This is a genomic window from Bradyrhizobium sp. NBAIM03 (assembly GCF_020194055.1).
Taxonomy (GTDB): Bacteria; Pseudomonadota; Alphaproteobacteria; order Rhizobiales; family Xanthobacteraceae; genus Bradyrhizobium; species Bradyrhizobium yuanmingense.
Genome location: NZ_JADYVS010000004.1, coordinates 1 through 227,995, shown reverse-complemented (window position 1 = coordinate 227,995; position 227,995 = coordinate 1). Strand labels below are relative to the sequence as shown.

The following is a 227,995-nucleotide window of genomic DNA, read 5'->3' as shown; positions in this document are numbered from 1 at the left end:
AGCCGCCAAAGCCTTCCTCGGCCGGCTGGAAGATGAAATCGACCGTGCCGCTCCAATCGGTATCAGTGGCGAGCAGCGCCGCGGCGCCCAGGAGCGAGGCGGTATGGCCGTCATGGCCGCACGCATGCATCACGCCGGATGACTTTGAAGCATAGGGCAGCCCGGTGTCCTCGGTGATCGGCAGCGCATCCATGTCGGCGCGCAGGCCAACCCGCCTTTGCGCATGGCCGCGCCTCAAGGTCGCGACGATGCCGTGGCCGCCGATTCCAGCCTCGAAGGGAATGCCGAGCTCGGTGAGCTTGTCCTGCACGAAGGCAGAGGTCTCTTTCTCCTGGAGCGACAGCTCCGGGTGGGCGTGGAGATGCCGGCGCCACGCGGTCAGTTTCTGGTGCAGTTCGGGGGACAAGGCAGGGGCCTTTCGCAAGGTGTCGGTTGCCGTCACCATAAAGGATTATCACCGCCATGCACCCTGCGCCTTGGAATGCCTCGCGTGCAGCAATGTGCGCTTTTTCCGTCATTCCGGGGCGCGCCTCTTGGCGCGAACCCGGAATCCATCGTGCAGCGAGCTCCGCGGCCCAATAGATTCCGGGTTCGCGACTTCGTCGCGCCCCGGAATGACGAGCAATAGGTGTTACGCCAGCTTCGCCAGCCCCTTCCAATCGAACCCAATCCCGTGACCCGGCCGATCGGGCGCCAGCGCCAGCCCGTCCTTCAGCACCAGCGGATGCTCGAGATACTTGTCGAGCCCGAAGCCGTGCGCCTCCAGATAGGATCGGTTCGGGCAGGCCGCGAGCAGGTGCACGGTGATGTCATGCGCGCCATGGCTGGTGACGGGCAGGTTGAACGCCTCCGCCAGCCGCGCGATCTTCATGAAGGCGGAAACGCCGCCGCAATTGGTGACGTCGGGCTCCGGGTAGGACACCGCGCCACTGGCGATGTAGTTCTTGAACTCCCACAGCGAGCGCAGATTCTCGCCCGCTGCGATCGGCACGCCGCCCGCCTGCATGATACGCACATGGCCCGCGACGTCGTCGGGGATGATCGGCTCCTCGAGCCAGGTGAGGTCGAAAGGAACGAAAGCACGCGCGGCGCGGATCGCCTCCTCGACCGTCCATTTCATGTTGGCATCCGCCATTAGCGGAAAGCCGTCGCCGAGATGCTGCCGCATCGCGGAGATGCGCGCGACATCGGACTTGAGGTCGGGCCGGCCGACCTTCATCTTGATGGCGCGAAAACCCTTGGCGAGGTTGCCATCGGTCTGCTTGAGCAGCGCATCGACGGAGAGATCGAGGTCGATGCCGCCGGCGTAGCACGGCACGTGCGCATCGAAGCCGCCGAGCAGGCGGTACAGCGGCAGCTTGGCGCGCCGCGCCTTCAGATCCCACAGCGCGATGTCGAGTGCCGAGAGCGCCAGCACCGCCGGCCCGCCGCGCCCGCCATAATGCAGCCCCCACCAGACATGATGCCAGATCGCCTCGGTATCGTCGGCCTCGCGTCCTTCGACCAGCGGCGGGATCTCGCGCTTGAGAATGTCGGCCACAGCCCCGCCGTTGCGCCCGACCGTATAGGTGTAGCCGACGCCCTCGGCGCCATCGGCATCGCGGATGCGGCAGGTGATCAGCTCGAACGCCGTCATGTCGCCATGCGTGGAGTCCGACAGGGTGATGGGGAGGGGGATCCGGTAGAGCCCGGTCTCGATGTTTGCGATGCGTGGCATGGTGCCTCCCTGATTTTTGTTCTTCGTAGGGTGGGTTAGCCGAGCGGATGCGCAAAGCGCATATGCTCGGCGTAACCCACCTCTTCTGTCTCCGCGGATACGAAGATGGTGGGTTACGCCCCGCGGTTTGCGCTTCGCGCAATCCGCGGGGCTAACCCACCTTACGCTAGACTATGAAGTCAGTCGCCTCCAGCGAGGCCGCATGCACTCCGCTCAGGGTGATGGTGTCATTGGCAGTGAGCTGAATCACCGCATTGCCCGAGCTGTCATCGCTGATGAGGCCGGACAGGGTCGCCCAGTCGGCAAAACCGTAGTCGTGCAGGTTGATCACGTCGAGTTCCCCCGCGGCGCTGCCGACCGCCATGTTGCCTTGATTGAAGTCGTTGATGACGTCGTTGCCGGAGCCGGCCGTGAAGACGAAGACATCGTTGTTCGGCCCGCCCCACAGCTGATCATTACCCGCGCCGCCGTTGAGCGTGTCCGTGCCGCCGGTAATGGAGCCAGGGGTAGATGGCGCATAAGTCCGCGCATCGCCGTAGAGATGATCAGTGAACTCTCCGCCATTGAGGATGTCATTGCCGCCACGCGCACTGCCGGACATGTTCATGGCGTCGCCAATCAGCTGGGAGCCGTAGACGGCCGGCGGCGGCTCGCCGCCATTCGTCACGAAGGTCAGGGTATCGTTGCCACCCTGGGCATTGTCGGTCAATGACGTGAGCGAATCGCCGGCCAGCGTTCCACCTCCGATCGCCATGCCGCTGCTGATGCCGAGCGTGAGGTCGTCGTTGCCACCGATTGTATTGCCGGTCATGGCACCGATGGCATCCCCACTGAGGGTCGCCGTGCTTTCGTATGCATATTCGAATACGTTCAGCGTGTCGTTGCCGCCATGCGCGTTGTCGCTCATGGATCCCCCGGCATCGCCACTGAACACGTTCTCGAAGGCCCGCCCACCGGTCACGCCTGTCAGCGTGTCATTGCCGCCTTGCGTGTTGCCCGACATGTCGCCTCCGGCATCTCCGTAAATGGAGATGTTGGAGCGGAAATTGCCGCCGGCGTCGGCGGTGAGCGTGTCGCTGCCGCCTGCAGCATTGCCCAACATGGTCTCGGCGTCGCCCATAATGGTGGCGCCGCTGAAGGGATAATCCACGTTCGCCGTGAGCGTGTCGTTGCCGCCGTGGGAATTGCCCTGCATGACCGTGTCTTCGCCGATCAGCGTAACGAACACGTCCGCGTTGAGGATGGTTGCCGTCACCGTGTCGTTCCCGCCCCAGCCATCGATCGGGAAGTTGGGATCCCCGACGATGGTCGCGGTTTGGCTGAAGTCCGGAAAGGTGAGAATCAGGGTGTCGTTCGGCATCGTGCGCATGGCGCATCACTCCCATTTCATGTCAGTCACGTGACTCTGAAAACAGCGGAGGTCTCGGCGAGACGCACTGCGGTCACGCTTGGATCTGAATCTACTTGGAGTTGATGGCGGAGGTTTGCTCCTGACTCGGTTTGATTGCGGCCGAGGAACCGCGTGACGGTGCTCGCCATCGATGGCAGCACGGGACAGGCGCGGACTTCACGGAAGCCGCGATCGACCCGTTAGATCAGAGCCGTGTTGAAGCGCGATGACGTGCCGTTTGCCATCTCACCGCATCGTCGCCAGCTGCACCGCCAGCGCGCAGGCGCGGTCGTATTCGTCGAGATTGATCCATTCGTCGACCGTGTGTGCCTCGTTCTGGCCGGCACCGAAGGTGACGGTCGGAACGCCGTGGCGGACCATCCAGTTGGCATCCAGGCCGCCATTGGCGGCGCGCACGTTCGGGCTTCCCCCCACCGCAGACACCGCCTCGATCGCGCGTTTGACCACCGGCAGATTCTCCTTCATGCGGAACGGATAATAGTCTGTCTCGGCCTTGAACTTGACCTTGCCGGACTTGCCTTGCGCGTTCGTCACCTTCTTGGCCGCCTTCTCGAACGCGGCCTTGTAGGCCTTGGTGATCTCCTTGAAGAATTTTCCGTCGTGGCTGCGGCTCTCGCCGCGCACATGCACGTAATCGGTGACGACATTGGTGGCATCGCCCGCGGGGCGGCCTTCGCCGCCGGTGACCGGGCCGACATTGCTGGTGCCCTGCCTCTTGCCCTTCACGACCTTGCCGAACCAGCCGCCGGCCTTCACGTCCGCAAGCGCCAGCGCCATGATCATGGTCGAGGAGATGCCGCGCTCGGGTGCGACGCCGGCATGCGAGGCGCGGCCGAAAATCTCGACGGTCCAACGGTCGGCGCCGACGGCCCCGATCACGACGTTGGAGGCCGAGCCGCCGTCATAGTTGAACGCCATCACGGGCTTGCCGAGCTCGTCGAGCTTGACGTGCCGCGCGCCATAGAGCCCGCTCTCCTCGCGCACGCAGAACAACAGCGTGATCGGCGGATGATCGAGCTTCTGCTTTTGGAGCTCGGCGGCCAGCGTCACCAGCACGCCGCAGCCGCAGCGATTGTCGCCGCCGAGCGCGGTCTTGGCGTCGTTGACGATCTTGCGCCCCGTCAACTTTGGCTTGGCACCGGCGCACAGCGGCACCGTGTCCATGTGGGTCATGAACATGATGCGTGGATGGTTGTGCAGCGCGCCGCGGCCGGGCAGGTCGACGATGAGGTTGCCGGTCTCGGTCGGCACCGGAATGCGCGTGTTGGCGTCATCGAGCCGGATCGCCTTCGCCGGCACACCGCTCTCCTTCAGCGCAGCCGTGAGCTCCCGCCCGATCGCCGCCTCCTGCCCGGTGACGCCCTCCACGGCGAGGAAGCGCATGAGACGATCGGTGGCGGCTTTGGTGTCGACAGGCATGGACTCGAATTCCCTTGATGCGGATGGCGGCGCAGCATCTCCTGCGCTTCCGCATTTCGCAAGGGGCTCAGACGCGCTGCGTGTAGATCAAGAAAATCAGCACGCCTACCGCCAGTGCCGCCGCCATGAACAGCAGCACCGCCGGCAGCCCCGCGAGCGCGGCCACCGCGCCGGTGACGGATTGCATCAGCGCAGTGCCGAGAAAGAAGGCGAGATTGACGGCCGCAAGCGCCTTGCCGGCGACCTGCGCATCGACAAGTTGCCTGGACATGCCGAACAGCAGCGGCTGCGCCGAGGTGAAGAGCCCGATGAGCACGAACAATGCCAGATCGTAGGAGGGCGGCATGACGTTCACGCCGAACAGCCATGCAACGGCAAAGTGCGGCGCTCCCAGCGCCATCAGCGCGAGCAGTAGCGCCGCGATCGCATGCGTGCCGGCGACCAGCTCGCGGCGGCGGCCGAGCCTGCGGTCGATCATGCCGACGAGCAGCGGGCCTGCGATCATCGCCAGCGTGAACGCGCCGAGCTGATTGCCGGCCTCGATCCGCGTCAGGCCCTTGATCTCCATCAGCCAGGGTCCTCCCCACAGGCCGCGCAGCACCAGCGTGCTCGCCAGCGACACCATCGCCAGCGCGATCACGCCGCGCAGCGGCCGTGACAGGCCGAGCCTGACCACATCGATCATCTGCGACAGCGGCGAGGACTCGTCCTTGTGCTCGGCCGGCTGGTGCGGCACCAGTACGAACACCGCCAGCGCGACGAGGATGCCGCCGATTGCGGAGATCCAGAACCCGGTGCGCCAGCCGTAAGTATCGATCACGAAAGCGAGCGGGCTCGCCGACAGCAGCATGCCGATATTGCCGATCGAGAGGATGGCGCCCGACCACAATCCGAATCGCGCCGCCGACAATTGCTTGGCTGCGAGCGTCATCGGGCACATCAGCATGCCCGAGGTGGCGACGCCGAGCAGCAGTTGCCCGACGGCGAAGCTCTCGGGCCCCGTCGCAAACCCCGAGGCCATCGCGCCGAACACGGTTCCCGCCAGCAGGGCGAGCGACACCGGCCGCACGCCGAACCGGTCCATCGCCGCGCCGACCGGGATCTGCGAGGCTGCAAAGGCAAAGTGGTAGACCGACGTGAGGCTCGCCAGCGCCTGCGGCTCGATGTGGAAATCCGCCGCCATCAGGTCGAGGCTCACCGCCGGAATGGTGCGCAGAAGGGTCGACAGCATGTGGCCGCAGGCGAGCGCGACCAGCGCGAAGATCAGCGCGCGGGTGGCGGTGCCCGCGTCGTCGTCGGCATTGGTCATGAGCGTCCCGTCCCGAGAAGGTTTTAGGGTGGGTTACAGGATTGAGGGGGCGGGTGCCAATGGCGGCAGCGCGCCCCCCTCATGCCGGAATGTGATCTCGGGCTGGTACTCGACCTCTCGAGCAATGCCATTGCCGAGAGGTTAGCCGCATTGCAACGCACCACCTTTGAGACGGCACGCAGCCTGGTAGGGAGTCATGGCGTTGCGCCGCGGGGATAAAGTGTTGTGGGCGTCTCCGCGGTGCGCGCGACGGTTGCATCATCTTCGCTCTTGGGAGCTTCCGTTGGCGAACGTAGGAACAAAGGAGACATCGTCTCTCTTACCTAGGTTAGGGAGACCTGATCATGCTGTCCTCGAGACCGCCACGGCCCATTCGCACGACGCTCGATCTTTCGAACGCTGAGCAGGTCAAGTCGGTCCGCAGGCGGCTTCGCATCTCCAATGCCGATCTGGTCAGGATCGTCGACAAGATCGGCAACTCTCTGGCGGCCATCGAGAAGGAAGTGGAGCTCGAAAAGCTGGCCGTTCAGCAAGGTAGTGCCAGGGACGCAGCGACGACCCTCGAATGAATCCAACCCATCACGTGGGAAAGGAGAATTGCGATGAACAGTCTGATCTACCTCATAGGGCTCATCGTTGTGATCGCCGTCATTCTTTCGTTCTTCGGCTTGCGATGACCCGCCACGGCCCGGCAGGCGACCGCCGCGCCGGTGAAGTCATTCTTAATGTCGCGTGCAGCAAATGGTTGATGCGCACCAGGTCAATACCATCATAGCGACGACGCTTTGTGCGTTCTTCGAGCGGCTTCCCGACGCTCAAATCGGCACTGAGGAAGCCAAGCTGCTGGCCAAGCAAATCACTGAAGCGCTGAACGCAGCTGGGCTGCAGATTGTCCCTGTGGCTCCGGCGAGCACACGGCCCTAGTTCTATGGCTGCGGCACCGAGCTTTCTGGATTAAGGCTCCATCAGAGCTTCGTTTTCTTGAGGTCATGTCTCGCGCCGGAATGGCGTCATCCGCGTCGCTCCTGGGCCGCAATCTATTTCAACTCGATCAGCAGCTTCCAAGCGTCCTCCAGCAAGGCCTTCATCCGGTGTCGCTCGGCGCGGGCGTCCGGTGAGCACATTCCATGTTGATATGCATTCCGGTTGCCCTTCGGAGCGCCCGATCTTGGCGCGCCGCCATGCATGCGGCAGCGGCGCTTGCCGTGCACGGCTGGCGCGCGGCACGCGAGACCGCGGCGCGTCTGCGCCCCGCAGCGCGGGCTCGACTGCATTGCATCGGTATGACGGATGTGATCGCCGGTCATACGCAGGCGCCACTCGTATGGACCTCGCGGCCTGCGCCCGTTTCTGCATTCGAAGTCGTCTCCATTGCACCAGCCTCCGCAATGATCATGCTGGCATGCTGCGTGACGTTGCCCACGATCGCCCGTCCGCCGTCCTGCACCGACAAATTCTGCACCGTGATCGCGCGCTCGTCGCTGTTGCGGTGGCGGTTCAGCGCTTCGACCTGGGCGGCGAAGGTGCGGGAGAGCCGGGTCAAGGCGCGGGCGATGCCCTCCTGCTGCGTCAGATCGTCGGTGCAGGCGAGACGGCAGGCACAGCGCATCGCCGCCATGTGCACTGACACCATCTGCGACACCAGCAAGGCCTCGACGGAATCCTTCGGCGCAATGCTCCTGATCGTCGAGATCATAAAGGCGAGATTGGCCTCATCCGGCTTCTGCCCGACCACGCTGGCCTTGACCAATTGCCTCAATATGCCGTGCATCGCGTCGCGGTCGGCGGCGCCGAGCGCCTCGGCCAGCAGCCGCTCGCCGGTGTGCGGGTCGGGATGGCGGATCGCAATGCGCCGCTTGTAGAGTTTTACGCGCGGGGTCGCGGCGGGGACGCTGCGATCGGATGCCGCGAGCGGCGAGGGGATGTGGCGTTCGAGAGCTGTCGTCATGGGCATGTGTCCTTTGAGCGCGCAAGCGCGAACGGCCGTTCGCCGCTGCGCGCGAATGCGGATTTCGGAATGTCGATGAAGGGTTTAGACGCAACCGCGTCGGCACGGGTCCGGACCGGCAGGCCGTGACGCTCGCGACTGTTGCGATGATGCCATTATGGCACTGTTTTGCCCGACGCGACAGAATTTATTTCGTAAATCCGAAAAATTTCCTCGGCCCTGCGCAAGCCTTTGTTCTGAAAGGGGCGGTCTACTGTGCATGGGGTTGTTTTCGCACTTTTGTATTGGAAGCGGCACGCACGTGCCGTGCGGCGGAATGCCGGCGCTCAAACGCGATTGCGAAATCGGGCACGGTCGCTATTCATGACTTCTACGGCGTCGCACCAACAAGCATGCACAAGCGACGCCAAGAGGTCTGGGAGAGAACGAATGCAACGAACCGCCCGCCTGCTGGCAGTCATCGCAGCTCTATGCGCCTTGGCGCCGGCGACAGAGGCTCTCGCGCAGAAATATCCGTCGCGGCCGGTCAAGATCATGGTCGGCTTCAGTGCGGGCGGCCCGGTCGACGTCGTCGCGCGCATCATTGGCGATCGGCTCAGCAACAAGCTCGGCCAGCCCTTCGTCGTCGAGAACCGCGCCGGCGCCAACGGCATGATCGCGGCCGAAGGCGTCGCCCGCGCCGATGCGGACGGCTACACCATGCTCGCCTGCAACTCGTCGACGATCACGCTGAACAAGACGCTGTTCAAGGACATCCGCTACGATCCGCAAGTCGATTTTGCGCCGCTCACCACGGTGGTCTCGGCGCCGCTCGTCCTCGTCGTCAATCCCGAGAATCCCAAGACGGCGAACGTCAAGTCGGTGGCCGATCTCGTCGCTGCGGCGAAGGCCGCGCCCGGCGCGCTCGCCTACGGCTCGGGCGGCAACGGCAATCTCGCCCATCTCGCCATGGAGCTGCTCAGCCAGAAGGCCGGCATCAAGCTGATCCATGTGCCCTATCGCGGCGGCTCGGCCGCCGAGGTCGGCATTCTCGCGCAGGAGGTGCTGGCAGTGTTCGATCCGCTCTCCGCCGTGCCGCTGGTCAAGGCCGGCAAGCTGCGCGCGCTGGCGGTGTCCTCGGCCGAGCGGCTGCCGGCGCTGCCCGACGTGCCGACCGTGGCGGAAGCCGGCTATCCCGGATTCGACATCTCGTTCTGGGTCGGCTTCTTCATGCCGAAGGCAACGCCCGCGCCGATCCTGGAAACCCTGCATCGGGAGATCGTCGCCGCCGCCAAGGATCCCTCGGCCGAGGAGAAGCTCGGCGCGCAAGGCGTCGTCAGCGTGCTCAGCCCGGCCGACTACGCCGCGAAGATCGCCAAGGAGACCAAGGAGCTCGCGGAGGTGGTTGCGGCCGCGAACATCAAGGCGGAATAGGGCGCGACGCGCTATCTGCCGATCAGCAGCTTAAGCCGGTCGAGCAGCGGACGCTGTCCTGCATTGATCTTCTCCTGCGCCGCGTCGAGCGTGAACCATTCGGCGCGGTCGACTTCCGGAAAGGCCTGCCGCTTGCCGCTGCGCGGCGGCCATTCCATCTCGAACGTGTTGCTGCGAATGCTGCGCACGTCGAGATCGAGCTCGGCCGCGAACGCGGTGACGAGCTTGCCCCCGCGCTGCCTGACCTGGCCGAGCGGGGTCAGCGGCAGGGAAAGCTCCAGTCCCAGCTCCTCGGCGAACTCACGTCGCGCCGCGATCTCTGGGTCGTCTCCGTCCGCGTATTCCCCCTTCGGAATCGACCATGCGCCGAGATCCCTGTTGCGCCAGAACGGCCCTCCGGGATGGACCAGGAGCACCTCGATGTTCCCACGCTTGCGATAGGCGATGATCCCGGCACTCTTCGATGGCATTGCAGGTTCCGCAGAAAAAGAGCCGCGGCCTTCCCTCGGGAAAAAGTGGAACTGCGCGTCCTAGCGCAGGTTAGTAGCCAATGTTCATTTGATGAAAGGGAGTGAACCATGATCCGCCTGTTGGCAACCACCGCATTGGGGGTGGCGCTGGCGAGCGCCGCGTATGCGCAATCGCCCAGCACGAATCCGCCGTCTCAGCAGACGCCGCAGTCCCAGTCGAACTCCACCGCGCCATCCACGAGCTCGCAGTCGAGCGCGACCGACAAGCAGCAGACCACATCGCAACCGCAGCAATCCCCGTCGTCGGGAACGCCGGCCCAGACCACGCAGGCCAACCCACCATCGTCCGGCTCCGGCACCGCCAATACGGGCTCGACTGCGCAGTCGCAGAGCGGGACGGCGAATTCCAATGCAGCCGGTAACCAGCCTGCAACGCAGCAGAGTGCCAACCCGCCAGCTGCGAACACCAACCAGGCACAGGACCGGTCCAATCCGCCGCCGGCCAGCAATCAAGCCCAGCAGGCACCGGCCGCATCTGGAACCAACCAGGCCCAGCAGGCACCGACTGCGCCGACGAGCAACCAGGCGGCCGCCCAGACCGACGTCAACCTCAACAAGCAGCAGGAGACCAAGATCAGCGCGTCGATCTCGCACCTCAACGTGCGGCCGCTGACCAACGTCAATTTCGCGCTGAACGTCGGCACGGTGGTGCCGCGCGACGTGCACCTCTCGACGCTGCCGCCCGACGTCGTCGAGATCGTGCCGCAATATCGCGGCTACAGCTTTGCGCTGGTGAAAGATCAGATCGTCGTGGTCGATCCGGCGACCTACAAGATCGTGACGGTGCTGCCGTATTCAGGCCAGTCCACGGCGACAACGACGACGACGCGCGAGCGTAGCGCCAGCAAGTTCTCGGATCGCGATCGCGAGGTGATCCGCAAGCATGCGAAAACCCGTACCGAGGGGCGCAAGGAAGTGCGGACCACCGGCAGCACGGCGCGCAGTGAGATCCGCGTCGGTGACCGTCTTCCCGAGAGCGTCGAGGTCGAGGAGTTCCCGACCACGGTCTACCGCGATGCGCCGGGCTTGCGTGAATATCGCTACATCCACCGCGACACCCGGACCTATGTCATCGAGCCGCGCGAGCGGCGGGTGATCGAGGAGATCGACTAGGTCGATTTAGGTCGGAGCCGCCGCAAGCGAGCGGCTCCGATCGTTAGCCTGACGTCCGTTCGCGCGATGCGAGACGAACGGCGCGAGCCTTCGCGCTCTTTCCGGCCGCGCGTGCCGCGATCATGCTGCGGGCCTTGCCGGGAGCCGTGACATTCTTCCGCAACAGTGTGGCGAGCCGCTTGCGGGCGCCCTTCGTCGTCACGCGCGCCGCGACTTGCTCCGCCTTGCGAATGATGTTCGCAACCGAAGGCGTCAGGTTCACCGGAACCCAGGCGACGTCCTTGGCCTTCGAAAGACTGCCAATGCCTTCGCATGGCGCTTCGCGCGGCAGGTCGATGCGGATCGCGAGTGCCTCCGACCGTTCGGTCCAGTCTTCGGCCTTGGTGCCGGTGATGATCCGGACATAGTCACGCGTTTCGCGCGGCAGCTCGCTCTGCCTGGCAAGCCATTTCTGGATGCGGCCGGGACCGGCATTGTAGGCGGCGGCAGCAAGGCCGAGATTGCCGAAATCGTCGCGCAGCTTGCGCAGGAATTTTGCCGACGCCGGCAGCGCCTTCATCGGATCGAAGGGATCGTCGAGCCCGACCTCGGCGGCCGTCCCCGGCATGAACTGCGCGACGCCCTGCGCGCCAGCATGGCTGACCTCGTTGGACTTGAAGCGGCTCTCCTGCCAGATCAGGCGCGCGAAGAACGGCACCGGAATGCCGCTGGATTCGGCGGCCTCGCGCAGCGCGTGACAAAATCGTTCGGTTGGCGAGGGCTCCGCCTGCACCAACGGCTCGACCGCGCGCGGTGGCTCGATCACCTGCTCGTAAGCCGCGTGCGCGTTGGCAAGCTCGATCGCTTGCACGCTGGCGACGAAGAGCTCGACCACCGGAACAAGTGACGAGGCATGATTGTTCTTCAGAACAGTGGTGTCGAAACGTGATGCTTGGCGGGATGCCGACGGATCGAGATCGCACATCAGAAGCAGAAACGCGGCGCAAGCCGCGACGACAAATCGCATTTGCTGGGAGAACCTCGAACTGTGGGATGAACGGCCAGCGATGCGCCGGCGATAGGAAGTTCTTAACCGTCCGATTGCGGCAAAGCTGCGATCTCGTCGGTTCCTTCGGTGTTACTACGGTGTTCCCGAAGAGAAACTCTCCGCGGCTTTGCGGGCTGTTTGCGAATGGGATGCGCGATGACGATGCGATGGATACTAGGCGCGGTGATGTCGCTGTGGCTCGCCGGCCCGGCGCTCGCAGGCAATCTCGATCGGGCTGCGGTGAACGAGGCTGCGCGTCCTGCGAAGCCGCCGGCCACCGACAAGCTGAATGCAGCCGTGGTGAAGCTTCAGGTGCTGCTCGATCGCGCGCAATTTTCGCCCGGCGAGATCGACGGCAAGTTCGGCGAGAACGCGCAGAAGGCGCTCAAGGCGTTCGCGGAGCAGAACGGCATCGCATCCGACAAGGTTGTGGCGCCGGAGCTCTGGGACAAGCTGACCGCGGCGAGCGAGGGCCCGATTCTCGTCGACTACAAGATCACCGACGCCGACGTGAAGGGACCGTTCTTAAAGAAGCTGCCGGCCAAGCTCGATGACATGAAGTCGCTGGACGCGCTGAGCTACACCAGCCCGCTCGAAGGACTTGCCGAGAAATTCCACATGAGCGCGGATCTGCTCAAGGCGCTCAATCCGGGCAAGACCTTCGACAAGGCCGGAGAGACGATCGTCGTCACAAACGTTCCGGCGCGGCGCGAGCTGCCGCGCATTGCCCGGCTCGAAGTCGATAAGACCAACGGGACCTTGAAAGCGTTCGACGCAAGCGGCGCTCTGCTGGCGTTCTATCCGGCGTCAGTCGGCAGTCCGGATCGCCCGACGCCAACCGGAACGCTGAAGGTCGCCGCCAGCCACGAGCTGCCGACCTACCGCTACAATCCCGAGTACAAGTTCAAGAGCGTCAAGTCCAAGAGACCGTTCGACATCAAGCCGGGTCCGAACAATCCGGTGGGCGCATACTGGATCGGCCTGTCGGCGCAGGGCTACGGCATCCACGGAACGGCAGAGCCCGACAAGGTCAGCAAGTCGGCGTCGCACGGCTGCGTTCGGCTCACCAATTGGGACGCGCGTGTGCTCGGCGAGAACGTGAAGCGCGGCATGCCCGTCGTCTTCCTCGATGCGCCGACGGAATCCTCATCGAAGCGGCAGGGCACGCCCGCTGCGAAGCGTGCCGCGAACTAGTCCTTCGGAAAATCCTTCCGCATCGCGATCTCCGCGGCGTCGCCGGGCGACAGCACGTTTTGATCGAAGGCGGCCTGCGGCGTCGTCATGATGTCGTAGAGCGAGATGCCCTTGATCGGCTTGCCCATGAGCTCGCGGACGCATTCGGCGAGCGTGCCGTTGTAGACGAGATAGGGCGGCCCGCGATCCTTCTGCCGCTCGCCCTTCAGCGACGGCCATTTCTTCAGCTCGGCCGGCGCGTCATAGGCGATCGGCGATCCCTCTTTGAACATGCGTTTGGCCCCGGTGGCTTGATGGCCGGGAAGTCTACAGCCGCCGGGTAAACGCCCGTTAAAGAATTGGCTCAAATCAGCCGGCAATGAAGGCGAGCAGGGTGCCGTTGGCCTTGGCCGGCGGCACGCAGATCGCAGCTCCGCTCCGCACCGCGGCTGGCCCCAGCGCCTTCTCGGTCGCCGCGAGGTCGCCGCTGACCAGCACCAGCGCGGCGCCACCGCGCTCTGAGAGGCCATTCAGCGACACGCCGGGATAGCGCTTGGCGAGCTGGTCCAGCGTCAAATAGACGAAGTCGGCGCGATCGCCGCCGGAAGGCACGATGATGGCGCCGTCCGCGTCGGTCTTCGCCTCGCGGTCGATCAGGCGGGCGAGATGCGCGGCCTCCTTGGCGGGCTCTGGCGTTGCGATCAGCGTCTGCTTGATCCGCTTGGCCGCATTGGCGTGGGTCATCAGCTCGGGGATCCACACAGTCTCGCGGGTCTTGTGCTGGCAGGCGAAGATGCGCACGCCGCCCGGCGCTTCAGCCGTCGGCCACATGAAGGTGCGGAATTTCGCCGCCGAGATCGTGCCGTCTGGCAGCGTGACGGGGCGTTCGAAATCGGTCGGGCCGATCGGCTCCAGGCCCCGTGCACGGATCTCCTCGGCGCCGGCGGTGCTATCGACTGCGGTGAAAGCGATGCGCTCGATGCCCTCGCCATGGCGCTCGACGAAGGCGCGGGCCGGCGCATTGTGCTCGGTTGCCACGAGCACGCCGAGCAGCTCCATGTAATCGGGGTCGAACATGATGGTGTAATTGCCGGTGCCCATATGCGCGCTGTGGGTGCCGCGCGGCGAGACCGTGAAGCCGAGTTGCCGATAATTCTCGGCGGCCTTGTCGAGGTCCTTCACCATGACGACGGCGTGGTCGATACCGATGACGTTCTTGAGGGCCACTGTTGCTATTCCCCGATTGCAAGCTGATTTTGCGCCGCGCCGGCGGCTGTCGGCCATGTCTACGCCGGATGGGCCGTCAAGTCATTTTCAATTCGGCGAGAGATGCGGAATTTCATTCCGCGCGATGCATCCTCCGACGCGCTTCAGCGCGCCTGCTCGAGGTAAGCCGCGAGGACGGCGCGCTCCTCGCCGGTCATCTCGGTGATGTTGCCGGGCGGCATGGAATTGGACCAGGCTGCAACCCGCCCGATCAGGCGAATGTTGCGATGGATGTGCTCGGGCGTGTCGAGCACAATGCCCTTCGGTGCGGTGACGATGCCGGCCCAGACCGGCTCGGCCGCGTGGCACATGCTGCAGCGGGACATCACGATCTCCTCGACATTGGCGGCCGTGACGGGCGCCGACAATGCGCCCGTCTTCACCTCGCGCGGTCCGGCGGCGGAGAGGAGGAGGATCGCAATCACGCCGGCCGCGGCCACGCCCCACACCCACCAGGGCGATTTGCGCCCGGCATGACGCTCGTTGAAGAAGTGGCGGATCACCGGCCCGAGCGCCAGGACGATCGCGACGATAATCCAGTTGAAGCGCGTGGCGTAGAGCAGGGGGTAGTGATTGCTGATCATCAGCACGACGACGGGAAGCGTCAGGTAATTGTTGTGGACCGAGCGTTCCTTGCTGGCCTTGCCGAGCTTGGGGTCAGGCGCCTGTCCGGCGATCAGGCTGGCCACGATCTTCTTCTGGTTCGGAATGATCAGCGTGAAGACGTTGGCGACCATGATGGTGCCGATGATCGCGCCGATCTGGTTGAAGGCGCCGCGTCCGCTCAGCACATGGGTGAAGGCGTAAGTGAGTGCGACCAGGAACAGATAGCCGCCGATGGCGAAGGGCAGTTCGCGCTGGGCGAGCCCGGTGCGGCAGGCGGCCTCATAGAGCAGCCACGCCAGCGCCAGGCTGCAGAAGCTGAACAGTCCGGCCTGGAATGATGTGAGGTCGAGGATCGACTTGTCGACCAGGAACAGGTCGGCCTCGAGATAATACACCACCACCATCAGCGCGAAGCCGGACAGCCAGGTCGTGTAGGCCTCCCATTTGAACCAGGTCAGCTCGTCCGGCATCTGGCTGGGCGCGACCAGGTATTTCATGATCCGGTAGAAGCCGCCGCCATGGACCTGCCAGGCCTCGCCCTGCACGCCGCCCGGCAGGTCGGCCTTCGGCTTCAGGCTGAGGTCGAGGGCGATGAAATAGAAGGAACTGCCGATCCAGGCGATTGCGGCCACCACGTGCAGCCAGCGCAGCAGCAGGCTCGCCCATTCCGATATGACGGATCCCCACATGATCTCCTCATCCGGCGCGACCTGGATGCCGCAGCCTCCATGACCGTAACCGGCGATCGCCGCCCTCACAATGTGTCGCACCGTTCAACCGCATTTTCCAGTATGATGGACTGCGGCTGATGCACATCGTGCGGGCATGAACTGACGTGGGATTCGGCAGGCGCCAAACTCGCCGAGAGACCTTTTGCGGGTGATCGGCGTTGACGCACGACACGCCCAAGGCGGAGGACGACGAATTGAGCGACAGGATAAGGTTCGTGGCGATGCTCGCAGCGCTGCTGGCTGCTGCTGCGGCCGGCGCACACGCCGAGCCCGTGTTGCAGGGCAAGGATGCCTATGGCGATTGGCGCGCCGACAAGCCCGGCACGGTCAGGCTGATCCGGCCGCAGGATCTGGTCAGGCCCGGCGCCACGCGATCGGTTGCGAGCTCGTCGCGCGTGGTGCCGCGTCCGCCGGAAGCCCAGCTCCAGGTGCCGGCCGGCTTCAAGATCGAGCTGTTCGCCGAAGGCCTGCGCGCGCCGCGCATCATCCGCGTGGCGCCGAATGGCGACGTGTTCGTCGCGGAAATGCGCGCCGGCACCGTCCGGGTGCTGCGCGCGGGCGAAGGCGGCAAGGTCGCCACCAACGAGGTGTTCGCCAGCGGCCTGCGGCAGCCATTCGGCATCGCCTTCTTTCCGAATGGCGACAATCCGCAATGGGTCTATGTCGCCAACACCGACAGCGTCGTCCGCTTTCCCTACCGGGCCGGCGATCTCAAGGCGCGCGGCAAGGCGGAGACGGTTGTCGCAAGCCTGCCGGATGGGGGCCATTCCACCCGCGATATCGTCTTCACGCCCGACAACAAGCGTATGCTGGTGTCGGTGGGTTCGCTCAGCAACGTCGCCGAAGGCATGGGCACGCCGCCCGGCGGGATGGAGGCGTGGGCGAAGACGCAGCCGCTCGGCGCCACATGGGCCAGCGAGCTCGAGCGCGGCGCGGTGCTGGCCTTCAACCCTGACGGCAAGGAGCGAAAGATCCATGCCACCGGTATCCGCAACTGCGTCGGCCTCGCGATCCAGCCGCAGACCGGTCTGCCCTGGTGCTCGACCAATGAGCGCGACGGTCTCGGCGACGACCTCGTGCCCGATTACGTCACGAGCGTGAAGGAAGGCGCGTTCTACGGCTGGCCGTGGTTCTATATCGGTGGCAATGAAGACCCGCGCCATGCCGGCGCGCGGCCGGATCTCAAGGACAAGGTGACGGTGCCCGATGTGCTGATCCAGCCGCACTCGGCCTCACTCGGCATGACCTTCTACCAGGGCGCGCAGTTTCCGCCCGAATACCAGGGCGACGCCTTCGCCGCCCAGCACGGCTCCTGGAATAGGTCGAAACGCACCGGCTACAAGGTGATCCGCATCCGCATGAAGGACGGCAAGCCGACCGGCGAGTACGAGGATTTCGTGACGGGGTTCGTCGTGAACGATACGGAAGTGTGGGGCAGGCCGGTGGGAGTGGCGGTGGCGAAGGATGGATCGCTGCTGATCTCGGAAGATGGCAACGGCACGATCTGGCGGGTGACAAGCGCGCCGCGGTGACGCTGCACCCTCTCCCCTTGTGGGAGAGGGTGGCTTCGCGAACGCGAAGCCGGGTGAGGGGTATCTATCGTCACGATCAGTCTCAGGTGTAGAGAGAACCCCTCATCCGGCGCTTTGCGCCACCTTCTCCCACAAGGGGAGAAGGAAGAAGAGCACCTCATCCTCGTCTCACGCTCGCACCGCCATCCACCGGCAGCGTCACGCCCGTGATGAAATTCGCCTCGTCGCTCGCCAGGAACAGCGCGGCGTTGGCGACGTCCCAGCCCGTACCCATCTTTCTGCGCAGCGGCACCTTGCTGTCGCGTTCGGCTTCGACCTCGGCGCGGGTCTTGTGCCATTCGCGGGCGCGGGTGTCGACGGCCATCGGCGTGTTCATCAGGCCGGGCAGGATGACGTTGGCGCGGATGCCGTATTCGGCGTTCTGGTAGGCGAGCTGTTCGGTGAAGGCGATCATCGCCGACTTCGTCGCTTTGTAGGCGACGTAAGGATAGGTGGTGATCGCGGCCATCGACGAGATGTTGATAATGGCGCCGCTTCTCTGCGCGCGCATGATCGGGATCACTTCCTTCGCCGCGAGAATGCAGCTCTTCAGATTGATGGCGACGACGCGATCGAATGCCTCCTCGGTTATTTGCAGCAGCTCGGCATCGCCACCGGCGAGGCTGACGCCGACATTGTTGTGCAGCACGTCGATACGTTCCCAGCGCGATTGCGCGTCCGCAACCATCGCCTTGATGTCCGCAGCCTTGGTCACGTCCGCCTTGAAGGCCGCCGCCGTGCCGCCTTTCGCGGTGATCATCGTGACCGTCTCCTGCGCCGATTCCAGATGGTGGTCGACACACAAGACCTTGGCGCCCTCGCGCGCGAAGATGAGCGCGGTCGCGCGGCCGTTGCCCATGCCTTCGCCGGGGCTTTGCCCGGCGCCGACGACGATCGCGACCTTGTCCTTCAAGCGCATCTCGGTTCACTCCCGTCCTTGTCATTATTTTCGTGCAGACTAGCAATCGCGCTCCTGGGAGAGAAGAGCGCGCTTTCCGCGTTCATGTCATTGACATCACACGGAATTGCATGTGGCGGCCGGTCCATCGCGCATGGCTGGCCGTTGCGGTCGAGGAACCGTTCCGGCCTCGCAGCGTTTGTCGCGGAGCCTTTCCCGCGCTAGGCTCAGTCTCGGGGCTTCCCAACCACCAGTGGCTTGCCGATGAATCTGCTCGATCCGCAAGGGCCCGTGGCTGCGGCCAATAGAACTATTTTGGTCGATTCGGTCTTCATCATGCTCGTGATCGTGGTGCCGACCATTTTCGCGATTCTGGCTTTCGCGTTCTGGTTTCGCGCCTCGAATCCGAGGGCGCGCTACCAGCCGGAGTTCGTCTATTCCGGCCGCGTCGAGATGGTGGTGTGGTCTATTCCGGCGCTCACCGTGATCCTGCTCGGCGGCGTCGCCTGGATCGGCTCGCACCAGCTCGATCCCGCCGCGCCCGTTCCGGGCACCGGCAGCCCAGTGCGGATCCAGGCGGTCTCGCTCGACTGGAAATGGCTGTTCATCTACCCGGACCAGCGCATCGCCACCGTCAACACGCTGACGGTGCCGGCCGGCGCCGAGCTGAATTTCCAGCTGACGTCATCGAGCGTGATGAACACGTTCTTCATCCCGCAGCTCGGCAGCATGATCTACACCATGAACGGCATGGTGACGAAGCTGAACCTGCGCGCCGACAACGAAGGCAAGCTTCAGGGTCTGTCCGCGCATTTCTCCGGCGACGGTTTCCCGGACATGATGTTCGACGTCAACGTGATCTCGCCGCTCGCCTTCCCGGACTGGGTGGCGAACACGGCGAAGACGGACGCGGTGCTGAACGAGGACAGCTACAAGAAGCTGATGCAGCAGGGCATTGAGAAGGGCAGGCCGGTCTACCGCCTCGACGATCCGCGCCTGTTCGATTTGATCGCGACCCAGCACATTCCGCCGGGGCCCGGGCCGGCCCTCGCGTCCGAAGCAGGCCGGTCGCACAGTGGAGGCCATGATGCTCGGTAAGCTCGATTGGTCGGCCATCCCGCTCGACCAGCCGATTCCGCTCGTCGCCGGCGCGGTGGTGCTGGTCGCGATCCTCGGCGTGCTGGGCTGGGTCGTGGTGAAGGGACATCTGCCCTATCTCTGGCACGAATGGATCACCAGCGTCGATCACAAGCGCATCGGCGTCATGTACATCCTGCTCGCCTCGGTCATGCTGCTGCGCGGCGGCAGCGACGCCATCATGATGCGGATCCAGCAGGCTGTGGCGTATCAATCGCAGGGCTATCTGCCGCCGGAGCACTACAACCAGATATTCTCCGCGCACGGCACCATCATGATCTTCTTCGTGGCGATGCCGTTCGTGATCGGGCTGATGAACCTCATCGTACCGCTCCAGCTCGGCGTGCGCGACGTCGCCTTCCCGACGCTCAATTCGGTCGGCTTCTGGCTGACGGCGACGGGTGCGCTCTTGGTCAATATCTCGCTCGTGGTCGGCGAATTCGCGCGCACCGGCTGGCTCGCCTTTCCGCCGCTGTCGGAACTGTCCTATTCGCCCGGCGTCGGCGTCGACTATTACGCCTGGTCGCTGCAGATCTCCGGCGTCGGCACGCTGGTGGCCGGCATCAATCTCGTCACCACCGTGCTGAAGCTGCGCACCAAGGGCATGAACTACCTGCGCATGCCGATGTTCTGCTGGACCACGCTCGCCTCGAACCTCCTCATCGTCGCGGCGTTCCCGATCCTCACCGCGACGCTCGCGATGCTGCTGCTCGACCGCTATCTCGGCTTCCACTTCTTCACCAACGAGGCCGGCGGCAACGTCATGATGTTCATGAACCTGATCTGGGCCTGGGGCCATCCCGAGGTCTACATCCTGGTGCTGCCCGCCTTCGGCATCTTCTCCGAGGTGGTCTCGACCTTCTCCGGCAAGGCGCTATTCGGCTACCGCTCCATGGTGCTCGCGACCATGGCGATCTGTGTCGTCTCCTTCATGGTCTGGCTGCACCACTTCTTCACGATGGGCGCAGGTCCCAACGTCAATGCCATCTTCGGCATCGCCAGCATGATCATTGCGATACCGACCGGCGTGAAGATCTACAATTGGCTGTTCACGATGTATGGCGGCCGCATCCGTTTTGCGACACCAATGTTGTGGTCGGTCGGCTTCATGGTGACGTTTCTCATCGGCGGACTGACCGGCGTGCTGCTCGCGGTGCCGCCGGCCGACTTCATGCTCCACAACAGCATGTTCCTGGTGGCGCACTTCCACAACGTGATCATCGGCGGCGTGCTGTTCGGTGTTTTTGCCGGCTTCGAGTACTGGTTCCCGAAGGCGTTCGGGTTCCGTCTCGACGAACGCTGGGGCAAGGCCGCGTTCTGGTTCACCTTCATCGGTTTCTTCATAACCTTCATGCCGCTCTACATTGCCGGCATGCTCGGCATGACCCGGCGCATGCAGCACTACGACGTCGCGGCCTGGCGGCCCTGGATGATCGTTGCGGCGGTCGGCGTGGCGGTGCTGACGATCGGGGTGATCTGCCAGATCGTGCAGCTCGTCGTCAGCATCCGCAATCGCGAGGCGTTGCGCGACCGCACCGGCGATCCCTGGGACGGGCGCTCGCTGGAATGGGCAACCTCGTCGCCGCCGCCGGCGTTCAACTTCGCCTTCAATCCCGATGTGCGCGGCGAGGACGCCTATTGGGATATGAAGGCGCGCGCGAGGCAGCAATCGCTCGCGCATAAGACGCCGGATTATCAGGATATCGAGATGCCCCGGAATTCCCCGACCGGATTCGTCTGTGCCTTCTTCGCCACCATCATGGGATTCGCGCTGATCTGGCACATCTGGTGGATGGTGATCCTGGGCGGCTTGGGCGCTTGGGCGACCTTCGTCGTGTTCGCCTGGCGCGACCATGACGAATACGTCATCCCGGCCGAGGAGGTCGCCCGCATCGACCGCAGCAACATCGAGGAACGGCGCAACCTCGTCAGCATGGCGGGAGCAGTCTGATGGCGATGACCGCGACCGCAAGCCACGCGCACGCCGATCCCCATCATATCGGCCTCGTCATCGAGCATCCCGGCCCCGCGCCGAAGCGGATCGTGACCGCCTACGGCTTCTGGATCTTCCTGCTCTCCGACATCGTGATGTTCTCCTGCTTCTTCGCGGCCTATGCGGTGCTGTCAGGCCAGACCGCCGGCGGCCCCAAGGGCGCGGAGATCTTCGAGCAGAGGAACGTGGCGATCGAGACGGTCTGCCTGCTGTTGTCGAGCTTCACCTGCGGCATGGCCAGCATCGCCGCCGACGTGCGCAACCGGTTCTGGTTTTATCTTAGCATGACCGTGACCTGCGTGCTCGGGCTGATATTCCTCGTTCTCGAGTTTCGCGAATTTGCCGACCTCATCGCGCGCGGCTATGGCCCGTCACGCAGTGCGTTCCTGACCGCGTTCTTCTCGCTGGTCGGCTGCCATGGCCTTCACGTCTCCGCCGGCGTGCTGTGGCTTCTCACCATGATGGCCCAGGTGTTCGCCAAGGGCTTTCGCGCAGACATCTTGCGCCGGATGACGTGCTTTGCGCTGTTCTGGCACGCGCTCGACATCGTCTGGGTCGCAGTGTTCTCCGTCGTTTACCTGCTCGGGAGCGCGCCATGAGTGAGCAGACGCATGGGATGGTCAAACGCGACCTCGCGCCGGGCGAGGAAGAAGAGCATAGCGTCGGCGCAAGGATCCTCGGTTACGTCGTCGGGCTCGTGCTCGCGCTGCTGCTCACGGCGACGTCGTTCTTCATCGCCGGCACGGACCTGGTCTGGCAGCCCTCGATTCCCGTCGCGCTGATCGTGCTCGCGATCGCACAGATGGGCGTGCATCTGGTGTTCTTCCTGCACATCACCACCGGCCCCGATAACACCAACAACGTGCTGGCGCTCGCCTTCGGGCTGCTGGTGGTGTTCCTGGTGGTCGGCGGCACGGTCTGGATCATGGCGAATCTCAACGCCAACATGCCGCCGATGGACCAGATCATGATGCGACAGTAGCGCGCATCGCAGAGAGCAAGTCGTGAGCTTGATGCGTTGATCTCGCCGCATCGTCATGGCCGGGCTTGACCAGGCTTGACCCGGCCATCCACGCCTTGCTTCACGCACGAAGCACGTGAATGCCCGGGACAAGCCCGGGCATGACGGCCTCGGTTTGGAGCGACGCACAAAAAGAAAGAGCCGCTTGCTTGTGACAAGCGGCCCAAGTCTAGGGAGGAAACGCCCAAGCAAAGACAATCGGCCGGAGCCGGATTGCTGCCAAGGAAACGCTCGCGCAAGGGCGCTTGCGTTGGCATACAAATGCAGCAACCGCCGACGAAGTTCAATTCCGGATCAATACGGTCTCGGATTACCACTCAGGGGTGCGTGAGGGAGCTTGCTCACCTTGGCCGGCGGCAATTGTAGGCCTTGCGGAAGCCGGCCGCCTGGGCGTCGTCCTCCGAGCAGAACCAGCGATCCGGTGTCGTGGTCGCGGGATAGCTCGGACATCCGCGCAGATGGTAGATGCCGATATTGCCGGTGACGCGGGCGCGCACCGCGAGCTTGCCCTTGATGCTGCAGTTGGGGGGCATGGTCAGCTCCTCCGGAAACAGCACGGCGCGGATTTCCTTGTCGCGGTCCGGGCGGCAGGCGGTGCCCAGCAGCGCGCCGTCCTTCTTGCCGCTGCGGAAATCTTGCGGTGCAACAAAACAGCCCTTCCAGATCCCCGCCGCCGTCGTCTTGGCCTCGGTGGCTGCCGGCTTGACGTTGGCCTTCATCGGCTCGCGTGCGAGGGCAAAGCCGAGCTTGATCAGCTGCTCGTTCAGGCTGGCCTTGTCGCCTTCGGCCGTGCAGATGGCGCGGTGCCGCTTGCCAAAGCTCTTCTCGGGCCCGACATCGTCGCAGCGCACCGTTCGTTTGTTGATGAGCTTCGCGAGCTGGTCGCGGGCCTCGATGCCGCAGGTCCAGGCATCGGCTTTATTGTCGATGCAGACCTGGTCGAGCTCCGGCGCGTCGACGCCGTCGAGCCGGTAGGTGACGTCGCCGAGCTGGACCGAGTTGCCGTCACGGGCCGTCGCGGCGCCGGTCAGCGCGGAAACTGGTCCGGACGAGGCCAGAAATCCGGACCAGGCGAGAAACGAAACGAGCGCAAAAGCGCGGGTGGCGGCAACGAATTTCTGGAAGGACATACGGTCTCGCTTATCGATGGCTCGTGCGCCCCGTTCCTAGCATCCGGATCTGGCGAGACCAATGGTCTGCGCCTCGCGAAGTGCGACATTCCGGCCCCGCCGCTTTACTCCGCCGGCGCTCTGCCCGTATCGTTTCGCCGGCCTCGCTGACCGCGCAAGGCCGAATCGCCCGGTAAGCGGCGAGGGGGAGGACAAGGTTGCGATGAAAGACCCGGTGGATGTCCTGATCATCGGCGCCGGCGCTTCGGGCGCGGCGGTGGCGTGGTCGCTGGCCGAGACCAAGATGCACATCCTCTGCCTGGAGCAGGGCGGCTGGATGAACCCGGCGGAATATCCCAGCACGGGCCGCGACTGGGAGGCCAAGTTCTACGGCGAGTGGTCGTCGAGCCCCAATGTTCGCGGCCGTCCCGAGGACTACCCGATCAACGACGACAACTCTCCGATCAAGGTCGTGAACTACAACGCGGTCGGCGGCTCGACGGTGATGTACACCGCGCACTGGCCGCGGCTGCATCCCTCCGATTTCAAGGTGAAGACGCTCGACGGCGTCGCCGACGACTGGCCGATCGACTACGAGGCATTGACTCCGTTCTTCGAAGAGCACGACCGCATGATGGGCACGTCGGGGCTATCGGGCGATCCGCTGTCGCCGCTGACGCATCCGCCGATGCCGCAGCAGCCGATGGGCCTGTCCGGCGCCATCATCGCCAAGGCCATGAACAAGCTCGGCTGGCACTGGTGGCCGTCGGACACCACGGTCGCGACGATGGACTACGAGGGCCGGGCGCGCTGCATCAATCTCGGGCATTGCACGCCGGCCTGCGCGCAAGGCGCAAAATCCTCCACCGACATCACCTATTGGCCGCATGCGATCCGTGCCGGCGTCGAGCTGCGCACGCATTGCCGGGTGCGCGAGATCACCACCGACGAGAACGGCATGGCCTCGGGCGTGGTCTATTACGACAAGGACGGCGTCGAGCAGTTTCAGCCCGCGCATGTCGTCGTCATCGCCTGCAACGGCGTCGGCACGCCGCGGCTGCTGCTCAACTCGGCATCGGGCCGCTTCCCCAACGGGCTCGCCAATTCGTCGGGCCTCGTCGGCAAGAACCTGATGTTCCACCCCTATGCGCAGATCTACGGCTATGTGAAGGAGCCGACCGACTCTAACCGCGCGCCGCCGACCTGTCTGTGGAGCAAGCAATGGTACGACACCGACCTGTCGCGCGGCTTCGTGCGCGGCTATGGCGTGCAGTTCGTGCGCGGGGCCGGGCCGGTGTTCGAGGCCGTAGTCAGCGAGCAGAAGGGCATCTTGCCGTGGGGCGAGGATCACCACCGCGTGTTCCGCAAGCTGAACGGCCACCGGCTTGGTTTCTCCGCAATCTGCGAGGATTTGCCGGAGGAGCACAATCGTGTCACGCTCGATCCGGTGCTGAAGGACAGTCACGGCATTCCCGCGCCGAAGGTCGACTACACCATCAGCGAGAACAGCCGGAAGATGATGGAGCACGCGCTGGCGCGCGGCCGCGAGTTTCTCGAGACGGCCGGCGCGAGCGACATCTGCGTCAACTCGCCGATCCCCTGGGGCGGCTGGCACCTGCTCGGCACCGCGCGCATGGGCACCGACCCCGAGCGTTCCGTCGTCAACGAATGGGGCCGCGCGCACGACGTGAAGAACCTCTTCATCGTCGACGGCAGCATCTTCGTCACCTCGGGCGGCGTGAACCCGACCTCCACCATCCAGGCCCTCGCGCTCTACATCGCCGACCAGATGAAGCAGCGCCTCGCCAATCTGTTCGATTGAGGGTGTGATGTCCGCAGACAACCAACTGACACGCAGGCAGCGCGACGACCTCCGCGCTGTCGCCGCGATGATCATCCCGGCCAGTGACGAGTACAAGGTGCCGGGCGCCGATGATCCCGCGATCCAGGCCGACATGCTGGCAACGCTCGGTCGCGATACCAAATTGGTGGCGGCGGCGCTGGATCATTTGGCGCGGCTCGCCGGGGGCCCGCTCGCCGAGCTCGATGCCGCCAGACGCGACGCGGTGGTGCACGAGTTTCGGAAGAACGGCGGCGTTGCCGCCGCAACCCTCGTCCGTGTCGTGCTGCAATGCTATTACCGCGATGACCGCGTACTGAGCTCGCTGGGGCTCGAGCTGCGCGCGCCTTTCCCCAAGGGCCATGTGCTCCCAGAGGGGGACTGGTCACTGCTCGATCCGGTCAAGGCGAGAGGTGGCTCGCTGAGGCGCCCGCCCTAGCCATCTGGGCAGCCCGGCGCTGCGCTCCAGGCGGGCCCTTGCGGCGACGGGAACAGGCCACCATCTGTGTGAGCCTCAAGGACTCTTGCCATGTTGGACTTCACATCAGATATCGCCGATGACGCACCGTCACCGCGAACGACGGCGCCTGGCCCGGCCGATGACCGGGCGCTGCTGGACGCCTATTCCAATGCCGTGATCGACGTGACCGACCGGGTCGGGCCCGCGGTCGTGCGCGTCGAGACCGGCCCCAAGGTGTCGAACGGTCGCGAGCGCGGCGGGCTCGGCTCCGGCATCGTGATCTCGCCGGATGGGCTCGTGCTCACCAACAGTCATGTGGTCGGCACGTCGAAGGAGATCCGGCTGCGCGACGTCGAAGGCCATGTCGGCGACGCCCAGGTGCTCGGCGTTGATCCCGATACGGATCTGGCGCTGCTGCGTGCCAATGGCGTGCGGCACTTGCCCTATGCCGCGCTCGGCAATTCCAAGAGCCTGCGGCGCGGCCAGCTCGTGATCGCGATCGGCAATCCGCTCGGCTTCGAATCGACCGTGACGGCCGGCGTGGTCTCGGCGCTCGGCCGCTCGATCCGCTCGGTGAGCGGGCGCACCATCGAGGACGTGATCCAGACCGATGCCGCCCTCAATCCCGGCAATTCCGGCGGGCCGCTGGTGTCGTCGCATGCCGAGGTGATCGGCATCAACACCGCGATCATCAATGGCGCGCAAGGAATCTGTTTTGCGGTCGCCAGCAACACCGCGCAATTCGTGCTGTCGGAGATCATCCGCCACGGCTATGTCCGCCGCGCCTATATCGGTGTCGCCGGGCAGACCGCGCCGGTCCCGCGGCGGCACGCGGTGCTGGCCGGCGTCGAGAACAAGATGGGCGCGCTTCTGATGCAGATCGAGCCGGATGGACCAGCGGCGAAGGCAGGCCTGTTGCCCGGCGACGTCGTGATCAGGCTCGACGGCGTCGAGATCAACGGCGTCGACGATCTGATCCGCGTGCTCGACCGCGACCGGATCGGCCGCCGGCTACCCATGGACGTGCTGCGCCTCGGCCGCCTCCGGGCGATCGACATCGACCCGATCGAGCGCAGGCCGGCGCGCTGAACCGGGCGATGACAGCGAGTGTGTGGCTGACGCGGAGAGGGGCTGGCGCCTAGCCTCTACTCCGCCGCGGCGGCAAAGCGGCTGTTCTCCAGCTCCGCTTCCAGCCGCGCCGTCTCGGCCGCCGCCAGCCTGATGTTGGCTTCCTTGACGTGGCCGAAGCCGCGGATGGTCTCCGGCACGCGCGCAAGCCTTGCCAGCAGCGGGATTTGATCCGGCTTCAGCCCTGTGATCCGCTGGTCGATCATCGCCAGATAATCCGCGATCAATTTCCGCTCAGTCCGGCGCTCCCCGGTGCGGCCGAACGGATCGAACACGCTGCCGCGCAGGAACTTGAGCCTGGCGAGCACGCGGAAGGCGTGGATCATCCAGCTGCCGAACTCCTGCTTCTGCAGATGTCCGGTCGTCTTGTCGCGCTTGGCGAAGATCGGCGGTGCGAGGTGATACTTCAGCGTGAAGTCGCCGTCGAACTTCTCCGAGACTTTCTTGGCGAAGCTGCCGTCGGTGTAGAGCCGGGCGACTTCATATTCGTCCTTGTAGGACATCAGCTTGAACAGGTTCTTTGCGATCGCTTCGGTGAGCTCGGTTGACCCCGCCGAAGCCGTGCTCTCCGCCTTGCGCACCTTGGCGACGGCTGCGAGGTAGCGGTCGGCATAGGCCTTGTCCTGATAGAAGGTCAGGAATTCGGCGCGCGTCGCGATGATATCGTCGAGCGATTTCGCAGGCGCGGACGCTCTTGCCTTGAACTGGAGCACGCTGCGCACGCGCGACATGTCGTGGGCAGCGAGCCGGCCCCAGGTGAAGGCGAGCTTGTTCATCTCGATCGCAGCGCCGTTGATCTCGATGGCGCGGAGCAGGGCCTCCAGCGACAGCGGGATCGCGCCCTTCTGGAACGCAAAGCCGAGCATGAAGGGATTGGTGGCGATGGAATCGCCCATCAGTGCCGCGGCAATGCCTGTTGCGTCGATGATGTCGAGGTTGTTGTCGCCGATCGCGTCGCGGAGCACGGTCTGCATCGCGCCCATCTCGAAATCGAGATCGGGGTTTTGCACGAAGCTCGCGGTCGGCTGCAGATCAGCGTTGATGTAGGCCTTGGTCACGCCGCGCTCGGCGCGGCTCAGCGCCGTCGGGCCCGCGGAGACGATCATGTCGCAGCCGAGGATGACATCGGCGCCGCCGGTGGTGATGCGGACGGCGGAGATGTCCTCCGGCTTTGGGGCGATGCGGACATGGCTCATCACCGCGCCGTTCTTCTGCGACAGGCCGGTGAAGTCGAGCGCCGAGCAGCCGCGGCCGTCGACATGGGCAGCCATGCCGAGCAGGGCACCGATGGTGATGACGCCGGTGCCGCCGATGCCGGTGACGAGGATGTTGTAGGGCCCGTCCAGCTCACGCGCCGGCGGCAGCGGCAGATCCGCGAACAGCTGGCCGGAATCCACAGCCGAGGTCTTCATCCGCTTCAGCGAGCCGCCATGGACGGTGACGAAGCTCGGGCAAAAGCCCTCGACGCAGGAAAAGTCCTTGTTGCAGTTCGACTGGTCGATCTGGCGCTTGCGGCCGAATTCGGTCTCCAGCGGCTGCACCGAGACGCAGTTCGAGGCCTGCGAGCAATCGCCGCAACCTTCGCAAACGAGCTCGTTGATGAAGGCGCGCTTGGCGGGATCGGGATAGAGCCCGCGCTTACGGCGGCGGCGCTTCTCGGCGGCGCAGGTCTGGTCGTAGATGATGACCGTTAGGCCCTTGATATCGCGCAGCTCGCGCTGCACGGCATCGAGCTCGCGGCGGTGGTGGATGGTCGCGCCTTGCGGGAAGTATCCGCCTTGCGGATACTTTGTGGGATCGTCGGAGACGATCGCAAGCCGCTTGACGCCTTCGGCCCAGACTTGATGGGCGATCTGCGCGACGTTGAAGGCGCCTTCGGCGGGCTGGCCGCCGGTCATCGCCACGGCGTCGTTGTAGAGGATCTTGTAGGTGATGTTGATGCCGGCGGCCGAAGCCGCACGAAGGGCGAGCAGGCCGGAATGCGTGTAGGTGCCGTCGCCGAGATTCTGGAAGATGTGATTCTCGTTCGTGAAGGGCGACTGGCCGATCCAGTTCACGCCCTCGGCGCCCATATGCGAGATCAGATCCGTGCGGCGGGTCGGCATGCTCAGCGCCATGCCGTGGCAGCCGATGCCGGCCATGGCGCGGCTGCCCTCGGGCACCCGCGTCGAGGTGTTGTGCGGGCAGCCCGAGCAGAAGAACGGCGTGCGCGCGAGCTTGATCGGCGTGCTGGTCGTCACCGGGTTGTCGAAGGCCTCGAGCCTGGCGAGGCGCTGCTCCAGCACGGGACTGTGATGGCCGAGCTTGCGCAAGCGCGCCACCAGCGCGCCAGCGACGATGGTCGGCGTCAGCTCGCCCTCGCTCGGCAACAGCGGTGCGCCGCGCTCATCGCGCTTGCCGGTGACGGTCGGGCGCTTTGAGGCATCGACGTTGTAGAGGATCCGCATCAGCTGGTCTTCGATGAAGCCGCGCTTCTCCTCGACCACCAGCACGTCCTGAAGACCTTCAGCGAAACGTTTCGCGCCGCTTTCCTCCAGCGGCCAGGTCAAGGCGACCTTGTATATGCGAAGGCCCAGGTCCTGCGCGTCCTTGTCGGTGATACCGAGATCAACGAGCGCCTGGCGCAGGTCGAGATAGGCTTTTCCAGTCGCGACGATGCCGAGCCGCGCAGGCTTGGAATCTAGCACCATGCGGTCGAGCTGGTTGGCGCGGGCGAAGGCCTGCACCGCGGCCATCTTGGGGCCGAACAGGCGCTTCTCAGCCTCGAGCGGCGGATCGGGCCAGCGGATGTTGAGGCCGCCGGGCGGCATCTCGAAATCGTCGGGCACCACGATCTGGATGCGTTCAGGGTCGCTATAGATCGACGCGGAGCTCTCCACGGTCTCGCTGATCGCCTTGAAGCCGACCCAGCAGCCCGAGAAGCGCGACAGTGCAAAACCGTAGAGGCCGAGGTCGAGATAGTCCTGGAGCGTGGCAGGATTGATCACGGGAATCAGCGCCGCCGCGAACACCTGCTCGCTCTGATGCGCCAGCGTCGAGGACTGGCAGCCGTGGTCGTCGCCAGCGAGCGCCAGCACGCCGCCGTTGCGCGAGGTGCCGGCGGCATTGGCGTGCTTGAGCGCATCGACCGAGCGGTCGACGCCCGGGCCCTTGCCGTACCAGATTCCGAACACGCCATCGACCTTGGCTCCGGGAAACAGGCCGACCTGTTGGCTGCCCCAGACCGCAGTTGCGGCGAGGTCCTCGTTCAAACCAGGGACGAAAGCGATGTCGTGCTGCTGAAGGTGCGACTTCGCCCGCCACAACGCGTGGTCGTACATGCCGAGCGGGGAACCGCGATAGCCCGAGATGAAGCCGCCGGTGTTGAGGCCCTGAAGCCGGTCGCGTTCGCGCTGCAACATGGGCAGGCGGACCAGGGCCTGTGTGCCGGACAGGAAGATCCGCTTCGATTCGAGCCGGTATTTGTCGTCCAGCTCGACCTGCAACAGCGTCATTCGGAAGTCCTCGTCTTTCGTTCGGCGGGAGGTTTGCGCTGCGGGAGGAATCGCGGCTGCGCGATGCGAATTGTGACAGTCAAAAGGATGGGCCAGCGAAGTCAATATCGCTGGCCGCATCCGTGGCGCTCCTGCTAGTCATGGCTTGCACGCGGAGAGCGCCATGACTGCAAACGCATTCGACACCGAGATCACGGAGACGGCCGAGGCCCTGATCGGGCCGTGGCGTCAGCCACGCCAGATGCTGCAGGCGCAGACCTATGACGCGCACGCCTCGATCCATGACGACGCCACCGCGCAGAAGCTCGGCTTCAAGGGCGGCACGATCGAGGGCCCGACGCATTTCAGCCAGTTCGCTCCGCTCGGCGAGCGGCTGTGGGGGCAGGCTTGGTTCGAGATAGGCTGCCTTTCAGCACATTACCGCAGCGTCTGCTACGAGGGCGAAGAGGTGCAGGCGATCCTGGCGAAGCCATTGCCCGGCACCCGCCAGTGCCAGATCCAGATGGTCAAGCGCGACGGCACTGAGGTGCTGCGCGGCACGGCATCAGTCGGCGATTTGCCGGTTGCAACGGCGCTCGAGGCGCGCCTTGGCGAGCTCAAGCCGCTCACTGATCCCGTGATCTTGCGCGATGTGAAGGTGGCGCAGACCAGCAAGCGGCAGTCGGTGCGCATGGCGTTCGACCAGAACATGGGCGACCTCTATCCGTTCTCGCTGAGGCAGAAGCTCGCCGTCATCACCGAAAGCTCGCCGTACTATTCGGGCGCGGATAATCCGTGGGGCAAGCCCATCATCCCGATGGAGATGCTGAGCGTGCTGTTCCAGTACCGCTCCAAGGACGATCCGCTGCCGGCCAAGGGCCCGGCCGTCGGCCTGTTCGCCGACCAGGAGATCCGCCTGCTGAAGGGTCCACTTTTCGAGGGCGAGGAATACGAGGTCGAGCGCGAAGTGGTCGCGCTGTCCGGCAGCCGCCGCACCGAAAGCGCCTGGGTCAAGACGCGCGTGTTCGACAAGGCGGGCACGATGGTGGCGGCCATGCTGCTGAACATGGCGACGCTGAAGGAGTCTTACGCCCCGTATGAGGAAGAGCATCGGCAGTTGTATGGGGCGGGGCGGTAGTCCCACTCCCGTCATTCCGGGGCGCGCGCAGCGCGAGCTATGATGCGCAATTGCGCATCAGAGAATCCATCTCACCTCGCGCACTGCCGCCCGATGGATTCCGGGCTCGACGCTTCGCGTCGCCCCGGAATGACGAGCGGAGGCCGCTCATCCTTTAAGCAGATGCACGGCGCGAAGCCGTCGCACAGGGAATAAGCAGACGCCGATCGCCGGCGTAACCTTCTGACCAGACGACAAATTCCCTCGCTACCCGCGCTCAACCGCAATTGTACACAATGGCACGGCGCTTGCAGAACTCCCGCTCAGGAGAGTTCTCGCGGGGCCGTCATGTTGAACTCAGCCAAGCCGACAAGGGGCGTCGTCAGCGCCGAGCCTGAGCCGATAACGCTCGACTGGCCCGCCACCGCGCTCCTCATCATCGACATGCAGCGCGACTTCATGGAGCCCGGCGGTTTCGGCGAGACGCTGGGCAACGACGTCAGCCAGCTCGCGCGCGCGGTGAAGCCGATCGGCGCGGTGCTGACGGCCGCGCGCGACACCGGCATGCTGGTCATTCACACGCGCGAGGGGCATCTGCCCGATCTCTCCGACGCGCCGCCGGCCAAGGTCGAGCGCGGCGCGCCGAGCCTTCGCATCGGCGATCCCGGTCCGATGGGCCGCATCCTCATTCGCGGCGAGGCCGGCCACGACATCATTCCCGAGCTCTATCCGCTCGACAGCGAAATCGTGATCGACAAGCCCGGCAAGGGGGCGTTCTACGCGACCGAGCTCGGCGAGGTCCTGGAAAAATACGGCATCGAGAATTTGCTGGTGTGCGGCGTCACCACCGAAGTGTGCGTCAACACCACGGTGCGCGAGGCCAACGACCGCGGCTATCGCTGCGTCGTCATCGCCGACGGCTGCGCGTCCTACTTCCCCGAGTTTCACGAGATGGGCCTGAAGATGATCAAGGCCCAGGGCGGCATCTTCGGTTGGGTCGCGGATTCAGCCGCAGTTCTGGAGGCAATGAAGGTTTCGACCACATAGGGGTACTATCATGAGCACATTGACGGGGGCGGCCGGCAGTTCTGATCTGAACAAGTCCGACTTCAAGCCGGCGCTATGGACGTCGGGCGACTGGAACGCGTTGTTCGGCTTCGGCACCAACATCCTCGTCAACATGTTGGTGCTCACGGGCCTGTTGCGCTTCGTGCTGAAGATGCCCGACAGCCTCGTGTTCGGCCGCATCCTGCCCGCGCTCGGGCTGATGATGTGTCTCTCCACCTTCTATTACGCCTATCTCGCCTATCGCCTGGCCCAGAAGACCGGCCGCAACGACGTCTGCGCGCTGCCGTCGGGCGTCAGCGTGCCGCACATGTTCATCGTGACCTTCGTGATCATGCTGCCGATCACGCTCAAGACCGGCGATCCGCTCAAGGGGTGGTCGGCGGGCCTCGTCTGGGTATTCTTCCAGAGCTTCATCCTGATGATCGGCGGCTTCATCGCGCCGTTCATCCGCAAGATCACGCCGCGCGCGGCGCTGCTCGGCACGCTCGCAGGGGTCTCCGTCACCTTCATCTCGATGCGGCCAGCGTTAGAGATGTACATGACGCCGCAGATCGGTCTCGTCTGCTTCGCCATCATCCTGGTGAGCTGGTTCGGCGGCGTGAAGTATTGGCGCGGCATTCCCGCGGGCCTCGTCGCAATCGCGGCCGGCATGATCATCGCCTGGGGCTCGAACCTGTTCGGGCTCGGCCTCGGCGGCCTGAGCATCGCGGGCGTCGGTGCGGCCTTTGCGAACTTCGGCTTCTCGGTGCCGATCCCGGCGCTTGGCTACGTCTTCTCCGGCTTTGAATTCCTCGGCATCATCCTGGTCACCGCCATTCCGTTCGGCATCTACGACCTCGTCGAGGCCATGGACAATGTCGAGAGCGCGGAAGCGGCCGGCGACGACTATCCGACCACGCGCGTGCTCACCGCCGACGGCGTCGTCAGCCTGATCGGCTGCCTGATGGGCAATCCTTTCATCAACGCGGTCTATATCGGCCATCCCGGCTGGAAGGCGATGGGCGGCCGAATCGGCTATTCGGCTGCGACCGGCATCATGGTGGTGGTGCTGTCCTGGTTCGGCATCATCTCGGTGCTGCTGGCGCTGGTGCCCGTGGTCGCGATCTCTCCGATCCTGCTCTACATCGGCATGCTGATCGGCGCGCAGGCGTTCCAGACCACGCCGGTCAAGCACGCGCCTGCGATCGTGCTGGCACTGACCCCGCACCTTGCCGCCTGGGCCAAGCTCCAGATCGATACGATGCTGGCCTCGACCATGACTGCGGCAGCAACCGTCGGCGGGATGGCGGCCGACAAGGCCGACGCGGTCAAGACCGCAGCGGTGGCGGCGCTGCCGCAGCAGGGCGTGTTCTATCACGGCCTCGAAGTCATGGGCGGCGGCTCCATCCTCGGCGGCCTCATCCTCGGCGCTATCGGTGTCTTCATCATCGAGCGCGATTTCGAGAAGGCCTCCGCCTTTGCGCTGGTCGGGGCGATCCTGACCTATTTCGGCTTCATGCATGGCGAGGCCGTCGGCATCGGCCGCGGCTTTGGCGTGACCCCCACGGTCGCGCTGGCCTACGCCGTGATGGCCGCCGGCCTGTTCGCGGCCAGCAAGCTCGGCGCCAGCGAACACTATGCCGCGCATCCGGAGATGTCGGCCGCACCGGCGGAGTAGGCCCGGCTTCATTGTTGCGGAACGGCCGGGCGGATGGTCCGGCCGTTGCTGTTTCAGGGCCGCACCGCCGGCGTTTCCATCGGCAGGCCGCGCGCGCGCGACATCAGATAGAGCTCGAGCGCGACCAGCTCGGGCGAGCCGTAATCATAGGCCTGGGCGCGGACACCGCTCATGCAGCTGCGCAGCCGTCGCTCCAGCGAGCCCAGCGTCTGCCATTCCAGTCGATACAGCGGATAGCCGGTCGGCTGTCCTTGCGTGATCGGAGCGCCCGCGAGGCGCTTGTCGAAATTGTCGTCATGGCAGTTGGTGCAGGCAAGGTTGAGCTGGCCTTCGCGCTGCATGAAGAGGTCGCGGCCCTGGTCGACAAACGGCTTGAGCTGCGGATCGTCGCCGGCCGTGATCGGATTGCCACGCGACTGGTGGGCGACGAAGGCGGACAATGCGAGCAGGTCGCGGGTCTCGTAAGGTAGCGGCGTCGCCTGCTGATGATTGGCCCGGCAGAGATTGATGCGCTGGTCGAGCGTGACGGGACGGCCGAGGGCCTTGTCGAAGGCAGGATAACGCGCCGCGACGCCCTTCATGCTGGTGCGCGCATCGCCATGACAATCGGCGCATGCCCTGTCGGCGCTGCCGGTCTTCTTCTTCCACAGCTGCTCGCCGTCGAGCACGAACAGCATGCCGGGATTGGCGGTGTCGTCGTCCTGCATCGCCCGGGTGTCCGGGCCCATGAAGGCATAGCCGGAGCGGCGCGCATCGGGCGGGATCTCTGCGGCGAGCAGGGCTGGGCCTGTGACGAGGAATATCGCCGCCGCTATCGCGCGCCAAACAATCATTCGACCCTGATCGATGCCGATGCGGTGGACGAATAGCCGTTGTCGCCGATCCACTCGAACTCGAACTTGCCGCTCTCCTTGGCCACCGTGAAGAACGACAAATATGGGTTCGCCGCGATCGCCGGAAACAGGTCGGCACGAAAGATTTCGGCGCCGTTGTAGCGGCAGATGAAGCTCGTGATGATGTCGCGCGGCACGAGCTTGCCGTCCGCGGTATGGCGGAATCCTGTTTCCATGATGTGCGAGGTCAGCGTGCGGATCTCGATGATCTCGCCGCGTTTGGCTTTCGAGGGAACGTTGATGAGGGCGGCCATCAGTTCATCTCCTCGGTGCAGGCCGCCAGCGTCACGACGACATCGGCGGCAACCTGCCAGAACGTGTCGTCGGACAGGCGCGCGATCGCGACCACCTTCTGGGTGTCGGCGAGCCGGATCCGGGTCGAGACCTGGGCTCGGCCGGAGGAGGGACCAAGATAGAAATTGCCGATGTTCGGCTGCGGGTTCTTCTCGTTGAAGACGTGGATGCTCTTGACGTGGTCGTCCGCCGTCATCGGGCTTGCAACGCTGACAGTTATCGGCACCGTATTGCCGTTCTCGACCAGCGGCGGAATGTCGAGCCTGATCCTGCCGCTGCGAAGCTGGGCTTCGCCGACGAGGTTACGGATCGCAGCGTTGAGCATCGCCGGCGTCGCTTGAAGCGGCCGCAGCGTCACGATCGGGACCGTGCCGGCGACTGTCACGCCTCCGGCGAGGTTCAAGAATTGTCGTCGCGTGGTTGGCATGAAACCTAGTCCCGAAGCGTTGCAAGAAAAGCCACGATGTCCTCGATCTCCGCAGCCGACAGGATCGGCTTGCCGGCGAAGTTGCGTCCGACGCGGACGAGGCCGTCGTTGCGATAATAGGACGGCATGATGGTGTCCGGATTGAAGCGCGAGGCATCGACCAGTCGAAGCCGCAACTGGCTCGCGGACCACCGGTTCCCGGCACCGGCAAGATCAGGCGCGAGGTCGCCCTGGAACCGCGTTTCCGGAAATGGGCCGGAATGGCAGAGGATGCAGGTCGTCGTGCGTGCGAGCACCAGCGCGCGCCCACGCGTGGCATCGCTGGGCGAGCCGGTGAGCGAGGCGGGAATGCCGTCGCCGACGATTGTGTAGGGCACGAGCTCGTCCGCGCTCGCGCTGCAGGCGAGGCTGGCAGAAATCAGCGCTGCGATATGGATCGGTGCTCTAGCCAAAGGTGTCCGCCGTGATGGTTTCAAACCAGCGCTCGGCCTCGTCCGCCTCGCGGGCGCGCAATTCGCGCGGCGCGTCGACCGGGCTGGTGGCGCCGCCCTCGACCTCGGCGAAGATGTCGCCCCTGGGCTCGTAATTGCCGGCCAGCGAAAAGCCGTAACCGGGCGCGACGACGTTGTAGCAGACGCCTGTCAGGCGTGGCGCCTCCGGTGCGCGGCCTGCAAGGAGATTCATGATCGCTCCAGCACAGGCCTTGCCTTGCGCGCTCGCAGCGGATGCTGATTTGGGAATGCCGCCGCCGAGGCAGGCATCGCCGATGACGTGGACGTTCGAAACGAGTTTCGACTCGAACGTGACGGGATCGATCGGGCACCAGCCCGTCGCGTCCGCAGCGCCCGCGATGGCGGCGATGCGCCCCGCGCGCTGCGGCGGGATGACGTTGGCGACGTCAGGGGTGTAGTTGCCGAACTCCGTGACGATGGTTCGCATCGTCGGATCGACCGAGGTGACGCGGCCGCCTTGCGACAGTGCGACGCGCTCGATCATGTCGCCATAGAGCTCCTTCCACGCTTTCTCGAACAGCCGCTGCTGAGAGAACGCGTCCTTGGCATCGAGGATCAGAACTTTCGACCGCGGCTTTCTCGACTTCAGGTAATGCGCGATCAGGCTCGCGCGCTCGTAGGGCGCTGGCGGGCACCGGGAAGGATTGGCCGGGATTGCAATGGCGATCGTGCCGCCGTCCGCCATCGCTTCCAATTGCCGGCGCAGCAAAAGCGTTTGCGCGCCGGCCTTCCAGCCGTGCGGCATCGTCTCCGGCGCGGCACCGTCGTAGCCGGGCAGGGCTTCGAGATGGAAGTCGATGCCGGGCGAGAGCACGAGGCGGTCATAGCCGAACGTGGTGCCATCCCCCGTCGTCACACGACGCGTTTGCGTGTCGATGCCCGTCGCAGCCTGGATGACGATGCTGATGCCCCCGGCGGCAAGCTTGTCATAGCCGAACTGCTGCGCCTCGATCTCGCGCAGGCCCGCGATCACCTCGTTGCTGAATGGACAGGAGATGTAGGTCTGGTTCGGCTCGATCAGGGTGACCTGCAATTTAGCATCGGCGCGCGCGAGCGCGCGGGCGCAAGCCGCGCCGCCGAAGCCGCCGCCGACCACGACGACGCGGCCCGCCGATTGCGCGCGCAGGATCGAAGGGGCGGCGAGCGATGTAGCCGCGACGGCGATGCCGAGGACGGCATTCCGCCGCGTCACCGGCGCATTCATGAGACCTGTCCGGAAAATGCTGCGGCGGCCGATACGGCCGCCGCGATTTGTCCTTTGAGCATGATCTTTTCGGACAACCGCTCCACGCTTCTCCGGATCATGCTTTACGCGAAGGTGATGTTCTGGTCGCGCAGCGGCACATGGCGGATGCGCTTGCCGGTCGCGGCGAAATACGCGTTCAGCACCGCCGGCGCCGCGATGCCGATGGTCGGCTCGCCGACGCCACCCCAGAACCCGCCGCTCGGCACCATCACCGCCTCCACCTTCGGCATCTCGTTGATGCGCATCGAGTTGTAGGTGTCGAAGTTGGTCTGCTCGATCTTGCCGTCCTTCACCGTGCAGCCGCCGTAGAACAGCGCGGAGAGGCCATAGACGAAGGAGCCGGCGACCTGCCGTTCCACTTGCGCCGGATTGACGACGTAGCCCGGATCGGTGGAGGCGACGATGCGATGCACCTTTATCTTGCTGCCCTCTGTCACCGAGATCTCGGCGGCGCCGGCGACATAGCTGCCATAGCCCATCACCTGCGCGATGCCGCGATAGACGCCTTGCGGCGCCGGCGTGGTCCAACCGATCTTCTCGGCAACCGCATTGAGCACCGCGAGGTGCTTGGGGTGGTTGCCCATCAGCTTACGACGGAATTCGAGGGGGTCCTGGCCTGCGGCATGGGCGAGCTCGTCCATGAAGCATTCCATGTAGATCGCGTTGTGGTTGACGTTGACGCCGCGCCAGAAGCCGGGCGGGACGTGCGGGTTGCGCATCGCATGCTCGACCAGAAGGTTCGGCACCGAATAGCCGAATGCGGCTTCGCCGGATTGGGCGACGCCCTGGAATGCCGCGGGATCCATGCCGTTCTGCAACGCTTCGGGGCGGAGCGAGAACAGGATCGATTGCCCGGACAGGCGGTAGTGCAGCGCGATCAGGTTGTTGTTGGCATCGAACGCGCCGGTCATCTTGCACTGGGTGATCGGGTGATACCTGCCGTGCGCCATGTCCTCTTCGCGCGACCACAGCAGCTTGATCGGCGTGCCCGGCATCTGCTTGGCGATCATGACCGCCTGGCGGACATAGTCGGTCTGGCCGCGCCGGCCGAAGCCGCCGCCTGGCATCACCTTGTGCACGTCGCACTTCTCGGCCGGCAGGCCGGACGCTTCCAGCACCGCTGCAAACGCCGCCTCGCCGTTCTGCGTCCCGCACCAGACCTCGCATTTGTCGGCCGTGTAGAGCGCGGTGGCGTTCATCGGCTCCATCGTGGCGTGGTTCTGGTAGGGATAGGAGTAGACGGCTTCGACCTTCTTGGCCGCACTGGCAATCGCGGCCTTCGCGTCGCCGTTCTTGTTGCCGACATAGGCCGGCTGCGCATTGTCGAGGCCCTCGGCCAGCCACTTCGCAATCGACTCGCTGGAGACCTTGGCGTTGTCGCCTTCGTCCCAGACGATCGGCAGCGCCTCCAGCGCGGTCTTGGCGTGCCACCAGGTGTCGGCAACGACCGCGACCGCGGTATCGCCCACCTTGACCACCTTCTTGACGCCTTTCATGTTGGCGATCTTGGCTTCGTCAAAGCTCTTCAGCTTGCCGCCGAACACCGGGCAGTCCTTGATCGCAGCGTTCAGCATGCCCGGCAGCTTGACGTCGACGCCGTAGATCATCGCGCCGGTGGTCTTGTCGGCGGTGTCGAGCCGATTGACGCCCTTGCCGATCAGCTTCCAGTCCTTCGGATCTTTCAGCTTGACGTCCGCCGGCGGCGTCAGCTTCGCCGCAGCTTCGGCGACCTTGCCATAGGTCGTGGTCCGGCCCGAGGGCGTATGGGTGATGATGCTGTTCGCGGCCCTGCATTCGGACGCCGGCACTTTCCATGCGTCGGCTGCGGCCTGGATCAACATCACGCGCGCGGTGGCGCCGCCCTTGCGGACATAGTCCTGCGAGGAGCGGATGCCGCGGCTGCCGCCGGTCGAGAAATCGCCCCAGACGCGCTTGCGCGCGACGCTCTGGCCGGGCGTCGGATATTCGGTCGTGACCTTGGTCCAGTCGCATTCGAGCTCCTCGGCAACGAGCTGGGCGAGGCCGGTCAGCGAGCCCTGACCCATCTCCGAGCGGGCGATGCGGATCACCACGGTGTCGTCGGGCCTGACCACGACCCAGGCGCCGATCTCCGGCGAGCCGTCGGCGGCGCGGACCACGGCGGGGCCGCCGAAGGGCAGGTCGAGGCCGATGGCAAGGCCGGCACCGACCGCAGCGGTGCCGATGACGAAGGCGCGGCGGTTGAGCCGCGGCGATATATGCTTGTTCATGTGGGGATTTCCTTACGCGCTCGCGATCGTGTGGATCGCCTCGCGCACCTGCTGGAAGGTGCCGCAGCGGCAGATATTCGTGATGGCCTCGTCGATGTCGGCGTCGGTCGGCTTCGGCTTCTCGTTCAAGAGCGCGGCCACCGCCATGATCATGCCGCTCTGGCAATAGCCGCATTGCGGCACGTCCTGGGCGATCCAGGCCTCCTGCACCTTGTGCAGCGTATTGCCCGAGGCGAGCCCCTCGATGGTGGTGATCTGCTTGCCCTCGGCCTCGCTGACCGAGATGCCGCAGGAGCGCATCGCAACGCCGTCGAGGTGAACCGTGCAGGCACCGCATTGTGCAATGCCGCAACCGTATTTGGTGCCGGTCAGGCCGGCATTCTCGCGGATCGCCCAAAGCAGCGGCGTATCCGGCTCGACGTCGAGCGTGAAGGGTTTTCCGTTGATTGTTAGGTTTGCCATCGCAAGTCCCCTGATTGGCCCAATCCACCGATTGAACTCAGGGGCGCAATGTGTGCGGCAAACTGGAACGGTTCAAATCAACAGTCCGAGGTTCAAATCAACAAACCGAGCGCGACCAGGGCGCATGGCCCCCGCTCTGGGTATGGACCGGGACGCCGTTTTGGCTCATCCCTTCGCAATCGATTCGGGTTGAGGCCTTGTTCCGAGGGCGCCAATCCGCGGCTTGAGGCGACGTCCGGCTGTGAATGCCGGTTCCAGGGCCCCGCGCGGCTTGCGCTGCGGCGACAGTTTGTCCCTATTGCCGGGGTGCAAGTCGCGGGCGCTTTGGTACACTGCGCCGACGCAAAAGGAGTTCCATGAACGTGCCGAGTCCCTGCAACGTACTGATGCTCTACCCGCTGTTCTCGGCAGAGTCCTTCTGGACCTTCGGCGAATCCTGCAAAGTGCTGGGCGTCAAGCGCCCGGCCGCCCCCCTGGGCCTGATCACCGTCGCCGCGATGCTGCCCGAGAGCTGGACCGTCCGGCTGGTCGATTGCAACACCGCGCCGTTCGGGGAGGAGGATCTCGCCTGGGCCGACGTCGTCTTCACCGGCGGAATGTTGCCCCAGCAGGCCGACACGTTGCGTCTGATCGAGCTCTGCCGCGCTGCCGGCAAGCCGGTCGTGGTCGGCGGACCCGACCCCACCTCGAGCCCCCATATCTATGAACGGGCCGATTTCCGGGTGCTCGGCGAGGCCGAGAGCGTCATGAACGAATTCATCGCGGCCTGGGAGAGCGGCGCGCGATCCGGCCTCTTCACCGCACCGAAGTTCCAGGCTGACGTCACCAAGACGCCGGTGCCGCGTTTCGACCTGCTCAAGTTCGAGGACTATCTCTATCTCGGTGTGCAATATTCGCGCGGCTGTCCGTTCACCTGCGAATTCTGCGACATCATCGAGCTCTACGGGCGCGTGCCGCGGACCAAGACGATCGAGCAGATGTTCGTCGAACTCGAGACGCTCTACAAGATGGGCTATCGCGGTCATCTCGACTTCGTCGACGACAATTTCATCGGCAACAAGAAGTCGCTGCGGCAGTTCCTGCCGAAGCTCGCCGAATGGCAGCGCACGCACGGCTATCCGTTCGAATTCTCCACGGAAGCCTCGGTCAATCTCGCCGACGACCCGGAGCTGTTGGAGCTGATGGGTGCGGCCAATTTCTTCGGCATCTTCGTCGGCATCGAAAGTCCGGACCCGGCGACGCTGGTCGCGATGCGCAAGAAGCAGAACACGCGGCGCAACATCGCCGAGAGCATCCACAAGATCTACGCCGCCGGCATGCTCGTCACCGCGGGCTTCATCGTTGGCTTCGACAACGAGAAGGTCTCGATGGCGGAGGCGATGATCGACTTCATCGAGGAGGCGGCAATCCCCGTCGCCATGGTCGGCCTGCTCTATGCCTTGCCCAACACGCAGCTCACGCGCCGGCTGGAGCGCGAAGGCCGGCTGCATTCCGGGCACGACGTGGCGCCGACGATTGGCGCCGATCAGTGCACGGCGGGCATCAATTTCGATCCGGTCCGCCCGTTGCGCGACATCCTGACGGACTACAAGCGGGTGCTGGAACACATCTACAGCCCGGCGGCCTATGCAGCACGTGTCGACCGCCTGATGACGCTGCTCGACCGGTCGAGGCAGCGTTCCGAGCTTGCCGAAGGCGATATCCGCTCCAAGCTCGGAGCCATGGAGACCGTGCACAAGGTGGTGTCCGCGCTTCCTGAGGCGCGGGGGCCGCTCTGGCAGACCTTCATGAACTGCGCCAAGCGCGACACGTCGTCCGCACGCATCGCCGTGCAGATGATCGCGGCCTATGCGCATCTCGGACCGTACTCGCGCAAGGTCATCGCGGCGATCGACCAGCGCCTGGCCGCGCTGGACAACGAGGCCGTCTCTCCTGTGGCTGTCGGCGTGACGGCGGCCTGAGGCCTTACTTCACCGCGAGCCGCAGGAAGCTCATCACGCTGCCGAGCGCGGCAAAGCCCGCGCCGAGCGCCAGCGCCAGCGTCGCGCCCTCGTGGCCAGCGAGTGCGAAGCAGGCGGCGGCGAGCGCCGCGCCAGTGGTCTGCCCAGTTAGGCGCGCGGTCGCGACGATGCCGGAGGCGCTGCCGCTGCGGTGCGGCGGCGCGCTTGCCATCACCGCCTTCATGTTCGGCGCCTGGAAGAAGCCGAAGCCCATGCCGCAGATCACCATCCGCCAGATGATGTCGGCAATGGCGGGATTGGGCGGCAGTGTCGCGAGCAGCGCCATGCCGAGACCCAGCAGGACGAGGCCGATGCCGCCGAGCAGCCCGACGGCATGGCGGTCGGAGAGGCGGCCTGCGATCGGCGCCATGATGCCGACCACCAGCGGCCAGGGCGTCATGAAGAAGCCGGTCTCGACCTGCGAGCGGCCGAGCACATCCTCGAAATAGAACGGCAGCGAGACGAAGGCGAGGCCTTGGACGGCGAAGGAGCACACCGCCGTTGCCGCCGACAGCGCGAACATCGGCCTGGCGAACAGGTCGATCGGCAGCATCGGCGCGGGATGATCGGCGTGGCGGCGGGTCAGGATCACGCCGAGCACGAGGGCTGTGACCAGCTCGATGCCGACCACGAATGGCGACAGATTGTGCGCGGCGCTGCCGATGCCGGTGATGAACAGGCCGAGGCAGGCGGTGGCCAGGATCGCGCCGAGCAAGTCGAAGCCGTGATCGGCGCGCGGGGTCTTCGGCAGCATGGCAAAGCCGATGCCGATGGCGATGAGGCCGAACGGGATGTTGACGGCGAACAGCCACGGCCAGGGTCCGAAGGCGAGGATGGCGGAGGCGATCGAGGGTCCGAAGGTGAAGGCGGTCGCGACCACGAGCGCGTTGTGACCGAAGCCGCGGCCGAGCATGCGGCCGGGATAGACGAAGCGCACCAGCGCCGTGTTGACGCTCATGATGCCGCTCGCGCCCAGCCCTTGCAGCGTGCGCGCCAGCAACAGGCTGTCGAGCGACCATGCCACCGCGCAAAACAGCGAGGCAATGGTGAACAGGATCAGGCCGCCGAGATAGATGCGCTGGTGCCCGACGATCTCGCCGAGCGCCCCGAGCGGCAAGAGCGTCGCCACCAGCGCGATCTGGTAGACGTTGACGACCCAGACCGACTGCTCCGGCGTGACGTGCAGGTCGGCGGCGATGGCCGGCAGGGCGATGTTGGCAATGGCAGTGTCGAGCGAGGCCATCGCGAGCGCAGTGAAGATTGCGGCAACCGCCCAGCGCCGCTGCGTCGACGGAAGACCGTCGGCGGTGGGATTGTCGGGCTCGCGCGCGGCGGCAGGTAACGTGATCGTCATTTTTGTTGGCGCGCTGCTCCGGCGGCGTAGCCATGGGGGACGTTCGGCATGTACTACGGAGGCGCCGGCTTCCACAGGCGCAAGCTTGCATGCTGTGTATGCGCGAAGGTCAGGCGATGCGGCTGCGCTGCGAGCGCAGGGCGAGGCCAAATGAAGAAAGTCGAAAAACAACCCCATGCACAGTAGAAGGCCCTTTGATCGACAAGGCATTTTCCCGCCGTGTCGCAAACGGCGGTCGCAGCCGCGATCAGGTTGACCCGTCGGGCAAAACACTGGCAGGATGCCAGCGTGCCAGCGAGCGGTCGGGAGCAGGCCGCATGCGCGTCCTGCGCGCGCCGCCTCCACCACGCCGACCTTGAGACAGATCAACACTCGACCTGCGCGGCCGCCTGACCTTTCCATCAGCGCATCGATGGAAGGGCGGCCACATGCAGACTTTGCTCAGGGAAATCCGGAATACCCCTTTGCTCTGGATGCTGGCCTTCGTGCCCATCGTGCTGGTGGCCGAGGCGGTGGCGCCGCATTCCCATACGCTGCTGTTTGTGCTCGCGGTGCTGGCCATCGTTCCGCTCGCGGCGCTGCTCAGCCACGCCACCGAGGCGGTTGCCGCCAAGACCGGCGATGCCGTGGGCGGATTGCTCAATGCAACGCTCGGCAATCTGACCGAGCTGATCATTGCCATCACGGCGCTGCGCGCCGGCCAGTACATGCTGGTGAAGGCCTCGATTGCGGGCGCGATCGTCACCAACGCGGTGTTCATGCTGGGCGCCTGCCTGCTCCTCGGCGGCCTGCGCTATCATGTGCAGGAATATAACCGCGCCGGTGCGCGGCTTTCGTCCGGCCTGTTGCTGATGGCGACCGTCGCCTTGCTTGCGCCTTCGGCGGTCGCCGATCTCGACCACCTGCCGCAGGGCGGGGGCATCCTCAACAAGCTCAGCCTCGGCATTTCGGTCCTGCTCATCACAGCTTACGGGCTCGGCCTGTTGTTCTCGCTGCGAACGCACAAGGAATTGTTTGCAAGCGCCGGTCACGGCGACGGCGACAAGGAGGCGCACTGGCCGATCGGAACAGCCGTCGGCACGCTGCTGGTCGTCACCGTGCTGGTCGCGCTGGTCAGCGAGATCTTCGTCGAATCGGTGCAGAAGGCGGCGGAAACCTTCGGAATGAGCCCGGCCTTCGTCGGCTTCATCGTCGTCTCGCTGGTCGGCGCCGCCGCGGAATTCGCGGTGGCCTTCGCCGCGGCACGCAAGGACCGGCTCGACATGGCCGTCAGCATTGCGCTCGGCAGCGCCTCGCAGATCGCGCTGTTCGTCGCACCCGCTTTGGTGCTGCTCAGCTATGTCGTGGGGCCGAAGCCGATGGACCTGCAGTTCTGGCCGGGCGCGGTCACCATGATGATGATCGCGACGGTGACGTCGGCCTTCATCACGGCCAGCGGGCGCTCGGCCTGGTTCGTCGGCGCCCTGCTGATCTTCATCTATGCGGTGTTCGCGCTGACGCTCTACGTGGTCCCGCCGGCGGGGCAGGGGTGAAGTTCGGTGCCCCTCGATCTCGCTCCGGTAGGCTATTGGTCGTACGAGAAAATGCCGGCTCCAGGCCGCGATCGTCGGCGTCAGCCCGGGTGCATGGCGGCGCGATGCGCAGGGAGCAGCAAACCACGAAGGTTAGGCGTGCTTCGTCGAACCCACCTTACGGCACAAGCGTGATGAGCTCGTAGACGACGACCGCAGCGCCGAGGCAGCGCCGCCAGGGATTCACGCCGCGGATGATCTCGTCGGCGCCCCAAATCATCAGTCCGCCTTTCAAGACGATTGTCAGGGCGACGCTGGCTCTTCCCGCGGAAGGCCAGATCCAAAGCAGAAGGCCCGCGACGATCACGATCCATAGGATGAGGTTAGGCCATTGCGCGATGGTGATGGCACCGGTTTCGCGGCTCCTGAAGAACCAATCGAGGAATCGGCGCACGATCACCGCGTCGGTCAGATCACGACCTCACCCTCTTCGCGGCCCGTCCAATAAGTGATGCGCTTGGCTTTGACCTTGATCAGGACGATGCCCGGCGTATCGATGCCGTTGTCGAACCACTTGTCGAGGTCGCTGGTCCAATGCTGTTGGAAGGCGGCCTTGTCGCGGATCAGCTCGGCAGTCCCTTCGGCCGCGAGGTAGATTCCCTTCGAGAATAGGCCCGCCTCCGATGAGAATCCGAGCGCTACCTTGGGATTTCGTTGGATGTCCGATACCGTTCGCGCCTGTTCGTAGGTGAAGTAGTACGAGGTGCCGTCGTAGGCGACGTCGCCGTTGTTGCTCATCGGACGGTTGGCAATCTCGCCGTTCTCGGTGTGCGTCGAGAGAATGGCGATGTCGATGCCGGCCATTTCCTTTGAGATTTCGGCGAGCGATTTCTTGGGCATGAACTTTCCTCCAGTGGAGCGGAGGCAACGATTGGATTGGGCCCATGTTCCCCGAAGACGGGCACGAAGTGCGCGCCCGCGGTTCAGCAATGACTCGCTTATTGCCGGCGGCGGTCTGGCGGTTGGCCGCCATGCTCGCCGAAAATGGCCGCAGGTGCGGCCCTGCGCTGGTTGTCGCGCTGGCCGGCTCGTCAAGACCCGACGTGACGACCGACCTCGACCTGATCCTCCCAGTCCTCCCATTCGACATTGTTGATGTGGAGGTAGCTCGAGACGGCCGAGCCGATGGTCGGAAAGAACTGGGCTTCGCCGACCTGCGCATACAACCCGAACCGCTTCAGCTTGTCCTTCACGGGATCCTTCAGCTCGGCAAAGCAAAGTTCGATGCTCCTGACGTGGAGCGCCTCGTCCAGTTCGGCAATTGTGTCGCAGGCGGTGACGTCGACGCTCGTGACCGGTTCAGCGGCGACGACCAGCCAGCGCACGGGTGTCGGCGATTGCTCGACCGCGGCCAGAATACGTTCCTTGAAGAACTCGGCATTGGCGAAGAACAGCGGCGCGTCCCAGCGGAACAGCACTAGTCCGGGTATCAGGCGGGCATCGGGATATCTCGTGATGTCGTGATAGCCCTTGACGCCCTGCGCCCGCCCAAGAATTGCGGAGTGCGGACGCCAGCCGTCCCACAGAAACTCGGCAATGGCGACCGCGATGGCGAGGCCGATTCCGGGAATTGCGCCGAGCACGGCTACGCCCACGAAGCACAGCACGGTCAACCAGAATTCCCAGCGCTGGATCCGGTAGATTCGTTTGAGATCACTGATCTCGATCAGGCCGATTGCGGCTGCGATCACCACGGCGGCCAATGCGGCATTCGGCAGGTGCTGCAACAAGTTTGGCGCAGCCAACAGAAGGAACGCGATCGCAAACGCGCCGACGACACATGTGAGCTGGGTGCGGGCGCCGGCGGCTTCGGCAACGGGCGTGCGCGAGGAACTGCTGCTGATCGGGAAGCCCTGGAAAAAGCCGGTCGCCAGGTTGGCCGCGCCGAGGCCCACCATCTCCTGGTTCGGATCGACCTTGTCGCCCAGACGAGCAGCATAGGTTCGCGACAACACGCTGGTATCGGCGAACGAGACCAGAGCGATGGCGCAGCCGCCGGCCAGCACGGGGATCAGATCGCCATAGCCGATCCTGGGAATGGAGAAGGCCGGCAGACCTTGTGGAAGTGGCCCCAAGACTTTCACACCATAACCAGTTCCCAGATCAAGGAGTGAGACGACAAGGGTCGCTCCGACGACGGCAATCAGGATTCCCGGCAGTCGCTTGCTGTCCTTGAGCAGCAGGATGACGATCAACGTACCAAATCCGACTGCGAATGCGGCCCAATTGATCTTGCCATCACCGATCCCAACGGCGATCGCCCATAGGTCTCTCAGCGGTCCTTCGCTTTCGATCGAGAAGCCGAGCAGCTTTGGCAACTGGCTGATCAAAACGGTCAGCGCGATCCCGTTCATGTAGCCGTACCGTATCGGCTTGGACAGCAGCTCCGTCACGAACCCTAACCGTGCGATGCCGGCCACAATGAGCACCGTTCCCGAAACGAGCGCCATCATGGCGGCAAGCATTGCGGCGCGGACCGGATCGCCGCCGGACAGGGGGACGATGACGCCGAGGATGACAGCTGCCAGCGCCGAGTCCGGTCCGAGCACGATGATGCGGCTCGGACCGAACATCGCGTAGGCCAGAAGCGGGACGATGGTCGCGTAGAGGCCGTGGATGCCCGGCAGACCGGACGCCACGGCATAGGCAATTCCGACCGGGACAAGCATGGTCGCCAGCACGAGACCTGCGAAGACATCATGCCGAAGCCAGGCCGCTTCGTAGTACCGAAGCGTATCGATCCCGGGCACCCAACGCGTCCAAACGTTCACCGCGCGCACTCCAAAGGCCGGTCGCCATGCGAAGCGATCGCCGGTCAACAGACGATCAACACGGATATCTGCAGTCACGTGTCGGCTCGCCGATAGCGCGCGACGATCTCGCAACGACTCGACCACTCGCTTGACGCAAATCAACGTTGCCGTAACCCCGACTATTCCGCGGCGCAGCAATCCTTGGGACGAGAGCCTTCGCTCCTAGACCTGATACCGCAACCCGCCATCCACCGAAGGGCCGAGAGCCTTTTTCTGTGCCATCCTTCGCGACGCCCGCTCAGGCGGGCTCCTGAGCAGGGAGTGTGTGGCTGCAGTCTCGGAAGACACTGACGCCGATTAGCCTCATCCTGAGGAGGCGCGTAAGCGCCGTCTCGAAGGACGAGGCGTGCGCACCGGCCAAGTCATGTGCGATAACCTGGCCATCCCTCACGTTCGTCCTCACCGCACGATCATCGACTCCGGCCAGTTCGGTGCTTGCCACACCGTCGACCACGGCTGGTCACCCCCACAGCCGCGCGCCGTGACATCCACGCGGACGAGCACGAAGCTGCTGGTGCCACTGGTATAGCCTTCGGTCGTTCCCAGGCGGTAGACGTGACGAAGGCGAGAGCTCGGACACATGTCTGTTCCGGTCTCAGCCTCGAACACGCCGGCCTCCTTTCGCCAGGTGATGAGGCCCGGCCGCGGCGTGGTGCCGAACCCGGTGTTCTGTGCGAAGAATGGAAACGCGACGAGCTTCGGATGGCGCGCGTCCTTAAGGTCGAAGACGAGATGACTTCCCACGATCCACTGACAATATACGAGGACGAAACGGCGCTCTCTCTCGACCAAGAAGCGAAGCGGAATCTCTTTCATGCCTTTTTCGACGTCGCAGTTTTCGCGTTGTGCTGCGCGCGCCACCTGCCGTGGGACCTCGGCGAGGGCTGAGACCTGGAAATCCGTTCTGCCTCCAAACCGGATGGGATCGAAGGCGGCAGTCTCATCTCGACTGCCGGCGCTCTGCTTGTCCTCGCCGAACGCGGCGGAGGTCAAGTGAACTGCGGCGAGGAGCATCAAGAGACCGACCCCAACCCTCACGCTCTTCAATGTCGAACGCATCGCATGAATTCCTAGAACTGATACCGCAAACCCCCCATCCACCGGGATCACCGCTCCCGTGATGTATCGCACCCGCGAGGCCCAAAACACTACGAGCGCACTCATGCGGTCAAGCCGGGCCGTTTCGGCGATCTCGAGCCAGCTGTGGTGGCACGAGAACAACTGAAGGGACACGCCTGGGTGTGTAACGGGCATGGGCGCGATGAGGCAAGTGAAGGACCCGCATCCGGGAGTTACGATCCTCGAAATTTGAGGCGCTCCCAACGCGGGCTTCGGCTGTCGACTCGCCTACTGCCAAGATCGGCGCCGCATCGCCAAGCTACCAGTAACTTTTGAACGTTTGCGCATTCGTCGTTCCTCAGCCTTTTCCAGGCGGGTACGAAGGTTCTGAAGCTCCGTCAGTTGAGAGCTGAGCGACAAAACACGTTGACGCAGAATCGCAATACGGTCGCACTGACCACGAGTACTCATGACGCGCCCTAAACTATGACTGTCAGGAAATGAACAGCTGGGCCAAGAAACAGAATGGACTTAAACCTATGAGTGTTGATGACCATAGCAAAGGTTCATGAAATTTGATTGACACGCGCGGCAGGGACGTCGCCGACCGCGATCGGAACATGCCAAAGATCAAAGCGCCGTTGGATCGGTGATTTTGCGCGACCACCCCAGTTCGATTCCGAGTTCTTACGGAAAACCGCTGCTAGAGCACAAGCCCGAGCACCAACCAGCTGGCAACAGACAAACAGACGCCAATTCCCAAATACGGCAATGCAATGCGCATGGTCATTCCTCCATGCCTAGACGCGACGAGAACATGGTCAGATACGCAGATTCGGGGCGCCAGCCCTATATTCCATGCGATGTATGAGGTGTTTAACGGCATCCGACGAGCATATTTAATTTGACTTTTGAATATGGTCAAAATTATATGTATTTGAGTTAATTGCTATATTTAATTTGGGCGTGTCGCCGCGCCGCAACACATTATCTACGCGTGTTCTGATCGGGTGCCGAAACCATGCGAACAGGCTGGGCGATCGCTCCATTGGAGTTGCTCTTGAGAGAGGCGTGATGCATGCGCCAATCAATCGATACTGCACCCAGGGACCGAGAAAGCACCCGAATAGAAGATGCGGCGGAGGAGCTCGGTCACGGGTCGCCCGAGACGGGCAGATGGGGCGCAAAGGACGGCTCAGCGCTCCGCTCTTCACGGACCCATTGGTGGGGTGAGACCGAGGATATCGATCCGGAGGAGACGGGTAGTTCGCTCATTGCAGCTGTCGTTCTGGTCGCCCTTATCTTCGCTGGGGTGACCCTGCTCGGTGCTTTCGACCCGTTCAACGCACAACCGACTGCCGAAACAACTCGAATCGACGGCGGGAGCGCCGCCGGCCTCGACCAGCGGCCTGACTTCGCGACCGGATCGCCAGCACTCCTTCAGAGCGAAATGTCCGAGGCCCCGATTCAGGCGGTCTCCGCAAGCGCGGCGGGCCCGCCACCACGGCTCGACGCCGACGGGCGCAGTGACGCGCTCTCCGGTGAACTGGCCGGCGCGCGCAGGGAGCTCGAAGAGGCGGTCCAGCGCACGCATGCAGCGGAAACTGCCACGGAGGAGCTGCGGCAGTCTCTTCAAATTGAGCGAGCCCGCAGCGCCGCCTTCGCGGACGAACTTGCCGGAACCCGCCGCGAAGTAGAGGCTCGTATCGCGCAGGCGCGCGAGGCGGACGAGGTGGCCGCACAGCAGAGGGATGCGGCGGCGTGGGAGATCGCTGAACTGCGGCAGTCCCTGCAGCAGGAGCGGGAAAAGAGCGCCGTCCTGGCGAAGCGAGTGAGCGCCGCGCAGGCGATAGCGGCAAGCGCTGAGCAAGAACGCTACGAGGCGCAGTCACGCGCCGCCGCCCTCGCGAGCGAGCTTGCCGGCATGACTGGCGGATCGGCTACGGCCGACGGTGCGACGGCGGAGCAAAGCGAGGCGGTGGGCGGGGAGATCGCGGAATTGCGGCAGTCCTTGCAGCAGGAGCGCGAAAGGAACGCAGCCCTCGCGCAACAAGAGGACGCCGCGCGGTCGGCAACGGCGAACGCCGAGCAACAACGCCGTGCCCTCGAAGAGGCCCAGGCTCATGCTGCCGCGCTGGAGAGCAAGCTTGCGCAAACGCGCGGCGTCATCGAATCGCTGAACGGGCATCTGCGCGAGGCGAACGATGCAGCCTCGCAGCAGAGACAGGCAGCGAACCGGGAGATCGCCGAACTGCGACAGTCGCTGGAGCGGGAGCGGAGCAGGACTGAAGCCAGGGAGAGCGAGATCGCCTCGGTATCGCGCCTTATCGATCAGCACGCCCCGGCGGCGCAAAGAAACGGCGGCCCGACCTTGTCGACGGCGCAGAACGTGACCGCAACGGAGCCGCCGACGAATCCAGGCCAGGACGAGGTGGAGGCCCGATTGATCCCGCGTGCCAGAGCGTTGCTCGATCAGGGCAATATCGGTGCAGCGCGGATTGTGCTCGAGCTTGCGGCTGAGAAGAACAGTGCGCAGGCGACCTTCATGCTCGCGGAGACATATGATCCGGCGGTTCTGTCGGCTTGGGGTGCCTATGGAACGCGCGGCGAGGCGGCCAAGGCGCGCGAGCTCTACGCGAAGGCACACAGGAGCGGCATCCGCGGAGCCAAGGAACGACTGGATGCATTGCATCACTGAGAGTGGGCTTTGCATTCATGCCGGGAAGGGTGGTGACGGTGGGCGATCCGGAAAGGAACGACATGAACAAGCTGCCAAGGTCGCTCTCGTCGCTCGTGCTCACCGCGCTGGTGCCGATTGCCGTGCTGCTTCAAACGACTTGCCTGGAAGCACAAACCGCAAGATCGGCCAAGGCGGATGCACAAATGCTCCGACGGCCGCTCCCTCAGGAGAGCGAAAAGGGCCGGATGAACGCCTGGACCGTCGGGCTCGCGGGCGGCCTGCTCGAGGGCGCGCCGATCCGCCTCGCGGCAGAAATGGCCCGTGTCGTCGACGACGGAGCAGAGCTGCATCTCCTGCCGATCGTCACCCGGGGCGCCACCGACAATCTGAATGCGCTGCTCTATCTGCGTGGTGTCGATACGGCGATCATCAATTCCGACGCGCTCGAGGAGTACAAGCTTCAGGTTCCGCAGATCCAAAGCCGCATCACTTATCTGCTCAATCTGTTTCCGTCCGAGTTGCACATCTTCGTGCGGCCGGAGATCACGAGCCTGCAGGACCTTGCCGGCAAGAAGGTGAACTTCAATACTCAGGGCACCGCAGCCGCCTATTCCGGTCCGCTGATCTTCAGCCGCCTCGGCATCGACGTCGACAAGACGTTCATTCCGCATCAGCTTGCCCTGGAACAGATGCGCAAGGGGGAGATGTCGGCCGTCGTGTTCATCACGTCGAAACCCGTGGACGCCTTCGTGCGAGGCCGCTGGGAAGCTGGATTCAAGTTCCTGCCGGTCCATTACGACAGGAAGTTCGAGGACTATTATCTGCCGGCGACCTTGAACGCCAACGAGTATCCCAATCTGATCAAACAGGGTGAGCGGGTTGCGACTCTTGCCGTGCCGACGGCTCTCGTTGCATTCAACTGGCCGCCACGCTCAAACCGCTATCAACGCGTGGCGCGCCTCGTCGAGTACCTGTTCTCGCGGATTGACCGCCTGCAGGCACCAGGCTTCGATCCGAAATGGCAGTCCATCAATCTCGCGGCGTCCGTCCCCGGGCTCACCCGCTTCCCGGCTGCGCAGGAATGGCTGGATCGCAAGGCACGCAGCGTACAGGCGAGGCCATGAAGAGTGCCGTTCCTCCGTTCGCCGTCGCCTTGAACGTAGCCTGCGGAATCGCTTACGCGCAAGACACGGGCGATGCCGTCGAGTCACTTCGGGCTTGTTCGGCGATGGAAGGGCGGGGCCGGCTGGAATGCCTGCAAGAACTTTCACGTAAGATTCCGCCGCCCGGGCGGCGGGCGTCAGACGGCGGCTGGCTGATCAGCGAGACCACCTCGCCGGTCGACTATTCACCCGTCGTCACCGCCACCACCTTTTCGGTTGGCGGCTCGGATGGAGCCACGATGCAACTCGCAATCCACTGCCGCAAAGGCCGAACGGAAGTCACGGTCGCCGGACCGGCGCTGTCACGGAGCGCCAACGAATACGTCATCTCCTTTCGGCTGAATGCGGACACGCCGATGCAACTCGCGGCGGCGTCGCCGTCATTCGGCTCCGGCGTCGCTTTCGGGGGCGACGTCGTAAAGTTGCTGAACGCGCTACCCGACGAGGGTCACATCGTCGTGCGCCTTTTCGCCCGCACTGGTCAGGTGCAAGACGGACAGTTCCTGCTCAGCGGATTCGAGAACGTGCGCAAGAGAATGGCGGCTGCATGCAAATGGCCACATAGCGTCGCCAGACCGGGAAGGTGATGGTCAAGGAACGGGAGACACGAGATGATCAATCCGAAGTTGACGATAGCAATCATCGGCGGCCTGGCGATGGTGCTTCTGGTCGAACCAAGCGCGCAGGCGCAACAGGACAACCAGTTGATCCCGCAGATGAGCGAGAAGAATCAAGCACGCGATCCGAAGCAACCGACTAGACGGATGCACGTGAGCAAGCCGGGGCAGACTCACACGAGCAAGCAAACCGCTGCGACACGGGCGGCGATGGCTCAGGCGACAAAACCCGAGATCGTCAAAAAGCCGCACCAGCTGATATTGCAGGTCAATTCCAACGAACCTGCGATGATGAACCTCACGCTCAACAATGCCACCAATGTCGCGCAATATTACCGCGATCTCGGTGAACCAGTCTCAATCGAGATTGTCACCTTTGGTCCCGGTCTTCATATGCTGCGCGATGATACCTCGCCGGTAAAGCCACGCATCGAGGTGCTCGCGATGAGCAATCCCGAAATCTCCTTCAAAGCCTGCGGCAACACCCAGGAAAATATGCGGAAGGCGGAGAACAAGGACATCAATCTGATTCCGCAGGCGACGGTGGTCAAATCGGGTGTCGTCCGCGTCATGGAGCTGCAGGAACAGGGCTGGAGCTACGTCAAACCGTGAGGTCCGGCGACAATGAGGCTGTCGGATGCGCAGTTAGAGCGGAATGGCTTTAGGTTGAATCGATTGCCACGGGCTCGGTGCAACCTCTCCCGCTCTTGTCAGCCGAAGCCTTAAGGCGGATGCGGGAGAGGTCACGCCACCGGCTCGCGCCCACGGCGCGCCCGACGACAGGCTCCGGCGCGGGTCAGGGCTTTCTCCTCTCGGGGCTATCCCATTGCGGAAACATTCCCCAGCCCTCTCCCGCAAGCGGGAGAGGGAGTGCACTTGCCTTGTAGCAATCTCCTTCACCAGCTCGGCGAGGAGATCGGTACGGCGCGCCACGCCGATGACGCGCACGCCTTCGGCGGCGAGGCCCCTGGCGATGGCGCGGCCGATGCCGATGCTCGCGCCGGTGATGACAGCGGTTTTCGATTTGAGCCCGAGGTCCATGGTCGCACGCTCCCTTGGTCCTGCCTGCTTTTTGTTGTTCGTTTGCCGCTCTGTCCCGCGGGCTTGCGAATTGCCCGACCGGGACGAGCAGTGGTAACCAAGAGGCTTGCCGAAGGACAAGAGCCTTGGCGAGGGAAATACGAAGAACAAAGGCGTCGAAGGATGGTCTGGGATCCGCAGCAATATCTGAAGTTCTCCGGCCATCGGCTCCGGCCCGCCGTCGACCTGTTGATGCGGATTCCCGATTTTGCCCCGCGCGCGATCGCCGATCTCGGCGCCGGCGCCGGCAACGTCACCAAATTGATCAGGGAGCGCTGGCCGGAGGCACGCGTGACCGGTGTCGAGGGCTCGACGGAGATGGTCGCGGCAGGACGCAAGGCCGCGCCTGACGTGGAATGGTCACATGAGGATCTCGGCCATTGGAATCCCGCTGGGCAGTACGACTTGATCTATTCCAATGCCGCACTGCATTGGCTGCCCAATCATGCGGCACTGTTTCCCTCGCTGATGGAGAAGGTGACGCCCGGGGGCATGCTCGCGGTGCAGATGCCGCGCAATTTCCTCGCGCCTTCGCATGTGCTGATCGGCGAGACTGCGCTCGACGGCCCATGGCGGTCCAAGGTGGAGCATCTCGTCACCCGGCCGCCGGTGGAAGGGCCGGCCTTCTATCACGATCTGCTCGCGCCGATGTCGGCCAACATCGACATCTGGGAGACCGAATACCTGCAGGTGCTCGAAGGCGACAATCCCGTGAAGGAATGGACCAAGGGCACCTGGCTGACGCGCTATCTCGACGTGCTCCAAGGCGAGGAGAAGGCCGCATTCGAAGCCGCCTACGGGATGCGCGTCGCGAGCGCCTATCCGAAGAATGCGGCGGGGCAGACGCTGTTCCCGTTCCGGCGCCTCTTCATGGTCGCGCAACGGAAAGGCTGATGGCGCTGCCGCAACGCGGCATAGCACGCGTTGCCTTGGACACGCGCGGATGCCGGCTTGCGCATCCGGCGGTCATCACGTTAGCTTGGCAGCGCTTAGCTCTCGTTGTTACCGACGGCTGCGGCCCAATAACAACAATACCAACGGTCGGGGGCAATTGCGCTCCCGGCCGTTGCGCTTGAATGATCCAATCCGGGGGGACCAAGTTGCTGCGTGTGCTGAATCGTTTTCTCGATCATCTCGAGGAATGGCTGATCGCGACGATGATCGCGGCTGCGACGTCGCTCATCTTCGTCGCGGTGGTGCACCGTTACGGCGCCGGGCTGTCGATCGACCTCGCCAAATGGGCGGAAGCCCGCAACCTCACCGTCCTCGCCGTGCCCGCGCGCGCGACGTTCGCCTGGCTTGCCGCCCTCGATTTGTCATGGGCGCAGGAGCTCTGCATCTACATGTTCATCTGGATGGCGAAGTTCGGCGCCGCCTACGGCGTGCGGACCGGCATCCATGTCGGCGTCGACGTGCTGGTCAACATCCTGCCGGGCGGCTCGCGCCGCCGCATCATCACCTTCGGCCTCCTGTGCGGCGCGCTGTTCACGGCCATCGTGGGCTATTTCGGAGCCGCCTTCGTCAGCCACATGTGGCACAGCGGCCAACAGTCCAACGACCTCGAGGCGCCGATGTGGGTGGTGTATCTCACCATTCCGATCGGCTCCGGCCTGATGTGCTTCCGCTTCCTGCAGGTCGCCTGGTCGTTCTACCGCACCGGCGAGCTGCCGCATCATGATATGGCGGGCGTCGAGGGCGTCGAGGCGGATCCGGTGCATCCTGCGCCGGTCACGCCCACCCAGGTGGTCCGGGACGAGCGCAGCCCGCTCGGCTGGATCCTGATGCTGCTGCCGGTCCTGATCGTCGCGCTGTGCTTCGCGCATGCGGCCCATGTCATCACCTTGCCGCAGGGCCTGCGCGTCTTCATCGTGTTCGCGCTGCTGATCTCGCTGATGCTGACCGGCATGCCGATCTCGATTGCGCTGGGTCTGACCGTGCTCAGCTTCATGTTCACGCTGACCGACGTGCGAACCGAATCGGTGGCGCTGAAGCTGTTCACCGGCATCGAGAATTTCGAGATCATGGCGATCCCGTTCTTTATCCTCGCCGGCAACTTCCTGACCCATGGCGGTGTGGCGCGGCGGATGATCACCTTCGCAACCTCGCTGGTCGGCCATTGGTATGGCGGGCTCGCGCTGTCGGGCGTGGTCGCCTGCGCGCTGTTCGCCGCGATCTCCGGCTCCTCGCCGGCGACCGTGGTGGCGATCGGCTCAGTGATCCTGCCCGCGATGGTCGCGCAAGGCTTTCCGAAGCGGTTCGGCGCCGGCGTGATCACGACGTCGGGCTCGCTCGGCATTCTGATTCCGCCATCGATCCCGATGGTGCTCTACGCCGTCTCCACCAACAGCTCGGTGGGCAAGCTCTTCATCGCCGGCATCGTGCCGGGGCTTGCGCTCGCCACGCTGCTCGGCATGACGACGTTCTATCGCGCCTGGCGCAACGACTATCCGCGGATGCCGAAGGCGACCTTCATGGAGCGTCTCGATGCGTTCCGCAAGTCGATCTGGGGCATCCTCCTGATCGTGATCGTGATCGGCGGCATCTACAGCGGCCTGTTCACGCCGACTGAAGCTGCCGCCGTCAGCGCGGTCTACGCCTTCATCGTCGCGGTGTTCATCTACAAGGACCTGAAGCTGCGCGACGTGCCGCGCGTGCTGCTGTCGTCGGCCAACCTTTCGGCGATGCTGCTCTACATCATCACCAATGCCGTGCTGTTCTCGTTCCTGATGACCTACGAGAACGTGCCGCAGGCGCTGGCGCAATGGATGATCGACCAGGGCCTGGGCTGGATCGGTTTCCTGCTGCTCGTCAACATCCTGCTGCTGCTCGCAGGCAACGTGATGGAGCCGTCCTCGATCATCCTGATCATGGCCCCGATCCTGTTTCCGGTCGCGGTCAAGCTCGGCATCGACCCGATCCATTTCGGCATCCTGATGACGGTCAACATGGAGGTCGGCCTGTGCCATCCGCCGGTCGGCCTCAATCTCTACGTCGCCTCGGGCATCGCCAAGATGGGGATCACCGAGCTCACGGTCGCAGTGTGGCCGTGGCTGCTGACGATGCTGGGCTTCCTCGTGGTGGTGACCTATTGGCCGGGCCTGTCGCTGTGGCTGCCGCGGCTATTGGGGATGTAGCGGGGTGAGCGGCGTAGGAAGGATGTTCGAGATCGCCGAGCCGAAGCGGGTGAGGGTCGGGTAGGAGGCCGTCGCCAAGTCCTCCGTCATTGCGAGCGCAGCGAAGCAATCCAGAGTCCCTCCGCGGAAAGATCCTGGATTGCTTCGCTGCGCTCGCAATGACGAATTGATAGGGCCGGGCGCTTACGCAAATCATGGCCGGTACTGGCCCGGCCATGAGGTTTGCGCCTAAGTTGCCTTCCTACTCCGCGCTGCTCACCAGCTTGATCCGCGGTGCCTGCGCCTCGGTCAGGCTGCGATATGCGGCGAGGTAGTCCAGGGCCATGCGCCGCGCGGTGAAGCGCGTTTCGAACTGCTTGCGGATCGCGGCGCGGTCGAGTTGCGGAAGCCGGTTCACCACGCCCGCGGCGCTGATGACGTCCTCGACGATGAAGCCGGTGAGGCCCTCGTCGATGATCTCCGGCACCGAGCCGCGGTTGAAGGCGACGACCGGCGTTCCGCACGCCATGGCCTCGATCATGACGAGGCCGAACGGCTCCGGCCAGTCGATCGGCAGCAAGAGGCCGAGCGCGCCGCTGAGGAAATCCGATTTCTCGTGATCGCTGATCTCGCCGATGAAATCGACCAACGGATTGTTCTCGATCATCGGCCGGATCAGCTCGTCGTAATAATCCTGGTCGGCACGGTCGACCTTGGCCGCGATCTTGAGCGGAATGCCGCAATGGGTCGCGATCTTGATGGCGCGATCGACGCCCTTCTCGGGCGCGATGCGGCCGAGCACGGCGAGGTATTCCTGTTTCGCCGGCTTCGGCGTCAGCAGCTTCTCCGGCAGGCCGTGGTGGATCGTCGTCACCCAGTTCGCCTGCGGCACCGGCCGCCGCTGCGCATTGGAGATCGAGATGACCGGCATCTTGGTGAACGTGTTGAAGACCGGCTGATGCTCGGGAAGATCGAGCCGGCCGTGCAACGTCGTCACGAACGGGGTCGGCTGGCGGTGGAACAACGACCAGGGATAATAGTCGAGATGGAAGTGGAGGAAATCGAACTCCTCGTCGTCACATTTTTGCCGCACCCGCTCCAGTAGCACCATGTGCAGCGCGTTGGGATCGCGCACGGAACCGTCGAGCCGAAGCGCCCGCGGCCATAATGCATCGAGCTTGGCCGATGTCCGCGAGTCGCCGCTGGCGAAAAGCGTCACGTCATGGCCCAGGGCCACCAGCTCTTCCGTCAACCAATGCACCACCCGCTCGGTGCCGCCATACAGCTTGGGTGGAACAGCCTCCGTCAACGGAGCTACCTGCGCGATGCGCATCTCACCATCTCCTCTGCGATCATGAAGTTGAAACCCCCGCCTTAACGGCACCGGCAATGCCAGACGAGGGAACGTTCCCGCACCTGCGAAGTTCCTTCCCCCGAACGTTACATATTCGACACGTCGGCGGAGCGTCGCGATGCTGCCACTACATCTTCGCACATCGTCCGCATCCGCATGTCGTGATGGGATTGCCCGGGAACCGAGGCGAAGCGGTCGATGTTCACTCGACCAGTAACGAAACGAAAAATCAGCATAACGGGGCGACAGCCATATGGATCAGCTTTCTGGGTACGCGCGTAGGCCATTTGCCTTTGTCCTGCGCTATCTCCGGCGTCGTCTCGCGTCGCATTTGGTGATCCTGACCGCGGTCGTGGGGGCCGTTGCCTGCTCCGTAGGCACCCAGTATGGCGTCAAAGCTCTGGTCGACGCCTTGTCGGCCGGTCCCTCGTATGGCGGTGGCGTATGGCTGGCATTCATTCTGCTCATGTCACTGATTGCCGCCGACAACTTCCTGTGGCGGATCGCAAGCTGGACGGCGAGCTTCACCTTCGTCCGGGTCACGGGCGATTTACGGCGTGACATATTTCGTCATCTGACCGGGCACGCCCCGAGCTACTTCTCGGACCGGATGCCCGGCATGCTGACGAGCCGCATCACCGCGACCTCGAACGCGGTGTTCACCGTCGAGAACATGTTCGTCTGGAATGTGTTGCCGCCGTGCATTGCCACAATTGCGGCAATCATCCTGATTGGAACCGTCAGTCCCTACATGGCGCTCGGCCTGATCGCGATCGCGGGCGGCATGGTGGTTGCGATGTTTCGTCTGGCCGCGGCCGGCAAGCCGCTGCATGACGATTTCGCCGACAAGGCCGCATTGGTCGACGGCGAGATGATCGACGTCATCAGCAACATGCCGCTGGTGCGCGCCTTCTGCGGCATCAGCCACGAGCATGAGCGGTTCGACGCGACCGTGAACCAGGAGCTGACCGCGCGCAGCCGCAGCCTGCGTTATCTGGAGAAGCTGCGGCTGTTGCATGCCGTCATCACCGTGCTTCTGACCATTGCGCTGATGGCCTGGGCGATCTCGCTCTGGCAGAAGGGCCAAGCGACGACCGGCGACGTCGTGCTGGTCTGTACGCTCGGCATCTCGATCCTGAGCGCGACGCGCGATCTCGCGGTGGCGCTGGTCGACGTCACCCAGCACGTCGCGCGTCTGACAGAGGCGATCGCCACGCTGCTGGTGCCGCACGAGCTCCGCGATCATCCCGAGGCCGAGCCCCTGGTCAAAAGCGGCGCGGCCATCGCGTACAACAACGTCACCTTCGGCTATCCCGGCAGCGACAAGATCTTCGAGCGCTTCAGCCTGCGCCTCCAGCCCGGCCAGCGCGTCGGACTGGTCGGCCAGTCCGGCGGCGGCAAGTCGACGCTGTTCACGCTGCTGCAGCGCTTCTACGACGTCGACGAGGGCAATATCACCATTGACGGCCAGGACATCTCGAAGGTGACGCAGCTGAGCCTGCGCGAGGCGATTTCCGTCGTGCCGCAGGACATTTCCTTGTTTCATCGCTCCATTCGCGAGAACATCCGCTATGGCCGGCCGAACGCGACCGACGACGAGGTGCTGCGCGCGGCGATCGCAGCGCGCTGCGACTTCGTCGAGAGCCTGCCCGAGGGCCTCGACACCATGGTCGGCGACCGCGGCGTCAAGATGTCGGGCGGCCAGCGCCAGCGCATCGCGATCGCGCGCGCCTTCCTGAAGGACGCGCCGATCCTGCTGCTGGACGAGGCGACCGCCGCGCTCGACAGCGAATCCGAGGAGGCGATCCGCGAGGCGCTGTCGCGCCTGATGCGCGGCCGCACCGTGATCGCGATCGCCCATCGCCTTGCGACGCTGCGCAATTTCGATCGTGTCGTGGTGTTGAGGAATGGTAAGATCATCGAGGACGGCTCGCCCGAGCGCCTGATGCAGGGTCACGGGCCGTATCGTGAGCTGGTCACGCAGGAAATGAGCCGGCTCGCGCAAGCCGCCGCGTAAACCAACAGTCGCGTTCTCGAGTCGGTCGCGTTTCGAATCAAGCGCAGGGGAGCAGCTCATGTCGGCAGAAGCCGTAACCCAGTTCGTCTCCGTGACGCGGACCCCGGAACAGGTCGCGGAACAGCCCTTCTACATTCCGATGACCGGGCCCTCGGCCCGGCCGCGGCGTTCGCTCAAGCACGACGACACCTTCATCGTGCTCGACAGCCACGGCGACATCGGCGCGTCCGCTGGCGGGCCGGACGGGCTGTTCCATCACGACACGCGCTATCTTGCGCGGCTGGAGCTCGTGCTCGACGATCTCCAGCCGCTGCTGCTCGGCTCGAATCTGCGCGACGACAATTCGGCGTTGACCGTCGATCTCACCAATCCGGACATCTACCGGCAGGGCAACCTCGTTCTGCAAAAGGACCTGCTGCACGTCGTGCGCACCATCTTCCTGTGGCGCGGCACCGCCTACCAGCGCATCGGCGTGCAGAACCATGGCGACCGGCGCACCAGCTTCGAGCTGACGCTGCTGTTCGGCAACGACTTCGCCGATCTGTTCGAGGTTCGCGGCGAGCGGCGGCCGCGCCGCGGCGTCGGAACCGGCCGGCTGCTCGGGCCGACCGACGTCCTGTTCGAGTATCGCGGCCTTGACGACGCCGAGCGGACCACCGGCCTGCATTTCGATCCGCGTCCGACGCGGCTCTCGGTCAACGCTGCGACCTGGGAGCTCGACCTGGAGCCGCACCAGGCCAAATCGCTGTTCGTGGCCGTGTCCTGCAACCGGCCGCTGACGGAGAAGCCGGTGCGGTTCTTCCCGGGTCTGCTGGCGCACCGCCGCGAGATGCGGCAGTCGACCATGGGCGCGGCCAGCATCGAGACCTCCAACAACATCTTCAACGAGGTGCTGTGCCAGGCCATGGCCGACCTCAACATGCTGATGACCGAGACGCCGCAGGGACGCTATCCCTATGCCGGCATTCCCTGGTACTCGACGACGTTCGGGCGCGACGGCCTCATCACCGCGCTGCAGATGCTCTGGGTCGATCCGCGCATTGCCAAGGGCGTCCTGCGCCGGCTCGCGCATTTCCAGGCCGCGGCGGTCGATCCGCTCGCGGACGCCGCGCCCGGCAAGATCCTGCACGAGATGCGCGGCGGCGAGATGGCGGCGCTCGGGGAAGTCCCGTTCGCGCATTACTACGGCAGCGTCGATTCGACCGCGCTGTTCGTGCTGCTCGCAGGCAGCTATTTCGAGCGCACCGGCGACGAGGCCACGTTGATCGAGCTGTGGCCGGCGATCGAGGCGGGGCTGGCCTGGATCGACGGCCCTGGTGATCCCGACCAAGACGGTTTCGTCGAATACCAGCGCGCGACCGAGAAAGGGCTGGCGAACCAGGGCTGGAAGGATTCCTATGACGCGATCTTCCATGCCGACGGCCGGCTTGCCGAGGGCAATATCGCGCTCGCGGAGGTCCAGGGCTACGTCTTCGCCGCCAAGCAGCTCGCGGCGCGTTGCGCGCTGCGGCTCGGCAAGCCGGACCGCGTGCGCAAGCTCGAGGCCGAAGCCAGGGCGCTCGCCGAGCGCTTCGAGCAGGCGTTCTGGTGCGAGGAGCTCGGCACCTATGCGCTCGCGCTCGACGGCAAGAAGCGGCCCTGCAAGGTCAGGACCTCGAATGCCGGGCAGATCCTGTTCAGCGGCATGGTCCGCGAGGACCGCGCGCGTCTCGTCGCTGCCGATCTGATGCGGCCGCATTTCTTCTCGGGCTGGGGCATCCGCACCGTCGCGCAAGGCGAGGTGCGCTACAACCCGATGTCCTACCATGACGGATCGATCTGGCCGCACGACAACGCGCTGATCGCGCTGGGGCTGGCGCGCTACGGCCTCAAGCATTCGGTGGCGCATGTCTTTAAGGGGCTGTTCGACGCCGCGACCTACATGGATTTGCGCCGGCTGCCCGAATTGTTCTGCGGCTTCCGGCGCGAGAAGCGGCGCGGGCCGACGCTGTACCCGGTCGCCTGCGCGCCGCAGGCCTGGGCCAGCGCGACGCCGTTCACGTTGCTGGAGGCGGCGCTCGGCCTCGAGTTCGACGTCGCGCGCGGCGAGATTCGCCTGCGCAACCCGCATCTGCCGGCGTTCCTCAACGAGGTGATCCTGCGCGATCTGCGCCTTGGCGAATCCAGCGTCGATCTTCGCGTCAGCCGTCACGGCGACGACGTGGCGCTGGAAGTGTTGCGCACGCGCGGTCAGATCCAGGTCTCGATCGTGCTGGCGCGCTAGAGGCGCGAGGAGGAGGTCATGCGTGCGATCGGAAGGTTGGTCTTGGGCGTGGCGATCGTCGCGGGCTTGACGGTCGCCGAATCGCGCGCGGCCGAGGAGCCGCCTGCATCCCCGAGCGAGGCAAAGGCACCGGCAAATGTGCAACCGCCGGCTTCCACGGTGCCCGTCACGCCCAAGGACGCCGCGCCGCCGCCATCGGTGACCATCATCGGCGCGAGCGAGGCCCACGGCGTTCTCGGCCGCGACGTTCGCAGCGCCGCCGGCGAGGACATGGGTCGCATCGTCGACGTCATCGTCGATCGCACCGGCCATGTCCGCGCTGCGGCGATCGATTTCGGCGGCTTCCTCGGCGTCGGCAGCCGCAAGATCGTCGTCGACTGGAACGCGCTGCGCTTCGGCAAGATCGCCAACAAGAAGGACAGCATCACGCTGGAATTGACCAAGGCGCAGGTCGCGGCCGCACCGGAATACAAGGAGGACACGCCGATCGTCGTGCTCGGCGCGTCCGGCAGCCTTCAGCCGCTGCAAGCGATTCAGTGAGGTGCAGGGAGGGCTGACCGCCCGTGCTGTTGTCGAGGAAGCCGAATCATGCAGATCGCGGCGGCGTCGTCGAGCAGGACAACGTCGCGGAGCCGGCGGCTGCGGGCATTCCGGCGCCGTCGCGCCAGAGCCTGCGCGGTCTCGACTGGTTCATCTTCTTCCTCGCCGACGTGCAGACCGGATTCGGTCCCTTCATCGCGGTCTATCTGACGACGCAGAAATGGACCCAGGTCGAGATCGGGTTCGTGCTGTCGATCGGCGGCATCGTCGCCCTGATCGGCCAGATGCCGGGCGGCGCGATCATCGATGCCGCGAAATCGGAGCGCCTCGTCGCTGCCCTCGCGATCGCGACCATCGGCGCCTGCGCGCTGGCCTATGCGGCGATGCCGATCTTCGCCGTCGTGGTGACCGCCGCCACGCTGCATGCGATGGCGAGCTGCGTGCTCGGGCCGGCGATCGCCGCGATCAGCCTCGGCCTCGTCGGCCCGCTTGCGATCGGCGAGCGGCTCGGGCGCAACGCGCGCTTCGCCTCGCTCGGCAACGGCGTCGCGGCGGCGGTGATGGGCACCGCGGGCTACCTGTTATCGAGCCGCTCGGTCTTCCTGGTCACCTTCCTGCTCGTGATTCCAACCCTGATCGCTCTGTCGCGCATCCGCGAGAACGAGGTCGACATCAGGCGCTGTCACGGCGAGCTGCCGCCTGAAGCCGCCGACCGCGGCGATCCCAATATCTGGCACCTGATCCGGCAGCGCCCGCTCATCGTGTTCGCGCTCAGCGTGCTGCTGCTGCAGCTCGCGAACGCCGCGATGATGCCGCTGATGGCGAGCGCGGTGACGGCGCGATCGAGCCAATGGGCGACCGTGCTCGTCGCCTTTTGCATCGTCGTTCCGCAAGCGATCGTGGCGCTGCTGTCGCCGACGGTCGGGCGCAAGGCGCAAGCGTGGGGCCGGCGCCCGCTGCTGCTGATCGGATTCGGTGCTCTGGCGATTCGCGGCCTGTTGTTTGCGACCGTGCGCGATCCGTATCTGTTGGTGCTGGTGCAGGTGTTCGACGGCATCACCGCGGCGGTCTTCGCGGTGATGATCCCGCTGATCGTCGCCGACGTCGCGTTCGGCAGCGGGCATTTCAACCTGGCGCAGGGGATCGTCGGCACCGCAACGGGCATCGGCGCGTCGCTGAGCACGGTGCTTGGCGGCTATGTCAGCGACAAGTTCGGCAATGCCACCGCATTCATCGGGCTGTCCGGCGTTGCCGCAGCGGGGCTCCTACTGATCTTCTTTGTGATGCCGGAGACGCGGCGCACGGGTCTGACAGCCACCAAAGAAATGGCCGGCTGAACGAATTCAGCCGGCCGAAGTGGGTGGGGAGGAAGATTGAGGATCAGGCGTCGAGATTGTGCAGACGCTGGCGGTTGCGCAGCACGATCTGGCGGGCACCGGAGAAACCGAGAATGCCCTGAGCGTGAAGCTGCGACAGCGCGCGCGACACGGTCTCCAAGGTGAGGCCGAGATAGTCGCCGATGTCGCGGCGGCACATCGGCAGTGCCATCATGCCGGCGACGGCGAGGCGGCGGTCCATTTCGAGCAGGAAGGTCGCAACACGCTCCATCGCAGTCTTACGGCCCAGCAGCAGCATGTGGTCCTCGGCATGGCGCAACTCGCCGGCGGTCATGGCCCAGAGCTTGCGGGCGACCTGCACGTCGGTGCCGGCGGCCTTTTCCAGGCTGGCGCGCTTCACGAGGCGGACTGTGGTGTCGATGATGGCTTCAGCGGCGAGGCGGTGAGTGGGACCGGATTCGAGGCCGAACACGTCGCCGGGAAGATGGAAGGCGCCGATCTGGCGGCGGCCGTCGGAGAGAAGCTTGTAGCTGCGCACCGCGCCGGTCACGACCTGATAGACATATTCGGCCGCCTCCTCCTCGCCATAGATCTCCTCGTCCTTGCCGTAGGAGAACTCGGTGGCGACCAGGCCGACATGGCCCGCGATCGCGCCGAACTGGTCGGTAACGGGGTGGGCAGGAGCAATCTTGCCACCGATTTGGGTGTTGATCGCCTGGGTGTTGAGCGTCTGGGTTAGCATCTGCGCCATCTCCGTTGTGATGGAGCACTGCTACGATGAAACACGCAATCCGGAAATTTCGCGCGTTATCTTAGGGATGTTTACCTACGTAGAGTCCCTAGGTCCCGCTCCGGGGCGGTCCTGGATGGCGTGGCGGATGCACTTGACCAGGTTTTCGTCGAGAAGCGGCTTCAAAACCACGTCCTTAATGCCCGCCATCGCGGCCCGGGCCGAGATGTTCTCGTCGGGATAGCCGGTGATCAGGATCACGGGCGCGTCGCGGTGGGATTTGCGAAGCCGGCCGGTCAAATCGATGCCGTTGATGTCGGGCATCTTGTAGTCGATGACGTAGCAGTCCGGCCCGGGCGCGGCGCCGAGATTGAGCAGCGCCGTGCCACTCCTGAAGGTCCGCACGGCGAAGCCGTCGGTCTCCAGCAGGAACCGCAGGGATCCGAGAACTGCGGCATCATCATCGACCACAAAGACGGTGGGTTGTGGGGAGGACGACGGCCGCGCACGATGTGGGCTGACCTCAACCATGCTGTCTGGCTAGCACTGCGCCGTGAAGTCGCCTTGACCTGCCTCAATCGTTGAGCATGCCGGCGCGCATCGCGAGGCGAACCAGTTCCGAAAGGCTGCTCGCCTGCATCTTGGTCATGACGTTGGCCCGGTAGACCTCGATGGTCCGCGGGCTGATGTCGTATTCGCGGGCGATCAGCTTGTTGGAGAGGCCCGCGACCAGCCCCTCCATGACCTGGCGTTCCCGCGGGCTCAAGGACGCGACGCGGGCAGCGATGTCCTGCGCGACGGCCTCGTTCTTGGCGGCGGGCTCGGCCTGGCGGAGCGCCGACTCGATCATGGCGGTGAGACGGTCGTCATCGAATGGTTTTTCCAGGAAGTCGACCGCCCCGAGCTTCATCGCCTCGACCGCCAGCGGCACGTCGCCGTGACCGGTCATGATCACGATCGGGAATGGGCTTTGCTGCGCCTTCATCCGCTTCAAGAGCTCGATGCCGTCGAGGCCGGGCATGCGCACGTCGGAGACGATGCAGCCGAAACCGAGGCGGGGCAGGGCTTCGAGAAAGGCGAGCGCGTCGTCGAACAAAGTGACGGCGAAGCCGGCGGAATCCAGCAGGAAGTTCAGCGAGTCCCGCATCGCCGCGTCGTCGTCGATGACGTAAACATTTCCCTTGGTCGTCATGGATCAGCTCTCGTCGGTTGCCGGCAGGGTGAAGCGGAAGGTCGCTCCGCCCGCTGCGTTGCTCTCGGCCCACATGCGGCCGCCATGGGCCTCGATGATCGAGCGGCTGATGGAGAGTCCCACGCCCATGCCGGTGTCCTTGGTGGTGAAGAAGGTCTGGAACAGGTTTGGAATGATGTCTTCCCGGAAGCCGATGCCGGTGTCGGAGACCTCCACCTCGATCATGCCGTCGGCGACACGGGTGTTGGCGACGACGAGCTCGCGCCGCTGCGACTGCGCCATCGCCTCGAGCGCGTTGCGGAACAGGTTGACCAGCACCTGCTGAATCTGCACCCGGTCGGCGAGAACGAGGTCGGCGTCGGGATCAAGGCTGAAGCGGAGCTGCACGTTCTGCTCGCGCGCGCCGGCGAGCCCGAGCGCGCCGGCTTCCTCGATCAGCTTGGACAGGCTCTCGACCCGCTTCTCGGATTCGCCGCGGGAGACGAAGTCGCGCAGGCGGCGGATGATCTGGCCGGCGCGCAACGCCTGTTCCGCCGCGCGGTCCAGCGCGCTTTCGACCTTCGGCATGTTGGGATCGGTGCTGCCGGCGAGGAGGCGCCGCGATCCCTTCATGTAATTGCTGATCGCCGCCAGCGGCTGGTTGAGCTCGTGGGCGAGCGCGGAAGCCATCTCGCCCATCGCGGTCAGCCGCGACACGTGCACGAGCTCGGATTGCAGCTCCTGGAGCCGCGCCTGGGTCTGCTGGTGCTCGGTGAGATCGCGCACGAAGCCGGTGAAATGGGGCTCGCCCGCGCGTTGCGTCTTCCCGACGGACAGGTGCATCGGGAAGGTCGTGCCGTCGCGGCGTTTGCCCGTCACGATCCGGCCGATGCCGATGATGTGCGGATCATTGGTCCTGAGATAGCGCGTGAGATAGCTGTCGTGACGCGACTGATCGGGTTCCGGCATGAGAATGCTCACGTTCCGGCCGATGGCTTCCTGCCTGCTGTAGCCGAACAGCCGCTCCGCCGCGCTGCTGAAGAGCTGCATGATGCCGCGTGAATCGATGACGATCATGGCATCGGGCACCGTTTCGAGAATCGAGCGAAGATGATTCTCCTGGGACCGCAGGGCCTCTTCGAGCTGCTTCTCCTCGTTGATGTCCAGGAATATCCCGCTGAGATGACGCGGCATGCCCGCATCGTCCCGGATCACGCCGGCCCTGGCCCGGATCCATTGGCCGTTTCCGGACGCGCCGCTGACCTTGAAGGACAAGTCGAGGCCCCCGCCACCTTCCGATGTGCGCCCGATCGCCTTCAGGAGGTGGTCCCGATCGCCCGGCTCCAACAGGGAAAGAAAGAGATCGTAGCTGACGGCCCGGTCCGGCTGCAGGCCGAACAGTCGCCTGGCCGTGTCCGACCAGTCGAGCTCGCGAGTCTGCAGGTCGAGGTCCCAGGTGCCGACCCCGAATCCCTCGATGCGGACTCGGAAATGCTCGCCCCGACCATCGTCTGCCGGATGGTTCCCGCGGGTCGGCGCCAAGGTTCTGCTCCTATTCTCGGCGGACCGGCAGGATGCCGTTACCGCTTCAGCAATGTCGCCCAAGGCTCGGCCGGAGGCAAGCGCGGACGTTGAATCCACTGCCGGACTCCCCATTCCGGGAGAGTGGGCACCCAGAGACCTCGATTTGATCTAGCTCAGCCTGTTGCGCGGCAGCAGGTCTAGGATTCAAAAAATTCTGTAATGCTGGAGATTTCCCGATGACATACGCCACCGTCATGGTCAGCCTGGCGCTCGATCAACTCAACGAAGCGCGTCTTCAGGTCGCAGGCGAGCTCGCCGAACGATTCGAGGCGGCCATCGTCGGGGTCGCTGCGGCGCAGTTCGTCCCGCCGCTCTATTTCACCGACGGCGCAGAGGCGCAAGCGCTGATCGACGAGGGCGAAGCTTCGATCAAGCGGCGGCTGGCCGGGCTCGAAGCGCAATTCCGCGCGGCCGTGAAAAATCGCGGTGGACACGCGGAGTGGCGCAGCGCGATGGATTATCCGGCCCGCTTCGTCACGGCGCAGGCGCGTTGCGCCGACATCGTCGTCAGCGGCGGGCAGAGCCCGGCCTTCTCCGATGCTTTCTCGCTGGCGAGTCCCAAGGACCTGGTGATGCAGACCGGCCGCCCGCTGCTCGTCGTTCCCGACCGGGCCAACTGGCTCGACCTGCGCAGCGTGCTGGTGGCGTGGAAGGACACGCCGGAGGCGCGGCGGGCGGTGGCGGGCGCGCTGCCGATGCTGCACAAGGCGAAGGACGTCACCATCGTGGAAATCCCGGAGCGGGGCGACGACCGTTCGGCCGTGATGGCCGGTGTCAGCGACGTTGCCGCCTGGCTCGGCCGCCACGGCATCACCGCGACTGCGCGGGTCCTCGAGGCCGCAGGAAACGAAACCCCTGCTGCGCGGTTGGAGAAAGTCGCCGGCGACACCGGCGCGGGCCTGATCGTCGCGGGCGCCTATGGTCATTCGAGATTTCGCGAACTGATCCTAGGAGGCGTCACGCAATATCTGGTGACGCAAACCGTCCGCAGCGTGCTGCTGTCGCACTGACCATCGTCCGGCCAGTTTGAGGAATCGAGGAGGACGCGCCGTGTACCAATTTCTTGAACAGACCGTCGACGGCTACATGACGCGCAACGTCAAGACGGTGCAGCGCGACCTCGATTTGTTCCAGCTCAGCGAGATGTTCGAGACCGACGATTTCAATTCCTATCCGGTCGAAGACGACGGGCAGGTGGTCGGCATCGTGACCAAGTTCGACATCCTGAAGTGCTTCGCCTTTACGCCGAGCCAGATGTTGCCGCGCTACGACGACCTGATGAGCCGCAAGATCGGCGACGTCATGACGCCCGAGTTCATCTATGTCAGCCCCGACACGCGGCTGACGCGCGTGCTCCAGATCATGGTCGAGCACCGCATCAGGAGCATCATCGTGCTGGACGGCACACAGAAGCTGGTCGGCATCATCGCGCGCGAGGACGTCATCGCGGCGCTCAAGGCGACGGCGCGGGAGTGACGTCTGGATCCTTCTGTTCCAACCTCCGTGATTTCACGGAGGTTATCTATCTTTCTTCCCTTCTCCCCTTGCGGGAGAAGGTGGCGCGAAGCGCCGGATGAGGGGTCCGCTTCAACGGAAAAACTTTTCGTGCGGAACCAACCCCTCACCCAAGTGAGTTTGCCGCACCTTCTCGCTGCCCTCTCCCACAAGGGGAGAGGGCATTTCAACTGGCACTGCATCGGCTCACATTAACAGAAATCCATCTATCTTGATTTCAATCAATTCGCCGCGAGGGTGGATGTGGTTTCTGGCAGCGTGTTCTTTCAGAGAGAATCCGCATGAGCCAGCCCTCCATCTCAAAATCCATGACCATCGGTGAAAGCGGCTTGGCTGTCGTATTCGCAGTCACCGCTTTCCTCTGCGTGATCGCCTCGGCCAAGGCGCTCGATGCGCCCTTCGCGTTCCACGCTGCGCTCAGCGCGGCGGCGAGTCTCGCTGCGGTGTTCTTCATCGTCAACCGCTACTTCGAGCGGCCGGCGGCGCTGCCGGCCCAGGAGATCAACGGCCGCCCGAACTACAGCATGGGGCCGATCAAGTTCTCGGCCTTCATGGCGATGTTCTGGGGCATTGCCGGATTCCTCGTCGGCCTCATCATCGCCTCGCAGCTGGCCTGGCCCGCGCTGAACTTCGATCTGCCCTGGATCAGCTTCGGCCGCCTGCGTCCGCTGCACACCTCCGCCGTGATCTTCGCCTTCGGCGGCAACGTGTTGATCGCGACCTCTTTCTACGTGGTGCAGAAGTCCTGCCGCGCGCGCCTTGCCGGTGACCTCGCGCCGTGGTTCGTCGTGCTCGGCTACAACTTCTTCATCCTGATCGCCGGCACCGGCTATCTGCTCGGCGTCACCCAGTCGAAGGAATATGCCGAGCCGGAATGGTACGCCGATCTGTGGCTGACCATCGTCTGGGTCGTCTATCTGCTCGTCTTCCTTGCCACCATCTTCAAGCGCAAGGAGCCGCACATCTTCGTTGCGAACTGGTTCTATCTCGCCTTCATCGTGACGATCGCGGTGCTGCATCTCGGCAACAACCCGGCGCTGCCCGTTTCGGTGTTCGGTTCGAAGTCCTACGTCGCCTGGGGCGGCATCCAGGACGCCATGTTCCAGTGGTGGTACGGCCACAACGCGGTCGGCTTCTTCCTGACCGCCGGCTTCCTCGCCATCATGTACTACTTCATCCCGAAGCGCGCCGAGCGGCCGATCTATTCCTACCGGCTCTCGATCATCCACTTCTGGGCGCTGATCTTCCTCTACATCTGGGCAGGTCCCCACCATCTGCACTACACGGCGCTGCCGGACTGGACGCAGACGCTCGGCATGACCTTCTCGATCATGCTGTGGATGCCCTCCTGGGGCGGCATGATCAACGGCCTGATGACGCTGTCGGGTGCCTGGGACAAGCTGCGCACCGATCCCGTGCTGCGCATGCTCGTGGTCTCCGTCGCCTTCTACGGCATGTCGACCTTCGAAGGCCCGATGATGTCGATCAAGGTGGTCAATTCGCTCAGCCACTACACCGACTGGACCATCGGCCACGTGCATTCCGGCGCGCTCGGCTGGGTCGGCTTCGTCTCCTTCGGCGCGCTGTACTGCCTGGTGCCGTGGGCCTGGAACCGCAAGAGCCTCTACAGCCTCAAGCTCGTCAACTGGCACTTCTGGGTCGCCACCCTCGGCATCGTTCTCTACATCTCGGCGATGTGGGTGTCCGGCATCCTGCAAGGCCTGATGTGGCGTGCCTACACCTCGCTCGGCTTCCTCGAATATTCCTTCATCGAGACCGTCGAGGCGATGCATCCCTTCTACATCATCCGCGCCGCAGGCGGCGGCCTGTTCCTGATCGGCTCGCTGATCATGGCCTACAATCTCTGGATGACGGTTCGCGTCGGCGAACAGGAAGTCCAGATGCCCGTCGCTCTTCAGCCGGCGGAATGAGGAGCTCAAGCAATGTCGTTCTGGACACGCCACCAAATCTTCGAAAAGAACTCGATCATCCTGGTCGTCGGTATCCTCCTCGTGGTTGCGATCGGCGGTCTCGTTGAGATCACTCCGCTGTTCTACCTCAAGAGCACGATCGAGAAGGTCGATGGGGTCAGGCCCTACACGCCGCTGGAGCTGGCGGGGCGCAATGTCTATGTCCGCGAGGGCTGCTATCTCTGCCATTCGCAGATGGTCCGGCCCTTGCGCGACGAGGTCGAGCGCTACGGCCATTTCTCGCTCGCCGCCGAGAGCATGTACGATCACCCGTTCCAGTGGGGCTCCAAGCGCACAGGCCCGGATCTCGCCCGTGTCGGCGCCAAATATTCCGACGAGTGGCACGTCACCCATCTGGCCAACCCGCGCGCGATCGTGCCGCAGTCCGTGATGCCCGGCTATCCGTTTCTCAGCAAGGCCGAGATCGACCCGGATGCGATCGCCGGCGACATGCGCACCCTCAGGACCGTCGGCGTCCCCTATAGCGACGAGCAACTCGCCAATGCCGCCGCCGACCTGAAGGCCCAGGCCGATCCGGACAATGCCGGCACCGACGCCTTCACCAAGCGCTACGCCAAGGCCGTCGTACGCAATTTCGACGGCAAGACCGGCACGCCGACCGAGATGGACGCGCTGGTCGCGTACCTGCAGATGCTCGGCACGCTGGTCGACTTCAAGATCTACAACGAGAAAGCCAATCTTCGCTGAGAAGGCATGAACGATGAAAGCCATCCTGACCGTCCATAATCTTGCGTCCGATCTCGTGACGACGATCTGGACACCGGTGTTCGTCGCGATCTTTCTCGCGATCATCGCCTACGCATTTTGGCCCCGTAACAAGGCTGCGTTCGACAAGGCAGCGCACCTGCCCTTGCGGGAGGAGTGAGAAACCATGACCGATCATTCTAGCGACATCGATTCCGTCTCCGGCAAGTCCACGACCGGACACGAGTGGGACGGCATCAAGGAGCTCAACACGCCGCTGCCGCGGTGGTGGGTGATCACCTTCTATCTCACCATCGTCTGGTCGATCGGCTACTGGATCGTCTATCCGGCCTGGCCGCTGATCCAAAGCAACACCACCGGCCTGTTCGGTTACTCCTCGCGCGCCGACGTCGCGGTCGAGCTCGCCAACCTCGAGAAGATCCGGGGTGACAAGATGGCGGCGCTGGGCTCGGCCTCGCTCGCCGACATCCAGAAGGATCCGGCTCTGCTGGCGCTTGCGCGCGCCAAGGGCAAGACGGTGTTCGGCGACAATTGCGCGCCGTGCCACGGCACGGGTGCGACGGGGTCCAAGGGCTATCCCAACCTGAACGATGACGAATGGCTGTGGGGCGGCTCGCTCGACCAGATCATGCAGACCATCCAGTTCGGCGTGCGGTCGGGCCATGCCAAGACCCATGAGGGGCAGATGCTCGCCTTCGGCAAGGATGGCGTGCTGAAGGGCGACGAGATCGTCACCGCCGCCAATTACGTGCGGTCGCTGTCGGGCCTGTCGACCCGCAACGGCTATGACGCCCCCAAGGGCCAGAAGATCTTCGCGGAGAATTGCGCCGCCTGCCACGGCGACGCCGGCAAGGGCAACCAGGAGATGGGCGCACCTGATCTGACCGACAAGATCTGGCTCTACGGCTCCGACGAGGCGAGCCTGATCGAGACCATCGGCCAGGGCCGCGCCGGCGTGATGCCGGCCTGGGAAGGCCGGCTCGATCCCGCCACCATCAAGGCGATGGCGGTCTACGTCCACTCGCTCGGCGGCGGCAAATAGGCCGATCCGCGAGCGACGACTTCCGGCGGGGGCGAAGAAAAGCGCCCCCGTTTGCGTTGGATCAACCTGCGCGGCGGTGCCGGGTCTAGGTTTAATCGCACCTTTGAAGAAGCTCGAGGCGATGAACAAGACCGTCAATCCGAACGAACTGAAGCCCGCGGACGACGTCGGGCCGCTCTATGCGGCCCGCAAGAAGGTCTATCCCCAGAGCGTCTCCGGTACTTTCCGCCGGATCAAATGGGGCCTGATGGCATTCTGCCTCGGCGTCTACTACTTCCTGCCCTTCGTGCGCTGGAATCGCGGTCTCGGCGCGCCGAGCCAGGCGGTGCTGATCGATCTTCCCAACAGCCGCTTCTATTTCTTCTTCATCGAGCTGTGGCCGCAGGAGGTCTATTACTTCACGGGCCTGTTGATCGTCGCCGCGGTGGCGCTGTTCCTGATGAACTCCATCGGCGGGCGGATCTGGTGCGGCTATCTCTGTCCGCAGACGGTGTGGACCGACCTGTTCTACGCGGTCGAACGCCTGATCGAGGGCGACCGGCGCGAGCGGATGAAGAAGGACAAATCGTCCGATCCGATGAAGCTGGAGCGCATCTCCGAGATCGTGCTCAAGCATTCGATCTGGCTCATGATCGCCTGGTGGACCGGCGGCGCCTGGGTGCTCTATTTCAACGACGCGCCGACCCTGGTGAAGGAGCTCGTCACCTTCCAGGGGCCGATGCTCGCCTATATCTGGATCGGCATCCTCACCGCGACGACCTATCTGCTCGCCGGCTTCATGCGCGAGCAGGTCTGCACCTATATGTGTCCGTGGCCGCGCATTCAGGCCGCACTCACCGACGAATGGGCGCTCAACGTCACCTATCGCTATGACCGCGGCGAGAAGCGCACCTCGGTGAAAAAGGCCGCCGAGCTGCGCGCCCTCGGCCAGCAGGTCGGCGATTGCGTCGACTGCTACCAATGCGTCGCGGTCTGCCCGACCGGCATCGACATCCGCAACGGGCCGCAGATGGAATGCATCCAGTGCGGCCTCTGCATCGACGCATGCGACAACGTGATGACAAAGATCGGCCGGCCGAAGCGGCTGATCGGCTACGACAACGACATCAACATCCATCGCCGCCAGGAAGGCAAGGCGCCGATCTACCGGATCGTCCGGCCTCGCACCGTCGTCTATAGTGCCATTATCGCGGCCGTCGGCGGCTTCATGATCTATACGCTGGCGACCCGCAGCCTGCTCGACGTCAACGTGCTGCACGACCGCAACCCGGTCGCGGTCAAGCTGAGCGACGGCTCGATCCGCAACGCCTATACGGTGCGGCTGCTGAACAAGAGCGGCTACGACCGCGTCATCGCGATCGACGTCGAGGGGCCCGTGAACCCCACGATGCACGTCGTCGGCATCGATTCGGTCACGCCGGACCGTCCGATCATCGTGATCCCGCGCGATGCGACCAGCGAGCTGCGGCTGCTGGTCACCGCGCCGGCCGAAAACAATCCGGAGAAATCGATTCCGGTCCGCTTCCACGTCATGGACATCGGGCTCGGTGTCGCCGCGAGTGCCACCGACAATTTTGTCGCGCCGTAAGATCAGGAGACCACCATGTCATCCAAGCCGCTGACCGGAACCAAGGTCTTCCTGATGCTGGTCGCTTTCTTCGGCCTCGTTATCGGCGTCAACGCCACCATGATGAAGCTCGCCATCGCAACGCTGCCCGGCACCGACGTCGACAGCCCCTATGCCGCGGGCCTCGTCTACGATCGCGAGATCTCGGCGGCGCAGGACCAGGCCGCGCGGAAGTGGAAGGTCAACGCCCATGTCGAGCGCCGCAACGACGGCGGCGCCTCGGTCCAGGTCGAGGCCCGCGACGCCGGCGGCCAGCCGATCTCCGGGCTGAAGTTCGGCGGCCGGCTGGAGCGGCCGACCGACAAGCGCGCCGACCTCGCCGTCGAGCTCAGCGAAGCCGGCATCGGCCTCTATCGCGGCAATGCGGCGTCCGTCGCGCCGGGCCAATGGGACCTGGTGATCGAGGGCGAGGCGCGGGGGACGCGCGTGTTCATGTCGCGCAACCGCGTGATCCTGAACTGAAGGATTCCGTCATGCAGGTCACGCGCGATTTCTCTCATTACGTCCGCGATGCGGGCGAGGGCCTCCGGCACATCGATCTCGCCGTCGAGGGCGTTCACTGCGCCGGCTGCATGGCCAAGATCGAGCGCGGGCTCTCGGCCATCCCCGACGTCACTCTGGCCCGCGTCAACCTCACCGACCGCCGCGTTGCGCTGGAATGGAAGGCGGGTACGCTCGACCCCGGCCGCTTCATCGATCGGCTCGAGGAGCTCGGCTACAAGGCCTATCCGTTCGAGACCGAGAGCGCGGAAGCGGCCGAGGTCGCCGAATCCCGCTTCCTGCTGCGCTGCCTCGGGGTCGCCGCGTTCGCCACCATGAACGTGATGATGCTGTCGATCCCGGTGTGGTCCGGCAACGTCTCGGACATGCTGCCGGAGCAGCGCGACTTCTTCCACTGGCTGTCGGCGCTGATCGCTCTGCCGGCGGCGGCCTATGCCGGCCAGCCGTTCTTCCGCTCGGCCTGGCGCGCTCTGTCGGCCAAGACCACCAACATGGACGTGCCGATTTCGATCGGCGTGATCCTGGCGCTCGGCATGTCCGTGGTCGAGACCATCCACCACGCCGAGCATGCCTATTTCGACGCCGCGATCATGCTGCTGACCTTCCTCCTGGTCGGCCGCTTCCTCGACCAGAACATCCGGCGGCGGACCCGCGCGGTCGCCGGCAATCTCGCCGCGCTGAAGGCTGAGACGGCCGCGAAGTTCATCGGGCCTGACGAGATCTCGCAGGTGCCGGTGGCGGCGATCAATCCGGGCGACATCGTGCTGCTCCGGCCCGGCGAGCGCTGCGCGGTCGACGGCACCGTGATCGAAGGGCGTTCCGAGATCGACCAGAGCCTGATCACCGGCGAGACGCTCTATGTCACGGCCGAGCAGGGCACGCCGGTCTATGCGGGATCGATGAACATCTTCGGCAGCTTGCGGGTGCGAGTCTCGGCCGCCTCCGAGGCGACGCTGCTCGCCGAGATCACGCGGCTGCTCGACAACGCGCTCCAGGCGCGCTCGCGCTACATGCGCCTTGCCGACCGGGCCTCGCGGCTCTATGCGCCGGTGGTGCATGCGACCGCGCTCCTGACCATTCTCGGATGGGTCCTCGCCGGTGCGAGCTGGCACGATGCGATCGTGACCGGCGTCGCCGTGCTGATCATCACCTGTCCCTGCGCCCTAGGGCTTGCGATCCCGACGGTGCAGACGGTGGCCTCGGGCGCGATGTTCAAGGCCGGTGTGCTGCTCAATGCGGGCGATGCGATCGAGCGGCTGGCTGAAGCCGACCATGTGATCTTTGACAAGACCGGCACGCTGACGCTGCCCGAGCTCGAAGTGATGAATGCCGCCGACATTCCCGCCGATGTCTTCGAACTCGCCGGCCGGCTCGCACTGTCGAGCCATCACCCGGTGGCTGCCGCCGTCGCGCAAGCTGCCGGTGCGAAGTCTCCGATCCTCAGTGCGGTGGAGGAGGCCGGGCAGGGTGTCCGTGCGACCGTCGACGGCCTCGAGCTTCGCCTCGGCCGTCCCTCCTTCTGCGGTGCCGAGGCGCTGGTCGGCAGCGCCTTGGTCGATCCCGAAGCTTCCATCGTCGCGTTCAGCAAGGGCAGCGAAAAATTCATCCTCTCGGTTCGCCAGGGCCTGCGACCCGATGCCAAGGCGGTGATCGCGGCTCTGAAGGCGCGCAACATCGGCATCGAGATCCTGTCCGGCGATCGCGAGCCGGCCGTGAAGGCCGCGGCCCAATCGCTCGACATCCCCGAGTGGCGCGCCGGCGTCACCCCGGCCGACAAGATCGCGCGGATCGAGGAGCTGAAACGGCGCGGTGCGAAAGTGCTGATGGTCGGCGACGGCATGAACGATGCGCCATCGCTCGCGGCGGCCCATGTCTCGATGTCGCCGATCTCGGCCGCGCATCTCAGCCAGGCCACCGCCGATCTCGTCTTCCTCGGCCGGCCGCTGGCTCCCGTCGTCGCCGCCATCGACGCCTCGCGCAAGGCGCTGCATTTGATGCGGCAGAACCTCTGGCTTGCGATCGGCTACAATGTGCTCGCGGTGCCGGTTGCGATCAGCGGCGTCGTGACGCCCCTGATCGCGGCTGCCGCCATGAGCGGATCGTCGATCCTGGTGATGCTGAACTCGCTGCGCGCCCGCAGCGCCTCGCGGGAGATCGTGTAATGGAGATACTGGTCATCCTGGTCCCGCTGGCATTGATGCTCGGAGGTGCCGGTCTCGTCGCTTTCCTGTGGTCGCTCAGGAGCGGCCAGTACGACGATCTCGACGGCGCCGCCTGGCGCGCGATCGCCGACGACGAGCCGCCGCAGGAAGCGCCGGCCAAGCGCTAGCGTTTCAGGGCGAATGTAAGCAGGGCTGCGGCAGCGAGCGCCGCGCCCATGCCGAATACGCACGCCTGCCATCCGAAAGCGTCGAACAGGCGCCCGAGCACGGCGGTGCCGACCAGTCCGCCGCAGAAGTAACACGTAAGATAGGTCCCGCTGGCGATGCCGCGATTGTCGGCTGCGGCCTGTCCGACGAAACCCGTCGCGGCGGCCTGTGCGAAGAATGTGCCGACCCCGACCAGGACCATGCCGGCGAGCACTTCGCCCAGACGCGGCGACAGCATCAAGGGCAGGCCGAGCCCGGCAACAGCGAGCGCGCCCCAGATCGTGGGCCGCGTTCCCAGCCGCGCCGCCACCCTGCCGGCCAGAAGCGTCGTGACGATCGACGGCAGGAAGACGAAATAGACGAGGCCGAGATCCATCATGCCGAGCGACAGCGGCGGCTGCACCAGCACGAAATTGACGTAGGTGAAGGTGCCGATGAAGGCGAACAGGATGCAGAAGCCGATGCCGAAAGAGGCGCGCAGCTGCGGATTGCGCCAATGCGCGATGGTGGCGGCGAGCGGCGAAGCCGCCGGCGTCATCGCATGCATCGGCGGCACGCGGTTGACGGTGAGATAGACCAGCGCCGCGCCGGCAAGATTGAGCGCCGCGAAGAAGTAGAAGTTCCAGGCGAGGCCGAGGCCATCGGCCAATGCGGCCGAGATCAGCCGGCCGACGAGATTGCTGGCGACATTGCCGGTGATGTAGGCGGCAAAGGCGCCGCCGGCGTCCATGGCGCTGCATTGCTCGCCGAGATAGGCGAGGGTGAGCGCGAAGGCGGACGCCATGCACAGGCCCTGCGCGACCCGCAACGCGGTGAAGACGGCAAGAGTGGGCGCGACAGCTAGCAGGCTGGTGGGGACCGCAAGCAGGGCCAGGCTGAGCAGGATGCCCGTTCGCCGGTCGATGCGCGGGCTGAAGAAGCCGACGACGAGGCTGGCTGCGGCCATGCCGAAGGTGCTGGCATTGACGGCAAAGCCCATTGCCGCGGGTGTGACGCCGTAGTGCCGTGTCAGCGAGGGCAGGATCGCCTGCGTCGCGAAGAGATCGACGACCGTCAGGAATGCGGTGAGGCCGATCACGAGCGAGCGAAACGCGAAGCCAGGGGAATGCGCATTCATCGTCGTCGCGATCGGTTTGATCGATGCGGAAAGATCGGTCATGTCGTTGCGCTCCCTCATGCCCCGGCATGCCCCGAGCGCGCGCCTCGTCCTTCGAGACGACCGCGGAGCCTGTCATCGGGCCGCGCTCTGCGCCGACCCGGTGGCGGTCTCCTCAGGATGAGGCTAAGCGACATCGTGGCCGCCGAGGCTGCTGCCGCACACTCCGTCCTCATCCTGAGGAGCCCGCCTGAAGCGGGCGTCTCGAAGGATGGCCGCACGGAATTACATATGGCGGTCGTTGGGATCCTTGCGGACGTCGCCGACATAGAGAATGACGGTCTCCTTGCCGAGGTTCTTCCACCAGTGCGAGGTGCCGTGGACTTCGGGGCGGATGTCGCCGGCCTTGTGCACGATCGGGTCGACGCAGTTGGAGGCGTATTCGACGATCTCGCCCTGCTGCACGAAGATCAGGGCCGGACGGTCCTCATGGCTGTGCCAGGGCACGATGCCGCCGGGCTCGATGGTCAGCTTGCGGAAGCGCAGCTCGCGGCCCTCAATACGGGCGGGCTGCTTGCCGAGATCGATCGCGCCGAGCGTCACGTCGGTGACGCCGACAGGCTTGTAGTCGACCATCGGCTGCGCATTCGGCTTGGTCTTGCCGGCCGGACATTCGCCGGCGAAAACCGGCGTCGCAAATGTCAGCGCGCCGAGAACGGCAACGCCTGTCCAAACCACGCGCGACATTGTGAGATGGCTAGACATGGAAAGTCTCCTCTGTTGGCCGCGAGCCCTGTCGGCCGCGGGCTATGGCAGGAGCTTCGTCGAGACCTTTTCCATGTTGAAATGCCGGCTTGCTTTCGATGCGATAGCCCCGCGCTATGCCGATAGGCGGCAGCTATCGAACCGATTGGGCATCGGCATTTCCGCTTTCGCAGCATCCGGCGTCCGATGCCAGCACGCCCGATTGCGGTCGCCCCTTGCGGGCGGGCGAACCGGGAAACTAATATTCGCCCGCAAGGAAGCCGGAGCAGGAAGATGACGTCTCTCTCGCCAGCCGATGCCGAACAGCTCAGGCTCGCGTTCCAGCGCTGCCGCGACATGGACAGCACGCTGAACGAACAGCTCCGCGCCTATGCAGATGCCAGCCGCGAGGTCTTTCCGGCCTATGGCGAGGCGGTCGATCGCCTGGTCGCGCGATTGAGCGACAACGGCGGCGGCGAGACCGCGCCGCGGCCGGGCGACCCGATGCCGCCGTTCATGCTGCCCGACGAGGGTGGCCGTCTCGTGTCGCTGCCCTCGCTGCTGGAGGGAGGCCCCGTCGCGGTGATGTTCTTCCGCGGCCATTGGTGTCCCTATTGCCGGCTCAATGTCCGCGCCGTGGTCCAGGCGCTGGACCGCATCAAGGCGATGGGGGCGCAGGTCGTCGCGATCGTGCCGGAGACGCAGGAATATACCGGGCAGCTCAAGGCCGAATCCGGCGCGCCGTTTCCGGTCCTGACGGATCTCGACAACGGCTATGCGCTGTCGCTCGACCTCGCGATCTGGTTAGGTGCCGAGATCCAGCAATTGCTGTCCTATCAGGACATGGCGAAATTCCACGGCAATGACGGCTGGATGCTGCCGATCCCGGCCGTGTTCGTGGTCGGACGCGACGGCATCGTGAAGGCCCGCTTCGTCGATCCGGATTTCCGCAAGCGCATGGAGATCGACGATCTGATCGAAGCGCTGGAGCGCACGAGCCGGGAGAATTGAGCTACGCTTTCTTCCTTCTCCCCTTGTGGGAGAAGGTGGCGCGAAGCGCCGGATGAGGGGTTGCCTCCGCAATCACAAATGAGGATTGGAGTCGCGGAGAGATACCCCTCACCCGTCTCGCCGCTATGCGGCGAGCCACCCTCTCCCACAGGGGGAGAGGGGAAGGGCGGTCGACACTGTAAAGACTACCCCGCGATCTCGCGCCAGTCGGCGCCGCGTAGCATGCGCATCACGGCGTTGCCCACGGCGGTGCGTTGCCGGCCGGCGACCCCATAGAGATTGACGGTGCGGCGGGCGTCCAGCCCCGTGACCGCGGCGCGCGTCAGCCGCTCCGGCACTGGCGAGGTGTGCGGCACCATGGCGATGCCCATCTCGGCCTCGACCAACTCGATCAAGTCGCGCTCGTTCGAGACCTCATGCCCCTGTTCGATGTCGATGCCGTGCTCGCGCAGGCTCGCGGAGATGCGGCGCGCGTGCTCGCAGAAAGTTCGGCTCAGCAGCAGCTCCGACCGCAGATCGTCCAGTTCGACCGAGCTGCGGCCGGCCAGCCGATGCCCGTCGCCGACGACGAGCTCGAAGCTCTCGGTGAACAGCGGCCAGACATCCAGCCGGTCCCAGGCCTCGTCGATCTCGGCAGCAATGCCGAGCTCGGCTTCGCCCTTCTTCAGGAAGTCGCCGACCTCCCGGCCCGAGCCGCGCAGAAAGCGGAATTCGAGCCGGTTGAACTGCCGCTTGATCTCGTTGAGATGCGGAATCAGCAAAGCGAGGTCGATCGAATGCGTCAGCGCAATGCGGAGCGCACCGATCTCTCCGCTCCTGAACGAGGAGGCGAGCGAGCGCGCGCCGATGGCCGCGTCATAGCACTGCTTCAGGAGTGGATGCATGCGCTGGCCGAGCTCAGTCAATTGCGCGGCGGGGCGTTCGCGGCGGAACAGGTCGCCGCCCAGCTCGGCCTCGAGCTGCTTGATCGCGCGCGTCAGCGAGGGCTGCGTGACGTTGCATTCCTCGGCCGCGCGCGTGAAGTTCAAGAGCTGCGCCACCGCGAGGAAATAGCGGACCTGGTGCATTTCCATGGATCGGCTCCCAGCAAAAATCGACCGGAAATCTAGCCGATCAGGGCGAAAAATGACATCCCGCCTGCGATAGCGCGGACGTATCGACTCGGAAGCCAACCGGCATTTCCGCAAATCCCGGAGATCCCGCACATTTCGCTCCAGCCTGGCGCGGTGTCGCGCTGAGAAGAGGTCTGGATCATGAATATTCCCATCAAGACGCAGACGTCCGCTTCATCACGCGTGCTTGCCGGCAAGGTGGCGCTTGTCACCGGGTCGACCAGCGGCATCGGTCTCGGTATCGCGCGGGCCCTCGCCGCCTCGGGCGCCGACATCGTGCTCAATGGCCTTGGTGTCGCCAGCGAGATCGGCCGAACGCGCGAGCAGATCGCCGCCGAGTTCGGCGTCAAGGCCAGCTATTCGCCGGCGGACATGACGAGGCCGAAATCGATCGCCGAGATGATCGCGGCAACGGTGGCCCAATCCGGCCGGCTGGACATCCTGGTCAACAACGCCGGCATCCAGCATGTCGCGCCGCTCGACCAGTTTGCGGTCGAGAAGTGGGACCAGATCCTCGCAATCAACCTGTCCTCGGCCTTCCACACCACGCGGCTCGCCTTGCCGGCAATGCGGCAGAACGGTTTCGGCCGGATCATCAACATTGCCTCCACGCACGGCCTGGTCGGTTCGCCGTTCAAGGCAGCCTATGTCACCGCCAAGCATGGCATCGTCGGCCTCACCAAGGTGACGGCGCTGGAGACGGCGGAGCAGGGCATCACCTGCAACGCAATCTGCCCTGGTTATGTCCATACGCCGCTGGTCGAGGCGCAGATCGACGGCCAGGCCAAGGCCCATGGCATCTCCCGCGATCAGGTGATCCGCGACGTGCTGCTGGCGCAACAGCCGAACAAGCGCTTTGTTGCGGTCGAGGAGCTCGGCGCACTCGCGGTGTTCCTGTCGACGGACGCGGCGGCCTCGATCACCGGCGTTGCGCTGCCGGTCGACGGCGGTTGGACCGCGCATTGACATGGGCCGGCGCAGCAAGTCGAATACTCGAACGGCGCAAGCTCACCAGGAGCGAGACATGAGCACGCAGGACAATTCGCAGCACAGGAAGTTCGACCTGCCGGGTCAGGTCGTGCTCGTGCTTCAGGGCGGCGGCGCGCTCGGCTCGTACCAGGCCGGGGTCTACCAGGCCTTGCACGAAGCCGGCATCGAGCCGGACTGGATCATCGGCACCTCGATTGGTGCGATCAATGCGAGCCTCATCGCCGGCAACGCGCCCGAGCACCGCCTCGCGCGCTTGCGTGAGTTCTGGAAGCGGATGGAGCAGCAGCCGGTCTGGAACTGGCGCACCGCGTTTCCCGGCTTCAACGAGAAGCTGGCCTATTGGTCGACCGTGACCCACGGCATTGCCGGTTTCTTCCGGCCCAATCCGCTGGCCCATGCCGGCGATTCCTATCCGCTGGGCGCCGATCACGCCGGCTATTATTCGACCGCGCCGCTGGAGAAGACGCTGAGCGAGCTCGTCGATTTTGATCTCGCCAACCGCTGCGCGCCGCGTCTGACGGTCGGTGCGGCTCATGTCGGCACCAGCGAAATGCGCTATTTCGACAGCCGCGACGGCGAGCTGACGGTGAAGCATGTGATGGCTTCGGGCGCGCTGCCGCCGGCTTTCCCCGCCGTGCGCATCGACGGCGAGCTCTATTGGGACGGCGGCATCCTGTCGAACACGCCGACCGAAGCCGTGTTCGACGACAATCCACGCAGGAACTCGCTGATCTTCTCCGTGCATCTGTGGAATCCGGTCGGGCCGGAGCCGACCACGATGGCGGAGGTGCTGAACCGGCACAAGGACGTGCAATATTCCAGCCGCATCGCCAGCCAGATCGTGCGACAGCAGCAGGCCCATCGTCTGCGCCACGTCATTAACCAGCTCGCGGCGCGGCTGCCCGAGAGCGAGCGCAACGATCCCGCGGTGAGGGAACTGACGAGCTACGGCTGCCCGACCCGCATGCACGTGGTGCGGCTGCTGGCGCCGCAGCTCGAGCACGAGACCCATACCAAGGATATCGACTTCAGTCCGTCCGGGATCACGCGGCGCTGGCACGCCGGCTATGCGCACACGAAATCGGTGCTGGCGCGCAAGCCCTGGGTCGGCGAATTCGATCCGCTCGCCGGCGTCGTGCTGCACGAGCATATGGACGAGATGCCGATGGCGGCGGAGTGAGGCTCTGTCCGTCATAGCCTCGCACGACGACGATTTTGCAGGCGCGCGGTCCGGAGTATGGTCGCCGTATCTTCGTCGCGAGGCTTGCAATTGGTCGCTGAGAAAGATCTGGAGGAGTCGCTCGAGACGCTGCGTGCCAACGCGGCGGGACCGGTCGCGGGCGTATTCGGTCCGGCCTCACTGACCTGGCAGATCGACCGGGAGGCCGTGCTCTTTCTCGGCGCCGGCCGTGCGCTGCTGCTGCAACTGGCCCATCCCTGGGTGGCGGCGGCGATCGCCGAGCATTCGCGCACCCTTGCCGATCCGATCGGCCGCTTCCATCGCACCTTCGACATCGTCTTTACGATGGTGTTCGGTTCGCTGGACCGGGCGCTGCTGTCGTCCCGGCAGCTGCATCGGCGTCACAGCATGATCGTCGGCGAGATGCCCGAGACCGTGGGGCCGTTCGCGGCCGGCTCGCGCTACTGCGCCAACGACATCCCCGCGCTGCGCTGGGTCCACGCCACGCTGGTCGAGACCGCGCTCATGGCACATGATCTGGTGCTGCCGCCACTCTCGGCGGAGGAGCGCGATCGCTATTGGAGCGAGGCCAGGCTGTACGGCGCCCTCTTCGGATTAAAGGGGGATGATTTGCCGGCGGACTGGTCCGGCTTCGTCGCCTACACCAAGGCAATGGCGCAGTCGGAGACGCTAACCGTTGGCCCTGCGGCGCGCGAGATCGCCGCGCAGATATTCAGCGGCGCGCGCCCGTGGCTGCGGCCGCCGCGCTGGTATTGCGCGCTCTCCGCGAGCATGCTGCCCGAGCGCTTGCGCGCGGGCTTCGGCTTCGAGCTCGACGCGCGTGCGATCCGATCCGCCGATCACGCGCTGCGGTGGATCCGGCGCGTCTATCCGAAATTGCCTGGCCGGCTGCGCTATGTCGGTCCCTACCAGGAAGCGCAGGCGCGGCTGCGGGGCGAAGCGCGGCCCGACTGGATGACGCGGTGTCTTAATCGCGCCTGGATCGGCCGTCCGCAGATGGATGTGCGCGGGAAATAGGGACTCGAGGCAAGCTCGTTGCAGCTTGTCATTCCGGGCGCGCGGAGCGCGAGCCCGGAATCCATTTCTCCCAGCATTTCCGGCGGAGCGATGGATTCCGGGCTCGCGCCAAACGGCGCGCCCCGGAATGACAGCGGTGCCTCACACCGACGCCAGCTTGCGGTACAGCGCGCTGTAGCTGCCGGCCGAGATGCTCCAGGAGAACGAGCGCCCCATGGCGCTGCGGCGCATGGTGTCGAGCTGATCGTGGGCCATGAAGGCCGAGAAGGCCCGTCGCACGCCGCCGAGGAAGGACTCGCGCGACGGCCTCGAGAACAGGAAGCCGGTCTCGCCGTCGCTGATGGTCTCGGCGAGGCCGCCGGTCTGGTGACCGATCGGCAGCGAGCCGAAGCGCTGGGCGTACATCTGGCTGAGCCCGCACGGCTCGAACCGCGACGGCATCAAGGTGAAGTCGCTGCCGGCGAAGATGCGCCGCGCCTGGGCCTCGTTGAAGCCGATCGCAACCCCGATTGCGTCGGGGCGGCGGCGGTGCGCGTCGATCAAGGCCTGCTCGAGCGCCGGCTCGCCGGAGCCGGTGACCACGATCTGCCCGCCGGCATCGACGATCTCGTCCGCCGCCGACAGCACGAGGTCGATCCCCTTCTGGTGCACGAGGCGCGCGACGATGCCGAACATCGGCCCGCGCGAGACCGCCAGCCCGAACTGCTTGCGGACGTAATCCGCATTCGCCTTCTTGCCGACCCAGTCGCCGGCGCCGAATTGCTGGGCGAGCTGGGCGCAGGAGCGCGGGTCCCAGCTCTCGTCGATGCCGTTGAGGATGCCGGTGAGCTCGGCGGCGTCCGAGCGCAGGCGGAGCAGGCCCTCGAGGCCACAGCCGAATTCGGCCGTGGTGATCTCCCGCGCATAGGTGCCGCTGACCGTGGTGAGGTGCGAGGCGTAGACGAGGCCCGCCTTGAGGAAGGAGACCTGATCGTAGAACTCGACGCCATCGATGTGGAAGGAGCTCTCCGGTGCGCCGATCCGCCGCAGCGAGTCCTTCGGGAAGAGGCCCTGATAGGCGAGGTTATGGATGGTCAGGATGGACGGCAGCTTGGCGCCCTGCCAGGCCAGATAGGCCGGCACCAGCGAGGCCTGCCAATCGTTGGCATGGATCAGGTCTGCTGCCCAATTCTTGTCCAGCTTGCCCATGGCGAGCTCAGCGGCGGCCGAGGCGAAGCGCGCGAAGCGGATGTCGTTGTCGGGCCAATCGCGCCCGAACTCGTCGCCATAGGGGTTGCCGGGTCGGTCGTAGAGCTGCGAGCACAACAGCACATAGACCGGCAGGCCGTCCTTGGTCGCGGCACGGCCGAGCGAGCAGGCCGGCATCTCCGCGAATGCGGGACAGCGGCCAACGACCTGAATATGCGTGAGTTGCTCGATGATGTCGCGATAGCCGGGCAGCATGATCCGGATATCGGCGAAGGAGCGAAGTGCGCGGGGGAGGGCGGCGGAAACGGCGCCCAGTCCGCCGACGCGGACGAAGTCGTCCATCTCCGTGGTGACGAACAAGACCCTCAAGAACAACCGCCCTCTTTCGACCCCGCTTGCTGCTATGCAAGAACGGGTCCAGTTGTGCTGGAAATCCAAAGCCCGCCCACGCGGCACGTCTGTTCGGTAAACACTTTCCTACTCAGCCGCCGCCCTCTAGGGTCGCCGCATCAACAACAAAGATCTTCGATGGTTCCACGAGTTCAAGGGCGCAGGCAGGCATGCAGCTAGCAGATAAGCATGAGGGGACGACGACAAAGGCCTTCGCGGGCCTGCGGGTGCTGGATTTTTCGACCACCATCGCCGGGCCCCATTGTACACGGATGCTCGCCGACATGGGTGCCGAGGTCATCAAGATCGAGACCGATGGCGGCGAGACGATGCGGACCCGGCCTCCCCTCCGCAACGGCTGCAGCACCGCGTTCGGCCAGCTCAATGTCGGCAAGAAGAGCGTGGTACTCGACCTCAAGTCCGAGGACGGCAAGGAGGCGGTGCGCCGGCTGGCCGCGACGTCGGACATTCTGGTCGAGAACTTCCGTCCCGGCGTGATGCGCCGCCTTCGGCTCGACTACGACAGCCTGCGTCAGGTCAACCCGAGGCTGATCTACTGCTCGATCTCGGGCTATGGCCAGACCGGCCCTTCGGCCGAGCTGCCGGCCTACGCCCCGGTGATCCACGCGGCTTCGGGCTATGACATGGCCCATCTCGCCTACCAGCCGGGCCGCAACCGTCCCGACTATTGCGGTATCTACCACGCCGACGTCGTCACCGGGACCTATGGTTTTGGCGCGATCGCGTCGGCGCTCTATCAACGCAGCGTGACGGGCGCCGGCCAGCACATCGACGTCTCCATGCTGGAAACCATGCTGTCGCTGACGCTGACCGAGCTGCAGAGCTCGCAATTCGCGGTGCCGCCGCCGCCACGCCCGATGTTCGGACCGACCGAGACGGCAAGCGGCTACGTCATGATCACGATCGCCAGCGAGAAGACGTTCCAGGCTCTGATGGGGGTGATCGGCCGCCCGGACTGGGTCTCCGATCCGCGTTTCGCCACCTATGCCGCGCGCCGCGAGAACTGGGCCGAGCTGATGGACGGCGTCGAAATCTGGTCGCGGCAGCTTTCGACCGATGCGTGCTTGCGCGTGCTTGGCGCTGCCGGCGTGCCGGCCTCGGCCTATCGCAGCGTGTCCGAGGCCTTGGCCGATCCGCAGCTTGCGCACCGCCAGGCACTCTCCGAGGTGCGGGACGAGGGCGGCTCGTTCCAGGTGCTCAACCTGCCGTTTCGGATGTCGGGGGCTGACACGGCGCCGGCCAAGACCGTGTCCGTGCTCGGGGAGCACACCGACGCGTTGCGCCAGGAGATCGGCCTTGCGGACGGTACGGCAATTCCGCCAGGCAAAACGGCCGCGACATCCTGAGTCTCATCGCCGCCACATGCGGCGTTCGAACTCTCGTTCGTTCCTCTTGCCGAGACGGGCATTTGTCGCCAAGCTCGCCTCCGAGTCATTCACGATCCGAAACATCGGACGAGGGATCCCGGGAGGAACCATGACGAACGCGGCGGCCTTGGCACGCAGGCGCGTGCCTATTTTCCTCGTTGCGGCATTTGCACTGGCTACGCCAGCGCAGGCGCAGAAATCGGGCGGCAGCATCACCGTCGGTCAGGAGCTGGAGATCGCAGGCTTCGATCCGCTCAAGGTCGGCGTCTACGACACCTCGACCTTCACCGCTGCCGCCGCGATCTTCGACACGCTGACGACGCTGAATGACAAGGGCGAGGCCGCGCCGAAGCTCGCGGTGTCCTGGAGCCATTCCGAGGACTACAAGACCTGGACCTTCAAGCTCCGCGAAGGCGTCAAATTCCACGACGGCACGCCGTTCAATGCGCAGGCCTTCAAGGAGAATTTCGACCGGCAGAAGGACCCCGCCAACAAGTGCCGCTGCGCCTTCTACATCACCAACGTCAAGGAGGTGCTGGCGCCGGACGAATACACAATCGTCTATAATCTCACCGATCCTTCCGTGAACCTGCCGGCGACGATCACCATCCAGAGCCAGAACAACGTCATCCATTCGCCGACCGCCTGGAAGACCAAGGGCGACGATTACAACCGCAATCCCGTCGGCACCGGCCCGTACATCCTGAAATCATGGACCGCCGGCGACCGCATGGTGCTGGAGAAGAACCCGAACTACTGGGACAAGGGTCGCCCGTATCTCGACCGCATCGTCCTGAAGCCGCTGCCCGACGCGCAGTCGCGCTTTGCCTCGCTGCAATCGGGCGAGGCCGACATCATCTGGGATGACGAGAACGACGCCGACAACATCATGAGGGCGCAGAAGGACCCCAAGCTCACCGTGCACACCTACAAGGGCTCGGGCGCGCAGGTCTACGCCTTCAACACCAAGGTGGCGCCGTTCGATGACGTGAGGGTGCGGCAGGCCCTGGTGATGGCGATCGACCGTCCCAAGATGTCGCAAGCGATCAGCAACGGCCTGAGCCGGCCCGCGAGCAATCCTTACGGCGACGGCTCCTGGGTCAAGTGCAAGGACGACGGGGCGCTGCCGTTCGACGTTGAGAAGGCCAAGGCGCTGATCAAGGAGTACGGCAAGCCGGTCGAGTTCAAGATGCTGGTGACGGCGACGCCGCGCGGCCGCATGGTCGGCCAAGTGCTGCAGCAATTCTGGAAGCGCGTCGGCGCCAACATGGAGATCGAGCAGGTCGACCAGGCCACGATTCCGACGCGCGCCTTCACCCGGCAGTTCCAGCTGACGCCGTGGCGCATCGTCGATCTCGCCGATCCCGATCCGCAGATGTACGCGAATTTCCGCAGCGGCAGCCCGCTGGCGCTCGCCGGATACGCGAACCCCGAGCTCGACAAGCTTCTGGACCATGCGCGCGTCACCGCCGACATCGGCCAGCGCACCGAGGATTATTGCGCCATCAGCCGTCTGATCAACAAGGAGGCGATCTGGTTCTGGACCTTCCAGAATACCTATTACGCGCTGTCCAGCGCCAAGCTGAAGGGCTTTCCGAAGATCTACAACGGCGTGATCGACGTCTCGACCACCTGGCTGGAATGACCGCGCGATGCTGAACTTCGTCGCGCGGCGGCTGCTTGCCATGCTGCCGGTCCTGCTCGCCGTCTCGTTGCTGACGTTCCTGATCGCCTCGCTGCTGCCGGGCGATCTCGCGCTCGTCATCCTGGGCGATCAGGCAACGCCGGAGAACGTCGCGGCGCTGCGCCGCGACATGGGACTCGACCAGCCGCTGTGGTGGCGTTACCTGAGCTGGCTCGGCCACGTGGTGCAGGGCGATCTCGGCCGCTCGTTTCGCACCGGGCAGACGGTGCTGCAGGCGGTGGCCGAACGCATCCCGGTCTCGCTGCAGCTGATGCTGATGGCCGAGTTCATCGGGCTCCTGATCGGTGTTCCCGTCGCGATCGCCTGTGCCGCGCGCGCCGGCGGTGCGTTCGACCGCTTCATGACCGGCTGCGCTTTCGCGATGCTGTCGATGCCGTCGTTCCTGACTGCGATCCTGCTGATCTATCTGTTCGCGGTCGAGCTGCGCTGGCTGCCGGCGACCGGCTATGTGCCGTTCACCGAGGCGCCGCTGGCCAATTTGCGCTTCTTCGTGCTGCCGGCGCTGACGCTGGCGCTGGCGGAATGCCCGGGCATCATGCGGGTGCTGCGCTCCGACATGATCGCGACGTTGCAGGAGGACTATATCGCGCTGGCGAAAGCAAAGGGTCTCAAGCCATCGCGCATCCTGTTGGTGCATGCGCTGAAGCCTTCTTCGCTGACCCTGGTGACGGTGACGGGCATCAATATCGGTCGCCTGCTCGGCGGCACGCTGATCGTGGAAACGATCTTCGCGCTGCCCGGCATCGGCCGGCTGCTGGTCGGGGCGATCTACACCCGGGACCTCGTCATTCTCCAGGGCGTGGTGCTGCTGGTCGCCTGCGGCTTCGTCATCGTCAACTTCATCGTCGACATGCTCTATGCCGTGCTCGACCCCAGGATCCGCCATGGCCACGCTTGAGCTGTCGATCCAGGACGAGGAGGTAGCTGCGCCGGTCGGCCGCAAGCCCAAGCTCGGCCTGTTGTTCTGGATCGCAAGCGCCTGGGTTGCGATCATCCTTTCGCTAGCGATCCTGGCGCCGGTGCTGCCGCTGCAGAACCCGACCGATATGGACATGCTGGAACGGCGCGCCGCCTTCTCCGGGGAACATTGGCTCGGCACCGACGGGCTCGGCCGCGACGAGCTCGCCCGGCTGATCTTTGGTGCGCGGGTGTCGCTAACGGTCGGGCTGATCGCGCCCATGATCGGCCTCGTCATCGGCGGCGCGCTCGGCCTGCTGGCCGGCTATTTCCGCGGCCGGTTCGAGACGCTGGTGGTCGGCAGCATGGATGTGTTGCTCGCCTTTCCGCCGCTGATCTTCGCGCTCGCGGTGGTCGCCTATCTCGGGCAGTCGGTCCCCAACCTCACTATTGTCCTCGGCGTGCTCGGCATTCCCGCTTTCATGCGCGTGGCGCGCGCGGCGACGCTGACGCTGGCGCGGCGCGAGTTCGTGATCGCCGCCGAGGCGTTAGGGGCTAGCCATGCGCGCATCCTGCTGCGCGAGCTGCTGCCGAACGTCATCCTGCCGCTGCTCGCCTTCTTCCTGCTCGGCGTCGCCGTCACCATCGTGGTCGAGGGCGCGCTGTCCTTCCTCGGCCTCGGCGTGCCGCCGCCGATGCCGAGCTGGGGCAGCATGATCGGGGAGGGACGTGACAGTCTGGACGTCGCGCCGCGCCTCGCCTTTCTGCCGGCGGCAGCACTGTTTGCGACCGTGCTGGCGTTCAACCTCGTCGGCGACACCTTGCGGGCTCTCACCGACCCACGTCAGGGGGCACTGTGACCGCGCCGCTCCTGGCCATCGAGGATGTCGCGGTCGAGCTGCCGACCTCGCGCGGAAACCTGCGCGCGGTCGATCACGTCGACCTTTCGCTGCAGGCCGGCCGCACGCTCGGAATCGTCGGTGAATCCGGCTGCGGCAAGACCATGCTCTCGCGCGCCGTGCTGCAGCTGCTGCCGAAGAAGGCGAAGCTGACGGGCCGGGTGATGTTCGACGGCGAGGATCTGGTGCGGCTCGAGCCTGAAAGCCTGCGGCGGCTGCGCGGGCGCGACCTCGCGGTCGTATTCCAGGACCCCATGACCTCGCTCAACCCTGTGCTCACCATCGGCACGCAGCTGATGGAGACGATCCAGGAGCACCTCGAGCTTGACGCTCCCGCCGCGAAGGCCCGCAGCATCGAGCTGCTCGCCGCCGTCGGCATTCCCGCCCCGGAGCAGCGGCTCGCGCAATATCCGCATCAATGCTCCGGCGGCATGCGCCAGCGCATCGCGATTGCGATCGCACTGTCCTGCGAGCCGAAGCTCCTGATCGCGGACGAGCCGACCACCGCGCTTGACGTCACCATCCAGGCGCAGATCCTCGATCTGCTCGCGCGCGAGCAGCGCCGCCGCCACATGGCGATGATCATCATCACCCACGATCTCGGCGTCGTCGCCGGCCGGGCCGACGAGGTCGCGGTGATGTATGCCGGCCGGGTGGTGGAGCGCGCGCCGACGCAAGCCTTGTTCAAGCGCATGCACATGCCCTACACCGAGGCACTGCTGGCGGCGATCCCGAAGCTCGATACCGCGCCGCATACGCCGCTGCCGGCGATCTCGGGCCGTCCACCCGATCCGACGCGCCCGCTGAAGGGCTGCTCCTTCGCGCCGCGCTGCAGTTATGCCGGCGGGCGCTGTCATGAGGCCAAACCGGTCCTGACCAGCGCAGAGGTGTCGGGACATCTCTATGCCTGCTTCCATCCGATCCGGATGACGGAGGGGATCGAGGCATGATGCAGCTTGCCGCGCGCCCCGCGCCGCTTCTCAACGTCGACAATCTCGTGGTCGAATACGGCCTCGGCAACAAGATTGTTCATGCCGTTTCCGGTGTCAGCCTCCAGGTCGCGCGCGGCGAGACGCTTGGGCTGGTCGGCGAATCCGGCTGCGGCAAGTCGACGCTCGGGCGCGCGGTGCTGCAACTGCGCCGCGCCAAGTCCGGCCGCGTGATGTTCGACGGCGAGGACCTCACCGCGATGGAGGGCGAGGCGCTGCGCCGGATGCGCCGCCGCGTGCAGCTGATCTTCCAGGATCCGATTGCTTCGCTCAATCCGCGCCGGCGCATCGGCGACATCGTCGCCGAGCCGCTGATCATCGCCGGGATCAAGGATGCCGCCGAGCGCAAACGGCGCGTTCACGAGGTGCTCTCCGCGGTCGGGCTCGACCCCGATCTCGTGGCGACCCGCCTGCCGCACGAATTCTCCGGCGGCCAGTGCCAGCGCATCTGTATCGCGCGCTCGCTGGTGCTCAACCCGGAGTTCATCGTCTGCGACGAGCCGGTGTCGGCCCTCGACGTCTCCATTCGCGCGCAGATCCTCAACCTGCTGGAGGAGATGAAGGCGCGCTTCGGTCTGACGCTGCTGTTCATCGCGCACGACCTCGCGGTGGTCAAAGCGGTCAGCGACCGCGTCGCGGTGATGTATCTCGGCCGGCTCTGCGAGGTCGCCCCCTCCGAGCAATTGTTCGCGCGGCCTGCGCATCCCTACACCGCGCTGCTGTTGCAGGCGATCCCGGTGCCGGATCCGGACGTGCGACCCGCCGAAAGTGTGGCGGCCGGCGAGCCGCCATCGCCGATTGCGCCGCCGTCCGGCTGCCGCTTCCGCACCCGCTGCCCGCGCGCGGATCAGCGTTGCAGCGCGGAGATACCGGAGTTGCGCCAGGTCGCACCCGGCCAGTTCGCGGCTTGCCATCATCCGCTGGCCTGAACTAAGACCGGTTTGTCTGGTCGCGCCGACCATGGCATGGTGGCGCGACAACAAGAAGCATGCGGGAGGACGCCGATGAAGAGTTTCAAGGTTGCCGATTTCAAGGCGCCGCTGCAGGAGGTCGACGAGGCGACGCCGCAGCCCTCGGGCACGCAGGTGCTGATCAAGGTGAAGGCCGCCGGCGTCTGCCACAGCGACCTCCACATCTGGGAAGGCGGCTACGATCTCGGCCATGGCCGCAAGCCGCTCTCGTTGAAGGACCGCGGCATCAACCTGCCGCTGACCATGGGCCACGAGACGGTCGGCGAAGTCCTCGCCTTCGGCCCCGACGTGAAGCCGACCGACCAGGGCGACCTGAAGGTCGGCGATGTCGGGCTGGTCTATCCCTGGATCGGCTGCGGCAAATGTGCAACGTGCCTCGCCGGTGACGAGAACATGTGCCTGACGCCGCGCTCGCTCGGGGTCTATTGCGACGGCGGCTATTCCGATCACATGCTGGTGCCGCATCCGCGCTACCTGCTCAATCTGAAGGGCCTCGATCCCGCGACGACCGCGCCCTATGCCTGCTCGGGCGTCACCACCTACAGCGCGCTGAAGAAGGTCGAGCAGCATTTCGACACGCCGATCGTGATGTTCGGCGCCGGCGGCCTCGGCCTGATGGCGTTGTCGCTGCTCAAGGCGATGGGCGGCAAGGGCGCGATCATGGTCGATATCGACGCGAGGAAGCGCGAGGCGGCGGAGAAGGCCGGTGCGCTTGCGACCGTCGATCCCAAGGCCCCTGACGCGCTGGAGCAGCTTGCCAAGAAGGCGGGCGGCCCTATCCGCGCCGTGATCGACCTCGTCGGCAACGCTGCTACGACGCAGCTCGGCTTCGACTGCCTGACCAAGGGCGGTAAGCTCGTCCTTGTCGGCCTGTTCGGCGGCGGCGCGACCTGGGCGTTGCCGCTGATTCCGATCAAGGCGGTGACGATCCAGGGCAGCTATGTCGGAAACTTGCGCGAGACGCAGGAGCTGCTCGACCTGGTGCGGTCGAAGAAGGTGCCGCCGATCCCGGTGACGCCGCAACCGCTCGCCAAGGCCAACGACGCGCTGCTGCAATTGCAGCAGGGCGCGGTGGTCGGGCGTACGGTGCTGACGCCGTAACGAATGCTCTCTCCCTCGTCATTGCGAGGAGCGAAGCGACGAAGCAATCCAGAATGTCTCCGTGGATGCAGTTCTGGATTGCTTCGCTTCGCTCGCAATGACGACCTGGTTGACACCTCCCTTGAGGCCTTAAATGTCCGCAAACAACGCCTTCCACATTGCCGTGCTCGCCGGTGACGGCATCGGCCCTGAAGTCATGGCGCCGGCGCTGGAGGTGCTGCGCAAGGTCGGCGAGAAGTCCGGCCTCGGCTTCCGCTTCACCGAGGCGCCGGCCGGCGCCAACCATTATCTCGCGACCGGCAAGTCGATGCCGGATAGCACCATCAAGCTCTGCGAGGAGGCGGACGCGATCCTGCTCGGAGCCTGCGGCCTGCCGTCGGTGCGCTACCCCGACAACACCGAGATCGCGCCGCAGATCGAGCTGCGCTTCATCTTCGATCTCTATGCCGGCGTGCGTCCGGCGCGCCTCATTCCGGGCGTACCGAGCCCGATCGTCGGCGCGGACCAGCGCGGCATCGATCTCGTCGTGATCCGCGAGTCCACCGAAGGCCTGTTCGCCTCGATGGGCAAGGGCGTCGTCACCCACGAGGACGCGCGCGAGACCATGGTGATCACGCGCAAAACCTCCGAGCGTTTGTTCGAGTTCTCGTTTCGCCTTGCCGAGCGGCGCAAGGCGCGCGGCAAGCCGGGCGCGCTCACCTGCGTCGATAAGGCGAACGTATTCAAGGCGTTCGCGTTCTTCCGCGGCATCTTCGACGAGATCGAGAAGAAGCATCCTGACGTGAAGACCGACCGGCTCTATGTCGATGCCTGCTCGGCGATGCTGGTCAAGCGTCCCTGGGATTTCGACGTGATGGTGATGGAGAACATGTTCGGTGACATCGTCTCCGACATCACCGCAAGCCTGATCGGCGGCCTCGGCATGGCGCCGTCCGCCGACATCGGCGACAAGTACGCGGTGTTCCAGCCGTGCCACGGCACGGCGCCTGACATCATGGGGCAGGGCAAGGCCAACCCCACCGGCATGATCCTGTCCGCCGCGATGATGCTGGATTGGCTCGCCGACAAGCACGGCATCGAGAGCGCTGCGGAAGCCGGCGAGACGATCGAGCGTGCGGTGGACCAGGTCTATGCCGGCGGCATCAAGCCGATGGAATTCGGCGGCGGCAATGGCACGGCTGACATCACGAAAGCGGTGCTGGGAGCGCTGTAGGGGCTGTGCTCCTGGCCTCTCTCCACGACGAAATTACTTCCCCCTAAACTGCGGCTTCCGCTTTTCCATGAAGGCCTGCCGGCCCTCGCGGAAATCCGCGCTGTCCATGCAGGCATTGCCGATCACCTTGATCGCCTCCATGTCGCGCCGGCTCTCGTCCTTCAGCACCTGCGCGATTGTGATCTTGGCCGCCTTGATCGCGAGCGGGGCGTTCTGCGCGATCGTCTCGGCCATCGCCATGGTCTCGCCCCAGAGCTCGCCTTGCGGAAACACGCGCTCGACGAGGCCGATGCGCAGCGCCTCGGCGGAATCGATGCGCATGCCCGTATACATCAGCAGCCGCGCCCAGGACGGCCCGACCAGCGACACCAGATGCCGCAGGCCGTCATAGCCATAGGCGATGCCGAGCTTGGCGGCGGGAATGCCGAACTGGCTTTCATGCGAGGCGAGGCGGATGTCGGCGAGCATGGCGACCTGCATGCCGCCGCCGAGGCAATAGCCGTCGATGCAGGCGATGGTCGGCTTGGGATAATCGGCGAGCAGCGCGCGCTGGGCGGCGCTGCGCTTGGCGTATTGCTCGGATGCCGCCGCATTGTGCCTCACCTTCTCGAACTGGCTGATGTCGGCACCCGAGACGAACGCCTTGCCGCCGGCGCCGCGCAGGATCACGACGCGCACCGTGTCGTCGTCGCGCAAGGCCGTCAACGCCTCGCCAAATCCCTCCCACATCTCCAGCGACATCGCGTTGCGCTTGTCGGGATTGTTGAAGGTGATCACGCCGACGCCATCGGCCGTGTGCGTCAGAATCTTGCCGTCGGCGTAAGGTGTTCCGGTCGTGCTGATAACGTCTGGCATCGCGCGCTCGCTGCTCGGTGGCGAGGCGCAATGTGCGGCGCAGGCGCCGCCGCGGTCAACCGGCGCGGGAGAGCAGAGCCTGCATCCGCCTGTGCTGCGATTGCATGGCGCGCGGCGTTCGACGGAGGCGGAAAGGTCGGGGGAAGACCGCCAACAAAAAGGGGCGGCCATGCCGCCCCGAGACCGGCCGCGCGCGGTTGCGCGCAGACATCTTTCGGCCGATCTCGTGCAATCCGGCCGCGCCCCCGTGACGCGGCGGATTGAACGTCGGCCGTGAAGGCCGGACCGTCGACCGGCCTCAGCTCTCGTTCGCCGCGATCGATTCCATCAGCGAGACGAGCTGACGCTGCACCGTCTGATCCTTGATCTTGCTGTAGGCGCGCAGCAGGCGGAGGCTGAAGGCCGAATCGAGAAAGAGCAGGCTCTCGACTTCGCGGGCCTTGTTGTCGCCGTCGTAGAAGAAGGTCACGGGCACATCGAGGGCGGAGGCGATCTGCTGAAGCCGGGCCGCGCCGACGCGATTGACGCCCTTCTCGTATTTCTGCACCTGCTGGAAGCTGACGCCGAGCTTCTCGCCGAGCTCGGCCTGCGAGATCTTCATCTCGACGCGCCGCAGACGGATCCGCTTGCCAAGCTCGATGTCCGGCTTGCCCGCGCTGCGCTGCTTCATTCTTTTGGCCGCTGCTTTCATCTCTGTTTTCACCTTTGTTCTTCGGTTGAAAATCCCCCGAAGAGCTGGGTCAGGGGTTCGCCCATATACGAGTCCTTGAATTCATGCGGGTGCACGAACTCTTCCTTAAACCACGGGAAGCGGGCCGGATTGAAAGCCTCGATCAGCCAGTCAATCATGTGCCGCACGCGCGGGATACGGCCGCTACCAGGGTGGTAGGACAGCCAGATATCCAGCGGTCGGTTCAGCTCGACCTCCAGTGGAATTAATTTCCCGCCGAGCGCAATGGCGTAGCTCGGGAAGACGCCGATGCCGGCGCCATTCGCGACCGCCCAATAGTTGGCGCTGGAGACGTTGGTCTTCATGACCAGAAGGTCACGTTCGGACACGCCCGGGAAGAAGCTTTCGAAGGATTCCTTGGCGGCGAGTTGGTCGGCGAATTGCAGCACCAGACGATGCTTGATCAATTCCGCCGCCGAGCGCGGCGCGCCATGCTTTGCGATGTATTTCTCCGAGGCCCAGAACATCAGATGCATGCGGCCGAGCCGCACCAGCTTGATGTCCAGCGCCGAGGGACGGGACAGATGAATGGCGACGTCGGCCTCGTGGCGCGAGACGTCGGCCGAGCGCATCGCGCAATGCAGGTCCACCAGGATCTTCGGATAGGCCTGCTGGAATTCGACCAAGCGGGGGGCAAGCCAGAATGTGCCGAGCCCTTCGGTGACGGCCACGCGGACCTCGCCCGACAGCGCGTTGGCCATCGAATCGCTGGCGCGCAGCACGTCGAAGGTGGCCGCCTCCATGCGTTCGACAGCGGAGACTACCAAGGCGCCCTCATCGGTCAGATGGGTGCCGTGGACGTCGCGCGTGAATAACGTGGTGCCGGTCTGGCGTTCGAAATCGTCGATTCGGCGCCGCACGGCGTTGATCGACAGAGACAGGCGCTCGGCCGCCGAGCGAAAGCTTCCGCATCGGACGACTTCCAAAAATATGCGGGCGGCGTCCCAGTCGGAGAGGCCGCTGATATTTGTCTTTGGGCGTTCCTCCAGAGGAACGCCCCTTTCCGCCAAGGAGTGCATACAATTCCCTTTGGAACGCTAAACTGGCAGAATCTGGCGCAAACCACAACCACGACGGGTTGGGGAACGACGAGTTTTGAACGTCATCCTTACTACCTTAGGGCGGTATTTGGATGCTCCCATGGGCTGGGAATTCGGGCGAGGCTAATCGGCTCGAGTGAGGGGTATGACGTGAGTTCCGTTGCGAGCCGCGAGATGGCTGCGGGAGTGCCGGCGCTGACTGCAATGAACGGTCTTGCGCAGGAGTCGGTGCTCTTCGCCGTTGCTGGATCAATCGCACCGCGTCAGGCGTTCGCTCCCGGAGCATTGCGGCGGTCGCCAAAGGCGCCGCATGGCGATGCGAGCGGGAACCCGGTTCCACAGCAGAAACACACTGAAATCAGGTTCGAAGGCACAGTCGCCTCGTGCTATCTATCGTCTTCCATGGGGGCCGAAGGGGGCGTGACAGATACGTCTCGCAGGCCGAATTAACGGAAAGAACGCCGGTGTCGCATTCAGACGAACAGTTGCAGTCGGTGCTGGAAACGCTCGAGGAGTGCCGCAGGGTTCTCAATGCCTGCAACAGCCGCGAGTCGGCCGAGATGCTGTCCATCGTCATCCTCGACGTCAGGATGAAACTGAAAGGAATTGACAGTGCCGATCTCAAGGCGCTGTGCGACGAAATGCTGCGGAGCGCTGCCAGCGAGCCGCTGCCCCCTTCCAAGCAGACGCAGGACCAGCCCCGGCGTCCGCTGCTCCGCGTGGTGAAGTAGCCGCGCCGCCCAATCTCGCTTTCCGGCGAGGTTTGTGCGCGTCCCGATGCCGCATCTGTGATCACGGAGGGCATCGGGCGGAGCCCTGGCTTTGTGCGCCTCTGTTGCGCATTCTCGGGCATGGGCTACACCAGAGCCGGTTCGGCTCCGGGCCGGGCGCGTTCCCTGCGCGCCCTGACGGGGCCTGAGATGGCTCCGATTGCATCATGCAAAATGTTTCGATTCCGGCCGCACTGATTGCCGGCCTCGTCAGCTTCCTCTCGCCTTGCGTCCTGCCTCTGGTTCCGCCCTATCTGGTTTACCTCACGGGCGCCACGATCGAGCATGTCGAGAGCGACGAGCCGGTCGCGGCCTCCAAGCGCGCGATCATGATGTCGGCGCTCCTGTTCGTGCTCGGCTTCTCCACCATCTTCGTGGCGCTCGGCGCCAGCGCTTCGCTGATCGGCGGGCTGATCCGTGCCTGGTCGGCGGAGCTGTCGATCCTCGCCGGCATCGTCATCATCATCATGGGCCTGCACTTCCTCGGCCTGACGCGGATCGGCTTTCTGATGCGGGAAGGACGCCTGCCGATCCCCAAACCGGTCGGCCTGTGGGGCGCCTATATCATGGGCCTCGCATTCGCGTTCGGCTGGACACCCTGCATCGGCCCGATCCTCGCCGCGATCCTCTCGGTCGCCGCGGCGGAAGCCACGGTGACGAGGGGCGCCGGCCTGCTCGCGGTCTATTCCGCGGGCCTCGGCATCCCATTCCTGATCGCCGCGCTGATGATCGAACAGTTCTCCGCGCTGTTCGCGCGCATGAAGGGCCACCTCGTCAACGTCGAGCGCGCAATGGGCGTCCTGATGGTGCTCACCGGCATCGGCTTTCTCACCGGCGCGGTCTCGAATGTGAGCATCTGGCTGCTGGAGACGTTTCCGGTGCTGCAGACGATCGGTTAGGGCGCGCGGGGACCGGGTTTTCACGGACGAAAAAGTAGAGGAACCGTTGAAATCGGTCAGGCATGCTGCCACGGAACGACGATTCCAAACCTTTCCGGTCCCGAGGCGTTTCATCGGAGGACAACTCGCATGGTGGAGATCACGTGGCCAAGACACTGCGCTTAGAACCCCTGTCGGACAACGCGGCCTTGGTTGCCTGGCAATTTTTGGGGCAGCCGTTGCAGGAGTGGCCGAACTGGGTTCAGTCGAATTGCTCGCTGCAGAAGGATGCCGACGGAAAATTCGAGCTTCGGCACGAGCGGCGCAGCGGCACCCAGATCGTCTATCTCGGCGAGTGGCTGGTGAGAGATCTCGATGGCGGCGTGGACTTCTACACGGACGCTGAAATCTGGTCGCGGTTCGCTGCCAAGCGGTGACGCGCTGAGAGATTCAGCCGACGCGTCGATCGCGCCTTAGTCTGTCCTGCTCGAGCTTCGGACGATCAAAAGCCTGTGTCGTCGGTGGGGCAAAAGGCCTCGCGGCAGGGCCCATCCACAGAATGCAATCTGTGGTAATATTCTCTCGTACTGCACCCTGAGGGGCAATTCTTCAGAACGTATACTGAAACGAGTATTTTAGGCCAATCGACATCTTCGGCGCCCCTCTCCCTTACAGCATTTTAAGCAGGAGCAAGCGATGGGAACCGACGTGAATGTTCATCCCGGTCACGGCAAGGCCGGACGTCAACCGACGCGACAATTTCTGGATACGCTCTCCGGACACGACGATCCGGGCATGTTTGGCCGGATGTTTCCGACCCTGGAGCCGCTGGCTGTCGACGACGGTCCGCTGCGCGAGCTCGCCGACGCGATGAAGGATCCCGCCCCCGGCGACGCCGCGGGCAACAACCTCAACGTCCCCGCGGGTTTCACCTATCTCGGCCAATTCGTGGATCACGACATCACGCTCGATCTGACCTCCTTCGGCGAGAAGGAAGCCGATCCGACGGCGGTCACGAATTTCCGCACGCCCGCACTCGATCTCGACAGCGTCTATGGTCTCGGCCCCGACGGCAGCCGTCATCTCTACGCGCGCAATTCGGCCAGCGACAGCGGCAAGACACCGGGCCCCAAGCTGCTGATCGGCAAGACCGTCAACGTCGATGACATCACCGGCGATCATCGCAACGACCTGCCGCGCAATCCCGAGGGGTTTGCCCTGATCGGCGATCACCGCAACGACGAGAACCTGGTCGTCGCGCAAACCCACCTTGCGATGCTGAAGTTTCACAACAAGGTCTGCGATCAGCTCGCGGCGTCCGGCAAGCCGGCGGGCGAGATCTTCGAGGAAGCGCGCCGGATCGTGACCTGGCACTACCAATGGATGGTCCTGCACGATTTCGTGGAGCGGATCACCGAGAAGGGGATCGTCGCGAAGATCCTCGAGCAGGGGCGGCGCTTCTACCGCTTCAAGAAGATCCCCTACATGCCCGTCGAGTTTTCGGGCGCCGTCTATCGTCTCGGCCACAGCATGGTGCGCCAGATCTATAGCCACAACCGGATCTTCACGCCCGGTGGCCTCGCGCCGGCGACCCTGGACCTGCTGTTCAGGTTCACCGGGCTGTCGGGCGGCATCATCGGCGATCTGGCACCAAACCCAATTCAGCCGCCGCTCCCGCTTCCGGTGCTTTCGAGCAACTGGATCATCGACTGGCGGCGCTACTATAAGCTGTTGCCGAACAATCCTGCCGGCGTGGGCTTCAATCCCTCCCGCAAGATCGACCCGTTCATCGTGCCGCAACTCCATACCCTGCCTGGTGATGGCGGCAGCCTGCCGTTCCGCAACCTCAAGCGCGGCGTGTTGCTGGGATTGCCGTCCGGGCAGGACGTCGCCAAGGCCATGAAGATCAAGAATCCGCTGACGCCGGAAGAAATCTCGAAGGGGAGCGACGGCGCCGTGGCGAAAAAGCATGGCCTGCACCAAAACACCCCGCTCTGGTACTACATCCTCAAGGAGGCGGAGCAGCGGGGCAGCGGCGAAAGGCTCGGCCCGGTCGGCGCGACCCTGCTTGCCGAGGTCTTCGTCGGCCTCGTCCATGGCGACCACCAGTCGTATCTCTGGCTCAAGGGCAAGACCTGGAAGCCGACGCTGCCGTCGCAAGTGCCGGGCGAATTCACGATGGCCGACCTGCTGCGTTTCGTCGGGGATATCAGCCCAATCGACGGCATCTCGACCGTCTAGACCAGACGCCCGCCAGCGTTGCAGACGATAGGCCGGACCGGCGTGCATGGCGCCGGTCTGGACGTTTGCAACAATGCTCAGGGCTTGAACACGTAGCCCGGCGTGATCGCCGCCGTCTCCGGGATCGGCGGTAGGTCGGCGAACAGCTCAGGACGGTCTTTCATGACCTTGAGAATGTGCTTCGGCTCGATATGCGCATTGACATCGAAGGTCGATTTGAGGATGCCGAGCCGGGTGAGCCGGTCCTGGGCGCTCCACAGCGCGCGGTAATTGTTCGCCGACAGCCGGCGGTCCGCCTGCTGGATGTTGAACTGCATCGCGGCCTCCGCGACCTCCTGCTTCAGGCCTGGAATCCAGCGCGTCGCGACTTGTGCCGCCAGCTTCGGGTTCTTGCGCATCCATTGGTCGGCCTCGGAGACGGCGGCGAGGAATTTCTCGATCGTCTCGCCGTTGGCCTGCACCCATGGGCGCAGCGCGACGTTGAAGCCGATATAGGAGATCACGTCGCCGCCCCGAATGATCTCGACGGCGCCCGGCACGTCCTTGCCCGCGACGATCGGCCAGGGGTCCCAGCCCGAGAACGCGTCGATGCCCTTGGCGAGCAGGGCGACGGTCATGTCCGGGGGCGGGGTGTTGACCAATGTTACGTCGTCGGGTTTCAGTCCGGCCTTCTCCAGCGTCGCCAGGATGTAGAGATGGTTGATCGTGCCGAACGACGCCGCGATCTTCTTGCCCTTCAACGTCGACAGGTCGCCCTTGACGATGCCCGAGCCTTCGCGCGCGATGATCGCCATCGTGGCATCGGAGCCGGCCTTGGTGGCGTTGCCGCTGTAATTGCCCAGCGCGACGAGGTCCATGCCGCGCAGCACCGCGCCGATCATGGGTACGCCGACCTGCACGATCTCGCTCTCGCCGGCCTGCAACGCGTTCAGCGCGTCGACACCGGTGGCGTAGGGGCGTGCGATCGTGACGTCGAGCCCGTACTTCTCGAAGAAGCCGCGCTCGAGCGCGATGGGCAGGCCAATCTGGTCGATGCCAGTGACCATGCCGGCCTTGAGTTTCGTCAGGGTTTGGGCGCTTGCCGGCACCATGCCGGCGAGAAGCGCCAATCCAAGCAGCAAGAGTCGTTTCATAGTCTCAGCCTCCCTCTTTTATCGGCCCCACCGCCGTCACCCAATAGGGCCGGGCCACGGCATTGAGGTCCGTTCTTTTGACACCGCGCAGCTCGATCGAATGCTCGTCCGTGCCCGAGACGCGTCCGTATTGCTGGAAGGCGAGCACGTGGAAACGCTCCGGCGTGAACGGCAGCTCGATCTGCACGTTCACCTTTTCCGACGTGCCCGTGAGCTGCGGCGAGATCTTTCCGGGCGCCGCGATGGTCAGCCAGAGCTGAAACAGCGCCCATGCCGCAATTGCGCCGAGCGCGATGCGCAGCTTGGGTGATCGCAAGGCTTCGGAGGCGATGCTCATGCTGCGCGCACCATCTGCAGCACGCGCGCCGAGAGCTGCTTGAACTCATCATCCCTGACGAGATCGTCCCAGATGCGAGGACGCGGCAGGTCGACCGCGATCTCGTCGAGCACGCGTCCCTTCGACAGCACGACCACGCGATTGGCGAGAAACACCGCTTCCGACACGTCATGAGTGATGAAGATCACCGTCGGCTTGCGCTCCTGCCAGATGCGGGTCAGTTCCTCCTGGAGCGTCATGCGCGTCTGCGCGTCGACGCTGGCGAACGGCTCGTCCATCAAGAGGACGTCGGGGTTGTTGGCGAGTGCGCGCACCACGCCGACGCGCTGCTGCATGCCCCCGGAGAGCTCGTTGGGATAGCGGTGCGCCGCATGCGAGAGCCCGGCAAGCGCGAGATATTCATGCGCGATGCGGTCGCGCTCGGCCTTCGGCACGCCGCGCATCTTCGGCCCGAAGCCGACATTGTCGAGCACGGTCTTCCAGGGAAACAGCGCGAACGACTGGAACACGACGCCGCGCTCGGGGCCGGGCCCGTGCACCGGCTTGCCGTCGAGCAGGATGTCCCCCTTCGAATAGGGAATGAAGCCGGCGATCATGTTCAGGATCGTCGTCTTGCCGCAGCCGGAGGGGCCGACCACCGAGATGAACTCGCCGGGCTCGACGTCGAGTGAGACGTCGTGGACGGCGGTGACATGCGCGCCTGCATAAGGGTCGAAATAGGTCTTGCCGAGATTGCGCAGCGAGAGCGTCTTCATGATGTCACCAGTCCCCAACGCTGGCCGGTCGCACGCTCGAGCGGGGCGAGAATCCAGGCGTCCACGATGTACCAGAGCAGTCCGAGAATGATCATGCCGAGGATGATCTCGACGGTCGACCCGGCGCGGCGCGCATCGAACATCATGAAGCCGATGCCCGACGTGCCGACGATCATCTCGACCGCGATCAGCGCGCGCCAGCCGTAGCCGAGTCCGTTGCGCAGGCCGGTGATGATGTTGGGCAGGGCGCCGGGCAGCGTCACCTCCCAGAGCACGCGCGCCCGCGAAGCCCCGAGGCTCAAGGCGGCGCGTGACAGATCGCGCGGTACCGATTCGACGCCGAGCACGGTGTTGAGCACGACGGGGAACAGCACGGTGTAGACGATGACGAAGGTCATCGTCGTCAGACCGAAGCCGAACCAGATCAGAAGGATCGGCAGCCAGGCGATGTCGCCGATGGCCTGGAAGAACAGCAGCACCGGCCAGCAGATGCGATGCGCCCAGCGGCTGGTGCCGATCAGGATGCCCAAGGGTATGCCGAGCGCCATGCCGACCGCGGCGCCGGTCGCGAGCCGGATCAGGCTGTCCTGGAGATAGTCGGGCAGGATGCCCTTGTAGGTCAGCGTGAAGAATGCGCGGATGACGTCGGCCGGGCCGGGGAAGAACGCGCGTGGAAACAGCCCGGCCTCGCTGACCGCGGTCCACAGCGCCAGCACCGGGATGAAGGGAATGATCGCGGCGATGCCCGGCCAGCGCCGGGTCAGGCGGGCATAGCCGGCCCAGATTTGCAGCAGGACGTTCATGCGCGCCTCACCATGCCCCAGCGCTCGATGGTCGCGCGTTCCAACGGGACGAGCAACAGACGGTCGATCAGAAGCCAGAGCACGCCGATCACGATCATGCCGAACACGATCACCTCGGTGCGGTAGAAATCGCGCGCGACGAACAGCATGTAGCCGAGCCCGACATTGGTCGCGATCATCTCCGCGGCGATCAGGCCGCGCCAGGCAAAGCCCAGGCCGGTGCGAATGCCGGTGACGATATTGGGCAGCGCGCCCGGCAGCAGTACTTCGGTCAGCAGCGCCCAGCGGCCGGCGCCGAGCGAGGCGGCAGCGTTGCGCAGCGTGTGCGGGATGGTCCTGACGCCGAGAAGCGTGTTGTAGGCGACGACGAAGAATACGGCGTTGAAGATCACGAAGACGATCGCGCCGAAACCGTAACCGAACCACAGCGTCGCGATCGGGATCCAGGCAATGCCGGCGAGCACCGAGAAGAACCGGAACAGCGGCGTGAGAAAGGCCGCGACCGTCGGGCTGACGCCCATGGCGATACCGAGCGGCACCGCGGTGGCGATGCCGATTAGGGTCCCCAGGCCGACGCGCAAGAGGCTGGCGCCAACATGGGCGAACAACGTGCCGTCCCGGATCGAGTCAAGCGCGGCGGTGCCGACCGCGCCGACCGAGGGAAACACGCGCGGATTGACGTTGAACAGCGGGATCACGGCGGCCCAGACCGCGACCAGCGCAAGCAGCGGCGCGACGAACATTGCAGCGCCGGCCAGCGAGTTGACGCTGCGCATCAGCCGCGACGATCGGCCTTTCAGACTGCCCGTCAGCTGCATTCGGACCTCCCTGACGCTCAGCTATGCCTGTACCGGCATTTCCCACTGATCATTGCTGGTATCGTAGCCGCGTCTCGTGGAATCGCATATCTGTATCGGTTGCGATCCTCCTCGCGATCCGCGCGGAGCGGGGATCCGGGCCGAGCCCCTCATGTCACGGTGCATGGCGCTTTCTCTTGCGGTTGAGGCTCGGCTTCCTGACGGCGCGCAGGGTCGATCCGTCCGCTTTGCGAGCCGCCGCGGCGATAATGGTCTTTCGGTTCGACAGCTTCGATCGGGTGTAGCCCAGCAGCCGTTCCATCGCGGCGCGCGCCTTCTCCGGGTTGCCGCTCTCGATGGCCCGCGCCGCCGTGACGTGGTTCGGCAGATTGTCCTTGAACCAGCCGCCGGGGCCGCCGACGGCAACGGTGAAGACGGTGCCCAGAATGGTATCGATCGCGCCGCGAAAGCCCTGGAGGACCGGATTGTGGGTCGCGTCCAGGATGGCGAGATGGAAAGCCTTGTCGGCAGCGAGGGCGCTGGCCTGGTCCTTTGCAGTCTGCATCGCCGCCAGGGCCGTGTCGATCCGCCAGCGGTCGTTCCTTGTTGCACGCTCGGCCGCAAGCGCTGCGGCAGCGGGCTCGATGATCGAGCGCACCTCCTGGATTGCCAGCAGAAGGTCCCGATCCGGCTCGTCCTGACCGACCAGCCAGCTCAGCACGTCGCGGTCGAGCAGGCTCCATTCGTGGCGCGGCAGCACGTGCGTGCCGTGGCGCGGCCGCACGCTGACCAGACCTTTGGCGGCGAGCGTCTTGATGGCTTCGCGCACCACGCCGCGCCCGACTCCGAAGCGGGCTTCGAGCTCAGGCTCCGGCGGCAGGGCTGTCCCGACCGGAATGAGATCCTGCGCGATCTCCCGGCCGAGCGTCGTGAGCACGGCGCGAATGCGGCCGGGCTTGATCGGCTTGTCGACGGGGCTCGGGCGCGCTCTTGCCACTCGTACGTTTCTCCCGTCCGGCCTGTCGCGGCTGGTTCGTTTGCATTTGGCTGCCACGCCCCGGCAGCTGCAATCATCGGATGTTTAACATCGGATGAATGGATGAGTGCAAGCGCAATTGTCGCAGCACACCCCGTGTTGCGTTGCGATATGCGCGTGGACCGCGGATCAAAGCGTCTCCTCCAGCGTGCAGGTCACAGTGCAGACGACGCCGCGCGGCAGGGCAAGCCCCCGTGATCCGCTGCACCTCGGCATCGAGCACCATGCGCATGCTACGCACCGTTTCCAGCAAACGGCGCGCAGCCTCGCTGCGATCCTGATGGTAGTTGTAATAGGCAAGGCCCACCGCGAAAACGATCAGCGGTAGCGTCGTTCCGGCGACAAGGAGGCGAGCCGAACGGGCAGGGTAAGCTTTGGCAAACGCAGGCGTCCCGGTTCCGGCGCGGCAGCACCGGACAATGATTTTGAAGAGACCATAGGCGCAGGAATTGTGCTGCGCCACGAATTTTCGCCGTCCGTCCAGCGCGCTCCTGATCGCCGGAGACCTCGCGCCTCCGCCGCATACCGAAGCGGCGAGTTGCAGTGCAGCAGGCGTTTACGTGCAGTCCTGCGACGAAGGGGTAGCTCCAGCCCACGCGAAATGACTTCCGTCCCGCCGAGGTTTTTCATACGCTTGCCTCTCGCAAGCCGCATAACGGCTGCGCTCACGGCCCGGCGACAGGGCCGGAGCATCAAAGGGAGGGGAGACGATGAAGCGAAGGTCATTTCTCGCTGGGATCGGTGCAACCACTGCGGCAGCTGCCATCGGCATGCCGTCGATCCTGAGGGCGCAAGCCCCGATCACACTGAACGGTGCCGTGCAGTTCAATGACGACCATGCCTTCAATCGGGCCCTGCTGCGGTTCGAGGAGCTGGTGAAGAAATATTACGGCAAGCCCGTCAACTTCACCCTGCACAGGAACTCCTCGCTCGGCCTCGAGAAGCAGTATTTCGAGTACATGTCGCAAGGCAAGGCAGTCGATTACGGCATCGTCTCGCCGGCTCACATGTCGACCTTCGCCAAGGCCGCCCCGTTCATCGATGCGCCCTTCGTGTTCAAGGGCATCGAGCACATGAACAAGGTGGTCGAAGCCAATATCCTGGCGCCAGTCGCCGACGAGGTCGCGGCCAAGGCGGACGTGGTTCTGATCGGTTATGCCGGCGGCGGCATCCGCAACATCTTCGCCAACAAGCCGCTCAAGAACCTCGCCGACCTCAAGGGCCTCAAGGTGCGCGTGCAGGGCGCGCCGATCTGGTCGAAGACCTTTGCGGCCGTTGGCATGAGCCCCACGGTGATCGCCTATAACGAAGTCTACAACGCGATCCAGAACGGGGTGATATCAGCCGGCGAGAACGAAGCGGCCGGCGTCGAGGCGATGAAGTTCTATGAAGTGGCGCCGCATCTCAACCTGACCCAGCACGCCGTGTCGATCCGGCCGATCTGCTTTTCCGTCAAGACGCTGAAGACCCTGCCGAAGGATCTGCAGGACGCGATCATGAAAGCGGGCAAGGAGGCCGGCGATTACGGCCGCCAGCTCGAGTCGAGCGAGGAAGTCGTCAAGCTCGACACGCTGGAGAAGGCCGGCAAGCTCAAGCGCGTTCCGTTCGAGGAGCGGGACGCCATGAAGAAGCTCGCCGACCCCGTGATGGCCACCTACGCCAAGGAGATCGGCGCGGAGGGCATTTTCGAGAAGATCAACGTCGTCTGAGGCCGCCCTGTCCGCCGACAGCATTCCGGGCAGGCCCCGCTTCCTGCCCGGACATGGCGGATGAGCGCCGTACGGAGCTCCAATGTCCGAAATGCACGTCCCGTCCACACCGTCGCTGTGGCGTCGCGTCACCGCGGCCTATGCGAAATTGTTGGAATTCCTGCTTGCCGCCTGCGTCGGCATCCTGGTCATCCCCGTCACATTGCAGATCGTCTCGCGCTACACGCCGTTCATTCCCTCCTACATCTGGACCGAGGAGATGGCGCGATTCCTGTTCATCTGGACGATCATGATCGGCGCCATGGTCGGCATCCGCGAGGCTCAGCATTTCGAGGTCGACGTGTGGCCCGATTTGTCGCGGCGGTCGGAGGCCGCAGTGCGGATCATCGCGCGGCTCGGCGTGCTGGCACTTGCCCTCGTGTTCGTGTCGGCCGGCATCGAATTCACACGCTTCGCCTGGAACAGGACCTCGGAGCTGGCCGATCTGCCGCTCTGGCTGATCCACGTTGCCTGGCCGGTGGCCGGCGTGACCTGGATCGTGTTTGCGGGCGAACAGATGCTCGATGAACTGCGCGTTCTGGTCGGGGCACAGCAATGAACGGCACTGTACTTTCTGCCGGACAGGCCGCCATGGTGCTGTTCGGGGTCTTCGTCGGCCTGCTGATCGTGCGCGTGCCGGTCGCCTTCGCGCTGGGCCTTGCCTGCGTGCCGATCCTTCTGATCGAGCCGCGCCTGTCGCTGATGACGCTCGCGCAGGAGACTTTCAACGCGTACAACTCGTTCATCCTGCTCGCGGTGCCGTTCTTTCTGTTGACGGCGAACCTGATGAGTATCGGCGGTATCACGGATCGCCTGGTGGCGCTGTCGCGCTCGATGGTCGGGCACTGGCCGGGGTCGCTGGCGCAGATCAACGTCGTGCTGTCGGTGTTCTTTGCCGGCATCTCCGGCTCCTCCACTGCGGATGCGGCGAGCCAATCGAAGATCTTCATCGATGCGCAGACCAAGGAGGGCTACGATCTCTCGTTTTCCATTGCCATCACGGCGGCCTCCGCGGTTCTTGCGGTCGTCATTCCGCCCTCGATCCTGATGATCGTGTGGGGCGGTCTGATCTCGACCTCGATAGCGGCGATGTATCTGGCCGGTATCGTGCCCGGGCTGCTGATCGCGGGCGCGCAGATGGCGACGGTGCACGTCTATGCGGTGCGCCGCGGCTACCCGACCTATCCGAAGTCGACCTGGGTCGACATGCGATGCGCCATCTGGCGGTCGATACCCGCGTTAATAACGCCGTTCATCATCGTCGGCGGCATTCTGCTCGGCTGGTTCACCGCGACCGAGTCCGCCTGCGTTGCCGTGCTCTATTCCGTCGTGCTCTCGGCGTTCTTCTACCGCGAGACGGGAATCCGTGAATTGTACAGAGCCTTGCTCGACACTGGGCGCCTCGCCGGCGTGGCGCTGTTCTGCGTCGGCACCGCCAGTGCGTTCGGCTGGCTGCTGGCCTATTACAAGATCCCGCAAGAACTGCTGGCGAACGTTTCGACATGGGGCATGGGTCCCGTCGCGGCCGGCTTCTTCATCGCCTTCTGCTTTCTGGTGGTGGGCTGCTTTCTCGATGCCATCCCCGCGATCATCATCGTCGGCACCGTGCTGGAGCCGCTCGCCAGGTCCGTCGATCTGCATCCGGTCCAGTTCGCGATCATCTCCATCGTCTCGCTGGCCTTCGGATTGGTGACGCCGCCCTACGGCCTCTGTCTGATGATCGCCTGTTCGATCGCGGGCGTGCGGCTGCGCTATGCCCTGAAGGACACGGTCATCATGCTGATCCCGATGCTACTCGTGCTGGCGGCGGTGATCATTTGGCCCAGCGTGTCGCTGTTCCTGCCGCGCCTGATCGTGCCGGAAATGCTCAAGTGAGGGGCGATGGCGTGATCCCGCGGCCGGCGTCGCGGGGTCGTCGCGGTGGACTACAGATTGCTTTCGGTGATCGCGGCGTAGACCATGCTGCGCAGCTCGCGGCGGATCGGATAGGCGCTCGACGGCAGCACTTGCGTCATGAAGATCGCGATCAGGTCCTCGGCCGGATCGATCCAGAACGAGGTCGTGGCGGCGCCGCCCCAATTGTATTCGCCGGGGCTGCCGGCGATCAATGTCTCGGCCGGGCGCATGGTCACGGCGAAGCCGAGACCGAAGCCGATGCCGTTATAGGTCGCTTCCGAGAACAGCGAGCGCGAGACGTCCGGCAGCGCACGGCCGCCCGGAATGTGGTTGGTGGTCATCAGCGCCAGCGTCTTCGGCCCGATCAGCCTGACGCCGCCGAGCTCGCCGCCATTGAGCAGCGCACGGCAGAAGGTCAGATAGTCGGCAACGGTCGAGCACAGCCCGCCGCCGCCGGAGATGAACGAGGGCGGCGACAGGAACGAGCTCGTTGCCGGGTCGTCCTGGAGCGTCAACCCCTCGCGGCGCTGGCCCGCATGGAAGGTCATGCCGCCGCCGGGATCGGCGGAATAGCAGGCGGCGAAGCGATGCGCCTTCGAGGCCGGGACGTGGAAGTCGGTGTCGGTCATGCCGAGTGGATCGAGGATGCGCTGTTTCAGGAACTGCTCGAACGGCATGCCGGAGATCTTGCCGACGAGATAGCCGATCACGTCGGTCGCAACGGAGTAATTCCAGGACTCGCCCGGCGAAAACTCCAGCGGGATCTTGGCCAGGCCCTCGACCATGGTCTGGAGTGTGCCTGATTTTTCGACCTCGCCGATCTTTTCACTGCGGTAGGCGGCATCGACGTTGGAGCGTTGCTGGAAGCCATAGGTTAGGCCGGAGGTGTGGCGCAAGAGGTCGACGATCAGCATCGGCCGCGACGGCGGCCGGGTCAGGAACGCCGGATAGGTGCCGGCGACGAACACGCCGAGGTCCTTCCACTCCGGAATATATTTCGCGACGGGCTCGTCGATGGCGACGAGGCCTTCCTCGACCAGCATCATGAAGGCGACGCTGGTGAGCGGCTTGGTCATGGAATAGATGCGATAGATCGTATCGTCCTTCACCGGCACCTTGCGCTCGACATCGGCAAAGCCCTGCACCGAGCTGTGCGCGACCTTGCCGCGGCGGTAGACCAGGAGATGCGTGCCCGGGAAACGCCCGGCATCGATGTACCGGCGCTTGAGATGCGCATCGACGCGGTCGAGCGCGGCCTTGGACATGCCGACGGATTCGGGCGAAGCGGGGGTGGGGGCGAGCATCAGTTCCTCCGGGGCGTTTTGTCGGAAAGTTGATACCGAAATGACGGCCGCATTCCAAGCCGGTTGCGCTTAACGAGGCCGGGCCGGCTGGTGTAGACTCGGGCTCGGAACGCAAGGAGCCCGCCAGGGCCAACCAGAAGAACGCGAGGGCAAACGCACCATGACTCAGTTCACCGAGACCGAACTCACCGAAGCCGTCGTCAGGAGCTTCGACCACACGCCCGATGCGCGCGCGAAATTTCTGCTGCAGGAATTGGTGAGCTCGCTGCACGATTACGTGAGCAAGACCGGTCTCACCTTCGCGGAATGGGAATATGCCATCGATTTCCTGACCCGGACCGGGCAGAAATGCACCGACACCCGCCAGGAATTCATCCTCTTGTCCGACGTGCTCGGCGTCTCCATGTTGGTCGACGCCGTCAATCACAGAGATCGCGACGGTGCCACGGAGACCACAGTGCTCGGCCCGTTCTATGTCGGCGAGCACAAGGTGACTGCGCACGGCGCCGACATCTCGCCGAACAACCAGACCGGCGAGCGGATGTTCGTGCAGAGCCGCGTCACCGATCTCGAGGGCAAGCCGCTCGCCGGCGTTCCCGTCGACGTCTGGCACGCCGATGACGACGGCTTCTACGATTCCCAGAAGCCGAACTACGATGAGGTCGGCGCCTCGGCGCGGGCGCGCTTCATCACCGATGACGATGGCCGCTTCTTCTTCCGCACCATCCTGCCGTGCAGCTATCCGATCCCGACCGATGGTCCGGTCGGCGAAATGATCGTGCAGACCGGCCGCCACCCGATGCGCCCGGCGCATGTGCACTTCCTGGTCAATGCCAGAGGCTATGAGCCGCTGATCACGCACGTCTTCATGGACGGTGACAAATATCTCGACTCCGACGTGGTGTTCGGCGTGAAGGACGACCTCGTCGCCAAGGTCGAGCCGCGCAACGACCTTGAGATGCCCGACGGTACCAAGGCGAACGGGCGGTGGCATTTGATGACTTACGAATTCCACCTCAAGCCGGGCGGCGGCATGGCACCGAAGCCGCTCGGGATGAAGGCGACCGAGCCGGCGTGAGGATGCGAAATCTCAGTCATCCCCCGATATAGGCTGCCAACTCGTCGGGCGTTCCCTTTGGAAAGGCGTCTCTCAGATAATCGAGGAAAGCGGAGACGCGCGCACTGAGCAATCGCCGCGAGGGATAGAGCGTCCATAGGGCGATGTCGGCTCCCTCGACGTCGCCCCATCGAACGAGCGTGCCGGCGGCAAGATCGTGGCTGACGAGCGACAGCGGCAGCCTTGCGGCACCGATACCGGCTCTCACGGCATCGCGAACCATCATCAGGGATGACAGTCGAAGCACGGGATCGATCGCGATGTGCGATGGGCCGCTTGGCCGTCTGATGTCCCAAACCGCAGCTTTGTCATCGCCGCGCACGATGGCCGGAACGGCGAGGTTTCCTCTCGGGTGCTTCAGAGCGGGGCTGGCGACGACCAGCATTCGGTCGCGCAAGAAGATGCGGCCGACCAGGCTTTCATCCGGATCGGGATTGACCCGGATCACGAGATCAAAGCCTTCCTCGATCATGTCGACGTAGCGGTCATCGGTCGTAACTTCGAGCCGGACTTGCGGATGTCGAAGGGCGAAGCCGGCCGCGAGACGGCCCATCGCGGTTTGCGAGAAGAGCAGGGGTGCGCTGATCCGCAGCCTGCCCTTTGGCTTGTCTCCGCCCGAGGCGATCGCGGCCGCGGTTTCGTCGAGCTCGGTGAGAAGTGCGCCCGTCCGTTCATAGAGCGCGCGCCCTTCCTGGGTGAGCTTGAGCGTGCGCCCGCCGCGCTCAAACAGACGCAGATCAAGACTGCTCTCCAGTTCGGACACACGTCGAGACAAGGTCGCTTTCGGACGTCCCGCTGCCCGCGCGGCCTTTCCGAACCCTCCGTGACGGGCGACGAGATTGAAATCGGCAAGCGCAAGCAAATCCATCTGTTCCACCAGTGAGACGGTCTGTCCAAATATAGCGTCTATCGGCTCGCGTGTGGATCATTAGTTTCCGGGTGTCTTCCAAAACCCAACCGGAGTGATCCCATGACCATCCTCGTTACCGGCGCCACCGGCACCATCGGCCGCAACGTCGTCGAGCAACTCGTCAAGCGCGGCGCCGATGTGCGCGCACTCGTCCGAAATCCCGAGAAGGCCAACCTTCCGGCAGGTGTCGCCGTCGCACAAGGCGACTTGCTGGACGTCGATTCCGTGCGCGCTGCGTTTTCGGGCGTCTCGACGCTGTTCCTGCTCAACGCCGTGGTGCCGGACGAATTCACTCAGGCGCTGACTGCGCTCAACCTTGCCCGCGAAGCCGGCATCGAGCGGTTCGTCTATCTTTCGGTCATTCACAGCGACCTCTACGTGAATGTGCCGCACTTCGCCGGTAAGTTCGGGGTCGAGCGCATGATCGAGCAGATGGGCTTCAAGGCGACCATCCTGCGGCCCGCCTATTTCATGAACAACGAGCTCATGATCAAGGATGCCGTGACCGGATATGGCGTCTACCCGATGCCGATCGGCAGCAAGGGGCTTGCGATGATCGACGCGCGCGACATCGGCGAGATCGCTGCGATCGAACTGATCCGCCGCGAGACATCCGCAGCGCCGCTTCCGCTCGAACGCATCAATCTTGTTGGCCCTGAGACACTCACTGGCGCGAAGGCCGCCGCGATCTGGTCGGAGGTGCTCGGCCGCGCGATCGCCTACGGCGGAGACGACACCGCAGGGTTCGAGAAGAACCTCAGCCAGTTCATGCCGCCCTGGATGGCTTTCGACATGCGGGTGATGGGCGAGCGCTTCCTCACCGAGGGAATGATCCCTGAGCCCGGCGACGTCGAGCGTCTGACCGGCATGCTGGGCCGTCCCTTGCGCTCCTATCGCGACTTCGTCGCCGAGATCGCGGCCCCCGTTTGAGGCTTGCCAGAGCAGAAGCGCAGGCGGGCTGGCTGCGCCGCTCGCTATTAATCATGTGGCGAGCGGCAATCTTGATCAGCGCGCATGCAGCAAGGCCAGCAGCACGACGAGGGCGCAGGCGAGCGCCGCCGTTGTCAGCTTCCAGAACATCAGCGGGCTGCGCTCCAGGAGCGGTGTGATGCGCGTGTCGAGATAGGCCGGGTTGGGCGTGCGAAGCTCGAAGATGAATTCCGAGAGATCCTCGTGCCGCTTGTAGGGATCGGGATGGAGCGCGCGCCGGAGCGCGCCGTCGACCCAGGCGGGAACGTTGCGGTCATCGTCGGCGGCGCGATATTTAAGCTTTCGCACATCCGCCTTGCGCCGGATTTTGGCGATTTGGGTGCCGTAGGGCAGCTTTCCCGTCAGCATCTGGTAGCAGATCACGGCCAGAGAAAACATGTCGGAGCGCGGCGAGCCGCCTTGCCCCAGGAAATATTCCGGCGCCGTGTACTGGACGGTGCCCAGGATTTCGTCGGCCTCCCCTGGCGGCGCCGCCTCGGCCACGCCGGCGACCCTGACCGATCCGAAGTCGATGATCTTGGCGGTGCCGGTCTTGTCGATCAGGATGTTGTCGGGCCTGAGGTCTTGATGCAGCATCTCCATGCGATGGAAGGCGCGCAGGCCTGCGGCGATCTGCTCGATGAGGCCGCGCACGGTTTCGAGATCGGGCCGCGGATTGTCGGTCATCCACTGCTTCAAGGTCTGCCCCTCGACGAACTCGGTCGCGACGTAGAGATAGCCGCGTCGCCGCGACTGCGACAGCGGCTTGAGCACATGCGGGCTGTCGATCCGGCGTGCGATCCATTCTTCCATCAAGAAGCGCTTGAGATAGGCGGCGTTGTCGCGTAGGTCGACCGACGGCAGCTTGAGGGCGACCGGCTGCTCGGTCTCGGTGTCGACGGCGAGGTAGATATGGCTGCGGCTGCTGCCGTGGATCTCGCGGACGATCCGGTAGCCGTCGAAGATCGCCCGCGGCTCCGGCAGCGTCGGCAGCGGCAATTCCGAGCTCTGATTGAAGATGCCGGCCGGATCGCGCTGCGGCACCGCATCGATCCGCAGGATCTGCACGGTGATGTTGTCGTCGCTGCCGCGCCGATAGGCTTCCTCCACGATCGCCTTCGCCGCCCCGTCCAGCTCGGCTGCGTGCTCGTCGATTGCACTCGTGACGAAACGCGCATCGACGAACTCGTACGCACCGTCGGTTGCCAGCAGGAAGGTGTCGCCGGCCTCGATTTCGATCGCCTGATAGTCGATCTCGAGCTGCGGATTGATGCCGAGCGCGCGGCCGAGATAGGTCTGCTCGGACGAGACGATGATGCGGTGATCGTCGGTCAGTTGCTCCAGCGCCTTGCCGGCGACGCGATAGACGCGGCAATCGCCGACATGGAAGATGTGCGCGGTGGTTGCCTTGATGACCATGGCGCTGAGCGTGCAGACATAGCCCTTGTCGCGGTCATAGGCATATTGGCTCTTGCGCGTCTGCGCATGCAGCCAGGAATTGGTCGCCTCCAGCACACGGCGGGCGGAGGTCTTCACCGTCCACGACTCCGACGTGCAGTAATAGTCCATCAGGAAGCTCTTGACCGCCGACTCGCTGGCGATCTGGCTTACCGTGCTCGAGGAAATTCCGTCGGCGAGAACGGCCGCGATGCCCTTCAGGCTGAGCAGCGGCTCTTCCGGAATCAGGACGCCGTGAAAGTCCTGGTTGATGGGCTTGCGACCCTTGTCGGAATGCTGGCCGACCGAAATCTGGAGTCCGCGGGGCATCGTCATCACCGGGAGAGGGGAGCCTCACCGTGCTTGGGCGAGGCTCCCCTGTCGAGACCTATTCGATCAGGCCGCGACGCGGGGCTTCGCGGGCTTCTCCGCCTGGCGCTTCGGCAGGGTCATGACATGGGTGGCATAGAGGGTCATGCCGGTGAAGGCGAGGCCGCCGACGAGGTTGCCGAGCACGGTCGGGATCTCGTTCCAGATCAGATAATCCATGATCGAGAACTTCGCGCCGAGCAGCAGGCCCGACGGGAACAGGAACATGTTCACGACGGAATGCTCGAACACCATGTAGAAGAACACCAGGATCGGCATCCACATCGCGATGACCTTGCCGGGGACGGAAGTCGAGATCATGGCGCCGACGACGCCGGTCGAGACCATCCAGTTGCAGAGCATGCCGCGCAGGAACAGCGTCGCCATGCCGGCCGCACCGTGCGCGGCATAGCCAAGGGTTCGGCCCTCGCCAATATTGCCGATGGCGGCGCCGACCTTGTCGGGCGCCTGCGTGAAGCCGAAGGTCGTGACGAAGGCCATCATGAAGGCGACGGTGAAGGCGCCGGCGAAATTGCCGACGAAGACGAGACCCCAATTGCGCAGCACGCCGTTGAGCGTAACGCCCGGGCGCTTGTCGATCAGCGCGAGCGGCGAGAGCACGAACACGCCGGTCAGGAGGTCGAAGCCCAGGAGATAGAGCATGACGAAGCCGACGGGGAACAAGAGCGCGCCGACCAGCGGCTGGCCGGTGTTCACGGTGATCGTGACGGCAAACCAGGCGGCGAGGGCCAGGATCGCGCCGGCCATGTAGGCGCGGATAATGGTATCCCGGGTGGACATGAAAATCTTGGACTCGCCCGCATCCACCATCTTGGTGACGAATTCCGAAGGCGCGAGATACGACATCAATGGTTCCTTTGCTTCGTAAGTGAGATCGACACGCCCCCGACGAGGGCGCGGCTGAACGTCATCGGCCGTGCGGGCAGCCTGCCGCGCACGAGGGCTATGGAAAGTTTGGAAGCCTTGGGAATCGCGTCACGAGGACTCTGAAGCCGGAGACCGCGAAGCAGGTGAGCTTCCGGGATGCAGCCGCCAGAGGCTGCATCAATGCGGCCAAGCCGCAGTCGTCGTTGACGCAACCTTAGAAGCAATTTGTGTGCCGTGGCGCGTCGATCGAAAAAGCTAGCAAATTCATCTAGATGTCAGCTGCAGGGGGATGATTGGCAGAACTGCGCCGCCTCTTGCTTGAGCGACTGCACAACGTTTGTGCGGCGCACAAGGATTGAGCAGACCGCAAATTTCGCGTGCGGAACAGGGCTGCGCTAGTCAGGCGCGGAATTACCAAGCGTCTGATTATCCATCATTTTTGGCGGTGGCGGGCTTGGCATGAAGCTTGAATAGTTCCAGGTCGACGCCATTGAAGCCGTCCCGCGAGACTTCTCATCCGAATTGCTGACGCACCCAAACGGGGTCTCCCCGTCGCGCGTTCGCATGCGCCTTTTTCTGGCGTCACGGACGGACGGGCTGCTCGTGCGCACTGACGCAATCATTCCGCAACGACGCAAAAGGACGACACGACCTATGACCAAGCGCATTCGCCGGCCCTCCGAGACTGGCCTCAGCCGCCGTCAATTGTTGAAAGCCACCGGCTCGACCGCCGCACTGCTCGCCGCCGCCAAGCTGAATTTCCCCGCCGGCGCCTTCGCGCAGGACGCAGGCCCCGAGGTCAAGGGAGCCAAGCTCGGTTTCATTGCGCTCTCCGATGCCGGCCCGCTGTTCGTCGCCAAGGACAAGGGCCTGTTCGCCAAGCACGGCGTGCCTGACACCGACGTGCAGAAGCAGGCGTCCTGGGGCACCACGCGCGACAACCTCGTGCTCGGCTCCGAAGGCAACGGCATCGACGGCGCGCACATCCTCACCCCGATGCCGTACCTGATCTCGGCCGGCAAGGTGACGCAGAACAACCAGCCGACGCCGATGTACATCCTGGCGCGGCTCAATCTCGATGCGCAGTGCATCTCGGTCGCCAAGGAATATGCCGACCTCAAGCTCGGCACCGATGCGGCGCCGTTCAAGGCGGCGCTTGAGAAGAAGAAGGCGTCCGGCAAGGCCGTGAAGGCTGCGATGACCTTCCCCGGCGGTACCCACGATCTGTGGATCCGGTACTGGCTCGCCGCCGGCGGCATCGATCCCGACAAGGACATCGAGACCATCGTGGTGCCGCCGCCGCAGATGGTGGCGAACATGAAGGTCGGCACCATGGACTGCTTCTGCGTCGGCGAGCCCTGGAATCTCCAGCTCATCCACCAGGGCATCGGCTACACCGCCGTCAACACCGGCGAGATCTGGAATAAGCATCCGGAGAAGTCCTTCGGTATGCGCGCGGCCTTCGTCGACAAATACCCGAAGGCCAGCAAGGCGATCCTGATGGCCGTGCTGGAAGCCCAGCAATGGGCCGACAAGGCGGAAAACAAGCAGGAGCTGGCCGCCATCATGGCCAAGCGGCAGTGGATCAACTGCCCGGTCGAGGACGTCTACGATCGCACCGCCGGCAAGTTCGACTATGGCATCCCCGGCAAGGTGGTCGAGAACTCGCCGCACGTCATGAAGTACTGGCGCGATTATGCCTCCTATCCGTTCCAGAGCCACGATCTCTGGTTCCTCACCGAGGACATCCGCTGGGGCAAGTATGAGCCGAACTTCGATACCAAGGCGCTGATTGCCAAGGTCAACCGCGAGGACATGTGGCGCGATGCGGCCAAGACCCTCGGCGTCGCCGCCGCCGACATTCCGGCCACCACCTCGCGCGGAAAGGAGACCTTCTTCGACGGCAAGGTGTTCGACCCCGAAAATCCGGCCGCCTATCTGAAGTCGCTCGCGATCAAGCGCGTCGAAGTCTGATGGAGCCCTGCGGCCGCCTTTAGGGGCGGCCGCATCGTCCCTGCCACGCCGGAGAGAGATAGCGATGAACATGACTGCCACGAAGATCGAGGTTGAGACCGCGACGCCTGCCGCAACGATTGCGCCGGTCGTCACGCTGACGCCGAAGCGTCCCCCGCGTACTGAGGCTTACGCACGCATGGCACGCGAGACCGCCGTGCGCGTGATCCCGCCGCTGGTCGTGATCGCTCTGCTGACGCTGGTGTGGGAGCTGGTCTGCCGCAGAGCCGGCTCGGCGCTGCCGCCGCCCTCAAAAGTGTTTGCGGATACCAAGGAGCTGATCTTCGATCCGTTCTTCGACCGTGGCGGCATCGACAAGGGCCTGTTCTGGCATCTGTCCGCCAGTCTCCAGCGCGTCGCCTTCGGCTATTCGCTCTCGGCCATCGCCGGCATCGCGCTCGGCGTGCTGGTCGGGCAGTCGGTCTGGGCGATGCGCGGGCTCGATCCGCTGTTCCAGGTGCTGCGCACGATTCCGCCGCTCGCTTGGCTGCCGCTCTCGCTCGCGGCCTTCCGCGACGGCCAGCCTAGCGCGATCTTCGTCATCTTCATCACCTCGATCTGGCCGATCATCATCAACACCGCGGTCGGCATCCGCAACATCCCGCAGGACTATCGCAACGTCGCCGCGGTGGTGCAGCTCAATCCGCTGGAATTCTTCGCCAAGATCATGATCCCGGCGGCGGCGCCCTACATCTTCACGGGCCTGCGCATCGGCATCGGCCTGTCGTGGCTCGCGATCGTCGCCGCCGAAATGCTGATCGGCGGCGTCGGCATCGGCTTCTTCATCTGGGACGCCTGGAACTCCTCGCATATCAGCGAGATCATCCTGGCGCTGTTCTATGTCGGCATCATCGGCTTCGTGCTTGACCGCCTGATCGCGGGGCTCGGCAAGGTCGTCACCCGCGGCACCGCGCAGAACTGAGGAGAGGGGACATGACCGCCTACCTGAAACTCGACCACATCGACAAGGTCTTCACCCGCGGCACCGCCACCACGGAGGTGCTCAAGGACATCAATCTGACGATCGAGAAGGGCGAATACGTCTCGATCATCGGCCATTCCGGCTGCGGCAAGTCGACCCTGCTCAACATCATCGCAGGGCTGACCGGCGCCACGATGGGGGGCGTGCTGCTGGAAAACCGCGAGGTGAACTCGCCGGGGCCCGATCGTGCCGTGGTGTTCCAGAACCACAGCCTGCTGCCGTGGCTGACCGTCTACGAAAACGTCAGGCTTGGCGTCGACAAGGTCTTCGCCAAGACCAAGTCCCGTGCCGAGCGCGACGCCTGGGTGATGCACAATCTCAACCTCGTGCAGATGGCCCATGCCAGGGACAAGCGTCCATCGGAGATCTCCGGCGGCATGAAGCAGCGCGTCGGCATCGCGCGGGCGCTGGCCATGGAGCCGAAGGTGCTGCTGCTGGACGAGCCGTTCGGCGCGCTCGACGCGCTGACCCGCGCCCACTTGCAGGACTCGGTGATGGCGCTGCATCAGAAGCTCGGCAACACCATCCTGATGATCACCCACGACGTCGATGAGGCCGTGCTGTTGTCCGACCGCATCGTGATGATGACCAACGGACCGAGCGCGCGCATCGGTGAGGTGCTGGAGGTGCCGCTGGCGCGGCCGCGCAAGCGGCTCGACCTCGCGACCAACGCCACCTATCTGAAGTGCCGCCAGCGCGTGCTCGAATTCCTCTACGAGCGTCATCGCTTCGTCGAAGCCGCGTAGATCACGCGTTCACGCGGGATACGCCCGCGCTTAATTAATCGACATCAAGCTCAATCCTTGTGCGTCGCACAGGGATTGAGCGAAACGCAAATTTTGCGTGCGGAAAAGCCCTGCAAACGATTCGGGCAATACGAATAACATCCTGAAATCCCTGTGTTTCCTGCGTGCGCGCAACTGGCACGGAAATTGAAACGTCTTTGCGCGACGCCAACGACGACGTCCCTCAACATCATCAATCAGCATCGTGATCTCGCCACCGGGGTGAAGCCTCGGAGCGCGCCTCCGTGGCCGGAGGCAGAGCCTGCAACGACGCAGCGGTGAGCCTGGAAGGGATACGCAATGACGAAGAATCCGACCCTGAACTCCAGCTGGATTTCAGACTGGCGCCCCGAGGATGAGGCGTTCTGGAACAATACCGGCAAGTCGATCGCGCGGCGCAATCTGATCTGGTCCATCGTCGCCGAACATATCGGCTTCTCGGTCTGGCTGATCTGGAGCATCGTCACCACCAAGCTGCCGCAGGCCGGCTTCCACTACACCACCGACCAGCTGTTCCAGCTCGTCGCCGTGCCGGGCCTGATCGGCGCCTTCATGCGCTTTCCCTATACTTTCGCGGTGACGACGTTCGGCGGCCGCAACTGGACCATCTTCAGCGCGGCGATCCTGTTCATCCCGACCTTGTCGCTCGCCTATTTCGTCAGCCAGCCCGACACGCCGTTCTGGCTCATGCTGCTGGTCGCCTCGACCGCGGGTCTCGGCGGCGGCAATTTCGCCTCCAGCATGACCAACATCTCCTTCTTCTTTCCCGACCGGATGAAGGGATGGGCGCTCGGCCTCAACGCGGCCGGCGGCAATATCGGTGTCTCCAGCGTGCAGCTCCTGACCCCGATCCTGATGACGCTCGCCGTCCTCAACCTGTATCAGGCGACGCCCGTCGACGGCATCTTCCTGCAGAATGCCGGCCTGATGTGGGTGCTGCCGATCGCAATCGCGGTGTTCGGCGCGGTGTTCTTCATGAACAACCTCACCACGGCGAAATCGTCGGTGAAGAACCAGCTCGCGATCGTCAAGCGCAAGCACACCTGGATCATGGCGTATCTTTATATCGGCACGTTCGGGTCCTTCATCGGCTATTCGGCGGCGTTTCCGCTGCTGCTGAAGACGCAATTCCCCACCGTGACGATCTCGATCGCCTTCCTCGGCCCGCTGGTCGGCTCGCTGTCGCGTCCGCTCGGCGGCTGGCTCGCAGACCGGGTCGGCGGCTCCATCATCACCTTCTGGAACTTCATTGTGATGGCGGGCGCCACGGTCGGCGCGCTTTACTTCGTGGGGCACAAGGATTTCATCGGCTTCCTGTCGATGTTCCTGATCCTGTTCGTGACGACGGGCATCGGCAACGGCTCGACCTACCGCATGATCCCCTCGATCTTCCGCGAGGAGAACCTGTTCAAGGTGCGCGGCAAGGGCGATGCGGCACGCAGCGCTGCCCTGAAGACCGCGAGCATCGAGAGCGGCGCGGCGGTCGGCTTCATCGGCGCGGTCGGTGCCGTCGGCGGCTATCTGATCCCGAGCGGCTTCGGCAAGTCGATCGCCATGACCGGCGGGCCGCAGCTCGCGCTCGTGGTCTATCTCGCCTTCTACGCCTCCTGCCTCGCTCTGACCTGGTGGTTCTACCTGCGTCGCAGCCCGCAGGGCGAAGGCGCGCCAAGCCTCGCCGAGGCGCGTGTGTGAGCACGACAAACTGGCACGAATGTCGCTTCTCCCCGTACGCGGGGAGAAGTCTCTCTGATGACGTTTGATCCATGAACTTTGTCCGCAATGGCGCGGACGAAGGCAGACCGAAACAGACAGGAGAACATCATGACGCCCGAGCAGATTACTCTCATTCAGCAGAGCTTCGCCAAGGTCGCCCCGATTTCGGAAGCCGCCGCGGTGCTGTTCTACGACCGACTGTTCGAGGTGGCGCCGTCCGTGCGCGCGATGTTTCCCGAGGACATGACCGAGCAGCGCAAGAAGCTGATGGGCATGCTCGCCGCCGTAGTCGGCGGCTTGTCGAACCTGGAATCGATTCTTCCCGCGGCCTCCGCGCTCGCCAAGCGTCACGTCGATTATGGCGCCAAGGCCGAGCACTACCCCGTGGTCGGCGCCACCTTGCTGTGGACCCTCGAGAAGGGCCTTGGCGAAGCCTGGACGCCTGAACTCGCCGCAGCCTGGAGCGACGCCTATGGCGTGCTGTCCGGCTACATGATGTCCGAGGCCTACGGCGCGCAAGCGCAGGCCGCCGAATAGGAGATGCGTTGTGAGTGAACCGCTGGTCATCGTCGGCAACGGTATGGCGGCCGCGCGTCTGGTCGACGAGCTCGCCAAGACCGCGCTCGGCCGCTATGCGGTCGCCGTGATCGGCGAAGAGCCGCGGCTCGCTTACAATCGCGTGCTCCTCTCCTCCGTGCTGGCGGGCGAGACCGGCTCGCACGAGATCGAGCTGCGGCCGGCCGGTTGGTGGCGAGACCGCGGCGTCACGGTGCGGTACGGCTATCGCGTCAGCGAGATCGATGTCGGCCGCCGTGAGCTCAAGATCGCGGGCGAGGAGAGCATGGAATATTCCAAGCTCGTGCTCGCCACGGGATCGACGCCGCTGCGGCTCAACGTGCCAGGCGCCGATCTTGCCGGCGTGCACACGTTTCGCGACACCCGCGACGTCGACCTGCTGCTGACACTGGCCGCGGCCAGGAAGCGCGTCGTCGTGGTCGGCGGCGGCCTGCTCGGGCTGGAAGCGGCCTACGGTCTCGCCAAGGCCGGCGCGCCCGTGACGCTGCTGCATCTGATGGATCGGCTGATGGAGCGTCAGCTCGACGCGCCCGCGGCCGACCTGCTCAAGACGCTAGTCGAGCGCAAGGGTATCCGCGTCATGCTCAATGCCGCGACGGCCCGCATCCACGGCAAGGGCCACGTCCAGGCCGTCGAGCTCGCCGATGGCAGCCGCATCGAGGCCGATGCGGTGATCTTCGCCGCCGGCATCAAGCCGAACGTCGCGCTGGCGAAGGAGGCGGGGATCGCGGTCAACCGCGGCGTCGTCGTCAACGACGTGATGCAGACCTCCGCGTCCGACATCTTTGCGCTTGGCGAATGCGCCGAGCATCGCGGCACCTGCTATGGCTTGGTCGAGCCCGCCTACGAGCAGGCGCGCGTGCTGGCGCAGCATCTGGCCGGCCGGCCCGCCGCCTATCAGGGCAGCGTGGTCTCGACCAATCTGAAGGTCTCCGGCGTCAGCGTGTTCTCCGCTGGCGACTTCGTGGGCGGGGAGGGCAGCGAGAGCCTCGTGCTGTCGGATCGCAGGCGCGGTACTTACAAGAAGCTCGTCATCGCCGACGGTCGGCTCACCGGGGCGGTGCTGATCGGCGATACGATCGATGCGCTCTGGTACCTCGAGCTGATCCGCAATCGCGACAAGGTCGCTTCGATCCGCACCGACATGATGTTCGGCCGCGCGCTGGCGCAGCCTTCGAAAGCGGCGTGATATGACGGCGATCGATCCAAATCTCCGCACTACCAAGACCACCTGTCCCTATTGCGGCGTCGGCTGCGGCGTGCTCGCAACGCCCGACGGTAAGGGTGGTGCAGCAATCGCGGGCGACCCCGATCATCCCGCCAATTTCGGCCGGCTGTGCTCGAAGGGCTCGGCGCTGGGCGAGACCGTCGGCCTGGAAGGGCGGCTGCTCTATCCCATGATCCGCTGCAAGGGCGTGCTGGAGCGCGTTGCCTGGAGCGATGCGCTGGACCACGTCGCCCACCGCATGCAGCACATCGTGGCGCGCGATGGCGCCAACGCGGTCGCGTTCTATCTCTCCGGCCAGCTCCTCACCGAAGACTATTACGTCGCCAACAAGCTGATGAAGGGGTTTGTCGGCACCGCCAATGTCGACACCAATTCCCGGCTCTGCATGTCGTCCTCGGTTGCGGGCCATCGCCGCGCTTTCGGCGCCGACACGGTGCCTGGCTGCTATGAGGATCTCGACCAGGCCGATCTGCTCGTCTTCGTCGGCTCGAACGCGGCCTGGTGCCATCCGGTGCTGTTCCAGCGCATGCTGAAGAATAGGCAGGAGCGCGGCGCCCGCATGATCGTGATCGATCCGCGCCGCACCGATACCGCCAGCGATGTCGACCTTTTCCTCGGCCTCAAGCCCGGCACCGACACCGCGCTGTTCTCCGGCCTGTTCGTGCATCTCGCCGACAATGGCGTGCTGGACCAGGATTACATCGCGCAGAACACGTCTGGCTTCGATGATGCGCTGGCGCGCGCGCGCAACATTGCCGGCAGCGTCACTGCGACCGCGCTCGCCACGGGCCTCTCCGAGCAGGACGTCGCCGCCTTCTTCAGGATGTTCCGCGACACCGAGAAGGTCGTCACGCTGTATTCGCAAGGGGTCAACCAGTCGGCGCAGGGCACCGACAAGGTCAACGCCATCCTGAACTGCCATCTCGCCACGGGCCGCATCGGCAAGCCGGGCTCCTCGCCGTTCTCGCTGACCGGCCAGCCCAACGCGATGGGCGGCCGCGAGGTCGGCGGCCTCGCCAACATGCTCGCCGCCCATATGGGCTTTACGCCGCCCGACATCGACCGTGTCAGGCGGTTCTGGAAGGCGCCGCGCATCGCCACCCATGAAGGCCTGAAGGCGGTGCAGCTGTTCGAGGCCATCAACCGCGGCGAGGTCAAGGCGCTCTGGGTGATGGGCACCAATCCCGCGGTGTCGCTGCCCGATGCCGACATGGTGCGCGATGCCCTGAAGAAGCTCGAGCTGTTCGTGGTGTCCGAGAACGTGCTCTCCAACGACACCGTCGCGGCCGGCCCGCACGTGCTGCTGCCGGCGCTGGCCTGGGGCGAGAAGTCGGGCACGGTGACCAATTCCGAGCGGCGCATCTCGCGCCAGCGCGCGTTCCTGCCGGCGCCGGGGGAAGCGCGTCCTGACTGGTGGATCCTGAGCGAGACTGCAAAGCGTCTCGGCTTCGGCGACAGCTTCAACTACAAATCGGCCGCCGATATCTTCCGCGAGCATGCCGCGCTCTCGGCATTCGAGAACAATGGCAGCCGCGATTTCGACATCGGCGCGCTGACCTCGCTGTCGGACGATGCCTTCGATGGTTTGAAGCCGGTGCAATGGCCGGTGCGCGAGGGCGGGACGCCCGGCGAGCGCTTCTTCGCTGCCGGCGGCTTCTTCACCAATGACGGCAAGGGCCGCTTCGTTGCGCCGGAGGTGCCGGCGCTGCGCGGCGAGACCGGTCCGTCGCGCCCCTTAAGGCTCAACACCGGGCGCATCCGCGACCAGTGGCACACCATGACGCGCACCGGCCTGAGCCAGCGCCTGGGCGCGCATCTGCCTGAGCCTTTCGTCGAGATCCATCCCGACGACGCCGGCAAATACGGCATCGTCCATGACGGCTATGCCCGCATCACCACCGATTACGGCCAGTGCATCCTGAAAGTCGTCGTCAGCGAGTGGCAGCAGCGCGGCACCCTGTTCGTGCCGATCCACTGGAGCGCGATGAACGCCTCGCACGGCCGCGTCGGGGCGATGGTCGCACCGTTCACCGATCCGTTCTCGGGGCAGCCGGAAGCCAAGGCGACGCCGGCCGCGATCGCGCCTTACGAATTTGTCTTCCGCGGCTTTGCATTGTCGCGCAACCCGCTCGATCTGCCGCAGAACCTGTTGTGGACGCGCGTCACCGTCAGCGGCGGCTTCGGCTATCTCTTCGCCGACAACGCGGATCTCGCCCGCTGGCCCGCCTGGCTCGAGAGCGTCGCCGGCGAGGATGTTGCCGAATATCGCGATTTCGGCGGCGGGGTTTTTCGCGCGGCTTCGTTTGTTGGGGATCGAATCGAGACCTGCTTGTTCGTCGGCCCCGCGCATGATGCCGGCGACTGGGAGGTGGTGAAGAGCCTGTTCGCGGCCGATCAGGTCAGCGACGAGCAGCGCCGCATGCTGCTGTCGGGCAGGTCAAGCGAAGGCGCGGCCTCGACCGGCCCCATCGTCTGCGCTTGCTTCGGCGTCGGCCGCGGCACCATCTGCGACAGCATCGCCAGCGGCGCGCGCACCGCCGCCGACATCGGCGCCAAGCTCAAGGCCGGCACCAATTGCGGCTCCTGCATCCCCGAGCTGAAACGCCTGATTGCGATGACGGAAGTGCCTGCACAGCAGGCGAAGGTCGCGAGCGCGGCGGGATAGGTCTCGTAGGGTGGGTTAGCGCAGCGTAACCCACCACTCTTCGTCAATGCGGAAGCGAAAGAGGGGGGTACGCCAAGGGACTGCGCTTCGCGCAGCCCCGGGGGCTAACCCACCCTACGCAGCGCCCGCACCATTGCAATGTGGACCACCCCAATCGACGCGCCGGCTAATGTGCCGTATGGTGCCGCGCTCCTTTCAACATCCACAACAACCATGATGTACCTGGAAACGCCGCCGCGCCTGATCGAGACCAGGCTGTTCACCGCCATGCCCGAAAAGTTTCGCCGCAAGGGCGTGCGAACCGATTGGGCCGATGCCAACCGGCCGAACATACCGACCGAGAGCTTCATCGAGGGGCCGTCATTCGACAAGGACGGTAATCTCTATATCGTCGACATTCCGTTCGGCCGCATCTTTCGCATCGCGCCCCATGGCGAATGGTCGCTCGTGATCGAATATGAGGGCTGGCCGAACGGGCTGAAGATCGCAGCCGACGGACGCATCCTGGTCGCCGACTACAGGCATGGCATCATGGAGCTCGATGCCGCAGCCGGCCGCGTCAAGCCGGTCCTGACCGGGCGCAATTCGGAATCGTTCCGCGGCTGCAACGATCTGCATCTCGCCTCCAACGGCGATATCTACTTCACCGATCAGGGCCAGACCGGGCTGCATGATCCGAGCGGGCGGGTTTATCGGCTGGCATCGAACGGCCGGCTCGACTGCCTGCTCGACACCGGCATCAGTCCGAACGGCCTGGTGCTCGACCCAGCCGAAACCGTGCTGTTCGTCGCGATGACGCGCGACAACGCGGTGTGGCGGCTGCCGTTCATGAAGGACGGCAGCGTGTCCAAGGTCGGCCGCTTCTGCTCGCTGTTCGGCACCAGCGGCCCCGACGGCTTGACCATGGATGCCAAGGGCCGCCTGTTCGTCGGCCACCCCTCGCTCGGCCACGTCTTCGTGTTCGCGCCGAACGGGGAACTGATCGCGCGCATCAAATCGTGCGCGGGACCGAACTGCACCAATGTCGCGATCGGTGGCGAAAACAAGGATCGGCTCTATATCACGGAGTCGTCGTCCGGCAGCGTGCTGGTGGCCGAAATCGGCGGATTGTAGCGCTGACGTTTCGCCTCTCCCCGCTTGCGGGGAGAGGCCGACGCGCAAAGCGCGGCGGGTGAGGGGGGCCTCCGCGAGTCTCTTTGCTATCGAGTTTGCGGAAGCAGCCCCTCACCCCGACCCTCTCAGCGCGAGCGAAGCTCGTCGCGGCCCCGTAAGAACGGGGAGAGGGAAAAATAACAGCGGAGATCGGAGCGACCATGAACAAGAAACCCTTCGGCAAGACCGGCGCAAACGTCTCCGTGATCGGACAGGGCACCTGGTATCTCGACCACGGCGACCGCAAGCGCGCGATCGCGGCGCTGCAGCGCGGGCTCGATCTCGGCATGACCCACATCGACACCGCCGAGATGTACGGCGATGCCGAGCTCGTCATCGCGGATGCGATCGCAGGCCGGCGCGACGAGGTGTTCCTCGTGTCCAAAGTGCTGCCGAGCAATGCTTCGCGCCGCGGCACCATCACCGCATGCGAGCGCTCGCTGAAGCGGCTGAAGACCGATCGGCTCGACTGCTATCTGTTGCATTGGCGCGGCTCCTACCCGCTGGAGGACACCGTCGCTGCATTCGAGGAGCTGGTGCAATCAGGCAAGATCAAATCCTGGGGCGTCTCCAATTTCGATGCCGACGATCTCGACGAGATTCTCGAAGTCTCCGGCGAGGGGCGGATCGCCTGCAACCAAGTGCTCTATCACCTGAAGGAGCGCGCGATCGAGCACGCCGTGATCCCGTGGTGTGAACGGCATAATGTTGCCGTCGTTGCCTATTCGCCTTTCGGCCACGACGATTTCCCGGCAGGCAGCAGCAAGGGCGGCGCCGTGCTGGCGCGCATCGCAGAAGCGCATCGTGCGACGCCGCGTCAGGTCGCGCTGAGCTTCCTCACCCGTGCGACTACGGTGTTCGCCATTCCGAAGGCCTCGTCTGCGGAACATGTCGGCGAGAATGCGGCGGCAGGCGATCTCGTGCTGACGAAGGACGAGATTGCCGCGCTCGACGCGGCGTTTCCCCGCGGGCCGAAGCCGCGCGGCCTGCCCATGCTGTAGTGCACAACAGGCAATATTAACGGAGCATTGACGCGCGCGGCGGCTCGCGCATATCGGCATCCTGTTTTCGGAAGTTGTGAATGCGGGGCAGATGTCGTTTTTTACGGCTGTTCTCGATTCGCATTTTGCCCGGGTTCCAGCCGTGACACCGCCGCCCGCCGCAGCCGCAAGGCTCGACAGTATTCCCATGCCCGTTCCGGAGAAGAAGCAGCAGGCTCGCAGCGCGCCTGCGCGCGTCGATCATCCGTTCAAGGGCATTGCGCTGGTGTTGCTCTCGACGATCTTCCTCGGTTGCTCCGACGTCACCGCGAAATATCTATCGACCAGCCTGCCCTCGATCGAGATCACCTGGATCCGCTTCGTCACGTTCGCGTTGCTATTCACGCCCGTGATGCTGCCGGGCTCGCCACTGCATGCGATGCGCACCGAGCGGCTCGGCCTGCAATTGATGCGTGGCGCCGCACTGCTCGGCTCGTCGCTGTTTTTCATCACCGGGCTTGCATTTCTGCCCATCGCCGAAGCCTCCGCCACCGGCTTCGTCTCGCCGCTATTCGTCACCGCGCTGTCGATCATCTTCCTGAGCGAGAAGGTCGGCATGCGCCGCTGGATCGCGACCGCGATCGGCCTGACGGGCGTTCTGATCATCCTGAGGCCCGGCACGAGCGCGTTCCATGCCGCCGCATTCTTCCCGATCATCTCGGCGTTCTGCTGGGCCGCCGCGCTGATCCTGACGCGGATGATGAGCGGTCGCGAAGCGGTGCTCACCACCATGGCCTATTCCGCGCTGACCGGCGTTGCGATCCTCAGCGTCATGGTGCCGTTCGTCTGGGTCACGCCGAGCTGGACCGCGATCGGGCTGGGCATCGTGATCGGCGTCGCCTCGACCGTGGGCCAGTGGATCATCGTGCTGGCCTATCGCTACGGCGATGCCTCGGTGCTGGCGCCGTTCTCCTATACGCAGTTGCTCTGGGTCAGCATTCTGGGCTTCTTCATCTTCGGCGAGGTCCCGGATATCTGGACGGTCGTCGGCGCCGCCTTCATCGTCGCCAGCGGTCTTTATATCGCCCATCGCGAGCGGGTGCGCCGCGCCCAGCTGCTGGTGCTGGAAGAGCGGTCCCCGAACCCCTGACGCAAGTTTGCAAGTCCTGCTTCGTGCTATCACTCGCTCCAAAGGGGAGGAGCCGGATGCGCGCCGCGATTTTCAGGAACGGTGAGATTGTCGTAGGTCGGATGGCCGAGCCGACGCCGGGCCCCGGCCAGGTTCTGGTCAAGACGCTCGCCTGCGGCATCTGCGGCTCCGACCTGCACGCGCGCCAGCACGCCCATCGCATGGTGGAGATGGCGCGGAAGACCGGGCGCAAGCCGATGGACCTCAGCCGCGACGTCGTGTTCGGCCACGAATTCTGCTGTGAGATCGTCGATTACGGCCCCGGCACATCGCGCAAGCTGAAGCCGGGAACCCAGGTCTGCTCGCTTCCCGCGCTGGTGACGCCGCAGGGCATCGAAGGGATCGGCTACTCCAACGACAATATCGGCGGCTATGCCGAGGCGATGCTGCTGAGCGAAGCGCTGCTGCTCGAAGTACCCAACGGCCTCGCGCCGGAGCATGCCGCGCTGACCGAGCCGCTCGCCGTCGGCGTTCATGCCGTCGCCAAAGCCAATATCCGTGGCGGCGAGGTGCCGCTCGTGATCGGCTGCGGCCCGGTCGGACTCGCGGTGATCGCCGCGCTGAAGCTCAAACGGCTGCATCCGATCGTCGCGGCAGACTATTCGCCGGCGCGGCGCGCGCTCGCCGCAAAACTCGGTGCCGACATCGTCGTCGATCCCCGAACGTCGCAGCCTTACGCGACCTGGGCCGAGCACGCGCAGATGTCGGAGGCCGAGAAGGCGGCGCGGCCGCCGTTCCAGGCCATGCTGCCCGCGTTGAAGCCCGCGATCATCTTCGAATGCGTCGGCGTGCCCGGCCTGTTGCAACAGGTGTTCGAGGGTGCCCCGCGCGATGCGCGCATCGTCGTGGTCGGCGTCTGCATGGAGAGCGACAGAAGCGAGCCCATGCTCGGCATCATGAAGGAGCTCAACGTCCAATACGTGCTCGGCTACACCCCGGAGGAGTTTGCTGCGTCGCTGCGCCTGATCGCCGAAGGGCAGGTGGACGCGGCCGCGATGGTCACCGCCGAAGTCGGCCTCGACGGCGTCGCCAAGGCCTTTGCCGATCTCGCCAACCCCGAAGCCCACACCAAGATCATCGTGCAGCCGTGGCGGTAGGAGTGTCAGTATTTCGCCGGCACGTACATCTCTGGCGGGACCGGGCCTCGCTGATAGTCGGGATGTCGCACGCGCGGCGGCAGCGTCACCGGAGCCCGCACGACCTCCTGGTACGGGATCTGAGTCAATAGGTGTGCGATGCAGTTGAGCCGGGCGCGCTTCTTGTCCACGGCATCGACGATCCACCACGGGCTATCCGGCAGATGCGTGTGCTCCAGCATCGTCTCCTTGGCCTTGGTGTACGCCTCCCAGCGACTGCGGGACTCGACGTCCATCGGGCTCAGCTTCCACTGCTTCAGGGGATCCTTGATGCGCATGGTGAAGCGGAATTGCTGCTCGTCGTCGGTAATCGAAAACCAGTACTTGACCAGGATGATGCCGGATCGGATCAGCATGCGCTCGAATTCCGGCACGGTCTTGAAGAACTCCTGGTACTCCGCCTCCGAGCAGAAGCCCATCACGCGCTCGACGCCGGCGCGGTTGTACCAGCTTCGGTCGAATAGCACGATCTCGCCGCCGGCCGGCAGGTGCGCGACGTAGCGCTGGAAATACCATTGCGTACGCTCGCGCTCGTTCGGCGCGGGGAGCGCCGCGACGCGGCAGATACGCGGATTGAGCCGTTGCGTGATGCGCTTGATCACGCCGCCCTTGCCGGCGGCGTCGCGGCCCTCGAACAGCACCACGACCTTCTTCCTCTCGCTCTGCACCCAGTCCTGGAGCTTGATCAACTCGCCCTGGAGGCGGAGCAGTTCCCGGAAATAGAGCCTGCGATCGACCATCGGCCTCAGGGTTCCGGTCTCGTCGAGGAGCTCGTCGAGACGGGTATCATCCATCTCCATCTCAAGTTCCTCGTCGAGATCGTCGGCCATTTCCTGGATGATGCGCTCGCGCTTGGATATCTCGGATTTGCGATCGGCTGCGGTCATGGGTTCTTCTCTCGGCTCGGATACCAGCACAACGACCATCGGCGGGGTTTGTTGCGCCCATGTGACAACATGCAATCCGGCGGACGCTTGGTCACACCGGCAGCGCGATCGAATATTTCACCTGGCTAAGCGCAAAGCTGGACTCGATCGAGGCAATGCCGTCAAGCCGGGTCAGCTTGGTCTTCAGGAACGTCTCGTAGGAGGCGAGGTCGGCGGCGACGACGCGGAGCAGATAATCGCGGTTCCCGGTCATCAGATAGCATTCCAGCACCTCGTCCCATTTCGAGATGGCGCGGGCAAAGCGGTTGAGATCCTCCTCCTTCTGCCGTGCCAACTTGATCGAGATGAACACGCTGACATGCAGTCCCAGCGCCTTCTGGTCGACGGTCGCGACATAGCGCGAGATGACGCCGCGCTCCTCCAGGAGCTTGACGCGGCGATGGCAGGGCGAGACCGAGAGCCCGACCTTGTCGGCGAGCTCCTGCATGGTTAGGCGGCTGTCGTTCTGAAGGTGGCTGAGGATCTTGCGGTCGATGGCGTCGAGCTCGGGCATTGGGATGAAACCTGCATTTTGTCCGCTACGTTGGTAAAGTATCCCAATATCGGCGGGTATGGCGCGAAAAATTGAGAAGTTTGACGCACCGCGCAGGCGTATGATCGGTGCATATTTCCCGGAGCATCGCCATGCCCGTTGACCCCGCCCGTCTCGACATCCTGACCGCCCTCAGCCGCAAGGCGCTGTGGCTGTCGTCCTGGACCATCCACCACGCCAACCACATCCGCTCCAATGCCGACGGACTCAAGGTCGGCGGCCACCAGGCCTCGTCCGCCTCGCTCGCCACCATCATGTCCGCGCTGTACTTCCACGTGCTGCGCCCTGAGGATCGCGTCGCGGTGAAGCCGCATGCGAGCCCGGTGTTCCACGCCATCCAGTATCTGTTCGGCCGGCAGAGCCGCGAGAAGCTGGAGAATTTTCGCGGCTTCAAGGGCGCGCAGTCCTATCCCTCGCGCACCAAGGACGTCGACGACGTCGATTTCTCCACCGGCTCGGTCGGCCTCGGCGTCGCGCAGACGCTGTTCTCATCGCTTGTGCAGGACTACGTCAAGGCGCATGGCTGGATGAAGGACCGCCGCGAGGGGCGGATGATCGCCCTCGTCGGCGATGCCGAGATGGACGAGGGCAACATCTTCGAGGCCCTCGCGGAGGGCTGGAAGCACGGCCTGCGCAACACCTGGTGGGTGGTCGACTATAACAGGCAGTCGCTCGATGCCGTCGTGCGCGAGGGGCTCTGGGAAAAGTTCGAGACCATGTTCCGCAATTTCGGCTGGGACGTCGTCATCGTGAAATACGGCCGCCTGATGCGCGAGGCCTTCGCCGAGCCCGGCGGCGAGGCGCTGAAGACGTGGATCGACAATTGCCCGAATGCGCTCTACGCGGCGCTGTGCTTCCAGGGCGGCGCGGCCTTCCGAAAACATCTGCATGACGAGATCGGCGACCAGGGCCCGATCACAAAATTGATCGACAAGCGCAGCGACGAGGAGCTGCTGGCGCTGATGTCGAATCTTGGCGGCCACGACATGGCGAGCGTGCTGGAGGCGTTCGATTCCATCGATCACGACCGCCCCGTCTGCTTCATCGCCTACACGATCAAGGGCGTCGGCTTGCCGTTCCAGGGCCACAAGGACAACCACGCCGGCCTGATGACGGTTGCGCAGATGGAGAAATATCGCGACAGTCAGAACATCCGGCCCGGACGCGAATGGGACAAGTTCGAAGGGCTGCCGCAGGATGCGGCCGAGCTCGAGGCCTTCCTCGCGCGGGTGCCGTTCAATCAGGATGGCCGCCGGCTCACGGCGCCCGTCGTCGAGGTGCCGCAACAGCTCGCCTTCAAGCCGTCGCCGCAGATGTCGACCCAGCAGGGCTTTGGCCTCGTGCTGAACGAGATCGCGCGCAGCGACAGCGAGCTCGCCAGGCGCATCGTCACGACCTCGCCGGACGTCACCGTCTCCACCAATCTCGGCCCCTGGGTCAACCGCCGCGGCCTGTTCGCGCGGGCCGAGAAGGCGGACTTGTTCCGCAGCGAGAAAATTCCCTCGACCTACAATTGGGACGCTTCGCCAAAGGGCCAGCATCTGGAGCTCGGCATCGCCGAGATGAACCTGTTCATCATGCTCTCGGCGCTCGGCCTGTCGCACCAGATCAACGGCGAGCGGCTCTTGCCGGTCGGCACGCTCTACGATCCCTTCATCGAGCGCGGCCTCGATGCGCTGAACTACGCCTGCTACCAGGACGCGCGCTTCATGGTGGCGGCGACGCCGTCCGGCATCACGCTCGCGCCCGAAGGCGGCGCGCATCAGTCGATCGCAACGCCCTTGATCGGCATGGCGCAGGACGGCCTGGCCTCGTTCGAGCCGGCCTTCCTCGACGAGCTCGCCGTGATCATGGCTTTCGGCTTCGAGCACATGCAGCGCGAACCGGGCGAGGGCGGTTCGGTCTATTTGCGCCTCTCCACACGCGCCATCGAGCAGGCGCAGCGGATCATGACACCGGAGCTGCGACAGGGCATCACCGACGGCGCCTATTGGCTGCGCAAGCCGGGCCCGAATGCCGAGGTCGTGATCGCCTATACCGGCGCGGTCGCGCCCGAAGCGATCGAGGCGACCGGCTTCATCGGCGAGAGCCGCCGTGACGTCGGCCTGCTCGCGATCACTTCGGCCGACCGTCTGCATTCGGGGTGGACCGCCGCGCGGAAATTGCGGCGCGACCGCCGCGGCGTGCAGCATCTCAGCCACATCGAAAAGCTGCTCGCGCCGCTGCCGCGCGACTGCGGCATCGTGACCGTGATTGACGGCCATCCGTCTGCGCTCGGCTGGCTCGGCAGCGTCCGTGGCCATCGCGCCGAGGCGCTCGGTGTCGAGCAGTTCGGCCAGACCGGCAGCATCGCGGACCTTTATCGGCACTATGGCATCGACGCCAACGCCATCATCGATGCGGCCGAAAGCCTCACCACCGGCGCGCCGGTGCTGCATCGGAAGATGGCGGTGTAGCGGAGGTAACTGCCTCGTCATTCCGGGGCGACGCGAAGCGTCGAGCCCGGAATCCATAACCACGATCGGGAGTATGGATTCCGGGCCCGCGCCAAAAGGCGCGCCCCGGAATGACTGCGGGGCCACCTTGCCTCGTTCCCGCCATCGGCTCATATAACCTCCGCTCGCCGCAACGCTGGCCCCGCATATGGCGGGTTCAATTGCCGGCGCTTTCGTGCAAGGATGCCTGCCGAAACGCCCCCTCCAAGCCCCCAAGAAGAGGTTAACGATGGTCAATCGCATGCAATTCTACATCGACGGCGCCTGGGTCGACCCCGCCGTCAAGAAGTCCACCGCCGTGATCAATCCGGCGACGGAAGAGGCGATGTACGAGGTTGCGCTCGGCTCCAAGGCCGACGTCGACAAGGCGGTTGCCGCCGCCAAGCGCGCTTTCGAGACCTTCTCCCAGACCAGCCGCGAGGAGCGCGTCGCGCTGCTCAGCAAGGTCATCGAGGTCTACAAGGGCCGCCTCAAGGAGATCGGCGCCGCCGTCTCCGACGAGATGGGCGCACCGCTGCCGATGGCGGAGAAGCTGCAGGCCGGCGCCGGCCTCGGCCATCTCATGACCACGCTCGACGTGCTCAAGAACTATCATTTCGAGGAGCCGGTCGGCACCGCCATGGTGCTGCGCGAGCCGATCGGCGTGGTCGGCATGATCACGCCCTGGAACTGGCCGCTGAACCAGATCGCCTGCAAGGTCGCGCCCGCGCTCGCCGCCGGCTGCACCATGATCCTGAAGCCCAGCGAGTTCACGCCGACCTCGGCGCTGATCTTCGCGGAGATCCTCCATGAAGCCGGCGTGCCCAAGGGCGTGTTCAACCTCGTCAACGGCCTCGGCCCCGAGGTCGGCGCCGCCATGAGCGAGCACCCTGATATCGACATGATCTCCTTCACCGGCTCGACCCGCGCCGGCATCGACGTCGCGAAGCGCGCCGCGCCCACCGTGAAGCGCGTCAGCCAGGAGCTCGGCGGCAAGTCGCCGAACGTCATCCTCGAAGGCGCCGACCTCACGAAGGCGGTGACCGGCGGCGTGATGCACATGTTCAACAATTCCGGCCAGTCCTGCAACGCGCCCTCGCGCATGATCGTGCCGCTGTCGAAGATGAAGGAAGTCGCCGCGATCGCGAAGGCCGTCGCCGACAAGACCAAGGCCGGTGATCCCCGCGCCGAAGGCACCACCATCGGTCCCGTGGTCAATCGCGGCCAGTGGGACAAGATCCAGGGCCTGATCAAGAAGGGCATCGACGAGGGCGCAACGCTCGTTGCCGGCGGTCCTGGCCTGCCCGAAGGCGTCAACAAGGGCTTCTATGTCCGCCCGACCATCTTCGCCGACGTCACGCCTGACATGACGATCGCGCGCGAAGAGATATTCGGGCCGGTGCTGACCATCATCGGCGCCAAGGACGAGGCCGACGCGGTCAAGATCGCCAATGATACGCCCTATGGCCTCGCCGGTTACGTCACCGGCCCGACGGTCGAGGACGCCAAGCGCGTCGGCCGCCAGATCCGCGCCGGCAACGTCAACCTGCAGGGCGTACCCAACGACCGCACCGCGCCGTTCGGCGGCTACAAGCAGTCCGGTAACGGCCGCGAATGGGGCAAGTTCGGCCTCGAGGACTTCCTCGAAGTGAAGGCCGTCGCCGGCTTCAACGCGGCGTAGTTGATACGGCGCTTGCGCCGCGAGGGGATGCCGGCTTCCAGGGAAGCCGGCATCTTTGCTGTGAGACCAGCCGCTTTACGGCGACAACAGCCCGTCAAATCAAGAAAAGCAAAGGGACGGAACGTGAGAAAACTGATCATCGCATTCGTTGCGCTGCTGGCGCTGTCAGGCGCTGCGCAGGCCCAGACGGTGAAGGATCTGCTCAACACGCTCAGGGCGAAATGGAACGAACCGACCGAGCCGGTCAAGATCATCGACAACGTCTACTATGTCGGCACCAACGGCCTCGCGTCCTACCTGATCACATCGCCACAGGGACATATTCTGGTCGATACCGTGATGCCGGAATCGACGTCGCAGATCAGGACGAGCATCGAGAAGCTCGGCTTCAAGATCAGCGACATCAAGTATCTCATCAACACCCACGCCCATATCGACCACACCGGCGGCTTCGCCGAGTTGAAGCGGGCGAGCGGCGCGCAGATGGTCGCGGGCGAGGCCGACAAGCCGTTGCTCGAAGGCGGCTATTATCCGGGTGCGCAGGAGGAGAAGGCGCTCGACTTTCCGCCGGTGAAAGTCGACCGCACGGTGCGTGAGGGCGAGAACGTCGCGGTCGGCAGCGTCACGCTAACGGCGCGCGAGACGCCCGGCCATTCGCCGGGCTGCACCAGCTGGGCATTCTCGGTGAAGGATGGCGATGCAACACGCTCGGTGTTGATCTTCTGCAGCGGCACCGTCGCGCTGAACCGGCTTGTCGGCAGGCCGACCTATGCCGGCATCGTTGACGACTATCGCAAGACCTTTGCGCGTGCCAAGGACATGAAGGTCGACATCCTGCTGGCTCCTCATCCCGAGATGTACAAGATGGCCGAGAAGCGCGCCAAGCTCGCCGGCGGCGGACCCAATCCGTTCGTCGACCCGGGCGAGTTCAAGGTCTATGCGGCATCGCTGGAAAAGGCGTTCGAAGAGGCGCTCGTCAAGCAGACCGCGGCGGTACAGGAGAAGAAGGGGTAGAGGCGGTCGGTGGTTGGGCGCGCTGTATGTAAAACCTATCCCCCCACAGCACCTTGCGTGTTCACATACAGCGCGTAGATCGACTGGCTCGCGGCCATGAACAGGCGGTTGCGCTTGACGCCGCCGAAGCAGACGTTGGCGCAGCGCTCGGGCAGGGCGATGCGGCCGATCATGACGCCGTCGGGCGCGAACACCACGACGCCATCGAGCTCGGGATCGCCCATGCCCCAGCCGCACCAGAGATTGCCGTCGATGTCGCAGCGCATGCCGTCGGGCGTGCCCGGCCCGGCATCGATATGGACGCGCTTGTTTGCGATCGTGTTGCCCTCGGGCGAAACGTCGTAAGCGAGGATCTTGCGGTTGGGCACGCCTCGCGATTCCACGACATAGAGGATCTTCTCCTCCGGTGAGAAGCACAGGCCGTTCGGTCCGAGCACGCCTTCGGCGACGATGGTCGCCTTGCCGGTATCGGGATCAAGTCGATAGACGTTGGGATCGATCTCGGGCTCGGCCTTGTAGCCCTCGTAATTGCCGAGCAGGCCGAAGGTCGGGTCGGTGAACCAGATCGAGCCGTCCGATTTGACAACGACATCGTTCGGCGAGTTCAACCGCTTGCCGTTGAATTGATCCATCAGCACGGTGATGCTGCCGTCATACTCGGTGCGCACCACGCGCCGGCCGCCGTGCTCGCAGGTGACGAGCCGGCCCTGCCGGTCTCGCGTGTTGCCGTTGGCAAAATTCGAGGGCTTGCGGAACACGCTGACCGCACCGGTCTCTTCCTCCCACTTGAGGATGCGCTGGTTCGGGATGTCGCTGCACAGGAGATAACGCCCATCGCCGAACCACACCGGCCCCTCGGCCCAGCGCAGGCCGGTCGCCAGCCGCTCCACCGCCGACAGTTTCAGCCAGTATTTTTCGAAGCGGGGATCGAGCGCTTTGATCGCGGGATCGGGGTAATAGGTCGCCGGCCGCCAGCCTGGCCGTTCCTCCGTGTGGGACGATGCCTCATTCATGCCGGTTCTCTCGTTTCGTTCCCTCTGGACAATCCTGCTATCATTAGAGACACGTGATCGCAAATTCGGTCACCAACGGCGAGGGACGACATGCCGCGTATTCTGATGACGGGAGCTTCGGGCGGGATCGGCACCAGCCTGCGGAAGCTGTTGCCGCCGATCTACCCGGATCTCCTACTGTCCGATATCAAGCCACCGGCTGATCTCGGCCCCGATGAAAAATTCAAGGCCGCGGACCTCGCCGACCTCGCGCAATGCGAGGCGATCTGCGAGGGCGTCGACGGCATCCTGCATTTCGGCGGTTATTCGGTCGAAGGCACCTGGGATCAGATCCTCCAGGCCAACATCATCGGCGGCTACAACCTGTTCGAGGCGGCCTACCGCAAGGGCGTCAAGCGCGTGGTGTTCGCCTCGTCGAACCACGCCGTCGGCTTCTATCCGCGCCATCACAAGATCGGCACCGACGTTACCCCGCGCCCCGACGGCCGCTATGGCGTCAGCAAGGTGTTCGGCGAGGCCGTCGGCGCGCTCTACGCCGACAAGCACGGGATGAAGGTGACGTGCCTGCGCATCGGCAATTTCGGCGACATGCCGCTGGACAAGCGCCGGCTCTCGATCTGGCTCAAGCCGGACGATCTCGTGCAGCTCTGCCGCATCGGGCTCGAGCATCCCGACATCCATTTCGAGATCTTCTACGGCGCCTCTTTCAACGAGCGCGCCTGGTGGGACAACCACCGCGCCTACGAATTCGGCTATCGCCCCACCGGCCGCGCCGAAGATTTCCGTGAGCACGCCATGGCCGAGCAGGCCAAGCTGAAGCCGGACCCGGTCGGCGACTATTTCCAGGGCGGCACGTTCTGCAGCATGGAGTTCGACGCTGATCCGGATCGTGTGATCGACTGGAATAAGCGGTAGAGATCGTTCACCGGCCGAGCGTCAACAGCGGCTTGCCGGTCTCGACAATGTAGGTCGCAAGCTCCGCGGCGTTGCCGCTGCCGACATTCTTCACGGCATGATGCACTCCGTGAGGAATGAGCAGCACGTCGCCGGCCTTCAGGATGACGGGCGGTCTGCCGTCGAGCCGATATTCCAGCTCGCCTTCGATCAGATAGACGAGTTCTTCGCCCGGGTGACTGTGCCTGACGGCAACGATGCCCGGAGGAAAGTCGACGCGAACCTGGACGACCTCGCGCCCGGGCGCACTGAGTGCTTCCTTCATGAGATGTGTGCGCTTGATGTCTCCCAGTCGCGGCTCTTCGGATCGCGCCGAGAGCGAGGCCAGGCTGGTTGCGGCGATCAGCGCCGCCGCAATCATGATCCCAGGTTTCGTCATGTGAATGTCCTTTCGACTTGTGCAGGATGTTGTCGGGAACACGTCAGCCGGTGGCAGCCGCCGGCGTTGCGCGAAAGCTGATGGCCATGCGGTTGTAGGCGTTCATCAGGCTGATCGCGATCGTGAGGTCCACGAGCTCACGCTCTTCGAACACCGCGCGTGCGGCCTGGTATGCCTCGTCGGGCACGCCGGTCTCGGCCACCCGTGTCACCGTCTCCGCCCAGGCAAGGGCAGCCTGCTCGCGTTCGTCGAAGAGATTGCCGGCCTCGCGCCATGCCTGCAGCAGCGCGATCTTCTCGACCTTCTCTCCCTTCTTGAGCAGGTCGCGGGTGTGCATGTCCAGGCAGTAGGCGCAATTGTTGATCTGAGAGATCCGCAGATAAACCAGCTCGATCAGCGTGGCGGAAAGCTGGCTCTGCAGGACGTAGCCGTAGACGCCGCCGAGCGCCTTGATGCCTGCCGGCGCGATCTGGTTGTAGTCGAGACGCTTGCTCATGTTTCTCTCCTTGACGGTCATTCTGCTGAACGGCGCGGCGCTGGTCAGATCCTTCTCGCTGCTGTCGACGACGAACACTGCGAGCAGCGCGAGCCCCGCCGAGGATGAATCGTATTTTCATGGCGGGGCTCCTGTTTCGACTTTGGTTGTTGCTGTGGCTGAGCTCTCACCTGCGGATGACAGCCTTCAGCGAGTCCGTGAACACCCAGAAGGAAGCGGCGAGCAGGCCGACGTCCTTCAGCAGGAACTGACCCGGAGCGACCGTGATCGCGGGGACCCCGAGCTCCGGCACGACGACGCCGGGCGTCGAGATCATGAAGCTCAGCGTGGTGAGGAACAGCCCGGCCGACAACAGGCCGCCGGCCGCGGAGTAGATCGGGCTGGACAGGCGGAGCGCGATCAGAAGCCCGATGCTGAGTTCGACGAAGCCGAGGAAGGTCGAGAAGCCGCGCACCGAGAACAGCGTGTAGAACCATCGCAGCAGCGGACTGTTCTCGACCAGGGGTACGAGTCCCTGTGCTTCGTAGTCGGTGAATTTCATCCCGCCGAACCAGGCGTAGATGATTGCGAGCGAGGCGTAGAGACCGATCCGGCTGATCGGTTCGGCGTAAGCGAGCAGGCGTTCAGACTGTTCGCGCCAACTGATCGTGCGACGCAGGGCGATGGATAAGGTGGACGATTGGCTGATGATGCGTGACATGGTGATCTCCGTTTGATGCCGGTTGTTCGCTCACGCATTCACGTGCGTGTGCAGGTTGTAGCGAGGGGCGGGAATAGTGCTCGAGAGCTTGTTCGTCATGGCAAGCCGCGCGCTCTCGTGGCGATCCCACTCCGACTTGTCGGCCAGCGCCGGGATCGTCACGACTTCGCCGAGGTCTAGACCGGCGAGCGCGGCGTCGACCAGGTCGTCGGCCGACATGACGATCTCTGCCGGAAGCTGGTGAACCGGCGTGCCCGCGATGTCCCAAAACTCCGTCGCAGTGGCGCCCGGCAGCACGGCCTGAATGCGGATGCCCTTCCCGGCGAGCTCGTGAACGAGTGACTGGGTGAATGCGAGCACGAAAGCTTTCGAGCCGCCGTAGACGCCGTTGAGCAGCTCCGGCGCGATCGCGACGATGGAAGCGATGTTGATGATCGTGCCGTGGCCGCGGGCGATGAATCCGGGCACCGCTGCGTAGGTCAGGCGCGTCAGTGCACCGACGTTGAGACGGATCATGTCTTCCATCTTGTCGATGTCGGAATCGATCAGCGGGGCCGAGGCGCCGACGCCGGCGTTGTTGACCAGCACCGAAATGTCGCCGTTGGTTCTGATGAGTTGCTCGACGCGGCGGAGGTCGGCAGGGGATGTGAGATCGGCTTCCACCGTTTCCACCTTGCGGCCAGTTTCGTTGCCGAGCCTGCGCGCGAGCGATGCGAGCCGCTGCCTGTTGCGCGCAACGAGGATGAGGTCGTGGCCGCGCTTCGCCAGGCGATCGGCGTAGATCGCGCCGATTCCGGTCGAAGCTCCGGTGATGAGGGCAGTGCCTGTTCTGGTCTGGGTCATTTTCGTCTCTCCTTCGGTTTGGGTGCGGAGAGGAATAGGCACTTCCGGAAATGGTGGGTATCTGGCAAAATCGGGATCTTTCCTTCCAGAATATGGAAGTGTCCCATGGATCGTCTCGAAAGCATGTCGGTGGTCCTGGCGGTGGCGGAGGCGGGCAGCCTGTCCGCCGCCGCGCGCCGTCAGAAAATGCCGTTGGCAACGGTGAGCCGGAAGGTTTCGGAGCTCGAGGAGCACCTCCAGACCAAGCTGTTTCATCGCTCGAGCCGCGCGCTCGTCCCAACGGACGCCGGTCGCTCCTACATCGCCGCGGCCAAGCGAATTCTCGCCGATCTCACCGAAGCCGAGCGCGTTGCCTCCGGCGAATACACCACGCCGCGTGGTGATCTCAGCATCACGACGCTGGTCGCGCTCGGTCGGCTATGCTTGCAGCCGATCCTGGCCGAGTTTCTTGCGGCATTTCCGGAGGTGGATGTTCAGCTCATCTTGCAGGACCGGACGCTCAACCTTCTGGACGAGAACATTGACGTCGCGCTTCGTGTCGGCGATCTCGCCGACAGCGGCCTGATCGCCGTGCGCGTGGGGGAAATTCACCGCGTCGCCTGCGCCAGCCCGTCCTATCTGAAGCTGCGGGGAACGCCGAAGGCTCCCGATGATGTCTCCGCCCACGACTGCATCAGCTATCCTCCGCTTCAATCGCCGGGCACGTGGAGATTCAAACGAGGGCAGACCGAGTATGCAGTGCCGGTTCGGTCGCGCTTCATTGCAAGCAATCTGGAATCGGCCATCGATGCCGCGCGCGCAGGCATCGGGATCACCGTCGTGTTCTCCTATCTGGCGTCGGATGCGCTGAGGTCTGGAGAGCTCGTTGCGGTCCTGCAGGACTTTCAACCGCCGCCGCAGCCGGTCAGCTTCGTCTACTCGCCCAACCGCTTCATGCCGGCGAAGCTGCGAGCGTTTCTCGACTTCGCAGGGCCGCGCCTGAGGGCGCGCTTGGCCGACAGTCCCGGCAACGTTGCGCCGCGGAGGCCGCGGGCGTAACTGCGGGCCCGCACATCAGAAATGCAGGTTGAGCCGCAACAGCGCCTGGTGCCGCTCGAACTGATCGAGGTTGAGGCTGCGAACGTCGCCGATCGCCTGGCCGGCAACCTGCATCTGCCAGGTGCCGGAGATGCCGACCTGCTTCGAGATGTTGTAGGAGAAGGTTGGGCCAGCAAAGACTGCGTCTCCCAAAAAGCGGTCGAGGCCGCCGCCGTCATAGGCCCGCGCGTAGCGTACGCCGAGGCCGAGCACGAGGTCGGGATGCACTGCGTACGAGATCGCGGCCTGGAGCTGCATCTCGGAATCGTGTCGCCAAAGATTGGTTAGGGTCTCGCGGGTCCCGCCGGTCCCGTACCAGACGTTGAAGGCGGCGAACAGCCTGTCCTTGACCAGCTCGCGATCGAACAGGGCGGCAAATTCTGCGCCGTATTGCGCGATGTGCATGCCGCTGCCATCGTCGATCCGGCTCCAGCCGGGCTGCGCATGGAGAGTCAGCCCAAAGGGCGCGACGGCACGATCGAGCAGCTTGTAGCGCAGTTCGAGCGCCACCCCGCCGAAAGCGAGGTCGCGATGATCGGCAAGTCCCGGAACGCCATTGATGTGATGTCCGGTCAGTGCAAATCCTGGCGCGATCCGGAAGTTGTCCGAGACCGTGTATTTGACCTGATTGAGATTGGCCCAGGCTGCGTAAGTGCCGGAGCGCTTGCCGAATGCGCCGACATTCTCGAACTCGATCTCCATTTCGCCGGGCTTGCCGATGTCGGAGCCCATGCTGAAACCGAAGATGTGCTCCGTGTCGATCTCCGAATGAGCCGACGGCAAACCTCCCGTCAGCTTGCTGACGCCGGGGGCCGGTGCGGAGCCGGGCCAGGCATAGGCGAGGCCGCGTGGACCGTCGTCGGCAGAGGCGGAGACGCAACTCGCCAGATGACCGGCGACGACAATTGCGGCCGTTATTGCGCCCCGCAAGCTCAACTTTCTCAGCACGACATCCACCAACCCGCGCGAACCAAGGACACTGATCGACGCAGGGAGCTTGGTTCACGCGCAGCCCCTGCGATTGCAAGTCATTCGCAAGAACAATTCCACAGAATGGCCGGCCGTGCAACTACTTGCTAATCATTCTTAGTTGCGTTCAATGCAATTCACTTCGGCTGGGCGGCGGGTCGGGTCCGATCCACGCTGGAGAGGCTGGAAACGGGAGATTCCCTGCGCGTTCGGCGCCGTCCCGTGCGGCAATGCCGCGCGGTGCTCAGGAGTGCCAGAAACCAAGCGTCAGGCCTGCAAGTCGAGTTATTGACAATCAGGGCGCTGGCCTTACCACCACGACAAAAGCTGAAGGGAGCGCCCTGATGACGAGTGGCTTGCGCAAGGGTCTGACGAGCTATGGCGATGCCGGTTTCTCGCTGTTCCTGCGCAAGGCGTTCATCAAGGCCATGGGCTATTCTGACGACGCGCTGGAGCGCCCGATCGTCGGCATCACCAACACCTATAGCGACTACAATCCCTGCCACGGCAACGTCCCTGACATCATCGAAGCCGCCAAGCGCGGCGTGATGCTGTCGGGCGCGATGCCCTTCGTGTTCCCGACCATCTCGATCGCGGAGAGCTTTGCGCATCCGACCTCGATGTACCTGCGCAATCTGATGGCGATGGACACCGAGGAGATGATCCGCGCCCAGCCGATGGATGCGGTGATCGTGATCGGCGGCTGCGACAAGACGCTGCCGGCGCAGGTGATGGCCGCGATCAGCGCCGACCTGCCGACCGTGGTCATCCCCGTCGGGCCGATGGTGGTCGGTCATCACAAGGGCGAGGTGCTGGGGGCCTGCACCGATTGCCGCCGCCTCTGGGCGAAATATCGCGCCGGCGACATGGACGATGCCGAGATCGAGGCGGTGAACGGCCGGCTGGCGCCATCGGTCGGCACCTGCATGGTGATGGGCACGGCCTCGACCATGGCCTGCATGATCGAGGCGATGGGCCTGTCGCTGCCGATGAGCGCGACGATTCCCGCGCCGCATGCCGAGCGCTTCCGTCTCGCCGAGGCCAGCGGCAAGGTTGCCGCGGAGATGGCCAAGACCAAGGGTCCGAAGCCGAGCGAAGTGTTGACGCCGGCCTCGTTTAGGAACGCGCAAGTCGTGCTGCAGGCGATCGGCGGCTCGACCAACGGCCTGATCCATCTCACCGCAATGGCGCATCGCTCGCCGCACCGGCTCGACCTCGCAGCGTTCGACCAGATCGGCCGCGAGGTGCCGGTGCTGGTCGATCTCAAGCCGTCCGGCGAGCATTATATGGAGCACTTCCACCACGCTGGTGGCGTGCCGAAGCTGCTGGCGCAGCTCGGCGATCTCGTCGACCTCGATGCCAAGACCATCAGCGGCCAGACGTTGCGGGAGATCGCGGCGAATGCGGAGGACGTGCCGGGCCAGGATGCGATTCGTCCGCGTGATAATCCGATCAAGAAGGAGGGCGGCCTCGCCATCCTGCACGGCAATCTCGCCCCGCGCGGCGCGGTCATCAAGCAATCCGCCGCCAGCCCGAAGCTGCTGCAGCACACCGGGCGCGCCGTCGTGTTCGAATCCGTCGAGGACATGACCTTGCGGGTCGACGATCCCGATCTCGACGTCAACGCCGACGACGTGCTGGTGCTGCGCAACGCCGGCCCGAAGGGCGCGCCGGGCATGCCGGAAGCCGGTTATCTGCCGATCCCGAAGAAGCTCGCGCGCGGCGGCATCAAGGACATGGTGCGCATCTCGGATGCGCGCATGAGCGGCACCGCGTTCGGCACCATCGTGCTGCACATCACCCCGGAATCCGCCGTCGGCGGGCCGCTGGCGCTGGTTGAGAACGGCGACATGATCCGCCTCGATGTGGCCAAGCGCAGCATCGAGCTCTTGGTTGACGCCGCCGAGCTGGAGCGGCGCCGCGCTGCGTTGAAGCCGGTGGCCGCGCCGGAAGAGGCGCGGCGCGGCTACGCCTGGCTGTTCAACGAGACCATCCTGCAGGCCGACGAGGGCTGCGATTTCGACTTCATGCAGAGGAATGGCCCCGCGAAGGGCTGAGCCACCGACCGCAGGGATATCGCATTTGAGAGCTTTCCCTGCGGCCATCCTTCGAGACGCCCGCTTTAGGCGGGCTCCTCAGGATGAGGACGGAGTGCGCGGCTACAGTTTCAACGGGCGCTGACGCTGATTAGCCTCATCCTGAGGAGGCGCGTCAGCGCCGTCTCGAAGGATGAGGCGTGCGCGCAGGCCGCCGCCACAGGTCATATGCGATAGCCTCGGCACCGATCGTTTGGCCGCTACTTGCTCTTGCTCGTGAACTTCTTCACGGCGGTGCGGAACGCTTCCGTGTTCATCGCCATGATGATCTTGTGCTCCTCGGCATCGAGCTGCTGCTTCACCGGCGTGGTCGCCGCTTGATAGACCAGCTGCTTGGTGCCGGCGATTGAAGCCGGCGGGTTCTGCGCGAGACGCTCGGCAAGTTTTCGCGTCGCGGTCTTCAACTCGGCCGCGGGGACGGTCTTGGCAACCAAGCCCCATTCATAGGCCTGCTGCGCGGTAAAATTATCCTCGGCGAGAAAGATCTGCAGCGCCCGGCGGGAGCCGACCGTGCCGACGATGCCGACCGTCGAGCCGCCGTCCGGCGACACCCCGATCTTGGCATAGGCCGGCGTGAACTTGGCATCGTCAGCGGCGATGCAGAGATCGGTGACGAAGGCGAGGCCCATGCCGGCGCCGGCGGCCGAGCCGTGCACGCTCGACAGCGAGATCTTCGGCATGCGCCTGATGATCTCGATGAAGGCGTGATAGTGCTTCAATAGCTCGCCGACGACGGGCGTCACCGTGCCGGCTTCGGCGGCGGCCCCGATCGTCTGCAGGTCGCCGCCGGCGCAGAACGCGCGGCCTTCGCCTTCGAGCACCACGACGCGGATGTCGTCGGCGCCTTCGATATAGGTTGCGAGCTGCTCGAGCTTCTGGGCAATCGCAAGATCGATCGCGTTGAATGCGGCAGGGCGGTTCAGCGTGATGGTCGCGATCGGGCCGTCGACCTTGAGCAGGGCGGGATCGTCGGGCTTTGAGACGGGAGCGGTCATCTTAAATTCTCCGGCAGGAGGTCGAGGCTCGAACTAAATCGCAGAAGGGCAGGGGTGACAATCCCCGAACCACCGCTCTTGCGCCGGGCGGAACGATAGGCTCAAATGGAGCCGCTTTCGCCAAGGGACGGACACGAGCGCCGGCTCCTCGCAAGGCCAGCAAGCAAAATCAGCGAGAGAGGAGGCGGCATGGGTCACGCTCGTGTCTTCCGGAAATGGGCTGTCCGATGACTGGCCCGGTGATCATCGTCGGTGCCGGCCATGGCGGCTACCAGATCGCGGCATCGCTGCGCCAGGCCGGCTTTGCCGAGCGCATCTGCCTGATCAATGACGAGCCGCATCTGCCCTATCAGCGGCCGCCGCTGTCCAAGGCCTACATCAAGGGCTCCGCGGGCCCGGAGAGCCTGATGTTCAGGCCTGAGAAGTTTTACCAGGACCAGAGCATCGAACTGATCGCCGGCCGCGCCGCCTCGATCGACCGCGCCGCGCGTAAGGTGCATCTCGCATCCGGCGAGACGCTGGACTATTGGCACCTCGTGCTGGCGACCGGCGCGCGCAATCGCCTGCTCGATTTGCCCAATGCCAATCTGCCCGACGTGAAATATCTGCGCATTCTCGATGACAGCGAGGCGCTGCGCGCGATCATGCCGTCGAAGACGCGCGCCGTGATCATCGGCGCCGGCTTCATCGGCCTCGAATTCGCCGCGACCGCCCGCATCAAGGGCCTCGAGGTCGACGTGCTCGAGCTCGCCCCGCGTGTGATGGCGCGGGCGGTGACGGCGGAGGTCTCCGAATATTTTCAGGCGCGCCACCGCGAGGCCGGCATCCGTATCCATCTCGGTGTGCAGGCGACCTCGATCGAAGCCGAGGCCGGCAAGGTCACCGGCGTGTCCTTGAGCGACGGGCGGCATCTGCCGGCCGACCTCGTCGTGGTCGGCGTCGGCGTGCTGCCGAACATCGAACTCGCGGCCGAGGCAGGGCTGCCGGTCGCCGCCGGCATCATCGTCGATGAATATCTGTCGACGGCTGATCCCAACATTTCGGCCATTGGCGATTGCGCGCTGTTCGCAAGCCCGCGCTTCGGCGGATCGCTGCGGCTGGAATCGGTGCAGAACGCCACCGATCAGGCCCGCTGCCTCGCAGCAAAGCTGACCGGGGATAAGAAACCGTACGACAGCCATCCCTGGTTCTGGAGCGATCAGGGCGACGACAAGCTCCAGATCGCGGGGCTGACGACCGGCTACGACCGCGTCGTGCTGCGCGGCGATCCCGCCAAGAAGGCATTCTCGGCGTTCTGCTATCACGGCGACAAGCTGCTCGGAATCGAATCCATCAACCGCGCCGGCGATCACATGTTCGGCCGGAGATTGCAGGCTATGGACCGCTCCATCACGCCGGAGCAGGCCGCGGACGAGAGCTTCGACCTCAAGAGCGCGCTGGCATGAAGTTCTTCTCCCTCTCCCCGTTCTTACGGGGAGAGGGCTGGGGTGAGGGGCTTTCTCCGCGCATAGGATAGCAGTCGGACTCGCGGAGAGTCCCCCTCACCCGGAATTTGCTCTCGCAAATTCCGACCTCTCCCCGCAAGCGGGGAGAGGCGAAGAGGCCTCTACAGTATCGCCGCCACTTCCGCCCCCGTCGGCATCGACGGTCCGGCGCCCATGCGCTGCACGCTGATCGAGGCGGCGGCATTGGCGAACGTCAGCGCCTCACGCAACGGCGCGCCATCAGCGAGTTGCGCGGCGAGCGCGCCGACGAAGCAGTCGCCGGCGCCGGTGGTGTCGAGTGCCTTCACCACACGGCCGGCCACCGAGATCTCCTCGTGCCCGGCGAGCGCGAGCACGCCGCGCTTGCCGAGCGTGACGCAGATGGTCTGGTCCTCGCGCGCCTGAAGTTTTCGCGCGACATCGATGATGCGGCCGGCCGCGTCGCTCTCGGAGAGCTCAACGCCGGCGAGGAAGCCGAGCTCGGTTTCGTTCAGCACGAGGATGTCGACCAGCGCCAGCAGCTCGCCCGGCATCTTCTGCGCCGGCGCCGGGTTCAGCACGGTCACTGCCCCCGCCGCGCGGGCGCGGTGGAAGAAGGCAGCGATCGTCGGCAGCGGAATCTCGAACTGGCTGACGGCGACGTCGCCCTTCAGCAGCGGCACGACCTTGACGTCATCAGCGCCGACCAGCCCGTTCGCTCCGGGAACGACGACGATGGTGTTGTCGGCCTCGGCCACCGTGATGATGGCCGTCCCGGTGTGCGCCTCGGCCATCTCCACGACATAGCCGAGGTCGATGCCCTGGTCGCCGAGAAAGGCCTTCAGCTCAGCGCCCAACGAATCCCTGCCCAGCCGCCCGATCAGCGTGGTCCGCGCCCCTAACCGCGAGGCCGCGACCGCCTGGTTCGCGCCCTTGCCGCCTGGGAAATACAGGACCTGGCGGCCGGCGACGGTCTCGCCGACGCGCGGATGGCGATCGGCCGTGGCCACCACATCCATGTTGATGCTGCCGGCAACGAAGACCCGCCCCATCTCTTTCTAGACCCTGACCTCGAACTCGTGCCTGACCTTGGCGATATCGACCAGCGTCGGCAAGCCGGCCTCGTTGCCGAGGCGCTGGATCTTGTAGGTCGAGGCGGCGCGGGCAAAGTCGAAATGCTCGCGCCAGCTTTTGCCGGGATGGGCGAGGTAGGAATAGACATAGGCGCCGTGGAAGACGTCGCCAGCGCCGTTGGTGTCGATCACGCGCTCGCGCGGGATCGGCATCGCCGGCATCACCTGCACCGTCCCGGTTTCGTCGTACCAGAACAGGCCCTTCTCGCCCATGGTGACGCCGCCGATCTTGCAGCCGCGGCTCTTGAGATAGTCGAGCATCTTCTCCGGCGTCAGATCCATCTGCTCGCACAGGCGCTCGGCGACGATGGCGACGTCGATGAATTCCAGCAGCTCATGGGTGTTGGTGCGCAGGCCGCCGCCGTCGAGCGAGGTCAGGATGCCGGCCTCGCGGCACACCTTGGCGTAGTGGATGGCGGCATCCGGCTGGTGGCCGTCGACATGCAGCGCGCGGCAGCCGCCGAGATTGAGCATCGGAAAGGGGTGGATGTGCTCGTCGTCGCGGCAGCGGACGATGGCGCGCTTGCCGTCCTTGGGCATGATGAAGGAGAGCGAGGACTGGTTGACCTTGCGCCCATGCAGCGAGATGCCGTACTTCGCGCACATGTCCTGGAACATGCGCCCCAGCCAGTCATTGGCTGCGGTCGCGATCAGGTCCGGCACGATGCCGAGCTTGGCGCAGCAGAACGCCGCCGTCACCGCATTGCCGCCGAAGGAGACCGCGTAGTCACGCGCCACGTGCTTCTCGTCGCCGGTCGGCATGTGGTCGGTGATGAAGACGACGTCGATATAGGTCTGTCCGATGAAGAGAGCCTGCATTGCTTGTCCGTGATGCGCTTGTGGTCCCGGCCGGCGAGATTACTCTAGCACCGGTTCCGCTCCGGAGGGACGCTGAAATTATTCGCAAAACTGCCGCCCGAAGCGCTTGAGGTCAGCATGGTCCGGGAATACGACCATCACTGGCCTATGCCAAGCCCGGACAAACGCCGTCTTTCGCTCCCGGGGTTCCCCGTCCACAAAAAGGGTGCAGAATGATCACCGGCCTCGATCACATCGTCGTTCTCGTAGGCGATATCGGTGCGGCCAAGGCGGCCTATCAGACGCTGCTCGCCCGCGCGCCGGCCTGGCAGAACTCGGGCGAGGGCGCCGACCGGGTGCTGTTCACCCTCGACAACATGACCATCGAGCTGATGGCCCCTCACGGCTTCAGCGTCACCGCCGACCGCATGCGCGCACTGCTCGGCGACCAGGAAGGCATGCTCGCCAGCCTGTGCTTTCGTGTCGCCGACATCGGCAAGATGCACCGCCGGCTGGAGCGGGTGGCCCTGAGGCCTGATACGGTCGCCGAGGTCGAGAGCAGCGACGCCGCCACCGACGCCGTGCTGCACTGGAAGCGCACGCGGGCCGCCACCGAGCTGACGCGCGGCGTGCGCATGTTCTTCCTGGAGCTGGCCGACGAGCGTCCGAAGTCCGCCGTGACCGACATCGCGCCGATCGAGGGGCTCGACCACGTCGTTGTCACCACGGAGGATTCCGAGCGCGCCGCCGCGCTCTACGGCGCCCGGCTCGGCCTTGATCTCGCGCTCGACCGCTCGCACCAGGATTGGGGCCAGCTGATGTTCTTCCGCTGCGGCGACCTCATCGTCGAGGTGGTGCGCCGCCCGGTCGCGGGCGGCGATGCCGCGCATGACCGGCTCTGGGGCCTGAGCTGGCGGGTCGGCGACATCGACGCCACCCGCGCCCGCCTGATCGCGAGCGGACTCGACGTCTCGGAGGTCCGCACCGGCCGCAAGCCGGGGACGCGCATCATGACCGTGCGCAACGGCACCTGCGGAATCCAGACCGTGCTGCTGGAGCGTTCGCCGAAGCCGGTGGAGTGATTCTGTCATTCCGGGGCGATGCGTAGCATCGAACCCGGAATCCATTTCGCGGCTGACTCTGCCGCCCAATGGATTCCAGGCTCGCGCCAAGAGGCGCGCCCCGGAATGACGAACATTCTCAAACTCACGCTCGCGTGCTACACGCGTCTTGTCGGCACCCAGCGAGCACCCGGTTTGGCGAAGGCAAAGCGAACTCTGAAATGGCAGCGTGACCCCGAGGGGATGCGGCTGCGCATTCTCGAAGCCGCCAAGCAGGAGTTTTCCGCCCATGGCCTTGCCGGCGCGCGCGTCGACCGCATCGCCGCCAAGGCCGGCGCCAACAAGCGCATGCTGTACTATCACGTCGGCAACAAGGACGAGCTCTATCTCGCGGTGCTCGAAGGCGCCTATGACAAGATCCGCAGCGAGGAGCGGGGGCTCGACCTCGAACATCTCGATCCGCCCGAGGCGATCCGCCGCCTGATCGAGTTCACCTGGAACTACTTCCTGCGCAATCCCGAATTCCTCTCGCTGCTGCAGACCGAGAACCTCGCGCGCGCCAAGCACCTGAAGAAATCGACCAAGGTCAAGTCGATGCACTCGCCCTTCGTCGAGATGATCCGCACCGTGGTGCGCCGCGGCGTCGACAGCGGCGACTTCCAGGTCGCGGTCGACCCCGTGCAGCTCTACATCTCGATCGCAGCGCTCAGCTTCTTCTATCTCTCCAATTCGGCAACGCTCAGCGTGATCTTCGGCCGCGATCTCCTGGACAAGAAGGCCAAGGAGGAGCGGTTGGCGCATATGGTGGGCCTGGTGCTGGCCGCGCTGACGGGGCAATCCGCGGCGCTGTTCGAGATCGCGAAGACGCCGAAGTCGCGCGCCGCGGTCGTGCAGGCGGTGTAGCCCGTAGCCATGATGGGGCGCCTTGCTCCGTCATTGCGAGCGCAGCGAAGCAATCCAGACTGTCTCCGCGGAAAGATTCTGGATTGCTTCGCTGCGCTCGCAATGACCACGTGGAGGCGCGTGCACCTCACTCCGCTCCCGTGCCCCGACGCAGCGCAGCAACGCTTACATTGCAGCGCGTCCGGGACACGGAAGGCGATAGTCCCGTCCCCAAAAGCTCCCGGAACCCCGAGCACAAAACGTCACAGGGAAAGCTCTGGACAGTATTTATCCAACGGGTTAATTTCTCCCCATAACGAAGAAGACTGCCGGGAGTGAAAATTGGCCGAGCCGAAGCCGCAAAACGCTGTTTCCAAGCTGCTGAATGCAGCCTGGGTTCGGCCGTTCTTGTTCCTGGTCTTCATCGTCGTCGCCTGGGATCTCGCGATCCGGCTGTTCAGAATCCCCGCGTACCAAATCCCGGCGCCGCTCGACGTCGTCGCCGTGCTGCGCACCGAATGGCCGGAGCTGCTGCGGCAGTCCTGGCCGACCACCTATGCGACCGTCTGCGGCTTCCTGCTGTCGGCACTGTTCGGCATTCCCGTCGCGATGCTGATCGCGGGTTCGAAGACGGTGGAAAGCTACGTCTATCCGCTGCTGGTGTTCTCGCAATCCGTGCCCAAGATCGCGATCGCCCCGCTGTTTGTGGTGTGGTTCGGCTTCGGCATCATTCCCAAGGTGATCTCGGCGTTCCTGCTCGGCTTCTTCCCGGTCGTGGTCTCCGCGGTGCAAGGCTTCAAATCGGTCGATCCCGATATGGTCGATCTCGCCCGTGCCATGCAGGGCAGCCGCCTGCAGGTGTTCCGCGCGGTGAACCTGCCGCATGCGCTGCCGGCGATCTTCTCCGGTCTCAAAGTGTCGGTGACGCTGGCCGTGGTCGGCGCGGTGGTCGGCGAGTTCGTCGGCTCCAATTCCGGCATCGGCTACGTGATGCAGCGCTCGATCGGCACTTTCGACCTGCCGACGATGTTCGCGGCGCTGGTGATCCTGGCGCTGCTCGGCGTGGTCCTGTTCTGGATCGTCGACCGGGTCGAGAAGCTGGTCATTCCCTGGCATGTCAGCCAGCGCGAGGACGTGATCTTTGCATCCTGACTAAAGCAACGAGCGGCCACCAACGGCCGACGCAACCAACGGCAAGGGAGAGAAACGATGAAGCGGTTGATTGGAGCTGCATCCTTAGCACTGATGGCGTTCGCAGCCATGCCGGCGCAGGCAGCCGACAAGGTCGTGCTGATGCTGAACTGGTACGTCTATGGCGAGCACGCGCCGTTCTATTACGGCAAGGCCAAGGGCATCTACGCCGCCGAAGGCATCGAGCTCGAGATCCAGGAAGGCCGCGGCTCGGCTGCGACCACGCAGGCGGTTGCCGCCAAGACCGCGGACTTCGGCTATGTCGACGTCCCCACCATGATGCGCGCCGCGATCAAGGGCGCGCCCGTGGTCGCAACCGGCGTGCTGCTGCAAACGAGCCCGATGTCCGCCATGGGCTTCGCCGACAAGAACATCAGGAAGCCTGAAGACATCAAGGGCAAGACGGTGGCGATCACGCCGGCCGATTCCATGACGCAGATCTGGCCGCTGTTCCTGAAGAAGACCGGCCTGAAGGAAAGCGACTTCAAGACCGTCGCCGGCGACGGCCAGACCAAGCTCAACGCCGTCATCAACGGCCAGGCGGATCTGTTGCTCGGCTACGTCATGGATCAGTCGATGAAGATCAAGGACGCGACCGGCAAGGATGTCTATCCGATCAAGTTCGCCGACTACGGCATCAACATGGTCTCCTCGGGCGTCATCGCCAACACCGACTACGTGAAGGCCAATGCGGACCTCGTCCGCCGCTTCATGTCGGCGACGACCAAGGCGGTCGAAGCTGCCGAGAAGGAGCCGAAGGCGGCGGCGCAATCGATCCTCGATGCCAACCCCAAGGGCGGCAAGATCGACACGCTGACGCAGGGTTTTGAGCTGACCATCCCGCTCTACCGGACCGCGGAGACCAAGGGCAAGCGGCCGTTCCAGGTCACCGACCAGAACATGACCGAGACCGTCAACCTGCTGGTCGAATATGGCGGCCTCGATGCCAAGGCCAAGGAGAACCCGAAGGCCTTCTACACCAGCGATTACCTGCCGAAGAGCGGCTCGTGAAACCTGCGACTGTCATGAGTGAAACCGCGCAGTCGGCCGCTCATCTGAGACTGGTGAGCGACCGGGCTGCCGGCGATGCGTCGGGCATCAAGCTGTCGGGCGTGTCGAAGACCTACCGGACGCGCGACGGCGATGTGCCGTCGCTGCGGCCGCTCGACTTCCACATCAATGACGGCGAGTTCTTCGTCGTGGTCGGCCCTTCCGGCTGCGGCAAGTCCACGCTGCTCAAATTGATCTCGGGCCTGCTGGCGCCGACCACGGGCGAGATCCTGGTCGAGGGCCAGAAGGTGACGACGCCGCACGGCAATGTCGGCATCGTGTTCCAGAACGCGCTGCTCTTGCCCTGGCGCAACATCCTCTCCAACGTGATGCTGCCGATCGACATGAAGCGGCTGCCGCGCCAGGAATATCTCGACCGCGCCAAGTCGCTGCTGAAGCTGGTCGGCCTCGAAGGCTTCGAGAAGAAGCTGCCCTGGCAGCTCTCCGGCGGCATGCAGCAGCGCGCCTCGATCTGCCGCGCGCTGGTGCACGATCCGAAGATCATGCTGATGGACGAGCCGTTCGGCGCGCTCGACGCGCTGACACGCGAGCGCATGAATGTCGAATTGATGCGGATCCAGCGCGAGACGAAGAAGACCGTGCTCCTGATCACGCATTCGATTCCGGAGGCCGTGTTCCTCGCCGACCGCGTGCTGGTCATGACCGAGCGCCCCGGCGCGATCGCCGCGATCTACGACGTGCCGCTGCCGCGCCCGCGCTCGCTCGACGCGATGGCCGACCCGGTGTTTACGGAGCTGGTGCAGCGCATCCGCAAGCATTTCTTCTCGCAAGGGGCGTTGGACTGAAACCATGTCCCCCCGCCTGAAGCTGCGAGACATCGCCTTCTTCGAACGTCCCGTGCAGTTCGCGCGGCCGTTCCGCTTCGGTGCGATCACGATCAACGCGACGCCGCAGCTGTTCGTGCGGGCCGAGATCGAGGTCGAGGGCCGGGGTACCGCCGTCGGTGCCAGCGCCGAGCTGCTGGTACCAAAGTGGTTCGACAAGCGGCCGGAGCTGTCGCCAGCGCAGACGGTGGACGAGTTGCGTCGCTCGCTGGAGATCGCGCGCGGACTCTATCTGGCACGGACCGGCTTCCAGACGGCGTTCGATCTGCATGCCTCCTGCATCGGTGCCCAGATCGCGACCTGCGCGAAGGAGAACATTCCGGGGCTGGCTGCGGCCTATGGCCCGGCGGAGATCGACAAGGCCATCCTCGATGCGCTGCTGCGCGCGATAGGGACCAGCTTCTATGAAGGAATGGCCGCGAACATCGCCGGCATCGATGCGCGGCTTTCTCCTGACCTGAGCGAGCGGGACATCAGGACGTTTCTCGCCGGCCGGGTGCCGCTGGCGCGTGTTGCCATCAGGCATACCGTCGGCCTTGATGATGTCGTCGAGGGTGAGGGCGGCATTGCCGATCCGCGCGAGAATACCGGCGCGCGCTTTTTCAAGCTCAAGCTGTCCGGCGATCCGGCTGCCGATGCGGCGCGGCTCGCCCGGATCGGCAAGCAGCTCGACACGCTTGGACGCGACTACAAGGTGACGCTCGATGCCAACGAGCAGTATGCCGATCTCGCCGCGTTACAGGCGCTGATGGACGGGCTCAATCGCGACGCCGCGCTGCGCCCGATTGCCGCGCGCCTGCTCTATGTCGAGCAGCCGATGCCGCGCGACATTACGCGGCGAACGCCGCTCGGCGCGCTGGGCACACGCGGCTTCATCATCGACGAAGCCGACGATTCCTACGACGCGTTTCCGGCAGCACGGGCGCTCGGCTATCGCGGCATCTCCTCGAAATCTTGCAAGGGACTTTACAAGTCAATCATCAACGCCACGCGTGTGGCGAAATGGAGCGCGCAAGGCGAAGCCTTCTTCATCACTGGTGAGGACCTCACCTGCCAGGCCGGCCTTGCCGTGCAGCAGGATCTTGCGCTCGGTGCCTTCATCGGCGTCACCCACGCCGAGCGCAACGGCCACCACTACGTCGATGGCTTCGGTGAAACGCCCATAGCAGAAGCTCAGGCCTTCGCCGCCGCGCATCCCGATCTCTATGCCGATGCCAGGCGGGGCATCCGGCTCTCCATTCACGACGGCGATCTCCTGACGGGATCGCTTCATTGCGCGGGCTTCGCCTCGTCGGTCCATCCGGACTGGTCGGCATTGCGCCCGCTCGCCCAGCCAAGATCTCAGGAGCAATTGGCATGACCACCCAACGCCTCGGCCTCATCATGAACGGCGTCACCGGCCGGATGGGGCTCAACCAGCATCTGATCCGCTCGATCGTCGCGATCCGCGACCAGGGCGGCGTGCGCCTGAAGAACGGTGACCGTGTCATGCCCGACCCGATCCTGGTCGGCCGCAGCGCCGACAAGGTCGAGGCGCTGGCCAAACGCTACAACATCACGCGCTGGACCACCGATCTCGATGCCGCGCTAGCCGACAAGAACGACACCATGTTCTTCGACGCCGCGACGACGCAGGCCCGTCCCGGCCTGCTGACCCAGGCCATCAACGCCGGCAAGCACGTCTATTGCGAGAAGCCGATTGCGACGAATTTCGAGGAAGCGGTCGAGGTCGTGAAGCTCGCCAATGCCAAGGGCGTCAAGCACGGCACGGTGCAGGATAAGCTGTTTCTGCCGGGGCTGAAGAAGATCGCTTTCCTGCGCGATTCCGGCTTCTTCGGCCGCATCCTCTCGGTGCGCGGCGAGTTCGGCTATTGGGTGTTCGAAGGCGGCTGGCAGGAGGCGCAGCGGCCCTCCTGGAACTATCGCGACGAGGATGGCGGCGGCATCATCCTCGACATGGTCTGCCACTGGCGCTATGTGCTGGACAACCTCTTCGGCAACGTCCAGAGCGTCAGCTGCATCGGCAACACCGACATCCCCGAGCGCTATGACGAGCAGGGCAAGAAGTACAAGGCAACTGCGGACGATTCCGCCTACGCCACATTCCAGCTCGAAGGCGGCGTCATCGCCCACATCAACATGTCCTGGGTGACGCGCGTCTATCGCGACGATCTCGTCACCTTCCAGGTCGACGGCACGCTCGGCTCGGCGGTCGCGGGCCTCACCGACTGCATGATCCAGGCGCGGCAGGCGACACCGCGCCCGGTGTGGAATCCCGACGAGAAGCGGCTGCACGACTTCTACGGCGACTGGCAGAAGCTGCCCGACAACGTCACCTACGACAACGGCTTTAGGGAGCAATGGGAGATGTTCATCCGCCACGTCTACGAGGACGCCCCTTACAAGTTCACACTGCTCGAAGGCGCCAAGGGCGTGCAGCTCGCCGAATGCGCGCTGAAGAGCTGGAAGGAGCGGCGCTGGATCGACGTCGCGCCCATCAAGGTGTGACATTCCGATGCTCATGATTTCGTCATCGCGAGCGAAGCGAAGCAATCCAGACTGCCTCCGCGGAAAGACCCTGGATTGCTTCGTCGCTTCGCTCCTCGCAATGACGGAGAGAGGACCAAAATGAACAAGCCCGTCCAACCAATGTCATCCCTGTCGCTGAAGCTCCCCAAGCCCGATCGCTCGATCGAGACCTATCGGCTCGCGGCCTCGCGCACGTTCCCCGCAAAGCTCGAGGGGCCGCTGAACCGCATCGCCTTCTCGGCCGTGCACACCGTCGCCGATCCCTTCGCCGAGAACGATCCCTGGCTGTCGGCCGCCATCGACTGGGACAAGACCATCGCCTTCCGCGAGCACGTCTGGGACCTCGGCCTCGGCGTTGCCGAAGCCATGGACACCGCGCAGCGCGGGATGGGGCTGGATTGGCCCACCTCGCTGGAGCTGATCACGCGCTCGGTCGCCGCCGCCAAGCGCCGCAACGCGCTGGTGTTCTCCGGTGCAGGCACGGATCATCTCGCAGTGGAGGACGCGAGAAACCTCGACGACGTCATCCGCGCCTATGAGGAGCAGATCTCGGCAGTGGAGAAGGTCGGCGGCCGCATCATCCTAATGGCCTCGCGGGCCCTGGCAAAACTCGGTCGCAATGCCGACGATTACGCCAAGGTCTATGACCGCGTGCTTTCGCAGGTCCGTGAGCCCGTGATCATCCATTGGCTCGGCGACATGTTCGATCCGGCACTGGCGGGCTATTGGGGCACCAACGATCTCGACAAGGCCATGGACATTGCCGTCGCCATCATCAACGGCAACGCCGCCAAGGTCGACGGCGTCAAGGTTTCGCTGCTCGACAAGCAGCGCGAGATCGACATGCGTCGCCGCCTCGACAGCCGCATCAAGATGTACACCGGCGACGATTTCAACTACGCGGAGCTGATCGCCGGCGATAGTGAAGGTTTTTCACACGCGCTGCTCGGCATCTTCGATGCCATCGCGCCGGCGGCGTCCTACGCGCTGTCGCGGCTGGCGGCAGGCGACGAGGCCGGCTTCCACGACGTGCTTGGCCCGACGGTCCCGCTGTCGCGTCACATCTTCAAGGCGCCGACGCGCTTCTACAAGACCGGGGTCGTGTTCATGGCCTATCTCAACGGACACCAGGATCACTTCACCATGGTCGGCGGACAGCAGAGCACGCGTTCGACGTTGCATCTCGCCGAGCTGTTCCGTCTGGCCGACCAAGCCGGTCTGCTCGCCAACCCTGAACTCGCGACGCAACGGATGAAGACCGTATTGGCCACCCACGGGATCGAATCCTGATGCGCGATTTCTCGTCCGACCATCGCTGGCTGTCGCTGAACACGGCGACCGTCCGCAAGCAGGGTGACCTCGTCGCCATCATCGAGGCCTGCGCGAAGCACGGCATCCGAGCCATCGATCCCTGGCGCGACCAGGTCGCGAACGTCGGTCTCGACCGCGTCGCGCGCGCGGTGCGCGAGGCTGGCCTTGATCTCTCTGGCTATTGCCGCGGCGGCATGTTCACCTCGGATGTCTCGCGCCGGGGCGAAGTGCGCGACGATAACAGGCGCTGTGTCGATGAAGCCAAGGCACTGGGCGCGCCCTGCATCGTCCTCGTCGTCGGCGGCCTGCCGCAATATTCGCGGTTGGGCAGTGAAGCTTCGAAGGATCTGGTGGCAGCGCGCGGGCAGGTCGAGGAAGCGCTCGCTGACATGCTCGACTACGCGAGGCAAGCCAAGCTGCCGTTGGCGATCGAGCCGTTGCACCCGGCCTATGCGGCCGACCGCGCCTGCGTGAACACAACCAAGCAGGCGCTCGATATCTGCGACCGGCTCGACCCCGGCCGCACCGGCATGCTCGGCGTCGCGCTCGACGTCTATCACATCTGGTGGGATCCGGAGCTGATGGACCAGATCGCACGCGCCGGCCGGGACCGCCTGCTGGCGTTCCATGTCTGCGACTGGCTGGTGCCGACCAGGGACATCCTCAACGACCGCGGCATGATGGGCGACGGCGTCATCGACATCAAATCGGTGCGTGCAGCGGTCGAAGCGCAGGGCTTTGCCGGCTATTCCGAGATCGAGATTTTCTCCACCGATTGGTGGGGCAAGCCGATGGACGAGGTGCTTCGCACCTGCATCACGCGGCATAGGACGGTGGTGTAGTTGCCTCGAGTGTCTCGTGAAAAGTCAGACGATTGCGCTATCATCGATTTTTCCGTTGAATCTCGGACTATCACTCGTCAATTCGATCTGCGAAGCTCCAACGACACAAATGCGCTTGCAACCAAGCAGGCGCGGAGGGAGGTTCGCAGTGGAGAAAGTGCGACGCTTGCGTGCGATGAGCTCACTGTGCCGGCAACAGGCCGCGTACAACAGCATGAACAAATGGAAGCTGCTCGCAGAGGCAGAATACTGGGATCATCTGGCTGACCTCGAGCTGTCTTCCCATTTCCAACAATGCAACGCCATTGTCTCGAATGAGGCCCAGCAGTCTCGATCGATCACAAACGCGAGTGATGCTGGGTCGACGACGATTTCCGTCGCGTGAGATCAGAAAGGCCGTGAACTCATGAAAGGAAGAGCTCTGAGTGCAGATCGTTCAGAGCATGACTGCTTGTGCCCCGACAGCGGAGTTGATCCGTGTCAGTTCCAATAACGCAAGTAGAAGGTTACCGTGTCACCCGTGTGCTTGCTGTCCGCCAACGTCTGGAGTTTGGAAATGCGCGATCATGATCGGGAAAGCTCCTCCATGAGCGCCTTGGCGGAACGAAGGTCCGGCGTTTCGAAGCCTTCCGTAAACCAGCCGTAAACCGAGCCAAGAAGGCACCGCGCGTCGGCCCTCCTTCCCTGGTCGCGCCAAAGCCGAGCCAAACTCATTGCGGCACGTAATTCAAAGGACTTTGCGCTCTGGCTTTGGGCGATCTTGAGCGCAGTTTGCAAATACCCCTCGACCTCGTCAGCTGGAGCACCACGACAGCGGTGCAGTTCACCGTCGATGCATGCAAGTTCTGCCTCCCACATATGCTCGCCGCTGCGCGCAGCAAGGGCCTTTGCCTCGGCAAGGGTAGCGACGCCGTTGTCGTGGTCACCTAAGTTGAGGTAGGTGGCCGCGAGCATCCACAAGTACCGAACCTGGTACCAACTGGCCCCGAGCCTGTTCCGCTCGTTCAGACTGAGGCGCATGAGCGCCAGGCCGGCCTCTACGTTGCCCTCTTGCGCCATTGCCCAGCCCCGCAGGACGAGGCCGCTCACGCGCCAATAGTTCAAGCTGTTCTGATCGGCGAGATGGATGATGGTGTCGGCATGCGCATGTACGGCCGCCACGTTCCCAATTAGCTCCGCAAGAGCCGCCTCGCCATAGACCTGCACATGCGCGGTAAGGTTCGTCTGATTCAACTCCATAGCGTATTGAGATGCGGCACGGCTAGTCCGCTGAGCCTGTTCGGGGTAACCAAGAACCCAAAGCACAATCGCCAAGTAGGGTAGCGCAGAGGCCTTCGGGTCATGTACGTAGTGCACAGGCGGCGGCCGATGCTCCTCTGGCTGATAGCGACTCAGGATCGTTTCGAACTCCGAGCGTGCGGTCAGAAAATCACCGGCATGCATTGCGGTGAGCGCGGCCAGACGATGCGTAGCCAATTCCAGTGCTGTGTGCCCGGTGCGCTCAGCGGCGCGCTGCGTTTCGGCAACGAGGCTCTGCATGGCAGCATAGTCGCCGCGCACGAAGTGGAAGATGAATTTGCCGCTAAGGGTGGAGAACAACGCACCCGTGTCGTCGAGTTCATAGCAGAGCGCATGAGCCCTGCTGAAGGCTGTGCCAAGCTGCGGAGCCGTGTATCCGTGGATGGCAATCAGTGGACCTCCGATTGCCGTTTGCAGAGCGAGTTCCTGACGATCGCGCTCCGGCCCTGGTGGATTGGACTTGAGTGCCTCCAGCCCCCTTGTGAGATGAGTGATCGCTTCGAGATTGGCGGAACGCCCAGCCGCAATGCGGCCGGCCCGCAGCCAGTAGTCCACCGCCTTTCCTGCCAGTCCACCCTCGGTGAGATGTAGAGCGATTGTCTCCGGCTCCGCCTCCGCACGGGGAGGGTAATGTTGTTCGAGAGCTGCAGCTATGCGGGCATGGATCTGCTGCCGCTTGCTCTTCAGGAGACTCTCGTGCGCGATGTCCTGCACCAGCGCATGTTTGAAGCTGTAGGCAACATTCGGAGGTACGCCACGACGGAATATCAGTTCCGCGGCCAATAGATCAGTGAGAGCATGCTGGAGCGCGTGCTCTTCGAGTGCCGTTACAAGGCGCAGAAGATCGTGTCCGAATTCGCGTCCGATGCAAGCTGCAATCTGGGCAACTTCCTTGACCGGCGCCAATCGATCGAGGCGGGCCATCAAGGAGTCCTGCAGCGTCGTCGGGATCGCCAGCGGCGGTAGTGGGCCGATCAACTCATAGCGGCTGCCCTGATCTTTGAGCAGCCCGGATTCGACGACGGCCTTGGTGAGCTCCTCGACGAACAACGGCACGCCGTCGGTCTTGGCCAAAATCTGCTCAAGCACCTCCTGAGGGAGCATTTTGCCGCCCGTGATCCGGTCAACGACTGCCGCCCCTTGCCTACGTCCCAGCCGGCTTAGAAAGAGCGCTGTCACATGTCCATGACCCGTCCAGCGCGGAATGAACTCGGGCCGGAAGGTAACGATCATCAAAATTGGAAGTCGCTGCACCTCGTCGACGAGCCGATCGAGGAATTCGAGCATAGTAGGGTCCGCCCAATGGACGTCCTCGTAGACGGCAAGCACTGGCTGTCTTGCCGCTAAGCCTTGTATCTGTTCCAGAAGGGCCTGGAAGGTTCGCTCCTTCTTCTGGTGCGGACTGAGTGCGAGAGGCGGGTATCTCTCCCCGGTCGGGATTGCCAAGAGATCCGCGAGAACCGGCGCGCTCTCATGCACATTGTCCGCACCAAGCGCGAGCATGGCCTCGAGTTTATCGAGCTGTTCGTCGGAAGCGTCCTCCCGCCGTATTGCCGCTGCCCGTTCAAGGAGGCCAACGACGGGATATAGAGCGGTGTTGGTATGAAATGGTGAACAGAAATGACTCAGCGGCGTGTGCGGCACACGGGCGACCTGGTCCCGTAAGGCTCGCACGAGCCGCGACTTGCCAATGCCGGCTTCGCCGCCGAGCAGGACGATCTGTCCTTCCCGCTCTTTCGCCCGCTCCCAGCGATCCAGGAGCAATGCAAGTTCTTCATTCCGTCCGACCAGTGCGGTCGTTGCCAAGCCATGCCGAGCCTCGAACCTGCTCTCTGCCGCGCCTTCACCAATGACAAGCCACGCCTGCACCAGTTCCGGGAAACCTTTGAGAGGCACCGTGCCGAGGTCGCGGTACGTGAAAGCTTCGCCGAGTAGGCGGCGGGTCGATTCCGCAATCACCACATCACTTGGGTTGGCCAGATCTTGCAGTCGGGCGGCTAGGTTTGGTGTTTCGCCGATGACTGCGCGCTCGCGAGCCTCTCCCTCGCCAATCAGCTCGCCGACCACGACCAGACCGGTTGCGATGCCGACGCGAGCGGCGAGCGCTGCACCACCCGGTTCGGTAAGGGATGCGACCGCCTTGGTCACTCGAAGCCCGGCGCGAACGGCGCGCTCCGCCTCATCTTCGTGCGCCCGCGGCCAGCCAAAATAAGCGAGAACGCCATCGCCGAGGAATTTGGCTATGTGGCCTTCGAATCGGTCGATCTCGCCCACCACGGTGTTATGGTAGGCCTGCAAGAGGTCACGCAACTCCTCGGGATCCCGCCCTGAAGCAAGTGCCGTCGAGCCGACCAGGTCGACGAACATGACTGTGAGCTGTCGACGCTCCGCGTCCGAAGGGATCGATGGCTTCGCGTAGTCGGCAGGTCCATTGGCGTTGACAGCCACCGGGGTGATCGGCGCAGCGAGTGCATGGATTGCCTTTAGCACAGCCTTGCGTGGGCCGAGTGGCAAGCCAAGCTCCCGCAGGTCGGCTTCGGTCAGTTCTGGCAAAATTTCGGACGTGATTTCAGCGTCACAAAAGGTCTTTATGTAGCGCTCCAGCCCGAGACCGCGAAGCCATTGCGCGATATCCACGACAAGCCTCCTCGTGCCGGATCAGGCGACGGTCAGCTCAATTGAAAGTATGCAACTTCAGCTTCAGCGAACCATCTGCCTGACGCTCAAACACGTGGGTTGCGATCCCGCCTGCAGGTTGGCTGGCGCCATCCGCTGTCTTACCGTTGGCGCTCCAATGGGCCGTGCCGTAGACGATCTTCTCATCTCCGCCGGCGTCGATGACGACCAACCTGTGATCGGTGAATCCGCTTGAAAACAGCCCAGCAAAGAAGCTCTCGATCTCTGTCGGACCGGATATCACCTGATGCGTTGGCGGCAACAATTTGGCGTCTGGCACGTAAGTCGCCGCGATAGCCCTGGCATCTGCTTTGTTGAATGCTGAATCCCACGCGGCGTACGCCGCAGCAATGTCGTGTCTTATGGAGGAAGCTAAGGCTGTCATGATCCCTCCCTCAAACGCGGGCTTGCTTTCGTTGGAGAACGATAACGTCACCTGACGTCGTTCGACCGCTGCAAACTGCAACGAGGGAACGCGACGCCGCCTTCATTGGGCTGCGACCTGTTGCAGTCTGTTGAAGCGCGCCTTCTGCTCGCTGCTCAGCGTGGCATAGAACTCGTCCAGGGCGGGTTCGACCAGCTTGGCGGCCGTCAGCATGGCCTCGAGCCGATGCTGCATCGTCTCCAGCCGTCCGACAGGTGTCAGCGGCGCATCGTTCGGACAGGCCGCCTGTAGGCCCTCAACGCCCTTCGCCGTCGCTTCGCTGAGGCGGTCGAGCGCCTCCTTCTGCTTGCCGGCTGGGTGGAGCACAGCCTCGATCCTCTGGATCGGCAACTGCGTCAGCCCGGACTTCGGATCGCCACAGCCCTCGCTACTCGCCTCCTGCTGCTGCGGCGAGCGCTCGCCGACATTGGGGCCAAGCGCGTTGAAGCGGGCCTGCTGCTCGTCACTGAGCGAGTTGTAGAAATTCTCCAGTGCCGGTCGAACGATCTTGACGGCTTCAAGCGTCGCGCTGATGCGGTTCATCATCGCGCGCAAGCGGCCAGGGGGAGTCAGTGCATAAGTCTCCGCGCAGGAATCCTTGAACACACCGGCAGCGTTGGCCGCCGCGGTCTTGAGCTCGTCCAGCAATGCGCGTTGCTCCGGCGTCGGCCGCACCGCCTGTGCGATATCGGCAAGCGGCCAGGCGGTCACGCCCTTGTCCGGCGTGGCACACAATTGCTGAAGCGTCTGCGGGCTCACGCTGGCACGCTGGCGCGCGCGGTAGCCGCCGCCGGCTTGAGGGTAGTCATACGAGTTGGTGCTGGCATAAGCGGAGTAGGGGCCGTCACCGCCCCAGAACACGGTGTCGACGAAGTCGTCATAGGCGTACGCCCAATATCCGGGCTCGTAGCCATACGACCAGAATGTGTAGTTGAAGATGTCGGAATAGGCGTAAGGCCAGAACACGGGCCCAAGCCAAGCCACGAACACCGCGGGATGACGGTGACGCCAGGCCTGCCGGGGTGCCCAGCCGCTTTGGCGCGTGACGAGAGCCGCTTGGGTCAGCGCAGTGGACTGCTCGCGGAAGCGTTCCGCAAACCGTCCGCGCTCGGCGGCCGGCGCAGCGGCTGCAAGTGCCGGAGCGCGCTCCGCCGGAGCCTGCAGCCCAAGCCGCTGCTGGCGCGCCAGGTCAATTTGCTGCGCGCGCTGCTCTCGGCCAAGCAAGCGGTTTTGCGCCTGGAGCATTCGCTGCTGCGCCCGTTGCGCTTGCACGCCTTCGGGCTTTTGCGACTGCAATTGCTGCACCCGCTGCTGCAGGCGTTCGATGCGGGCCTGGCGCTCCGTCGTCTGGCGCGACAGCATGTCGCGCTGCCGCTGCTCGACGTGCTGCGAGCGCTGTTGCACGCGTTGCTCGCGCTCAAGAAGACGGCTCTGCGACTGCAGCAGCCGTTGCTGCCGTTGCTGCGCCCTTGCGCCTTCCGGTTTCTGCGATTGCAGTTGCTGCACGCGCTGCTGCAAGCGGTCGATGCGGTCTTGGCGTTCCGCGGATTGGCGCGAAAGCATCTCACGCGGCGGTCCCGAACGCTCGCTCACGGCCGGGGGTGCACTTGGGCGCGAAGGGGCGGCGATCTGCGGCGTCGGCCGCGGCGCCATGGCCGGACGTTGCGGCGCTGCCGGCGGGCGATGGATTTCGCGCCGGGGCGCTGCCACCTGCGGGGCGGCTCGGGGGGCACTGATTTGTGGGGTCGGACGCGGTGGCGGTGAGGCGATGTGGGGCGCCGGACGTGGCGCCATCGCCGGTCGCTGCGGCATGGCTGGCGGCGCGGCGGGACGCGCCATGGCTGGCGGAGCCGCCGGACGCGCCATGGCTGGCGGAGCGGCCGGACGTGCCATGGCTGGCGGTGCTGCTGGCGGTGCGGCTGGACGAGCCATAGCCGGTGGTGCTGCCGGTGGTGCTGCCGGGCGGGCCATGGCCGGTGGTGCTGATGGCGGCGCTGCGGCTGGTCCTGGTGGTCCTCCACCCCGTCCGTGTCCGAGAGGTCCCTGGGCTGGCGCGCTCGTCGTCAGCATCGAGACGCCAACCAAAACAGCCGTCAGGCAAACGCCACGCGGAAGCATGATCCTAGCTCCCAACTCGTAATCGCCCACGACTTTCAACGCACAGACTGTGGAATCGTTCGTCCTTGGTCACAGCCGGCATTGCGATCTTCCGACGCAGCCAGTCTCAAGAGAAATCCTGCGTCAGGATCGCGGCGAACCGCTCCAGCGCCCAGTCGACCTGGTCGCTTGTGATCACCAGCGGCGGGGCGATGCGGATCGTATGCTCATGGGTATCCTTGGCGAGGATGCCCTTGGCCTGGAGCGCCTCGCAATAGCGGCGTGCGCGCCCGGCCTCGGGATGCAGCTCGACCGCCAGCATCAGGCCGCGCCCGCGCACCTCGCGGATCGTATTGGCGCGAATGTCCTTCAAGCCCTCCAGAAAGCGCGCGCCTTGCCTCGCCGCGTTCTCAATCATGCCTTCCTCGACCAGCACGCGCATCGCCGCGCGGGCCACGGCGCAGGCAAGCGGGTTGCCGCCGAAGGTCGAGCCATGCTGCCCGGGCCTCAATGTCCCGAGCACGTCGTTGTTTGAGAGCACGGCCGAGACCGGATAGAAGCCGCCGGACAGGGCCTTGCCGAGCAGCGTCACGTCCGCCTCAATTCCCTCGTGCTGTTCGGCGAGCAGCTTGCCGGTGCGACCGAGCCCGGTCTGGATCTCGTCGAGCACCAGCATCACATTGTTGGCGGTGCAGAGCTCCCGGACCTCAGTGAAATAGCCGGCCGGAGGAATGACGACACCGGCTTCGCCCTGGATCGGCTCGACCAGAAAGGCGACCGTGTTTGGGGTGATTGCTTCCGCAAGCGCCGGGGCGTCGCCGAACGGGATGACCTTGAAGCCCGGCGCGAACGGCCCGAAGTGTCCGCGTGTCTCGGGGTCGGTTGAAAAGCCGACGACGCCCAGCGTGCGTCCGTGGAAATTGTTGGCACAGACGATGATCTCGGCCTGGCCGTCCGGCACGCCTTTCACCTCGTAGCCCCATTTGCGGACCGACTTGATCGCGCTTTCCACCGCCTCGGCGCCGCTGTTCATCGGCAGCACCTTGTGGGAACCGGTGAGCGCGGCGATCTCCTCGTAGAACAAGGCGAGCTGGTCGTTGTGGAAGGCCCTCGAGGTGAGCGTCAACCTGTGCGCCTGTTCGACCATCGCCGCCAGGATCTTGGGGTGGCAGTGGCCCTGGCTGACCGCCGAATAGGCGGACAGGCAATCAAGGTACCGGTTGCCTTCGGTGTCCCAGACCCAGACACCTTCGCCGCGCGACAGGACGACCCCGATCGGCTCGTAATTACGGGCCCCGAAGCGCGCTTCTGTCGCGATGAAATCAATGACCGACGAGCTCATCTGCCGTCACTCCATTGCTGCGCGCGGCGGCGTCAATCGACTGCACCGGCGGGTCGCGCCCAAATGAATGTGGGTATCGGTTTGTCAGCTCGGAAGCCTTGATGCGCCGATGGCGCGGCGCGGCCTGATAGTCCCGAAATGTCAGGTGGTTCTGCCGGGCCACAGGGCACCGTTCTGCGACCCAGGCTCTACTGTGCATGGGGTTGTTTTCGCAGTTTGGTTGCCGGCCCCTCAGCCAAGCGCGCAGGGCACGCTCAAGAAGCCGCGGAACCGGACCCGTCCGCCGCGCACTGGCGGGCCGCTCACGGCATAGTTCGGAAAGCGCGCCAGAAAGCGCGAGATCGCAATCGCCCCCTCCAGCCGCGCCAGGGCCATGCCTGCGCATTGATGCGCGCCTGTGGCGAAGGCGAGGTGCCGGTTCGGCGTGCGCGCGATATCGAAACGTTCGGGGTCGGGAAACTGCGCGGGGTCGCGATTGGCAGCCCCGATGCACAGCGTCACCGACGTGCCGGCATCGAGCATGACGCCGCCGAGCTCGACCTTCTCGGTGGTCATGCGGTTGCCGAGCTGGTTGGAGCTCTCGTAGCGCAACATCTCCTCGACCGCAGTCTTGATCATGTCCGGGTTCTCGATCAGGCGCTGCTTCTGGTCGGGATGGCGGTCGAGCGCCACGAGGCCGTTGCCGATCAGGTTGGTGGTGGTCTCGTGGCCGGCATTGAGCAGGAAGATGCAATTGTGCAGCAGCTCCTTCTCGGTCAGCCGCTCGCCGTTCTCTTCCCCCTGGATCAAACGCGTCAGCACGTCGCGCTCGGGATTGCCCGGCTTCGCGCGCCGCCGCGACACCAGCGTCTGCAGATAAGCGAGGAAGTCCGCCACCGCCTTGTTGCCGCGCGCAGCTACTTCGGGCGACACTACGGGTTCGAGAGCACCCAGGATCGCCAGCGACCAGTCGCGCAGCGGCCCGCGCTCCTCGTGAGGCACGTCGAGCAGGTTGCCGATCACCTCGATGGGAATCGAAGCGGCAAAATCCTCGATCAGTTCGCAAGCGCCCTTGGTTTCGATGGCATCGAGCAGGCCGTCGACCAGCTTGATCAGGTCCCCCTCCATGCTGGCGATCGCGCGCGGCGACAGCGCGCCCATGATCAGGCGGCGGACGCGGGTATGGGACGGCGGATCGTTGAACACGAGGCTGGTGGTGTGGTGCTCGTAGAGCAGGGTGTCGCCGTATTTCGGCGCGAACTCGCGCTTCTTGTCCGAGCTGAACGACTTGGTGTTCTTGTAGGTGGTGACGAGATCATCGTAGCGGGTCAGGAACACGGTGCCGCTCCGCAGGCGCTTGACCGGCTCGTTCTCCCGCAGTGCACGATAGGTCGGATAGGGGTTGTCGTAGAACTCCGGCGTCAGCTTCTCGAGGTCGAAGCTTGCCGCCAGCGCCTTCGCATCTGCGTTCATCCCGTTATACTCGCCGGTTAAAGCCGATATGCCGTTTTTGTTGTTCTGGTCGGCGCATGCATGCGTCTACAGTCTTCGCACACTGCTAGCCGACCGGACAGGAAAATGCACGCACGCGCTGACGCTGCCGACACGGCGCCGAACTGGCCCGACGATATTTTCGCGACCCTCCAGCGCTTCGACGTCCGGCAGGTGCCTTACGTTCCGGACGCCGGTCATTCCAAGCTGATCCAGCGCGTATTGGCCTCCTCCACCATGCGCGGCATTGCGCTGACGACGGAGGAGGAAGGCGTGGCGCTGCTCGCCGGCGCCTGGGCCGGCGGACAGCGCGGCGTGCTGCTGATGCAGTCGAGCGGCGTCGGCAATTGCATCAACATGCTGTCGCTGATCCCGATCTTGCGCTTTCCGTTCCTCACGCTCGTGACGATGCGCGGCGAGTGGGGCGAGTTCAATCCGTGGCAGGTGCCGATGGGCTCGACCACGCAAGGCGTGTTCGAGCTCTCCGGCGTCAAGGTGCTGCGCGCCTCGCACGCTGCCGAGGTGCCTGCCGTCTTGGAAGCGGCCGCGGCGCAGGCCTACAACGCGCTGACGCCAACCGCCGTCCTTCTGTCGCAGCGCCTGATCGGCGCCAAGGTTTTCACCAAATGAGCAAGGCCAATCTCCTCGACCGCCGGCAGGTGGTGTCCACGTTGCTGGCGAACCGCAAGGACGTCGTCGCGATCGGCGGCCTCGGTGCGTCCACCAACGACATGTGCGCCGCCGGCGACCACGCCCGCAACTTTTACCTCTGGGGCGGCATGGGCGGCGCCGCGATGATCGGGCTGGGTCTGGCGCTGGCGCAGCCGAAGCTGCCGGTATTGGTCATCACCGGCGACGGCGAGATGCTTATGGGCATGGGCAGCCTTGCCACCATCGGCCTGCAGAAGCCGGCCAACCTCTCGATCGCAGTGCTCGACAACGAGGCCTATGGCGAGACCGGCGGCCAGACCAGCCACACCTCCGCCGCCGCCGACCTCGTCGGCATCGCCAGGGCTTGCGGCATTAAGGACAGCCGGGCTGTCACGACCATGGCCGAAGTCGAAGCCTTCGCCAAAGCCGTCCATGACCTCTCCGCGGGTCCGCGCTTTGCCAATGTGAAGATCGACAGCGCCGGCCTGGAGCGGATTCTGCCGACGCGGGACGGGACCTACATCGTCAACCGGATCCGTGCTGACCTGGGCTTCCAGCCGATCTAGGCGGTCCGGTAATGCCTTGCTGAACGTCTGCACGCGGGCCGTGCAGGCTCGGCCAATTTCCATTGATTCTAGGTCGCACGCAGGTTGCGATGCAACATAGTGCTTGACTCCTGCGTGGGTGAGTGCTTACTCACCCAGCATGAGCTCATTGCGTATGACGAGCGACCTGAGGCGTCAATTGATCCTCGGCGCCGCAAAGCGCTGCTTTGCCCGACACGGCTATAACGGCACCACGACCAAGAGCGTGGCGGCCGCCGCTGCCATTTCTGAAGCGCTGCTGTTCAAGCATTTCCCGTCCAAGGCGGCGCTCTACGCCGAGATCCTCAGCGACGAATGCGAGGCGGATCCCGCTCTGATGGAGCTGCTCGAGCGCGAGCCGTCGACGGCTACGCTGGTCGAGGTGATCCGCGGCATGGTCGAACACTTCCTCCAGATCGCCGACGGTCCCGATCAGGAAGAGGCCCAGCGCCTGCGGCTAATGGCCACGAGCCATTTGGATGACGGCGAATTCGCCCGATTGCTGTATGCCAAGATCGAGACGCTGATCGGCGCTGTCTTCGTCGCCTCGCTCGAGCGTGCGGTTGCGAGCGGTGACGCGCGGCCCTGCGCTGGCGATCCGCTCAACCTGTTCTGGTTCGCGCATCATGCGGTGATGACCGCGGCGCTGACCAGGCTGCCGGCCACGCCCTGTCTTGCTTACGGCAGGGCGACCGACCTGGAGCGGCAGCTCTGTGAGTTTCTCCTGAGGGGTATCGGACTTAACGACGCCGCAATTGCTTCGCATCTGGGCCGCAATCAGGCCGCGGATGCGAACCGGGCGGCGATTGCAGAAAGTGCATGACATGAACATCGTGGCCGAAAACAAGATTTCGGGGCAACCGATCGACAACAAGGCTCCCAAGCGTCCGGTCCGGCCAGTGCGCTGGTTCATCATCGTTGGCACGCTTCTGGCCGTGCTCGTCGGAGGGCTCGTCTGGTTCAATTACTTCCGCGGCCAGATGATCAAGCAATTCTTCGCCAACAACAAGCCGCCGCCGACCGCTGTCAGCGCGGCCGAGGCGAAGTCCGAGGTGGTGCCGAACCTGCTCACGGCGGTCGGCAGCCTCGTCGCCGTGCATCAGGTCGACGTCAGCGCCGACGTCAACGGCCGTGTCACCGCGATCAAGTTCGAGCCGGGCACGCGCGTCGAGGCCGGCACGCCGCTGGTGCAACTGTTCGACGCGCCCGAGCAGGGCGATCTCGCCAATTACAAGGCGCAAGCGACCGTCGCGCAGCTGTCGCTTGAACGCGCCAAGCAGCTGGCCTCGCGCCAGTTCGGTCCGCAGGCGACCGTCGACACCGCGCAGGCTGCCTATGACCAGGCCCAGGCGGGCATCGCCAAGACCGAGGCGTTGATCTCGCAGAAGCTGGTGCGCGCGCCGTTCGCCGGCGATCTCGGCATGCGCAAGGTCGAGGTCGGCCAGTATCTGACCGCCGGCACGGCGATCGTGTCGCTGACCGATCTGTCCGAGCTGTGGGCCAACTTCACGGTGACGGAAAAGGATTCCGGCAGCCTCAAGGTCGGCCAGGTCGTGCGGTTGAAGGTCGACGCCTATCCGGGCCGCACCTTCGAGGGCAAGATCACCACGATCGAGCCCCAGATCTCGACCGATACTCGCAACATCCGCGTGCAGGCCACGATTGCCAATCCGGAGAAGATCCTGAAGCCCGGCATGTTTGTCACCACGACCGTGGTGCTGCCGGAAAAGCCGGCCGTGATCACGGTGCCTGAAACGGCAGTCGATTACACGCTGTACGGCGACTCCGTGTTCGTGATCACCGAGAAGAAGGAAGAGGACGGCAAGACCAGCCTGTCGGCGGTGCGCACCTTCGTGCAGACCGGCAACCGGGTCGAGGGTCGCGTCGAGATCGTCAAGGGCCTGAAGGTAGGCGACAAGGTCGTCGCTCTCGGCCAGCTCAAGCTGCAATCAGGCGCGCCGGTATCGATCTCGACCGATCCGGCCCCGCAGATCCCGGCGCAGCCGCCGCGCTACTGACAATATCCTCGCGTGATCCGGCCCGGCCGGATCACGCGTCTTGAAAAAAAGAAATCGAGATCGCCCGCGATGGCCTTTACCGACATTTTCATCAAACGACCGGTCCTGTCGGTCGTCGTCAGCCTGCTGATCCTGCTGATCGGCCTGCGCGCGGCAATGGTGCTGCCGATCCGGCAATATCCGAAGCTGTCGAATACGGTCATCAACATCACGACCGTCTATCCCGGCGCGTCCGCAGACCTGATCCAGGGCTTCATCACCACGCCGATCGAGCAGGCGGTCGCGTCCGCCGAAGGCGTCGACTACATCACCTCGTCCTCGGTGCTCGGCACCTCGACGATCCAGGTCTACATCAAGCTGAATTTCGATCCGAACCAGGCGCTCACCGAGGTGTTGGCGAAGACCAATTCAGTGAAGTACCTGATTCCGAAGGAATCCAACGACCCGATCGTCACCAAGACCACCGGCCAGACCACGGCCGTGATGTATCTCGGCTTCTCCTCGGACGAGCTGTCCGGCTCGGCCATCTCCGACTATCTGACGCGTGTGGTGCAGCCGGTGCTGTCGACCGTCGACGGCGTCGCCTCGGCCGACATTTTGGGCGGCCAGACCTTTGCGATGCGGCTGTGGCTCGATCCCGTGAAGATGGCGGGCCGCAACGTATCGCCGGCTGACGTTGCGGCGGCGATCCAGGCCAACAACTTCCAGTCCGCGGCCGGCCAGACCAAGGGCTATCTGATCGTCTCGAACGTCTCGACCAACACGGGCCTGACCAACGTCGATCAGTTCAAGAAGATGATCGTCAAGGCCAAGGACGGCGGCTTCGTGCGGATGGAGGACATCGCCACCGTCGAGCTTGCAGCCCAGAGCACGGATGCCAGCGTCGCCTTTAACGGCGAGCGCGCCATCTTCATTGGCGTGCAGGCGACGCCACAGGGTAATCCGCTGACGCTGGTCAAGGGTGTGCGCGCGCTGTTCCCCGAGCTCGAACGCAACCTCCCGCCCTCGATGAAGATGAAGGTCGCCTACGACTCGACCAAGTTCATCCAATCTTCGATCGACGAGGTGCGGAATACATTGGGCGAAGCCGTCATCATCGTGATCGTGGTCATTTTCCTGTTCCTGGCCTCGCTGCGCTCCGTCATCATTCCCGTCGTCACCATTCCGTTGTCGATGATCGGCGTCTGCACGATGATGCTGGCGCTGGGCTTCAGCTTCAACCTGCTGACCCTGCTCGCGATGGTCCTGGCGATCGGCCTCGTCGTCGACGATGCCATCGTCGTGGTGGAGAACATCCATCGCCATCTGGAGGAGGGCAAGACGCCGGTCCAGGCCTCGCTACAAGGCGCGCGCGAAATCGTCGGGCCGGTCATCTCCATGACCATCACGCTCGCCGCCGTGTACGCGCCGATCGGGTTCCTCGGTGGCCTCACCGGGTCGCTGTTCCGCGAATTTGCCTTTACCCTCGCAGGCTCGGTCATCGTATCAGGCGTGATCGCGCTGACGCTGTCGCCCATGATGTGCTCGGTGCTGCTGAAGAACACCGAAGAGGGCCGCTTCGCCAAGTTGGTGAACCGGGTGTTCGGCGCCATGACGCGGTGGTATGGCCGCAAGCTCGACCGCTCGCTCGACTACAAGGCCATCACCGGCCTGTTCGCCGTGACGATCCTGGGACTCGTCGGCTTCCTCTACATGAACACTTCGAAGGAGCTGGCGCCCGAGGAAGATCAGGGCATCGTGTTCGCGGTGACCAAGGCGCCGAAATACGCCAACATCGACTATGTCGATTTCTACGGCGAGAAGCTCGACAAGGAATTCCAGAAATTCCCCGAGACCGATCTGCGTTTCGTGCTGAACGGCATCAACGGCCCGCAAGGCGGCATTGCCGGCATGCTCTTGAAGCCCTGGGACGAGCGCACACGCTCGTCGATCGCCTTGAAGCCGCTGGTGCAGGCCGAGCTCTCCAAGATCGAGGGCGTGCAGGCGTTCGCGTTCAACCTGCCGCCATTGCCGGGCGGACCCGGCGGTCTGCCGATCCAGATGGTGATCAATTCCACGGCCAGCTTCCAGACCGTCTATGAGCAGATGGAGAAGCTGAAGGAGGCTGCACGCAAGAGCGGCATGTTCATCGTCTCCGATAGCGACCTCGCCTACAACCAGCCGAACGTCGAGGTGACGATCGACCGCACCAAGGCTCAGGACCTCGGCGTCAACATGCAGAACCTCGGCTCGACGCTCGCGGTGCTGCTCGGCGGCAATTACATCAACCGGTTCAACCTCGAGGGCCGCTCCTATCAGGTGATTCCGCAGGTGCCGCGCGGCAAGCGGCTGTCCCCGGAATCGCTCGGTGGCTACTATGTGACGACCAACACCGGGCAGCAGCTTCCGTTGTCGACCGTGGTCTCGATCAGGACCAAGACCGATCCGAATTCGCTGACGCACTACAACCAGCTCAATTCGGCGACGTTCTCCGCCGTGCCGATGCCCGGCGTGACCGTCGGCGCTGCGGTCGACTTCCTCGAAGGCGAGGCCAAGAAGCTGCCGCAAGGCTTCAGCCACGACTATCTGGCTGACTCCCGGCAATACGTGCAGGAAGGCAATCAGCTTGCCATCACCTTCGGCTTCGCGCTGATTATCATCTTCCTGGTGCTCGCGGCCCAGTTCGAGAGCTTGCGCGACCCGCTGGTCATCATGATCTCGGTGCCGATGGCAATCGTCGGTGCGCTGATCCCGCTGTTCTTCGGCATGGCGACCATAAACATCTACACCCAGGTCGGTCTGCTCACCCTGGTCGGCCTGATCACCAAGCACGGCATCCTGATGGTGGAGTTCGCCAACGAGCTCCAGGTTAACGAGCGGCTCGACCGCCGCTCGGCCATCGAGATGTCGGCCCGCATCCGTCTGCGGCCGATCCTGATGACCACGGCCGCGATGGTGACCGGCCTGATCCCGCTCCTGACCGCGACCGGCGCGGGCGCGGCCAGCCGCTTCTCGATCGGTCTCGTCGTCGTCGCCGGCATGTCGATCGGCACGCTGTTCACGCTGTTCGTGCTGCCGGCAGTCTATGTGGTGCTGGCGACCGACCATCGCGCGGCGGCCGATTCGGAGCGGAACAAGCAGATCGGCGAGCTGGACCTCGATTCAAAGGCGCTACGGCCGACCTGAGGCCGCTGGCAGGTTAGTCCCGAAAGGGCGGCAGCGGTGATCCGCTGCCGCCCTTTTCGTTGGGTCTCGGGCGAGCTCCTTGCCGCGCTTGCGAGAGACAAGGTCCGGTCTTCTTGCTAGGTTCCGTGGAATGAGCCTGTCCCTCCACCCCGATACACCTCGAGCCGGGACATTGCCGAGCGCGGCCCCAGGCGAGGTCGCCTCCGGCGACACTGCGGGGCGCGGAATCCGGACCCGGCTCTTCGCCAAATACGTCGCGCTTTTCGTGGCGGTCGTCGCCATTGCGCTGCTCGCCAATGGCCTGTTCGAGGTCTACTTCTACTATCGCGAGCACAAGGCCTCTCTGATCCGAGTCCAGCACGAGCAGGCCGAGGCGGCCGCTGCCAAGATCGGCCGGTTCGTCAAGGAGATCGAGAGCCAGCTCGGCTGGACCACGCAGCTGCCCTGGTCGGGCGGCTCGATCGAGCAGCGCCGGTTCGACGCGCTGCGCCTGTTGCGCCAGGTCCCTGCGATCACCGAGCTGGCCCAGGTGGATTCGACTGGCAAGGAGCGGCTGCGGGTCTCGCGGCTGGCGATGGACGTGCTCGACAGCGGGATCGACCTGTCGAGCGATCCGAAGTTCACCGAAGCGGTCGCGCGCAAGGTCTATTACGGGCCGGTCTATTTTCGCCGGGAGTCCGAGCCCTACATGACGCTGGCGCTGGCGGGCGCACGCAAGGATGCCGGCGTCAGCATCGCCGAGGTCAATCTCAAGCTGATCTGGGACGTCGTGTCCCAGATCAAGGTCGGCGAGCACGGCAACGCCTACGTGGTCGGCCCGGAGGGCCGCTTGATCGCGCATCCCGACATCAGTCTCGTGCTGCGCAACACCGACATGTCCGGCCTTGCGCAGGTACGCGCCGTGCAAGCCGGCGGCGCCATGCCAGACGTGCTTTCCGAGGCCCACAACATCCAGGGGCAGAAGGTGCTGACCGCATCGGCCCCGATCGAGCCGCTGCGCTGGACCATGTTCGTCGAGCTGCCGGTCGAGGAAGCCTATGCCGCGCTTTATGCTTCGCTGCAGCGCCTTGCAATCGTGCTGCTCGCGGCATCCATCTTCGCGGTGCTGGCCGGGATCTTCCTGGCGCGCCGCATGGTCGGGCCGATTCAGGCGCTGCGGAGCGGCGCGGAACGAATGGGCGGTGGTGATTTCTCCCAGCGCATCTCGATCAAGACCGGCGACGAGCTCGAAGGGCTCGCCGACCAGTTCAACGACATGGGCGCGCGCCTGCAGGAATCCTATGCGGACCTCGAGAACAAGGTCGAGAAGCGGACCGCCGAATTGCGGGAGTCGCTCGAGCAACAAACGGCGACGTCGGAGGTGCTCGAAGTCATTAGCTCCTCTCCGGGAGAGTTAGAGCCGGTGTTTCAGAAGATGTTGGAGAATGCTACCCGCGTCTGCGGTGCGAATTTCGGCACGATGAATCTGTGGGACGGCCAGAAATTCAACATCGTCACCGACTACAACATTCCGCCCGATTTCTCCGCCTTCCGTAAGCGGACTCCGATCTTCCCACATCCAGGAACGACGCTGGCTGCAATCATCGCGACGCATCAGCCCGCGCAGATCAATGACTTGAGGGAAAGTCCTGGGTACAAGGCCGGTGTTCCCTTTGTCGTCGGAATGGCCGACGTTGCCGGCGCCCGAACCCTTCTCTCCGTACCCATGCTGAAAGAGGATGATCTGATCGGCGCGATGACGATTTTTCGACAAGAGATTCGCGGCTTCACGGACAAACAAGTCGCGCTGGTGGAGAACTTTACCAAGCAAGCCGTCATCGCGATCGAGAATACGCGCCTGCTGAAGCAATTGCGCGAGCGTACGACCGAGCTATCGCAATCGCTCGACAATCTGCGCACCGCGCAGGACCGCCTGATTCAGACCGAAAAGCTCGCTTCCCTCGGCCAGCTCACCGCCGGCATCGCCCACGAGATCAAGAATCCGCTCAACTTCGTCAACAACTTCTCCGCGGTCTCGACCGAGCTGATCGACGAGCTCAACGAGATCCTGCAATCGGCCGCGCTCGACGGCAAGACGAAGAAGGAGGTCGACGAGCTGACCGGCATGCTCAGGGCCAATCTCGAGAAGGTGGTGCAGCACGGCAAGCGCGCCGATTCCATCGTCAGGAACATGCTGCTGCATTCGCGTCAGGGTTCCGGCGAGCATCGCGCCGTCGACATCAATGCGGTGGTCGAGGAGAGCCTCAATCTCGCCTATCACGGCGCGCGCGCCGAAAGGCCCGCCTTCAACGTCACGCTCCAGCGCGATTTCGACCCGGATGCCGGCATGATCGAGGTGTATCCGCAGGAGATCACGCGCGTCTTGCTGAACCTGATCTCGAACGGCTTCTATGCCGCGGCCAAGCGCAAGGAGAGCGAGGGCGATGCATTCGAGCCCACTTTGCGCGCGGTAACGAAGAATCTCGGCGACAGGGTCCAGATCCGGATTCGCGACAACGGCACCGGGATTCCAGCCGAGGTGAAGGAAAAGATGTTCAATCCCTTCTTCACCACCAAGCCGGCCGGCGAGGGCACGGGGTTAGGCCTTTCAATGAGCCACGACATCGTGGTGAAACAACACGGCGGCACGATCGACGTGGACACCACACAAGGTGTATTCACCGAGTTCATCATCACGCTGCCGCGGACGATGGCAGCGGGCGACACTTCCGGAGGAAAGTCTTGAACGTTTACATCCTGGTCGTCGATGACGAGCCCGACGTCGAGGCACTGTTTCGGCAGCAGTTCCGGCGCGACCTGCGCGCCGGCCGGTTTCAGATGGAGTTTGCGCTCTCGGCCCCCGAGGCGCTCGAGCGCGCCGCCGAAGTCCGTGATCCCTCGCTGATCCTGATCCTGTCGGACATCAACATGCCCGGCATGAGCGGGCTCGACATGCTGCCGAAGGTGCGTGCCGCGCATCCCGATGTTCCCGTCATCATGATCACGGCCTATGGCGATGCGGAGACGCGCCGCAAGGCGATCGAACGGGGCGCCGTCGGGCTCCTCACCAAGCCGATCGACTTTGCGCTGCTGCGGCAGGAGATCGACACGAGGCTCGAGCAAGCCGCATGACTGCGACCATCCTCTTCGTCGACGACGAGCCGGATCTCGAGGCGCTGATCCTGCAGAAATTTCGCAGGCAGATCCGCGATGGGCAGCTCGCGCTGATCTTCGCGCGCGACGGCCTGGAGGCGCTGGAAGCGCTGGAGCAGAATCCGCATGTCGACATGGTGGTCTCCGATATCAACATGCCGCGAATGGACGGCCTGTCGCTACTCGCGAAGCTCCAGGAGGCCCAGGAGAAGAAGTCGACCATCATCGTCTCGGCCTACGGCGACATGAGCAACATCCGCACCGCCATGAACCGCGGTGCGTTCGACTTCCTGACCAAGCCGATCGACTTCGCCGACCTCGAAGCTACGATCGAGAAGACCGTCCGCCATGTGGAGATGCTGCGCGAGGTGCGGCGGCGCCAGATGGAAGCCGAGCGCGCCCATGCCTCGCTGTCGCGCTTCTTCTCGCCGGAGATTGCAAGGCGGCTGGCCGCGAACGTCGATGGCGACGGCATTGAGGTGCAGTGGCGCGATGTCGCCACCCTGTTCACCGATATTACAGGCTTCACCTCGCTGGTCGAGACCGCGCCTCCGCAGACCCTGGGCGAGCTCCTCAACGAATATGTCGGCGGCATGACCGAGATCGTCTTCGCCCATGAGGGGACGGTCGCCAAGATCATCGGCGATGCGATCCAGGTGCTGTTCAACGCCCCCGGCGACCAGCCGGACTATGCAACGCGCGCGATCGCCTGTGCCCATGCTCTCGACGCCTGGGCGGAGGACTTTTCGGCGCGCTGGAAGGCAAGAGGCGTGAATTTCGGAGCTACCCGCATCGGCGCTCATGCCGGTCCGGCGCTGGTCGGCAATTTCGGCGGCAACCGTTTCTTCGACTACACGGCCTATGGCGACACCATCAATATTGCGGCCCGGCTTGAGGCGGCGAACAAGCACCTGGGAACGCGCATTTGCGTTAGTGCCAGCGTTGCGAATGGGGCCGAAAACTTTCGTGGCCGTCCCGTGGGCGACCTGATGCTGCGCGGACGCAGCGAGCCGCTGCGCGCATTCGAGCCGCTGCCGCAGGCGAGGTTCGAGGCGCCAGCGACGGCGCAATATGCCGAAGCGTTTGCCAAGATGGAGGCCGGCGATGCCGCGGCCATGCCGTCCTTCGCCGCGCTGGTTGGCATGCACGCCGACGATCCGCTGGCCGGATTTCACCTGAAGCGCCTGCTCAACGGCGCCAAGGGCACTCGCATGCAACTGGAATAGGAGTCCGTCATGACGCGCGAATTCTCGGCCGGCAACTATCGTTTCATCCCGTCCGTGTTCCAATATTCCGCCGGTGCTGCCGCGGATGAGGGCTACGAGATCGAGCGGGTCCGGTTCGACCGCCTGGTGCCGCTCGCGGAAGGGTTTGCGCTGGCCGCAAAGTTCATCCAGGAGGCGGGGCGTCCGCTGACGGCATTCTGTGCCTGCGAGCTGCGCTCGCCCGCGGCCTTCAGCGAGGAAGGCTTTCGCGCGTTCAATCTGCACTATGTGAAGACGCTGTCCGAATGGGGCATCTTCGACGGCAGCACCAATCCGGTGGCGCGCAGCAATGTCTGCCCCGAGATCGATCCGCCGTCCGAACCGTCGTTCTATGCGTTCTCCTTCACGCGTCCGACGCGGTCAGATTCGCCGAGCTTCGTCATCGCCGGCGGCGCCGAGGCGCGCGAGGGCAGCGGCTCCTATGTCGAGCGCACGGTGCGCTACCGCGATCTCAGCCCGGAGGGGCTGCGCGAGAAGGTGCGCTTCACCACCACGTCGCAGATGGAAAACCGGATGGCAGCCTTCGGCTTCGGCTGGAAGGATACAACCGGGGTGCAGGCCTATTCCGTGCACGACTTTCACCATGCGCTGGTGGACGAACTGGTCCGTCGCGGCGCGCTCCGCTCCGGGCTGACCTGGCATTTCGCCCGTCCGCCGGTGGTCGATCTGGAATTCGAGATGGATTGCCGCCGCGTGCTGCGGGAGGTGGTGGTCTGAGCTCCTCACCAAGAGGAATAATCAGCGCTGCCTTGGGTCGAGCGCGTCGCGTAGGCCGTCACCGAGCAAGTTCAGCGACAGCACGACGAGGAAGATCGCCAGGCCCGGCCAGATTGCCATCCAGGGCGCCTGGGTCAGGAAGCGTTGTGCCGCGTTGAGCATGCTGCCCCAGGACGGCGCCGGCGGCTGCTGGCCGAGGCCGAGGAAGGAGAGGGCGGCCTCGGCGATGATGGCGGCAGCGATCGAGAGCGTCGCCTGCACCAGAAGCGAGGGGAGGATGTTCGGCAGGATGTGCGAGAGCGCGATCCGCCACGGCGGATTGCCGAGTGCGCGCGCGGCCTCGACATAGTCTTCGGCTTTGACGACGAGCACCTGGCCGCGGGTCAGGCGGATGAAGATCGGCGTCGCCGAGATGCCGATCGCAATCATGGCATTGCCGAGGCTCGGGCCGAGGAACGCGGCGAGCGCGATCGCCAGGATCAGGAACGGGCAGGCCAGCATCGCATCGGTGATGCGGCTGATCAGCGCGTCGGTGAAGCCGCCGCGGTAGCCGGCGAGGAGACCGAGCGGCACGCCGATGCCGAGCGCGATCGCGACCGAGATCAGGCCTGCGAGCAGCGAGGCGCGCGCGCCGTAGACGACGCGGCTGAGGATGTCGCGGCCGAGCTCGTCGGTGCCGAACCAGTGGGCCGAGGTCGGCGGTTTGCGCACCAGGCTCCAGCTCGTCGCGATGGGATCATAGGGCACGATGAGCGGAGCGAGCACGGCAAGGGCGATGAACATCGTGAGCACGACGAGCCCGAACACCGCTGCCTTGCGCTTGAACAGCCGCCGTCGCGCGCGGCGGGCCGGGCTATCCAGCTCGTCGGCTCGCGTGAGAGGGCTCGGCAGCGCGGCGTCGGTCATGGATCAGCCCCGGAGCCGCGGATTGACGAGGATGTAGGCGATATCGGCCACCAGATTCAGCGTGATGTAGACCGTGGCCGTCACCAGGACGACGCCCTGCACCACGGCATAATCGCGGTTGAATACGGCATCCACGATCAGCTTGCCGAAGCCGGGAATGGAGAAGATCTGCTCGGTCAGGACCGCGCCGGAGAGCAGCGTACCGAGCTCGAGCGCGCCGAGCGTGATGACGGGGGTCAGCGCATTGCGCATGGCATGCTTGAGGATCACCGTGCGCTCCAACAGTCCTTTGGCGCGCGCGGTGCGCACGTAGTCGCTTTCCAGCACCTGAAGCATGGCGCTGCGCGTATGCCGCATCAGGATCGCGGCGATCGCATTGCCGAGCACGAAGGCCGGCATGATGGTGACGGCCAGGCTTGCGCGCCAGTTCTCGGTGAGCGGCACGTAGCCGGAAGCCGGCAACCATCCAAGCTCGATCGAGAACAGGAAGATCAGCATGATTCCGAGCCAGAAGTTCGGCGTTGAGATGCCCCACAGCGCAAAGAGATTGGCGCCGTAGTCCCACGCGGAACCCTTCTTCACGGCCGCGACGATGCCGGCGGGAATGCCGATCAGCAGCGCGATCAGAATCGCCATCGAGCCGAGCTGCAGCGTCACCGGCAGCTTCTGTGCGATCAACTCGCGCACCGGCATCTTGTTGCGCAGCGACTCGCCGAAATCGCCAGAGAGCACGCCCTTGATCCAGTAGGCGTACTGCACCGGGACGGGCTGATCGAGCCGGTACTGGCGGCGGATCTGCTCGATCACGGCGGGATCGCGCTCCTCGCCCGCCATCACCAGCGCGGGGTCACCCGGCAGCAATTGCTGCAGCGAGAAGATCAGCACCGAGACGAAGAACAGCGTCGGCACGATCTGCACAAGGCGGCGGGCGAGGAAGTTCAGCATCCTCGCAGCGTCACTTCAGCTTGAGGCCGACAACGCGGACGAGGCCGTCCGGCATTTGCCTATAGCCTTCGAGCTTGGTCGTGTGCGCGATGATGATGCGGCGGTGATAGAGGTAGAGGATGGCGTGATCTTCCAGCTCCAGCTTCGCAAGTCTCTCGTAGGCGGCCTTGCGCTGAGCCATGTCCGACGTACGGCGGGCATCGTCGAGCGCCTTGTCCGCGTCGGCGTTGGTCCAGGCACTGTAGTTCTGCGGCGCATCCTTGCGCAGGAACACGTAGGAATTGCCATCGGGATCGATGCGTCCGCTCCATGCCAGCATGAAGGCCTGGTATTCGCCGGACTCGGCCTGCTTCAGCGACGTCGCAAACTCGGTGACGCGGATCTTCATATCGAAGCCCGCCTCGCTCGCCATGGATTGCACCACTTGAGCCACCGCTTCGGTCTCGGCACCCTTTGGTACCAGGAAGTCAACGCTGACTGGCCCAGTGACGCCGGCTTCCTTCAGGAGGGCCTTGGCTTTGGCGATGTCGCGGCCGTGGACCGGAAATGCGCCCTGATAATAGGGGTGATCGGGATTGACCCATTGGTTGCCCGGCTTGAATTCGCCGTTGAACACCACTTGGTTGATCGCCTCGCGGTCGATCGACCAGTCGAGTGCCTGCCGCACCTTGGCGGATTGGCTGAGCGGGCCCTTGGCCTTGTCCTTGCCGATGTTGAGCGTGATGCCCTGATAGCCGAGCTCGATGGCGGTCGCGACCTTCAGCCGGGAGTCGGCGCGCACCTCCTTGAGGTCGGTGGCGAGTACGCGCTCGATCAGATCGAGGCCGCCGGATTTCAGGTTTGCGAGCCGCACGGTCGCATCGACGATCGGCTGAAACACGATCTTGTCGATGAAGATGTTGTCCTTGTTCCAGTAGTCGGCGAATTTCTCGAACACGATGCGGTCCTGCTGCACGCGCTCGACGAACTTGTAGGGGCCGGCGCAGACCGGGCGAAGGCCGAACTTGTCGCCGGCCTCCTTGGCGGCCTTCGGCGACATCATCATTCCGGCGCGGTCGGTGAGCTGAGCGAGCAGGGGCGAGAACGGCGACTTCAACACCAGCTTGATCGTGAGGGGATCGACGATTTCGACGCGATCGACCGAGGCGAGCTCCGGCTTGCGGAACGAGCCGGGGAACGTCAGATGCCGTTCCAGCGAGAATTTTGCGGCCTCGGCATCGAACGGCTCACCGTCGTGGAATTTCACGCCGGGCCGCAGCTTGATGACCAGCGCCTTGCCGTCGTCGGCGGTTTCGCTCGAGAGCGCCAGCTGCGGCACGATGTTGAGCTTCTCGTCGATGTCGAACAGCTTGTCGCAGAAGGAGGAGAACACGATGCGGCCGACATAGGTGCGCGCCATCGTAGGGTCGAGGATATCGGGGTCTTCGGCGAGGCCGATGCGCAACGTGGTCTGGGCCTGCGCGGCCCCGATCGACACCAGCACAGCGGCGGCTGTTGCGGCCAGGCGAAACATCTTCATCGGTCAATCCCCATTGCTTCGGCTATTTCGTTGCGGACGCGGCGCACTGTATACCAACCCCGTCGGGGCTGCTGCCTTCCGTCTTTTGGCTGAAGGCCGCGACCAGCTTTGCAAGCGCCGGCGAAAACCCGCCGGCGGTGGGTAGAATGGCGTCGGCAGACGGCAGCTCCGCGGTGCGGTGACAGGCGGTGGCATGGCCGGTGCGGTCAGCTAGAAGCGCAGGCGCCTCATTGCGGCAGCGCTCGATCACGAACGGGCAGCGGGTGTGAAAGCGGCAGCCGGCGGGCGGATTGAGGGCGCTCGGGATTTCGCCCTCCAGCAGCACCGTCGTCCGTTTCGCCTTCGGCTGCGGCAGCGGGATCGCGGACAGCAATGCGCGGCTGTAGGGATGGCGCGGCGCGGCGAACAGCGCGTTAGCTTCGGCCGTCTCGACGATCTGGCCGAGATTCATCACCGCGACGTGGTCGGCGATGTGCTTGACCACGGCAAGGTCGTGCGAGACGAAGATGTAGGCGAGGCCAAGCCGGTCCTGGAGCTCGCGTAGCAGATTGAGGATCTGCGAGCGGATCGAGACGTCGAGCGCCGAGACCGGCTCATCGCAGATGATGAGCTTCGGCTCGACCGCGAGCGCGCGGGCGATCGCGATGCGTTGGCGCTGGCCGCCGGAGAATTCATGCGGATAGCGGCGGGCGAGGCGCGGCTCCAGCCCGACCAGCCGCAGCAGTTCGGCAACGCGCTCGGCCCGCCGCACCGGCGGCACCAGATCGTGCAACGCCAGCGGCTCGGTCAGAATCTGGCCGACCGTCATGCGCGGATTGAGCGAGGCGTAGGGATCCTGGAAGATGATTTGCGCCTCGCGGCGGAAGGCGCGCAAGGTCCCGGCGTCGAGCGCGAGCAGGTTGCGGCCGTCGAAGCGGATCATACCAGCGTCCGGCTCGATCAGCCGCAGCACCAGGCGGCTGACGGTGGACTTGCCGCAACCGGATTCGCCGACCAAGGCCAGCGTCTTGCCGGCCTCCAGCGAGAAGGACACGCCATCGACCGCCTTGACGTGCGCCAGCGCGCGGCCGAGCAGCGACCGCTGGGCGACAAAATGCTTGACCAGGCCTTCAACCTCGAGCAGCGCCATCACGACACCAGAAGTTCGAGCGGCGCGCGGATGCAGCGCGAGAGGTGGCCGCCGCTGACTTCGACCAGCGGCGGCGGCGCCCTGGTGCAGGCGTCGAGCACGAAGGGGCAACGCGCGGCGAAGCGGCAACCGCCGGGCGGCCGCGCCATGTTCGGCACCATGCCTTCGATTGTCGCAAGCTGCTCGGCGCGGTGGTCGAGCCGCGGGATCGAGCCGAGCAGGCCGACGGTGTAGGGATGCTGCGGCGCGGAGAACAATTCATCGACCGGCGCCCGCTCGACGATCTCGCCGGCATACATCACCGCGACCTCGTCGCAGACCTCGGCGACGACGCCGAGATCGTGGGTGATCAGGATGATCGCGGCGCCGCTCGCGGCTTTCAGCTCGCGCATCAGCTCCAGGATCTGGGCCTGCAGGGTGACGTCGAGTGCGGTGGTCGGCTCGTCCGCGATCAGCAGCCGCGGGTCGCAGGCGAGTGCCATCGCGATCATGACGCGCTGGCGCATGCCGCCGGAGAGCTTGTGCGGGTAGTCGTCGATGCGACGCTCGGGCGAAGGGATATGGACGCGGCGCAACAGCTCGATCGCGCGCTCGCGCGCGTTCCTCCGCGAGCCGCCGCGGTGACGCAGGATTGTCTCGATGATCTGGTCGCCGATCGTGAAGCTCGGATTGAGCGAGGTCATCGGCTCCTGGAAGATCATCGCCAGCCGGTTGCCGCGCAGATCGCGCAACGTCTGGTCCGGCGTGGTCAGCAGGTCGAAACCGTCGAAGCGGATCGCGCCACTTATTTCCGCGCTCTGCTTCGACAGCAGGCCCATGATTGCCAGCGACGTCACGCTCTTGCCGCAGCCGGATTCCCCGACGAGACCGAGCGTCGCGCCATTGGCGACGCTGAGATCGACGCTGTCGACCGCGTGGGTGATACGGCCGTCGTCGCCATGAAAGCGGATACGCAGATCCTTGATCTCGATGAGGGGGCTGGCGCTCATGATCGTCTCGCGCGCGCCGCTTCGATGCTGGCGTCGATGACGCTGCGATCGGTGTTGCCGGCCGGGTTCTGCCGCGTCGGCATGGAGGCGCGGAAGTGCACCCAGAGTTCGTGGCTGACGCGCTCGAGGCGTTCGAGCTCACCGAGCGGATCGGGATGGTCGTCGGCGCGAATGTCCAGCGCTGGCCATTCCTCCTCGCCGTGGATCACGAGCGCGGCCGATTGCTTGCCGCGCTTGTCGCCGCCGGCGGCTTCGCCGGCGCGCATCGCCGCGAGCAGACGGCGTGGGAAGGGCAGGCTGTCGCTCGCGATATAGGTCCTCGCTGTCTCGTCGAGCACGTCGGCCCCCGCGAGCATGTTGCCGGCGATCGAGAAGCCGCTGCCGGCAATATGGCCGCACCAATCGACGCAGTCGCGCCCGGTATGCGCGGCGATGGCGCCGCTGGCATCCATCAAATGGACCTGCCGGCTCTCGCGGCCGTCATCGGTCGCCAGCAGCGTGGCGAGCACGTCGTGGGCGTTGAGGCCCTCGCGCAAGAGCTTGACGCCGTCGATGCCGTAATAGGGATTGACGAAGGCCTGCGTCGCGATGGCGCCGAGGCCAGCGGCGATGTAGGGCACGCGCGCGCCGACGGCGAAAAAGCGGGTCGCAACCGCGATACCGAACTGGCCGGTGGCAGGATCGCGCGCGATGATCGACCAGGTCATGTGCTGCCTTCAGCGTCCCGCCGCATAGCCCTGCATGCCGCGCGGATTGGCGGCGGCACGGCGGCGGCGACCTACGCGTGAGGCCGCGGTGAGGCGGCCTTCGGACCAGTCGGGGCCGACCTCGACTATATGCCCGCGCTCGCGCAGGTTCTCGATCGTCGCCTTCGGCACGCGGTTCTCGACCACGAGCACGCCGGGACGTGCGGTGCGCGGCCAGAACGAGATCGGGAAATGCTCGGAATGCCAGGCCGGCGCGTCGATGGCTTCCTGGAGATTGAGGTTACAATGGACGTGGCGCAGGAAGAACTGCGTGATCCACTGGTCCTGCTGATCGCCGCCGGGCGAGCCCCAGGCGAGGTAGGGCTCGCCATCGCGCAGCGCCATGGTCGGAGAGAGGGTGGTGCGCGGCCGCTTGCCCGGCGCGAGCGCGGCGGGATGACCTTCCTCCAGCCAGAACATCTGAGCGCGGCTGCCGAGGCAAAAGCCGAGCTCGGGAATGATCGGCGAGGATTGCAGCCAGCCGCCCGACGGCGTCGACGACACCATGTTGCCGTCGCTGTCGATGATGTCGAAATGCACGGTGTCGCCGCGCACCTCGCCGAAGCGGCCCACGGTCGGCTCGCCGGCGCCGAGCGCGCCGACCGCCTCGCGCTGGCCCTCCGCGCGGCGCAGCTTGACGACACCGCCGAAGCCCTCGACAGAACCAGGGATGAAATCGAGCGAAGCCTTGTCGGTGACGAGCTTGCGGCGCTCGTCGTTATAGGTATCCGACAGCAGCGTTTCGATCGGGATCTCGTTGAACTTGGGATCGCCGTAGAATTTTTCGCGATCAGCAAAGGCGAGCTTGGCGCATTCGATCTGGAGATGGATGAACTCCGGCCCTGTCGGGTCGAGGCCGTCGAGCGCAAAGCCCTTCAGTAGCGCGAGCTGCTGCAAGGTGACCGGACCCTGGCTCCAGACGCCGGCCTTGCAGACGGTGTAGCGGCCATAGTCGTAGGTGAGCGGCGCCTCGACTGTCGGCTGCCAGCGCGCCATGTCGTCGGCGGAGAGCACGCCGCGATGTGGCGAGCCGCTGACGTCCATCACCTCCTGGGTTCGGCAGAACTTGTCGACGGCTTCCGCGACGAAGCCTTGCGACCAGGCTTTGCGCGCGCGCTCGATCTCCGCATCGCGGCCACCGACGCCGCTTTCCGCCTCGCTCAGGATCCGGGCGTAGGTCGCAGCCAGTGTCTTGTTGGTGAACAGCGTGCCTGGCTTCGGCACTTCACTGTTCGGGAGGTAGACCGCGGCGGACGTCGGCCAGTGCTTGCGGAACAGCTGCTCGACGGTCTGGATCGTGGCGCAGGCGCGCTCGACCAGCGGATAGCCGTCGCGGGCGTAGGAGATCGCCGGCTCCAGCACGTCGCGCACGCGCATCGTTCCGTAGTCGCGCAGCAGCATCATCCAGGATTCGAAGGTGCCGGGAACGCAGGCGGCGAGCAGACCCGTGCCCGGCACCATGTCGAGGCCTTCGCTTCTGTAATGCGCGATGGTGGCCCGCGCCGGCGCCGGGCCCTGGCCGCAGATTACCTCGGTGCGGCCGCGCTTGACGTCATGCACGATGATGGGCACGTCGCCGCCGGGACCGTTCAGATGCGGCTCGACCACCTGGAGCGTGAAGGCGGTGGCAACGCCGGCATCGAAGGCATTGCCGCCCTTTTCCAGGATGGCCATGCCCACGGCAGTCGCAATCCAGTGCGTCGAGGCGACGACCCCGAACGTGCCCTCGATCTCGGGCCTCGTCGTGAACGGATCGGGATTGATATTACTGCCCATGGGACTTCACCACCTTATTTCCGGCGCGCGCAATTGATCACAGGGCCACGCCGCTTCCAAATGCGCAGGCTGCATGGCACGCGCGCGTCACGCCGGGACCGGCGCGGTGTTGACCGCATGGCAGGCGACGCCGTCGATCAGTTCCGGGGTCTCCTTGCGGCAGAGATCGAACGCCAGCGGACAGCGCGGATTGAAGGCGCAGCCGGAGGGCGGATTGATCGGGTTGGGGATCTCGCCCTTGACCGGAATGCGCTGGCGGCCGCTCATGGCAAGATCAGGCACGGCGCCCAGCAGCATCTTGGTGTAGGGCATGCGCGGATTTGCGAACAGCTCGCGTCCGTCCGCGATCTCGACGATGCGGCCGAGATACATCACGCCGACGCGGCTCGCCATGTGGCGCACCACGGCGAGGTTGTGGCTGATGAACATGTAGGTCAGGCCGAACTTGTCCTGGAGGTCGCGCATCAGGTTCAGGATCTGCGCCTGCACGGAGACGTCGAGCGCCGAGGTCGGCTCGTCGCAGACGATGAATTCGGCGTCGGACGCGAGCGCGCGCGCGATCGCGATGCGTTGGCGTTGGCCGCCGGAGAATTCGTGCGGATATTTCAGCCGGTCGTCCGGATGCAGGCCGACGAGGCTGAGCAGCTCGCCGACGCGAGCCTGGATGTCGCGCTCGCCCTGGATCAGGTCGAAGGCACGGATCGGCTCGGAGATGATGGCATCGACCCGGAAGCGCGGGTTCAGGCTCGCATAGGGATCCTGGAAGATCATCTGGATGCGCCGGCGCAGCTTCCGCCGCGCTGGCGCCTGCCGCGGGTCGGTCATGGAGACGCCGTCGATCAGCACGTCGCCGGCGCTTGGCGGCAGCAGGCCGACGACCATGCGTGCCACCGTGGTCTTGCCGGAGCCGGACTCGCCGACCAGGGCAAACGTCTCGCCCTTCCTGATGTCGAAGGTAACGTGATCGACTGCCTTGAGATATTCGAGATGTCCGCCTTCAAGCACGCGGTTGAGCCAGGGTTTCGAGACGTCGAAGACGCGGCGCAGGTTTGTGGCCTGGACGAAGGGAGCACTCATGCCACGCTCTCCGCCGGCACGTCGTCATAGAGGTGGCAGGCCACCGATTGCGCGCCGCGCGGCAGCGGCTCCGGCCGATCGACACGGCAACGATCGAAGGCGAAGGCGCAGCGCGGATTGAACGAGCAGCCGCGCGGGATCGCCGACAGGCGCGGCATCGAGCCCGGGATCTGCACCAGGCGCTTGTCCTCGCCCGCAAGCGTCGGGATCGCGCCCATCAGGCCCTTGGCATAAGGATGCAGCGGATTCTTCACGACGTCCTGCACCGGGCCGATCTCGGCGACGCGGCCGGCATACATCACCGCGACGCGGTCGGAGGTTTCCGCGATCACGCCCATGTCGTGCGTCACCAGCATCACCGCGGTGCCGTGGTCGCGGCCGAGGCGCTTGATCAACGAGATGATCTGCGCCTGCACGGAGACGTCGAGCGCGGTGGTCGGCTCGTCCGCGATGATCAGCTCGGGCTCGGCACAGATCGCGAGCGCGATCACGACGCGCTGGCGCATGCCACCGGAAAACTCGTGGGGATAGCCGTCGATGCGCTTTTCGGGCGCGGGTATGCCGACTTCGGCGAGGAGGTCGATGGCGCGGCGGCGGGCGGCCGACTCGGACAGATTGAGGTGGGTGCGGATCGTCTCCACGATCTGGTCGCCGACCTTGTACAGCGGATTGAGCGATGTCAGCGGATCCTGGAAGATCATGCCGATGCGCTTGCCCCTGATACGGCGCATCTCCTCCGGCGGCAGATTGTCGATGCGCAGGCCCGCGAGACGAATCTCGCCGCCGGCAATGCGGCCGGGCGGATCGATCAGGCCGATCACCGCGAGGCCGGTGACGGACTTGCCGGCTCCGGACTCGCCGACGACGCCGAGCACCTCGCCTTTGGCGATGTCGAAGGAGACGCCGTCGATGGCGCGCAGCGTGCCGCGGCGGGAGGCAAACTCCACGTGAAGATCGCGCACGGAAAGGACGGGTTCGGTCATGGACGAGGCGTATTCATCGAAGCTTCGGATTGAGCGCGTCGCGCAGCCAGTCGCCGAGCAGATTGATCGACAGGATCAGCGCCGCGAGCGCGAGCCCCGGGAAGGCGACGATCCACCATTCGCCGGCGAACAGATAATTGTTGCCGATGCGGATCAGCGTGCCGAGCGAGGGCATGGTGTCGGGCAGGCCGACGCCGAGGAAGGACAGCGTCGCCTCGGTGATGATGGCGAGCGCAAGGTTGATGGTGGCGATGACCAGAATCGGGCCCATCGTGTTCGGCAGCACGTGCCGCAGCATGATCTTCGGCGCCGGCAGGCCGATCAGCTGTGCGGCGGCGACGTAGTCCTTGTTCTTCTCGACCATCACGGAGCTGCGCACCGTCCGGGCATAGCCAACCCAGAAGCTCAGGCCGATCGAGATCACCAGCACCACCAGCATGCTGGTGGCGTCCAGCCGGTTGCCGAGGATTGATTTCGCGATGCCGTTGACCAGCAGCGCGATCAGGATTGCAGGGAATGTCAGCTGCACGTCGGCGATCCGCATGATCACGCCGTCCACTGCGCCGCCGAAATAGCCGGCGATCAGGCCGAGGGCGATGCCGAGCGCGCCGGCGAAGATCACGCCGGCGACACCCACGGCGAGCGAGATGCGCATGCCATAGAGAATCGCGGAGAACACGTCGCGGCCCTGCTCGTCGGTGCCAAGCAGGAACGGGCTCTGGCCGTCCGCAGTCCACAGCGGTGAAATCCGCGAATTCATCAATTGCAGCTGTGCCGGATCGAACGGGTTCTGCACCGCGAGCACGGATGCAAAGATCGCAAGCAGGAAGAACAGGACCGTGATGGCCGCAGCCACCATGGTGAGCTTGGAGCGGCGGAACGAATAGAACAAGTCGCTGTCGAGCGTGCGGCTGAACCAGCCATGGGCGACCTGCACCGGCTGCGCGCTTTGCTTGTCGGAATTGGAAACGACTGCGTCGGACATGCAGGTTGTCCTATGCGGCGCGACCGACGGTCGAGCGCAAGCGCGGATCGACCACCGTGTAGAGAATGTCGACCACCAGATTGATGGTGACGAAGATTAGTGAAACCATCAGCAGGTAGGCGGCCATGATCGGAATGTCGACGTTTTGCACGGCCTGGACGAACAGAAGCCCCATGCCCGGCCATTGGAACACCGTTTCGGTGATGATCGAAAATGCAATAACCGAGCCAAACTGAAGCCCGGCTACGGTAATCACCGGAATCAGCGTGTTCTTCAGCGCGTGGCCGAAATGGATGGCGCGCGTGGTCAGCCCCCTGGCGCGGGCGAAGCGGATATAGTCGGTCCGCAACACTTCCAGCATCTCCGCGCGCACCAGCCGCATGATCAGGGTCATCTGGAACAGGCCGAGCGTGATCGAAGGCATGATCAGTGCCTTCAGTCCCGACACCGTGAGCAGGCCGGTCGTCCACCAGCCGAGCTTGACCACCTCGCCGCGGCCGAACGAGGGCAACCAGCCCAATGTCACGGCGAACAGGTAGATCAGGAGAATGCCGATCAGGAAGGTCGGCAGCGAGATGCCGATCAGCGAGATCGCCTGGAATAATTTGGCCAGCACGGTATCGCGCTTGAGCGCCGAATAGACGCCCATGAGGATGCCGAAGACCATGGCAAACACGGTCGCACAGATCGCAAGTTCCAGCGTCGCGGGCATGCGCTCCATCAACAGCGTCGCGACCGGCTGGCGGAACTGGTAGGAGACGCCGAACTTGAACTGCGCCGCATCGGCGAAATAGCGCACGAACTGCACCGGCACGGGGTCGTCGAGGCCGAGCGACTTGCGCACGATCGCGCGTTCGGCGGCCGAGGTGTCGATCGAGACGATCTGGTTGACGGGGTCGCCGGCGAAGCGGAACATCGAGAACGCGATGATGCCGACGGCGAACATGACGCCGATGGCCTGAACGGCGCGGCGAAGCGTGAAAGCGAGCATGCCTTCCACTGTCCTTGGGTGAGCGTACGGCCGACGTCCTTGGCGGCCGGAAAAGAAAAGGTCCCGGAAGGCGGATGCCGCCGGGACCTCGTGTTCAACCGATCCTATTCCTTCTTGGTTGCCCAGTGGAACATGACGAGATTGTCGGCGCGCTGCGGCAGGTTCACCTTCTTCGAAACGCCCCAGGCCAGCGCCTGCTGGTGCAGCGGGATGTAGGACCAGTCCTTCATGCCGATTTCGTAGGCCTGCTTGATCAACTGGTTGCGCTTGGTGGTGTCGGCTTCGACCAGCACCTTGTCGGTGATGGCGTCGAACTCCTTGTTGCAATAGCCGCCGAGATTGGCCTCGCCGCGCGAGGATTTCGCATCGTCGCGGCAGCCCATGATGTCGTAGAGCACGTTGTGGGAATCCATCGTGCTTGGAGTCCAGCCCAAAAGGTAGAACGAGGTCTGGTAGCCGCCCTGCTTCAGCACCTTGGCGAAGTACTGCGCCTTCGGTTGCGCCAGGAGATTGATCTTGACGCCGATGCGGGCGAGCATGCCGACCACGGCCTGGCAGATCGCGGCGTCGTTGACGTAGCGATCGTTCGGGCAGTCCATGGTGACCTCGAAGCCGTCGGGGTAACCGGCTTCGGTCAGGAGCTTCTTGGCGCCGTCAGGATCGAATTTCGGCCGCGTGAACTCCTTGGACAGCACGAACAGTTCCGGTGCGATCATCAGCGCCGACGGCGTCGACAGCCCGCGCATCACGCGCGTCTTGATCAGCTCGATGTCGATCGCCTTGTAGAAGGCCTCGCGGACGCGGACGTCCTTGAACGGGTTCTTGCCCTTGATGTTGGAGTAGAGCAGCTCGTCACGCATCTGGTCAAAGCCGAGGAAGATGGTGCGCAGCTCCGGTCCCTTCAGCACCTGGGCGTTCGGGCTGGAATCGACGCGGGAGATGTCCTGGATCGGAACCGGCTCGATGACGTCGACTTCGCCCGAGAGCAGGGCGGCGACGCGGGTGGCGTCGGAAGCGATCGGGGTGAAGATGATCTCCTTGAGATTGCCTTCGACCTTGCCCCAGTAATTGGGATTGGCCTTGAACACCGTCTTCACGCCGGGCTGATGGCTTTCGATGATGAAGGGACCGGTGCCGTTCTCGTTCAGTGAGGCATAGCTCGGCGTGGTCGCCGCCACCGGCGTCGGATCGACGACGTTGTTCTCCTCGGCCCATTTCTTGTTCATGATGTACCAGACATCCCACGCGTTGTGCAGGATGGGATTGGGCGAGGGCAGGACGAAGTCGACCGTGTAGTCGTCGACCTTCACTACCTTGACGTCGGGCGCAAGGCGGGTCTGCATGTTCGACCCCTTCTTGCGGACGCGATCGGCCGAGAACACCACGTCGTCGGCGGTGAATGGGTTGCCGTTGTGGAATTTCACGCCCTTGCGCAAATGGAAGCGCCAGCGGGTCGGCTCCGGGGTTTCCCAGCTTTCCGCCAGTGCCGGAATGATCTTGAGGTCCTTGTCGCGCGCGGTGAGGCCCTGATAGACGTGGCCGAGATGGGCGTGGGTGGTGCTCTCGTTCAGGGTATAGGGGTCGAGCGACTTCAGGTCACCCTGGTTGGCATAACGTAGCGTCTGGCTGGTCGCTGGCGAGACCGCCAACGCAAGCGTACCTGCGAGCGTCGCCGCAAACAGACTTTGACCGATTGACATTCTTGACCCTCTCCACACTGCCGCGCCGGTGATTTTTGATTGTTCGGCGGGGCTGACCGATCCATGTTGCCCAGAGTTCTCGACCCGTGCAAGCGTCATTCCAGCAAGGAACGCGCCAAGTTGCACCGCTGTGCAGCAATGCTGCCCGGCGTCCCCCGCGGCCGGCCGGCGAGCTTCTGCGCGGGTCGCGGGCCAGCCAATTTGATTGATTGACCATACGAGCCGATTGGGGAAGCCGATCCCAGCGGCTTCCCCTCAGGTCGCTTGCCTTGCAGACCTTCTCGCGGTGATACTCCGACGGGCCGCTCGAATCTCATCTGGAGGGGACATGAAGGTTAACATCGAAATCGACTGCACCCCCCTTGAGGCCCGCCAGTTCTTCGGTCTGCCCGATGTGGGGCCGATGCAGACGGCCGTGATGGACAAGCTGCAGCAGCAGGTTCTCAGCAACATCGAGAAGGTCTCGCCGGAATCGCTGATCCAGAGCTGGTTCACCTTCGATCCCAAGATCGCCGAGCGGTTTCAGGACATGTTCGTCGCGATGGCAGGCCTCGGCGGCACGCGCAGCGGCGACAAGAAAAAATAGTGTCGCCCGGGCCGGACGGGGCGCTGCAAGAAGGCCGGCTTCGTCCGCCGGGTCTCGGCCTGCTGCTCGCCGAGGCCCGTGGGCTATTCGAGTTGAATGCGAGCCTCTTGCTGTCGCCGCTCCTGATCCGGGCGCCGCGGGGCGATGGCCATCCGGTGCTGGCGCTGCCGGGCTTTCTCGCCAGCGACCTCTCGATGGTGCCGATACGGCGCTACCTCAGCGAGCTCGGTTATGCGGCGCATGCCTGGCGGATGGGCCGCAATCTCGGCGGGCTCGGGCGCATGCGGGATTCGCTGCGCATGCGCTTGGCCGAAATCCATGCCGCCACGGGACGCAAGGTCAGCCTGGTCGGGTGGAGTCTCGGCGGCGTCTATGCCCGCGATCTCGCGCTTTGGGCGCCGGACAAGGTCCGCTACGTCGTCACGCTCGGCAGCCCTTTTGCCAACGATGTGCGGGCGACCCACGCGACGCGGCTCTATGAGACGCTATCCGGCGAGAAGGTGGAGGACTATGCGGAAGCGCGCGAGGCGATTGCCGGCGATCTGCCGGTGCCGGCAACGTCGATCTATTCGCGCGCCGACGGCGTCGTGAACTGGCGGACCTGTGTGCTGCGCCCCTCCGACCGTGCCGAGAACATCGAGGTGCACCTGGCGAGCCATATTGGGCTTGGCGTGAACCCGGCGGTGCTGTGGGCCGTGGCGGATCGCCTGGCGCAACCGGAGGGAGACTTCCGGCCATTTGACCGGGCGGGGCCGTTTGCCATTGCATATGCCCCGCCGGACCGGGCAGTATCGGCCTGACGAGAAGCGCCGCCAAGGCGCCCGTCGAATACTCGGGAGGGAACCATGGCTGACGGTAAGAAGCTGTCGTCGCTTGACGCGTCGTTTCTCTATCTGGAAACACCGGAGATGCCGATGCATGTCGGCAGCATGGCGATCTTCCGCCTGCCTGACGACTACAAGGGCGATTTCTTCGAAGAGTTCAAGGCGATGATCGTCTCGCGCCTGCACATCGCGCCGATTCTCAAGGCGCGGCTGGAGAAGGCGCCGCTCGACATCGATCATCCCTCCTGGGTCGAGGACGACCAGTTCGACATCGACCGCCACATCTTCCGGGCAAGCCTGCCGCAGCCGCGCGACCGCGCCACGCTCGAGCGCATCGTCGGCTGGATGCATGCCAAGCTGCTCAACCGCGCCCGTCCGCTCTGGGAGTTCTACGTGTTCGAGGGCATGAAGGACAACGAGGTCGGGCTCTATTCCAAGATGCACCATGCCGCGATCGATGGCGGCGCCGGTGCGGCGCTGACCAACATGATCTACGACATCTCGCCGATCCCGCGGAAGGTCGATCCGCCGACCGCGGGCAGCAAGCCCGGGCAGGAGCCGCGCGACATCGCCGCCAACCTGCTTGACTCCTATCAGCAGCTGTTCAGCCAGCCGCTGGAGGCTTCGCAAGCGGCGAAGAACCTGCAGCTGCCCCGCACCGGCAAGAGCGATATCGGCTCGATCCTGTTCGACAACGCTATGTACCAGATCGAGAGCGCGGTGCGCTTCGCCGGCAACATCCCGACCGTGCTCAAGAGCGTCTCCGACGTGCTCGGCAAGATCGCCGATCCGAAGTCGCGCGAGAGCCTTGCCAGCATGGTGTCGCCGCCGACCATGCTCAACAAGACGATCTCCTCGGAGCGGAGCTTTGCCGGCGTATCGATCCCGCTGTCGCGGGCGAAGGCGCTGGCCAAGCAGGCCGGCGGCAAGCTCAACGACGTGGTGCTGGCGCTCGCCTCCGGCGTCGTCCGCCGCTATCTCCTGCGATACGGCACGCTGCCGGCGAAATCCCTGACCGCAGCGGTGCCGATCTCGCTGCGGGAGGAGGGCAACACCGAGGCCAACAACCAGGTGTTCGGCATGATCTGCTCGATCGCCACCAACATCGAGGATCCCAAGGCGCGGCTGGAAGCGATCATCGCGCAATCAACCAAGTCCAAGGAGATGTCGCATCCTTTGCGGGCTTTGATGCCGCAGGTCTCCAACATCTCGATGCTGGGCGCGCCGATCATGGTGCAGATTCTGGCGCTGCTCTATAGCCGCTCGAACCTCTCCGACGTGCTGCCGCCCGCGGCCAACATCACCGTGTCCAACGTGCCCGGGCCACGGCAGACGCTCTATGCCGCCGGTGCCGAGCTCTTGCACATCTTCCCGGTGTCTATCTCGACCCACGGGCAGGCACTCAACATCACCGTGCAGAGCTATCGCGACCAGCTCGATTTCGGCTTTATCGTCGGTGCCAACATCATTCCGCATGTGCAGGTGATGTGCGACATGCTGCCTGAGGAATTCGCCGCGCTGGAGGCGGCGTACACGCCGCCGGCCGCTGATATCAAGGGCGCCGCCGAGTAAGGACTTTGCAATGATTGAAATGCCGCCGCTCAAGTTCGCGACGACGAACGGAATCCGCATGGGCTATTACGAGGCGGGCCCGTCCGATGACAAACCGCCGGTCGTGCTGTGCCACGGCTGGCCGGAGCTCGCATTCTCCTGGCGTCACCAGATCAAGGCACTAAGCGAGGCCGGCATCCGCGTAGTCGCGCCCGACCAGCGTGGCTACGGCGCGACCGACCGGCCCGAGCCGGTCGAAGCCTATGACATGGAGCACCTGACCGGCGATCTCGTCGGTCTGCTCGATCATCTCGGGATCGACAAGGCGATCTTCGTCGGCCACGACTGGGGCGGCTTCGTCGTCTGGCAGATGCCGCTGCGGCATCCCACGCGCGTCGCCGGAGTCGTCGGCGTCAACACCCCGCATTGGGACCGCATGCCGATCGACCCGATCGCGCTGTTCCGCCAGCGTTACGGCGACCAGATGTACATCGTCCAGTTCCAGGATCCCGCGCGCGAGCCGGACAGGATCTTCGGCAGCCGCGTCGAGCAGACCTTCGACGCCTTCATGCGCAAGCCGCTGGCAAAGCCGGCAGCGAAACCGGACGAGCCGCCGATCGCGGGTGTCGGCGCCTCGTCGAAGACCAACCTGGCTTTCCCGCAGATGATTGCGGCGTACGACGCCAAGGTCGATCCGCGCACGCCGATCCTGTCGGCTGATGAGAAGAAGGTGTTCGTCGACACCTTCACGAAGACCGGCTTCACCGGCGGCATCAACTGGTACCGCAACTTCACCCGCAACTGGGAGCGCGCCGAGGGGCTGGACCACCACATCCACGTGCCCTCGTTGATGATCATGGCGGAGAATGATGCCGTGCTGCCGCCCTCGGCGGCCGACGGCATGGAGAAACTGATCGATGATCTCGAGAAGTATCTGGTGAAGGACAGCGGCCATTGGACGCAACAGGAGAAGCCGGAGGAGGTCAGCGCCAAGCTGATCGAGTGGCGGAGAAGGCGGTTTGGCTAGCGGTCGTCATTGGGAACGCGTCATTGCGAGGAGCCCGCGGCAAATTGCCAAGCAATTTGCGCTGGCGACGAAGCAATCCAGACTGCCTCCACGGATACATTTCTGGATTGCTTCGCTTCGCTCGCAACGACGACATTGAGGCAGGGGGACTACATTTCGATGTCATCCAAGAACCGTCTGGACCCGATTCCGCAGCCGCCGACCAAGCCAGTGGTCGGCAATATGCTGTCGCTGGACGCGGCCGCTCCCGTGCAGCACCTGACGCGGCTTGCCAAGGAGCTCGGTCCGATCTTCTGGCTTGACATGATGGGCTCGCCGATCGTCGTCGTCTCCGGCCACGATCTCGTCGACGAGCTCTCCGACGAGAAGCGGTTCGACAAGACGGTGCGCGGCGCGCTGCGGCGCGTGCGTGCGGTCGGCGGCGACGGCCTCTTCACCGCCGACACCCGTGAGCCGAACTGGAGCAAGGCGCACAACATCCTGCTGCAGCCTTTCGGCAACCGCGCCATGCAGTCCTATCACCCGAGCATGGTCGACATCGCCGAGCAGCTCGTCCAGAAATGGGAGCGGCTCAACGCCGACGACGAGATCGACGTCGTCCACGACATGACCGCGCTGACGCTGGATACGATCGGCCTGTGCGGCTTCGAGTACCGCTTCAACTCGTTCTACCGGCGCGACTACCATCCTTTCGTCGAGTCACTGGTACGATCGCTCGAAACCATCATGATGACGCGCGGCCTGCCGTTCGAGCAGCTCTGGATGCAGAAGCGGCGGAAGACGCTGGCCCAAGACGTCGCTTTCATGAACAAGATGGTCGACGAGATCATCGCCGAACGCCGCAAGAGCGCGGAAGGCATCGACGACAAGAAGGACATGCTGGCCGCGATGATGACCGGCGTCGACCGTTCCACCGGCGAGCAGCTCGACGACGTCAATATCCGCTACCAGATCAACACCTTCCTGATCGCAGGGCACGAGACCACCAGCGGCCTGTTGTCCTACACGCTCTATGCGCTGCTCAAGCACCCGGAGATTCTCAAGAAGGCCTATGACGAGGTCGACCGCGTCTTCGGCCCCGACGTCAACGCCAAGCCGACCTATCAGCAGGTGACGCAGCTCACCTACATCACGCAGATCCTGAAGGAGTCGCTGCGGCTGTGGCCGCCGGCGCCGGCCTACGGCATCTCGCCGCTGAACGACGAGACCATCGGCGGCGGGCAGTACAAGTTCAGGAAGGGAACGTTCGTCACCATCCTGGTGACGGCGCTGCATCGTGATCCCAGCGTGTGGGGTCCCAACCCCGACGCCTTCGACCCCGAGAATTTCAGCCGCGAGGCGGAGGCAAGACGGCCGATCAATGCTTGGAAGCCGTTCGGCAACGGCCAGCGCGCCTGCATCGGCCGCGGCTTCGCCATGCATGAAGCAGCGCTCGCACTCGGCATGATCCTGCAGCGCTTCAAGCTGATCGACCACCAGCGCTACCAGATGCACCTGAAGGAGACGCTGACCATCAAGCCGGAAGGCTTCAAGATCAAGGTGCGGCCGCGCGCCGATCGCGAGCGCGGCGCTTATGGCGGGCCCGTTGCGGCTGCGTCCTCGGCACCGAAGGCGCAGCGTCAGCCCACCACGCGGCCCGGCCACAACACGCCGATGCTGGTGCTCTACGGCTCCAATCTCGGCACCGCCGAGGAGCTCGCAACGCGCATGGCCGATCTTGCCGAGATCAACGGTTTTGCCGTGCATCTCGGCCCGCTCGACGACTATGTCGGCAAGCTGCCGCAGGAGGGCGGCGTGCTGATCATCTGCGCCTCCTATAACGGCGCGCCGCCGGACAATGCGACGCAGTTCGTCAAATGGCTCGGCGAGGATCTGCCGAAGGATGCCTTCGCCGGTGTGCGCTACGCCGTGTTCGGCTGCGGCAACAGCGACTGGGCCGCGACCTATCAATCGGTGCCGCGCTTCATCGACGAGCAATTGTCGAAGCATGGTGCGCGCGCGGTCTATCCGCGCGGCGAGGGCGATGCGCGCAGCGATCTCGACGGCCAGTTCCAGAAATGGTTCCCCGCCGCCGCGCAAGTCGCGACCAAGGAGTTCGGCATCGACTGGAATTTCACCCGCACCGCCGAGGAGGATCCGCTCTATGCAATCGAGCCGGTCGCGGTGACCGCCGTCAACACCATCGTCGCCCAGGGCGGCGCAGTGGCGATGAAGGTGCTGGTCAATGACGAGCTCCAGAACAAGTCCGGCGCGAATGCTTCCGAGCGCTCGACGCGCCACATCGAGGTGCAGCTACCGGCCAACCTCAGCTACCGCGTCGGCGATCACCTCAGCGTCGTTCCGCGCAACGATCCTACGCTGGTTGATTCGGTTGCCCGCCGCTTCGGCTTTTTGCCGGCCGATCAGATCAGGCTTCAGGTGGCCGAAGGCCGGCGCGCGCAATTGCCGGTCGGCGCGGCCGTGTCGGTTGGCCGCCTGCTCAGCGAGTTCGTCGAGCTGCAGCAGGTCGCGACCCGCAAGCAGATCCAGATCATGGCCGAGCACACCCGCTGTCCCGTCACCAAGCCGAAGCTATTGGCCTTCGTCGGCGAGGAGGCGGAGCCGCTCGAGCGCTATCGCAGTGAGATCCTCGCCAAGCGCAAATCGGTGTTCGACCTGCTGCTCGAATATCCGGCTTGCGAACTGCCGTTCCACGTCTATCTCGAAATGCTCTCGCTGCTGGCGCCGCGCTATTACTCGATTTCGTCTTCGCCGTCGGTCGACCCGGCGCGTTGCAGCGTCACGGTCGGCGTGGTCGAAGGTCCGGCTGCCTCGGGCCGCGGCACCTACAAGGGCATCTGCTCGAACTATCTCGCCAATCGGCGGGAGGGCGATACGATCTATGCCACCGTGCGCGAGACCAAGGCGGGCTTCTGCCTGCCGGACGATCCTTCCGTGCCTGTTATCATGATCGGTCCGGGCACGGGACTTGCGCCGTTCCGCGGCTTCCTCCAGGAGCGCGCCGCGCGCAAGGCGAAAGGGGCCGCGCTCGGCCCGGCCATGTTGTTCTTCGGCTGCCGCCATCCCGACCAGGATTTTCTTTACGCGGAGGAGCTGAAGGCGCTGGCGGCGAGCGGCATCACCGAGCTGTTCACGGCATTCTCGCGCGCGGACGGGCCGAAGACCTATGTGCAGCAGGTGATCGCGGCGCAGAAGGACAAGGTCTGGCCGCTGATCGAGCGGGGCGCGATCATCTATGTGTGCGGCGATGGCGGCAAGATGGAGCCCGACGTGAAGGCGGCGCTCGTCGCGATCCACCGCGACAAGAGCGGCAGTGATGCCGCGGCAGGCGCGCGCTGGATCGAGGAGATGGGCGCGAACAACCGCTATGTGCTGGACGTCTGGGCGGGAGCGTAGCCGCAGATCGTACGGTGGGTTAGCCCCGCGGATTGCGCGAAGCGCAAACCGCTAGGCGTAACCCACCAATTCTGTCCGAGCGGTGGGTTTCGCCTTCGGCTAACCCACCCTACAATCCTGTTCGTGCTAAAGCATTCCCATGATTCCCTGGGAAAAGATCGACACCGCCAAGATCCCCGGTTCCGACGAGGAGCTCCGCCTGATGCGGCGGGGCAAGGAGTTCTCCATCAAGCTCGGCACCAACGAGCTGATGAACAGCCGCCTGTCGGGGTCGGAAGCGGCGCTGGCAACCCTTGCCGCGAAGCAGATCGAGAAAGTCGCAAAGCCCGTCGTTCTCATCGGCGGTCTCGGCATGGGTTTTACGCTACGCGCGGCGCTGGCCGTGCTCGGAGCCCAGGCGAAGATCGTGGTCTCCGAGTTGGTCCCGTCGGTTGTCGCCTGGGCGCGAGGCCCGATGGCCGAGGTCTTCGGCGACAGCCTCGATGATGCCAGGGTGAGCATTCGCGAGATCGATGTCGGTGAAATCATCCGGGCGAAGCGTTCGGCCTTCGATGCCATCCTGCTCGACGTGGACAACGGGCCCGAAGGGCTGACCCGGAAGGGCAATGACGCGCTCTACGATGCGAGCGGGCTGCAGGTTGCGAAGACGGCGCTGCGGGCGGGAGGCGTGCTGGCCGTCTGGTCGTCGGGACCCAATCCGCCGTTCACAGGGCGCCTCAAGCGCGCCGGCTTCGACGTCAACGAAGTCAACGTTCGCGCCACCGGCAGAGGCGGCGGCGCGCGCCACGTGATCTGGATCGCGCGGAAAGGCTAGGCGCGCCTCGAGGCTAGAACATCGTGTTGCCGTTCGCCGGGTTTTCAGGAATCTCCTGAATGACGTCCCAATGCTCGACGATCTTGCCGTTCTCCAGCTTGAAGATGTCGACGATCGCGCGGCCCCTGGTGCCGGGCTCGCGAACGGAGTGGACGTGCAGGATGACGAAGTCGCCCTCCGCGAAGCTGCGCTTGATCTCGCTGCGCGAGTTCGGAAACTTCTCGCGCAGGAAGCCGATGAACTTCCGGAAGCCCTCCGGCCCGTCGGGAGCGGTTGGATTGTGCTGGACGTAACGGTTGCCGACATAGGCGAGGGCGGCGTCGGCGTCCTTCTGATTGAGGCCCTTCTCATAGAAGGCCAGCACAGTTTGGCGGTTGGCTTCTTCCTGCGCGCTGGCCGCCATCGCGGCGCCGCCGGCGAGAGACAACATGAGAATGGAAGCGGCCATTGCCGCCGATCGAATGATGAAGTGCATGTGAGCTCCGAGAGGCCGCAGCCTCTGTCTGGCGTCTGAGACGGTCTGTATAGCCTTCATCGGAACCCGCGTTAAGACAGGCACCGGCTGCTCACATGGTCACTTGGAGGAGACCGGCCGGCCTAGGCCGCCTGCGCCGCCGCGCCATGCGCGTGCTTGTCGATCGCGTCGATGATTTCCGGCCAGAAGCGCATGGGCAGCGCGTGGCCCATGCCCTCGATCATCAGCAGCTTTGCGTTCGGGATCGACGCGGCCGTGTCCTTGCCGCCTTCGGGGCGGACCAACGGATCGACGGTGCCGTGAATCACGAGCGTCGGAACCTTCACGGTGTGCAGCCGCTCCTTGCGGCTGCCCGAGGCAAGCACGGCGCGGAGCTGGCGGCCGACGCCGGCCGGATTGAGCCCGCGTGCAAACACGCGCTCGGCGCGCCCAAGGTCGAGCGCTTCCTCTTCCGGGAAATGCCCGGCGCGCAGCACCTTCCAGGTCTGGCCGTAGCGGACGATGAACTCCTCCTTGCTGCGCGGCGGCGGCGCCATCAGCACCGCGGCGGCCTCGCGGGTCGGCGGCGGTACGCGCGGATTGCCCGTCGTCGACATGATCGAGGTCAGCGAGCGCACGCTGTGCGGAAACGACAGCGTCACCTCCTGCGCGATCATGCCGCCCATGGACGCCCCGACGAGATGCGCCGACTTGATGCCGAGCGCATCCATCAGCCCGACCGTGTCCTTGGCCATGTCGATCAGCTTGTAGGTGGCGGCTACGGGGATCCGCAAGAAGCGCAGCTTCAGCAGCTCGAACGGCGTCAGCCGCTTGCCGCCGGTGAGATGGCTCGACTTGCCGATGTCTCGGTTGTCAAAGCGGATCACGCGGAAGCCGCGTGCGGCGAGCTGCTCGCAGAACGCATCGTCCCAATGGATCATCTGCGCGCCGAGGCCCATGATCAGCAGTAGCGGCTCGGCATTTTCGTTGCCGAAGATCTCGTAGCAGATGTCGATGCCGTTGGCGCGGACGGTCTGGGGCGGTTGATGGGCGGTCACGGGTTCCTCCTGCTGACCGATGCTGTATCGCACGGTTTCATTCCACGAAGAAGCCGCGTCTCCGACGTTGCGTCAGTTGCTTGCCGGTTGACCGGCACCACGCAACGGTGTGGTATGGCGGGACAAGAAGGGTGCAAAGCCCTCCGCATTGGGAGGACGCTGATGACCGACAAGATCACTGATCCGGTCGCCTTGTGGCAGAAGATGGTTGGCGAAATGGAGAAGGGTTTCAACTCCTTCGCGACTAAGGCGATGGAGACGCCCGAATTCTCGCAGGCCATGAACCGCGCCGGCGGCGTTGCTGCAGGTGCTCAGAAGCAATTCGGCGATCTCATGGAGAGGTACCTGATCTCGATGAACCTGCCGAGCCGCGAGCAGATGACCGGCATCGCGGAACGGCTCCAGTCGATCGAAGGCCAGCTCGGCGAGATCAAGTCGATGCTGAGCCAGATGTCGGCCACGTCGGGCGCGCCGCAACCCGGCGCCGCGCCGCGGCCACCGCGAACCAAGCGTCCGCCGTCCGAAGGCGGAGACCAAAAATGAACGCGCCGGCGGGACTTGATCTTGCCTCGATCCCGGAGCGCATCCAGTCCGAGGTGCAGCGCGCGATTCAGCGCAGCATCAAGGGCGTCGAATATTTCTCGACCTCGGGCCCCTCGCTCGGCTCGACGCCAAAGGACGTGCTGCACTCGCGCGGCACCATGAGCCTCTATCACTACCGGCCGATGTCGGACGAGATCTACCGCGTGCCGGTGCTGATCGTAATGGCAACCACCAATCGCGGCTACATCCTCGACCTCGTGCCCGGCCAGAGCTTCATCGAGTTCCTGCTGAAACGCGGCTACGACGTCTACATGCTGGACTGGAGCGCGCCGAGGCCGGAGGAGAAGAGCTTGCGCATGGAGGACTATGTCCTCGACTTCATTCCGGACTGCGTCCGCCGCGTGCAAGCCGATTCCGGCGAGCAGGACGTTTCGGTCATCGGCTATTGCTTTGGCGGCGTGCTGTCGCTGCTCTACGGCTCGATCCACAAGGACGGGCCGATGAAGAACCTGATCTGCTTCACCACGCCGATCGACTTCCGGGAGATGAAGCTGTTCTCGAACTTCTCCGATCGCCGCTATTTCGACGTCGACCACCTCGTCGACAGCGTCGGCAACGTGCCGCCGGAGATGATCCTGTCCTCGTTCGAGATGCTGCGGCCGGCCTCGCGTACGGTGAGCCAGATCCAGCTCTGGGAGAACATCTGGAACGACGAGTTCGTGAAGTCGTACCGCATGTTCGATCGCTGGGCGACCGACACGCTGCCGCTCGCCGGCGAATATTTCCGCACCATCACCAAGGACCTGATGTGGGACAACAAGCTGTTCGACGGCACCATGTCGGTCGGCGGCCGTGCGGCCAAGCTCGAGAACATCACGGTGCCGATCCTGCATGCCGTCGCCGAGCACGATCATATCGTGCCCTATGAGGCGGCCAAGCACCTGATCGCCAAGGTCGGCTCGACCGACAAGGAAGAGGTGATCCTGAAGGGCGGTCACGTTTCGCTCGTTGCCGGCGCCAACGCGGTGAAGCGGCTGTGGCCGAAACTGGATTCCTGGCTGGGAAAGAGATCGATATGAGCGAGCAGCGTTCCTATCCGCGCCATGTCAAGACCGACGCCGGCACTATCGAGATCCGCCTGATGTCGCCCGCGGACGAGGCCGCGGTGCTGGCTTTTGGCAAGGGCCTGCCGACCCATGACCTGTTGTTCCTGCCACGCAACATCAGCGAGCCGAAGGTGCTGTCGGCCTGGGTCAAGGAAATCGAGCGCGGAGCTATTCAGAGCCTGCTCGCGGTGAGAGAGGGCAGGGTCGTTGGTTGCGGCACGCTGGTGCGCGATCCCCATTCCTGGTCGCCTCATGTCGGTGAGATCCGGATGGTGGTTTCGCCTGAGGTCCGCGGCAAGGGCGTGGGCAAGGCGCTGTCGCAGGAGACTTTTGCGCTGGCGCTCGGAGCGGGCCTGGAAAAGCTCTCGGTCCAGATGACGGTGGATCAGCAGGCGGCGATCGCCCTGTTCGAGAGCCTCGGCTTCAAGGCCGAGGCCCTGCTGCGGGACCATGTCCGGGACGTCGACGGCAAGACCCACGACATCGTCGTGCTCGGCCACAACATCGCGCAGGTCCAGGCTCAGATGGAGGCCTACGGCCTGCCTGGCGCCGTGCAGCACTAAACAGGGGGCGTCCGACATTGGGTCCGGATCGGACCCATTCACGTGCCCCCATGGCTACGGAAGCATCAGGATGCCTCTCGCGAGGGCTGTTCACTATTTCGTGATATCGCACTGCAATATCAATATTGCAATGCACAATTAACCGTGCCATATAGGTCGTGCCCCGGGCCAATGCGGACGGGGTGAGCCCATAGCTCAAACCATTGAGGATGGAGAGAACCCCATGACCACTGAAACCAACACCGCTTTCGAGGGCTTCAAGGACGCTTTCAAGAACATCCAGAACCTGGAAGTTCCCGAGGCCGCCCGCGAATTCGTCAAGAAGACTGCCAACACTGCCAAGGACCGTGCTGCCGAGGTGTTCGCTGGCTCCGAGCGCGTGACCGCCGCCGTCGAGAACGCGGTGACCGAGTCCATCACCGAGGCCGGCAAGATCAGCCGCAACATCCAGCAGGCGATCTACGAGGACGCCGAGGCGTTCTTCTCGGGCATCGACAAGCTCGCGTCCGCCAAGTCGGTCAGCGAAGCCGTCGAGATCCAGTCGAGCCTGCTCCGCTCCCGCGGCGAAGTGTTCGTCTCGCGCGCCAAGGCGACCGCCGACTATCTCGGCAAGCTCGCCGCCAACGGTGCGAAGTCCGCTCAGGACAATTTCGCCAAGGTCTACAGCAAGACCGCCTGATCTGGCGCCTGAGCACAAACTGAATTTAAGGCCCGCTTCGGCGGGCCTTTGTTTTTGCGCCGCCGTCATTGCGAGGAGCTCGCGACAAAATTGCGTAGCAATTTTGCGCTGATGCGACGAACAATCCAAAGTCTTTGAACGATTCTGGATCGCTTCGCTCGCAATGACGAGTACTGTGATGCAGTCATGGACTCATCTGTCACCTTTTCCTTCGACGCCCCCGGCGATGCCGAACGAGCGGCCGAGCTGCGCCGCGTCAAGGCGCTGGCGACTTTGGTGCTGGCCGCGACGCTGGCACTGTTCGTCGTCGCGAAATGGCTTCTGCCCGTGCATCCCGTGTTCGGCTTCATTGCCGCCTTCGCCGAGGCCGCGACCATCGGCGGGCTCGCCGACTGGTATGCCGTGGTGGCGCTGTTCAAGCGGCCGCTCGGCCTGCCGATCCCGCACACCGCGATCATCCAGAGCAACCAGGCCCGCATCGCCGACAAGCTCGGCGAATTCATCCAGGTGCATTTCCTCGAGGCGGGTCCAGTCGAAGCCAAGCTGAAGGAGATCGACTTCGGCTCCTTCGTCGCCGACTGGTTGCGCGACCGCAAGCGCAGCGACGACCTTGCGCGCTTTGCGCTGCGGCTGTTGCCGGAGGCCGTATCCGCAACCGAAAGCTCCGGCCTGATGACCTTCATCATCCGCCGCATGTCCTCGCAGCTCCAGGCGATCGACCTCGCGCCGCTCGCGGCCGGCACGCTGCGCGGCTTCGTCGCGGAGGGACGGCACCAGATCCTGTTCGACGATCTCCTGCGCGTGATGCACGAGACCTTGAACCAGACGGAGACGATGGCGATGATCCGCGAGAAGGTGCGCGCGGAATTGCCGACCCTGCTCAAGCTCTATCGCGCCGACAAGTTTCTGGTGAACAAGATCGTGGCCTCCGCCACCGCCTTCTTCAACGAAGTGCGCAGCGACCCCAAGCATCCGTTCCGCGACGAGTTCGACCGCATGGTGCTGAACTTCGTCGACAGGCTCGGCACCGATCAGGCCTATATCGACCGCATCGACGGCCTGAAACGCGATCTCCTGGCGCGGCCGGAGCTTGCCGATCTCGCCCGCACCGTCTGGGCCAACACGCGCTCCTTTATCGAGCGCAGCGCGAGCGGCGAGACGCAGGTGTTGCAACATCATCTCGCCGAGATGTTCGTCTCAGCCGGCGAGGCGCTCGCCAGCGATGCCGAGTTGCGCGGCGAGATCAACAAGGGTCTCGTCACCGTGCTGCGCAGCTTCGTCGCGGACCAGAAGAGCGGCGTCTCGACCTTCATCTCCGATCAGGTCAAGGCGTGGAATATGACGCAGCTGATTTCGCTGATCGAGATCAACATCGGCCGCGACCTGCAATACATCCGCTTCAACGGCTCGTTGATCGGCGGGCTCGCCGGGCTCGCGCTCTACACCGTAGAATTCCTGCTCCGATTGTTGTGACTTTTGCGTCACGGCCGTTAAGCATTAACGCGCGGACCTATTGTCGCCCCGCGTCTCTCCCGCTTGAATGTCGGGAACCGGCCGCCTAGCTGATTCATGTTGCGCTGCGGAACGATCCAGAAGCCGGTGCATTGGAATTCATGCCGATTTGCCGGTCTCGCTGCCGGCGGCCTTTCCAGGAATTCTTCCCAGGGGAAATATTGATGACCGCAACTGCCCAGACGCTGCGTCCGCCGTCCCGTACCTTGATGTTTCTGGAAGGACGCGCGATCCACGAGTTCGGCGCATTCCTCGGCGCGCTTCCGCTGCTGAGCCTTGCGCCGCGCGGCGATGGGCATCCGGTGCTGGTGCTGCCGGGCCTCGTGGCCTCCGACACCTCCACTGGCGCGCTGCGCACGTTTCTGAGCAGCAAGGGCTATGCAGTGGCTGGTTGGCGCCAAGGCCGCAACTACGGCCTGCGGCCCGGCGTGCAGGATGCGATGCTCGGTCAGATCCGAGAGCTCAACGACACCCACGGCCGCAAGATCAGCTTGGTCGGTTGGAGCCTCGGTGGCATCTATGCGCGCCAGCTTGCCAAGATGGTGCCGGACAGCGTGCGCCAAGTGATCACGCTTGGTAGCCCCTTTGCCGGCGATCCACGCTCGACCAACGCCTGGCGCGTCTATGAATGGGCGAGCGGCCGCAAGGCCGACGAGGTTGATCCGCGTTTCGGCGGCGAGCTTGCCGCTCCGCCGCCGGTGCCGACCACCGCCATCTTCAGCCGTACCGACGGCGTCTGCGCCTGGCAAGGCTGCATGGAGAAGACGGGCGCACAGACCGAGAGCATCGAGGTCGAGAGCAGCCATTGCGGCATGGGCCATCATCCGGCCGCCGTCTATGCCGTAGCCGATCGCCTCGCGCAGAAGGAAGGCCAGTGGCGCCCGTTCGATCGCAGCGGCTGGCGCAGCGTGGTGTATCCCGATCCGCATCGGTAGCGCTCCTCTTCACCTCTCCCTGCAAGCTGGGCGAGGTCGGATTGCATCGGAGATGCGATAGCGGGGAGAAGGAGAAGAGCCGTCGTCCCCCTCCATTGTCGCGCCTGCACCAAACGCGCTAAGCCTGCCGCATGGCGCATCCGCTCTCCCGCATCATCGACCAGCTCAAGCGCGAGCCCTCGCGCACCGGCTCCATCGTCATCACAGTGTTTGGTGATGCCATCGTGCCGCGCGGTGGCTCGGTGTGGCTCGGCACGCTTCTGGAATTCTTCGAAAGCCTCGACATCGACAGCGGCGTGGTGCGCACCGCAATGTCGCGGCTTGCCGCCGACGGCTGGCTGACGCGCGAGAAGGTCGGCCGCAACAGTTTCTATCGCCTGGCCGACAAGGGCCGCCAGACCTTCGAGGCCGCGACGCGCCACATCTACGATCCGCCGCCGTCCGACTGGACCGAACGCTTCGAACTGCTGCTGATCGGCAATAGCGAGGATCGCGAGGCTTCGCGCGAAGCGCTCCGCAATGCCGGCTTCGGCAGCCCTCTGCCGGGCGTATGGGTCGCACCATCGGGCGTTCCGGTGCCGGATGAGGCGGCGGGCGCGATCCGCCTCGAAGTCTCGGCGGAAGACGACAGCGGCCGCCGTCTGCTCAGCGCGAGCTGGCCGCTCGATCGGACCGCCGACGCTTATCTGAAATTCATGAAGACGTTCGAGCCGCTGCGCGCCGCGATCACGCGCGGCACGGATCTGTCCGAGGCCGACGCCTTCACCGCGCGGATCCTCTTGATCCACCATTACCGCCGCGTCGTGCTGCGCGATCCATTGCTGCCCGAGAGCCTGCTGCCGCCGGATTGGCCGGGCAGGGCCGCCCGCGAACTCTGCGGCGAGATCTATCGCGCGCTGCTTGCTCCGTCCGAACAATGGCTCGACAGCCATGGAACCAATGAAAAAGGGCCGTTGCCGCCCGCGCGAAAGCTGCTGGAACGAAGGTTCGGCGCTTGACCATTATGTTACAGAAATATCTTGCATGATGTAAATCTTGTTATATATTCCTTCCCAATAAGCGGGAGGATGCGCATGTACACCCAGGCGCTGAACACGGCCGAGACCGCTGATCGCGATCTCGAGGACGCAGGCAAAGCTGCGCAATTCCAGGCCCGCGTCGATGCCGAGGAGCGCATCGAGCCGAACGACTGGATGCCCGCGGCCTATCGCAAGACGCTCACCCGCCAGATCTCCCAGCACGCCCATTCGGAAATCGTCGGCATGCTGCCCGAAGGCAACTGGATCACGCGCGCGCCGACCTTGCGCCGCAAGGCCGCGCTGCTCGCCAAGGTGCAGGATGAATGCGGCCACGGGCTCTATCTCTATGCCGCCGCCGAGACGCTCGGCTCCTCGCGCGAGGAGCTGGTCGACGCCATGCTCGCCGGCAAGGCCAAATATTCATCGATCTTCAACTATCCGACGCTGACCTGGGCGGACATCGGCACGATCGGCTGGCTGGTCGACGGCGCCGCGATCATGAACCAGATCCCGCTGTGCCGCTGCTCCTACGGGCCTTATGCGCGCGCGATGATCCGCGTCTGCAAGGAGGAGTCCTTCCACCAGCGCCAGGGCTACGAGATCATGGTGACGCTGTGCCGCGGCTCGGAGGAGCAGAAGGCGATGGCGCAGGACGCGCTGAACCGCTGGTGGTGGCCGGTGCTGATGATGTTCGGCCCGCCGGATGCGACGAGCCAGCACAGCGACACCTCGACGAAGTGGAAGATCAAGCGCTTCTCCAATGACGAGCTGCGCCAGAAATTCGTCGATGCCACCGTGCCGCAGGCGCAATATCTCGGCCTCACCATTCCCGATCCCGGCATGATTCAGGACGCCGACGGCCACTGGCGCTACAGCGAGATCGACTGGACCGAGTTCAAGCAGGTGCTCGCCGGCAACGGCCCCTGCAATCGCGACCGCATCGCCGCGCGCCGCAAGGCGCACGAGGAGGGCGCCTGGGTGCGCGAGGCGGCAGCTAGCTATGCAGCCAAGCGCGCCCAGCGTCAGACCGCCCAGGCTGCCGAATAGGAGACCAATATGGCCACGCCGAACACGCCGCTGTGGGAAGTCTTCATTCGCAGCCGTAACGGGCTCGCGCACAAGCATGTTGGTTCGCTGCATGCGAGCGATGCGACGATGGCGCTGCAGGCCGCCCGCGACATCTACACCCGGCGCGGCGAGGGCCTGTCGATCTGGGTCGTGCCCTCCAGCGCCATCACCGCGAGCGATCCCGCCGAGAAGGGCATGATGTTCGAGCCGGCAGAATCCAAGATCTACCGGCATCCGACGTTCTACGAAGTGCCGGAAGAAGTGGGACACATGTGATGATGGTCGCCAACATCCAGGTCTCCGAAACCCCGCTGGTAATCTACGCGCTGCGCCGCGCCGACGATGCGCTGATCCTCGGTCACAGGCTGTCGGAATGGTGCGGACACGCGCCGATGTTGGAAGAGGATATGGCGCTCTCCAACATCGCTCTCGATCTGATCGGCCAGGCGCGGGAGCTCTATACCTTTGCCGCCAAGGTCGAAGGCAGGGACAACGACGAGGACAAGCTCGCTTACTTGCGTGACGTGCGGCAGTACCGCAATCTTCTCCTAGTCGAGCAGCCCAACGGCGATTTTGCCCAGACCTTGGTGCGGCAATTCTTCTATTCCGCCTTCGCCGATCTCTACTGGCGCGCGATGATGAATTCGCGCGATGCGACGCTGGCGGCGATTGCTGCGAAATCGGAGAAGGAGAGCGCCTACCATCTGCGCCATGCCTCGGAATGGATCATCCGGCTCGGCGACGGCACGGAGGAGAGTCATCGCCGGGCGCAGGCTGCGATCGACAATCTCTGGGCCTTTACCGGCGAGATGTTTGCCGTCGACGACGGCGAACGCGCGCTGATCCATGCCGGCATTGCCGTCGATCCCGCAAGCTTGCGCGGGCGCTGGCTGGCGACTCTCTCGGAGGTCACGCGTGAAGCAACGCTCGCTCTGCCGCAGAACGACTGGATGCAGCAGGGCGGCCGCTCCGGTCGTCACAGCGAGCATCTCGGCCACCTCCTGTCGGAGCTGCAATCGATCCAGCGGACTTTTCCGGGGCTGACATGGTGATGGTGACCGATGACGCCGCGCTGCGCCAGCGCGCCTGGGACGCCGCCGCCAGCGTGGTCGATCCGGAAATCCCGGTGCTGACCATCGGCGATCTCGGCGTGCTCCGCGACGTCGTTCTCGACGGCGATCATGTCGAGGTCGCGATCACACCGACCTATTCGGGTTGCCCGGCCATGAACATGATCGCGCTCGAAATCGAGGTTGCGCTGGAGCGCGCCGGTTTTCAACATGCAAAGGTACGGACCGTGCTGTCGCCGGCCTGGACCACGGACTGGTTGACCGAGGACGGACGCAAGAAGCTGCGCGCTTACGGCATCGCGCCGCCGCAAGCTTCAAACTCGCGCCGCGCGCTGTTCGGCGATCAGACGGTGGCGTGCCCGCAATGCGGCTCGGACAAGACCGAGCTGTTGTCCGAATTCGGCTCGACCTCCTGCAAGGCGCTCTGGCGCTGCAAGGCCTGCCGCGAACCCTTCGACTATTTCAAGTGCCATTGACCATGTCCGCAGCCGCACCGCGCTTCCATCGCCTCGCCATCAGGGACCTCCGCCGCGAGGCCACGGACGCCGTCTCGATGACCTTTGCCATCCCCAACGAACTCGCCGGCGCTTACGCCTTTACGCCCGGCCAGTATCTGACGTTGCGCGCCATGCTTGACGGGGAAGAGGTGCGCCGCTCCTATTCGATTTGCTCCGGCCCCGACGATGGCGAGATCCGCATCGCCGTGAAGAAGGTCGATGGCGGCGCGTTCTCGAGCTGGGCAGCCGAAGATCTCAAATGCGGCGACGAGCTCGACGTGATGACGCCGACCGGCCGCTTCGGTCTGGTCCCGCCGGCAGATCGTGCGCGCGTTCATGTCGGCTTCGCCGCCGGCTCCGGCATCACGCCGATCCTGTCGATCGTGAAGGGCGTGCTCGCGCGCGAGCCGGACAGCCGCTTCTTCCTGTTCTACGGCAACCGCACCACCGACAACGTCATGTTTCTCGAGACGCTCGAGGAGCTGAAGGATCGCTTCATCGATCGTCTCTCGATCTTTTACGTGCTCTCCGGCGAGGAGCAGGACATTCCGATCCTGCATGGCCGGCTCGACGGCGACAAGGTGAGGGTGCTGCTCCGCGCGCTGGTGCCGGCGGCCAGCGTCGATCACGTCTTCATCTGCGGTCCTCTTGGCATGAGTGAGGACATCGAGGCGACCTGCCGCGATCTTGGCATCGCCGACGAGCGCATCCATGTCGAGCGCTTCGTCTCCGAGTTCGGCGGCAAGCCGCGGCCGAAAAAGGCGGTTGCGCCCGACGCGCCGCCGAAGGCGATCGCCTCGCTGATCATCGACGGCAAGCGCCGCGACGTGCCCGTCGCCGAGGACGAGGCCATCCTCGATGCCGCGCTGCGCGCCGGCGTCGATCTGCCCTTCGCTTGCAAGGGCGGCATGTGCTCGACCTGCCGCGCCAAGCTGGTCGAAGGCGAGGCGCCGATGGACATCAACTATTCGCTGGAACCGTGGGAGCTCGAGGCCGGTTTTGTTCTCACCTGCCAGGCCAAGCCGTCCACCGAGCGCGTCGTGGTCGATTATGATCATGTCTGATCAGGGTTTCTGCGGCTCCGCAATGCAAATGCGTCGCAATATTTGACAGTGTGAGCCAACCAGAACAACATCATGAGCAAACGTCTGGCCGGGAGAAGCGCGTGAACGTGAAAGCCGCCCTGTCGCCTGAGGATATCGCCCGTGCCTGCGCCGATGCGATGTGGGCCGAGGACGATGCCTCCAAAGGTCTCGGCATGGAGATCGTCGAGATCGGCCCGGGCTTTGCGACGCTCGCCATGACGGTGCGGCCTGATATGGTCAACGGCCAGCGCATCGCCCATGGCGGCTTCATCTTCACGCTCGCCGATTCCGCCTTCGCGTTCGCCTGCAACTCGCACAATGAGCGCGTCGTGGCGGCACAGGGCCAGATCACCTTCATCAAGCCGGGCAAGCTTGGCGATCGTCTCATCGCAAGAGCGCGGGAGATCACCCGCGGCGGCCGCTCCGGCATCTACGACGTGCGTGTCACGGTGGGCGAGGTCGTCATCGCGGAATTCCGCGGACATTCCCGCGTCATTCCCGGCAAATGGCTGCCGGCGCAAGATCAATAAAACCAAACAAAAAAGAACAGGCAATGTGGGGAAACGAGGATGGCTCTGACGAGGCTCAAGGAAGGTGGCAACGCCTATAGCGCCGAGATGGATGCGCATGAGCGCGCCTCGCGCGACGAGATCATGGCGCTGCAGAAGCAGCGGTTGGCGTGGTCGCTGAAGCACGCCTACGACAATGTCGCGCATTACCGCAAGGCGTTCGACAAAGCGGGCGTGCATCCGTCCGACTTTCGCGAACTCTCTGATCTTGCCAAATTTCCGTTCACGGTGAAGACGGACCTGCGCGACAATTATCCCTTCGACATGTTCGCCGTGCCGCGCGAAAAGCTGGTGCGGGTGCATGCCTCATCCGGCACGACCGGAAAGCCGATCGTGGTCGGCTATACGCAGCGCGACATCGACACCTGGTCCGAGGTGATGGAGCGCTCGATCCGCGCCGCCGGCGGCCGCACCGGCATGATCATCCACAATGCGTATGGCTATGGACTCTTCACCGGCGGTCTCGGCGTGCACTACGGCGCCGAGAAGCTTGGCTGCACGGTTGTCCCCATTTCCGGGGGCATGACCGAGCGGCAGGTGCAGCTCATCAATGATTTCCGGCCCGACATCATCACGGTGACGCCGAGCTACATGCTGGCGATCCTCGACGAGTTCAAGCGCCAGAAGCTTGATCCGCGCCAGTGTTCGCTCAAGATCGGCATCTTCGGCGCGGAACCCTGGACCAACGCGATGCGCGCCGAGATCGAGGACGCCTTCGACATGGACGCGACCGACATCTATGGCCTGTCCGAGGTGATCGGCCCGGGCGTCGCTCAGGAATGCATCGAGACCAAGGACGGCCTGCACATCTGGGAGGATCATTTCTACCCGGAAGTGATCGACCCCGAGACCGGCGCGGTGCTGCCCGACGGCGAGAAGGGCGAGCTGGTCTTCACCTCGCTCACCAAGGAAGCCTTTCCGGTGATCCGCTATCGAACCCGCGACCTGACGCGGCTGCTGCCGGGAACGGCACGGCCGGGCATGCGGCGGATGGAGAAGGTGACCGGGCGCTCGGACGACATGATCATCCTGCGCGGCGTCAATCTGTTCCCGACCCAGATCGAGGAGGTGCTGCTCGCGACCGACTGGTGCGGCGGCCATTTCATCCTCGAGCTCACCCGGGAAGGCCGCATGGACGAGCTCACCATCATCGCCGAGGCGCGGCCCGAGAGCTGGGACGGCCGCGGCCTCGTCGACCATGCGGATCGAATTTCGACCCACATCAAGAATACGATCGGCGTCAGCTCCAGGGTGCAGGTAGTTGCGCCGGCCACGCTGGAGCGCTCGCTCGGCAAGGCCAAGCGGCTCTTCGACAAGCGGCCAAAGGACTGACCGGACGGATTGACTCGACCGGCGCCAGAGGCGACAAGGCCCGCGAGAAATCGCGGGTCTTTTCATGTCAGCCGATGCCAAAACCGTCGAAGCGCGCTGTGTGCGCCTCAGCGCCAAAGCTGAAAATGCCGCTGCGCTTGCGCCGACAATTGAGCGGCAGATGCTTGCGCGCGGGCCGAACGATCTTCTGATCGAGGTGAAGGCTGCCGCGGTCAATCCCTCCGACGTCAAGGCTGCGACCGGGCTGATGCCCTATGCCGTGTTCCCCCGGACCCCCGGCCGCGACTATGCCGGCGTGGTGATTGACGGGCCCGCCGCCACCATTGGGAACGAAGTGTTCGGCTCGTCCGGGGACCTCGGCATTCGTCGTGACGGCACTCATGCGAGCCATCTCGTGGTCGAACCCGATGCGGTCGTGGAGAAGCCGAAGACTGTGTCCTGGGAGGAGGCCGCCGGCATCGGCGTGCCCTTCGTGACCGCGATGGAAGGCTTTCGCAGGGCGGGCGTGCCGAAGCGCGGCGAGACCGTTCTGGTTTTCGGGGTGAATGGCAAGGTCGGTCAGGCCGCGGTGCAGATCGCGACCTGGCAGGGCGCGCGCGTGATCGGTGTGGTGCGCAGGGCGGAAGCCTATGAAGGCCACACCAACGCGCCCATCGAGGTGATCGACGCCTCCGCCACCGAAATCGCCGCGCGCGTGCACGAATTGACCGGCGGCAAGGGCGCCGACGTCGTCTTCAACACGGTCGGCGATCCCTATTTCCAGGCCGCGCACAAATCGCTCGCGCTTCGCGGCCGCCAAATCCTGATCGCCGCGATCGACCGCATCGTGCAGTTCAACATCCTCGAATTCTATCGGGGCCAGCACACTTATGTCGGCATCGACACGCTGGGTCTATCCTCGGCCGCGACGGGTGCGGTGCTGCGCGACATCGGGCCGGGTTTTGCGAGCGGCCATCTGAAGCCGTTTCCGATCAGGGCGAATGCGATCTATCCGCTGGAGCGCGCGAAGGAAGCGTATGTTGCGGTCGCCGGCTCGTCACGTGACCGGGTGATCCTGAAGCCGTAACCATGGAATCCACGCAACTCGTTATCCTCGCCGGCCTGGCCATCGGTCTCGTCTACGGTGCCGTTGGCCTGCTCAGCGGTTTCTGCCTGATGAGCAGCATGCGCGGGTTACTGGCTGAGGGCGACGGGCGGCTGGTGCGGACCTACGCGCTCGCAATCGCTGTTGCGATCGCCGCGAGCCAGTTCCTCGCCGGCAGCGGCACGGTCGATCTCGGCAAGTCGATCTATCTGCAGCAATCGTTTTCGCCGGCGGTGCTGTTCCTCGGCGGCCTGCTGTTCGGCTACGGCATGGTGCTTTCGAACGGCTGCGGCTCGCGGGCGCTGGTGCTGCTCGGCCGCGGCAATCTCCGCTCCTTCGTGGTCGTGATCGTGCTCGCGATTGCCGCGCAGATGACGCTGAAGGGCCTCATCGCACCGGCGCGCATTGCGCTGGTCCAGGCAACGCAAGCCACGGCTCCTGCCAATTCGCTGCCGTCGTTGCTGGCGACGCTCGGCTTCACGGAATCGCTTTCACGCGCGCTCGCCGCGGCCGCGACAACCGTCGCGCTGAGCCTGTTCGCTTTCGCGCATCCTGCGTTCCGTCGCTCGCCCGGTCAGGTCGTAGCGGGCATCATTGTGGGCCTCCTCGTCGCCGGCGGCTGGCTGGCCACCGGCTATCTCGGTGCCGACGACTTCAATCCGGTCCCCGTGACCTCCCTTACGTTCGTCGCGCCGATCGCCGATAGCCTGCAATATGCCATGCTCTCGACTGGACTGACGCTCAACTTCGGCATCGCGACGGTGGCCGGCGTCTTCGCCGGCAGTCTGGTGACGGCACTCGCAACTGGCCGCTTCAAGCTCGAAGGCTATTCCTCGCCGCGCCACATGCTCCGCTCAGGGACCGGTGCCGCGCTGATGGGGATCGGCGGCGTGATGGCGTTCGGCTGCTCGATCGGGCAGGGGCTCACCGGCGTGTCTACGCTCGCGCTGGGATCGTTCGTCGCGGCTGCGGGCATCCTGCTCGGCACCGCGGCGGGCCTGCGCGGGGTTCTGCGGGTTCAGCCTCTCGCGGTGGCCTGACTGCGCAACAACCGATCGCCCAGCGTCGCAAGGCCGATGCCGGAGACGATCAGCGCGGCCGCGACGGCAAGGCTCGCGTCGATGGGTTCACCCAGAAGGATCGCAGCGCTGGCGATGCCGACCAGCGGTGTCCCGGTGGTGCCGAGCGACGTCGTCAGGGCTGAGATGCTCCTGTTGACCATCGACATCGCCCAATAAGCCAGGACCGTTCCGACCAGGCCCGAATAGAGAAACAACAATACGAGCCTCCACGACCACTCCACATGCGGGAGGCCATCCACAGCTGTCGCGCCGACCGACAGCACGATCGTTGCCACGAGCACCTGCCAAAGCAAAAGCTGAAGCGGAGATCCGATCCAGCGATGCGCGCGGATATAGATGATGTTCGCAGCCCAAGAGATCGCGGCCAGGATGACCATGCCGGCGCCGAGCAGCACGTTTGGGTTGGTCCAGTCGATCGAGGATGGATTCAGGATGACGGCAAGGCCGATCAGCCCGAGCAGAGCGCCGGCGAGCTTCGGCGCCGTCAGCGTGTCCTTGCCGAAAAGGGGCGCGGCGAGTGCGACCCAGAGCGGCGTGGTGTAGCCGAGCACGATGCCCTTGCTTGCGGGCAGGAAGCGAAGGCCGCTGGCAACCAGGATCGAGAACAGCGTCATATGCAGCAGCGCCACGCTCAGGATCACGGGAAAGTCGCGTCGCTCCGGGATCACGAGATTGTTGCTCAGTCCGAGCAGCACGAACAATCCAACCAGCGCGATCCAACTCCGGATTGCCGCGCTCCACAACGGCGGGACGAACTGCACGAGCTGCTTGGTCACCGACCAATTCACGCCCCAGGCCAGCACCACGATGAGGAACAGGCCGATGGCCGCACGGGGTGACAGGGTGTTCATGTCGCAGGTCCTTGAAGCAGTCCGAGCCGCCGGATAGCATCCCGACTGGCATTTGAAAAAGTGCCAGATTGGAGAAGAAGAGAGTGCCAGTATCCGACACGACGATCTCCGCGTTGATCGAGCTGAAGCGGACCGATGGCGAGGGGCTGGTGGCGCAACTGACGAGCCAGCTGCGAGGCCTGATCGCGACCGGCCGCCTCGGCAAAGGCCGCGTTCTGCCGTCGAGCCGACGGCTTGCGAGCGATCTCGGCGTCTCGCGCAACACCGTCACATACGCGTTCGAGCAGCTCGCGGCCGAGGGATATGTCGCGGCGTCTCATGGCCGCCGTCCCGTGGTCATGATCGACGGCCACGAACGCATCGAACGGGGCGCCGTCGCAGCGGGCGAATGCGTCGGCAAACTGCAGCTCTCGCCTTGGGCTACGAAGCTCCAGCAGGCCGACTGGCCGATGTCTTATCGGGGGGAGCTCAAACCGCTGCGCCCGGGGCTGGGCGATTTCAGGGAGTTTCCGAACGAGGTCTGGGCACGGTGCCTGCGCCGCAGCGCCGTGCATGCAGGCAGGCGCGAGCTGGGACCGGTCAACCGGCTGCGCCTGCGGGAGGCGCTGACGCATTATCTGGCGACGAACCGGGACGTCCGCGCCACGGCGGAGCAGATCATGATCCTGCCGAGCGCGCAGGCCGCGCTGACCTTGATTGCTGCCACACTCATTTCACCGGGCGATCATGTATGGGTTGAAGACCCTGGCTATCCCGGCGCGGCGGCTGCCTTTCACGCATCCGGCGCGCGCCTGACCGGCATCAGGCTGGATGAACAGGGCATGCAGCGAATGCCAGGCCTTGGAGCTCCCAGGCTGATCTTCATGACGCCGTCGCATCAGCACCCAACCGGCCGGTTGATGTCGCTGGCCCGTCGAACCGAGTTTCTCGCGGCAAGCCGGCCCGGCAGGACCTGGATCGTCGAGGACGATTACGACGGCGAATTCCACTACGACAGCCGGCCGGTGCCGGCCTTGCAGGGGTTAGATGCCCATGGCCGTGTGTTCTATGTCGGCACATTCTCGAAGGCGATGAGGTCGGACATCCGGCTCGGCTATCTGGTAGCGCCGGCGGCGCTGGTCAGTACCTTGGAGATCGCGCAGCAGCACATGGGACTGATCGCCGCCAGCCACATCCAGGAGGCGCTGGCCGAATTCATCGCCGATGGGTACTTCCTCGCACATCTGCGCCGCATGCGCCGGCTCTATCACGCGCGCCGCGATCATCTTGTCGAGGAGCTGCAGCGGCATCTCGGTGGCATGCTCTTAGTCGAGGTGCCCCCCGGCGGTATCCAGCTCGTCGCCCGTCTCGAGCGCGGCCGCACTGATCGGGCGGCGGTGAAGCGGCTGGTCGAGGCGGGCGTCGAAACGCGCGCCTTGTCCAGCCTAGCGCTCGGCAAGCCGCGCGATCACGGCCTGCTGCTCGGCTTTGCGGCGTGGCGCGAAAACGAGATCAGCGCGGCCGTGCGCACGATGGCGTCGTGCTTCTAGTGGGGCATCGCTACTCCACCGCTTTCGTCACGATCCGGATCTCCGACGTCAGCGTCCGGTGCACCGGGCACTTGTCGGCGATCTCCATCAGCTTCTTGCGCTGCTCGGCATCGAGCGCGCCGTCGATCGCGATGTCGCGCTCGATCTGGTCGAGCATGCCCTCGCGAGTCTCGCACTCCGCACAATCCTTGGCGTAGATCTTGGAATGCTTCAGCGTCACCGTGACGCGGTCGAGCGGCAGCGACTTGCGGTCGGCATAGAGACGCATGGTCATCGAGGTGCAGGCACCTAAGCCGGCGAGCAGGAAATCGTACGGGCCGGGTCCGGTATCCGCGCCGCCAGCCGCGAGCGGCTCGTCCGCCACCAGACGATGCGGGCCGACGGTGATGGTCTGGTTGAACTTGCTCTTGCGGGTCTCCTGCACCACGACCTTGCGCGGCTCCTCCGGCAGATCCATCGCCTTCGCGGGCGTCGCTGCATCGACGTAACGGCTGGCCCATGCCACGATCACGTCGGCGGCGTAGAGCGCGTCGGCAGGCTTGGTCAGAAGATGATCGGCATGGTCGAGCGAGACGAAGCTCTTGGGGTGTCTTGCCGCGACGAAGAGCTTCGTTGCGTTGTCGATGCCGACGGTGTCGTCGAGGGGCGAATGCATCACCAGCAGCGCCTTGTGCAGGCCGGTGACGTCCTTCATCAGCTCGTGCTCGGCGATGTCGTCGAGGAATTCGCGCTTGATCCGGAACGGGCGTCCCGCGAGCGAGACTTCGACCTCGCCTTGCGCGCGGATGTTGTCGAGATGCTCCCTGAACAGGCCGGTGACGTGGGCGGGATCCGAGGGCGCTGCGATGGTGGCCACCGCTCGTGCCTCGGGAATTTGTCCGGCAGCGGCGAGGATCGCGGCGCCACCCAGGCTATGGCCGATCAGGATCGAGGGTGCCTTGCGGGTCTCGCGCAGATGATCGGCCGCGCGCACGAGATCGGCAACGTTGGAGGAGAACGTCGAGTTGGCGAAATCACCGCCGCTGGAGCCGAGCCCGGTGAAGTCGAAGCGCAGCACCGCGATGCCCTTGGCGGCGAGCGCGACCGAGATGCGCTTGGCCGCCAGCGTGTCCTTGCCGCAGGTGAAGCAATGCGCGAACAGCGCGAAAGCCGCGGGCTCGCCGTCAGGCAGCTCCAGCGCGGCCGCGAGCTGATGGCCGCCTTCGCCGGTGAATTGAAAGCGTTCCGTCGGCATGGGCTTCCCCCCCGTCTTGCTCGAACCTAATCGCCCGAATAGCGCTGCTCGGCCCAGGGATCACCGCGGTTATGATAGCCGCGGACTTCCCAGAAGCCCGGCGCGTCCTCGGTCAGGAATTCGATGGCCTGGAGCCATTTTGCGCTCTTCCAGAAATAGAGGTGCGGCACGACCAGCCGCACCGGGCCGCCATGCTCCTCCGCCAGCGGCTGGCCGGACCAGCTGTGGGCGAGCAGCGCGTCCTCGGCGGCAAAATCCTCCAGCGCGAGATTGGTGGTGTAACCGTCATAGGAATGCAGCACGACGAAGCGAGCATCCTCGCGCGGCTGGCAGGCCGCCAGCAGCTCACGCGTGGCGAGCCCTTCCCATTCGTTGTCATAGCGCGACCAGGTCGTGACGCAATGGATGTCCGAGGTGAACCGGGACTGCTTCTGCGCGGCGAATTCGGCAAAGGTCCAGAAAACGGGGGTCTCGACCGCGCCATAGACGTCGAGCCGCCAGCGCTCGCGCGAGACCGGCGGCGTGACCCCGAGATCGAGTACCGGCCAGTCCTTGGTGAGGTGCTGCCCGGGCGGAAGCCTTTGATCCTCCGGGCGTGTAATCTTGCCGGTGAGAAAGCGGCCCTCGCGCGCCCACTTCTCCTTGGTGCGCGTCAGCTTGCTGTCGGATGGCGTCTCGTCGGTCATGGCCTGTGCTCGTGGCGATGCATGGCTGAGGCGTGCTTGGTGTCGCGCACGCCATGAAAGGCCTGTCCGCTTCCTTTGGGAAGGCTTTACATCGCCTTTCCGAGCAAAAATGGCAACTGGCGGGGGCCGCGCACCGTTCCTTGCGACCAAGTCACCGTGCCTGCCGGATCGAGCCGGAAGTCGGGAATCCGCTTCAGCCATTCCTCCAGCGCCACCTGCATTTCCATGCGCGCGAGGTTGGAACCGACGCAGCGGTGGATGCCGAGGCCGAAGGCCGCATGGCGGTTCTCGCGCCGGTCGATCACGACTTTGTCAGCGTCCGGAAACACCTTGGGGTCGCGGTTGGCTGCCGGGAACGACAGCAGCACCATGTTGCCCGGCTTGACCGGACAGCCGGACACCGTAGTCTCCTTGACCACTTCACGCGCCATCGTCACCGGCGAATAGGCGCGCAGCAGCTCCTCCACGGCTGTCGGGATCAGTCCGGGCTCGGCGATCAGCCGCTCGCGGTCGGCCGGCGTCTTCGCAAGATGCCAGAGCGAGGAGCCGATCGCGCTCCAGGTGGTGTCGATGCCGGCGATCAGCAGCAGGCGCAGCGAGCCCATCACATGGGTGTCCTCGAGCGGATTGCCGTTCTTGTCCCTGGCGTTCATCAGGTAGGAGATCAGGTCGTCGGTGGGCTTGCTCTTGCGCGCTTCGATGTGGCCGCCGAAATAGGCCGTCATCTCCTGCACGGCCTGGAGCAGCTTGCTCTCGTCCTTGATGCCGAGCTCGAGGATCATGTGGATCCAATTGATGAAAAGGTCGCTGTCGCTCTCGGGAATACCGAGCATGTGCGCGATCGCCCGAACCGGGATGTGCTTGGTGTAGCGCGCCGCAGCGTCCACCCTCTGCTCGGCGATGAAGTCGTCGATCAGCTCGTTGCAGATGGCGCGGACGCGCGGCTCGAGCTTCTTCATAGCGTCCGGGGTGAACGGCGGCAGCAGCAATTGCTTGGCCGGCTTGTGCTCGGGCGGATCGGAGGTGATCGGCGGGGCTGCGTTCCTGCTGGTGATTTCCGGCCGTACGTCGCGGACGATGATGCGGCGGGAGGAGAAGTGCTCGGTGTCGTTGGCGATCTCGCGCACGGCCTCATAGGTCGTCGGCAAATAGCAGCCGAGGAAGCGTTTCGTGTGCACCACGGGGCTTACGGGTCGCAGCTCGTCCCAGATCGGGAACGGATCCTCGGTCCATTGCGGATCGGTGTGGTCGAAATCATGAACCCAGTCGGTGACGGGCGGATGGGCGACAGGCTGGTCGACGTCGGACATGGCAGGGAATCCCTTGGCTCGTATTCGCTGAACGCAGCGGGGCGGCAACGGCCGCACTATTCCTCGATCACATCGATTGCGATTTCCGGGCAGTTGGATTTCGCAAGCCAGGCCTTGTCCTCGAGTCCCGGAGGGACGGTGCCGTCACCAGCTTCGTGCGCGTTGCCGTATTCGTCGAGCTCGAAAAGCTCCGGCGCGAGCGCCTTGCAGCGGGCATGGCCCTGGCATTTGTCGGGATCGACGTGAACCTTCAGTCGCTCTGCCATTCTCGGCTTCCTTGGTCGTGTGCGCGCGAGGGCCCGAAGGCGGCGCGTTTCCTCATCTCGGTTCTATTTAAGTTATATACTATTACATTCGCGGCGGGCTTCCCTTGTCAAGCGGGAACTTGTAGGCTTCGCCCCGACATGCGTTCACGACCAGCCCGCAAGCCCGCGAAGACCTACCACCATGGCGATCTTCGCGATGCGTTGATCGAGGCCGCGCTGCAAGAGGCGGAGCGGGGCGGCGCGGAGGCGATCAGCATCAAGGCGCTTGCCAAGAAGCTCGGGGTCTCGCAGCCGGCGCCATACCGGCATTTTGCCGACCGCGAGGCGCTGCTCGCCGCCGTCACCGCGCAAGCATTCCGGCAGCTCTCGGCGCTCTTGCGTGATGCGATGGCAAAGCCGTCGCAGCAATCGAAGCTCTCGCGGCTCGCACAGGCGACGCTCGATTTCGGCTTGCGCCGGAATGGCATCTACCGCCTGATGTTCGCCTCGCGCACGGTGTCCTGCGCGGCCAAGGGCAGCGAGCTGCACGAGGCAACGCGGGAGACCTTTGCGCTCGTCATCGAAGCTCTGGAAGCGCCCGCCGTGGGCTATTTGCGCGAACGGCAGGCGCTCAAGATCTGGGCGGCGCTGCACGGCGTGGTGATGCTGGCCGAGCAGGGCCTGTTCACGGGCGAGGCGGCGCATGCCACGCGCGAGGAGCTGGTCGAGGATTTCGTCAACGAGACGAAGGCTGCGCTTGCGGTCGCGATCAAGGATGCGCGACGTCGGACCAAGGCCGGCGCTTAGAGCATGATCCGGAAAAGTGCATGGCGGTTTTCCGAAAAGATCATGCTCAAACAATAACCTAAAGCGCGATGACGATCCATCCTAATCGCATCGCGCTTTAGGCCTTCGCCTTCAGCAGCTTCAGCAGCTTCATCAGCTTTTCGACCGCGCTGTCCGGCGTGGTCACGACGGGGCGGCCGGTGGCCTCCGCGACCAGCGGCGCCGTCGCGGCGATGCTGAATTGCGCCAGCGCGATGACGTCGCAATCGCGCAAGCTCCGTGAGGCCTCCGCGATCAGCCGGTCATGCGTGGCGCGGTCGCCGCGGTCGAGCGCGGCCAGCGCGCCGTCGGCGAGCTTCGGCACCACCTCGACGGAGGCGGGAAACTCGGGCGGCATCGACGCCAGCGTCGGCGGAAAGGTCGAGAGCAGGCCGATGCGCCGGCCCATGGTCACCGCCCTGTCGATCATGGCCTCGTTCGGCTTCAGCACCGGCATCGGCGCATGCGCGCGCGCGACGGCCTCGATGCACGGGCCGAAGGCGGAGCAGGTGAACAGGATTCCATCCGCTCCCGTCGCCGCTGCATAGTCGCCGAGCGCGAGGAACCGTTCCGTCATGGCATCGTTGAGGTGCCCGTCGCGGGCGAGATCCGCCGAGAGACTGTCGTCAAGCAGGTTCATCAGCCGCGCCTCGGGCCACGCCTGCGCAAACGCTGCCTCGATCGGGGCGATGGAATGCTTGAGGGCGTGGATAAGGGCGATGCGCATGGGGGGCTCGATGCTTCTTCTCCCTCTCCCCGTTCTTACGGGGAGAGGGTCGGGGGTGAGGGGCTCTCTCGGCACAAAAAGGTGAGAGTTGGACGGGCGGAAACTCCCCCCCCCC

205 protein-coding genes and 3 pseudogenes (1 of these 208 cut by a window edge) are annotated in these 227,995 nt (G+C 64.7%); 121 read left to right on the top strand and 87 right to left on the bottom strand.

Features of this window, described 5'->3' with window-relative positions:
- From I6F21_RS07915 to I6F21_RS07895, 5 genes are all read right to left on the bottom strand, one after another.
- Positions 1-406, bottom strand: partial view of an amidohydrolase gene (locus I6F21_RS07915; RefSeq protein WP_225139665.1) — the 5' portion only. Its footprint begins 743 nt before the window's first position; the window shows 406 of its 1,149 coding nt (coding positions 1-406); the start codon lies at positions 404-406; its stop codon lies off the left edge, out of view.
- Positions 407-631: 225 nt separating this feature from the next.
- Positions 632-1,717, bottom strand: coding sequence for a mandelate racemase/muconate lactonizing enzyme family protein (locus tag I6F21_RS07910; RefSeq protein ID WP_225139664.1), 1,086 nt, complete (start codon positions 1,715-1,717; stop codon positions 632-634).
- 166 nt (positions 1,718-1,883) lie between these two features.
- The gene (locus tag I6F21_RS07905) at positions 1,884-3,086 is read right to left on the bottom strand and encodes a hypothetical protein (RefSeq protein WP_225139663.1); all 1,203 of its coding nucleotides are present in this window, start codon (positions 3,084-3,086) and stop codon (positions 1,884-1,886) included.
- A 267-nt stretch (positions 3,087-3,353) separates the two neighbouring features.
- Positions 3,354-4,547, bottom strand: a complete 1,194-nt coding sequence (locus tag I6F21_RS07900) for a M20/M25/M40 family metallo-hydrolase (protein WP_057026830.1) — start codon at positions 4,545-4,547, stop codon at positions 3,354-3,356.
- A gap of 67 nt (positions 4,548-4,614) precedes the next feature.
- Positions 4,615-5,856, bottom strand: a complete 1,242-nt coding sequence (locus I6F21_RS07895; RefSeq protein ID WP_225139662.1) for an MFS transporter — start codon at positions 5,854-5,856, stop codon at positions 4,615-4,617.
- A 344-nt stretch (positions 5,857-6,200) separates the two neighbouring features.
- Here I6F21_RS07895 and I6F21_RS07890 point away from each other — a divergent pair, with 344 nt between their 5' ends.
- Complete coding sequence (locus I6F21_RS07890) at positions 6,201-6,425, top strand: DUF3606 domain-containing protein (protein ID WP_036004230.1); 225 nt, start codon at positions 6,201-6,203, stop codon at positions 6,423-6,425.
- Between the two features lie 172 nt (positions 6,426-6,597).
- Positions 6,598-6,780, top strand: coding sequence for a hypothetical protein (locus I6F21_RS07885; protein WP_036004233.1), 183 nt, complete (start codon positions 6,598-6,600; stop codon positions 6,778-6,780).
- A gap of 113 nt (positions 6,781-6,893) precedes the next feature.
- Here I6F21_RS07885 and I6F21_RS38800 read toward each other — a convergent pair whose 3' ends face one another.
- Together I6F21_RS38800 and I6F21_RS07880 are read right to left on the bottom strand one after the other, a co-directional pair.
- A complete protein-coding gene (locus I6F21_RS38800) occupies positions 6,894-7,130 on the bottom strand; it encodes an HGGxSTG domain-containing protein (protein ID WP_276573618.1) in 237 nt (78 codons plus the stop codon).
- Between the two features lie 29 nt (positions 7,131-7,159).
- A complete protein-coding gene (locus I6F21_RS07880) occupies positions 7,160-7,804 on the bottom strand; it encodes a hypothetical protein (protein WP_225139661.1) in 645 nt (214 codons plus the stop codon).
- A 429-nt stretch (positions 7,805-8,233) separates the two neighbouring features.
- Here I6F21_RS07880 and I6F21_RS07875 point away from each other — a divergent pair, with 429 nt between their 5' ends.
- A complete protein-coding gene (locus I6F21_RS07875; protein ID WP_225139660.1) occupies positions 8,234-9,217 on the top strand; it encodes a tripartite tricarboxylate transporter substrate binding protein in 984 nt (327 codons plus the stop codon).
- Positions 9,218-9,228: 11 nt separating this feature from the next.
- On the opposite strand, the gene I6F21_RS07870 is transcribed toward I6F21_RS07875, so the two are convergent.
- Positions 9,229-9,687 carry an NUDIX domain-containing protein gene (locus tag I6F21_RS07870; RefSeq protein WP_225183005.1) on the bottom strand — a complete coding sequence of 153 codons (459 nt, stop codon included), beginning with the start codon at positions 9,685-9,687 and terminating at the stop codon, positions 9,229-9,231.
- 108 nt (positions 9,688-9,795) lie between these two features.
- Between I6F21_RS07870 and I6F21_RS07865 the strand changes: the two genes are divergently transcribed.
- Entirely contained in the window at positions 9,796-10,860 is a 1,065-nt protein-coding gene (locus tag I6F21_RS07865) for a DUF1236 domain-containing protein (protein WP_225139658.1), read from the top strand.
- Positions 10,861-10,903: 43 nt separating this feature from the next.
- Here the strand turns inward: I6F21_RS07865 and I6F21_RS07860 are convergent, their stop codons facing one another.
- Positions 10,904-11,866: a lytic transglycosylase domain-containing protein gene (locus I6F21_RS07860; protein WP_074447519.1), complete on the bottom strand. Its 963-nt coding sequence runs from the start codon at positions 11,864-11,866 to the stop codon at positions 10,904-10,906.
- Positions 11,867-12,043: 177 nt separating this feature from the next.
- On the opposite strand from I6F21_RS07860, the gene I6F21_RS07855 reads away from it, so the two are divergent.
- Entirely contained in the window at positions 12,044-13,081 is a 1,038-nt protein-coding gene (locus I6F21_RS07855) for a L,D-transpeptidase family protein (protein ID WP_225139657.1), read from the top strand.
- Here I6F21_RS07855 and I6F21_RS07850 read toward each other — a convergent pair.
- The 3 genes from I6F21_RS07850 to I6F21_RS07840 all read right to left on the bottom strand — a co-directional run bounded on the left by I6F21_RS07850 (position 13,078) and on the right by I6F21_RS07840 (position 15,621).
- Complete coding sequence (locus tag I6F21_RS07850; RefSeq protein WP_036004252.1) at positions 13,078-13,353, bottom strand: hypothetical protein; 276 nt, start codon at positions 13,351-13,353, stop codon at positions 13,078-13,080. The genes I6F21_RS07855 and I6F21_RS07850 overlap by 4 nt on opposite strands.
- A 76-nt stretch (positions 13,354-13,429) precedes the next feature.
- Positions 13,430-14,287 carry a VOC family protein gene (locus I6F21_RS07845; protein WP_036004257.1) on the bottom strand — a complete coding sequence of 286 codons (858 nt, stop codon included), beginning with the start codon at positions 14,285-14,287 and terminating at the stop codon, positions 13,430-13,432.
- Positions 14,288-14,430: 143 nt separating this feature from the next.
- Entirely contained in the window at positions 14,431-15,621 is a 1,191-nt protein-coding gene (locus I6F21_RS07840) for a urate hydroxylase PuuD (protein ID WP_036004266.1), read from the bottom strand.
- A 263-nt stretch (positions 15,622-15,884) separates the two neighbouring features.
- Between I6F21_RS07840 and I6F21_RS07835 the strand changes: the two genes are divergently transcribed.
- Positions 15,885-17,195, top strand: a complete 1,311-nt coding sequence (locus I6F21_RS07835; RefSeq protein WP_225139724.1) for a sorbosone dehydrogenase family protein — start codon at positions 15,885-15,887, stop codon at positions 17,193-17,195.
- A 157-nt stretch (positions 17,196-17,352) separates the two neighbouring features.
- On the opposite strand, the gene I6F21_RS07830 is transcribed toward I6F21_RS07835, so the two are convergent.
- Positions 17,353-18,153, bottom strand: a complete 801-nt coding sequence (locus tag I6F21_RS07830; RefSeq protein ID WP_036004277.1) for an SDR family NAD(P)-dependent oxidoreductase — start codon at positions 18,151-18,153, stop codon at positions 17,353-17,355.
- A gap of 243 nt (positions 18,154-18,396) precedes the next feature.
- Here I6F21_RS07830 and I6F21_RS07825 point away from each other — a divergent pair, with 243 nt between their 5' ends.
- From I6F21_RS07825 to cyoD, 4 genes are read left to right on the top strand one after another with little or no spacing between them, the layout of a single operon-like run.
- Positions 18,397-19,230, top strand: coding sequence for a ubiquinol oxidase subunit II (locus I6F21_RS07825; RefSeq protein WP_036026020.1), 834 nt, complete (start codon positions 18,397-18,399; stop codon positions 19,228-19,230).
- Positions 19,220-21,220, top strand: coding sequence for a cytochrome o ubiquinol oxidase subunit I (gene cyoB / locus I6F21_RS07820; RefSeq protein WP_225139723.1), 2,001 nt, complete (start codon positions 19,220-19,222; stop codon positions 21,218-21,220). The genes I6F21_RS07825 and cyoB overlap by 11 nt, the downstream gene beginning before the upstream one ends.
- A complete protein-coding gene (locus tag I6F21_RS07815) occupies positions 21,220-21,861 on the top strand; it encodes a cytochrome (ubi)quinol oxidase subunit III (protein WP_036037890.1) in 642 nt (213 codons plus the stop codon). Before cyoB ends, I6F21_RS07815 begins: the two co-directional genes overlap by 1 nt.
- Positions 21,858-22,244 carry a cytochrome o ubiquinol oxidase subunit IV gene (gene cyoD, locus I6F21_RS07810; protein ID WP_225139656.1) on the top strand — a complete coding sequence of 129 codons (387 nt, stop codon included), beginning with the start codon at positions 21,858-21,860 and terminating at the stop codon, positions 22,242-22,244. The genes I6F21_RS07815 and cyoD overlap by 4 nt, the downstream gene beginning before the upstream one ends.
- Positions 22,245-22,624: 380 nt before the next feature.
- On the opposite strand, the gene I6F21_RS07805 is transcribed toward cyoD, so the two are convergent.
- Positions 22,625-23,413, bottom strand: a complete 789-nt coding sequence (locus I6F21_RS07805) for a thermonuclease family protein (RefSeq protein ID WP_036004291.1) — start codon at positions 23,411-23,413, stop codon at positions 22,625-22,627.
- Positions 23,414-23,615: 202 nt separating this feature from the next.
- Between I6F21_RS07805 and I6F21_RS07800 the strand changes: the two genes are divergently transcribed.
- From I6F21_RS07800 to I6F21_RS07790, 3 genes are all read left to right on the top strand, one after another.
- A complete protein-coding gene (locus I6F21_RS07800) occupies positions 23,616-25,214 on the top strand; it encodes a GMC family oxidoreductase (RefSeq protein WP_225183004.1) in 1,599 nt (532 codons plus the stop codon).
- Between the two features lie 7 nt (positions 25,215-25,221).
- On the top strand, positions 25,222-25,671 hold the full coding sequence (locus I6F21_RS07795; RefSeq protein ID WP_225139654.1) for a gluconate 2-dehydrogenase subunit 3 family protein: 450 nt from the start codon (positions 25,222-25,224) through the stop codon (positions 25,669-25,671).
- Between the two features lie 90 nt (positions 25,672-25,761).
- Positions 25,762-26,781, top strand: coding sequence for a trypsin-like peptidase domain-containing protein (locus I6F21_RS07790; protein WP_225139653.1), 1,020 nt, complete (start codon positions 25,762-25,764; stop codon positions 26,779-26,781).
- Between the two features lie 56 nt (positions 26,782-26,837).
- On the opposite strand, the gene I6F21_RS07785 is transcribed toward I6F21_RS07790, so the two are convergent.
- Complete coding sequence (locus tag I6F21_RS07785; protein ID WP_225139652.1) at positions 26,838-30,314, bottom strand: indolepyruvate ferredoxin oxidoreductase family protein; 3,477 nt, start codon at positions 30,312-30,314, stop codon at positions 26,838-26,840.
- Positions 30,315-30,477: 163 nt separating this feature from the next.
- On the opposite strand from I6F21_RS07785, the gene I6F21_RS07780 reads away from it, so the two are divergent.
- The 3 genes from I6F21_RS07780 (at position 30,478) to I6F21_RS07770 (ending at position 34,135) form a co-directional block, all read left to right on the top strand.
- Positions 30,478-31,431, top strand: a complete 954-nt coding sequence (locus I6F21_RS07780; RefSeq protein ID WP_057026814.1) for a hypothetical protein — start codon at positions 30,478-30,480, stop codon at positions 31,429-31,431.
- Positions 31,432-31,758: 327 nt separating this feature from the next.
- Positions 31,759-32,457: an isochorismatase family cysteine hydrolase gene (locus I6F21_RS07775; RefSeq protein ID WP_225139651.1), complete on the top strand. Its 699-nt coding sequence runs from the start codon at positions 31,759-31,761 to the stop codon at positions 32,455-32,457.
- A gap of 10 nt (positions 32,458-32,467) precedes the next feature.
- A complete protein-coding gene (locus I6F21_RS07770) occupies positions 32,468-34,135 on the top strand; it encodes a regulator (protein WP_225183003.1) in 1,668 nt (555 codons plus the stop codon).
- 53 nt (positions 34,136-34,188) lie between these two features.
- Here I6F21_RS07770 and soxA read toward each other — a convergent pair whose 3' ends face one another.
- From soxA to I6F21_RS07735, 7 genes are all read right to left on the bottom strand, one after another.
- On the bottom strand, positions 34,189-34,968 hold the full coding sequence (gene soxA, locus I6F21_RS07765; RefSeq protein ID WP_225139649.1) for a sulfur oxidation c-type cytochrome SoxA: 780 nt from the start codon (positions 34,966-34,968) through the stop codon (positions 34,189-34,191).
- Positions 34,965-35,282, bottom strand: a complete 318-nt coding sequence (gene soxZ / locus I6F21_RS07760; protein WP_036004317.1) for a thiosulfate oxidation carrier complex protein SoxZ — start codon at positions 35,280-35,282, stop codon at positions 34,965-34,967. The genes soxA and soxZ overlap by 4 nt, the downstream gene beginning before the upstream one ends.
- Entirely contained in the window at positions 35,282-35,749 is a 468-nt protein-coding gene (locus I6F21_RS07755) for a SoxY-related AACIE arm protein (protein ID WP_036004321.1), read from the bottom strand. Before I6F21_RS07755 ends, soxZ begins: the two co-directional genes overlap by 1 nt.
- A 5-nt stretch (positions 35,750-35,754) precedes the next feature.
- Positions 35,755-36,201: a sulfur oxidation c-type cytochrome SoxX gene (gene soxX / locus I6F21_RS07750; RefSeq protein ID WP_036004323.1), complete on the bottom strand. Its 447-nt coding sequence runs from the start codon at positions 36,199-36,201 to the stop codon at positions 35,755-35,757.
- On the bottom strand, positions 36,194-37,465 hold the full coding sequence (locus I6F21_RS07745; protein ID WP_225139648.1) for an NAD(P)/FAD-dependent oxidoreductase: 1,272 nt from the start codon (positions 37,463-37,465) through the stop codon (positions 36,194-36,196). Before I6F21_RS07745 ends, soxX begins: the two co-directional genes overlap by 8 nt.
- Positions 37,466-37,569: 104 nt before the next feature.
- Positions 37,570-39,756 (bottom strand): molybdopterin cofactor-binding domain-containing protein, encoded by a 2,187-nt coding sequence (locus I6F21_RS07740; RefSeq protein ID WP_225139647.1) that lies wholly within the window; start codon positions 39,754-39,756, stop codon positions 37,570-37,572.
- Positions 39,757-39,768: 12 nt separating this feature from the next.
- The gene (locus I6F21_RS07735; RefSeq protein WP_036004329.1) at positions 39,769-40,218 is read right to left on the bottom strand and encodes a (2Fe-2S)-binding protein; all 450 of its coding nucleotides are present in this window, start codon (positions 40,216-40,218) and stop codon (positions 39,769-39,771) included.
- Positions 40,219-40,574: 356 nt separating this feature from the next.
- Between I6F21_RS07735 and I6F21_RS07730 the strand changes: the two genes are divergently transcribed.
- A complete protein-coding gene (locus tag I6F21_RS07730) occupies positions 40,575-42,179 on the top strand; it encodes a B12-binding domain-containing radical SAM protein (protein ID WP_225139646.1) in 1,605 nt (534 codons plus the stop codon).
- Positions 42,180-42,183: 4 nt separating this feature from the next.
- Here I6F21_RS07730 and I6F21_RS07725 read toward each other — a convergent pair whose 3' ends face one another.
- A complete protein-coding gene (locus I6F21_RS07725; protein WP_036004335.1) occupies positions 42,184-43,572 on the bottom strand; it encodes an MFS transporter in 1,389 nt (462 codons plus the stop codon).
- A gap of 428 nt (positions 43,573-44,000) precedes the next feature.
- Here I6F21_RS07725 and cax point away from each other — a divergent pair, with 428 nt between their 5' ends.
- Positions 44,001-45,104 (top strand): calcium/proton exchanger, encoded by a 1,104-nt coding sequence (gene cax, locus I6F21_RS07720; protein WP_225139645.1) that lies wholly within the window; start codon positions 44,001-44,003, stop codon positions 45,102-45,104.
- A gap of 157 nt (positions 45,105-45,261) precedes the next feature.
- Here the strand turns inward: cax and I6F21_RS07715 are convergent, their stop codons facing one another.
- The 4 genes from I6F21_RS07715 to I6F21_RS07700 all read right to left on the bottom strand — a co-directional run bounded on the left by I6F21_RS07715 (position 45,262) and on the right by I6F21_RS07700 (position 49,015).
- A complete protein-coding gene (locus I6F21_RS07715; protein WP_225139644.1) occupies positions 45,262-45,537 on the bottom strand; it encodes a hypothetical protein in 276 nt (91 codons plus the stop codon).
- A 14-nt stretch (positions 45,538-45,551) separates the two neighbouring features.
- Complete coding sequence (locus I6F21_RS07710) at positions 45,552-45,983, bottom strand: pyridoxamine 5'-phosphate oxidase family protein (protein ID WP_225139643.1); 432 nt, start codon at positions 45,981-45,983, stop codon at positions 45,552-45,554.
- A 191-nt stretch (positions 45,984-46,174) separates the two neighbouring features.
- Positions 46,175-47,914, bottom strand: a complete 1,740-nt coding sequence (gene sulP, locus I6F21_RS07705) for a sulfate permease (protein WP_225127480.1) — start codon at positions 47,912-47,914, stop codon at positions 46,175-46,177.
- 441 nt (positions 47,915-48,355) lie between these two features.
- A complete protein-coding gene (locus I6F21_RS07700) occupies positions 48,356-49,015 on the bottom strand; it encodes a hypothetical protein (protein ID WP_225134175.1) in 660 nt (219 codons plus the stop codon).
- A gap of 1,078 nt (positions 49,016-50,093) precedes the next feature.
- On the opposite strand from I6F21_RS07700, the gene I6F21_RS07695 reads away from it, so the two are divergent.
- From I6F21_RS07695 to I6F21_RS07680, 4 genes are all read left to right on the top strand, one after another.
- Positions 50,094-51,713, top strand: coding sequence for a hypothetical protein (locus tag I6F21_RS07695; protein ID WP_225139642.1), 1,620 nt, complete (start codon positions 50,094-50,096; stop codon positions 51,711-51,713).
- A gap of 62 nt (positions 51,714-51,775) precedes the next feature.
- Positions 51,776-52,819, top strand: coding sequence for a TAXI family TRAP transporter solute-binding subunit (locus I6F21_RS07690; protein ID WP_225139641.1), 1,044 nt, complete (start codon positions 51,776-51,778; stop codon positions 52,817-52,819).
- The gene (locus I6F21_RS07685) at positions 52,816-53,445 is read left to right on the top strand and encodes a hypothetical protein (RefSeq protein ID WP_074447514.1); all 630 of its coding nucleotides are present in this window, start codon (positions 52,816-52,818) and stop codon (positions 53,443-53,445) included. The genes I6F21_RS07690 and I6F21_RS07685 overlap by 4 nt, the downstream gene beginning before the upstream one ends.
- 24 nt (positions 53,446-53,469) lie before the next feature.
- Positions 53,470-54,087, top strand: coding sequence for a hypothetical protein (locus I6F21_RS07680; protein WP_081494513.1), 618 nt, complete (start codon positions 53,470-53,472; stop codon positions 54,085-54,087).
- Positions 54,088-54,363: 276 nt separating this feature from the next.
- On the opposite strand, the pseudogene I6F21_RS07675 reads toward I6F21_RS07680, so the two are convergent.
- Positions 54,364-54,516: pseudogene (locus I6F21_RS07675) on the bottom strand (SDR family NAD(P)-dependent oxidoreductase); the annotation flags it as partial.
- A 162-nt stretch (positions 54,517-54,678) separates the two neighbouring features.
- Between I6F21_RS07675 and I6F21_RS07670 the strand changes: the two are divergent.
- The 3 genes and pseudogenes from I6F21_RS07670 (at position 54,679) to I6F21_RS38990 (ending at position 57,689) form a co-directional block, all read left to right on the top strand.
- On the top strand, positions 54,679-55,449 hold the full coding sequence (locus I6F21_RS07670; RefSeq protein ID WP_225139640.1) for a methyltransferase domain-containing protein: 771 nt from the start codon (positions 54,679-54,681) through the stop codon (positions 55,447-55,449).
- 182 nt (positions 55,450-55,631) lie between these two features.
- Positions 55,632-56,189: pseudogene (locus tag I6F21_RS38995) on the top strand (TRAP transporter small permease); the annotation flags it as partial.
- Positions 56,190-56,408: 219 nt separating this feature from the next.
- The gene (locus I6F21_RS38990) at positions 56,409-57,689 is read left to right on the top strand and encodes a TRAP transporter large permease subunit (RefSeq protein WP_036004463.1); all 1,281 of its coding nucleotides are present in this window, start codon (positions 56,409-56,411) and stop codon (positions 57,687-57,689) included.
- A 241-nt stretch (positions 57,690-57,930) separates the two neighbouring features.
- Here the strand turns inward: I6F21_RS38990 and I6F21_RS07655 are convergent, their stop codons facing one another.
- Positions 57,931-59,001 (bottom strand): glycosyltransferase family 4 protein, encoded by a 1,071-nt coding sequence (locus I6F21_RS07655; protein WP_036004379.1) that lies wholly within the window; start codon positions 58,999-59,001, stop codon positions 57,931-57,933.
- Between the two features lie 274 nt (positions 59,002-59,275).
- Here I6F21_RS07655 and I6F21_RS07650 point away from each other — a divergent pair, with 274 nt between their 5' ends.
- From I6F21_RS07650 to I6F21_RS07635, 4 genes are read left to right on the top strand one after another with little or no spacing between them, the layout of a single operon-like run.
- Entirely contained in the window at positions 59,276-61,039 is a 1,764-nt protein-coding gene (locus I6F21_RS07650) for an ABC transporter ATP-binding protein (protein WP_036004382.1), read from the top strand.
- 58 nt (positions 61,040-61,097) lie between these two features.
- Positions 61,098-63,302, top strand: a complete 2,205-nt coding sequence (locus tag I6F21_RS07645) for an amylo-alpha-1,6-glucosidase (protein WP_036004384.1) — start codon at positions 61,098-61,100, stop codon at positions 63,300-63,302.
- 18 nt (positions 63,303-63,320) lie between these two features.
- Positions 63,321-63,842 (top strand): PRC-barrel domain-containing protein, encoded by a 522-nt coding sequence (locus tag I6F21_RS07640; RefSeq protein ID WP_036025949.1) that lies wholly within the window; start codon positions 63,321-63,323, stop codon positions 63,840-63,842.
- Between the two features lie 23 nt (positions 63,843-63,865).
- Complete coding sequence (locus I6F21_RS07635; protein WP_036004390.1) at positions 63,866-65,179, top strand: MFS transporter; 1,314 nt, start codon at positions 63,866-63,868, stop codon at positions 65,177-65,179.
- Positions 65,180-65,222: 43 nt separating this feature from the next.
- Here the strand turns inward: I6F21_RS07635 and I6F21_RS07630 are convergent, their stop codons facing one another.
- From I6F21_RS07630 to fixL, 4 genes are all read right to left on the bottom strand, one after another.
- On the bottom strand, positions 65,223-65,921 hold the full coding sequence (locus I6F21_RS07630) for a helix-turn-helix domain-containing protein (RefSeq protein WP_036004466.1): 699 nt from the start codon (positions 65,919-65,921) through the stop codon (positions 65,223-65,225).
- Between the two features lie 84 nt (positions 65,922-66,005).
- Positions 66,006-66,440 (bottom strand): response regulator, encoded by a 435-nt coding sequence (locus I6F21_RS07625; RefSeq protein ID WP_036004393.1) that lies wholly within the window; start codon positions 66,438-66,440, stop codon positions 66,006-66,008.
- 43 nt (positions 66,441-66,483) lie between these two features.
- Complete coding sequence (fixJ, locus tag I6F21_RS07620; RefSeq protein WP_225139639.1) at positions 66,484-67,101, bottom strand: response regulator FixJ; 618 nt, start codon at positions 67,099-67,101, stop codon at positions 66,484-66,486.
- A gap of 3 nt (positions 67,102-67,104) precedes the next feature.
- Positions 67,105-68,622 (bottom strand): sensor protein FixL, encoded by a 1,518-nt coding sequence (gene fixL / locus I6F21_RS07615; RefSeq protein WP_225139638.1) that lies wholly within the window; start codon positions 68,620-68,622, stop codon positions 67,105-67,107.
- A 218-nt stretch (positions 68,623-68,840) separates the two neighbouring features.
- On the opposite strand from fixL, the gene I6F21_RS07610 reads away from it, so the two are divergent.
- The 10 genes from I6F21_RS07610 (at position 68,841) to ccoS (ending at position 78,374) form a co-directional block, all read left to right on the top strand.
- Entirely contained in the window at positions 68,841-69,674 is an 834-nt protein-coding gene (locus tag I6F21_RS07610) for a universal stress protein (RefSeq protein WP_225127463.1), read from the top strand.
- A 40-nt stretch (positions 69,675-69,714) separates the two neighbouring features.
- Positions 69,715-70,140: a CBS domain-containing protein gene (locus tag I6F21_RS07605; RefSeq protein ID WP_197947488.1), complete on the top strand. Its 426-nt coding sequence runs from the start codon at positions 69,715-69,717 to the stop codon at positions 70,138-70,140.
- Positions 70,141-70,460: 320 nt separating this feature from the next.
- Positions 70,461-72,110 (top strand): cytochrome-c oxidase, cbb3-type subunit I, encoded by a 1,650-nt coding sequence (gene ccoN / locus I6F21_RS07600; protein ID WP_225139637.1) that lies wholly within the window; start codon positions 70,461-70,463, stop codon positions 72,108-72,110.
- Positions 72,111-72,122: 12 nt separating this feature from the next.
- A complete protein-coding gene (gene ccoO / locus I6F21_RS07595; protein ID WP_036004413.1) occupies positions 72,123-72,857 on the top strand; it encodes a cytochrome-c oxidase, cbb3-type subunit II in 735 nt (244 codons plus the stop codon).
- A gap of 13 nt (positions 72,858-72,870) precedes the next feature.
- Complete coding sequence (locus I6F21_RS07590) at positions 72,871-73,035, top strand: cbb3-type cytochrome c oxidase subunit 3 (RefSeq protein ID WP_025034779.1); 165 nt, start codon at positions 72,871-72,873, stop codon at positions 73,033-73,035.
- Positions 73,036-73,041: 6 nt separating this feature from the next.
- Positions 73,042-73,917, top strand: coding sequence for a cytochrome-c oxidase, cbb3-type subunit III (ccoP, locus tag I6F21_RS07585; protein ID WP_225127461.1), 876 nt, complete (start codon positions 73,042-73,044; stop codon positions 73,915-73,917).
- Positions 73,918-74,038: 121 nt separating this feature from the next.
- Entirely contained in the window at positions 74,039-75,505 is a 1,467-nt protein-coding gene (gene ccoG, locus I6F21_RS07580; protein ID WP_036037795.1) for a cytochrome c oxidase accessory protein CcoG, read from the top strand.
- A 15-nt stretch (positions 75,506-75,520) separates the two neighbouring features.
- Entirely contained in the window at positions 75,521-76,006 is a 486-nt protein-coding gene (locus I6F21_RS07575; RefSeq protein ID WP_057026793.1) for a FixH family protein, read from the top strand.
- Between the two features lie 11 nt (positions 76,007-76,017).
- A complete protein-coding gene (locus tag I6F21_RS07570; RefSeq protein WP_225183002.1) occupies positions 76,018-78,207 on the top strand; it encodes a cation-translocating P-type ATPase in 2,190 nt (729 codons plus the stop codon).
- Positions 78,207-78,374: a cbb3-type cytochrome oxidase assembly protein CcoS gene (gene ccoS / locus I6F21_RS07565; protein ID WP_008550618.1), complete on the top strand. Its 168-nt coding sequence runs from the start codon at positions 78,207-78,209 to the stop codon at positions 78,372-78,374. The genes I6F21_RS07570 and ccoS overlap by 1 nt, the downstream gene beginning before the upstream one ends.
- Here the strand turns inward: ccoS and I6F21_RS07560 are convergent.
- Positions 78,371-79,573, bottom strand: coding sequence for an MFS transporter (locus I6F21_RS07560; protein WP_225139635.1), 1,203 nt, complete (start codon positions 79,571-79,573; stop codon positions 78,371-78,373). The genes ccoS and I6F21_RS07560 overlap by 4 nt on opposite strands.
- A gap of 222 nt (positions 79,574-79,795) precedes the next feature.
- Positions 79,796-80,275: a cupin domain-containing protein gene (locus I6F21_RS07555; RefSeq protein ID WP_225139634.1), complete on the bottom strand. Its 480-nt coding sequence runs from the start codon at positions 80,273-80,275 to the stop codon at positions 79,796-79,798.
- A gap of 273 nt (positions 80,276-80,548) precedes the next feature.
- Between I6F21_RS07555 and I6F21_RS07550 the strand changes: the two genes are divergently transcribed.
- Complete coding sequence (locus I6F21_RS07550; protein ID WP_225139633.1) at positions 80,549-81,265, top strand: peroxiredoxin-like family protein; 717 nt, start codon at positions 80,549-80,551, stop codon at positions 81,263-81,265.
- Between the two features lie 185 nt (positions 81,266-81,450).
- Here I6F21_RS07550 and I6F21_RS07545 read toward each other — a convergent pair whose 3' ends face one another.
- A complete protein-coding gene (locus tag I6F21_RS07545; protein WP_036004434.1) occupies positions 81,451-82,338 on the bottom strand; it encodes a LysR family transcriptional regulator in 888 nt (295 codons plus the stop codon).
- A gap of 180 nt (positions 82,339-82,518) precedes the next feature.
- On the opposite strand from I6F21_RS07545, the gene I6F21_RS07540 reads away from it, so the two are divergent.
- The 3 genes from I6F21_RS07540 (at position 82,519) to I6F21_RS07530 (ending at position 85,585) form a co-directional block, all read left to right on the top strand.
- Complete coding sequence (locus I6F21_RS07540) at positions 82,519-83,343, top strand: 3-hydroxybutyrate dehydrogenase (protein WP_225139632.1); 825 nt, start codon at positions 82,519-82,521, stop codon at positions 83,341-83,343.
- A 58-nt stretch (positions 83,344-83,401) separates the two neighbouring features.
- Entirely contained in the window at positions 83,402-84,547 is a 1,146-nt protein-coding gene (locus tag I6F21_RS07535) for a patatin-like phospholipase family protein (RefSeq protein ID WP_225139631.1), read from the top strand.
- Positions 84,548-84,637: 90 nt separating this feature from the next.
- On the top strand, positions 84,638-85,585 hold the full coding sequence (locus I6F21_RS07530) for an oxygenase MpaB family protein (protein WP_225139630.1): 948 nt from the start codon (positions 84,638-84,640) through the stop codon (positions 85,583-85,585).
- A gap of 141 nt (positions 85,586-85,726) precedes the next feature.
- On the opposite strand, the gene glgA is transcribed toward I6F21_RS07530, so the two are convergent.
- A complete protein-coding gene (glgA, locus tag I6F21_RS07525; protein WP_225139629.1) occupies positions 85,727-87,142 on the bottom strand; it encodes a glycogen synthase GlgA in 1,416 nt (471 codons plus the stop codon).
- Positions 87,143-87,333: 191 nt separating this feature from the next.
- On the opposite strand from glgA, the gene I6F21_RS07520 reads away from it, so the two are divergent.
- The 8 genes from I6F21_RS07520 to I6F21_RS07485 all read left to right on the top strand — a co-directional run bounded on the left by I6F21_RS07520 (position 87,334) and on the right by I6F21_RS07485 (position 96,326).
- Positions 87,334-88,530 (top strand): CoA transferase, encoded by a 1,197-nt coding sequence (locus I6F21_RS07520; RefSeq protein WP_225139628.1) that lies wholly within the window; start codon positions 87,334-87,336, stop codon positions 88,528-88,530.
- Positions 88,531-88,660: 130 nt separating this feature from the next.
- Positions 88,661-90,196, top strand: coding sequence for an ABC transporter substrate-binding protein (locus I6F21_RS07515; protein WP_109144553.1), 1,536 nt, complete (start codon positions 88,661-88,663; stop codon positions 90,194-90,196).
- 7 nt (positions 90,197-90,203) lie between these two features.
- Positions 90,204-91,154 (top strand): ABC transporter permease, encoded by a 951-nt coding sequence (locus I6F21_RS07510; RefSeq protein ID WP_225139627.1) that lies wholly within the window; start codon positions 90,204-90,206, stop codon positions 91,152-91,154.
- Complete coding sequence (locus I6F21_RS07505; RefSeq protein WP_036004454.1) at positions 91,141-92,013, top strand: ABC transporter permease; 873 nt, start codon at positions 91,141-91,143, stop codon at positions 92,011-92,013. The genes I6F21_RS07510 and I6F21_RS07505 overlap by 14 nt, the downstream gene beginning before the upstream one ends.
- Positions 92,010-93,002 carry an ABC transporter ATP-binding protein gene (locus I6F21_RS07500; protein WP_225139626.1) on the top strand — a complete coding sequence of 331 codons (993 nt, stop codon included), beginning with the start codon at positions 92,010-92,012 and terminating at the stop codon, positions 93,000-93,002. Before I6F21_RS07505 ends, I6F21_RS07500 begins: the two co-directional genes overlap by 4 nt.
- Entirely contained in the window at positions 92,999-93,970 is a 972-nt protein-coding gene (locus tag I6F21_RS07495) for an oligopeptide/dipeptide ABC transporter ATP-binding protein (protein WP_074447511.1), read from the top strand. Before I6F21_RS07500 ends, I6F21_RS07495 begins: the two co-directional genes overlap by 4 nt.
- Positions 93,971-94,045: 75 nt before the next feature.
- On the top strand, positions 94,046-95,113 hold the full coding sequence (locus I6F21_RS07490; protein WP_036025902.1) for an alcohol dehydrogenase: 1,068 nt from the start codon (positions 94,046-94,048) through the stop codon (positions 95,111-95,113).
- Positions 95,114-95,246: 133 nt separating this feature from the next.
- Entirely contained in the window at positions 95,247-96,326 is a 1,080-nt protein-coding gene (locus tag I6F21_RS07485) for an isocitrate/isopropylmalate dehydrogenase family protein (RefSeq protein WP_057026781.1), read from the top strand.
- Between the two features lie 33 nt (positions 96,327-96,359).
- On the opposite strand, the gene I6F21_RS07480 is transcribed toward I6F21_RS07485, so the two are convergent.
- From I6F21_RS07480 to I6F21_RS07470, 3 genes are all read right to left on the bottom strand, one after another.
- Entirely contained in the window at positions 96,360-97,181 is an 822-nt protein-coding gene (locus tag I6F21_RS07480) for an enoyl-CoA hydratase (RefSeq protein WP_225112665.1), read from the bottom strand.
- A gap of 298 nt (positions 97,182-97,479) precedes the next feature.
- Positions 97,480-97,851 (bottom strand): helix-turn-helix transcriptional regulator, encoded by a 372-nt coding sequence (locus tag I6F21_RS07475; protein WP_020608151.1) that lies wholly within the window; start codon positions 97,849-97,851, stop codon positions 97,480-97,482.
- Positions 97,852-97,880: 29 nt separating this feature from the next.
- Positions 97,881-98,930, bottom strand: coding sequence for a LysR family transcriptional regulator (locus tag I6F21_RS07470; protein WP_036025896.1), 1,050 nt, complete (start codon positions 98,928-98,930; stop codon positions 97,881-97,883).
- 485 nt (positions 98,931-99,415) lie between these two features.
- Here I6F21_RS07470 and I6F21_RS07465 point away from each other — a divergent pair, with 485 nt between their 5' ends.
- The 4 genes from I6F21_RS07465 (at position 99,416) to I6F21_RS07450 (ending at position 102,840) form a co-directional block, all read left to right on the top strand.
- Complete coding sequence (locus I6F21_RS07465) at positions 99,416-99,682, top strand: hypothetical protein (RefSeq protein WP_225183001.1); 267 nt, start codon at positions 99,416-99,418, stop codon at positions 99,680-99,682.
- A 206-nt stretch (positions 99,683-99,888) separates the two neighbouring features.
- A complete protein-coding gene (locus I6F21_RS07460) occupies positions 99,889-100,620 on the top strand; it encodes a cytochrome c biogenesis protein CcdA (RefSeq protein WP_036004503.1) in 732 nt (243 codons plus the stop codon).
- Positions 100,621-100,763: 143 nt separating this feature from the next.
- Positions 100,764-101,036, top strand: coding sequence for a hypothetical protein (locus I6F21_RS07455; RefSeq protein ID WP_225139625.1), 273 nt, complete (start codon positions 100,764-100,766; stop codon positions 101,034-101,036).
- Positions 101,037-101,295: 259 nt separating this feature from the next.
- A complete protein-coding gene (locus I6F21_RS07450) occupies positions 101,296-102,840 on the top strand; it encodes a heme peroxidase family protein (RefSeq protein ID WP_225139624.1) in 1,545 nt (514 codons plus the stop codon).
- Positions 102,841-102,917: 77 nt separating this feature from the next.
- Here the strand turns inward: I6F21_RS07450 and I6F21_RS07445 are convergent, their stop codons facing one another.
- The 7 genes and pseudogenes from I6F21_RS07445 to I6F21_RS07415 form a co-directional block, all read right to left on the bottom strand.
- Entirely contained in the window at positions 102,918-103,973 is a 1,056-nt protein-coding gene (locus tag I6F21_RS07445; protein WP_036037747.1) for an ABC transporter substrate-binding protein, read from the bottom strand.
- 4 nt (positions 103,974-103,977) lie between these two features.
- Positions 103,978-104,310 (bottom strand): hypothetical protein, encoded by a 333-nt coding sequence (locus I6F21_RS07440; protein ID WP_036025891.1) that lies wholly within the window; start codon positions 104,308-104,310, stop codon positions 103,978-103,980.
- Positions 104,307-105,065 carry an ABC transporter ATP-binding protein gene (locus I6F21_RS07435; protein ID WP_036025889.1) on the bottom strand — a complete coding sequence of 253 codons (759 nt, stop codon included), beginning with the start codon at positions 105,063-105,065 and terminating at the stop codon, positions 104,307-104,309. Before I6F21_RS07435 ends, I6F21_RS07440 begins: the two co-directional genes overlap by 4 nt.
- On the bottom strand, positions 105,062-105,868 hold the full coding sequence (locus I6F21_RS07430) for an ABC transporter permease (RefSeq protein WP_036004520.1): 807 nt from the start codon (positions 105,866-105,868) through the stop codon (positions 105,062-105,064). Before I6F21_RS07430 ends, I6F21_RS07435 begins: the two co-directional genes overlap by 4 nt.
- Positions 105,865-106,686, bottom strand: coding sequence for an ABC transporter permease (locus tag I6F21_RS07425; protein WP_225127429.1), 822 nt, complete (start codon positions 106,684-106,686; stop codon positions 105,865-105,867). Before I6F21_RS07425 ends, I6F21_RS07430 begins: the two co-directional genes overlap by 4 nt.
- Before the next feature lie 154 nt (positions 106,687-106,840).
- Positions 106,841-107,662: a FadR/GntR family transcriptional regulator gene (locus I6F21_RS07420; RefSeq protein WP_036004523.1), complete on the bottom strand. Its 822-nt coding sequence runs from the start codon at positions 107,660-107,662 to the stop codon at positions 106,841-106,843.
- A gap of 229 nt (positions 107,663-107,891) precedes the next feature.
- Positions 107,892-108,082: pseudogene (locus I6F21_RS07415) on the bottom strand (sensor histidine kinase); the annotation flags it as partial.
- Between the two features lie 329 nt (positions 108,083-108,411).
- Between I6F21_RS07415 and I6F21_RS07410 the strand changes: the two are divergent.
- From I6F21_RS07410 to I6F21_RS07400, 3 genes are all read left to right on the top strand, one after another.
- On the top strand, positions 108,412-109,410 hold the full coding sequence (locus tag I6F21_RS07410; RefSeq protein WP_036004529.1) for a TRAP transporter substrate-binding protein: 999 nt from the start codon (positions 108,412-108,414) through the stop codon (positions 109,408-109,410).
- A gap of 82 nt (positions 109,411-109,492) precedes the next feature.
- On the top strand, positions 109,493-110,008 hold the full coding sequence (locus I6F21_RS07405; RefSeq protein ID WP_036004532.1) for a TRAP transporter small permease: 516 nt from the start codon (positions 109,493-109,495) through the stop codon (positions 110,006-110,008).
- Positions 110,005-111,324 (top strand): TRAP transporter large permease, encoded by a 1,320-nt coding sequence (locus tag I6F21_RS07400; RefSeq protein WP_036025880.1) that lies wholly within the window; start codon positions 110,005-110,007, stop codon positions 111,322-111,324. Before I6F21_RS07405 ends, I6F21_RS07400 begins: the two co-directional genes overlap by 4 nt.
- Positions 111,325-111,374: 50 nt before the next feature.
- On the opposite strand, the gene I6F21_RS07395 is transcribed toward I6F21_RS07400, so the two are convergent.
- On the bottom strand, positions 111,375-112,649 hold the full coding sequence (locus I6F21_RS07395; RefSeq protein WP_225139622.1) for a serine hydrolase domain-containing protein: 1,275 nt from the start codon (positions 112,647-112,649) through the stop codon (positions 111,375-111,377).
- A 160-nt stretch (positions 112,650-112,809) separates the two neighbouring features.
- Between I6F21_RS07395 and I6F21_RS07390 the strand changes: the two genes are divergently transcribed.
- Complete coding sequence (locus tag I6F21_RS07390) at positions 112,810-113,727, top strand: intradiol ring-cleavage dioxygenase (RefSeq protein WP_225139621.1); 918 nt, start codon at positions 112,810-112,812, stop codon at positions 113,725-113,727.
- A gap of 16 nt (positions 113,728-113,743) precedes the next feature.
- On the opposite strand, the gene I6F21_RS07385 is transcribed toward I6F21_RS07390, so the two are convergent.
- Positions 113,744-114,634, bottom strand: a complete 891-nt coding sequence (locus tag I6F21_RS07385) for a LysR family transcriptional regulator (RefSeq protein ID WP_225139620.1) — start codon at positions 114,632-114,634, stop codon at positions 113,744-113,746.
- A 102-nt stretch (positions 114,635-114,736) separates the two neighbouring features.
- On the opposite strand from I6F21_RS07385, the gene I6F21_RS07380 reads away from it, so the two are divergent.
- On the top strand, positions 114,737-115,606 hold the full coding sequence (locus tag I6F21_RS07380) for an NmrA/HSCARG family protein (protein WP_225139619.1): 870 nt from the start codon (positions 114,737-114,739) through the stop codon (positions 115,604-115,606).
- A 75-nt stretch (positions 115,607-115,681) separates the two neighbouring features.
- On the opposite strand, the gene I6F21_RS07375 is transcribed toward I6F21_RS07380, so the two are convergent.
- Complete coding sequence (locus I6F21_RS07375) at positions 115,682-117,418, bottom strand: bifunctional protein-serine/threonine kinase/phosphatase (protein ID WP_225139618.1); 1,737 nt, start codon at positions 117,416-117,418, stop codon at positions 115,682-115,684.
- A gap of 60 nt (positions 117,419-117,478) precedes the next feature.
- Complete coding sequence (locus I6F21_RS07370; RefSeq protein WP_036004575.1) at positions 117,479-118,318, bottom strand: formate/nitrite transporter family protein; 840 nt, start codon at positions 118,316-118,318, stop codon at positions 117,479-117,481.
- Positions 118,319-118,993: 675 nt separating this feature from the next.
- On the opposite strand from I6F21_RS07370, the gene I6F21_RS07365 reads away from it, so the two are divergent.
- The 11 genes from I6F21_RS07365 (at position 118,994) to I6F21_RS07315 (ending at position 132,719) form a co-directional block, all read left to right on the top strand.
- The gene (locus tag I6F21_RS07365; RefSeq protein ID WP_225139617.1) at positions 118,994-120,313 is read left to right on the top strand and encodes a CmpA/NrtA family ABC transporter substrate-binding protein; all 1,320 of its coding nucleotides are present in this window, start codon (positions 118,994-118,996) and stop codon (positions 120,311-120,313) included.
- Positions 120,314-120,377: 64 nt separating this feature from the next.
- A complete protein-coding gene (gene ntrB / locus I6F21_RS07360; protein WP_074447510.1) occupies positions 120,378-121,274 on the top strand; it encodes a nitrate ABC transporter permease in 897 nt (298 codons plus the stop codon).
- Positions 121,275-121,285: 11 nt separating this feature from the next.
- Positions 121,286-122,080, top strand: coding sequence for an ABC transporter ATP-binding protein (locus I6F21_RS07355; RefSeq protein ID WP_036004558.1), 795 nt, complete (start codon positions 121,286-121,288; stop codon positions 122,078-122,080).
- Positions 122,081-122,419: 339 nt separating this feature from the next.
- Positions 122,420-123,811, top strand: coding sequence for an MFS transporter (locus tag I6F21_RS07350; RefSeq protein ID WP_225139616.1), 1,392 nt, complete (start codon positions 122,420-122,422; stop codon positions 123,809-123,811).
- Positions 123,812-123,940: 129 nt separating this feature from the next.
- Positions 123,941-124,369 carry a globin family protein gene (locus I6F21_RS07345; protein ID WP_225183000.1) on the top strand — a complete coding sequence of 143 codons (429 nt, stop codon included), beginning with the start codon at positions 123,941-123,943 and terminating at the stop codon, positions 124,367-124,369.
- A gap of 10 nt (positions 124,370-124,379) precedes the next feature.
- Positions 124,380-125,597 carry an FAD-dependent oxidoreductase gene (locus I6F21_RS07340; protein WP_225139614.1) on the top strand — a complete coding sequence of 406 codons (1,218 nt, stop codon included), beginning with the start codon at positions 124,380-124,382 and terminating at the stop codon, positions 125,595-125,597.
- Between the two features lies 1 nt (position 125,598).
- Positions 125,599-128,301 (top strand): nitrate reductase, encoded by a 2,703-nt coding sequence (locus I6F21_RS07335; RefSeq protein ID WP_225139613.1) that lies wholly within the window; start codon positions 125,599-125,601, stop codon positions 128,299-128,301.
- A 216-nt stretch (positions 128,302-128,517) separates the two neighbouring features.
- Positions 128,518-129,414, top strand: coding sequence for an SMP-30/gluconolactonase/LRE family protein (locus I6F21_RS07330; protein ID WP_225139721.1), 897 nt, complete (start codon positions 128,518-128,520; stop codon positions 129,412-129,414).
- Positions 129,415-129,614: 200 nt separating this feature from the next.
- A complete protein-coding gene (locus I6F21_RS07325) occupies positions 129,615-130,454 on the top strand; it encodes an aldo/keto reductase (protein WP_225139612.1) in 840 nt (279 codons plus the stop codon).
- Between the two features lie 187 nt (positions 130,455-130,641).
- Positions 130,642-131,583 carry a DMT family transporter gene (locus I6F21_RS07320; protein ID WP_225139720.1) on the top strand — a complete coding sequence of 314 codons (942 nt, stop codon included), beginning with the start codon at positions 130,642-130,644 and terminating at the stop codon, positions 131,581-131,583.
- Positions 131,584-131,639: 56 nt separating this feature from the next.
- Positions 131,640-132,719 carry a zinc-binding dehydrogenase gene (locus I6F21_RS07315; protein WP_225123688.1) on the top strand — a complete coding sequence of 360 codons (1,080 nt, stop codon included), beginning with the start codon at positions 131,640-131,642 and terminating at the stop codon, positions 132,717-132,719.
- A gap of 5 nt (positions 132,720-132,724) precedes the next feature.
- On the opposite strand, the gene ppk2 is transcribed toward I6F21_RS07315, so the two are convergent.
- Both ppk2 and I6F21_RS07305 read right to left on the bottom strand, forming a co-directional pair.
- Positions 132,725-133,645: a polyphosphate kinase 2 gene (ppk2, locus tag I6F21_RS07310; protein ID WP_036025906.1), complete on the bottom strand. Its 921-nt coding sequence runs from the start codon at positions 133,643-133,645 to the stop codon at positions 132,725-132,727.
- Between the two features lie 91 nt (positions 133,646-133,736).
- Positions 133,737-134,198 (bottom strand): Lrp/AsnC family transcriptional regulator, encoded by a 462-nt coding sequence (locus tag I6F21_RS07305; protein WP_027571162.1) that lies wholly within the window; start codon positions 134,196-134,198, stop codon positions 133,737-133,739.
- A gap of 131 nt (positions 134,199-134,329) precedes the next feature.
- On the opposite strand from I6F21_RS07305, the gene I6F21_RS07300 reads away from it, so the two are divergent.
- The 3 genes from I6F21_RS07300 (at position 134,330) to bla (ending at position 139,406) form a co-directional block, all read left to right on the top strand.
- The gene (locus I6F21_RS07300) at positions 134,330-136,693 is read left to right on the top strand and encodes a transketolase (RefSeq protein ID WP_225139611.1); all 2,364 of its coding nucleotides are present in this window, start codon (positions 134,330-134,332) and stop codon (positions 136,691-136,693) included.
- Between the two features lie 268 nt (positions 136,694-136,961).
- Positions 136,962-138,392: an aldehyde dehydrogenase family protein gene (locus tag I6F21_RS07295; protein ID WP_128263508.1), complete on the top strand. Its 1,431-nt coding sequence runs from the start codon at positions 136,962-136,964 to the stop codon at positions 138,390-138,392.
- Between the two features lie 123 nt (positions 138,393-138,515).
- The gene (gene bla, locus I6F21_RS07290; protein WP_225139610.1) at positions 138,516-139,406 is read left to right on the top strand and encodes a subclass B3 metallo-beta-lactamase; all 891 of its coding nucleotides are present in this window, start codon (positions 138,516-138,518) and stop codon (positions 139,404-139,406) included.
- A gap of 35 nt (positions 139,407-139,441) precedes the next feature.
- On the opposite strand, the gene I6F21_RS07285 is transcribed toward bla, so the two are convergent.
- Entirely contained in the window at positions 139,442-140,419 is a 978-nt protein-coding gene (locus I6F21_RS07285; protein ID WP_225139609.1) for an SMP-30/gluconolactonase/LRE family protein, read from the bottom strand.
- Positions 140,420-140,509: 90 nt separating this feature from the next.
- On the opposite strand from I6F21_RS07285, the gene I6F21_RS07280 reads away from it, so the two are divergent.
- Positions 140,510-141,334: an NAD(P)-dependent oxidoreductase gene (locus I6F21_RS07280; RefSeq protein ID WP_057027024.1), complete on the top strand. Its 825-nt coding sequence runs from the start codon at positions 140,510-140,512 to the stop codon at positions 141,332-141,334.
- A gap of 7 nt (positions 141,335-141,341) precedes the next feature.
- On the opposite strand, the gene I6F21_RS07275 is transcribed toward I6F21_RS07280, so the two are convergent.
- The 4 genes from I6F21_RS07275 to I6F21_RS07260 all read right to left on the bottom strand — a co-directional run bounded on the left by I6F21_RS07275 (position 141,342) and on the right by I6F21_RS07260 (position 143,791).
- Positions 141,342-141,752 (bottom strand): cupin domain-containing protein, encoded by a 411-nt coding sequence (locus I6F21_RS07275; protein ID WP_225139608.1) that lies wholly within the window; start codon positions 141,750-141,752, stop codon positions 141,342-141,344.
- 43 nt (positions 141,753-141,795) lie between these two features.
- Positions 141,796-142,248, bottom strand: coding sequence for a carboxymuconolactone decarboxylase family protein (locus I6F21_RS07270; RefSeq protein ID WP_225139607.1), 453 nt, complete (start codon positions 142,246-142,248; stop codon positions 141,796-141,798).
- Between the two features lie 166 nt (positions 142,249-142,414).
- Positions 142,415-142,948: a DUF417 family protein gene (locus tag I6F21_RS07265; RefSeq protein ID WP_225139606.1), complete on the bottom strand. Its 534-nt coding sequence runs from the start codon at positions 142,946-142,948 to the stop codon at positions 142,415-142,417.
- A 30-nt stretch (positions 142,949-142,978) separates the two neighbouring features.
- Complete coding sequence (locus tag I6F21_RS07260; protein WP_036004628.1) at positions 142,979-143,791, bottom strand: SDR family oxidoreductase; 813 nt, start codon at positions 143,789-143,791, stop codon at positions 142,979-142,981.
- Positions 143,792-143,896: 105 nt separating this feature from the next.
- Here I6F21_RS07260 and I6F21_RS07255 point away from each other — a divergent pair, with 105 nt between their 5' ends.
- Positions 143,897-144,829: a LysR family transcriptional regulator gene (locus I6F21_RS07255; protein ID WP_109144533.1), complete on the top strand. Its 933-nt coding sequence runs from the start codon at positions 143,897-143,899 to the stop codon at positions 144,827-144,829.
- Positions 144,830-144,844: 15 nt separating this feature from the next.
- Here the strand turns inward: I6F21_RS07255 and I6F21_RS07250 are convergent, their stop codons facing one another.
- Positions 144,845-145,816: a transporter gene (locus I6F21_RS07250; RefSeq protein WP_225182999.1), complete on the bottom strand. Its 972-nt coding sequence runs from the start codon at positions 145,814-145,816 to the stop codon at positions 144,845-144,847.
- Between the two features lie 365 nt (positions 145,817-146,181).
- On the opposite strand from I6F21_RS07250, the gene I6F21_RS07245 reads away from it, so the two are divergent.
- A complete protein-coding gene (locus tag I6F21_RS07245) occupies positions 146,182-147,894 on the top strand; it encodes an IlvD/Edd family dehydratase (RefSeq protein WP_225139604.1) in 1,713 nt (570 codons plus the stop codon).
- A 239-nt stretch (positions 147,895-148,133) separates the two neighbouring features.
- On the opposite strand, the gene I6F21_RS07240 is transcribed toward I6F21_RS07245, so the two are convergent.
- Positions 148,134-148,928, bottom strand: coding sequence for an enoyl-CoA hydratase/isomerase family protein (locus tag I6F21_RS07240; RefSeq protein WP_036004639.1), 795 nt, complete (start codon positions 148,926-148,928; stop codon positions 148,134-148,136).
- A 227-nt stretch (positions 148,929-149,155) separates the two neighbouring features.
- Between I6F21_RS07240 and I6F21_RS07235 the strand changes: the two genes are divergently transcribed.
- On the top strand, positions 149,156-150,373 hold the full coding sequence (locus I6F21_RS07235) for an FAD-dependent oxidoreductase (protein ID WP_036004678.1): 1,218 nt from the start codon (positions 149,156-149,158) through the stop codon (positions 150,371-150,373).
- 161 nt (positions 150,374-150,534) lie between these two features.
- Here the strand turns inward: I6F21_RS07235 and I6F21_RS07230 are convergent, their stop codons facing one another.
- Together I6F21_RS07230 and I6F21_RS07225 are read right to left on the bottom strand one after the other, a co-directional pair.
- Positions 150,535-151,443, bottom strand: a complete 909-nt coding sequence (locus I6F21_RS07230) for a ribokinase (protein ID WP_109144532.1) — start codon at positions 151,441-151,443, stop codon at positions 150,535-150,537.
- A 6-nt stretch (positions 151,444-151,449) separates the two neighbouring features.
- Positions 151,450-152,343, bottom strand: a complete 894-nt coding sequence (locus tag I6F21_RS07225) for a sugar kinase (protein WP_057027031.1) — start codon at positions 152,341-152,343, stop codon at positions 151,450-151,452.
- Between the two features lie 212 nt (positions 152,344-152,555).
- Here I6F21_RS07225 and I6F21_RS07220 point away from each other — a divergent pair, with 212 nt between their 5' ends.
- The 9 genes from I6F21_RS07220 (at position 152,556) to I6F21_RS07180 (ending at position 162,033) form a co-directional block, all read left to right on the top strand.
- Positions 152,556-153,404, top strand: coding sequence for a VOC family protein (locus tag I6F21_RS07220; protein ID WP_225139602.1), 849 nt, complete (start codon positions 152,556-152,558; stop codon positions 153,402-153,404).
- A 174-nt stretch (positions 153,405-153,578) separates the two neighbouring features.
- Complete coding sequence (locus I6F21_RS07215; RefSeq protein WP_193375190.1) at positions 153,579-154,286, top strand: TetR/AcrR family transcriptional regulator; 708 nt, start codon at positions 153,579-153,581, stop codon at positions 154,284-154,286.
- Between the two features lie 321 nt (positions 154,287-154,607).
- Entirely contained in the window at positions 154,608-155,417 is an 810-nt protein-coding gene (locus tag I6F21_RS07210; protein WP_036004651.1) for an ABC transporter permease, read from the top strand.
- Positions 155,418-155,474: 57 nt separating this feature from the next.
- Positions 155,475-156,467, top strand: a complete 993-nt coding sequence (locus I6F21_RS07205) for an ABC transporter substrate-binding protein (RefSeq protein ID WP_109144529.1) — start codon at positions 155,475-155,477, stop codon at positions 156,465-156,467.
- Positions 156,468-156,481: 14 nt separating this feature from the next.
- The gene (locus I6F21_RS07200; RefSeq protein ID WP_192893460.1) at positions 156,482-157,312 is read left to right on the top strand and encodes an ABC transporter ATP-binding protein; all 831 of its coding nucleotides are present in this window, start codon (positions 156,482-156,484) and stop codon (positions 157,310-157,312) included.
- 4 nt (positions 157,313-157,316) lie between these two features.
- Entirely contained in the window at positions 157,317-158,711 is a 1,395-nt protein-coding gene (locus I6F21_RS07195; protein WP_225139601.1) for a hypothetical protein, read from the top strand.
- Positions 158,708-159,859, top strand: coding sequence for a Gfo/Idh/MocA family oxidoreductase (locus I6F21_RS07190; RefSeq protein ID WP_225139600.1), 1,152 nt, complete (start codon positions 158,708-158,710; stop codon positions 159,857-159,859). The genes I6F21_RS07195 and I6F21_RS07190 overlap by 4 nt, the downstream gene beginning before the upstream one ends.
- A 120-nt stretch (positions 159,860-159,979) precedes the next feature.
- Entirely contained in the window at positions 159,980-161,170 is a 1,191-nt protein-coding gene (locus I6F21_RS07185; RefSeq protein ID WP_225139599.1) for a dihydrodipicolinate synthase family protein, read from the top strand.
- On the top strand, positions 161,170-162,033 hold the full coding sequence (locus tag I6F21_RS07180; protein ID WP_225139598.1) for a sugar phosphate isomerase/epimerase family protein: 864 nt from the start codon (positions 161,170-161,172) through the stop codon (positions 162,031-162,033). Before I6F21_RS07185 ends, I6F21_RS07180 begins: the two co-directional genes overlap by 1 nt.
- A gap of 564 nt (positions 162,034-162,597) precedes the next feature.
- Here I6F21_RS07180 and I6F21_RS07170 read toward each other — a convergent pair.
- From I6F21_RS07170 to I6F21_RS07160, 3 genes are all read right to left on the bottom strand, one after another.
- Positions 162,598-165,969: an adenylate/guanylate cyclase domain-containing protein gene (locus I6F21_RS07170; RefSeq protein WP_225139596.1), complete on the bottom strand. Its 3,372-nt coding sequence runs from the start codon at positions 165,967-165,969 to the stop codon at positions 162,598-162,600.
- Between the two features lie 37 nt (positions 165,970-166,006).
- The gene (locus tag I6F21_RS07165) at positions 166,007-166,393 is read right to left on the bottom strand and encodes a DUF4440 domain-containing protein (RefSeq protein ID WP_051056878.1); all 387 of its coding nucleotides are present in this window, start codon (positions 166,391-166,393) and stop codon (positions 166,007-166,009) included.
- 102 nt (positions 166,394-166,495) lie between these two features.
- Positions 166,496-167,950 carry a Spy/CpxP family protein refolding chaperone gene (locus I6F21_RS07160; RefSeq protein ID WP_225182998.1) on the bottom strand — a complete coding sequence of 485 codons (1,455 nt, stop codon included), beginning with the start codon at positions 167,948-167,950 and terminating at the stop codon, positions 166,496-166,498.
- 242 nt (positions 167,951-168,192) lie between these two features.
- On the opposite strand from I6F21_RS07160, the gene I6F21_RS07155 reads away from it, so the two are divergent.
- The gene (locus I6F21_RS07155) at positions 168,193-168,366 is read left to right on the top strand and encodes a hypothetical protein (protein WP_158284420.1); all 174 of its coding nucleotides are present in this window, start codon (positions 168,193-168,195) and stop codon (positions 168,364-168,366) included.
- A 290-nt stretch (positions 168,367-168,656) separates the two neighbouring features.
- Here the strand turns inward: I6F21_RS07155 and rocD are convergent, their stop codons facing one another.
- Together rocD and I6F21_RS07145 are read right to left on the bottom strand one after the other, a co-directional pair.
- Complete coding sequence (gene rocD, locus I6F21_RS07150; protein ID WP_036025809.1) at positions 168,657-169,871, bottom strand: ornithine--oxo-acid transaminase; 1,215 nt, start codon at positions 169,869-169,871, stop codon at positions 168,657-168,659.
- Positions 169,872-170,102: 231 nt separating this feature from the next.
- On the bottom strand, positions 170,103-171,323 hold the full coding sequence (locus I6F21_RS07145; RefSeq protein ID WP_225139593.1) for a cytochrome P450: 1,221 nt from the start codon (positions 171,321-171,323) through the stop codon (positions 170,103-170,105).
- A 105-nt stretch (positions 171,324-171,428) separates the two neighbouring features.
- Between I6F21_RS07145 and I6F21_RS07140 the strand changes: the two genes are divergently transcribed.
- The 9 genes from I6F21_RS07140 (at position 171,429) to I6F21_RS07100 (ending at position 182,873) form a co-directional block, all read left to right on the top strand.
- Positions 171,429-171,971: a phosphonopyruvate decarboxylase gene (locus I6F21_RS07140; RefSeq protein ID WP_036004713.1), complete on the top strand. Its 543-nt coding sequence runs from the start codon at positions 171,429-171,431 to the stop codon at positions 171,969-171,971.
- On the top strand, positions 171,968-172,558 hold the full coding sequence (locus I6F21_RS07135; protein WP_225139592.1) for a thiamine pyrophosphate-dependent enzyme: 591 nt from the start codon (positions 171,968-171,970) through the stop codon (positions 172,556-172,558). The genes I6F21_RS07140 and I6F21_RS07135 overlap by 4 nt, the downstream gene beginning before the upstream one ends.
- A 139-nt stretch (positions 172,559-172,697) precedes the next feature.
- The gene (locus tag I6F21_RS07130; protein ID WP_063822469.1) at positions 172,698-173,399 is read left to right on the top strand and encodes a TetR/AcrR family transcriptional regulator; all 702 of its coding nucleotides are present in this window, start codon (positions 172,698-172,700) and stop codon (positions 173,397-173,399) included.
- A 1-nt stretch (position 173,400) separates the two neighbouring features.
- Entirely contained in the window at positions 173,401-174,594 is a 1,194-nt protein-coding gene (locus I6F21_RS07125; RefSeq protein ID WP_036004727.1) for an efflux RND transporter periplasmic adaptor subunit, read from the top strand.
- Between the two features lie 69 nt (positions 174,595-174,663).
- Positions 174,664-177,759 carry a MexW/MexI family multidrug efflux RND transporter permease subunit gene (locus I6F21_RS07120; RefSeq protein ID WP_036025801.1) on the top strand — a complete coding sequence of 1,032 codons (3,096 nt, stop codon included), beginning with the start codon at positions 174,664-174,666 and terminating at the stop codon, positions 177,757-177,759.
- 130 nt (positions 177,760-177,889) lie between these two features.
- Complete coding sequence (locus I6F21_RS07115) at positions 177,890-180,484, top strand: ATP-binding protein (RefSeq protein WP_225139591.1); 2,595 nt, start codon at positions 177,890-177,892, stop codon at positions 180,482-180,484.
- Positions 180,481-180,870, top strand: a complete 390-nt coding sequence (locus I6F21_RS07110; RefSeq protein ID WP_025034870.1) for a response regulator — start codon at positions 180,481-180,483, stop codon at positions 180,868-180,870. Before I6F21_RS07115 ends, I6F21_RS07110 begins: the two co-directional genes overlap by 4 nt.
- Positions 180,867-182,117, top strand: a complete 1,251-nt coding sequence (locus tag I6F21_RS07105) for an adenylate/guanylate cyclase domain-containing protein (protein ID WP_225139590.1) — start codon at positions 180,867-180,869, stop codon at positions 182,115-182,117. Before I6F21_RS07110 ends, I6F21_RS07105 begins: the two co-directional genes overlap by 4 nt.
- A 9-nt stretch (positions 182,118-182,126) precedes the next feature.
- The gene (locus tag I6F21_RS07100; protein ID WP_225139589.1) at positions 182,127-182,873 is read left to right on the top strand and encodes a hypothetical protein; all 747 of its coding nucleotides are present in this window, start codon (positions 182,127-182,129) and stop codon (positions 182,871-182,873) included.
- Between the two features lie 21 nt (positions 182,874-182,894).
- On the opposite strand, the gene I6F21_RS07095 is transcribed toward I6F21_RS07100, so the two are convergent.
- From I6F21_RS07095 to I6F21_RS07040, 12 genes are all read right to left on the bottom strand, one after another.
- Positions 182,895-183,779, bottom strand: a complete 885-nt coding sequence (locus tag I6F21_RS07095; RefSeq protein ID WP_057027046.1) for an ABC transporter permease — start codon at positions 183,777-183,779, stop codon at positions 182,895-182,897.
- Between the two features lie 3 nt (positions 183,780-183,782).
- On the bottom strand, positions 183,783-184,724 hold the full coding sequence (locus tag I6F21_RS07090) for an ABC transporter permease (protein WP_025034874.1): 942 nt from the start codon (positions 184,722-184,724) through the stop codon (positions 183,783-183,785).
- A 10-nt stretch (positions 184,725-184,734) separates the two neighbouring features.
- On the bottom strand, positions 184,735-186,243 hold the full coding sequence (locus I6F21_RS07085; protein WP_225139588.1) for an ABC transporter substrate-binding protein: 1,509 nt from the start codon (positions 186,241-186,243) through the stop codon (positions 184,735-184,737).
- 22 nt (positions 186,244-186,265) lie between these two features.
- Positions 186,266-187,372, bottom strand: coding sequence for a dipeptide ABC transporter ATP-binding protein (locus tag I6F21_RS07080; RefSeq protein WP_225139587.1), 1,107 nt, complete (start codon positions 187,370-187,372; stop codon positions 186,266-186,268).
- Complete coding sequence (locus I6F21_RS07075; protein ID WP_225139586.1) at positions 187,372-188,361, bottom strand: ABC transporter ATP-binding protein; 990 nt, start codon at positions 188,359-188,361, stop codon at positions 187,372-187,374. Before I6F21_RS07075 ends, I6F21_RS07080 begins: the two co-directional genes overlap by 1 nt.
- Positions 188,358-189,068 carry a DUF1028 domain-containing protein gene (locus I6F21_RS07070; protein WP_036004762.1) on the bottom strand — a complete coding sequence of 237 codons (711 nt, stop codon included), beginning with the start codon at positions 189,066-189,068 and terminating at the stop codon, positions 188,358-188,360. Before I6F21_RS07070 ends, I6F21_RS07075 begins: the two co-directional genes overlap by 4 nt.
- A gap of 9 nt (positions 189,069-189,077) precedes the next feature.
- On the bottom strand, positions 189,078-190,883 hold the full coding sequence (locus tag I6F21_RS07065; RefSeq protein ID WP_225139585.1) for a gamma-glutamyltransferase family protein: 1,806 nt from the start codon (positions 190,881-190,883) through the stop codon (positions 189,078-189,080).
- A gap of 87 nt (positions 190,884-190,970) precedes the next feature.
- The gene (locus I6F21_RS07060; RefSeq protein ID WP_036025780.1) at positions 190,971-191,960 is read right to left on the bottom strand and encodes an oligopeptide/dipeptide ABC transporter ATP-binding protein; all 990 of its coding nucleotides are present in this window, start codon (positions 191,958-191,960) and stop codon (positions 190,971-190,973) included.
- Complete coding sequence (locus tag I6F21_RS07055; protein ID WP_225129402.1) at positions 191,957-192,943, bottom strand: ABC transporter ATP-binding protein; 987 nt, start codon at positions 192,941-192,943, stop codon at positions 191,957-191,959. The genes I6F21_RS07060 and I6F21_RS07055 overlap by 4 nt, the downstream gene beginning before the upstream one ends.
- A 13-nt stretch (positions 192,944-192,956) precedes the next feature.
- Positions 192,957-193,928, bottom strand: coding sequence for an ABC transporter permease (locus I6F21_RS07050; RefSeq protein ID WP_225139584.1), 972 nt, complete (start codon positions 193,926-193,928; stop codon positions 192,957-192,959).
- Positions 193,929-193,938: 10 nt separating this feature from the next.
- Complete coding sequence (locus I6F21_RS07045; protein ID WP_036004888.1) at positions 193,939-194,919, bottom strand: ABC transporter permease; 981 nt, start codon at positions 194,917-194,919, stop codon at positions 193,939-193,941.
- 104 nt (positions 194,920-195,023) lie between these two features.
- Positions 195,024-196,619 carry an ABC transporter substrate-binding protein gene (locus I6F21_RS07040; protein WP_225139583.1) on the bottom strand — a complete coding sequence of 532 codons (1,596 nt, stop codon included), beginning with the start codon at positions 196,617-196,619 and terminating at the stop codon, positions 195,024-195,026.
- A gap of 328 nt (positions 196,620-196,947) precedes the next feature.
- On the opposite strand from I6F21_RS07040, the gene I6F21_RS07035 reads away from it, so the two are divergent.
- The 6 genes from I6F21_RS07035 to I6F21_RS07010 all read left to right on the top strand — a co-directional run bounded on the left by I6F21_RS07035 (position 196,948) and on the right by I6F21_RS07010 (position 204,817).
- The gene (locus I6F21_RS07035; RefSeq protein ID WP_036004778.1) at positions 196,948-197,205 is read left to right on the top strand and encodes a DUF6489 family protein; all 258 of its coding nucleotides are present in this window, start codon (positions 196,948-196,950) and stop codon (positions 197,203-197,205) included.
- Positions 197,205-198,005, top strand: a complete 801-nt coding sequence (locus I6F21_RS07030) for an alpha/beta hydrolase (RefSeq protein ID WP_225139582.1) — start codon at positions 197,205-197,207, stop codon at positions 198,003-198,005. Before I6F21_RS07035 ends, I6F21_RS07030 begins: the two co-directional genes overlap by 1 nt.
- 45 nt (positions 198,006-198,050) lie before the next feature.
- Positions 198,051-199,601, top strand: coding sequence for a wax ester/triacylglycerol synthase family O-acyltransferase (locus tag I6F21_RS07025; protein WP_036025769.1), 1,551 nt, complete (start codon positions 198,051-198,053; stop codon positions 199,599-199,601).
- Between the two features lie 10 nt (positions 199,602-199,611).
- Positions 199,612-200,607 carry an alpha/beta hydrolase gene (locus I6F21_RS07020; RefSeq protein WP_225139581.1) on the top strand — a complete coding sequence of 332 codons (996 nt, stop codon included), beginning with the start codon at positions 199,612-199,614 and terminating at the stop codon, positions 200,605-200,607.
- Between the two features lie 159 nt (positions 200,608-200,766).
- Positions 200,767-204,003, top strand: a complete 3,237-nt coding sequence (locus I6F21_RS07015) for a cytochrome P450 (RefSeq protein ID WP_225139580.1) — start codon at positions 200,767-200,769, stop codon at positions 204,001-204,003.
- Positions 204,004-204,142: 139 nt separating this feature from the next.
- Positions 204,143-204,817, top strand: coding sequence for a spermidine synthase (locus I6F21_RS07010; protein WP_109144507.1), 675 nt, complete (start codon positions 204,143-204,145; stop codon positions 204,815-204,817).
- A gap of 13 nt (positions 204,818-204,830) precedes the next feature.
- Here the strand turns inward: I6F21_RS07010 and I6F21_RS07005 are convergent, their stop codons facing one another.
- Both I6F21_RS07005 and I6F21_RS07000 read right to left on the bottom strand, forming a co-directional pair.
- Positions 204,831-205,292: an ester cyclase gene (locus I6F21_RS07005; RefSeq protein WP_225127369.1), complete on the bottom strand. Its 462-nt coding sequence runs from the start codon at positions 205,290-205,292 to the stop codon at positions 204,831-204,833.
- Positions 205,293-205,414: 122 nt separating this feature from the next.
- Positions 205,415-206,329 (bottom strand): alpha/beta hydrolase, encoded by a 915-nt coding sequence (locus tag I6F21_RS07000; RefSeq protein WP_225139579.1) that lies wholly within the window; start codon positions 206,327-206,329, stop codon positions 205,415-205,417.
- Positions 206,330-206,491: 162 nt separating this feature from the next.
- On the opposite strand from I6F21_RS07000, the gene I6F21_RS06995 reads away from it, so the two are divergent.
- The 16 genes from I6F21_RS06995 (at position 206,492) to I6F21_RS06920 (ending at position 220,431) form a co-directional block, all read left to right on the top strand.
- Entirely contained in the window at positions 206,492-206,872 is a 381-nt protein-coding gene (locus I6F21_RS06995; protein WP_036004795.1) for a hypothetical protein, read from the top strand.
- Positions 206,869-207,951 carry an alpha/beta fold hydrolase gene (locus tag I6F21_RS06990; RefSeq protein WP_225139578.1) on the top strand — a complete coding sequence of 361 codons (1,083 nt, stop codon included), beginning with the start codon at positions 206,869-206,871 and terminating at the stop codon, positions 207,949-207,951. The genes I6F21_RS06995 and I6F21_RS06990 overlap by 4 nt, the downstream gene beginning before the upstream one ends.
- Positions 207,948-208,541, top strand: a complete 594-nt coding sequence (locus I6F21_RS06985; protein WP_225127366.1) for a GNAT family N-acetyltransferase — start codon at positions 207,948-207,950, stop codon at positions 208,539-208,541. The genes I6F21_RS06990 and I6F21_RS06985 overlap by 4 nt, the downstream gene beginning before the upstream one ends.
- 223 nt (positions 208,542-208,764) lie before the next feature.
- Positions 208,765-209,220: a phasin gene (locus tag I6F21_RS06980; protein ID WP_036004804.1), complete on the top strand. Its 456-nt coding sequence runs from the start codon at positions 208,765-208,767 to the stop codon at positions 209,218-209,220.
- Between the two features lie 186 nt (positions 209,221-209,406).
- Positions 209,407-210,693: a DUF445 domain-containing protein gene (locus tag I6F21_RS06975; RefSeq protein WP_225139577.1), complete on the top strand. Its 1,287-nt coding sequence runs from the start codon at positions 209,407-209,409 to the stop codon at positions 210,691-210,693.
- A 203-nt stretch (positions 210,694-210,896) separates the two neighbouring features.
- On the top strand, positions 210,897-211,667 hold the full coding sequence (locus tag I6F21_RS06970) for an alpha/beta hydrolase (RefSeq protein WP_036025751.1): 771 nt from the start codon (positions 210,897-210,899) through the stop codon (positions 211,665-211,667).
- A gap of 131 nt (positions 211,668-211,798) precedes the next feature.
- Positions 211,799-212,665 carry a phenylacetic acid degradation operon negative regulatory protein PaaX gene (gene paaX, locus I6F21_RS06965; RefSeq protein WP_225139576.1) on the top strand — a complete coding sequence of 289 codons (867 nt, stop codon included), beginning with the start codon at positions 211,799-211,801 and terminating at the stop codon, positions 212,663-212,665.
- A 75-nt stretch (positions 212,666-212,740) separates the two neighbouring features.
- Positions 212,741-213,733 carry a 1,2-phenylacetyl-CoA epoxidase subunit PaaA gene (gene paaA, locus I6F21_RS06960; RefSeq protein ID WP_225139575.1) on the top strand — a complete coding sequence of 331 codons (993 nt, stop codon included), beginning with the start codon at positions 212,741-212,743 and terminating at the stop codon, positions 213,731-213,733.
- A 9-nt stretch (positions 213,734-213,742) separates the two neighbouring features.
- Positions 213,743-214,030, top strand: a complete 288-nt coding sequence (gene paaB, locus I6F21_RS06955) for a 1,2-phenylacetyl-CoA epoxidase subunit PaaB (protein WP_015687593.1) — start codon at positions 213,743-213,745, stop codon at positions 214,028-214,030.
- Complete coding sequence (paaC, locus tag I6F21_RS06950) at positions 214,030-214,806, top strand: 1,2-phenylacetyl-CoA epoxidase subunit PaaC (RefSeq protein ID WP_225139574.1); 777 nt, start codon at positions 214,030-214,032, stop codon at positions 214,804-214,806. The genes paaB and paaC overlap by 1 nt, the downstream gene beginning before the upstream one ends.
- On the top strand, positions 214,806-215,300 hold the full coding sequence (paaD, locus tag I6F21_RS06945; protein WP_225127603.1) for a 1,2-phenylacetyl-CoA epoxidase subunit PaaD: 495 nt from the start codon (positions 214,806-214,808) through the stop codon (positions 215,298-215,300). The genes paaC and paaD overlap by 1 nt, the downstream gene beginning before the upstream one ends.
- Before the next feature lie 2 nt (positions 215,301-215,302).
- Entirely contained in the window at positions 215,303-216,385 is a 1,083-nt protein-coding gene (gene paaE / locus I6F21_RS06940) for a 1,2-phenylacetyl-CoA epoxidase subunit PaaE (RefSeq protein WP_225139573.1), read from the top strand.
- Between the two features lie 101 nt (positions 216,386-216,486).
- Complete coding sequence (gene paaI, locus I6F21_RS06935; RefSeq protein ID WP_225139572.1) at positions 216,487-216,936, top strand: hydroxyphenylacetyl-CoA thioesterase PaaI; 450 nt, start codon at positions 216,487-216,489, stop codon at positions 216,934-216,936.
- Between the two features lie 39 nt (positions 216,937-216,975).
- Positions 216,976-218,307: a phenylacetate--CoA ligase PaaK gene (gene paaK / locus I6F21_RS06930; protein ID WP_225139571.1), complete on the top strand. Its 1,332-nt coding sequence runs from the start codon at positions 216,976-216,978 to the stop codon at positions 218,305-218,307.
- 64 nt (positions 218,308-218,371) lie between these two features.
- Entirely contained in the window at positions 218,372-219,373 is a 1,002-nt protein-coding gene (locus tag I6F21_RS06925; RefSeq protein WP_225139570.1) for a zinc-binding alcohol dehydrogenase family protein, read from the top strand.
- A 2-nt stretch (positions 219,374-219,375) separates the two neighbouring features.
- Complete coding sequence (locus I6F21_RS06920; protein ID WP_036004835.1) at positions 219,376-220,431, top strand: YeeE/YedE family protein; 1,056 nt, start codon at positions 219,376-219,378, stop codon at positions 220,429-220,431.
- Here I6F21_RS06920 and I6F21_RS06915 read toward each other — a convergent pair.
- The gene (locus I6F21_RS06915; RefSeq protein WP_225139569.1) at positions 220,410-221,324 is read right to left on the bottom strand and encodes a DMT family transporter; all 915 of its coding nucleotides are present in this window, start codon (positions 221,322-221,324) and stop codon (positions 220,410-220,412) included. The genes I6F21_RS06920 and I6F21_RS06915 overlap by 22 nt on opposite strands.
- Before the next feature lie 83 nt (positions 221,325-221,407).
- Here I6F21_RS06915 and I6F21_RS06910 point away from each other — a divergent pair, with 83 nt between their 5' ends.
- On the top strand, positions 221,408-222,853 hold the full coding sequence (locus I6F21_RS06910) for a PLP-dependent aminotransferase family protein (protein ID WP_225139568.1): 1,446 nt from the start codon (positions 221,408-221,410) through the stop codon (positions 222,851-222,853).
- Positions 222,854-222,863: 10 nt separating this feature from the next.
- Here I6F21_RS06910 and I6F21_RS06905 read toward each other — a convergent pair whose 3' ends face one another.
- The 4 genes from I6F21_RS06905 to I6F21_RS06890 all read right to left on the bottom strand — a co-directional run bounded on the left by I6F21_RS06905 (position 222,864) and on the right by I6F21_RS06890 (position 226,349).
- Positions 222,864-224,087 carry a bifunctional alpha/beta hydrolase/OsmC family protein gene (locus I6F21_RS06905; protein ID WP_225139567.1) on the bottom strand — a complete coding sequence of 408 codons (1,224 nt, stop codon included), beginning with the start codon at positions 224,085-224,087 and terminating at the stop codon, positions 222,864-222,866.
- 26 nt (positions 224,088-224,113) lie between these two features.
- Positions 224,114-224,773, bottom strand: coding sequence for a sulfite oxidase-like oxidoreductase (locus I6F21_RS06900; protein WP_225139566.1), 660 nt, complete (start codon positions 224,771-224,773; stop codon positions 224,114-224,116).
- An 86-nt stretch (positions 224,774-224,859) separates the two neighbouring features.
- A complete protein-coding gene (locus I6F21_RS06895) occupies positions 224,860-226,083 on the bottom strand; it encodes a cytochrome P450 (protein WP_225139565.1) in 1,224 nt (407 codons plus the stop codon).
- Between the two features lie 56 nt (positions 226,084-226,139).
- Positions 226,140-226,349, bottom strand: coding sequence for a ferredoxin (locus I6F21_RS06890; protein ID WP_018648108.1), 210 nt, complete (start codon positions 226,347-226,349; stop codon positions 226,140-226,142).
- A 138-nt stretch (positions 226,350-226,487) separates the two neighbouring features.
- Here I6F21_RS06890 and I6F21_RS06885 point away from each other — a divergent pair, with 138 nt between their 5' ends.
- Positions 226,488-227,135 carry a TetR/AcrR family transcriptional regulator gene (locus I6F21_RS06885; protein ID WP_036025733.1) on the top strand — a complete coding sequence of 216 codons (648 nt, stop codon included), beginning with the start codon at positions 226,488-226,490 and terminating at the stop codon, positions 227,133-227,135.
- A gap of 97 nt (positions 227,136-227,232) precedes the next feature.
- Here I6F21_RS06885 and I6F21_RS06880 read toward each other — a convergent pair whose 3' ends face one another.
- On the bottom strand, positions 227,233-227,880 hold the full coding sequence (locus I6F21_RS06880) for an aspartate/glutamate racemase family protein (protein ID WP_225139564.1): 648 nt from the start codon (positions 227,878-227,880) through the stop codon (positions 227,233-227,235).
- Positions 227,881-227,995 lie beyond the last annotated feature (115 nt).

What these genes read in the sequence shown, in the direction of transcription:
- I6F21_RS07135 (WP_225139592.1), top strand. Translation starts at nt 171,968, where the DNA reads ATGAGCAAGGCCAATCTCCTCGACCGCCGGCAGGTGGTGTCCACGTTG.
- I6F21_RS06890 (WP_018648108.1), bottom strand. Translation starts at nt 226,349, where the DNA reads ATGGCAGAGCGACTGAAGGTTCACGTCGATCCCGACAAATGCCAGGGC.
- I6F21_RS07730 (WP_225139646.1), top strand. Translation starts at nt 40,575, where the DNA reads ATGAACGTGCCGAGTCCCTGCAACGTACTGATGCTCTACCCGCTGTTC.
- paaK (WP_225139571.1), top strand. Translation starts at nt 216,976, where the DNA reads ATGGCTCTGACGAGGCTCAAGGAAGGTGGCAACGCCTATAGCGCCGAG.
- I6F21_RS06990 (WP_225139578.1), top strand. Translation starts at nt 206,869, where the DNA reads ATGAACGCGCCGGCGGGACTTGATCTTGCCTCGATCCCGGAGCGCATC.
- I6F21_RS07015 (WP_225139580.1), top strand. Translation starts at nt 200,767, where the DNA reads ATGTCATCCAAGAACCGTCTGGACCCGATTCCGCAGCCGCCGACCAAG.
- I6F21_RS07485 (WP_057026781.1), top strand. Translation starts at nt 95,247, where the DNA reads ATGTCCGCAAACAACGCCTTCCACATTGCCGTGCTCGCCGGTGACGGC.
- I6F21_RS07095 (WP_057027046.1), bottom strand. Translation starts at nt 183,779, where the DNA reads ATGACCGACGCCGCGCTGCCGAGCCCTCTCACGCGAGCCGACGAGCTG.
- I6F21_RS07370 (WP_036004575.1), bottom strand. Translation starts at nt 118,318, where the DNA reads ATGTCGTATCTCGCGCCTTCGGAATTCGTCACCAAGATGGTGGATGCG.
- I6F21_RS07625 (WP_036004393.1), bottom strand. Translation starts at nt 66,440, where the DNA reads ATGGTTGAGGTCAGCCCACATCGTGCGCGGCCGTCGTCCTCCCCACAA.
- I6F21_RS07100 (WP_225139589.1), top strand. Translation starts at nt 182,127, where the DNA reads ATGACGCGCGAATTCTCGGCCGGCAACTATCGTTTCATCCCGTCCGTG.
- I6F21_RS07260 (WP_036004628.1), bottom strand. Translation starts at nt 143,791, where the DNA reads ATGACCCAGACCAGAACAGGCACTGCCCTCATCACCGGAGCTTCGACC.
- I6F21_RS07365 (WP_225139617.1), top strand. Translation starts at nt 118,994, where the DNA reads ATGACCAAGCGCATTCGCCGGCCCTCCGAGACTGGCCTCAGCCGCCGT.
- I6F21_RS06880 (WP_225139564.1), bottom strand. Translation starts at nt 227,880, where the DNA reads ATGCGCATCGCCCTTATCCACGCCCTCAAGCATTCCATCGCCCCGATC.
- cax (WP_225139645.1), top strand. Translation starts at nt 44,001, where the DNA reads ATGCAGACTTTGCTCAGGGAAATCCGGAATACCCCTTTGCTCTGGATG.
- I6F21_RS07380 (WP_225139619.1), top strand. Translation starts at nt 114,737, where the DNA reads ATGACCATCCTCGTTACCGGCGCCACCGGCACCATCGGCCGCAACGTC.
- I6F21_RS07900 (WP_057026830.1), bottom strand. Translation starts at nt 4,547, where the DNA reads ATGCCTGTCGACACCAAAGCCGCCACCGATCGTCTCATGCGCTTCCTC.
- I6F21_RS07785 (WP_225139652.1), bottom strand. Translation starts at nt 30,314, where the DNA reads ATGACGCTGTTGCAGGTCGAGCTGGACGACAAATACCGGCTCGAATCG.
- I6F21_RS07755 (WP_036004321.1), bottom strand. Translation starts at nt 35,749, where the DNA reads ATGCCAACCACGCGACGACAATTCTTGAACCTCGCCGGAGGCGTGACA.
- I6F21_RS07590 (WP_025034779.1), top strand. Translation starts at nt 72,871, where the DNA reads ATGAAAGCCATCCTGACCGTCCATAATCTTGCGTCCGATCTCGTGACG.
- I6F21_RS07895 (WP_225139662.1), bottom strand. Translation starts at nt 5,856, where the DNA reads ATGACCAATGCCGACGACGACGCGGGCACCGCCACCCGCGCGCTGATC.
- I6F21_RS07130 (WP_063822469.1), top strand. Translation starts at nt 172,698, where the DNA reads ATGAGCTCATTGCGTATGACGAGCGACCTGAGGCGTCAATTGATCCTC.
- ccoN (WP_225139637.1), top strand. Translation starts at nt 70,461, where the DNA reads ATGAGCCAGCCCTCCATCTCAAAATCCATGACCATCGGTGAAAGCGGC.
- soxA (WP_225139649.1), bottom strand. Translation starts at nt 34,968, where the DNA reads ATGATTGTTTGGCGCGCGATAGCGGCGGCGATATTCCTCGTCACAGGC.
- I6F21_RS07010 (WP_109144507.1), top strand. Translation starts at nt 204,143, where the DNA reads ATGATTCCCTGGGAAAAGATCGACACCGCCAAGATCCCCGGTTCCGAC.
- I6F21_RS07065 (WP_225139585.1), bottom strand. Translation starts at nt 190,883, where the DNA reads ATGGGCAGTAATATCAATCCCGATCCGTTCACGACGAGGCCCGAGATC.
- I6F21_RS07025 (WP_036025769.1), top strand. Translation starts at nt 198,051, where the DNA reads ATGGCTGACGGTAAGAAGCTGTCGTCGCTTGACGCGTCGTTTCTCTAT.
- I6F21_RS07085 (WP_225139588.1), bottom strand. Translation starts at nt 186,243, where the DNA reads ATGAAGATGTTTCGCCTGGCCGCAACAGCCGCCGCTGTGCTGGTGTCG.
- I6F21_RS07865 (WP_225139658.1), top strand. Translation starts at nt 9,796, where the DNA reads ATGATCCGCCTGTTGGCAACCACCGCATTGGGGGTGGCGCTGGCGAGC.
- I6F21_RS07880 (WP_225139661.1), bottom strand. Translation starts at nt 7,804, where the DNA reads ATGACGACAGCTCTCGAACGCCACATCCCCTCGCCGCTCGCGGCATCC.
- I6F21_RS07320 (WP_225139720.1), top strand. Translation starts at nt 130,642, where the DNA reads ATGCCCGTTCCGGAGAAGAAGCAGCAGGCTCGCAGCGCGCCTGCGCGC.
- I6F21_RS07645 (WP_036004384.1), top strand. Translation starts at nt 61,098, where the DNA reads ATGTCGGCAGAAGCCGTAACCCAGTTCGTCTCCGTGACGCGGACCCCG.
- paaX (WP_225139576.1), top strand. Translation starts at nt 211,799, where the DNA reads ATGGCGCATCCGCTCTCCCGCATCATCGACCAGCTCAAGCGCGAGCCC.
- I6F21_RS07805 (WP_036004291.1), bottom strand. Translation starts at nt 23,413, where the DNA reads ATGTCCTTCCAGAAATTCGTTGCCGCCACCCGCGCTTTTGCGCTCGTT.
- ntrB (WP_074447510.1), top strand. Translation starts at nt 120,378, where the DNA reads ATGAACATGACTGCCACGAAGATCGAGGTTGAGACCGCGACGCCTGCC.
- I6F21_RS07385 (WP_225139620.1), bottom strand. Translation starts at nt 114,634, where the DNA reads ATGGATTTGCTTGCGCTTGCCGATTTCAATCTCGTCGCCCGTCACGGA.
- I6F21_RS07265 (WP_225139606.1), bottom strand. Translation starts at nt 142,948, where the DNA reads ATGTCACGCATCATCAGCCAATCGTCCACCTTATCCATCGCCCTGCGT.
- I6F21_RS07840 (WP_036004266.1), bottom strand. Translation starts at nt 15,621, where the DNA reads ATGTGGGGATCCGTCATATCGGAATGGGCGAGCCTGCTGCTGCGCTGG.
- I6F21_RS07570 (WP_225183002.1), top strand. Translation starts at nt 76,018, where the DNA reads ATGCAGGTCACGCGCGATTTCTCTCATTACGTCCGCGATGCGGGCGAG.
- I6F21_RS07905 (WP_225139663.1), bottom strand. Translation starts at nt 3,086, where the DNA reads ATGCGCACGATGCCGAACGACACCCTGATTCTCACCTTTCCGGACTTC.
- I6F21_RS07610 (WP_225127463.1), top strand. Translation starts at nt 68,841, where the DNA reads ATGACATACGCCACCGTCATGGTCAGCCTGGCGCTCGATCAACTCAAC.
- paaE (WP_225139573.1), top strand. Translation starts at nt 215,303, where the DNA reads ATGTCCGCAGCCGCACCGCGCTTCCATCGCCTCGCCATCAGGGACCTC.
- ccoG (WP_036037795.1), top strand. Translation starts at nt 74,039, where the DNA reads ATGAACAAGACCGTCAATCCGAACGAACTGAAGCCCGCGGACGACGTC.
- I6F21_RS07045 (WP_036004888.1), bottom strand. Translation starts at nt 194,919, where the DNA reads ATGCTCGCTTTCACGCTTCGCCGCGCCGTTCAGGCCATCGGCGTCATG.
- I6F21_RS06900 (WP_225139566.1), bottom strand. Translation starts at nt 224,773, where the DNA reads ATGACCGACGAGACGCCATCCGACAGCAAGCTGACGCGCACCAAGGAG.
- I6F21_RS07825 (WP_036026020.1), top strand. Translation starts at nt 18,397, where the DNA reads ATGAATCTGCTCGATCCGCAAGGGCCCGTGGCTGCGGCCAATAGAACT.
- I6F21_RS07470 (WP_036025896.1), bottom strand. Translation starts at nt 98,930, where the DNA reads ATGCACTCCTTGGCGGAAAGGGGCGTTCCTCTGGAGGAACGCCCAAAG.
- I6F21_RS07240 (WP_036004639.1), bottom strand. Translation starts at nt 148,928, where the DNA reads ATGACCGCTCCCGTCTCAAAGCCCGACGATCCCGCCCTGCTCAAGGTC.
- I6F21_RS06980 (WP_036004804.1), top strand. Translation starts at nt 208,765, where the DNA reads ATGACCACTGAAACCAACACCGCTTTCGAGGGCTTCAAGGACGCTTTC.
- I6F21_RS07555 (WP_225139634.1), bottom strand. Translation starts at nt 80,275, where the DNA reads ATGTCTAGCCATCTCACAATGTCGCGCGTGGTTTGGACAGGCGTTGCC.
- I6F21_RS07560 (WP_225139635.1), bottom strand. Translation starts at nt 79,573, where the DNA reads ATGACCGATCTTTCCGCATCGATCAAACCGATCGCGACGACGATGAAT.
- ccoP (WP_225127461.1), top strand. Translation starts at nt 73,042, where the DNA reads ATGACCGATCATTCTAGCGACATCGATTCCGTCTCCGGCAAGTCCACG.
- I6F21_RS07070 (WP_036004762.1), bottom strand. Translation starts at nt 189,068, where the DNA reads ATGACCTGGTCGATCATCGCGCGCGATCCTGCCACCGGCCAGTTCGGT.
- I6F21_RS07315 (WP_225123688.1), top strand. Translation starts at nt 131,640, where the DNA reads ATGCGCGCCGCGATTTTCAGGAACGGTGAGATTGTCGTAGGTCGGATG.
- I6F21_RS07140 (WP_036004713.1), top strand. Translation starts at nt 171,429, where the DNA reads ATGCACGCACGCGCTGACGCTGCCGACACGGCGCCGAACTGGCCCGAC.
- I6F21_RS07835 (WP_225139724.1), top strand. Translation starts at nt 15,885, where the DNA reads ATGCTCGCAGCGCTGCTGGCTGCTGCTGCGGCCGGCGCACACGCCGAG.
- I6F21_RS07270 (WP_225139607.1), bottom strand. Translation starts at nt 142,248, where the DNA reads ATGAGCAAGCGTCTCGACTACAACCAGATCGCGCCGGCAGGCATCAAG.
- I6F21_RS07700 (WP_225134175.1), bottom strand. Translation starts at nt 49,015, where the DNA reads ATGCGTTCGACATTGAAGAGCGTGAGGGTTGGGGTCGGTCTCTTGATG.
- I6F21_RS07740 (WP_225139647.1), bottom strand. Translation starts at nt 39,756, where the DNA reads ATGAACAAGCATATATCGCCGCGGCTCAACCGCCGCGCCTTCGTCATC.
- I6F21_RS07355 (WP_036004558.1), top strand. Translation starts at nt 121,286, where the DNA reads ATGACCGCCTACCTGAAACTCGACCACATCGACAAGGTCTTCACCCGC.
- I6F21_RS07425 (WP_225127429.1), bottom strand. Translation starts at nt 106,686, where the DNA reads ATGCAGCTGACGGGCAGTCTGAAAGGCCGATCGTCGCGGCTGATGCGC.
- paaC (WP_225139574.1), top strand. Translation starts at nt 214,030, where the DNA reads ATGATGGTCGCCAACATCCAGGTCTCCGAAACCCCGCTGGTAATCTAC.
- I6F21_RS07685 (WP_074447514.1), top strand. Translation starts at nt 52,816, where the DNA reads ATGAAGAGTGCCGTTCCTCCGTTCGCCGTCGCCTTGAACGTAGCCTGC.
- I6F21_RS38800 (WP_276573618.1), bottom strand. Translation starts at nt 7,130, where the DNA reads ATGCAGTCGAGCCCGCGCTGCGGGGCGCAGACGCGCCGCGGTCTCGCG.
- I6F21_RS07235 (WP_036004678.1), top strand. Translation starts at nt 149,156, where the DNA reads ATGACTGGCCCGGTGATCATCGTCGGTGCCGGCCATGGCGGCTACCAG.
- I6F21_RS07695 (WP_225139642.1), top strand. Translation starts at nt 50,094, where the DNA reads ATGCGCCAATCAATCGATACTGCACCCAGGGACCGAGAAAGCACCCGA.
- I6F21_RS06905 (WP_225139567.1), bottom strand. Translation starts at nt 224,087, where the DNA reads ATGCCGACGGAACGCTTTCAATTCACCGGCGAAGGCGGCCATCAGCTC.
- I6F21_RS07285 (WP_225139609.1), bottom strand. Translation starts at nt 140,419, where the DNA reads ATGAATGAGGCATCGTCCCACACGGAGGAACGGCCAGGCTGGCGGCCG.
- paaA (WP_225139575.1), top strand. Translation starts at nt 212,741, where the DNA reads ATGTACACCCAGGCGCTGAACACGGCCGAGACCGCTGATCGCGATCTC.
- I6F21_RS07195 (WP_225139601.1), top strand. Translation starts at nt 157,317, where the DNA reads ATGTCCCCCCGCCTGAAGCTGCGAGACATCGCCTTCTTCGAACGTCCC.
- I6F21_RS07890 (WP_036004230.1), top strand. Translation starts at nt 6,201, where the DNA reads ATGCTGTCCTCGAGACCGCCACGGCCCATTCGCACGACGCTCGATCTT.
- I6F21_RS07190 (WP_225139600.1), top strand. Translation starts at nt 158,708, where the DNA reads ATGACCACCCAACGCCTCGGCCTCATCATGAACGGCGTCACCGGCCGG.
- I6F21_RS07775 (WP_225139651.1), top strand. Translation starts at nt 31,759, where the DNA reads ATGTTGAACTCAGCCAAGCCGACAAGGGGCGTCGTCAGCGCCGAGCCT.
- paaB (WP_015687593.1), top strand. Translation starts at nt 213,743, where the DNA reads ATGGCCACGCCGAACACGCCGCTGTGGGAAGTCTTCATTCGCAGCCGT.
- I6F21_RS07185 (WP_225139599.1), top strand. Translation starts at nt 159,980, where the DNA reads ATGAACAAGCCCGTCCAACCAATGTCATCCCTGTCGCTGAAGCTCCCC.
- I6F21_RS07005 (WP_225127369.1), bottom strand. Translation starts at nt 205,292, where the DNA reads ATGCACTTCATCATTCGATCGGCGGCAATGGCCGCTTCCATTCTCATG.
- I6F21_RS07205 (WP_109144529.1), top strand. Translation starts at nt 155,475, where the DNA reads ATGAAGCGGTTGATTGGAGCTGCATCCTTAGCACTGATGGCGTTCGCA.
- I6F21_RS07795 (WP_225139654.1), top strand. Translation starts at nt 25,222, where the DNA reads ATGTCCGCAGACAACCAACTGACACGCAGGCAGCGCGACGACCTCCGC.
- I6F21_RS07125 (WP_036004727.1), top strand. Translation starts at nt 173,401, where the DNA reads ATGAACATCGTGGCCGAAAACAAGATTTCGGGGCAACCGATCGACAAC.
- I6F21_RS07035 (WP_036004778.1), top strand. Translation starts at nt 196,948, where the DNA reads ATGAAGGTTAACATCGAAATCGACTGCACCCCCCTTGAGGCCCGCCAG.
- I6F21_RS07165 (WP_051056878.1), bottom strand. Translation starts at nt 166,393, where the DNA reads ATGACAGCCTTAGCTTCCTCCATAAGACACGACATTGCTGCGGCGTAC.
- I6F21_RS07690 (WP_225139641.1), top strand. Translation starts at nt 51,776, where the DNA reads ATGAACAAGCTGCCAAGGTCGCTCTCGTCGCTCGTGCTCACCGCGCTG.
- I6F21_RS06970 (WP_036025751.1), top strand. Translation starts at nt 210,897, where the DNA reads ATGACCGCAACTGCCCAGACGCTGCGTCCGCCGTCCCGTACCTTGATG.
- I6F21_RS07395 (WP_225139622.1), bottom strand. Translation starts at nt 112,649, where the DNA reads ATGCTCGCCCCCACCCCCGCTTCGCCCGAATCCGTCGGCATGTCCAAG.
- I6F21_RS06985 (WP_225127366.1), top strand. Translation starts at nt 207,948, where the DNA reads ATGAGCGAGCAGCGTTCCTATCCGCGCCATGTCAAGACCGACGCCGGC.
- I6F21_RS07280 (WP_057027024.1), top strand. Translation starts at nt 140,510, where the DNA reads ATGCCGCGTATTCTGATGACGGGAGCTTCGGGCGGGATCGGCACCAGC.
- I6F21_RS07335 (WP_225139613.1), top strand. Translation starts at nt 125,599, where the DNA reads ATGACGGCGATCGATCCAAATCTCCGCACTACCAAGACCACCTGTCCC.
- I6F21_RS07450 (WP_225139624.1), top strand. Translation starts at nt 101,296, where the DNA reads ATGGGAACCGACGTGAATGTTCATCCCGGTCACGGCAAGGCCGGACGT.
- I6F21_RS07390 (WP_225139621.1), top strand. Translation starts at nt 112,810, where the DNA reads ATGACTCAGTTCACCGAGACCGAACTCACCGAAGCCGTCGTCAGGAGC.
- I6F21_RS06920 (WP_036004835.1), top strand. Translation starts at nt 219,376, where the DNA reads ATGGAATCCACGCAACTCGTTATCCTCGCCGGCCTGGCCATCGGTCTC.
- I6F21_RS07575 (WP_057026793.1), top strand. Translation starts at nt 75,521, where the DNA reads ATGTCATCCAAGCCGCTGACCGGAACCAAGGTCTTCCTGATGCTGGTC.
- I6F21_RS07060 (WP_036025780.1), bottom strand. Translation starts at nt 191,960, where the DNA reads ATGAGTGCTCCCTTCGTCCAGGCCACAAACCTGCGCCGCGTCTTCGAC.
- I6F21_RS07460 (WP_036004503.1), top strand. Translation starts at nt 99,889, where the DNA reads ATGCAAAATGTTTCGATTCCGGCCGCACTGATTGCCGGCCTCGTCAGC.
- I6F21_RS07735 (WP_036004329.1), bottom strand. Translation starts at nt 40,218, where the DNA reads ATGGCAAACCTAACAATCAACGGAAAACCCTTCACGCTCGACGTCGAG.
- I6F21_RS07725 (WP_036004335.1), bottom strand. Translation starts at nt 43,572, where the DNA reads ATGACGATCACGTTACCTGCCGCCGCGCGCGAGCCCGACAATCCCACC.
- I6F21_RS06975 (WP_225139577.1), top strand. Translation starts at nt 209,407, where the DNA reads ATGGACTCATCTGTCACCTTTTCCTTCGACGCCCCCGGCGATGCCGAA.
- I6F21_RS07670 (WP_225139640.1), top strand. Translation starts at nt 54,679, where the DNA reads ATGGTCTGGGATCCGCAGCAATATCTGAAGTTCTCCGGCCATCGGCTC.
- rocD (WP_036025809.1), bottom strand. Translation starts at nt 169,871, where the DNA reads ATGAGCTCGTCGGTCATTGATTTCATCGCGACAGAAGCGCGCTTCGGG.
- I6F21_RS06995 (WP_036004795.1), top strand. Translation starts at nt 206,492, where the DNA reads ATGACCGACAAGATCACTGATCCGGTCGCCTTGTGGCAGAAGATGGTT.
- I6F21_RS07330 (WP_225139721.1), top strand. Translation starts at nt 128,518, where the DNA reads ATGTACCTGGAAACGCCGCCGCGCCTGATCGAGACCAGGCTGTTCACC.
- I6F21_RS07850 (WP_036004252.1), bottom strand. Translation starts at nt 13,353, where the DNA reads ATGTTCAAAGAGGGATCGCCGATCGCCTATGACGCGCCGGCCGAGCTG.
- I6F21_RS07640 (WP_036025949.1), top strand. Translation starts at nt 63,321, where the DNA reads ATGCGTGCGATCGGAAGGTTGGTCTTGGGCGTGGCGATCGTCGCGGGC.
- I6F21_RS07145 (WP_225139593.1), bottom strand. Translation starts at nt 171,323, where the DNA reads ATGAACGCAGATGCGAAGGCGCTGGCGGCAAGCTTCGACCTCGAGAAG.
- I6F21_RS07480 (WP_225112665.1), bottom strand. Translation starts at nt 97,181, where the DNA reads ATGCCAGACGTTATCAGCACGACCGGAACACCTTACGCCGACGGCAAG.
- I6F21_RS06895 (WP_225139565.1), bottom strand. Translation starts at nt 226,083, where the DNA reads ATGTCCGACGTCGACCAGCCTGTCGCCCATCCGCCCGTCACCGACTGG.
- I6F21_RS07780 (WP_057026814.1), top strand. Translation starts at nt 30,478, where the DNA reads ATGACTGCAAACGCATTCGACACCGAGATCACGGAGACGGCCGAGGCC.
- I6F21_RS07770 (WP_225183003.1), top strand. Translation starts at nt 32,468, where the DNA reads ATGAGCACATTGACGGGGGCGGCCGGCAGTTCTGATCTGAACAAGTCC.
- I6F21_RS07295 (WP_128263508.1), top strand. Translation starts at nt 136,962, where the DNA reads ATGGTCAATCGCATGCAATTCTACATCGACGGCGCCTGGGTCGACCCC.
- I6F21_RS07515 (WP_109144553.1), top strand. Translation starts at nt 88,661, where the DNA reads ATGACGAACGCGGCGGCCTTGGCACGCAGGCGCGTGCCTATTTTCCTC.
- ccoO (WP_036004413.1), top strand. Translation starts at nt 72,123, where the DNA reads ATGTCGTTCTGGACACGCCACCAAATCTTCGAAAAGAACTCGATCATC.
- I6F21_RS07520 (WP_225139628.1), top strand. Translation starts at nt 87,334, where the DNA reads ATGCAGCTAGCAGATAAGCATGAGGGGACGACGACAAAGGCCTTCGCG.
- I6F21_RS07745 (WP_225139648.1), bottom strand. Translation starts at nt 37,465, where the DNA reads ATGAATGCGCCGGTGACGCGGCGGAATGCCGTCCTCGGCATCGCCGTC.
- I6F21_RS07405 (WP_036004532.1), top strand. Translation starts at nt 109,493, where the DNA reads ATGTCCGAAATGCACGTCCCGTCCACACCGTCGCTGTGGCGTCGCGTC.
- I6F21_RS07375 (WP_225139618.1), bottom strand. Translation starts at nt 117,418, where the DNA reads ATGACGATGCCCCGCGGACTCCAGATTTCGGTCGGCCAGCATTCCGAC.
- I6F21_RS07050 (WP_225139584.1), bottom strand. Translation starts at nt 193,928, where the DNA reads ATGTCCGACGCAGTCGTTTCCAATTCCGACAAGCAAAGCGCGCAGCCG.
- I6F21_RS07445 (WP_036037747.1), bottom strand. Translation starts at nt 103,973, where the DNA reads ATGAAACGACTCTTGCTGCTTGGATTGGCGCTTCTCGCCGGCATGGTG.
- I6F21_RS07440 (WP_036025891.1), bottom strand. Translation starts at nt 104,310, where the DNA reads ATGAGCATCGCCTCCGAAGCCTTGCGATCACCCAAGCTGCGCATCGCG.
- I6F21_RS06915 (WP_225139569.1), bottom strand. Translation starts at nt 221,324, where the DNA reads ATGAACACCCTGTCACCCCGTGCGGCCATCGGCCTGTTCCTCATCGTG.
- cyoB (WP_225139723.1), top strand. Translation starts at nt 19,220, where the DNA reads ATGCTCGGTAAGCTCGATTGGTCGGCCATCCCGCTCGACCAGCCGATT.
- I6F21_RS07115 (WP_225139591.1), top strand. Translation starts at nt 177,890, where the DNA reads ATGAGCCTGTCCCTCCACCCCGATACACCTCGAGCCGGGACATTGCCG.
- I6F21_RS07680 (WP_081494513.1), top strand. Translation starts at nt 53,470, where the DNA reads ATGATCAATCCGAAGTTGACGATAGCAATCATCGGCGGCCTGGCGATG.
- I6F21_RS07040 (WP_225139583.1), bottom strand. Translation starts at nt 196,619, where the DNA reads ATGTCAATCGGTCAAAGTCTGTTTGCGGCGACGCTCGCAGGTACGCTT.
- I6F21_RS07230 (WP_109144532.1), bottom strand. Translation starts at nt 151,443, where the DNA reads ATGGGGCGGGTCTTCGTTGCCGGCAGCATCAACATGGATGTGGTGGCC.
- I6F21_RS07655 (WP_036004379.1), bottom strand. Translation starts at nt 59,001, where the DNA reads ATGCGCATCGCGCAGGTAGCTCCGTTGACGGAGGCTGTTCCACCCAAG.
- I6F21_RS07325 (WP_225139612.1), top strand. Translation starts at nt 129,615, where the DNA reads ATGAACAAGAAACCCTTCGGCAAGACCGGCGCAAACGTCTCCGTGATC.
- I6F21_RS07650 (WP_036004382.1), top strand. Translation starts at nt 59,276, where the DNA reads ATGGATCAGCTTTCTGGGTACGCGCGTAGGCCATTTGCCTTTGTCCTG.
- I6F21_RS07020 (WP_225139581.1), top strand. Translation starts at nt 199,612, where the DNA reads ATGATTGAAATGCCGCCGCTCAAGTTCGCGACGACGAACGGAATCCGC.
- I6F21_RS07090 (WP_025034874.1), bottom strand. Translation starts at nt 184,724, where the DNA reads ATGCTGAACTTCCTCGCCCGCCGCCTTGTGCAGATCGTGCCGACGCTG.
- I6F21_RS07630 (WP_036004466.1), bottom strand. Translation starts at nt 65,921, where the DNA reads ATGCTAACCCAGACGCTCAACACCCAGGCGATCAACACCCAAATCGGT.
- cyoD (WP_225139656.1), top strand. Translation starts at nt 21,858, where the DNA reads ATGAGTGAGCAGACGCATGGGATGGTCAAACGCGACCTCGCGCCGGGC.
- I6F21_RS07080 (WP_225139587.1), bottom strand. Translation starts at nt 187,372, where the DNA reads ATGGCGCTGCTCGAGGTTGAAGGCCTGGTCAAGCATTTTGTCGCCCAG.
- I6F21_RS07490 (WP_036025902.1), top strand. Translation starts at nt 94,046, where the DNA reads ATGAAGAGTTTCAAGGTTGCCGATTTCAAGGCGCCGCTGCAGGAGGTC.
- I6F21_RS07220 (WP_225139602.1), top strand. Translation starts at nt 152,556, where the DNA reads ATGATCACCGGCCTCGATCACATCGTCGTTCTCGTAGGCGATATCGGT.
- I6F21_RS07535 (WP_225139631.1), top strand. Translation starts at nt 83,402, where the DNA reads ATGAGCACGCAGGACAATTCGCAGCACAGGAAGTTCGACCTGCCGGGT.
- I6F21_RS07550 (WP_225139633.1), top strand. Translation starts at nt 80,549, where the DNA reads ATGACGTCTCTCTCGCCAGCCGATGCCGAACAGCTCAGGCTCGCGTTC.
- I6F21_RS06925 (WP_225139570.1), top strand. Translation starts at nt 218,372, where the DNA reads ATGTCAGCCGATGCCAAAACCGTCGAAGCGCGCTGTGTGCGCCTCAGC.
- I6F21_RS06885 (WP_036025733.1), top strand. Translation starts at nt 226,488, where the DNA reads ATGCGTTCACGACCAGCCCGCAAGCCCGCGAAGACCTACCACCATGGC.
- I6F21_RS07475 (WP_020608151.1), bottom strand. Translation starts at nt 97,851, where the DNA reads ATGAAGCAGCGCAGCGCGGGCAAGCCGGACATCGAGCTTGGCAAGCGG.
- I6F21_RS07545 (WP_036004434.1), bottom strand. Translation starts at nt 82,338, where the DNA reads ATGGAAATGCACCAGGTCCGCTATTTCCTCGCGGTGGCGCAGCTCTTG.
- I6F21_RS07435 (WP_036025889.1), bottom strand. Translation starts at nt 105,065, where the DNA reads ATGAAGACGCTCTCGCTGCGCAATCTCGGCAAGACCTATTTCGACCCT.
- I6F21_RS07830 (WP_036004277.1), bottom strand. Translation starts at nt 18,153, where the DNA reads ATGCGCTTGAAGGACAAGGTCGCGATCGTCGTCGGCGCCGGGCAAAGC.
- I6F21_RS07075 (WP_225139586.1), bottom strand. Translation starts at nt 188,361, where the DNA reads ATGAGCGCCAGCCCCCTCATCGAGATCAAGGATCTGCGTATCCGCTTT.
- I6F21_RS07505 (WP_036004454.1), top strand. Translation starts at nt 91,141, where the DNA reads ATGGCCACGCTTGAGCTGTCGATCCAGGACGAGGAGGTAGCTGCGCCG.
- I6F21_RS07055 (WP_225129402.1), bottom strand. Translation starts at nt 192,943, where the DNA reads ATGACCGAACCCGTCCTTTCCGTGCGCGATCTTCACGTGGAGTTTGCC.
- I6F21_RS07275 (WP_225139608.1), bottom strand. Translation starts at nt 141,752, where the DNA reads ATGACGAAACCTGGGATCATGATTGCGGCGGCGCTGATCGCCGCAACC.
- ppk2 (WP_036025906.1), bottom strand. Translation starts at nt 133,645, where the DNA reads ATGACCGCAGCCGATCGCAAATCCGAGATATCCAAGCGCGAGCGCATC.
- I6F21_RS07105 (WP_225139590.1), top strand. Translation starts at nt 180,867, where the DNA reads ATGACTGCGACCATCCTCTTCGTCGACGACGAGCCGGATCTCGAGGCG.
- I6F21_RS07800 (WP_225183004.1), top strand. Translation starts at nt 23,616, where the DNA reads ATGAAAGACCCGGTGGATGTCCTGATCATCGGCGCCGGCGCTTCGGGC.
- I6F21_RS07510 (WP_225139627.1), top strand. Translation starts at nt 90,204, where the DNA reads ATGCTGAACTTCGTCGCGCGGCGGCTGCTTGCCATGCTGCCGGTCCTG.
- I6F21_RS07400 (WP_036025880.1), top strand. Translation starts at nt 110,005, where the DNA reads ATGAACGGCACTGTACTTTCTGCCGGACAGGCCGCCATGGTGCTGTTC.
- fixJ (WP_225139639.1), bottom strand. Translation starts at nt 67,101, where the DNA reads ATGACGACCAAGGGAAATGTTTACGTCATCGACGACGACGCGGCGATG.
- soxZ (WP_036004317.1), bottom strand. Translation starts at nt 35,282, where the DNA reads ATGGCCGCCCTCATCAACGTTCCCTCGAAAGCCAAACGCGGCGAGATC.
- I6F21_RS07815 (WP_036037890.1), top strand. Translation starts at nt 21,220, where the DNA reads ATGGCGATGACCGCGACCGCAAGCCACGCGCACGCCGATCCCCATCAT.
- I6F21_RS07200 (WP_192893460.1), top strand. Translation starts at nt 156,482, where the DNA reads ATGAGTGAAACCGCGCAGTCGGCCGCTCATCTGAGACTGGTGAGCGAC.
- I6F21_RS07430 (WP_036004520.1), bottom strand. Translation starts at nt 105,868, where the DNA reads ATGAACGTCCTGCTGCAAATCTGGGCCGGCTATGCCCGCCTGACCCGG.
- I6F21_RS07245 (WP_225139604.1), top strand. Translation starts at nt 146,182, where the DNA reads ATGACGAGTGGCTTGCGCAAGGGTCTGACGAGCTATGGCGATGCCGGT.
- I6F21_RS07860 (WP_074447519.1), bottom strand. Translation starts at nt 11,866, where the DNA reads ATGCGATTTGTCGTCGCGGCTTGCGCCGCGTTTCTGCTTCTGATGTGC.
- I6F21_RS07790 (WP_225139653.1), top strand. Translation starts at nt 25,762, where the DNA reads ATGTTGGACTTCACATCAGATATCGCCGATGACGCACCGTCACCGCGA.
- I6F21_RS07350 (WP_225139616.1), top strand. Translation starts at nt 122,420, where the DNA reads ATGACGAAGAATCCGACCCTGAACTCCAGCTGGATTTCAGACTGGCGC.
- I6F21_RS07180 (WP_225139598.1), top strand. Translation starts at nt 161,170, where the DNA reads ATGCGCGATTTCTCGTCCGACCATCGCTGGCTGTCGCTGAACACGGCG.
- I6F21_RS07120 (WP_036025801.1), top strand. Translation starts at nt 174,664, where the DNA reads ATGGCCTTTACCGACATTTTCATCAAACGACCGGTCCTGTCGGTCGTC.
- I6F21_RS07910 (WP_225139664.1), bottom strand. Translation starts at nt 1,717, where the DNA reads ATGCCACGCATCGCAAACATCGAGACCGGGCTCTACCGGATCCCCCTC.
- I6F21_RS07225 (WP_057027031.1), bottom strand. Translation starts at nt 152,343, where the DNA reads ATGCAGGCTCTCTTCATCGGACAGACCTATATCGACGTCGTCTTCATC.
- I6F21_RS07875 (WP_225139660.1), top strand. Translation starts at nt 8,234, where the DNA reads ATGCAACGAACCGCCCGCCTGCTGGCAGTCATCGCAGCTCTATGCGCC.
- I6F21_RS07885 (WP_036004233.1), top strand. Translation starts at nt 6,598, where the DNA reads ATGGTTGATGCGCACCAGGTCAATACCATCATAGCGACGACGCTTTGT.
- I6F21_RS07305 (WP_027571162.1), bottom strand. Translation starts at nt 134,198, where the DNA reads ATGCCCGAGCTCGACGCCATCGACCGCAAGATCCTCAGCCACCTTCAG.
- paaD (WP_225127603.1), top strand. Translation starts at nt 214,806, where the DNA reads ATGGTGACCGATGACGCCGCGCTGCGCCAGCGCGCCTGGGACGCCGCC.
- I6F21_RS07495 (WP_074447511.1), top strand. Translation starts at nt 92,999, where the DNA reads ATGATGCAGCTTGCCGCGCGCCCCGCGCCGCTTCTCAACGTCGACAAT.
- I6F21_RS07345 (WP_225183000.1), top strand. Translation starts at nt 123,941, where the DNA reads ATGACGCCCGAGCAGATTACTCTCATTCAGCAGAGCTTCGCCAAGGTC.
- ccoS (WP_008550618.1), top strand. Translation starts at nt 78,207, where the DNA reads ATGGAGATACTGGTCATCCTGGTCCCGCTGGCATTGATGCTCGGAGGT.
- I6F21_RS07300 (WP_225139611.1), top strand. Translation starts at nt 134,330, where the DNA reads ATGCCCGTTGACCCCGCCCGTCTCGACATCCTGACCGCCCTCAGCCGC.
- I6F21_RS07855 (WP_225139657.1), top strand. Translation starts at nt 12,044, where the DNA reads ATGACGATGCGATGGATACTAGGCGCGGTGATGTCGCTGTGGCTCGCC.
- I6F21_RS07540 (WP_225139632.1), top strand. Translation starts at nt 82,519, where the DNA reads ATGAATATTCCCATCAAGACGCAGACGTCCGCTTCATCACGCGTGCTT.
- I6F21_RS07870 (WP_225183005.1), bottom strand. Translation starts at nt 9,687, where the DNA reads ATGCCATCGAAGAGTGCCGGGATCATCGCCTATCGCAAGCGTGGGAAC.
- I6F21_RS07255 (WP_109144533.1), top strand. Translation starts at nt 143,897, where the DNA reads ATGGATCGTCTCGAAAGCATGTCGGTGGTCCTGGCGGTGGCGGAGGCG.
- I6F21_RS07410 (WP_036004529.1), top strand. Translation starts at nt 108,412, where the DNA reads ATGAAGCGAAGGTCATTTCTCGCTGGGATCGGTGCAACCACTGCGGCA.
- I6F21_RS07710 (WP_225139643.1), bottom strand. Translation starts at nt 45,983, where the DNA reads ATGCCCAAGAAATCGCTCGCCGAAATCTCAAAGGAAATGGCCGGCATC.